195 protein-coding genes and 29 pseudogenes (1 of these 224 cut by a window edge) are annotated in these 230686 nt (G+C 69.2%); 99 read left to right on the top strand and 125 right to left on the bottom strand.

The genetic code is table 11. From position 1 onward, the window contains the following. Positions 1-267: 267 nt before the first annotated feature. Entirely contained in the window at positions 268-897 is a 630-nt protein-coding gene (locus OG956_RS38745; RefSeq protein WP_330342668.1) for a class I SAM-dependent methyltransferase, read from the top strand. Between the two features lie 248 nt (positions 898-1145). On the opposite strand, the gene OG956_RS38740 is transcribed toward OG956_RS38745, so the two are convergent. Continuing rightward, entirely contained in the window at positions 1146-1331 is a 186-nt protein-coding gene (locus tag OG956_RS38740; RefSeq protein WP_330342667.1) for a hypothetical protein, read from the bottom strand. A gap of 437 nt (positions 1332-1768) precedes the next feature. Here OG956_RS38740 and OG956_RS38735 point away from each other — a divergent pair, with 437 nt between their 5' ends. Together OG956_RS38735 and OG956_RS38730 are read left to right on the top strand one after the other, a co-directional pair. Beyond that, complete coding sequence (locus OG956_RS38735) at positions 1769-3025, top strand: helix-turn-helix domain-containing protein (protein ID WP_330342666.1); 1257 nt, start codon at positions 1769-1771, stop codon at positions 3023-3025. A gap of 17 nt (positions 3026-3042) precedes the next feature. Continuing rightward, positions 3043-3516, top strand: coding sequence for a hypothetical protein (locus OG956_RS38730; RefSeq protein WP_330342665.1), 474 nt, complete (start codon positions 3043-3045; stop codon positions 3514-3516). Positions 3517-3668: 152 nt separating this feature from the next. Here OG956_RS38730 and OG956_RS38725 read toward each other — a convergent pair whose 3' ends face one another. Further along, positions 3669-3827, bottom strand: a complete 159-nt coding sequence (locus tag OG956_RS38725; protein WP_330342664.1) for a hypothetical protein — start codon at positions 3825-3827, stop codon at positions 3669-3671. A gap of 342 nt (positions 3828-4169) precedes the next feature. Here OG956_RS38725 and OG956_RS38720 point away from each other — a divergent pair, with 342 nt between their 5' ends. Both OG956_RS38720 and OG956_RS38715 read left to right on the top strand, forming a co-directional pair. After that, positions 4170-4553, top strand: coding sequence for a hypothetical protein (locus tag OG956_RS38720; RefSeq protein WP_330342663.1), 384 nt, complete (start codon positions 4170-4172; stop codon positions 4551-4553). A gap of 2 nt (positions 4554-4555) precedes the next feature. Then, positions 4556-5791, top strand: a complete 1236-nt coding sequence (locus OG956_RS38715; protein WP_330342662.1) for a GNAT family N-acetyltransferase — start codon at positions 4556-4558, stop codon at positions 5789-5791. A 715-nt stretch (positions 5792-6506) separates the two neighbouring features. Here the strand turns inward: OG956_RS38715 and OG956_RS38710 are convergent. Continuing rightward, the gene (locus OG956_RS38710; protein WP_330342661.1) at positions 6507-7577 is read right to left on the bottom strand and encodes a GNAT family N-acetyltransferase; all 1071 of its coding nucleotides are present in this window, start codon (positions 7575-7577) and stop codon (positions 6507-6509) included. A gap of 289 nt (positions 7578-7866) precedes the next feature. On the opposite strand from OG956_RS38710, the gene OG956_RS38705 reads away from it, so the two are divergent. Next, on the top strand, positions 7867-8427 hold the full coding sequence (locus OG956_RS38705; RefSeq protein ID WP_330342660.1) for a GNAT family N-acetyltransferase: 561 nt from the start codon (positions 7867-7869) through the stop codon (positions 8425-8427). A gap of 159 nt (positions 8428-8586) precedes the next feature. On the opposite strand, the gene OG956_RS38700 is transcribed toward OG956_RS38705, so the two are convergent. After that, positions 8587-8874, bottom strand: a complete 288-nt coding sequence (locus tag OG956_RS38700) for a WhiB family transcriptional regulator (protein WP_330342659.1) — start codon at positions 8872-8874, stop codon at positions 8587-8589. A 406-nt stretch (positions 8875-9280) separates the two neighbouring features. Here OG956_RS38700 and OG956_RS38695 point away from each other — a divergent pair, with 406 nt between their 5' ends. After that, entirely contained in the window at positions 9281-10162 is an 882-nt protein-coding gene (locus OG956_RS38695; RefSeq protein ID WP_330342658.1) for a hypothetical protein, read from the top strand. Positions 10163-10305: 143 nt separating this feature from the next. On the opposite strand, the gene OG956_RS38690 is transcribed toward OG956_RS38695, so the two are convergent. Beyond that, positions 10306-12144, bottom strand: a complete 1839-nt coding sequence (locus OG956_RS38690; protein WP_330342657.1) for a hypothetical protein — start codon at positions 12142-12144, stop codon at positions 10306-10308. 254 nt (positions 12145-12398) lie between these two features. On the opposite strand from OG956_RS38690, the gene OG956_RS38685 reads away from it, so the two are divergent. Continuing rightward, positions 12399-12830 carry a hypothetical protein gene (locus OG956_RS38685; protein ID WP_330342656.1) on the top strand — a complete coding sequence of 144 codons (432 nt, stop codon included), beginning with the start codon at positions 12399-12401 and terminating at the stop codon, positions 12828-12830. A 96-nt stretch (positions 12831-12926) separates the two neighbouring features. Here the strand turns inward: OG956_RS38685 and OG956_RS38680 are convergent, their stop codons facing one another. Then, a complete protein-coding gene (locus tag OG956_RS38680) occupies positions 12927-14846 on the bottom strand; it encodes a hypothetical protein (protein WP_330342655.1) in 1920 nt (639 codons plus the stop codon). Between the two features lie 702 nt (positions 14847-15548). Between OG956_RS38680 and OG956_RS38675 the strand changes: the two genes are divergently transcribed. Next, the gene (locus OG956_RS38675) at positions 15549-15968 is read left to right on the top strand and encodes a hypothetical protein (protein WP_330342654.1); all 420 of its coding nucleotides are present in this window, start codon (positions 15549-15551) and stop codon (positions 15966-15968) included. 439 nt (positions 15969-16407) lie between these two features. On the opposite strand, the gene OG956_RS38670 is transcribed toward OG956_RS38675, so the two are convergent. Beyond that, entirely contained in the window at positions 16408-16776 is a 369-nt protein-coding gene (locus OG956_RS38670) for an SH3 domain-containing protein (protein ID WP_330342653.1), read from the bottom strand. A 155-nt stretch (positions 16777-16931) separates the two neighbouring features. Beyond that, on the bottom strand, positions 16932-18209 hold the full coding sequence (locus OG956_RS38665; protein ID WP_330342652.1) for an MFS transporter: 1278 nt from the start codon (positions 18207-18209) through the stop codon (positions 16932-16934). Positions 18210-18583: 374 nt separating this feature from the next. Between OG956_RS38665 and OG956_RS38660 the strand changes: the two genes are divergently transcribed. Beyond that, positions 18584-19159: a hypothetical protein gene (locus tag OG956_RS38660; protein ID WP_330342651.1), complete on the top strand. Its 576-nt coding sequence runs from the start codon at positions 18584-18586 to the stop codon at positions 19157-19159. Between the two features lie 38 nt (positions 19160-19197). Here OG956_RS38660 and OG956_RS38655 read toward each other — a convergent pair whose 3' ends face one another. Beyond that, on the bottom strand, positions 19198-19554 hold the full coding sequence (locus OG956_RS38655) for an SH3 domain-containing protein (protein WP_330342650.1): 357 nt from the start codon (positions 19552-19554) through the stop codon (positions 19198-19200). 310 nt (positions 19555-19864) lie between these two features. Between OG956_RS38655 and OG956_RS38650 the strand changes: the two genes are divergently transcribed. Both OG956_RS38650 and OG956_RS38645 read left to right on the top strand, forming a co-directional pair. Further along, positions 19865-20743, top strand: a complete 879-nt coding sequence (locus OG956_RS38650; RefSeq protein ID WP_330342649.1) for a metallophosphoesterase family protein — start codon at positions 19865-19867, stop codon at positions 20741-20743. A 399-nt stretch (positions 20744-21142) separates the two neighbouring features. Next, complete coding sequence (locus OG956_RS38645; protein ID WP_330342648.1) at positions 21143-22207, top strand: pyridoxal-dependent decarboxylase; 1065 nt, start codon at positions 21143-21145, stop codon at positions 22205-22207. Here OG956_RS38645 and OG956_RS38640 read toward each other — a convergent pair. The 3 genes from OG956_RS38640 to OG956_RS38630 form a co-directional block, all read right to left on the bottom strand. Next, on the bottom strand, positions 22144-22377 hold the full coding sequence (locus OG956_RS38640) for a hypothetical protein (RefSeq protein ID WP_330342647.1): 234 nt from the start codon (positions 22375-22377) through the stop codon (positions 22144-22146). The genes OG956_RS38645 and OG956_RS38640 overlap by 64 nt on opposite strands. Continuing rightward, positions 22374-23954 (bottom strand): hypothetical protein, encoded by a 1581-nt coding sequence (locus tag OG956_RS38635; RefSeq protein WP_330342646.1) that lies wholly within the window; start codon positions 23952-23954, stop codon positions 22374-22376. The genes OG956_RS38640 and OG956_RS38635 overlap by 4 nt, the downstream gene beginning before the upstream one ends. 207 nt (positions 23955-24161) lie before the next feature. After that, positions 24162-24305, bottom strand: coding sequence for a hypothetical protein (locus OG956_RS38630; RefSeq protein WP_330342645.1), 144 nt, complete (start codon positions 24303-24305; stop codon positions 24162-24164). A gap of 756 nt (positions 24306-25061) precedes the next feature. Between OG956_RS38630 and OG956_RS38625 the strand changes: the two genes are divergently transcribed. Together OG956_RS38625 and OG956_RS38620 are read left to right on the top strand one after the other, a co-directional pair. Beyond that, on the top strand, positions 25062-25235 hold the full coding sequence (locus OG956_RS38625; RefSeq protein ID WP_330342644.1) for a hypothetical protein: 174 nt from the start codon (positions 25062-25064) through the stop codon (positions 25233-25235). A 42-nt stretch (positions 25236-25277) separates the two neighbouring features. Then, positions 25278-25439, top strand: a complete 162-nt coding sequence (locus OG956_RS38620) for a hypothetical protein (protein WP_330342643.1) — start codon at positions 25278-25280, stop codon at positions 25437-25439. Positions 25440-25581: 142 nt separating this feature from the next. Here OG956_RS38620 and mobF read toward each other — a convergent pair whose 3' ends face one another. The 4 genes from mobF to OG956_RS38600 form a co-directional block, all read right to left on the bottom strand. Further along, positions 25582-30273: a MobF family relaxase gene (mobF, locus tag OG956_RS38615; protein WP_330342642.1), complete on the bottom strand. Its 4692-nt coding sequence runs from the start codon at positions 30271-30273 to the stop codon at positions 25582-25584. A 1782-nt stretch (positions 30274-32055) separates the two neighbouring features. Next, positions 32056-32514 (bottom strand): hypothetical protein, encoded by a 459-nt coding sequence (locus OG956_RS38610; RefSeq protein WP_330342641.1) that lies wholly within the window; start codon positions 32512-32514, stop codon positions 32056-32058. 213 nt (positions 32515-32727) lie between these two features. Beyond that, positions 32728-33138 (bottom strand): hypothetical protein, encoded by a 411-nt coding sequence (locus OG956_RS38605; RefSeq protein WP_330342640.1) that lies wholly within the window; start codon positions 33136-33138, stop codon positions 32728-32730. 704 nt (positions 33139-33842) lie between these two features. Then, positions 33843-34247 carry a hypothetical protein gene (locus tag OG956_RS38600; protein WP_330342639.1) on the bottom strand — a complete coding sequence of 135 codons (405 nt, stop codon included), beginning with the start codon at positions 34245-34247 and terminating at the stop codon, positions 33843-33845. Between the two features lie 1541 nt (positions 34248-35788). On the opposite strand from OG956_RS38600, the gene OG956_RS38595 reads away from it, so the two are divergent. Beyond that, entirely contained in the window at positions 35789-36061 is a 273-nt protein-coding gene (locus tag OG956_RS38595) for a hypothetical protein (protein ID WP_330342638.1), read from the top strand. Between the two features lie 118 nt (positions 36062-36179). Here OG956_RS38595 and OG956_RS38590 read toward each other — a convergent pair whose 3' ends face one another. Next, positions 36180-36731 (bottom strand): hypothetical protein, encoded by a 552-nt coding sequence (locus OG956_RS38590; protein WP_330342637.1) that lies wholly within the window; start codon positions 36729-36731, stop codon positions 36180-36182. A gap of 405 nt (positions 36732-37136) precedes the next feature. Between OG956_RS38590 and OG956_RS38585 the strand changes: the two genes are divergently transcribed. Then, a complete protein-coding gene (locus OG956_RS38585) occupies positions 37137-37601 on the top strand; it encodes a DUF1877 family protein (RefSeq protein WP_330342636.1) in 465 nt (154 codons plus the stop codon). A gap of 80 nt (positions 37602-37681) precedes the next feature. Here OG956_RS38585 and OG956_RS38580 read toward each other — a convergent pair whose 3' ends face one another. From OG956_RS38580 to OG956_RS38520, 13 genes are all read right to left on the bottom strand, one after another. Continuing rightward, positions 37682-38734, bottom strand: coding sequence for an NAD(P)/FAD-dependent oxidoreductase (locus OG956_RS38580; RefSeq protein WP_330342635.1), 1053 nt, complete (start codon positions 38732-38734; stop codon positions 37682-37684). A gap of 337 nt (positions 38735-39071) precedes the next feature. Next, positions 39072-39593, bottom strand: a complete 522-nt coding sequence (locus OG956_RS38575; protein WP_330342634.1) for a hypothetical protein — start codon at positions 39591-39593, stop codon at positions 39072-39074. A gap of 323 nt (positions 39594-39916) precedes the next feature. After that, entirely contained in the window at positions 39917-40612 is a 696-nt protein-coding gene (locus OG956_RS38570) for a hypothetical protein (protein ID WP_330342633.1), read from the bottom strand. Positions 40613-41211: 599 nt separating this feature from the next. Further along, positions 41212-42282, bottom strand: coding sequence for a DNA cytosine methyltransferase (locus tag OG956_RS38565; protein ID WP_330342632.1), 1071 nt, complete (start codon positions 42280-42282; stop codon positions 41212-41214). A 405-nt stretch (positions 42283-42687) separates the two neighbouring features. Further along, a complete protein-coding gene (locus OG956_RS38560; protein ID WP_330342631.1) occupies positions 42688-43383 on the bottom strand; it encodes a GNAT family N-acetyltransferase in 696 nt (231 codons plus the stop codon). A 264-nt stretch (positions 43384-43647) separates the two neighbouring features. Next, positions 43648-44223 carry a hypothetical protein gene (locus OG956_RS38555; RefSeq protein WP_330342630.1) on the bottom strand — a complete coding sequence of 192 codons (576 nt, stop codon included), beginning with the start codon at positions 44221-44223 and terminating at the stop codon, positions 43648-43650. 332 nt (positions 44224-44555) lie between these two features. After that, the gene (locus OG956_RS38550; RefSeq protein ID WP_330342629.1) at positions 44556-45407 is read right to left on the bottom strand and encodes a hypothetical protein; all 852 of its coding nucleotides are present in this window, start codon (positions 45405-45407) and stop codon (positions 44556-44558) included. A gap of 297 nt (positions 45408-45704) precedes the next feature. Next, entirely contained in the window at positions 45705-46271 is a 567-nt protein-coding gene (locus tag OG956_RS38545; RefSeq protein ID WP_330342628.1) for a hypothetical protein, read from the bottom strand. Between the two features lie 468 nt (positions 46272-46739). Continuing rightward, on the bottom strand, positions 46740-47327 hold the full coding sequence (locus tag OG956_RS38540; RefSeq protein WP_330342627.1) for a hypothetical protein: 588 nt from the start codon (positions 47325-47327) through the stop codon (positions 46740-46742). Between the two features lie 336 nt (positions 47328-47663). After that, complete coding sequence (locus tag OG956_RS38535) at positions 47664-47942, bottom strand: hypothetical protein (RefSeq protein ID WP_330342626.1); 279 nt, start codon at positions 47940-47942, stop codon at positions 47664-47666. A gap of 579 nt (positions 47943-48521) precedes the next feature. Continuing rightward, on the bottom strand, positions 48522-49007 hold the full coding sequence (locus OG956_RS38530) for a hypothetical protein (protein ID WP_330342625.1): 486 nt from the start codon (positions 49005-49007) through the stop codon (positions 48522-48524). A 90-nt stretch (positions 49008-49097) separates the two neighbouring features. Then, positions 49098-49610: a hypothetical protein gene (locus OG956_RS38525; RefSeq protein WP_330342624.1), complete on the bottom strand. Its 513-nt coding sequence runs from the start codon at positions 49608-49610 to the stop codon at positions 49098-49100. A 746-nt stretch (positions 49611-50356) separates the two neighbouring features. Beyond that, positions 50357-51409, bottom strand: a complete 1053-nt coding sequence (locus OG956_RS38520; protein WP_330342623.1) for a hypothetical protein — start codon at positions 51407-51409, stop codon at positions 50357-50359. A gap of 23 nt (positions 51410-51432) precedes the next feature. On the opposite strand from OG956_RS38520, the gene OG956_RS38515 reads away from it, so the two are divergent. Next, positions 51433-52383: an IS5 family transposase gene (locus OG956_RS38515; RefSeq protein ID WP_330343054.1), complete on the top strand. Its 951-nt coding sequence runs from the start codon at positions 51433-51435 to the stop codon at positions 52381-52383. On the opposite strand, the gene OG956_RS38510 is transcribed toward OG956_RS38515, so the two are convergent. From OG956_RS38510 to OG956_RS38485, 6 genes are all read right to left on the bottom strand, one after another. Next, positions 52319-52855 carry a hypothetical protein gene (locus OG956_RS38510; protein ID WP_330342622.1) on the bottom strand — a complete coding sequence of 179 codons (537 nt, stop codon included), beginning with the start codon at positions 52853-52855 and terminating at the stop codon, positions 52319-52321. The genes OG956_RS38515 and OG956_RS38510 overlap by 65 nt on opposite strands. 7 nt (positions 52856-52862) lie before the next feature. Further along, on the bottom strand, positions 52863-53195 hold the full coding sequence (locus OG956_RS38505) for a hypothetical protein (protein WP_330342621.1): 333 nt from the start codon (positions 53193-53195) through the stop codon (positions 52863-52865). A gap of 336 nt (positions 53196-53531) precedes the next feature. Further along, a complete protein-coding gene (locus tag OG956_RS38500; RefSeq protein WP_330342620.1) occupies positions 53532-54050 on the bottom strand; it encodes a hypothetical protein in 519 nt (172 codons plus the stop codon). Between the two features lie 913 nt (positions 54051-54963). Beyond that, on the bottom strand, positions 54964-55302 hold the full coding sequence (locus OG956_RS38495; protein ID WP_330342619.1) for a hypothetical protein: 339 nt from the start codon (positions 55300-55302) through the stop codon (positions 54964-54966). 689 nt (positions 55303-55991) lie between these two features. Continuing rightward, complete coding sequence (locus tag OG956_RS38490) at positions 55992-58814, bottom strand: hypothetical protein (protein ID WP_330342618.1); 2823 nt, start codon at positions 58812-58814, stop codon at positions 55992-55994. A gap of 320 nt (positions 58815-59134) precedes the next feature. Then, positions 59135-59302, bottom strand: a complete 168-nt coding sequence (locus tag OG956_RS38485) for a hypothetical protein (protein WP_330342617.1) — start codon at positions 59300-59302, stop codon at positions 59135-59137. A 324-nt stretch (positions 59303-59626) separates the two neighbouring features. On the opposite strand from OG956_RS38485, the gene OG956_RS38480 reads away from it, so the two are divergent. The 3 genes from OG956_RS38480 (at position 59627) to OG956_RS38470 (ending at position 62767) form a co-directional block, all read left to right on the top strand. Continuing rightward, positions 59627-60052 (top strand): hypothetical protein, encoded by a 426-nt coding sequence (locus tag OG956_RS38480; RefSeq protein WP_330342616.1) that lies wholly within the window; start codon positions 59627-59629, stop codon positions 60050-60052. A 7-nt stretch (positions 60053-60059) separates the two neighbouring features. Continuing rightward, on the top strand, positions 60060-61085 hold the full coding sequence (locus tag OG956_RS38475; protein ID WP_330342615.1) for a hypothetical protein: 1026 nt from the start codon (positions 60060-60062) through the stop codon (positions 61083-61085). A gap of 389 nt (positions 61086-61474) precedes the next feature. Beyond that, positions 61475-62767, top strand: coding sequence for an IS256 family transposase (locus tag OG956_RS38470; RefSeq protein WP_330342587.1), 1293 nt, complete (start codon positions 61475-61477; stop codon positions 62765-62767). 302 nt (positions 62768-63069) lie between these two features. Here the strand turns inward: OG956_RS38470 and OG956_RS38465 are convergent, their stop codons facing one another. Together OG956_RS38465 and OG956_RS38460 are read right to left on the bottom strand one after the other, a co-directional pair. Then, positions 63070-63621 (bottom strand): DUF6083 domain-containing protein, encoded by a 552-nt coding sequence (locus tag OG956_RS38465; protein WP_330342614.1) that lies wholly within the window; start codon positions 63619-63621, stop codon positions 63070-63072. Positions 63622-63794: 173 nt separating this feature from the next. Continuing rightward, the gene (locus OG956_RS38460; protein ID WP_330342613.1) at positions 63795-64058 is read right to left on the bottom strand and encodes a helix-turn-helix transcriptional regulator; all 264 of its coding nucleotides are present in this window, start codon (positions 64056-64058) and stop codon (positions 63795-63797) included. A 307-nt stretch (positions 64059-64365) separates the two neighbouring features. On the opposite strand from OG956_RS38460, the gene OG956_RS38455 reads away from it, so the two are divergent. Further along, entirely contained in the window at positions 64366-65262 is an 897-nt protein-coding gene (locus OG956_RS38455) for a hypothetical protein (RefSeq protein WP_330342612.1), read from the top strand. A gap of 66 nt (positions 65263-65328) precedes the next feature. Here OG956_RS38455 and OG956_RS40395 read toward each other — a convergent pair. Together OG956_RS40395 and OG956_RS38450 are read right to left on the bottom strand one after the other, a co-directional pair. Continuing rightward, positions 65329-65427 (bottom strand): annotated as a pseudogene (locus tag OG956_RS40395) (GNAT family N-acetyltransferase); the annotation flags it as partial. Between the two features lie 1235 nt (positions 65428-66662). Next, a complete protein-coding gene (locus OG956_RS38450; RefSeq protein WP_330342611.1) occupies positions 66663-66956 on the bottom strand; it encodes a type II toxin-antitoxin system Phd/YefM family antitoxin in 294 nt (97 codons plus the stop codon). A 140-nt stretch (positions 66957-67096) separates the two neighbouring features. Between OG956_RS38450 and OG956_RS38445 the strand changes: the two genes are divergently transcribed. From OG956_RS38445 to OG956_RS38400, 10 genes and pseudogenes are all read left to right on the top strand, one after another. Continuing rightward, positions 67097-67909, top strand: coding sequence for a hypothetical protein (locus OG956_RS38445; RefSeq protein WP_330342610.1), 813 nt, complete (start codon positions 67097-67099; stop codon positions 67907-67909). Positions 67910-68435: 526 nt separating this feature from the next. Further along, positions 68436-69626, top strand: a complete 1191-nt coding sequence (locus tag OG956_RS38440) for a helix-turn-helix domain-containing protein (RefSeq protein ID WP_330342609.1) — start codon at positions 68436-68438, stop codon at positions 69624-69626. Positions 69627-69940: 314 nt separating this feature from the next. Further along, positions 69941-70360 (top strand): ATP-binding protein, encoded by a 420-nt coding sequence (locus OG956_RS38435; protein WP_330342608.1) that lies wholly within the window; start codon positions 69941-69943, stop codon positions 70358-70360. After that, on the top strand, positions 70357-70821 hold the full coding sequence (locus OG956_RS38430) for a DUF6415 family natural product biosynthesis protein (RefSeq protein ID WP_330342607.1): 465 nt from the start codon (positions 70357-70359) through the stop codon (positions 70819-70821). The genes OG956_RS38435 and OG956_RS38430 overlap by 4 nt, the downstream gene beginning before the upstream one ends. Positions 70822-70934: 113 nt before the next feature. Beyond that, on the top strand, positions 70935-71264 hold the full coding sequence (locus tag OG956_RS38425) for a hypothetical protein (protein WP_330342606.1): 330 nt from the start codon (positions 70935-70937) through the stop codon (positions 71262-71264). A 197-nt stretch (positions 71265-71461) separates the two neighbouring features. Next, positions 71462-71632 carry an FxLD family lantipeptide gene (locus tag OG956_RS38420; protein WP_330342605.1) on the top strand — a complete coding sequence of 57 codons (171 nt, stop codon included), beginning with the start codon at positions 71462-71464 and terminating at the stop codon, positions 71630-71632. Between the two features lie 81 nt (positions 71633-71713). After that, complete coding sequence (locus OG956_RS38415; RefSeq protein WP_330342604.1) at positions 71714-74680, top strand: lantibiotic dehydratase; 2967 nt, start codon at positions 71714-71716, stop codon at positions 74678-74680. Beyond that, a complete protein-coding gene (locus OG956_RS38410; RefSeq protein ID WP_330342603.1) occupies positions 74677-75819 on the top strand; it encodes a lanthionine synthetase C family protein in 1143 nt (380 codons plus the stop codon). The genes OG956_RS38415 and OG956_RS38410 overlap by 4 nt, the downstream gene beginning before the upstream one ends. Before the next feature lie 11 nt (positions 75820-75830). After that, positions 75831-77030: a methyltransferase, FxLD system gene (fxlM, locus tag OG956_RS38405; RefSeq protein WP_330342602.1), complete on the top strand. Its 1200-nt coding sequence runs from the start codon at positions 75831-75833 to the stop codon at positions 77028-77030. A gap of 330 nt (positions 77031-77360) precedes the next feature. Continuing rightward, positions 77361-77453 (top strand): annotated as a pseudogene (locus tag OG956_RS38400) (IS5 family transposase); the annotation flags it as partial. 146 nt (positions 77454-77599) lie between these two features. Here the strand turns inward: OG956_RS38400 and OG956_RS38395 are convergent. Both OG956_RS38395 and OG956_RS38390 read right to left on the bottom strand, forming a co-directional pair. After that, entirely contained in the window at positions 77600-78139 is a 540-nt protein-coding gene (locus tag OG956_RS38395) for an SMI1/KNR4 family protein (protein ID WP_330342601.1), read from the bottom strand. A 17-nt stretch (positions 78140-78156) separates the two neighbouring features. Next, positions 78157-82893: an RHS repeat-associated core domain-containing protein gene (locus OG956_RS38390; protein WP_330342600.1), complete on the bottom strand. Its 4737-nt coding sequence runs from the start codon at positions 82891-82893 to the stop codon at positions 78157-78159. Positions 82894-83520: 627 nt separating this feature from the next. On the opposite strand from OG956_RS38390, the gene OG956_RS38385 reads away from it, so the two are divergent. The 6 genes and pseudogenes from OG956_RS38385 to OG956_RS38360 all read left to right on the top strand — a co-directional run bounded on the left by OG956_RS38385 (position 83521) and on the right by OG956_RS38360 (position 89303). Next, on the top strand, positions 83521-83850 hold the full coding sequence (locus OG956_RS38385; protein WP_330342599.1) for a hypothetical protein: 330 nt from the start codon (positions 83521-83523) through the stop codon (positions 83848-83850). Positions 83851-83967: 117 nt separating this feature from the next. Continuing rightward, positions 83968-84551: pseudogene (locus tag OG956_RS38380) on the top strand (DnaB-like helicase C-terminal domain-containing protein); the annotation flags it as partial. Positions 84552-84634: 83 nt separating this feature from the next. Continuing rightward, positions 84635-86428 (top strand): hypothetical protein, encoded by a 1794-nt coding sequence (locus OG956_RS38375; protein ID WP_330342598.1) that lies wholly within the window; start codon positions 84635-84637, stop codon positions 86426-86428. Between the two features lie 55 nt (positions 86429-86483). Next, positions 86484-86786, top strand: a complete 303-nt coding sequence (locus OG956_RS38370) for a zinc finger domain-containing protein (RefSeq protein ID WP_330342597.1) — start codon at positions 86484-86486, stop codon at positions 86784-86786. Between the two features lie 365 nt (positions 86787-87151). Further along, a complete protein-coding gene (locus OG956_RS38365) occupies positions 87152-87670 on the top strand; it encodes a hypothetical protein (protein WP_330342596.1) in 519 nt (172 codons plus the stop codon). A 652-nt stretch (positions 87671-88322) separates the two neighbouring features. After that, entirely contained in the window at positions 88323-89303 is a 981-nt protein-coding gene (locus tag OG956_RS38360; protein WP_330342595.1) for a hypothetical protein, read from the top strand. Positions 89304-89532: 229 nt separating this feature from the next. Here OG956_RS38360 and OG956_RS38355 read toward each other — a convergent pair whose 3' ends face one another. The 3 genes from OG956_RS38355 to OG956_RS38345 form a co-directional block, all read right to left on the bottom strand. Continuing rightward, positions 89533-89745 (bottom strand): hypothetical protein, encoded by a 213-nt coding sequence (locus tag OG956_RS38355; RefSeq protein ID WP_330342594.1) that lies wholly within the window; start codon positions 89743-89745, stop codon positions 89533-89535. A gap of 5 nt (positions 89746-89750) precedes the next feature. After that, the gene (locus OG956_RS38350; RefSeq protein ID WP_330342286.1) at positions 89751-90575 is read right to left on the bottom strand and encodes an IS5 family transposase; all 825 of its coding nucleotides are present in this window, start codon (positions 90573-90575) and stop codon (positions 89751-89753) included. Positions 90576-90827: 252 nt separating this feature from the next. Then, complete coding sequence (locus OG956_RS38345; protein WP_330342593.1) at positions 90828-91256, bottom strand: hypothetical protein; 429 nt, start codon at positions 91254-91256, stop codon at positions 90828-90830. A gap of 273 nt (positions 91257-91529) precedes the next feature. Between OG956_RS38345 and OG956_RS38340 the strand changes: the two genes are divergently transcribed. Further along, the gene (locus OG956_RS38340; protein WP_330342592.1) at positions 91530-91976 is read left to right on the top strand and encodes a hypothetical protein; all 447 of its coding nucleotides are present in this window, start codon (positions 91530-91532) and stop codon (positions 91974-91976) included. A 119-nt stretch (positions 91977-92095) separates the two neighbouring features. Here the strand turns inward: OG956_RS38340 and OG956_RS38335 are convergent, their stop codons facing one another. Genes OG956_RS38335 through OG956_RS38325 form a run of 3 tightly spaced genes read right to left on the bottom strand, consistent with a single transcriptional unit; the run spans position 92096 to position 94187 of the window. After that, a complete protein-coding gene (locus OG956_RS38335; protein ID WP_330342591.1) occupies positions 92096-92518 on the bottom strand; it encodes a hypothetical protein in 423 nt (140 codons plus the stop codon). Further along, entirely contained in the window at positions 92518-92910 is a 393-nt protein-coding gene (locus tag OG956_RS38330) for a hypothetical protein (RefSeq protein WP_330342590.1), read from the bottom strand. Before OG956_RS38330 ends, OG956_RS38335 begins: the two co-directional genes overlap by 1 nt. A gap of 56 nt (positions 92911-92966) precedes the next feature. Beyond that, on the bottom strand, positions 92967-94187 hold the full coding sequence (locus OG956_RS38325) for a hypothetical protein (protein WP_330342589.1): 1221 nt from the start codon (positions 94185-94187) through the stop codon (positions 92967-92969). A 358-nt stretch (positions 94188-94545) separates the two neighbouring features. Here OG956_RS38325 and OG956_RS38320 point away from each other — a divergent pair, with 358 nt between their 5' ends. Beyond that, positions 94546-95130 (top strand): hypothetical protein, encoded by a 585-nt coding sequence (locus OG956_RS38320; protein ID WP_330342588.1) that lies wholly within the window; start codon positions 94546-94548, stop codon positions 95128-95130. Here OG956_RS38320 and OG956_RS38315 read toward each other — a convergent pair. After that, complete coding sequence (locus OG956_RS38315) at positions 95096-96388, bottom strand: IS256 family transposase (RefSeq protein ID WP_330342587.1); 1293 nt, start codon at positions 96386-96388, stop codon at positions 95096-95098. The two genes, OG956_RS38320 and OG956_RS38315, sit on opposite strands and share 35 nt — an antisense overlap. A 130-nt stretch (positions 96389-96518) precedes the next feature. Between OG956_RS38315 and OG956_RS40390 the strand changes: the two genes are divergently transcribed. The 5 genes and pseudogenes from OG956_RS40390 to OG956_RS38280 all read left to right on the top strand — a co-directional run. Continuing rightward, positions 96519-97612 (top strand): IS630 family transposase gene (locus OG956_RS40390; protein WP_443065655.1). Its coding sequence is split into 2 segments (ribosomal slippage): positions 96519-96980 and positions 96983-97612, totalling 1092 coding nucleotides; the frame shifts between segments, so codons are not numbered across the junction. 179 nt (positions 97613-97791) lie between these two features. Further along, the gene (locus tag OG956_RS38300; RefSeq protein ID WP_330342585.1) at positions 97792-98316 is read left to right on the top strand and encodes a DUF1877 family protein; all 525 of its coding nucleotides are present in this window, start codon (positions 97792-97794) and stop codon (positions 98314-98316) included. Positions 98317-98393: 77 nt separating this feature from the next. Then, positions 98394-99187: pseudogene (locus OG956_RS38295) on the top strand (winged helix-turn-helix domain-containing protein); the annotation flags it as partial. Positions 99188-99417: 230 nt separating this feature from the next. Continuing rightward, a complete protein-coding gene (locus tag OG956_RS38285; protein ID WP_443065712.1) occupies positions 99418-100503 on the top strand; it encodes an IS110 family transposase in 1086 nt (361 codons plus the stop codon). Positions 100504-100520: 17 nt separating this feature from the next. Next, positions 100521-100787 (top strand): annotated as a pseudogene (locus tag OG956_RS38280) (transposase); the annotation flags it as partial. A 67-nt stretch (positions 100788-100854) separates the two neighbouring features. Here OG956_RS38280 and OG956_RS38275 read toward each other — a convergent pair. The 3 genes from OG956_RS38275 to OG956_RS38265 form a co-directional block, all read right to left on the bottom strand. Beyond that, on the bottom strand, positions 100855-101178 hold the full coding sequence (locus OG956_RS38275; RefSeq protein ID WP_330342583.1) for an ankyrin repeat domain-containing protein: 324 nt from the start codon (positions 101176-101178) through the stop codon (positions 100855-100857). Positions 101179-101233: 55 nt separating this feature from the next. Then, the gene (locus tag OG956_RS38270) at positions 101234-107710 is read right to left on the bottom strand and encodes an RHS repeat-associated core domain-containing protein (protein ID WP_330342582.1); all 6477 of its coding nucleotides are present in this window, start codon (positions 107708-107710) and stop codon (positions 101234-101236) included. A gap of 220 nt (positions 107711-107930) precedes the next feature. Continuing rightward, positions 107931-111530 (bottom strand): LamG domain-containing protein, encoded by a 3600-nt coding sequence (locus OG956_RS38265; RefSeq protein ID WP_330343051.1) that lies wholly within the window; start codon positions 111528-111530, stop codon positions 107931-107933. A 1648-nt stretch (positions 111531-113178) separates the two neighbouring features. On the opposite strand from OG956_RS38265, the gene OG956_RS38260 reads away from it, so the two are divergent. After that, a complete protein-coding gene (locus tag OG956_RS38260) occupies positions 113179-113484 on the top strand; it encodes an SOS response-associated peptidase family protein (protein WP_330342581.1) in 306 nt (101 codons plus the stop codon). A gap of 21 nt (positions 113485-113505) precedes the next feature. Continuing rightward, positions 113506-114264, top strand: a complete 759-nt coding sequence (locus OG956_RS38255; RefSeq protein ID WP_330342580.1) for a hypothetical protein — start codon at positions 113506-113508, stop codon at positions 114262-114264. 425 nt (positions 114265-114689) lie between these two features. Here the strand turns inward: OG956_RS38255 and OG956_RS38250 are convergent. Next, positions 114690-115202 (bottom strand): annotated as a pseudogene (locus OG956_RS38250) (transposase); the annotation flags it as partial. A 121-nt stretch (positions 115203-115323) separates the two neighbouring features. Here OG956_RS38250 and OG956_RS38245 point away from each other — a divergent pair. Next, on the top strand, positions 115324-115719 hold the full coding sequence (locus OG956_RS38245; RefSeq protein WP_330342579.1) for an LppU/SCO3897 family protein: 396 nt from the start codon (positions 115324-115326) through the stop codon (positions 115717-115719). A 778-nt stretch (positions 115720-116497) separates the two neighbouring features. Next, positions 116498-116962, top strand: a complete 465-nt coding sequence (locus tag OG956_RS38240; protein WP_330342578.1) for a DinB family protein — start codon at positions 116498-116500, stop codon at positions 116960-116962. A 1091-nt stretch (positions 116963-118053) separates the two neighbouring features. Here OG956_RS38240 and OG956_RS40385 read toward each other — a convergent pair. Continuing rightward, positions 118054-118300: pseudogene (locus OG956_RS40385) on the bottom strand (IS701 family transposase); the annotation flags it as partial. 319 nt (positions 118301-118619) lie between these two features. Between OG956_RS40385 and OG956_RS38230 the strand changes: the two are divergent. Continuing rightward, positions 118620-120950, top strand: coding sequence for a fibronectin type III domain-containing protein (locus OG956_RS38230; RefSeq protein WP_330342576.1), 2331 nt, complete (start codon positions 118620-118622; stop codon positions 120948-120950). A gap of 11 nt (positions 120951-120961) precedes the next feature. Next, positions 120962-121681 carry a hypothetical protein gene (locus OG956_RS38225; RefSeq protein WP_330342575.1) on the top strand — a complete coding sequence of 240 codons (720 nt, stop codon included), beginning with the start codon at positions 120962-120964 and terminating at the stop codon, positions 121679-121681. A 713-nt stretch (positions 121682-122394) separates the two neighbouring features. On the opposite strand, the gene OG956_RS38220 is transcribed toward OG956_RS38225, so the two are convergent. Beyond that, positions 122395-123846: a hypothetical protein gene (locus OG956_RS38220; RefSeq protein ID WP_330342574.1), complete on the bottom strand. Its 1452-nt coding sequence runs from the start codon at positions 123844-123846 to the stop codon at positions 122395-122397. Positions 123847-124142: 296 nt separating this feature from the next. On the opposite strand from OG956_RS38220, the gene OG956_RS38215 reads away from it, so the two are divergent. The 3 genes from OG956_RS38215 to OG956_RS38205 all read left to right on the top strand — a co-directional run bounded on the left by OG956_RS38215 (position 124143) and on the right by OG956_RS38205 (position 126876). Beyond that, positions 124143-124970: an SDR family oxidoreductase gene (locus tag OG956_RS38215; RefSeq protein ID WP_330342573.1), complete on the top strand. Its 828-nt coding sequence runs from the start codon at positions 124143-124145 to the stop codon at positions 124968-124970. Between the two features lie 110 nt (positions 124971-125080). Continuing rightward, a complete protein-coding gene (locus OG956_RS38210) occupies positions 125081-126049 on the top strand; it encodes a PIN domain-containing protein (protein ID WP_330342572.1) in 969 nt (322 codons plus the stop codon). Continuing rightward, entirely contained in the window at positions 126046-126876 is an 831-nt protein-coding gene (locus OG956_RS38205; RefSeq protein ID WP_330342571.1) for an 8-oxoguanine DNA glycosylase OGG fold protein, read from the top strand. The genes OG956_RS38210 and OG956_RS38205 overlap by 4 nt, the downstream gene beginning before the upstream one ends. A 554-nt stretch (positions 126877-127430) precedes the next feature. Here OG956_RS38205 and OG956_RS38200 read toward each other — a convergent pair. Next, positions 127431-127877 carry a hypothetical protein gene (locus OG956_RS38200; RefSeq protein ID WP_330342570.1) on the bottom strand — a complete coding sequence of 149 codons (447 nt, stop codon included), beginning with the start codon at positions 127875-127877 and terminating at the stop codon, positions 127431-127433. Positions 127878-127904: 27 nt separating this feature from the next. Next, entirely contained in the window at positions 127905-128849 is a 945-nt protein-coding gene (locus OG956_RS38195) for a restriction endonuclease fold toxin-2 domain-containing protein (protein WP_330342569.1), read from the bottom strand. Positions 128850-128964: 115 nt separating this feature from the next. Between OG956_RS38195 and OG956_RS38190 the strand changes: the two genes are divergently transcribed. Beyond that, positions 128965-129171, top strand: a complete 207-nt coding sequence (locus tag OG956_RS38190) for a DUF6207 family protein (protein WP_330342568.1) — start codon at positions 128965-128967, stop codon at positions 129169-129171. Between the two features lie 195 nt (positions 129172-129366). Here the strand turns inward: OG956_RS38190 and OG956_RS38185 are convergent, their stop codons facing one another. Continuing rightward, positions 129367-129945, bottom strand: coding sequence for a TetR/AcrR family transcriptional regulator (locus OG956_RS38185; protein WP_330342567.1), 579 nt, complete (start codon positions 129943-129945; stop codon positions 129367-129369). Positions 129946-130035: 90 nt separating this feature from the next. Here OG956_RS38185 and OG956_RS38180 point away from each other — a divergent pair, with 90 nt between their 5' ends. Continuing rightward, entirely contained in the window at positions 130036-130482 is a 447-nt protein-coding gene (locus tag OG956_RS38180; RefSeq protein WP_330342566.1) for a DUF1772 domain-containing protein, read from the top strand. A 158-nt stretch (positions 130483-130640) separates the two neighbouring features. Here OG956_RS38180 and OG956_RS38175 read toward each other — a convergent pair. The 4 genes and pseudogenes from OG956_RS38175 to OG956_RS38160 form a co-directional block, all read right to left on the bottom strand. After that, positions 130641-131112 (bottom strand): annotated as a pseudogene (locus OG956_RS38175) (transposase); the annotation flags it as partial. A gap of 647 nt (positions 131113-131759) precedes the next feature. Further along, complete coding sequence (locus tag OG956_RS38170; protein WP_330342565.1) at positions 131760-132287, bottom strand: hypothetical protein; 528 nt, start codon at positions 132285-132287, stop codon at positions 131760-131762. A 19-nt stretch (positions 132288-132306) separates the two neighbouring features. After that, positions 132307-133176 (bottom strand): hypothetical protein, encoded by an 870-nt coding sequence (locus OG956_RS38165; protein WP_330342564.1) that lies wholly within the window; start codon positions 133174-133176, stop codon positions 132307-132309. 510 nt (positions 133177-133686) lie between these two features. Beyond that, on the bottom strand, positions 133687-134202 hold the full coding sequence (locus OG956_RS38160; RefSeq protein WP_330342563.1) for a winged helix-turn-helix domain-containing protein: 516 nt from the start codon (positions 134200-134202) through the stop codon (positions 133687-133689). 155 nt (positions 134203-134357) lie between these two features. On the opposite strand from OG956_RS38160, the gene OG956_RS38155 reads away from it, so the two are divergent. Beyond that, positions 134358-136052, top strand: coding sequence for an RICIN domain-containing protein (locus OG956_RS38155; RefSeq protein ID WP_330342562.1), 1695 nt, complete (start codon positions 134358-134360; stop codon positions 136050-136052). A 194-nt stretch (positions 136053-136246) separates the two neighbouring features. Here the strand turns inward: OG956_RS38155 and OG956_RS38150 are convergent. From OG956_RS38150 to OG956_RS38110, 9 genes and pseudogenes are all read right to left on the bottom strand, one after another. After that, positions 136247-136957 (bottom strand): annotated as a pseudogene (locus OG956_RS38150) (IS256 family transposase); the annotation flags it as partial. A 38-nt stretch (positions 136958-136995) separates the two neighbouring features. Then, on the bottom strand, positions 136996-138573 hold the full coding sequence (locus OG956_RS38145; RefSeq protein ID WP_330342561.1) for an ISL3 family transposase: 1578 nt from the start codon (positions 138571-138573) through the stop codon (positions 136996-136998). 82 nt (positions 138574-138655) lie between these two features. Continuing rightward, a pseudogene (locus tag OG956_RS38140) lies at positions 138656-139246 on the bottom strand (transposase); the annotation flags it as partial. A gap of 63 nt (positions 139247-139309) precedes the next feature. After that, on the bottom strand, positions 139310-139618 hold the full coding sequence (locus OG956_RS38135) for a hypothetical protein (protein ID WP_330342560.1): 309 nt from the start codon (positions 139616-139618) through the stop codon (positions 139310-139312). 58 nt (positions 139619-139676) lie between these two features. Then, entirely contained in the window at positions 139677-140153 is a 477-nt protein-coding gene (locus tag OG956_RS38130; RefSeq protein ID WP_330342559.1) for a hypothetical protein, read from the bottom strand. Positions 140154-140259: 106 nt separating this feature from the next. Then, positions 140260-140673, bottom strand: coding sequence for a hypothetical protein (locus tag OG956_RS38125; protein WP_330342558.1), 414 nt, complete (start codon positions 140671-140673; stop codon positions 140260-140262). A gap of 1213 nt (positions 140674-141886) precedes the next feature. Continuing rightward, entirely contained in the window at positions 141887-142603 is a 717-nt protein-coding gene (locus OG956_RS38120) for a DUF6308 family protein (protein ID WP_330342557.1), read from the bottom strand. 4 nt (positions 142604-142607) lie between these two features. Continuing rightward, a complete protein-coding gene (locus OG956_RS40380; protein ID WP_443065654.1) occupies positions 142608-143204 on the bottom strand; it encodes a restriction endonuclease in 597 nt (198 codons plus the stop codon). Positions 143205-143574: 370 nt separating this feature from the next. After that, positions 143575-144069, bottom strand: a complete 495-nt coding sequence (locus OG956_RS38110) for a hypothetical protein (RefSeq protein ID WP_330342556.1) — start codon at positions 144067-144069, stop codon at positions 143575-143577. 441 nt (positions 144070-144510) lie between these two features. On the opposite strand from OG956_RS38110, the gene OG956_RS38105 reads away from it, so the two are divergent. Further along, positions 144511-145155, top strand: a complete 645-nt coding sequence (locus tag OG956_RS38105) for a hypothetical protein (RefSeq protein WP_330342555.1) — start codon at positions 144511-144513, stop codon at positions 145153-145155. A 588-nt stretch (positions 145156-145743) separates the two neighbouring features. Here OG956_RS38105 and OG956_RS38100 read toward each other — a convergent pair. From OG956_RS38100 to OG956_RS38090, 3 genes and pseudogenes are all read right to left on the bottom strand, one after another. Next, positions 145744-147705 carry a trypsin-like serine peptidase gene (locus OG956_RS38100; protein ID WP_330342554.1) on the bottom strand — a complete coding sequence of 654 codons (1962 nt, stop codon included), beginning with the start codon at positions 147703-147705 and terminating at the stop codon, positions 145744-145746. Positions 147706-147925: 220 nt separating this feature from the next. Further along, the gene (locus tag OG956_RS38095; RefSeq protein WP_330343050.1) at positions 147926-148681 is read right to left on the bottom strand and encodes a hypothetical protein; all 756 of its coding nucleotides are present in this window, start codon (positions 148679-148681) and stop codon (positions 147926-147928) included. Positions 148682-148966: 285 nt separating this feature from the next. Continuing rightward, positions 148967-149134 (bottom strand): annotated as a pseudogene (locus tag OG956_RS38090) (IS630 family transposase); the annotation flags it as partial. A 333-nt stretch (positions 149135-149467) separates the two neighbouring features. Between OG956_RS38090 and OG956_RS38085 the strand changes: the two are divergent. Beyond that, a complete protein-coding gene (locus OG956_RS38085; RefSeq protein WP_330342553.1) occupies positions 149468-150817 on the top strand; it encodes an alpha/beta hydrolase family protein in 1350 nt (449 codons plus the stop codon). 172 nt (positions 150818-150989) lie between these two features. On the opposite strand, the gene OG956_RS38080 is transcribed toward OG956_RS38085, so the two are convergent. Together OG956_RS38080 and OG956_RS38075 are read right to left on the bottom strand one after the other, a co-directional pair. Further along, entirely contained in the window at positions 150990-151925 is a 936-nt protein-coding gene (locus OG956_RS38080; RefSeq protein WP_330342552.1) for a hypothetical protein, read from the bottom strand. 593 nt (positions 151926-152518) lie between these two features. Further along, entirely contained in the window at positions 152519-152851 is a 333-nt protein-coding gene (locus OG956_RS38075; RefSeq protein ID WP_330342551.1) for a DUF4240 domain-containing protein, read from the bottom strand. 42 nt (positions 152852-152893) lie between these two features. On the opposite strand from OG956_RS38075, the pseudogene OG956_RS38070 reads away from it, so the two are divergent. Beyond that, positions 152894-153021 (top strand): annotated as a pseudogene (locus tag OG956_RS38070) (helix-turn-helix domain-containing protein); the annotation flags it as partial. Positions 153022-153026: 5 nt separating this feature from the next. Here the strand turns inward: OG956_RS38070 and OG956_RS38065 are convergent. The 6 genes and pseudogenes from OG956_RS38065 to OG956_RS38040 all read right to left on the bottom strand — a co-directional run. Then, positions 153027-153182, bottom strand: a pseudogene (locus tag OG956_RS38065) (IS5/IS1182 family transposase); the annotation flags it as partial. Between the two features lie 311 nt (positions 153183-153493). After that, on the bottom strand, positions 153494-154066 hold the full coding sequence (locus OG956_RS38060) for a hypothetical protein (protein ID WP_330342550.1): 573 nt from the start codon (positions 154064-154066) through the stop codon (positions 153494-153496). After that, entirely contained in the window at positions 154056-154658 is a 603-nt protein-coding gene (locus OG956_RS38055; RefSeq protein ID WP_330342549.1) for an RNA polymerase sigma factor, read from the bottom strand. The genes OG956_RS38060 and OG956_RS38055 overlap by 11 nt, the downstream gene beginning before the upstream one ends. Further along, positions 154651-154878, bottom strand: coding sequence for a hypothetical protein (locus tag OG956_RS38050; RefSeq protein WP_330342548.1), 228 nt, complete (start codon positions 154876-154878; stop codon positions 154651-154653). The genes OG956_RS38055 and OG956_RS38050 overlap by 8 nt, the downstream gene beginning before the upstream one ends. Before the next feature lie 475 nt (positions 154879-155353). Then, positions 155354-156163, bottom strand: a complete 810-nt coding sequence (locus tag OG956_RS38045) for an SDR family NAD(P)-dependent oxidoreductase (RefSeq protein WP_330342547.1) — start codon at positions 156161-156163, stop codon at positions 155354-155356. After that, positions 156156-156806: a carboxymuconolactone decarboxylase family protein gene (locus tag OG956_RS38040; RefSeq protein WP_330342546.1), complete on the bottom strand. Its 651-nt coding sequence runs from the start codon at positions 156804-156806 to the stop codon at positions 156156-156158. The genes OG956_RS38045 and OG956_RS38040 overlap by 8 nt, the downstream gene beginning before the upstream one ends. 221 nt (positions 156807-157027) lie before the next feature. On the opposite strand from OG956_RS38040, the gene OG956_RS38035 reads away from it, so the two are divergent. Then, positions 157028-158203, top strand: a complete 1176-nt coding sequence (locus OG956_RS38035) for a PucR family transcriptional regulator (protein WP_330342545.1) — start codon at positions 157028-157030, stop codon at positions 158201-158203. Between the two features lie 152 nt (positions 158204-158355). Here OG956_RS38035 and OG956_RS38030 read toward each other — a convergent pair whose 3' ends face one another. Next, the gene (locus OG956_RS38030) at positions 158356-159105 is read right to left on the bottom strand and encodes a transposase family protein (RefSeq protein WP_443065711.1); all 750 of its coding nucleotides are present in this window, start codon (positions 159103-159105) and stop codon (positions 158356-158358) included. Positions 159106-159738: 633 nt separating this feature from the next. Here OG956_RS38030 and OG956_RS38025 point away from each other — a divergent pair. Continuing rightward, entirely contained in the window at positions 159739-160389 is a 651-nt protein-coding gene (locus OG956_RS38025) for an HAD family hydrolase (RefSeq protein WP_330342543.1), read from the top strand. Positions 160390-161684: 1295 nt separating this feature from the next. Here the strand turns inward: OG956_RS38025 and OG956_RS38020 are convergent. Together OG956_RS38020 and OG956_RS38015 are read right to left on the bottom strand one after the other, a co-directional pair. Next, positions 161685-161912, bottom strand: coding sequence for a hypothetical protein (locus OG956_RS38020; RefSeq protein ID WP_330342542.1), 228 nt, complete (start codon positions 161910-161912; stop codon positions 161685-161687). A gap of 233 nt (positions 161913-162145) precedes the next feature. Further along, entirely contained in the window at positions 162146-162916 is a 771-nt protein-coding gene (locus OG956_RS38015) for a calcium-binding protein (protein ID WP_330342541.1), read from the bottom strand. 277 nt (positions 162917-163193) lie between these two features. Between OG956_RS38015 and OG956_RS38010 the strand changes: the two genes are divergently transcribed. Further along, entirely contained in the window at positions 163194-163961 is a 768-nt protein-coding gene (locus tag OG956_RS38010) for a calcium-binding protein (RefSeq protein ID WP_330342540.1), read from the top strand. A gap of 75 nt (positions 163962-164036) precedes the next feature. On the opposite strand, the gene OG956_RS40375 is transcribed toward OG956_RS38010, so the two are convergent. After that, the gene (locus OG956_RS40375; RefSeq protein WP_443065653.1) at positions 164037-164636 is read right to left on the bottom strand and encodes a LysR family transcriptional regulator; all 600 of its coding nucleotides are present in this window, start codon (positions 164634-164636) and stop codon (positions 164037-164039) included. A gap of 106 nt (positions 164637-164742) precedes the next feature. Between OG956_RS40375 and OG956_RS38005 the strand changes: the two genes are divergently transcribed. The 5 genes and pseudogenes from OG956_RS38005 to OG956_RS37985 all read left to right on the top strand — a co-directional run bounded on the left by OG956_RS38005 (position 164743) and on the right by OG956_RS37985 (position 168893). Further along, entirely contained in the window at positions 164743-165297 is a 555-nt protein-coding gene (locus tag OG956_RS38005) for a GNAT family N-acetyltransferase (protein WP_330342539.1), read from the top strand. A gap of 642 nt (positions 165298-165939) precedes the next feature. Next, positions 165940-167173: pseudogene (locus tag OG956_RS38000) on the top strand (IS1380 family transposase); the annotation flags it as partial. A 9-nt stretch (positions 167174-167182) separates the two neighbouring features. Next, complete coding sequence (locus tag OG956_RS37995; protein WP_443065710.1) at positions 167183-167419, top strand: ATP-binding protein; 237 nt, start codon at positions 167183-167185, stop codon at positions 167417-167419. A gap of 193 nt (positions 167420-167612) precedes the next feature. Next, positions 167613-168248, top strand: a complete 636-nt coding sequence (locus tag OG956_RS37990) for a carbonic anhydrase (protein ID WP_330342538.1) — start codon at positions 167613-167615, stop codon at positions 168246-168248. Between the two features lie 291 nt (positions 168249-168539). After that, on the top strand, positions 168540-168893 hold the full coding sequence (locus tag OG956_RS37985) for an STAS domain-containing protein (protein WP_330342537.1): 354 nt from the start codon (positions 168540-168542) through the stop codon (positions 168891-168893). 278 nt (positions 168894-169171) lie between these two features. On the opposite strand, the gene OG956_RS37980 is transcribed toward OG956_RS37985, so the two are convergent. From OG956_RS37980 to OG956_RS37970, 3 genes are all read right to left on the bottom strand, one after another. Beyond that, on the bottom strand, positions 169172-169417 hold the full coding sequence (locus OG956_RS37980) for a hypothetical protein (RefSeq protein ID WP_330342536.1): 246 nt from the start codon (positions 169415-169417) through the stop codon (positions 169172-169174). Positions 169418-169573: 156 nt separating this feature from the next. Next, positions 169574-169843 carry a hypothetical protein gene (locus OG956_RS37975; protein ID WP_443065652.1) on the bottom strand — a complete coding sequence of 90 codons (270 nt, stop codon included), beginning with the start codon at positions 169841-169843 and terminating at the stop codon, positions 169574-169576. A gap of 769 nt (positions 169844-170612) precedes the next feature. Further along, a complete protein-coding gene (locus OG956_RS37970) occupies positions 170613-171347 on the bottom strand; it encodes a dienelactone hydrolase family protein (RefSeq protein WP_330342535.1) in 735 nt (244 codons plus the stop codon). Positions 171348-171701: 354 nt separating this feature from the next. Between OG956_RS37970 and OG956_RS37965 the strand changes: the two genes are divergently transcribed. Together OG956_RS37965 and OG956_RS37960 are read left to right on the top strand one after the other, a co-directional pair. Further along, a complete protein-coding gene (locus OG956_RS37965) occupies positions 171702-171983 on the top strand; it encodes a DUF6233 domain-containing protein (RefSeq protein WP_330342534.1) in 282 nt (93 codons plus the stop codon). A 128-nt stretch (positions 171984-172111) separates the two neighbouring features. Continuing rightward, complete coding sequence (locus OG956_RS37960; protein WP_330342533.1) at positions 172112-172717, top strand: hypothetical protein; 606 nt, start codon at positions 172112-172114, stop codon at positions 172715-172717. Between the two features lie 118 nt (positions 172718-172835). Here the strand turns inward: OG956_RS37960 and OG956_RS37955 are convergent. Beyond that, a pseudogene (locus OG956_RS37955) lies at positions 172836-173632 on the bottom strand (IS5 family transposase). A 660-nt stretch (positions 173633-174292) separates the two neighbouring features. Between OG956_RS37955 and OG956_RS37950 the strand changes: the two are divergent. Beyond that, positions 174293-174670, top strand: coding sequence for a hypothetical protein (locus tag OG956_RS37950; RefSeq protein ID WP_330342531.1), 378 nt, complete (start codon positions 174293-174295; stop codon positions 174668-174670). Between the two features lie 4 nt (positions 174671-174674). Here OG956_RS37950 and OG956_RS37945 read toward each other — a convergent pair whose 3' ends face one another. The 3 genes from OG956_RS37945 to OG956_RS37935 form a co-directional block, all read right to left on the bottom strand. Then, entirely contained in the window at positions 174675-175238 is a 564-nt protein-coding gene (locus OG956_RS37945) for a TetR/AcrR family transcriptional regulator (RefSeq protein ID WP_191873986.1), read from the bottom strand. Further along, a complete protein-coding gene (locus OG956_RS37940; RefSeq protein ID WP_055496002.1) occupies positions 175235-175597 on the bottom strand; it encodes a DUF1304 domain-containing protein in 363 nt (120 codons plus the stop codon). Before OG956_RS37940 ends, OG956_RS37945 begins: the two co-directional genes overlap by 4 nt. Before the next feature lie 182 nt (positions 175598-175779). After that, positions 175780-176208 carry a hypothetical protein gene (locus tag OG956_RS37935; RefSeq protein WP_330342530.1) on the bottom strand — a complete coding sequence of 143 codons (429 nt, stop codon included), beginning with the start codon at positions 176206-176208 and terminating at the stop codon, positions 175780-175782. A gap of 47 nt (positions 176209-176255) precedes the next feature. On the opposite strand from OG956_RS37935, the gene OG956_RS37930 reads away from it, so the two are divergent. Continuing rightward, entirely contained in the window at positions 176256-176612 is a 357-nt protein-coding gene (locus OG956_RS37930) for a hypothetical protein (protein WP_330342529.1), read from the top strand. A 5-nt stretch (positions 176613-176617) separates the two neighbouring features. On the opposite strand, the gene OG956_RS37925 is transcribed toward OG956_RS37930, so the two are convergent. After that, positions 176618-177235, bottom strand: coding sequence for a TetR/AcrR family transcriptional regulator (locus OG956_RS37925; protein ID WP_330342528.1), 618 nt, complete (start codon positions 177233-177235; stop codon positions 176618-176620). Positions 177236-177304: 69 nt separating this feature from the next. Here OG956_RS37925 and OG956_RS37920 point away from each other — a divergent pair, with 69 nt between their 5' ends. Together OG956_RS37920 and OG956_RS40370 are read left to right on the top strand one after the other, a co-directional pair. Then, positions 177305-178639 (top strand): alpha/beta fold hydrolase, encoded by a 1335-nt coding sequence (locus tag OG956_RS37920; protein ID WP_330342527.1) that lies wholly within the window; start codon positions 177305-177307, stop codon positions 178637-178639. A gap of 116 nt (positions 178640-178755) precedes the next feature. Next, positions 178756-179256 carry a class I SAM-dependent methyltransferase gene (locus OG956_RS40370; RefSeq protein WP_443065709.1) on the top strand — a complete coding sequence of 167 codons (501 nt, stop codon included), beginning with the start codon at positions 178756-178758 and terminating at the stop codon, positions 179254-179256. Here OG956_RS40370 and OG956_RS37910 read toward each other — a convergent pair. Then, positions 179154-179429, bottom strand: a pseudogene (locus OG956_RS37910) (MerR family transcriptional regulator); the annotation flags it as partial. The gene OG956_RS40370 and the pseudogene OG956_RS37910 overlap by 103 nt on opposite strands. Before the next feature lie 52 nt (positions 179430-179481). Between OG956_RS37910 and OG956_RS37905 the strand changes: the two are divergent. Beyond that, positions 179482-179820 carry a hypothetical protein gene (locus tag OG956_RS37905; RefSeq protein WP_330342526.1) on the top strand — a complete coding sequence of 113 codons (339 nt, stop codon included), beginning with the start codon at positions 179482-179484 and terminating at the stop codon, positions 179818-179820. A 50-nt stretch (positions 179821-179870) separates the two neighbouring features. On the opposite strand, the gene OG956_RS37900 is transcribed toward OG956_RS37905, so the two are convergent. Further along, a complete protein-coding gene (locus OG956_RS37900; RefSeq protein ID WP_330343049.1) occupies positions 179871-181526 on the bottom strand; it encodes a CocE/NonD family hydrolase in 1656 nt (551 codons plus the stop codon). 180 nt (positions 181527-181706) lie between these two features. On the opposite strand from OG956_RS37900, the gene OG956_RS37895 reads away from it, so the two are divergent. Together OG956_RS37895 and OG956_RS37890 are read left to right on the top strand one after the other, a co-directional pair. Then, positions 181707-182423: a TetR/AcrR family transcriptional regulator C-terminal domain-containing protein gene (locus OG956_RS37895; protein ID WP_330342525.1), complete on the top strand. Its 717-nt coding sequence runs from the start codon at positions 181707-181709 to the stop codon at positions 182421-182423. A gap of 355 nt (positions 182424-182778) precedes the next feature. Beyond that, positions 182779-183981, top strand: a complete 1203-nt coding sequence (locus OG956_RS37890; RefSeq protein WP_330342524.1) for an IS110 family transposase — start codon at positions 182779-182781, stop codon at positions 183979-183981. Here the strand turns inward: OG956_RS37890 and OG956_RS37885 are convergent. Continuing rightward, positions 183951-184127: a sigma-70 region 4 domain-containing protein gene (locus OG956_RS37885; protein ID WP_330342523.1), complete on the bottom strand. Its 177-nt coding sequence runs from the start codon at positions 184125-184127 to the stop codon at positions 183951-183953. The two genes, OG956_RS37890 and OG956_RS37885, sit on opposite strands and share 31 nt — an antisense overlap. Here OG956_RS37885 and OG956_RS37880 point away from each other — a divergent pair. After that, positions 184108-184671 (top strand): hypothetical protein, encoded by a 564-nt coding sequence (locus tag OG956_RS37880; RefSeq protein ID WP_330342522.1) that lies wholly within the window; start codon positions 184108-184110, stop codon positions 184669-184671. The two genes, OG956_RS37885 and OG956_RS37880, sit on opposite strands and share 20 nt — an antisense overlap. 296 nt (positions 184672-184967) lie before the next feature. After that, positions 184968-185072: pseudogene (locus OG956_RS37875) on the top strand (IS5/IS1182 family transposase); the annotation flags it as partial. A gap of 168 nt (positions 185073-185240) precedes the next feature. Here the strand turns inward: OG956_RS37875 and OG956_RS37870 are convergent. Together OG956_RS37870 and OG956_RS37865 are read right to left on the bottom strand one after the other, a co-directional pair. Beyond that, positions 185241-185921 carry a response regulator transcription factor gene (locus tag OG956_RS37870; protein WP_330342521.1) on the bottom strand — a complete coding sequence of 227 codons (681 nt, stop codon included), beginning with the start codon at positions 185919-185921 and terminating at the stop codon, positions 185241-185243. Beyond that, positions 185918-187024: a sensor histidine kinase gene (locus tag OG956_RS37865; RefSeq protein WP_330342520.1), complete on the bottom strand. Its 1107-nt coding sequence runs from the start codon at positions 187022-187024 to the stop codon at positions 185918-185920. The genes OG956_RS37870 and OG956_RS37865 overlap by 4 nt, the downstream gene beginning before the upstream one ends. 415 nt (positions 187025-187439) lie before the next feature. On the opposite strand from OG956_RS37865, the gene OG956_RS37860 reads away from it, so the two are divergent. Further along, positions 187440-188330 (top strand): CPBP family intramembrane glutamic endopeptidase, encoded by an 891-nt coding sequence (locus tag OG956_RS37860; RefSeq protein WP_330342519.1) that lies wholly within the window; start codon positions 187440-187442, stop codon positions 188328-188330. A 392-nt stretch (positions 188331-188722) separates the two neighbouring features. Then, a pseudogene (locus OG956_RS37855) lies at positions 188723-188950 on the top strand (relaxase domain-containing protein); the annotation flags it as partial. Between the two features lie 139 nt (positions 188951-189089). Here OG956_RS37855 and OG956_RS37850 read toward each other — a convergent pair. Next, positions 189090-189530 carry a peptidoglycan-binding domain-containing protein gene (locus OG956_RS37850; RefSeq protein WP_330342518.1) on the bottom strand — a complete coding sequence of 147 codons (441 nt, stop codon included), beginning with the start codon at positions 189528-189530 and terminating at the stop codon, positions 189090-189092. A gap of 893 nt (positions 189531-190423) precedes the next feature. Here OG956_RS37850 and OG956_RS37845 point away from each other — a divergent pair. Next, positions 190424-191116 (top strand): hypothetical protein, encoded by a 693-nt coding sequence (locus OG956_RS37845; protein WP_330342517.1) that lies wholly within the window; start codon positions 190424-190426, stop codon positions 191114-191116. 161 nt (positions 191117-191277) lie between these two features. Here the strand turns inward: OG956_RS37845 and OG956_RS37840 are convergent, their stop codons facing one another. Together OG956_RS37840 and OG956_RS37835 are read right to left on the bottom strand one after the other, a co-directional pair. Continuing rightward, positions 191278-191898, bottom strand: a complete 621-nt coding sequence (locus tag OG956_RS37840) for a hypothetical protein (RefSeq protein ID WP_330342516.1) — start codon at positions 191896-191898, stop codon at positions 191278-191280. Positions 191899-192178: 280 nt separating this feature from the next. Beyond that, positions 192179-192336 (bottom strand): annotated as a pseudogene (locus OG956_RS37835) (IS256 family transposase); the annotation flags it as partial. 308 nt (positions 192337-192644) lie between these two features. Between OG956_RS37835 and OG956_RS37830 the strand changes: the two are divergent. The 3 genes from OG956_RS37830 (at position 192645) to OG956_RS37820 (ending at position 195714) form a co-directional block, all read left to right on the top strand. After that, positions 192645-194282, top strand: a complete 1638-nt coding sequence (locus tag OG956_RS37830) for a hypothetical protein (RefSeq protein WP_330342515.1) — start codon at positions 192645-192647, stop codon at positions 194280-194282. 648 nt (positions 194283-194930) lie between these two features. After that, positions 194931-195146: a hypothetical protein gene (locus OG956_RS37825; protein WP_330342514.1), complete on the top strand. Its 216-nt coding sequence runs from the start codon at positions 194931-194933 to the stop codon at positions 195144-195146. Continuing rightward, entirely contained in the window at positions 195133-195714 is a 582-nt protein-coding gene (locus OG956_RS37820) for a DUF6262 family protein (protein WP_330342513.1), read from the top strand. Before OG956_RS37825 ends, OG956_RS37820 begins: the two co-directional genes overlap by 14 nt. 56 nt (positions 195715-195770) lie before the next feature. Here OG956_RS37820 and proS read toward each other — a convergent pair whose 3' ends face one another. The 3 genes from proS to OG956_RS37805 all read right to left on the bottom strand — a co-directional run bounded on the left by proS (position 195771) and on the right by OG956_RS37805 (position 198145). Further along, positions 195771-197183, bottom strand: a complete 1413-nt coding sequence (gene proS / locus OG956_RS37815; protein WP_330342512.1) for a proline--tRNA ligase — start codon at positions 197181-197183, stop codon at positions 195771-195773. Positions 197184-197225: 42 nt separating this feature from the next. Next, positions 197226-197711 carry a diadenosine tetraphosphate hydrolase gene (locus tag OG956_RS37810; RefSeq protein WP_330342511.1) on the bottom strand — a complete coding sequence of 162 codons (486 nt, stop codon included), beginning with the start codon at positions 197709-197711 and terminating at the stop codon, positions 197226-197228. An 86-nt stretch (positions 197712-197797) separates the two neighbouring features. Beyond that, the gene (locus tag OG956_RS37805) at positions 197798-198145 is read right to left on the bottom strand and encodes a hypothetical protein (protein ID WP_330342510.1); all 348 of its coding nucleotides are present in this window, start codon (positions 198143-198145) and stop codon (positions 197798-197800) included. 125 nt (positions 198146-198270) lie between these two features. Here OG956_RS37805 and OG956_RS37800 point away from each other — a divergent pair, with 125 nt between their 5' ends. Beyond that, on the top strand, positions 198271-198489 hold the full coding sequence (locus OG956_RS37800; RefSeq protein WP_330342509.1) for a hypothetical protein: 219 nt from the start codon (positions 198271-198273) through the stop codon (positions 198487-198489). 20 nt (positions 198490-198509) lie between these two features. Here the strand turns inward: OG956_RS37800 and OG956_RS37795 are convergent, their stop codons facing one another. The 4 genes from OG956_RS37795 to OG956_RS37780 all read right to left on the bottom strand — a co-directional run bounded on the left by OG956_RS37795 (position 198510) and on the right by OG956_RS37780 (position 201362). Then, positions 198510-198728, bottom strand: coding sequence for a hypothetical protein (locus OG956_RS37795; RefSeq protein WP_330342508.1), 219 nt, complete (start codon positions 198726-198728; stop codon positions 198510-198512). Positions 198729-198868: 140 nt separating this feature from the next. Beyond that, complete coding sequence (locus OG956_RS37790; protein ID WP_330342507.1) at positions 198869-199432, bottom strand: DinB family protein; 564 nt, start codon at positions 199430-199432, stop codon at positions 198869-198871. A gap of 832 nt (positions 199433-200264) precedes the next feature. Continuing rightward, positions 200265-201064 (bottom strand): IS5 family transposase gene (locus OG956_RS37785; RefSeq protein WP_443065708.1). Its coding sequence is split into 2 segments (ribosomal slippage): positions 200265-200726 and positions 200729-201064, totalling 798 coding nucleotides; the frame shifts between segments, so codons are not numbered across the junction. A 43-nt stretch (positions 201065-201107) separates the two neighbouring features. Continuing rightward, a complete protein-coding gene (locus OG956_RS37780; RefSeq protein WP_330342285.1) occupies positions 201108-201362 on the bottom strand; it encodes a DUF6332 family protein in 255 nt (84 codons plus the stop codon). A gap of 424 nt (positions 201363-201786) precedes the next feature. Between OG956_RS37780 and OG956_RS37775 the strand changes: the two are divergent. Next, positions 201787-201954: pseudogene (locus OG956_RS37775) on the top strand (IS5 family transposase); the annotation flags it as partial. Between the two features lie 20 nt (positions 201955-201974). Here OG956_RS37775 and OG956_RS37770 read toward each other — a convergent pair. After that, positions 201975-202433 (bottom strand): TIGR03618 family F420-dependent PPOX class oxidoreductase, encoded by a 459-nt coding sequence (locus OG956_RS37770; protein WP_330342506.1) that lies wholly within the window; start codon positions 202431-202433, stop codon positions 201975-201977. A 318-nt stretch (positions 202434-202751) separates the two neighbouring features. Between OG956_RS37770 and OG956_RS37765 the strand changes: the two genes are divergently transcribed. Next, positions 202752-203459 (top strand): VOC family protein, encoded by a 708-nt coding sequence (locus tag OG956_RS37765; protein WP_330342505.1) that lies wholly within the window; start codon positions 202752-202754, stop codon positions 203457-203459. Positions 203460-203637: 178 nt separating this feature from the next. Here the strand turns inward: OG956_RS37765 and OG956_RS37760 are convergent, their stop codons facing one another. Beyond that, positions 203638-203901: a hypothetical protein gene (locus OG956_RS37760; RefSeq protein ID WP_330342504.1), complete on the bottom strand. Its 264-nt coding sequence runs from the start codon at positions 203899-203901 to the stop codon at positions 203638-203640. 481 nt (positions 203902-204382) lie between these two features. Between OG956_RS37760 and OG956_RS37755 the strand changes: the two genes are divergently transcribed. The 6 genes and pseudogenes from OG956_RS37755 to OG956_RS37730 all read left to right on the top strand — a co-directional run bounded on the left by OG956_RS37755 (position 204383) and on the right by OG956_RS37730 (position 212247). Further along, positions 204383-207415, top strand: a complete 3033-nt coding sequence (locus OG956_RS37755; RefSeq protein WP_330342503.1) for a non-ribosomal peptide synthetase — start codon at positions 204383-204385, stop codon at positions 207413-207415. Positions 207416-207585: 170 nt separating this feature from the next. Beyond that, positions 207586-208090: pseudogene (locus OG956_RS37750) on the top strand (IS110 family transposase); the annotation flags it as partial. 509 nt (positions 208091-208599) lie between these two features. Next, on the top strand, positions 208600-209541 hold the full coding sequence (locus OG956_RS37745; RefSeq protein WP_330342502.1) for a hypothetical protein: 942 nt from the start codon (positions 208600-208602) through the stop codon (positions 209539-209541). Between the two features lie 100 nt (positions 209542-209641). Beyond that, positions 209642-210067, top strand: coding sequence for a hypothetical protein (locus OG956_RS37740; protein WP_330342501.1), 426 nt, complete (start codon positions 209642-209644; stop codon positions 210065-210067). Positions 210068-210078: 11 nt separating this feature from the next. Next, complete coding sequence (locus OG956_RS37735; RefSeq protein WP_330342500.1) at positions 210079-210861, top strand: helix-turn-helix domain-containing protein; 783 nt, start codon at positions 210079-210081, stop codon at positions 210859-210861. 216 nt (positions 210862-211077) lie between these two features. Further along, positions 211078-212247, top strand: a complete 1170-nt coding sequence (locus OG956_RS37730) for a 4-hydroxybenzoate 3-monooxygenase (RefSeq protein WP_330342499.1) — start codon at positions 211078-211080, stop codon at positions 212245-212247. A 251-nt stretch (positions 212248-212498) separates the two neighbouring features. Here the strand turns inward: OG956_RS37730 and OG956_RS37725 are convergent. The 6 genes and pseudogenes from OG956_RS37725 to OG956_RS37700 all read right to left on the bottom strand — a co-directional run. Further along, positions 212499-213020, bottom strand: a pseudogene (locus OG956_RS37725) (transposase); the annotation flags it as partial. Further along, entirely contained in the window at positions 212905-213408 is a 504-nt protein-coding gene (locus OG956_RS40365) for a DUF4158 domain-containing protein (protein ID WP_443065707.1), read from the bottom strand. The gene OG956_RS40365 and the pseudogene OG956_RS37725, both read right to left, overlap by 116 nt. 71 nt (positions 213409-213479) lie before the next feature. Further along, positions 213480-213536: pseudogene (locus tag OG956_RS37715) on the bottom strand (hypothetical protein); the annotation flags it as partial. Positions 213537-214011: 475 nt separating this feature from the next. Then, the gene (locus tag OG956_RS37710) at positions 214012-215133 is read right to left on the bottom strand and encodes an FAD-dependent oxidoreductase (protein WP_330342498.1); all 1122 of its coding nucleotides are present in this window, start codon (positions 215131-215133) and stop codon (positions 214012-214014) included. Between the two features lie 333 nt (positions 215134-215466). Further along, positions 215467-215952, bottom strand: coding sequence for a hypothetical protein (locus OG956_RS37705; protein WP_330342497.1), 486 nt, complete (start codon positions 215950-215952; stop codon positions 215467-215469). Between the two features lie 488 nt (positions 215953-216440). Continuing rightward, on the bottom strand, positions 216441-216566 hold the full coding sequence (locus OG956_RS37700; RefSeq protein WP_330342496.1) for a hypothetical protein: 126 nt from the start codon (positions 216564-216566) through the stop codon (positions 216441-216443). A gap of 1037 nt (positions 216567-217603) precedes the next feature. On the opposite strand from OG956_RS37700, the pseudogene OG956_RS37695 reads away from it, so the two are divergent. Next, positions 217604-218462 (top strand): annotated as a pseudogene (locus OG956_RS37695) (IS5 family transposase). A 14-nt stretch (positions 218463-218476) separates the two neighbouring features. On the opposite strand, the gene OG956_RS37690 reads toward OG956_RS37695, so the two are convergent. Then, positions 218477-219064: a hypothetical protein gene (locus tag OG956_RS37690; RefSeq protein ID WP_330342495.1), complete on the bottom strand. Its 588-nt coding sequence runs from the start codon at positions 219062-219064 to the stop codon at positions 218477-218479. Positions 219065-219143: 79 nt separating this feature from the next. On the opposite strand from OG956_RS37690, the pseudogene OG956_RS40360 reads away from it, so the two are divergent. After that, a pseudogene (locus OG956_RS40360) lies at positions 219144-219995 on the top strand (transposase); the annotation flags it as partial. 171 nt (positions 219996-220166) lie between these two features. On the opposite strand, the gene OG956_RS37680 reads toward OG956_RS40360, so the two are convergent. Together OG956_RS37680 and OG956_RS37675 are read right to left on the bottom strand one after the other, a co-directional pair. Further along, positions 220167-221036, bottom strand: a complete 870-nt coding sequence (locus OG956_RS37680; RefSeq protein ID WP_330342494.1) for an EamA family transporter — start codon at positions 221034-221036, stop codon at positions 220167-220169. A gap of 169 nt (positions 221037-221205) precedes the next feature. Further along, positions 221206-221529, bottom strand: a complete 324-nt coding sequence (locus OG956_RS37675; RefSeq protein WP_330343067.1) for a cupin domain-containing protein — start codon at positions 221527-221529, stop codon at positions 221206-221208. A 261-nt stretch (positions 221530-221790) separates the two neighbouring features. Here OG956_RS37675 and OG956_RS37670 point away from each other — a divergent pair. After that, positions 221791-222008: pseudogene (locus OG956_RS37670) on the top strand (hypothetical protein); the annotation flags it as partial. Positions 222009-222074: 66 nt separating this feature from the next. Here OG956_RS37670 and OG956_RS40355 read toward each other — a convergent pair. Next, a pseudogene (locus tag OG956_RS40355) lies at positions 222075-222137 on the bottom strand (hypothetical protein); the annotation flags it as partial. Positions 222138-223641: 1504 nt separating this feature from the next. On the opposite strand from OG956_RS40355, the gene OG956_RS37665 reads away from it, so the two are divergent. Continuing rightward, entirely contained in the window at positions 223642-224883 is a 1242-nt protein-coding gene (locus OG956_RS37665; RefSeq protein ID WP_330342493.1) for a serine/threonine-protein kinase, read from the top strand. Positions 224884-225001: 118 nt separating this feature from the next. Further along, positions 225002-225157: pseudogene (locus OG956_RS37660) on the top strand (IS5 family transposase); the annotation flags it as partial. A gap of 169 nt (positions 225158-225326) precedes the next feature. On the opposite strand, the gene OG956_RS37655 reads toward OG956_RS37660, so the two are convergent. Both OG956_RS37655 and OG956_RS37650 read right to left on the bottom strand, forming a co-directional pair. Then, entirely contained in the window at positions 225327-226340 is a 1014-nt protein-coding gene (locus OG956_RS37655) for a hypothetical protein (protein WP_330342492.1), read from the bottom strand. After that, positions 226337-226714 carry a PadR family transcriptional regulator gene (locus OG956_RS37650; RefSeq protein ID WP_330343047.1) on the bottom strand — a complete coding sequence of 126 codons (378 nt, stop codon included), beginning with the start codon at positions 226712-226714 and terminating at the stop codon, positions 226337-226339. Before OG956_RS37650 ends, OG956_RS37655 begins: the two co-directional genes overlap by 4 nt. A 434-nt stretch (positions 226715-227148) precedes the next feature. Here OG956_RS37650 and OG956_RS37645 point away from each other — a divergent pair. After that, positions 227149-227599 (top strand): annotated as a pseudogene (locus OG956_RS37645) (hypothetical protein). A 185-nt stretch (positions 227600-227784) separates the two neighbouring features. On the opposite strand, the gene OG956_RS37640 reads toward OG956_RS37645, so the two are convergent. Together OG956_RS37640 and OG956_RS37635 are read right to left on the bottom strand one after the other, a co-directional pair. Continuing rightward, positions 227785-227946 carry a hypothetical protein gene (locus tag OG956_RS37640; protein WP_330342491.1) on the bottom strand — a complete coding sequence of 54 codons (162 nt, stop codon included), beginning with the start codon at positions 227944-227946 and terminating at the stop codon, positions 227785-227787. 907 nt (positions 227947-228853) lie between these two features. Then, positions 228854-230686 carry the 3' portion of a DUF262 domain-containing protein gene (locus tag OG956_RS37635; RefSeq protein ID WP_330342490.1) on the bottom strand. Its footprint extends 246 nt past the window's final position, so the window shows 1833 of its 2079 coding nt (coding positions 247-2079); the start codon falls outside the window, past its right edge; its stop codon occupies positions 228854-228856.

Here is a 230686-nt window from a genome sequence, read left to right as displayed (position 1 = left end):
GGGCGTTCGGGCGGCGTCGGACGGGCGCGGCGCGGGCCGCCGCATCCGGACACTTCCCGCGATCTGCGCACGCGGGCGGACGGTGCTGCGTAGGCTGCACGGTGTCGTCCCGGTGGGCTCCCCCGTACCACCGGGACGTTCCCTTGCCGGCAGTCGCAGGACTCACGGGTGCCTGCGACAGGGGCAAGGCCGGTACGTGTCTGCGCGCGGAGCTGCTCCGGCCTCCGCAGAACCGCTGCGAACGGCGCGGGTGTTAGCTTCCTTCCCGTGTTACAACACCAGGACGAGACCAGAGCGGCCTACGACAGGGTCGTCGAGGTGTATGCCTCGATGTTCAGTAGTCAGTTGGAGACGCGGCCGTTCGCGCGGAACATGATCAGCACCTTCGCCGAGCTCGTGCGTGGCACGGGGAACCGGCGGGCAGCCGACGTCGGGTGCGGACCAGGTCATCTGACGGCCATGCTGCACGACCTGGGGTTGGATGCCTTCGGGCTCGACATCTCCCCGGCTATGGTCGCCCACGCCCGGCGGGCCCATCCGGCGCTGCGGTTCGATGAAGCGCCCATGGAGGCCCTGCCGGTCGAGGACGGCGCGCTGGGCGGAGTGCTGGCCCACTACTCGATGATCCACACCCCACCCGGAGAATTGCCCGCGCTGCTCGCCGAACAGGTGCGTGTCCTGGCATCAGGGGGCCTGCTCCTGGTGTCCTTCTACGGGACCGAGGGGCCGGAGCCGGTCCGCTTCGACCACAAGGTGGCGCCCGCCTACAGCTGGCCGGCGGAGCAGTTCGCCGAGTTGCTGGCCGGGGCCGGTCTTGTCACGGTGGCTCGGCTGCTCCACGACCCAGCGACCGACCGCGGCTTCCTCGACACCCACTTGCTGGCCCGCCGCCCGTAGAGCACGGCCCGAGGCCTGGGTCGCGGTGGTGGAGATCATCCGCCTGGATGGAGCTGGTTCCAAGCGCCGCGTTCCGTGCCGGAGTCCACTGAACATCGCCCGAGGTGACAACCGTCGGAGTCACGAAGAATCCGGCGGTGCGGCCACCGCAGTGGTGCAAGCAACGATCTCCCGAAGCTGGGCAATGACGCAGAGCGTGCGGGCAGTCAGGCGAGGCGGCTGAGGGGATTCGTGCCAAGACGTGAGTGTCACTCGGGCATCTCGGCGGACGGGCCAACCGCCTGGCGTGTCTGCGGTTTCCTGCGGCGCCGGTTGACCGCGTCGATCGCCGCAGCGCTCCCCTCACCGTCCTCGATACGGGCCCGGTACTCGGCCCAGTCGGCATCCGTCCAGGCCTCGAGTGCGCCGGGGAACGACGGCTCGTCCGCCTTCACGCCGGTGCCTGCGGAACGCCGTACAGGCCCGCGCAGCACTCGCAAGCCTTAAGGTCGCCGACCGGGAAGCGGGGGGATGCCGTGCCTGCGCACCAGGCGCACGACTCACCGGCCCTCTGCCGGCTGGTGAGCCGGTCGCGGTCGATCACCGGGGCGTCGACCAGTCCGGGCATGGGAGGCGGTGTGCTGGGCGTCGTCATGATCGGTCGCCTCGCGCTCGCAGTCGCGGTCGATGGGGGGGGTGGCCGTCCCCGACGGGGGGCGGGGACGACCACGGGCCCGAACACCCCCTGATGCGGGCGTGGTTGGGCTGACACCCAGTCAAGATCAAGGTGGGTTATGGGACCATCGGTGATGCGGCATGCGCATACGGATATGCACCCAGCGGGTACCGGCAGACACCGCAGGCCGTGTGGACTCGTAGCGTGGGGGCAGTCGTGGACTTCCAGACAGGCCCGATCCGGGACGCCTCCCGGTTGGGGGACTATGGACGCGTCATCGAGCTGGTCCGCAAGGGACGGCGGATGACGCAGGCGGCGCTGGGGCAGGCCCTGGGCATATCCCAGTCCGCGATCAGTCGTCTGGAGAAACGCGGCCCAGCCTCCTACAGCACCAACATCCTGACCGCGGCGGCTGCGCATCTTCAGATTCCGCCGGCGCTGGTGGGTCTGGCAGACGGGCGCACGGCGCAGGTTCAGGTGAGAGACGACGATCCCATGCACCGACGCACCGTCCTTGGCGGCGCCCTCGCCGCGATGGCGGCCCCCATGCTGGCCGCCGTGCCGGATGCGCACGATGCGCCCGGTGGCCAGGCCGCCGCCCTGCGGCTGACCACGAGCGCCTATCGCAGACTCGACGGCACCACCCCCTCCCGGGACCTCGCCGGCGCCGTCGACGGCCACATCCGGCTCATCCAGGCCATCACCCGCACCGCCACCGGCGACGCGGACCGGGCGCGGCTGGCTGCCGTGGGCAGCGAGGCCGCTTCCTTCGCGGGCTGGCTGGCGTGGGACAAGGGTGATCACGGGTCGGCCCGTTCCTGGTACGGCGGGGCCGTCAAAGCCGCACGTACCTCCGGCGATGCGCTGCTGACCGCTTACCAGACAGGCACGCTCGCCCAGTTCGAGGCGCACGCCGGCAACGGCGTGGAGGCGCTGAACCTCGCCCGCCGCGCCCGGCGGGTGCTCGGTGACCAACGCCCGGCCGTTGCCGATGCATGGCTGCTGAGCGTCGAAGCCCTCGGGCACGCGGCAGCCGGGAACCGGCGCGGCGCCGACCAGGCGCTGACCGCATCCCGCGCAGCAGCACAGGCTCTCGCTGCCGGGCAGGACCCGCCGCCGTGGCCGTGGGTGTTCTCCTTCACCCCGGACAAGGTGGCCGCCTGCCGCGTGGCCTGCGGCGCACGTCTCGGGCTGCCCAAGTGGGTGCTGGATGAGGACGTGGAGGCCCTGGCCGCCACCGGCCACGCGAAACAGCGTGCCCTGCTGGTGCTCGACATCGCCGCCGGGCACTTGGCCGGCGGGCGGGTGGAGGCGGCGTTCGCCCTCGCCTCCCGCGCGCTCGAGGTCGCGCTGCAGTACCGGTCCGGGCGGATCGTGGAACGCGCCCGGGCTGTGCGCCGCAGCCTCACCACCAGCTCACCGCCCAAGGTGGTGCGGGACTTCGACGAGCGCCTGCACGGCGTCTACCTGTAGGAAGGGATGACCACGGCATGCGGGTGGGGATCACCGGGCACCGCGGACTGAGCAGCCAGGTCGAGCAGCAGGTGCGGGCTCTCCTGGCCGACCAGGTCAAGGCCTACGACCCGGCCGAACTCGTCGGCGTCTCCTGCATCGCCGACGGCCCCGACTCCTGGTTCGCCGAAACCGTCCTCACGCACGGCGGCCGCCTCGAGGTCGTCGTCCCGGCCACCGAGTACCGCCAGGGCCTGCCCGACTGGCACCACCCCGTCTACGACCGGCTCATCTCCCGCGCCGCCGACGTCCACCACACCGGCCTCACCGAATCGACCTCGAAGGCCCATCAGGCCGGATCCGAAATCCTCGTCGGCCTCGTGGACGAGCTGATCGCCGTATGGGACGGCAAACCCGCACGGGGCTACGGAGGCACCGCGGACGTCGTGGCCTACGCCGAACGCACCGGCGTTCTGGTGCGGGTGCTGTGGCCCGAAGGCGCCAGCCGATGAAAGCGGCAGCGAGCTGATCGAGGCGCCGCCCACAGAATCCGGCGGCCTTCTGCGCGGACAGCTCCGCGCACCCGGCAGGCCGTCAGGCTCGAAGAACCAGCTACCGGCCACCCGTCACGTCGTCGGGCGGGTTCTCGCCACCGGCGAGGCGTTCAGCCGCCTTCGTCCACCACAAAGTCGGCACCAAGCCCCGCCGCGGCACCTGAAGCTCCGCCCGCCTGAACCGTCAGGAACCCGACGAGGTTGGATGGCTCCATGGTGAGACGGAAGCGGGAGAAGCGGAGCAGCTGCCGGTCGAACAGGCGCGACATATGACGGCTCTTCCGTGGGGCGGGAACGGCGCGTTGAGGCGGCGAAGGCCGCTGTACCGGTCAGCCTGGCGTGCCGGAATGCCGCTCGCCCCGGCGTGAGGAGCTGTTTCCCGCCTGGGGGGTGCGGCCTTCCCCGGCGTCCCGCGTCGCGGGACGCCATGCCGTTATCGGCCGGCCGGGGCGGTCAGCCGTGTCGCACGGCAGGTGTTGGGCGTCGTTGACCGCTGCCGCCACACCTGGACGTCTGCTTCATGCCCCGATCAGGCCCGGGAACTTGACCGGTGCCGCCGGGAGTTGCGCTGTCAAGACCGTCCGCACGCGGGTAGGGAGCAGTCGTTGAGCATGAGCAAGAAGGCACCGCAGTACACCAAGGTCGAGTTGAGCGGCCCGCCCGAGGCGATCGCACGTCTGATGGCTGCGCTCGGCGAGGCGGGCGAGATCATCTTCGACCACCGCTCCGCGCCCGATACCCGGGGCGACGTCGCGTGCACGGCCCGGGTGGCCACCCTGAGCGCGCCACAGCAGCCGGTGCAGGCGTCCGGAACGGCGGAGGTCGTGGTGCAGAGCAGGCTGAGCGTCGATGCCGCCCGCTGGCCCGGCCTGGGTGAGCCGGAGGGTGCAAGGCGTCTGGAAGCCTCCACCGCCGCGGCTCTGGCGGCGCTGGACGGCGTCGACGCCGCCGAGGGCCGCCTCGTCGCCGTCACCTGGCCTTCCGCCGCCCGCTAGCCGTGGCCCCGAGCGAGGACAGCCTTCCCGAGGAAGGACTGTCGCTGTGGCTGACCGACTGGAAGGTCCCCGTCGGCATGTCCTGGACGGGGCGCAGGCTGATCGCCTGCATCGGACGGTCGGCCGCCGGGCACCTCGACTTCCACGTCCACCCCGACGGGCAGGCGGTGAAGGTGTGGATGCTCAACGTCCACCCCGGATTCCAGCGGCGCGGCCTGGCCGGAGTGCTCATGGACGCTCTCTACGCGGCGTACCCGACAGCGTGGATCAACCACGGTGCCCGCAGCCCTGACGGGGCCCGGTGGTGGAACAGCTACCGCGACCCGGCCCCGCACCGCAACGTCCACAACAGGCCGCCGGCCGAGTGGGCCGCCTACTTCGACGCCGTCGAAGTCGCCTCGGAGAAAGCGCAGATCGCCCACCTGAACCAGTACTACGGCCTTAACGGCCACCGGGACGCCGTCTACCGCTACGGCGAGCGCGTCGATCAGGAGGCGGACCACTACACCGCGCTCTACCAGGAAGCCCCCGCTGTGCGTCTGGACCCGGCGGCGCAGCCCCTGCACGGTGCCACGCGGCTGTTCCTGCCGCCCTCGGTGCACGCCTACGTCCACGACGCCTCCCAGGACCCGGCCGGTAGGGCCGCCACGCTGCTGGAGCACCTCGGACACGGCAACCTGCCCCGCGCCACCTACTGGAACACCACCGCCCGGGCCGCGTTCGAGGACGCCCACCACGAAGAGCTCTTCCAGGACACACCGCCCGCCCGGCCCGCCACCCACGTCGTGTTCACCCTGCGCCCGCTCGCCGGCAGGGCGCTGCCCGCCTACACCGCGCTCGCCACCAGCGTGGACTTCACCGGCACCGGCGACCTCGCGGTCGAGATCGACGGGCTGTCCTGGCGCCAGGCCCACCACCCGCACCTGACCCACACCGCCGCGCTCTCACCCGCGGTCCAGGCCGCCATCGCCCCCTACTCCTGGCGGCACGCCAGCACCGCCTACCGCGCCCGCTACGACGAGGCGGGCTTCCTGCGCACACCCGACCCCACACCCGCCACCAGCCCGCAGCCCTACGCGGAGCGGGCCGCGGAGATCAGCGCCATGGCCGACCGGCTGATGCAGCAACTGGCCTCCCGCGCGTCCAAGCCCGGACCGAAACCGGCACCCAAGCCGGACGGCGCGCAGCAGCAGACGCCTCCCCCGGCACCCCGGCCGACGCAGCAACCCGGCCGGTAACACGGGCGCGCACGGGCTCCCCCGCCCGGCACGGCGGCCGGGGCGGGGCCGAACGCGGCATCAACCGCCGCGCCGCGGACGCTCCGGCATGCAGCAGGCGCAGAAGTGGTGTGGGGCCCGGGCTTGGCCGGGCCCCACAGGGCCAGGCGTGACGCCCGGCGCATCGGCGTGTTCAGCCTACGGCCCCTGGCTGTGGCGTTGAGGGCGGTCCCGCGCGGCGTGCGATCGGAGCACGGGACCGCCGAGCCCCGGACGTCCTGTCAGACCCGGGCACTCAAAACCGTACGAAATCGGATCATCATTCGCACGCACCCACTCCGGGAAGTGCCTCAGCCCGCGGGCAGGACCACCGCGGTGTCGTCGGGGCGACAGAGCGCACACCGGCATCTGCCGGTCTCCGTGTGCTCGGCCAGCGCCTGGCACAGAGCGCAGGCGCAGACGGCCGGCGGGGCATGGTGCGGCGTGGCGGGGGCGGGCCAGGCGCCGGGACGGTGTCCTAGTGCGCGGCACCGGTCCCACGGCCGGGCGGCGGGGCACGGGCGGGGGCGGGCGATCCGCGAGCGCAGGAACGCGGACAGGACTCCTGCGCGCCGCATGGCCGCGATATCGGCTTCCTCCACGTCATCCGCCGCGTTGTCTGCCGTCACGGACACGACAGATGGGCCAAGGCCGGGCGGGCGAGGAGGCCGCCGCCGGCAGCGGTGCGCGCTGTCAATCACCGCCTGCTCCCCGCGTCCGCCAGACCGGCGGGTTGCCTGACGGGCGGGCGGAGTGCGGCCGGGGCGGTGTAGGTGCGGGTGGTCGTCCAGGTGGCGCCGTGGGCGGCCTTGTAGTTGCGCTGGCCGTCGTGCGCGGTCGTGCGGCCCAGGTCCAGCGCGGTGTATCCCTCGCTGGTGAGGTCCTCGCACAGCATCTGCAGCAGGGCGTGCCCTGGGGACAGTTCGCGGTGGGCGGGGTCCATCGCGGTGATCAGGGAGTAGGCGCGGTCGCGGTGGTGCAGGCACAGCTGGGCGGCCACCGCCTGGCCGTCCAGGGTCAGTGTGGCGATGAACGCCAGGCCCGCGCAGTCGTTGAGCACCTGCCGCCAGGGCAGGGTGAGGTCCGGTGCGTGGGCGTCGGGGGGCCGCAGGGCGTTGCGCCGGTGGTGCAGGTCCTCGAGGGTGTCGAAGGCGGCGAGGAGTTGTGTGCCGGTGCGGGTGCGGTGGTATCCCACCCGCTCGCCCAGGGCCTGCACGGCGCGGCGGCGGCGGGTGTGCTCCCGTCGTGTCGAGCGGGACAGGGCCGTCAGGTCCACGGGCAGGCAGACGGTGGCGTACAGGGTCTGGGCGTCGGGCACGCCCCACCGGCTGTGTGCCTGCCGGGCCAGGAGACAGCTGTCGGGCAGGTCGGTGAGGAGCACCTCGTCCCCGAGGGCGGGCAGGTGATCAAGGAGCACGCTCACCGCGTCGGTGTTCTCGCCCACGGGCCGGATCTGTTCGGATGCGGGGCTGGACAGCGCGGTGATGCAGGTGCGGCCGTCTGGAGTGAGTTCACGGGCCAGGGCCAGGGCGGCGAGGGGCCGGTCGCCGTCGTCGACGGCCGCGAGGACCAACGGCTCGCAGCGGGCAGGCAGGTGCCGGGCCCACGCCAGCAGCCAGGCCGCATCCTGGTAGGCGGTGGCGGCAGGGTCCGCCTCGGCCAGGGCAGGCCACATCCGGGCAAGGAAGTCCATCGCGTGCTGCCCGCTGTACTCACGCGCGTGCAGGCGCCTGGGCAGCGTCCGGCTGCCGAAGTCCTGTGGCCTCATGCACGCAAGGACAGCCTGCGCGCGCAGCAGTTGGGCGGCGGTGGGCCCGGCTGTCCCTCGCGGCGGGAGCCGGGGGCGCACCAGTGTCCGTGGTGTTCCGCACCGCGGACACGACCGCCGCACCCGCGGTCTGACGGCGGATGTCGAAGGGCGCTGGTGCCGTCCTCGGGCGGCGGCGGAGAGCTGGTGAGCGGCCCTCCGCCATGCTGGGGCGGGGGCAGGCTGGCAGCAGTTCAGGCGGGGATCCGTCTGGCCTGTGCATCCCGTCCTGCTCGTGATCGAATAGGGGATGACTTCGTTCTGGACGGGCAGGCGGGTGCGTCTGCGCGGTGTCGAGCCCGGTGACTGGACGGCGTTCATGGGCTTCGCCGCCGATGAGGAGCGGTTGGGAGACCTGCTGCGGACGCCTCGGTCCGCCGAGCAGTTTCGCGCCTGGGCGAAGGAACAGGCCGTCCCCAAGTCCGACGGCGACTGCTTCAGCTTGGCCGTCGAAGCCTTGGACACGGGGCAGATCGTCGGGGCGGTCGGCTCGCACCACGCAGATCCGCGTGCAGGGCGGTTCGAATACGGCATCACCATGGGTGCTCGGCACCGTCGCAAGGGCTACGCGGCAGAAGCCGTGGTGATGCTGCTGCGATTCATGTTCGCCGAGCGGCGGTACCACAAGTGCGAGGCGCGGATCTTCGGGCACAACGAGGCATCACTGGCTCTGCATCGCCGTCTCGGCTTCGCCGAGGAGGGCCGCCTGCGAGATCACTTGTTCTTCGCCGGCCGATACCAGGATCTCGTCGTGATGGGCATACTCGCTGAGGAGTTCGCAACGCTGCACGCGAAGAGCGAACTCGAGTGAATGCTGACCGAGTCGGCACAACTCTCCACCCACCTGTCGGGGGTGCGCTGGCGCAGGTCCACCGCACTCCCTCCACACCCCGACCCGGACCAGCGGACCACCCGCTCGAAGCCGAATTCCCGCGGCAGAGCCCCTGGCGAGATGCCCACCCCGCCGCCCTCAGCCGGCACGGGACACTTCCCCGCCTGCCGCTTGGAGTACCTTCCGCCAGGAAGTGACATGAGGTCTGCGGCGCAGCAAGGCTCTGCGCTCGCGCTCGGTCATGCCTCCCCACACGCCAAATTCCTCCCGGTTGTCGAGGGCGTCCACCAGGCACTCCGTGCGCACCCGGCATCCCGAGCAGACCGCCTTGGCCCGTTTCTGCCGGGCGGTGTCGGCGAACATCTCCTCAGGGTCGGCCGTCCGGCAGGCCGCTTGCTCACTCCAGTGAGCCTGCGTACTGGTCATGTCTCCCTCCCCGTCGTGGCTCGGCCACACCACTGAGCCTATTGCCAGGTCATGAACTGCTGCGGTGCAGGTCGGCAGCGGGTGGTGCTCCTGCACCGCCAGTACCCACCCACGGTGCTTCATGCGTGCAGGCGCATCACACTCTCCGATGTGGTCGTTCCGCCTGGTGGGGCTCATGGCAGCCTTCAACTCCTTGCCCGGCGCACGGTGCGGGATGGGGAGCGCGGCACGTGGCGGCCGGGCGGGCGGGATGGCCCCTGTACTGAGCCGGCCTACTGCTGATATCCGCCGGTGTGTGCGCGGCCAGGGGGCCCGGGAGAGTGGCGATCGTGCAGGACCGTGACTTTCGCCCCGTTCGTGTGAGTAGCATCCGGCAGACACATCCAGGTACAAGGAGCGTGCTGCCGTGGCCGACGAGCCCGAGAAGACCACCATCCACAACGTGTACGCCCAGCAGTTCGCCAGCGACCTCGCGGCCAACCGCAAAGAGCAGAGCGACATCGCCACGCAGATCACCGGACTCCAGGAGCGCCTTGAGCAACTCAAGGTGGAGGAAGGCCTGTTGCTGAAGCTGCAGGGCACGCTGACCGGGTCGAACGGCGCCGAGGCTCGTGCCGTGGCCGACGAGGCGGCGGCGCAGGAGCAGCGTGAGGTGCCAGCCACGGACCCGGCACCGGCACCGGCCGGGTCGGTCACGGCTGCGCCGGGGACCGTTCCTCAGCCGCGGCAGGACAGCCGGGCCAAGACGGCCGCCAAGAAGTCGGCCGCCAAGGGCAAGACGTCCGCGAAGAAGGCTGCGGCCAATGCCCCGGCGAAGAAGGCGGCGGCGAAGACGGCCACCGCGAAGAAGGCGGTGGCGACGAAGACCGGCGGGAAGAGCGCGAAGCGGGTGCCGGCGCAGGCGGCCACGGCCGAGGAGTCTCCGGCCAAGGAGACCGCCGCGGGCAAGGATGTTCCGGCGAAGAAGACCGCGGGCAGGAAGGGGGACGCACCGACGCTGCAGGAGCTCATCCTGCCCCTTCTGGCCAGGTCGCAGGGCCACCCGCAGACGGCGCGCGAGGTGTTCGACGCGTTCAAGGCCGAGCACCCCGAGCGGGCGACGTCCGTGCAGGTGGTGCGCAACAACCTGGAGCTCCTCGTCAAGAACGACCGCGCCGAGAAGTCGCAGCAGCAGGGCTCGGTGATGTACACCGCGCTCACCGAGGCCGGCGCCGCGGCGGGGGCGGGTGTCGAGGCCGAACAGGCTCCGGCGTCGGCGCAGGCCGAGAAGGTTGCGGCGCAGGTCTAGGGTCCGGCGCGGCATGCCCCGGGCGCCTGCGGTCGCCGAGCGCCGCGGGCGCCGAGAGCCGTACCGATCCGGCACGGTGCCACGGTGCCGGGCTGCGGCCCCGTCCGTGCGCGCGTGGGGGCGCTGGTTCCCGGTGGCGCTGCTCAGGCCAGTCCGGTGCCGCGCGGTGGTGCCTGTCCGTGCGGGAGGGGGTGCTGTTCGGCGGTGCGGTCGTCGTGGCGTGGGCGGCCGGCCGCGTGGGTGCGCGAGTGGGTCCGTGCGCGGGATTCGGCGGTGATCTGGGTGGCGCGTGCCGCACTCCCGGTGGCCGGGGTCGGGGTCAGGTCGGCCACGCTGTCCAGGGCATCGAGGGCGCGCAGGGTGTCCAGGCGGGCGGAGCGCAGCTCTGCGAGTTCCCGCTCGGCCTGCCTGAGCCGTCCCTGTGCTTCGTGGACCTCGTTCTCGGTCACGGGCGGACGGCCGGGTTGCGGTGTGCCGTTGGTGAACCGGGCCTGAAGGGTCTCGAACTCGGCGTTGGCGGCGAACAGGGCCCGGATGGCTTTCAGCTCGGCGTTGCGGCCGAGGGGGGAGTTGTCGACGAGCTGGGTGCGCAGTCGGGCCATGGCCCGGCGTCCCACGGTGCGGGGCAGAAGCCGGTGCAGGGCGTCACGGGTTGCCTGGCGTTGCTCGGCCAGGATGTGGTCGATGTGCTCCCTTACGGTCTGAAGCTGTGTGTCGTAGGCGTTGAACGCGTCGTGTTCGGCCAGTACCTGCTGCATGGTCGGGGGCGGCTGGTCGGCGGGTGAAAGGGTGGCCTGTGCGGCGGCCACCGCGCCGACATGGCGGGCGCGTTGGGCGGCGTGCTGGGCGTCGACCAGGGCAAGCCCGTGCCAGAGCACCGCGTGCCGGGCATCGAGGTCTTCCAGCCGGTGGCGGGCGTATGCACGGCCGCCTCTGGCGTCGGCCTCGAGGCCTTGGGTGCGCCTGCGTTCGCGTATCTGCCTCAGGCGGCTGAGAGCGTCGCCGGTGTGCGTCTGGGCTGGTTCCGGGCCGCCGGCCTGGGCCGTGGCCTTGGCTTGCAGCAGACGGGCTTCCGCGCGCATCAGCTCGTCCATGGCATGTTCGGCTTCCCGGCGGGCGGGAGGGCAGAGCACCCGCCACGCGGCGGCGGCTTCCTTGTCGCCGAAGCGCAGCGGGAAGCCTGCCATCACGACGCCCGGAAGGGAGACGCCGACCGCGGGCTCTGGCTCTGCCGCCCGGTGCACCTGAGGATGGCCGGGGCCGCCGGGCTGCCGGGTGGTGGGGCCGGTCTGTTCCAGCTGCTGCGTGGTGTCATCGCCCGGTATGAACCGCACGCGCTGGTCGAGATGGTTCAGCAGCCGCTCCTGGGCCTGGTGGAGCCGGTCCCGGAGCGGGCCGGTGGGCACACGGGATGCCAGCCCGTACAGCAGGGCCGAGGCCTTGAGCAGGTCGGGCATCTCGGCGCTGCCGGGCGCTGCGGCGACGGCGAGGGCGTTGACGATCTGGGCGGCACCTGCCCGCGCCGCATGGAACTCCTCCTCGCCCACCCGGGCGGTGAGGGAGCGGGTCGCGAGGTGGGTCAGGACGTCGTCGTGCGGCACGGTGCCCATGGCCAAGGCCCAGATCTGTCCGCCGAGCTGCCAGGTCGCCTCCTCGCCCGCGACGTGGCTGAGGTGCTGGTGGAGCCAGGCGGCCGCCTCGGCAGCTAGCGCGTCCCACAGCAATGCCGTGTCGCCGGTCCTGCCGGAGACGGCCTGATGGGCTTTGGCTTCGGCGAGGAGTTCCGGCACCTGTAGGGGCTGCCACGTCCTGCCGCCGTCCCGGCTGCGGCGCACGGATACCGCGACGTCGTCCTGCTCATGGGCCAGGTACCAGCGCATCGCCACGACCGGATCGTTGATCAGCAGGCAAGGACCCGGCTCGCCACTCGCCGAAGAGGCGGAGGCGGTGGACAGGATGAACAGGCGGTCGCTGCCGGACACGAGCACCCCCCTCCCTCCCCCGGATCCCACGGCCTGAACAAGGACGGCAGTTCACCCTGCCGATGGTTCGGCGTACGGCGACCGGAGCAGCGCGGAAGTTCCCCCACGACGGGAGGAAACCGTGCCGGCCGCTCCGTCCAGCGGGCCACACGCTCAAGCGAGCCGTGTATGGCCGGGCCTCCTTCGAGTCCCGCCGGAGCCGGAGCCTTCTCCTGCCATCGGCGACGGTCCCGCTGTCCCTCTACGCTTCATGCGTGCGCTATCTGGCAGAGTCTTTCGCCCTTACGGCTCTGAGGCGGGGCCGGCCAGTCGAGCAGTTCCTCGGTCCTGCCGGTTCACCTGAGCTTGCGGGGATCCGCTACGTCGAGGTCCGACCGGTCAGGACCCGCTACGACATCTTCCTGCACGCCCTTCAAGACATCGGTCACGAGACCTTCGTCGACCTGGTCGAGTTCCCTCCCCTTGACCCCGACGAGGACGAAGAGGACTTCGGCCGCCTCCTCGCGACGTGCGCCGACCCGCTCGGTGCCCTCACAGCCGCCGAACAGGCCACTGGAGCCCTCCGCGGAAGGTGGGTCAACGCCGGTGTGGTTCAGGATGAGTACCTCGACTGGGTCAAGGCGGGACGCCCCGCCGACAGCTCACCTGACGGGCTGCCCTGGCCTGTCGTTCCGCCCTCCCGCTGACGCACAGAGCCACAGACACTGCCGCACGGCACAAGCGGCTTCTCGGGGGACGAGGCGCAGGTGTCCCCTAGACCGGCGGCGCCTGCCCGCCCGCGCTCAGGGCAGGCGGAGGCCGGGCGTGGGCGGGGTCTGGGGGCTGTGGGCCTGTGGGTGCCGGTCGGCGGACGGTATGCCGCGTGCCGCCGCCTCGGGCTGCTGGGCGCGCTTAAGGGACTGCCTCGTGATGCGGGCGGCGCGCTGGGCGATCGAATCGGATGAGGAGGGCTCCAGCCCGGCCGCACCGTCCAGGGCCTTGAGGGCGCGCAGCGTCAGTGAGCGGCTGCGCTTGAGGTCGTCGAAGTAGGGGCGGGCGTCTTCGGCGGCGGTGCGGGCCTGTTCGACCTGCTGAGCGGTCACGGGCGGGCGGCCGAATTCGACGGTGTTGCTGCGGTAGGCGGCCTGGAGGCTTTCCAGGGTGCGTGCGGTGTCGCCGATCGCGTTCCAGGCGGCGTTGTAGGCGGCGAAGCCGAGTCCGGCCCGGTCGATCAGCTGGGTGCGCAGGTGGTGCACGCCGCTGTGGCCGGTGTGCTGGGGGAAGAGCCGGTGCATCGCGTCGCGGGTGATCTGCCGCTGGGCGCCGAGGGTGTGGGCGATGCGGTCCTCGGCGGCGTTGACGCGGGCCATGAACGCCTCGTGGCCGGCCAGGATCTCGGCACTGGTGCGCGGGGCCGGCATCTGTTCGCTGGCCTGCGCGGCGGCGACGATGGCGTCGTGGCGGGCCGCCACCGCGGCGGCCTCGGCGTCGGCCATGACGTGCGCGTGCATCAGCAGCGCGTGCTCGGCGGTCAGTTCCTCCAGCTCCCGGTGCCGGTCGGTGTGCGCACGCATGGCCCGGCTCTCCTCCACCCCGGCGGGCCGCTCCAGGTCGGCTGCGGCACGAGCCTTGGTCAGCGCGGTCGCGGCGTCGACCACGTGGGCCATCGCGCGGTCGGCGGCGCGCCGGGCCGCGGGTGAGATGACACGCCACTGGGCGGCGGCCTGCAGATCCCCTTCCAGCTGCCGGGGATAGCCGGGAATCGCCGCCTGCGCCGGTTCGGCGCTGCCCGGATCCGGGACTGCAGCTTCCGGGACTGCGGCTTCCGGGGTTGGGGTTTGCGGTTGCTGGGCGGTTTCGGCGGCCTCGAGCGCTTCGGTGAAGTCGCGGGCCGCGTCCGCCAGCAGGCCCTGCTCTGCGTCCGGGCCGAGAAGGGACAGTCGGTTCAGGTAGGCGCGGGCCGCCCGCTGCGCGGGGTGGTGGGGGTCGGGATGGGCCCGGGCCACCGCGGCGGTCTCCGGGTGGCGGGTGACCAGCTGGTCGAGGAGCTTGTCCTGGGCCTGCTCGGCCCGGGCCTTGAGCTGGCCGATCTCGAAACCGAAGGTGAGCCGGTTCAGGTGGCGCAGGGCGCCAAGAAGTTCCGTGATCTCGGCGTCGGCCGGGTCGTCGGCGAGGGCGAGCGCGTCCAGGGTGTCCAGGGCGCCGGTGCGCAGCCGTTCGGGCCCTTCGGGCTGCGGGTCGGCGTACAGGCCGGCGAGGTGGGTGAGGACCTGCTCGTCGGGGACGGTGTCCAGGGCGAGCGCCCAGATCTGCCCGCCGCGCCGCCACGAGGCCAGCGCGGGCGTGGGCGGCCGGTGCTGGACGGGGTCGTCGGGCTGCACGTAGCGGATGCGGTGATCCAGCCAGTCGGCTGCCTCCGCCGCCAGCGCCTCACGCAGCAGCACGGCAGCCCGCTGACCGTCCTGGTCCGGTCCCTGCGCCCGCTGGATGAGGGCGTGTTCGGCCTCCGCGTACAGCGCGCCGGGGGTGAGGGCCTGCCAGGTGGCGCCGCCGTCGTCGCTGACCTGCGCGGTTACGGCGAGGTTCTCTTCCCGCTCGTGGGTCAGGTACCAGCGCATGGCCACTATCGCGTCGTGGATCAGCAGGCCGGGTCCGTCGACGTCGGACAGCCAGGGGTGGTTGTAGGTGCTGGACAGGGCGTAGAGGCGGTCGGTGTCGGGCACGCGGCATCTCCCTGATCCCCGGCAGTGGCGCTGTCGGACGTGGCTGTGGGTTCAGGCTGGCGGGCGCAGCCCCCGCGCGGGGTGGTGGCCTGCGGCGGTTCCCACGGGGCGGGAGTGCGCGGCGCGCGGCCGCCCCTGGCGGTCCGCCGGGCGGTCTGCGTGAGAGCCGGGGCCGGGCCGGGGCTCGGGGCGGGCGGATACGGCAGCGCCCGCCCGGGCGGGACGAGTAGAGGGGCCCGGGCGGGCGCTTGAACGGAAGCCGGCGGCCGTTACGGGCGCGCGAACGGCCGGGCGGCGAGGTCCTCGGCGGGGCGGGCGCACGGCCGGGCGGCGAACGGGCGGAGGGCGCAGACCGGGCGGGAGGCGGACGGGCGCTGGTTCATCGAAGGCTCCTCGAAGAAGGGTGAGGCATCGGTCGGGCAAGGGCGATCTCAGCAGGCGGCGACCCAGCATGGCCAGGGACAAAGGTGGTCGAAATCCGCGTATCCCTGGGGATGGGAGAGGAGTTGGTCGAGCGGTCTGGGAGGCGGGACAAACCCGCACCCGCGCCGTCGGCCCGGTCCGCCGAGCGAACCGCCCGCCGCCAGGCCGGCCGCGGCGAGGTGGAGTTGCCGGGCGTACTCGAGGGCGTCTTCGAAGGGTGTCGGCGCACACGGCCGGCACGCGGCGTTCCAAGCAGCCTGCGGCAGTAGGGTGGCGCGCGTGGAGCCGGTGTGGTTCGAGTTCGACGACGGGCAGGAGGAGTGCGATGCATTCCATCGCAGATTCCTGCACCTGGTCCGGGAACGCGCGAAAGGATGGCCATGTCCGCCCGAATCGACGTACGTCCTCTTCTTCCCCGCAGGCGAGGCCGACGATGAGGCCTCGCAGCAGGACGAGATGCGTCTCGTCGTGGACCTGACGCACCAGGGGTCGCATCATCTCGCCATCGGCGCGTCCCTGGAGGGGGACACCGTGCTGTGCAGCCAACTGCATGTGTGCAGCCTGGTGCCGTCCGAAGAACGCGACGACATCGTCGCCCGGGAGGCGCAGGGCTCCGCCGACGAACTGGCCTCCTTTACCGCTGAGTGGATCGGCGACGTGCGCCGACCGGCGCTCCCGTACGATGGCCGTCGAGACTAGGCCGATTCCTTTGGATCACTCCCGCTCAGTGAGGTTGCCGGTTTTGATGTCCGTGTGACTCACCGCGTCAGCGCTCTGCTCTCGGCCTTCGGCGTTCTTGCCAGCACGGTGTTGCTCGCCGGCGCCGTTCGCGCGTACCGCTCCGGGGCATCGGCTCTCTGGATCGCCGCTGGAGCTGTGATCTTCCTCAGCGCCTTGTACGCGCTCGTGCGGGACGTGCGACGACTGCGTACAGGGCAGGCGGGCTGACGAACGGCACCGATCCGGACTGTGCCCTTCGGTCGTTGGTCCAGGTGCGCCGTTGACTGATGCGACGGCAACTGGCGGGCTGCGGATGTGACGCTGCCGAGAGGGCGCCCGCGGTCGGTAGCACAAGGGGCCGCCCTTCGGCATCCAGGGGGTGCGTGCCGAGGGGCGGGCCCTTGCGGGGCGGGCGGTGTCAGTAGTTCATCGGTACGGCGATGTAGGTGCGGCTGACCCAGCCGTACTGGCCCTTGTGCGCGCCGTAGTACGGCTTGACGTACCCCCAGTTGCCCTTGTAGCAGGCCCAGTAGATGCCCTGGCCCTTCATGAGCAGTCCCTTGCTGGTGTAGCCGGTGCCGGGCCCGGTGCGGAAGTTGACGGTGGCGGTGACCCGGGTGTCGAGCCGGACCTGGTGGGTGCACGCGCTGGAGGTGACCGCCGACGCGGGCGCGGCGCCCACGGCCGTGAGTCCGAGGACGGACGATGCGACGACCGCGGTGGCGACGGCGGCGCCGCGCAGGCGACGCCCGGCGAAGGGTCGGCTGAGTCCGGATGCGAGTGTCACTGCAGTCTCCCTGCTTCGGTGGTGATGCCGGCAGGGAGCCTGGAAGCCGGAGGGGTCCGGTGGGCGTGGTGGAGCCGATGTGTACCAGCGCCCGGCACGGCGATCGCCGGTGCCGTCCCGGGGGGCGGGAGCAGCAGCTTGTGGTCCGCTGCCGCTCACGCGGCGGCGGAGGCGGCTGCGGGCGCGGGGCGGGGCGTCAGGAGGAGGGTGCACACGGCGGCGGCCGTCAGGGGGAGGGTGAAGTGGCCGCCCAGGGGTCCGGCCAGGGCGGTGCCGCCGGCCACGCCCAGGCGGATCGCGCTGGACATCCAGCCGACCGCTTCGGTGGAGGTGCCCGGCGGGGCGAGCGCGGTCACGGTCAGGCTGGCCACGGTCAGCAGGGGGACGAACATCGCGCCGGGCAGCAGGGTCAGGGTGAGGACGGCCGGGGCCGGGAGCGGGGCGAGCAGGGGAAGCCATCCGGCCGCGAACACCGCTGCCAGCCACAGCAGGTGCCGCGGCCTGGGTGCGGTGGCGGGCTGGAAGCGGGCGAAGAGCACGCCGCCGAGCAGCCCGGCCGCGGAGAACGCCGCCGGCAGCGCGCCCGCCAGCCAGGAGGCGCCTTGTCGCCCGGCCACGGCGATCGCGGCGACGTCGAGGGCGCCGACGGTGGAGCCGAGGAAGACCAGCGCGATCAGCAGCGGGCGCATCGCCGCCGGGCGCAGCACGCTCAGCGGGTCCCGGGGGCGGGGCACGGCGCGCCAGGTGCGGGCGGGGCGGGCGGTGGCGAACGTCAGGGAGCCGGCCAGGGTGAGGGCGGCGGCGAGGGCGAGGGCCGCCGCCGGAGACAGGCAGGTGGCGGTGGCGACGGCGAGGGCGGGCCCGGCGACGTAGACGATCTCCTGGGTGGAGGAGTCCAGGGTGTAGGCGGTGCGCACGTGCGCGGCGTCGGGCAGCACGGTGGGCCACAGCGATCTCAAAGCCCCTTCCAGCGGCGGGCATCCGGCTCCGGCCAGCACGACACACACGGCGGCCAGGGGCAGGTGTGAGGTGCCCGCGAGCGCCAGGCAGCCCAGGGCGGTGGTGACCAGGGCGGCGCCCAGGTGGCAGGGCAGGGGCAGGCCGCGCTGGTCGGCCAGTCTTCCGAGCAGGGGCAGGCCGAGGGCCGGGCACAGGCCGTAGAGCGCGGCCAGCAGGCCTGCGGTGGCCAGGCTGTGGCCATCCCTTTGCGCGGTGAGGATCAGCGCGACCGGCACCATGCCCAGGGCCATCCGCCCGGCCACCGAGGCGATCAGCAGGCGGCCGCACGAGCGGTGGCGCAGCACCGCGCGGAACGTCGGCGCAGTGCGCGGCGGCTTCGCGGTGCCGGCCTGGATGCGGGGTGGGGGCGGCTGGGACGCGAGGTCGAAAGCCGTGGTGGTGCGGGGAGCGTCGCCAACCTGCGCGTGGGCCATCGCCAGCCTGCCTCTGCAAGGGGGGAAGTCGGGGGTTCGCGAGTGGGCCGCCCGCACGACGGTCTCGTCAGGGATGCACGCCGTGCGGGCGGTGGTGGCAGCGGCACTAGGGGGTAGGGCCGCTGGTGGCACACCCCAACAGGCCGCCCGGGCAGCCCTCAACACCGTGTCCCCGGCAGCGGTCGGCACCGCACGCCCGGATGCAGCCTCTGGCGCGGTGTTCCCCCTCGCCGGTCCGCCCCACGGCCCCGCCGGCCTCCAGCCGTCGCCGTGGGCGATCGCTGAGTCCACCGGCGTGCTCGCGCCCGGCGGTATGCCGGTCGACGGTTGACATGATGGGCGGCAACACGTCTCAGGCGTCTTCAGGGGGGACCATGGCGTTCGCGAGCGGAGCGGATTTCGAAGCCGCCGAACGGGGCGAGTGGTCCTATACGTCGGCTGTCGGCGTCGGACCGCTCCGGTTCGGCATGGCCGTCGACGACGTGGTCGAGGCAGCCGAGATACTCGGCCGGACGGCGGTCAGCGACTGTCCGCGACACCACGCGGTCTTCTCGCCGACGTGGAAGGTCGAGGTCCGTCGCCGCGGGGCGGCTGCTTCACCGCCTGCCGTCGTGGCCTACGTGAGCCAAGCTGTGGGGCTGTTCTGCATCGCTGTCGACGCCGCGCACGGTCCCCAGGTCGCCTACGACGGGATCCCGCTGGTCGGAAGAGACCTGCCGGAGCTGGAGCGCGACGCCATCGCCTACGCCGAGGCAAAGGACGTGCTCTGTCGCTACACGCCCGAGGGCTATGCAGGGCCGGATGATCCCGGGGTCATCGTGCGCGGGCAGCGAGTCGGGCAGGTCCTGCGATCACGCCCGTTGTTCATGGTGACGCGCGACGGCGCGTACACCGAGTGGGACTCGATGCCATCCCAGGAGCAGCGCCTCAACCAATCGTCTGCCACCTGACGTGGTGTGCACCCGGGGGTCCTGGCCCTGCGGCGTTTTCAGCCGCCCAGATGGGCCAGGCCGTCTTCGCGTACCCAGCCCCGGGTGCCCTTGGGGATGCCGGACTTGGAGCGCTGGGAGAGCTGGCTGTAGTCCCAGCTGCCGCGGCTGCACAGCACGGTGAGCTTGTCGCCCCGGAACAGGTAGCCGCGGCTGGCGTAGGCGGTGGACGGGCCGGTGCGCAGGTTCCATCCGTTCCGGCTCACCGTGGCCTGGAAGTTGGCCCAGTTCACGGTGCATTTGGGGTTTTCACCGACGGCATGCGCGGCCGGCGCGGTGGTCACGGTCAGGGCGGCTGCGGCTGCCATCGCCAGTGCGGCGGGGCCGATGGAGCGCAGAGTGAGTCGGCGGTTCATCACGGAGCCTTTCGACGGGGTGGCGGGGCCGGGGCGAGGCCCGGCCCCCCGTGGTTCGAGGACAGCTGATGCTGCGTTCCGGGCCGCCGCCGCGGGGCGCCGTGTGCGGTCGCTTCCCACGCCTGGGACCAGCGACCTGGGGTCCTGTCCCGCCGGGCGGGAAATGGGCAGCAGTTGTTCAGCGTTTCCGGCAGCACCCAGCCCTGCCGCCATTCGATTCGATGCGCCGGGGCAGCCAGGAGCCCGTGAAGGGGGTCGCGTGGCGAGAAAGGCCATGGTCGGCGCCGGTGCCGGAGGTTAACGTCGGACGATGCGGATCTTGCATCTCTCGGACACCCACCTGGACCGGTCCGGCGGCCCCGACGAGGACGGGGCCGATGGCACTGCGGCACTCGTCCGTCTGCTGGGCGAACTAGGTCAATTGGACGACCTCGACGCAGTGGTGGTCACCGGCGACGTCGCGGACGACGGCTCTCACGAGGCGTACACGCGGGCACATGACCTCCTGTCCGGCTACGCGAGCCGGCGAGGGGCGAACGTCTTCTACACGACCGGTAACCACGACGAGCGCACCGCATTTGCCGACGTGCTCGGCAGCGGCCACGTTCAGCCCGAGGTGGTGTACGAGGGCGCTGCCGGGGAGCGCGCGGCGGCAACCACCGTCCACGGATGGCGACTGATCACGCTGGACACGCTCGTTCCGGGCAAGGGTTACGGTCGACTCGACGCCGGCCAACTCAACTGGCTCCGCGAACTACTTGCCAGCCCGGCGCCCCTGGGCACTGTCCTGGCCTTCCATCACCCGCCGGTTGCCCTGGACGTCGACGTCCAGCGGGCGCTCGGCCTGCACAACAGCGCAGAGCTAGCCGAAGCGATCCGTGGGACCGATGTCCAGCTCATCCTGTGCGGGCACTTCCACCTGCAGATACTGGCCCGCCTGGAACAAGCGACCGTCTGGGTCACGCCCGGCGTCGTCAGCCGTATCGACTTGACCGCCCGCCCCGGCACCGAGCGTGCCGTCCACGGCCCATCGGCCTCCCTTGTCCACCTTGGAGCGCCCCACGGACCGCTCATCCATACTCTGCACGCACGAGACCCTCGCATGGGCGAGACGGTCTACGAGGCCGACGAGGAGGAGATGCGCGACGTCATCGAAAGGCTCGGTCCCTCTCCGGCGGTCCCGGACTGAGCCTGTGCCTGGGATGGGAGTCGTCCTCTGAAGCCGTCTCCGGCACCCCCGCTACGACTTCCGGCAATCTCGTGGACAAAGCCAGGCCGGGCACGCCCAGGGGTCCGGCAGGTGGTGAGAACAGCGGCGCGTGCGCTTCTGCTCCCGTCCGGTGGGAGGCGTGGCGCACTCGTGCACTGCTTCCTCCCGCCCGGTGGCCCTCTTCACGCCCTGACGGCCCACGAGGACCGGCCGCGGGCGTAGATGGGATGGCACCCGCTGGCCGATGCGATCGGGGATGGAGCCGACGACGTGAGCCCGCTTTCCGCCCCTGCCCCTGCCGGTGGGAGCCTGGCCATCGGGGACCAGCCTTCGCAGCCGGCGGCTGACACCGCTTGTCTGCAGGAGCTGATCGGCTCCGTGTGCCAGGACGAGCGGCGGTTCCTGGGCTTCCCCGACCATCTGCGTCTCGTGACGGGCGAACTCGCCCCGCTGCTCGCGGCGTTCACCCACCACCGCACGGACCCCTACTCCCCCACCCCGGTCGGCGTCGCCACCCGGGCGTATGAGGAGGCGGTCGTGGAGTACTTCGCTGCCGTGGCCGGTGTCTCGGCCGCCGACGTCCAGGGCCATGTGACGTCCTCGCCGTACGAGGCGCTCGTGCACGGGCTGGCCACCGCCCGCCGCCGGCTGCCCGCCGCGCCCGTCTATGTCGGGGAGCAGGCCCATGCCGGCGTGCGGCGGGCATGCGAGCTGCTGGGCCTGAACCGGGTGAGCGTACGTTCGCGGTCCGACGGAACGATGGATCCTGGGGACTTGCGGCTGCAGACGAGGCTGCGGCGTGGCGTGGGCGCGGTGGTGATAGCGACCTGCGGTACTCGCCTGCACGGCGCGGTCGACGACGTGGCCGAGCTGCGCACCGCGGCAGCGGAGTCCGGCCGGGTGCACGTCCATGTCGACGCCGCCGAGGGCGGGCTGGTGGCCGCGCACAGCGATGAGGTGCCGCCGTGGTCGCTCGCGCACGGCGCGCACTCCATCACGCTCTCCGGTCACGGCCTGCTGGGGCTGCCGGTGCCCGCGGGGATCTCGCTGGTGCGCCGTGCGCACGCATCTGCTGCCGGTGCCCGGATCGCGGTGTGCGATCCGCCGGTGGCGGGTGTGGGCGGCGGTGGGCTGGCGGCGCTGCTGCTGTGGACGCGGCTGCGGTCGCTGGGGCGGGCCGGGGTGGCCGCGATGATCGGCCGCTGCCAGGACCTCGCCGTTCATGCCGTCCACCGGCTCGAGCACGCCGGGGCCCGCCCCGAGCGTGTTCCCGGCTCCCTGACCGTCACCTTCGACCGGCCGCCCGCCTGGGTCGTCGACAAGTGGCAGCTGGCGCACGCCGGGGACCGGGCACGGATCGTCGCCATGGGCCCGGTGACCTATACGGCGGTCAACGAGCTCGCCGACGATCTGACCGTCGCCGGCTGCACGAACGTCGCGTGATCCCCGCCTTCCCCTGCCCGGTTCTGCTGCTTGCCCTGCCCGACGTAGTCGGCGGATGACGGCAGCGTCGCCAGATCCAGGAGCCTCGTCACGGCCGGTGCCGCCTCCTCCGGATGAGCGGCGGTCAGCCGCAGCAGCATGCCGAAGGTCGTGCTCAGCATCCAGGTCACCGCTGCACTCCAGGCGTGGTGACGTCTGCCGCCAGCGCTTGGGCGTGGGCCTGGGCGTGTGCGGTGGATGCCGCACGCTCGGGACCGGCCGGGGCGCCAGGGCGTGCCGTGGGCTGCTGGGCCATCGCGTACTCCAGGCGGGCTCGGAAGTGCTCCGCGCGCGTTCGGATGTCTTCGGCGTCCAGGGGGGTGCCGGCGCCGGGGACTTCCTCGAGCGCATCGCGCACCCGTATCAGCAGGTCGGTTTCGGCCTGGGTGGTGGTTCGCTGGTGGGCGCCGGGCGGTTGCTGGAGCCGGTAGCTGATCTGTCCGTCCAAGACCTGGCGGGCGCGGTCGGTGGTGCCGAAGGCCTCGATGAGGCGGCGCTGGATCTGGGCGGCTGCGACCGGGGCGAGTTCGTCGGGCAGGCCGTGAGGGGGCTCGAGGGGGTGGGCGAGGCGCCCGAGTGCGTCGTGCATGCAGTGCAGCTGGGCTTCACGCGCGGCCAGATAGGCGGTGCGGGCGTGCAGGAGCTCGGGGTCGGCAACGTAGTCGCCCCCCTCCTCGGCGGTGGTCGCCGCGCGCTGCGCCGCCAGGGCATCGATCGCCTCCTGGGCGGTGGCCGACTCCCGCCGCCAGGCGGTGGCCGGGCCGCTGCATTCGAGCGAGCGGGCCGGGACGGGGAAGGCGTCGAGGATCTGCTGCGCCTGCTGCTCGCGGCCGGAGTGGACGGCGGCGGTGTAGGCGCGCACCGTGGCGCGGGCCTGCGCCAGGTGCGCGGCGCGGGCCTCGTCCAGCCGCGGGGCAGCCCCGTCGGCGGCGGCGCGCTGGTAGTCGGTGATGTCCGGCTCGAGGACGGCCCGTAGTTGCTGTGCGCCGGCGTCGCGCAGGGCGATCTGGTCGAGCAGCCAGTCGGCTGTCTCGCGCAGGGCGGGGATGTCGGCGGCCAGGTTCTCGGCCGTGTGCCAGTCGTCGACGAGCTCGGCGCGGGGCCGAAAGGGGCCATCCATCCGGTCGAGGAGTTCGCTGGTGCGCTGCCCGGCGCTGACGAGCAGTGCCTCGGTGTCCTCGTCCAGATCGCCTGCCATGGCAAGGCTGCGGGCACGGACGGAAGCAGGCGGGAACCCCGACAGATCGCGCATGTGGCAGGTCCAGGCGGCGGCCGCGGCGATCCACCCCAGTTCCAGTGCCTGGTCCGCGTCGATGTTGCGGCGATACAGCCAGTCGGCCAGTTGCTGCGTGAGCTGAGCGTCGTCGGTGTCCGGATCGTGCATGAGCTGGACGGCCAGTTCCCCCGGCGTGTGCTCGCGCAAGCCCTCGGCATCGGCGGAGACGATCGCCAGCTGCCGTCGGCCGTCGTCCAGTTGAAGCCAGCGGCGCAGCGTCTCCTGCCGACCGTGAGTGACCTCGTGCACGGTGATCCGGGTGAGATCAGCACCGGGCCGGTCGATCCCGGACCTGCCCGCCACCGGCTTGTCGGCGCCCAACTCGCCGGTGGGAGTGTCCTGGTCGGCCACCCAGGCCAGGGCGTAGGCGTCGGGTCCCCGCTCGGTCAGCCAGGTGCCGAAGTCGTCGGGGGCGGCCAGCTGTTCACTCACGGCAAGAGACCTTCTGCTCGGCAGTAGGGGTACCGCGCGGCCCCTTCAGGGCGGCGGCTGGCCGCAGCTTGCCTGTACGAGGCAGTGATGGTGGCCGGCCGGCCTGGGCTGGTCCCTCGTGCGGGAGGAGGCAAGCGGCCCTCACCCGGGGCGTCCCGCCCGGCGGGACGCGGGGGGCTGCGCCCGCGGGCCGGGGCGGGAGCGGCCCTAGCGACGGTCCTTGAGGTTCAGCGCGCCTCCGAGCAGGACGATCATCAAGACCCACCACAAGAATGCGGCGGGGACTGCCAGCCACATGTTGTTGCCGAAGATATAGAGGGAGCCGATGCACCCGACCAGGACTCCAGTCATCCAAAGCAGGACAAAGACAAGGGAAAGGCAACCGCCTGACTCTGTGGGCGGGCTGCTGTGGCCAGTCTCAGGCGGGAGAGAGGCATCGGGCCGCTCGCCCCCGTCCTCGTGCGCGTGATGCCCACCGTGATGCCCACCGTGATGCCCACCGTGATGCCCACCGTGGTGCCCAACGGGCCCGCCTCCGTGACCCCCGCCTCCGTGGCCCCCTGCGTTCATCCATGCCTCCCCGTCTGCGGCCCCACTGTGACACTGCCCTCCAGGCGCGGGAAGGACTTTTCGCGGCCCTTGGCGGGGTGGTGGCCTACTGCTTCCCGGACCGCAGTCCGGGCAGTCCTAGTCGACGGCTTGGCACAAGGATGGAGCGGCCGACGGCTTCATGGACGTCCCGCACAGGCCTGAACAACTCTCTGATAGAGGCGGCATCTGGCAGCTGGGGTTGCTGCACAAGACCGTGGCGCAACGGTCGCTGCGTCCGGTGAGCCGGATCGTCCAGACCCTTGCGGGCACGCGCTCGGTGGGAGCTGCAGGGTGCGCGGTCGTTGAGGCAGGAAGCAGGTTGTCCACTCCTCTATGTGCTCCCTGCAGACCGCGGGAGCCCGGTTGTTGTGGCGGCCGCGCGAGATCCAGGCGGCGCGTCACAGGCCACCGCGGGAGCGCCGATCAGGCGGCCGGATGCCACTGCTTGAAGCTGTGAGCCCGTCCAACACCCGTACACTCGCTAGCCGTTTGTACACCCGTGGGGAAGGACACGCAGTGAGTCAGCAGGACGGCGTCCGGCATGCCTGGGGCGACGCGCCCATCTACGACAAGCTCGTCACGGAACGCGGTGACATACCCTCTCAGGTCAACGCCGACGCCGCCCGGATCCTCGCGGAGGCGGAGCGCACCAGCCACTTCAAGGCGCAGCTGCCGCTCTTGAGAGGCTGAACGCCTTCCCGCAAGGGATGGCAGTGGGCGAGCGCCACGGCGGTGGTGGTGTTCGCCCTGCTCGCCGTCGCCCTCGCCGATGACGCCTCGGGGACACCCACACATCTCCTGCTCCTGCTGGCCGTGCCGCTGGCCGTCTTCGGCGTGCTCGGCATCCTGCTCGGCCGGTACTGCGCCGCCCGCGCCCTGCGGCTGCCGCGCTGAAGCGAACTCCTGCGCAGCCGTGTGCTGGCGGAACTCGATCGGCATCGCCCTGAGGCGAGGGAGCCTTCTCGCCTGGTTCGTTGATCGTCGGTGGCCTTTGAGGCCGCAGCGGGCCGCGGCACCGCCTCGGCCGCTCGGTCTCTCAGCGGGCTGGGGTGCGCCGGCCGGGGCCGTCGGTGTCCGGCGGCGGCTGTCGAAGTGGTGAGGTGGTCGGCAGCAGGACTGCGCGTTCGGCCTGGGTGCGGTTGCGGAGTTGTTCCAGGCGGTGTTGGACGCGGGCGTGGGTGTAGAGGTCGAGGGCGTCGGTGAGGTGGTCCCACTCCTGGCCGTCGACGCCGTGGGGGCGTGGCCCGAGGAGGTCGGGGCCGGCGCGGTGGTGGCGTCGGCGGTAGTCGCCGATCGCGGTCAGCAGTCTGGTGTAGATGCGTTGTTCGTCTTCGTCGTCTTCTCCGGGGGCGGTGATCTGGTCCATCCAGTCCTCGGGCAGCGGCTCGCCGGCGAGGACGGCGGCCAGGGCGCGCCGGGCGGTGCGGGCGTGCAGGGCGGCGTGGGAGAGCGGGGCGATGCCGTGGGGGTCGCGCAGGGCCGGGTGGTCGTGCAGCGCCCCGGCGGGCGGGGGTGTGTCGAGGTGGGCGAGAGCGTGGGCGATGACGGCGGATGCGGGGGCGTCGGGCGGCAGCGGCTGGTGGATCGGGCGGCGTCGTGCGGTCAGGGCGCGGACGCGGGCGTTGAGGTCGTCCCAGGCCGCCGCGTCGTCGGGGTCCTCGGGGCGTGGGCCGATTCCGGTGGCGGTGATGGCGTGGCGGGTGCGCCACAGTTCGACCAGGGCGCAGGTGGTGGCCCAGGCGGCACGTCTGCGGGGGGAGCTGGTGGGTGGCGGCGGGCCGAGGGGGCGGGCCCAGGCGGGCGGCTTCGTGGCGAGGGTGTGGCCGCGGTCGGTGAGTGAGCGGGCCAGGATGCGGTGGCGTTCGGCCAGGTGGGTGCGCCAGTGCTCGGGGGTGTCGGGGTGGGTCAGGGCGTGCCGGTCGGCGACCCAGTCGGGTATCTCGGCGCGGTGATTGGGGCGGTACGGCGGCTGGTCGGGGAGGCGGTCGCGTAGGCGCAGTTCGGCGTCGATCTTGTTCGTGACGGCGTCGGCGCGGGCCAGGTGGGTGCGCGCCCACTGCTGGCGCTGGAGGGTCGCTGTGCGGCGCTGCTGCAGGGTGCGGCGGATGGCGGCCAGTGAGGTGGAGCCGCCGGTGGCGGCGTGGTGGGTGGCGCGGTCGCGCTGGTAGTCCTCGCGGGCGGCGTCCCGCCAGCTGATGGCGCGGCGCAGCTGGGACTCGGCCATGAGGGCGGTGATGACGTGCCGGGCGGTGTCCGACAGCGGTGCTCCAGTGCTCTGGGAGTGGCGGATCTGGGCGCGGGCGTGGGCGAGTTGGGCGGCCAGTTGGGTGCGGGTCAGGTCGCCGAAGGGGCGGTTTTCCCAGGCGGGGTGGGTGTCGCCGGTGCGGGTGGTGATGGGCGCGGGCAGGTGGGTGAAGGCTGCGTCGGCGGCCTTGAGTGCCTCGCGGGCGGCGGCGCGGTGGGCGGCGGCCAGCCGTTTCAGGGTGTGCAGTTGGGCCAGGGACAGCTCGGCCAGGGGACGGTGACCGGCTTCGGCCTGGGCTGCGGATGCGTCGTCCAGGTGCTGGCGCAGGCGCCAGGTGAGGACGGCGGCGGGGTCGTGGGCGTCGGCGAAGCCGCGCCGGGGCACGGTGTGGGCGAGCAGGCGGGGCAGGTCGTATCCGGCGCGTTCGGCGTCGTTCAGGGCGCGGATGAGGGCGGGGTAGGCGTCTGCGGCCATGAACCAGGCAGCACGGTCGGCGCCGAGAGTGTGCTGGAGCAGGCCGGTCAGCCGGGCGCGGGTGGCGCGTTCGCTGGCGTCGGCGAACTCGGCGGACAGCTGGCCGGGGGCGCTGATCTCGCGTTGCAGGGCGGTGATGGATTCGGTGGCCGACAACTCGGCGCGGCGGCGGGCGGCGATGGAGCGCAGGACGTCGTTCAGGTGGTCGCCGTCTTCGAGGGCGACGTAGAGGCGGTTGGTGCGTGCTCCCCGGGTGAGCTGCACGTAGACGCCTTCCCTCGTGGAGCGGGGGGAGGCGAGGGCGTGGGAGGTGTCGACGGTCATGCCCTGGGCGCGGTGGATGGTGGAGGCGTAGCCGAGTTCGCAGTGGGTGGCGAGGTAGGCGGCGGGCAGGCGGATGCGGCCGCGGTGCTGGGTGTGGCGGGCCACCGCGTCGCCGCCGGGCAGGAGTTTGGTGATGGTCCAGGTGTCGCCGTTCTTGACGAAGTCGCGGCCGCCGCGCACCAGCATGCGGCGCCGGTTGAGGCGGGTGACGATGGTGTCGCCGACGTGCGCTTGCTGCCCGCCGCGCAGCGCGGTGCTGCGGCGGGTGTCGATGGTGCCCGCGGCGATGTGCCAGGCCTGGGCCCGCTCGTTGAGCGCGGTGACCGTCTCGGTGTCGGCGGCCGTCATCAGCGACGTGCGGCCTCGGGCGAGGTCGTTGGCCCAGGCGGTGAACACCGCGTCGCACATCGCCTCGTAGGTGCCGGCGACGATCCGGCCCTTGGTCCGGTACCAGTCGAAGGCGCCTGCGTTGTCGTCGCCGTCGCGCAGGATGAGGGAGGCCTCCGCCTCGCCGGGGGTGCGGAAGCGGTGCAGCTGGTCGAGTTCGACGGCGCCGCCCGCCCGGGCGATCAGCCTCAACGCTCCTCCGGCTTCGACGGCGGCGAGCTGGTGCGGGTCGCCCAGCAGCCGCACCACCGCACCCGCGGCGGCCGCATCAGCGAGGATCTTGTCGAGCAGGAGGGTGCCGGCCATGCCCGCCTCGTCGACCAGGACGATGTCGCCGGGGCGCAGCTGGAAGGTGCCCTCGACCTGTTTTCCTTCGGCGGCCCGGGCGCGCTGGTGGAGCCAGGAGTGCAGGGTGTGGGCGCGCAGGTTCAGGTCGTCGCCGAGGACCTGCGCCGCCCGGGAGGACGGTGCGAGCGGGATGAGCCGGCCGCCGGCGGCGTCCACGGCGCGGGCCACCAGCCGCATCGCCGTCGTCTTTCCCGCGCCCGCCGGTCCCAGGCCGGCCAGCAGCAGCTTCTCCGACAGCGCGAAGGAGGAGGCCAGGGCGCGCTGTCCGGCGTCCATCGGGCGGCGGTGCAGGGCGGCGACACGGGCGAACGTGCCCCTTCCCACCGGCGGGATCACGTGGGTGCGGGCGGCTGCCAGGAGCCGGTCCTCGGCCGCCAAAAGGGTGTGGGTGGTGTAGGTCGCCGAGCCGATGGGCCGGTAGATGCTGGTGCCGTCCGCGCGCTGCAGGTCCGGGTGGGCGGGGTTGATCTCGGGCGGGGTGATGTCCAGGCAGTCATGGTGCGCGAGGACACGGTCGGTGATCTCCTCGGCCGCGCCGGGCGGGGCGGTGGCGCCGGTCAGGGTGCGCATCAGGTAGCGGCGGGCTTCGGCCAGCACATGCCGGCGGCGGAAGGTGGTACGGCGTTCGGCGACCGCGGCCAGGACCTGCTCGGCCGCCGCGCCGACGTCGACGGCCACCGGGACGGCCCGATGGCGGGCGGCGGCCTGCGCGGTGGCGAGCAGGCCGTTAACCGTCTCGGGGTCGGTGGCAGCGATCGCGCGGCGCCGCCAAGCGGCCAGCAGCTCATCCAGCGAGCGGGCCTTGCGCTTGGACGGGCGGGTGCGGGCGCGGGCCTGCTCGAGCAGGGTGTAGCGGGAACGGCCGTGCGGCTGGCGGCCGTGACGGCGCCGGTAGTCGTCGAACAAGGCCTGCGCCATGGTGCGCACCGCGCTGCCGCGTTGGGAGAACACTGCGCGCAGGCGCGGGTCGATCCCGGCGATCCGCATCACCGGCCGCTGCCCCGGGGTGACCTCCACCTCCTCCGTCACCAGCCCGAGCCGGGCACAGACCAGCTCCAGGGAGCGCTGGTTGAACAGCTCGCTGGCCACGACCACATCCCGCAGCAGCAGCCGCGAGTCCAGGTTCCGCCACCGCCCGTCCGGCCCCCGCACGCGCGGGGAGATCACCGCGTGCTCGTGCAGCATCGGATCACCCGCGCGGGATTCGTAGTGCAGATAGACCGTGGCCAGCAGCCCGGGTTCGGCACGCTGCTGGGCCACACCGCCCGGGCCGGTACGCACCGCGAGCGAGTTCTGCTCCAGCCACGCCAGCGTCTCGGAGCGGGCCTGCGCCTGGACCTCGAGGGCGATGCGCCGTACCTCGGGGCCGCCCAGCGCGAACAGCAAGGTCAGCTCCTGTGAGGAGAAGGTGAGGTCGTAGCCGGTGACGGCCTTGCGCTGCGGGCCGGTGCGGGCGGCCAGATAGCGGCCCAGTTCCGCGCCGTCCGCGGGAGCGCGGTGGTACTCGGCCTCGAAGGCGTGCGCCGCAACGCGCATCCGCACCTCCCGTTTTTCCGCCTTCGTCAGCGGTCGGCACAGCTGCTCGTCGGCGTGCTCCAGGACCCGCTCGATCGCCTCGTCCAGCGGGGAGGACGGGGCGAGCTGCGGCACGGCCGGGCCGAGCTTGGCCTCCCGCATGGCCTGCTTCAGGGAAGCACCCCGGGCCAGGGCCCGGGCCGCGATCGCTTCCGCGTTCGGGTGCATGCCGAGCCCGAACAGGGCCCGCATCTGCGTATCACTGACGATGCCGGACAGCCCCAGCTCCTTGGCGGCCTGCCCGTGCCACACCCCGGGCGGCACCCCCGGCACGCTCGACGACACCGCCGGCTCACCGCCCTGCGCCCCGTCCCCCACAGCGATGTCACGCCGGTAATAGCGCTCACGCCCCGCCGTGATCCCCTTCACCGTCATCCCCACCACGCCAGGAGATCACCGCCCGCACCACCCCCGGCGGGCCACGCCCGGCCCGGCCTGTGATCCTCCCAGGGCCTCGGACACGACCTTCCAACTCGTCCCGCCCCAAGGGAAAACCGGCGCCTGCGACGGCAGGCGCGTCAAAAGTGCCAGAGGTGCGCGGCAACCCACCACACAGCCACCGGCCACCACCCACACCCACCAACAACCACGCCACACCACCACCCACACCACCGACACCCACCCCCCAGCCACACCCCCGACACCCCCGACACCCAGACCCGCTCCCCTCTCCACACCCGCTCCCCTCCCCCGCCCATCCCTCGCCCCTCCGGGCGGTCCCATAAGCGGGACCGGGCGCGGCGGCGGGCGTGTTCCGCGTCGTCTGCTGAGCGGACCGGGCGCGGGCGTGGTGTTGCGTGTCGTCCCGTGGGCGGGACCGGGCGCGGCGGCGGGTGTCCTATGGCCTGGGACGTCGGCGGCCGGGCGGGTCTGCGGGCTGCGGGGGCGGGGTGATCCTGGCGGGTGGTGGCCTGCGTTGGGCGGGCCGTATGGCTGGGAGGTGGCTGTGATGGCGGCAGACCGGAGCGCGGGTAAGGGCAGGGGCCGGGGTGGGGTTCTGGCGCGGCGGCGGGCGGCGTTGGAGCGGGCGGCGGCGCGGATGGCGGAGGAGCGGCGGGTTGCGGAGGAGGCGGAGGCGGCGCGGCGGCGTCGGGAGGCGGAGTTGGATGAGTTGGTGGCGGATTTTGAGTTGGCGCGGGAGGACGAGGAGGTGGTGGTGGCTGAGGTGGAGGCGGAGGTTCGTCGGGTGCGTGAGCGGGGGCGGTTGAGGATTGATGCGGCGCGGGTGGCGGCGGCGCGGGTGGTGGTGGCGATGGGTGAGGCTGGGGAGACGGTGGCGGGGTGTGGGCGGCGGTTGGGGGTGGGGGTGGAGCGGGTGAAGGAGTTGCGGCGGTTGGGGCGTGAGGCGTTGGCCAGGGAGCGGGCGGCCGGGGAGCGGGCGGCCGGGGAGGCGGCCGGTGGGGAGGGTGCCGCTGGGGAGCGTGTGGCCGAGGGCGGTCCGGTCGGGGAGCGCGACGCTGGGGAGCGTGCGGCCGGAGTGGAGGGGCCGGGGCGGGGCGGGGCGGCGGCCGTCGGGGCGGTGGTCGGGGCGGGCCGGGAGCGGCGGGGTGGGGTGCCGGGCGGTGCGGGTCCGGCCGGGGGTACAGCCTCGGCGGGTCCTGCGGCGGGTTCTGCGGCCGGATCGTCGGTGGGGTCCGCTTCCGGGGGCGGGACGGGCGGGGTGCGGCCGGAGTCGTCTGGGTGAGCCGCGCCGGCTGGGTGTGCGGGCGGTCGGACCGTCGGACCTGAGCGCGGCTGGGTGTGTGTCGGCCCCGGCTGCCGGGGGTGGCGGCCGGGGCCGTGCGTTGGCCGGCCGTCGGGGCGGTGGCGGGGGCGGGCCGGGAGCGGCGGGGTGGGGTGCCGGGCGGTGCGGGTCCGGCCGGGGGGTCCTGCCTCGGTGGGTCCTGCGGCGGGTCTTGGGCCGGTGCGTCGGTGGGGTCCGCTTTCGTGGGCGGGACGGGCGAGGTGCGGCCGGAGTCGTCCGGGCGGGCTGCGGGGGCCGGGCGTGCGCGCGGTCGGCTCTGAGCGCGGCTGGGCGTGCGCGCGGTCGGGCCGGGCGGAGTGCGGCTCGGGTGGCCGGAGTCGTCCGGGCGTGCGCGCGGCTGGGTGTGCGCGCGGCTGGGTGTGTGTCGGCCCCGGCTGCCGGGGGGTGGTGGCCGGGGCCGGGGTGGGGGGTGTTCAGCCGTGGGGGCGTTGCGCCCAGGGGGCGGCGGGCCGCTGGGGCGCGGCCGGGGCTTGGGCGGTGGGGGGTTGGGTGGCGGGGGGCTGCTGCTGGGCGGGGTAGGTGGCGGGCTGTGGCTGCCAGGTGGTGGGTGCCTGCGGCTGCTGCTGGGTGGGGTGGGGTGCGGGCTGCTGGGGTGGGAGGTGGCCGGTGAAGCGGCCGGGGTCGACGTCCTTGAGGTAGACGGTGACGGGGGCCTGGTCGGCGACGATGATGCGTTCGTGGATGCCGGGGGGTGTGAGGATCCACCAGGTGGAGCCGTCGCGGCGTCGGGTGCGGCGGATGAGGGGTGGGGGGAGGGTGACTTCCTCGGTGATGCCGGTGTTGGGGTCGGTCTCGGGGACCGTGATGTGGTCGACGGTGCTGAAGAGTCCTTGGACGCGGGCGAGTTCGTTGATGGTGGTCTCGTGCTGCACTGGGCTGCCCCGCTCCCTTGTGGTGGTGGCCTGGCGGTGGTTCGGCTGAGGGGACGGTAGGGCGGGTGGGGGGTGTGTGCGTGGGGTGGTCGGGTGGGGGTGCCGTGGGGTGGGATGCGGGCTGGTGTGGGGGTGCCCTGGGGCGGGATGGCGTGCGGCGGCCCCGCACCCCGTGGACGGGTCGTCCAGGGGTGCGGGGCCGTGTGGGGTGGGTTAGCTGTCGTGGTCGGCGAGGATCATGCAGTCGAGGGGGATGGAGGGCAGCAGGTGGCGCTTGACGTCGTCGGCGGGGCGGGTGGCGCGGCGGGTGTTCTCCACGCGGTGGTCCCGGCGCAGTGCCTCGGTGGAGCTTTCGTCGAGGAGGACGTCGGCGCGTCCGGTTGTCTTCTTGCCGGTCGCGTGGGGCTGGACGGTGCCGGTGAGGTTGGCCATGCAGACCGGGCTGATGCGGATCAGCCGGACGCGGCGGCCGGGGGTGATCTCGTCGCCGTGGGTGTGGGTGAGGACGGTGGCGAGGCGGTCGGTGACCAGGGTGCGCAGGGTGCGTAGTTCGGCGGGGTCGGTGAGGGCGGTGATGGTGTCGGCGGCCGGGGTCGTCGGGGTCGGGGTGGTGGTGTCGGACACGGTTGTTTTTCCTTCCGGTTGAGTGAGGGGTGGGCCGGGGCTGGGAGGCTGGGCCCGGGTGCGGGGTGATCGTGTGGTGGTGGGGGGTTAGCGGCGCAAGGCCGGGGCCGGGGCGCGGGGTTGGACACGTACGGCGGCCCCGCACCCGGGGACGCATGGGTCGTCCAAAGGGGGGTGCGGGGCCGGGGGTTGCGGGGCGGTCGGGCGGGGTGCGGCCAGGGGTGCGGCCAGACGACCCGGCAGCCGGGCAGCCAGGCGGCCGGGGCGGGGGTTGGGGCGGACAGACGGCCGGGCCGCGGCCAGGCGGGCGGCCGGGGCGCGGTCCGGGGCGGACAGACGGCCGGGGCGGGGCGGGGGTGGGGGTGGGTGGCCGGACCGCGCGCCGCGGGAGGGGGAAACACGGTCGGCGCGGCCCGGCCCAGCCGGACACCCACCAGCACGCACGGGGGGCGTGGGAGGGGGTTCCCGTGCAGGGGGGGTGCACCGGCTGACCTGACTCTGACCGGTTGCGGGGCAAGACACGCAACCCCTCGTGTGGTCTTGGCCGGGTTGACGTCCTGGAGGCGGCAGGCGGGGGGTCGGGGGGTGCGGCCGTGGTGCCTGGTTTCGAGGAACAGAACACGCACGGCGGCCCCGCACCCGGGGACGACGTGTCGTCTCTGGGGGGTGCGGGGCCGTGGCAGGGGTGGTGCTCGCCGGGGCGGTCAGGGGGTGGTGGGCCAGGTGGCGTGGATGGTGGCTTGGTCGATGGAGGGGGCGCCGGCGGCGAGTTGGGCGAGGGCGGCGCGGGTTTGGGCGGGGGTGCGGCCGCCCCAGAAGAGCCAGGTGGCGTCTTCCTCGGTGAGTTCGAGTTCGGCGCGGGCGGCGGCGTAGATGGAGACGGTGGGGTGGCGGGGTTTGGTGGCGTGGTCTGAGGTGAGGGTGTAGCCGGTGAGGTGGGCGGCGTGTCCGGCGATGCACAGGGTGGTGCCGCAGTGGTGTTCGCTGTGGTTCAGGTCGGTGTGGGGGAAGAGGATGTCGGTGCCGTTGAGCCAGTAGGTCTGGTTGTAGTGCTCGGGGTATTCGGTGATCTGGTGCAGGATGCGCGCGGCAAGCTCGGCGTTCGGCATGACGGGGGTCTCGTCTTCTTCTCGTGTCGGGCAGGTGATCAGACGCCCGGACGGCCAGAGGCGGCCAGGCGAGGCGCGGCGAGGCCAGACGGCCAGGGGCGCGGCCAGGCGAGGCGGGGCGGGCCGGGGGTGGGTGGCCGGACCGCGCGCCGCGGGAGGGGGAAACGCGGTCGGCGCGGCCCGGCCCAGCCGGACACCCCACCACGCACGGGGGGGCGTGGGAGGGGGATCCCGTGCCGGGGGGTGCACCGGCTGACTGGGGTGGCCGGGCCGTGCCTTGCGGCGGGATCCGCGTTGGCGCGGCCCGGCCGGGCCGGTCACCCCCACGGCGCACGGGTCGAGGAGGGGGTTCCCGTGCGGGGGTGTTCCGGCTGACCTGACTCTGACCGGTTGCGGGGCAAGACACGCAACCCCTTGCGTGTGCTGGCCTGCCCCCGCAGGGGTGCGGGTCGGACACGTACGGCGGCCCCGCACCGAGGACGACGCGTCGTCAAAGGGTGCGAGGCGTGCGAGGCCGTGGGTGCGGGGCGGCGGGCTCGGTGTGGGGCACGACAACTCCGTTTCGGGCGGGGCGGGGGTTGGTGCCGGGGACGAAGCAGCCGCCGGATGGGATCTCGAGGCGCTGCAGCGGTGTCCCGGCGTGGTGTGAGGGACGGTGGCCCGGCCGGCCGCTAGGCACGCAACCGCTGCCCGGGGCGGGGCGGGGGCGGCATGCGGGGTGCGGACGGGACGGGCTGGTGCCGGGGGTGAGGTCCTGGCAACGGTGGGCCTCGGCCCGGGGGCCTGCCCGGGCTGCGGGCACGGCAGCGGCCACGGTGTCCAGGGCTGGGCCAGGGCAGGGCGGGGTGCGGGGGGCGGGCTGCGCGCCGGGGGTGCATCGGTCCCCCGGGGGCCGCCGCCCAAGGGGTGTGGCGTGGTGTGGCGGGAGCCTGACGTTCCCGGGGGTTATCGGGGCTGGCAGGCGGGACAGTGCTCGTGGCTGTCGTGGTCGTGCTCGCCTTGATCGTGTTCATCGGCGAGGTCGGCGCAGGCGACGCAATAGGTGCTGGCGGTGTCCTGGGGGCTCGGGGCGAGTCGGTCAGCGCAGTGGGGGTTGCGGCAGGAGGCGGTGCAGGGGACGGACGGCATGGCGGGGGGCTCCCTTCGGGCGGAGGCGGGGGTACGGGCGTGGCCGGGCAAGGGGCGGGCTCGAGGGCTCGCCCGTCGGCTGCCGGGGGGCGGGCCGCGCGCCGGGGATAGTGCGGCAGGCGCGCCGCGCGGCCGGGGCCGGCCGCTCACAGCACACGAGCCGCGGGCTTTTGTGCGGGGCGTCTTTCGGCTGAGGTGACTGTGCGGTGAGCGGCGGCTAGCCCGGCAAGCGCACTGGAGCCTGTACGTCTTCGGTACCTGGAGGGCGAAAAAGGGGAATGGGTCCGGCCCGGCGGGGCGGGGATCCGTCAGCCGGAACGTGCGGTGGGGCGCGGTGGCGTTGACGTCTGCGCCGTACGCGTCGCAGCGCGACTACGACACCTGGCCCCGGTGTACGAGGGGCACGGCGAGCCGTGCGCGAGGTCGTCGCGGCGGTGCGGACCACGGGCGAGAAGATCACGGCGGCTGCCATCCGGGAGGCGGCCGACCGGCTCGGCTACGCCCGGGTGCCCGTGCAGCCGACGGCGCAGGAGCGGGAGCCGCTGCCGACCGAGCACACCGCCGTCCAGGCCCGCGCCCTGGTGCGGCTCAAGCAGGGATGGGCCGCGCTGCGGGTGGCGCACCGGGCGCTGCGCGGGCGGGTCTTCCCGGGACGCCGTGGCCGCCGACCACGAGCACGGCAGTGAGCTGGTCAGCGGGATCGCGCATATCGCCGGGGAGATCAGTCGGCTCGCCGAATGACGGCACAGCGAAGCCCCGGGCCTCGAGGGTTCCGGGGCTTGCGGGGCTTGCGGTTGGACGGGGTCAGGAGCGCGAGTAGTCGTGATACGCGTTATCCGGATCGTCCGCCTCGCACTGGAGGCAGACGCCGGGTGTCACCGGGTCCTCGCCGTCGCGGTGGGCGTGCCCGGGGTGCGAGCACTCGGCGCACGGAAGGTCTTGTGCGAGCCGCTTCAATGACTCCACGGCGGCCTCGTCCTCGTCGGTGAATGCGTCCGGCCGGTTAGCCATCTCATCCTCGAGGCGGGTGGGCTCGGGGACGGCGGAGAAACCGGCGGGGTCGACGCTGAGGTGGATGATCCAGTGGTCGGGGCCGGTGACCTTGATGACGTCGCCGACGGAGACGGAGCGGACAGTGCTGGGCCACTCCTGGCCGTGGTCGTCGCTGCCCTGACGGTTGCCGACGATGAACGCGGCGTCGGCGGCGTCCTCGTGGCTGCGGATGCGCTCGCCGGCGTGGAAGACCAGCCGCAACGGGCTGCCGTCGCAGCGGGTGACCTCGGCGAGCGTGTGGTGGTGCTGGTAGCCGTCGAAGCTGTGCGGGGCGGTGTTCACGTAGACGGTGGCGGTGTACACGGCCGGAGCGGAAACGGAAGCGGAAGCGGGAGTGCTGGGCGCAGTGGCCGCAGAAGGTGGGCAGGACGGGGAGAGCGGACAGGGCGGGGAGGACGGGGAGGGGATGTGGTCGGTGGTGGTGATGCGGGCGGTGACGGTACGAGGGCGGTGGACAGCGGTCGACACGGCAGGAACTCCCAACAGAGCGGGGCTGGTTGACGGGGAGGACCATGCGCCGGTGAAACGCTAGCCACGCAACCTGCGGACCACACACCAACAGGCAGGCGCACAGCCGAAGCAGCCGGGCGACGGCCGCGGGGCCGATGGCAACGCGCGGCCGGGGCGGCGGGACGCAGCCGGGCAACGCGCGGCAGGGCGACGGCTCCCGGTCTTCGTCCGCCCGCTCTTCCGGCATGCTCTGCGCCCATGGGGATCTACATGGAATTGATGCGCGTCGAACCCGAGACCGCACGGGCAGCCGTCGCCGGTCAGGCCTGGCCACGCCCGGAGATGCGCGAAGGCGAGAAGTTCCGGGCCGTCTTGTCGCTGGGCAAGGCATGGAACGCCCTCCAATGGCTGCTCACCGCCTCGGGCTGCCCGGTCGACCCGGTGATGGGCACTCCGTTCCTGGAAGAGCAGCCATTCGACTACGCCCCGCCGGGGCTACTGACCGCCGAAGAGGTCGTCCGAGCCGCGGACTTCCTCGCAGGGCTGGACTTCGATGCCTTGGCGGACTTCGCCGACGAGGCAGCGATGGACGCAGACGACGTCTACCCGTCCGGCTACGACAGGCAACGGGCCGAAGAGCTGCGTAGTCACTACGCCGATCTCCAACGGTTCTACGAGACCGCAGCAGCTGCCGACCAGTGGGTCCTCACCACGCTGACCTGACCGCGGGCTCAGCGGACGACCTTTCGTTGAGAAAACGTCACTGGGCGTGTGATCGTGTCCGCCCGGCTCGTGAGGCATTGCTACTGGGCAACACCGTGCGGGCGGCAACGTCGCAGCTCGGGGGCTGGTCTGCCGGTCACGAGTTCGTCTGCGACGAGCCGTCCGACGGTGGGTGCCAGAGTGATGGCCGAGTGCGTGACGGTGACGTAGACGGATCGATCTTGTGTCGCGTATCCAATGATCGGTCCTTGAGCGGGCATCGGTCGTCTGCCGATGCGGTAGCCCAGCAAGCGGCAGCTGTCGCTTCCGCGGAAGAGGGACTGCAAGCGGCGGAGCGCGTCTTGCGTGGCCTGCTCAAACGATGTCGTTGACTTGTCTTCAACGTGCGGGAGTGTCAGGAAGAGGTCGCCGTCACGTACCTCTCGGACTTCGAAATCCGGGCTGGCCACGATGGTCTTGACCAGGCCGGGAGGTGCTGAGAGCCGCACCAGGCAGGCAGGGGATGCGGCGACGGGCAGACCAGCCGGCAATGGCTCGCCCAGCTTGGGGATGCCGGTTCCGGCGGCGAGCACGACTGTTGCGGCGGCGTGGAATCCGGTGGAGGAGAGCACCCCCTCGACGCGTTCGCCCGCCATCTGCAGGGAAGTGACGACCGAGTTGTGGATCACCATTGCGCCGTGGGCGCGAGCAGCATCCACGAGGGCGCTGGTCATTGCTGTCGGATCGACGCCGCCGTCGCTTGGGGTATGGATGGCCTGCTCGGGAGGGTTTCGCAGGTTGGGCTCCAGCGACGCGATGTCACTTCCTCCGACCCGGAACCGGCCGGGTCCCAACCGATGGTCGTGCTTGGCCTGGGTGTCGGTCCAGGCCAGCGAGCCTGTCCAGCGGACGGCGACGTCAGGCAGCTCGGTCTCCAATCGCCGGTAGTCCGCAAGTACGGATCCACGCAGGTCTTGCGCTCCGCAGGGCCAGTGCCCTCCATAGGCACCGATCCAGGCGAAAGAGTCGCCCGTCGCACCCGTAGCCGGTGACGGTCCCTGGTCGAGCAGGGTCACAGGGATGCCCTGGCGTGCCAGGTGGTAGGTCACCGAGGAGCCAACGATTCCCGCACCGACGACAACAACGGCTGACATGAGTTCCTCTTCGACAGGCGGGTGACCACTCAGGCTGGGTCTGCAAGGTGAAAACACAGTCGGGTTGCTGCAGAGATCCCGCAACGGAATTTCGGTGCCGGTTCAGCCGGCGGCGGCTTGCTCGGCCTGTGCCTTGGTGTGTGCGAGGCGGTAGGACTCGGTGCCGGTCTGGATGATTGCGTTGCGGGAGTGTCAACCGGCCCGGCAACCCTCACCGGCGGACACGCAAGCAGCACAACCCCACGACTGGCCTCGGGATCGAGGGCCGGACACAGGCCTGCCGTCCCGGTGCCGCGTGCACGGGCGCGGTCGCCCGGGAGGGCTGAGGCGGCGCGGTCTACGCGGTGATGTTGGGGGTGGCGTGGCTTCCTGCGGGGAGGCGGCCGGAGGCTACGTGAGCGTCGCGCGCGTCCTGTGTGCGGGTGAAGGCGGCGCAGCGTTCGGCGGCTTCCTCGGGGGTGTGGGCGGTCGCGACGTGGACCTTGGTCCAGGTGTCCATCACCAGGTGCGGGCCGCCGAACAGGCCGCCGAGGACGCTGTCGCCGTGGGCGACGGTGTAGCGGGGGCTGGTGCGGTCGGCGGGGATCTCGGCGAAGAACACCATGTAGGCGTCGGAGGGGAGGGTGACGGCCAGGCCGGCGGCGGCCAGTGCCTGCGCGAGTTCGAGGCGCTTGGCGGCCTGTTCGGGGGTATCGGCGGCGATCTTCTCCTTCAGGTCCCACACCACGATCGGCCGGTCGGAGTGGGTCAGGACGAGCCATCCGTCCTGCCGCCCGGGGACGTGCCGGGGGAACCGGGCTGTGAGGGCGGCTTCGGCCCGCTCGATGGCGGCGGCGTGCTGCGGCGGAATGTGAGGCATCTGAGACACAGGCTTCCCAGGGGGCTGGCTGGATGGGTGGACGGCGCACACCCTGCGGGAAGCAGGCCCAAGCCACGCAACATGCGGGCCAGACAGGGCAGGTCCGCGGCGGCGGCACGGGCCGCGCGGCGCGGGAGCGGCGGGCACACGGGGCGGGGCGCGAAGCGTGGGGGGCCGCGCCTTGGACGGGAAAAACCAGACGCAGGACCGATTCACCGAATGACGGGAGGGTCCGGATGGTCGGGGGCCGGGGCGGCGGGAGGCGGGCGGTGCACGATGACCCGCCCCACGGGGTCGGGCCATCGTGCAGCGCGCAGGCGGGATCAGCCCGCGTCCGGGTCCACGCGCCGGGTGGACTCGACGCGCTGCTGGACGGTGTTGCTGCTGCCCTGCTCGCCGTCGGTGAGGTAGCGCTCCTCGGCATCCTGAACGGAGGCGGCAGGCAGGCGGAAGGTGATCCTCTGGGTGCGGACCACGGTCACCTCGTAGACGTCCGTCGAGCCTCGGCCGTCGGCGTCGGCGGGCCGGTCCCGCAGGCCCATGGAGGCTTCGATCATCTCGCCCTCCGCGTCGGCGTCCTGGGCGCAGGCCTCGCACGGGTCGATCTCGGTGCACTCCGGCGGGCGGTTGCCGTTCGGGCACGTCACGCCGTCCTGCTGGTCCAGGAGGACCAGCACGTCGTAGGTGAACAGCGGCGGGCGGGTGCCGCGGCTGGGCGCGAGGGTGCGGGGTTCGCCGTCGGCGTGGGTCAGGTACGCGGTGACGGCGGCGCGCAGTTCGTCACGCTGGGCTGCGGTGGCGGTGTGGTCGGCCAGGGCGCGGGCGTCGGCGACCGCGACGCAGACGGGCCTGCCCTGGTGGACGCCGAGGGTGTAAGCGATACGGCCGTCCATGGCGTCCACCCACGCGTGGATGCGGCGGGCGGCGCAGACCGCGGTGGGGCGGGCGCCCGCGGTGATCTGCGCACGGCGTGCGGTGTATCGGGCGTGGTCGGTGAGGGTGGTGATGGGCGTGTTCACGGCGGTGGCCTCCGGTGGGAAGATCGGTGATGGGCCCGGCCTGAAAGGGGGCGGGGTGCGGGGCACCACGTCCTGGGCCGGTACCGCGAACCGTGGCCCCGGCGAGGGCAACACCCGCAACCCCAGGTGGAGCGGGGCGGCGACGCATGCCGAGCAAACGGCGGCCGGGCCAGGGGCAGGCAACCGTCAGGCGCGCCCGGAGGGCCTGCCCATCCCCCCTGGCCCGGCGCTGACCCAACACCCCAGAGCCGCCCCGCACCCGCGCGGAGGGACCAAGGTCTACCAAGGTCATCGCCGAGAGGTCGAGGCGGGGCGGCAACCACCACTCCCCCGCGGCCCGGAATCCTGACCTCTTGCCCCGCGGTCGGCACACCCGCCAATGCGAGCCTTTGTGACGGGTCTTGGCCCGGTGGTCGGGCTCGGTGGTGCGGCGTCCTGCCGGGCTCGTGTGGCCGCGCTGGTGGGCAACAGCCGTGATGAGTGGACCCGGTTCGCGGGCCGGGGCGGCGGGTGCGGGCATGGTGCGGCCCCGGCCCCGCGAGTGCGGGGCCGGGGCCGGGCTGGTGCGCCCGGGGCGCGTCCCGGGGAACTCCGCGGGGTCAGGCGGCCTGTGCCCCGGTGCGCGTGGCCAGTTCGGGGGCCATCGCCCGCCGGATGACCGCCTCCGCCAGTTTTCGCGGCATCGCGTTGCCGACCTGCTCGTACTGTTTGGTGCGGGGGCCCTGGAAGGGGTGGTCTGGTGGGAAGGTCTGGAGCGCGGCTGCGTCGCTGACGGACACCCGGATCATGTCTTTGCGGCCACCGCGGTAGGCGGGCAGTGAATCGGCGGGGACCAGTCGGGTGTCCGCGATCCAGCGGCCTGCGTCGCGTTCCCCGTACAGGGTGGCCCTGCTCCCGGAGCCGCCGACGCAGGAGGGGTCGGGGCCGCCGGCCGCCGTGCCGACCGCAACGGTGAGCGCGGGGCGGTGCGTCATGCCCCAGCCGAGTGCCTGTGCCATGGACACCCAGGGCTGCAGCTCGGGGTCTCCGGCGTCTTGCGCGGTGTTGCGGCTGTAGCGGCGGTGGGTGGGGGCGGGCAGTGCCGCCCCGTCTCCTCGGCGGGCCACCAAGATGGCGCGCACACGGGTCTGGGGGACGCCGTACTCCTCTGCGCGCAGACGGCCTGTCACCACCGTGTAGCCCTCGGTGCGCAGGATCTGCGCCATTGCGTCCCAGACGGGCAGCACGGTGGGGACCTGCTCCAGCATCACGGTTCGGTATGGATGTCCGGCGTCCAGGGCCGCAAGGACCCAGCGCAGGGGCTCCAGCACCAGGCCAGTACGTTCGTCGTCCAGGGTGGCGAGGCCAGAGCGGATGTCTTTTCTCGCGGCTAGCAGGGACGCGAAGTGCAGCACCGTGTCAAGGGCCCGGCGCCCGGCGCCTTTGCCGCCGATGGAGTACGGCTGGCAGGGCGGCGAGCCGATCAGGTCCGTGGCGGTGGGGAAATCGGCGGGAGAGTAGTCGCGCACGTCGCCCTCCACGGTGCCCAGTCCGGCGGCTCTGCGGGTCTCGCATGCGCAGTGGTCGTTCTCGATGCCCGTCACGGCGAGGCCGAGATGCTGCGCGGCCACATCCCAGCCTCCTGGGCCTGCGAACAGGTCGACGATGTCGACCACGGAGTCGTCGGTCATGGCCGGTTCCTCGCATCCTGGTTTTCTGTCACCGGGAGCGGAACCTCCTGGTGAGTTGGCCGGGCCAGGAGTGCATGAACAGGGACAAGTGCCGCAATCCGCCAACTAGGGTGGCTGCGACGGGAGTTGGGTGTGCTGGTCGCGTGTCACCGGCAACAGGCAACGAGCGGATGAGCAACCTGCTGGGCAGTCCCGCAGGCGTTTCGCGACGCGATGGGCCGCGGGGCGTGAGACTCCGGGGCTGGAGCGCGGTGCTGGGGCGGCTTCGGTCGGGACGGTGTCCGCAGGCCGCATCATCGGCCTCCGAGCCATCAAGGCGAGCCGGAGCAGGCAGCGTTCGCCCGGCGGCTGGGCGCACGATGCGGGGCGGGGGCGGGCCCGGCAGGGTGCCGGGCCCGGCATGGTTCATGGCAGGAGGCGTCCGCCGTGGAAGCGGGCGGTCGGCGGCAGGTCGCAGCCGGGCAGGAGGCCGGTCACGACGGGGCCGGGGGCTCCGGGGACGGTGCGCACCCGCACGCCGGGGTGCAGGGGTTTGACCGCTGTCATGAACGAGTGTGGCTGGGTCAGTCCCATGGCGGCGTCAGGCAGGTGGATCGTGACGTGGTGTGCGGTGGTGTAGCCCAGGCGCTGGTAGAAGCCGGCGAGTTCGGGTTTGTGCAGGAGGGTGGCCAGCCGGTATTTGGTGCTGCGGGCGCGGGTCTCGGCCTCGGTGATCAGGGCGCGGGCGATGCCGTGTCGGCGGTGGCTGGGTGCGACGGCCAGGCCGTGGACGCACAGGGCGATGTCGCCGAGGAGGTCGGAGAGGTCGGGGTCGGCCTGGCACAGGGGGTGCTGGAGGGTCCAGTCGGGAAGGGAGGCGAACACGGCTCCGACGGGGTGAGGGGTGCGGCGGGCGTGGGCGGTCAGGCACAGGGCAGGTCCGTGGGTGAACGGGGGCCGGGCTGGCGGGAGGGTGAGGATCTGCGCGGCCTCGGCGGGCAGGCCCTCACCTGAGGTGGTGAGGTCGAGCAGGTCGAGGTATGCGGCGTGGTCCGTCTTCTTCAGCGGCGCCACGTCTATCCGGGCGGTTCGGCGCTGGGGCAATGCGGCAGTGCGGGTCACAGGCTGGCGTCCTTCCCAGGGAGGAACAAGGGCGGAATGAGCCGCCGCGGGCGCCCTTGTTCGAACCAGAGCGCGGCGGGTGAGGTGACCGTGGCCGCCTGCGTGGCAAGCACCGCAAGACCGTTGGGTGGACGGTGCCGGCGCCTTGACCGTCCGCCCCCGGGTGGCCGGTGGCCGGGCCGGCCGGGGGGGGCGGAGGGGGGCAGGCGCGGGTACGCGAACGCCCCCGCCCCAAGGGGCGAGGGCGGGGGCCCGTAGCGGCGGTCAGAACGGGGGACAGCACGAGTGGCCGGTGCACTCGTGCGCTGCCTGTTCGGCGTCATGGCGTGCCCGTGCTGTGGCGGCGTGTGCGGCTCGGCGTTCGCCGCGCCTGGCGCAGAGGACGTCCTCGCATGGCCTGTGGCCGGTCAGGGCGTCCGTGGACGGGTGGAAGATCTCCACCTGGCCGTAGTCGTGGCAGGAGGGGCAGAAGAACGGTGATAGGCCCAGGTATGCGGCGACTGAGCGGGCGCAGCTCTCCGCGTCCTGTGCGGGCGGGAGTTCAGCGTCCGGGCCGTTCCACACCAGCGATGTTCCCGTCTCGGTGGTGACGACGGCGGTGAAGCCGATGTGACCTGCCTCGGGCAGGTCGTAGCCGTTGCGGACGATGTGTCGGCTGGAGTTGTGGGCGGTGATGTAGACGCGGGGTGCGCCTTCCATGGTGGTGGCGAGGCAGCCGCGTTCGACACCGTCCCCGCACACGCGGTGTGTGATGCCGTGGCGGTCGAGCGCGGCGCGCAGCACGGCGCCAGTACGCGCCTGGTTGGCTGGTGCGGTCTTGGTCAGGGAAAACGTGCGCATATGTGTCGGCCTCTCCGGATCTCGAAACGATGCTCACCGCCGGGGGTGATCCCTCGGGTGGGCGGGCGGCATAGTCGGGAGGCTGGGGGTTACACCGGCAAGGGGACGGGCCTTCACGTCGGGCAGCCAGGAGCGGGAGGGGTGCGGGCCCGGGCGGGGACACGTCCGCGCCGGGGGCCGGATGGCGTGGTCTTGCACGGCGGAACGGATGACGGGGATGCTGCGGCAGTCCGCGGCCTCGCCCGCAGGGAGTTCGTCCCCGTCGGGTATCCGCGCGACCATGCGGCCCCCGGCTGGGCCGGGGCGGAGGGTGCGCCTCGGCCGGAGCGCGGTCAGATCCGTTCCAGCTCCTTGTCCTCCGCGGCGCGGTGCTTGCCGTAGCCGCCGTTGACGCCGCCGCCGAAGGTGCGCGGCAGGGCGTGGCGCTCCTCCCGCTGACCGGTCTCCAGGTCCACGCGGGTGGCGACGATCATCCCGGCGGGCGCCTTCTCCAGCGGTCGGCGCCCGGTTACCTCGAACACGTAGAGCGCGCCGCCGATGCGCCGTGACCAGCCGAGGCCCTCCATTCCCCGGACCGGTTGACGGCCGCCGATCGGGAACAGCAGCGCCGACTCAGCCACGTCCACCAGCGCGTCACGGGCGACGTACAGCGCGCGGTAGGCGACGGCGCGGCGTACGGCGGCAAGGAATGCCTCCACCGCGTGGTTCACCCGGTGTGTGACGCCCTGGTCCCAGTCGTCGGGGTATCCGGGCAGCTCCTTCGTCAGGACCGCGATGGCCGCGACGCCGTTGCAGTACGCCCGTTCCCATGCCGTCTTCGCGATGTCCGTGCGGGCCGTCTCCTGGAAGTGGGTGAGGCACTGGCTGGTGAGGACGACGACGGCCGCGACCGTCGGCTCTTCCTCCGGCTTCGCCTCCGCGCCATCCCGCAGCATCACGTTCATGGCGTAGATCACGTCCAGGGTGCTCGACATCTCCGGGCAGGTGATCGCCTCGGACAGCAGTCGGCAGGCCTTGTCGAGCGCATCGAAGGCGTCCTGGTCAAGGTCGTCTCCGGGGAAGTTCTCCAGGCGCTCCTTCAGCTCTCCCAGGGTTCCCGCGGCGGGGTGTTCCTCGCAGTCCCGGATGGCCTGCTGGGCGGCGGTGATGAGGGTGCGCAGTTCGGACCGGATGGCCGTGGTCATGACGGGAGTCCTCCCGGACTTGAGTCAGGAATGGGATGGGATGGGGGTGGCCCGGCCGGCGGGCGGGTCAGCGGTGTCCGGGAGCGTGAACGCCGCTGGGCCGTCCCGGCGGCGGCGGGACGGGGCCGTGCCGCCGACGGTGGCAGGGGCTTGTGCAAGCCACGCAACATTGGCGGTCCGGACCGGGAGCGGCGTGGTCGCCGCTCCCGGGAATCAGGCCGGTCAGGGCCGAGGCGTCGACACTGCGGGCCCGTCCGGCCGGAGTACGGCGGGGCGGGCCCGGAGTGCTACGGGGTGTCAGCGGTAGGAGTGGGCGTGCGCGATCAGTGCGACGCGGGCCCCGTTCAGGTGGCCGCGGGCGAGGTAGTCGCCGTGTTCGGTGCGGGTGGCCTGCTGGCGCTTCAGGCCGATGCGGCGCAGCCACGAGGTCAGGCCGGTGTCGTTCCTGCCGAGCCGGATGTGTACGTACAGAAGGGTGTCGGTGACCGGTTGGCAGATGAACACTTGGGGTTCGTCGACGAGTTCGGTGTGCGCGCGCATGGCGGGCGTGGCGGGGTCGGGCAGGGTGAAGCCGGTGTCGTGGGCGTAGTTTTTCTTGAGGTCGTGGTCGGACCAGACTTCGGCCCGTTCGCTCTGGGTCTTCTCGCCGGGGCGGGGGGCGTGTACGGCCAGATGGAACTTTTGCGGGTGTCCGAGGTCGAGTTGGCAGAGGGCGCCGCTTCGGCGGTTGTGGCAGGGGCCGGGGTCGGTGTTGTCGACCAGCGCGCGGATCGCTGCTGCTGGGATGCCGAGGTCGGCAAGGTGGTCGGTCAGACGCTCGATTGCTTCCTGGGCCTGACGGAGCTGGACGAGTGTGGAGACCATGACGGTCGGTCCTTTCTGGGGGGCTGCTCGGCTGGTGGCCGGGCACAGCGCGTCTTCGGGGGGCTGCCCCTGGGGCAAGTGATGTGGGGCCGCGTCGTGTGGCGAGGGCGGCCCGCACAGGGCCCGGGCCCGGCTTGGCGCCGGTCGCCCACCAGCGCATGGGAAGGGGTTCCTGTGGGGTCTATCCGGCTGGGTCTGACTGTCGCGGACGGCAGGGCAAGCGACACAACCCCCGCTCCCCCGGCTCTTCGGGCAGGCAGCGCCTGGCGTGCCGCGCAGGCGGGCGTTGGGGAATGAGAGGACCGCTGGGCCGGGTGGCGGGGCGGGCCGTGCGGGCGGAGGGTCGCCCCCCCGGGCGCGTGCCGGCGGGCGGGATGGAGGCCGGGCTTGAAGGCGCGGGCCCCGCGCTGCTGGTCTGCAGTGCCAGCGGCGCGGGGCTGAGGTCCGTTGCTGGTGGTCAGGGGATGGTCATGGGAGCAGCTTTGGCGCGCGCTGGGCCAGCCAGTTCGGCGCGGTGAGCCGCTCGGGGGTGTCGGGGAAGGCGAGGTAGAACTGCAGGACCGCCAGGTGACGGGCCACGGGGTCGCCGAGGGCAAACACTGAGCGTCGCAGTGTGCCATCGGCCGAAATTCCGGTGATCCGGTCTTCGGCCAGTGTGTACGAGTGCGTCAGTGCGACTTCGATGCGCTGGCCTCCCGCGTGCAGCACCGGGCAGACCTGCAGAGCGTAGGCGGCGCAGAGCGGGTGTAGCGGGGGTTCCAGGTAGTACGGGGCGTTGGTCTCACCGATGAAGACCAGCTCGGCGGTGGGTTCGATGTTCTCGGTGCACAGGCCGCACTGCCGCTGGGCCATGAACGTGCGCTGCCGCTGGGGGCATTGCTCGCCGAAGCGCGGTGTGCCGGTTCCCGGGGTGCAGGGGCAGGTGATGTGCCCGCCCAGCTCGGTGTCCCGGGTCACGAGGATCGCGCCGTCGTCGTCTCGTTCATACCAGGTGATGTTGCCGGGGACCGGGCGTCCGGCGCTGCTGCGGGGCAGGCGGGCGACAGCCGGTGGCATGGGGGTGCTTCGCCATGGATGGCTCATCAATCACTCCAGGGGGAATGGTGGATGTGCGGTGGTGTCTTTCGGCCGGGGCTCAGCTGCACCCTGGTGGCGGGTGGCAGCGTCCCTTCTCGGCACGGCTCACGCTGGCTGTCAGAGCGTCAAGCCGTGCAACCCCCAGATCAGACGGGGCGGTGCGGCGGGCGCGGGGCGGGGTTCGTGAGGTCGCTACCGGTGACGGTGAGGCGCATGGCCTGGCGGGGCGTTCTTTCAGGGAGGGCGGCCGGGTTGTGCGGTCCGTGGCCGGGTGGCTTGCGGTGTTGCCGTGCCGTGCGGGTCAGTTGCTGGGGGTCAGCGGCGCTTGCGTCGGGGCCGCCTGGAGTGCTCGCCGCTGAGGGCCCCCTCCCGGCTGGACACGGTGAACCGCCCGGTGGCCAGGTCGAGGACCACCCAGGGGGCGTCAGCGTGCGCGGCTGTGGTGACGTACGGCTGGTGCTGCCACTCGTTCCGCGCCCCGTACAGGTTGTGGGTGGCGGGGAGCTGCCGGGCGTCAATGAGGGCGTTGAGCGCGTCCGCCAGGTTCTGCCACAGGACGTCGGTGCCGGTGGTGGAGTTCGGGGTGGTGGTCACGATGGGGATTCCGTTCCTTGAGAGGGGGCCGTCGCGGCGGCCGGGGGTGATCGCGTCGTCATGCGCGTGCGTCAGGACGGTGTCGAGGCGGCCGGTGACGAGAATGTGCAGGGGTGTGCAGGGAGCGCTGGCCGGCCCACGAGTCGGGGGGCTGGTCGGGGTTCGCTCCGGCCGGTGACGGTGAGCGACGCTGCGCGCTCTGGCCTTCGTCATCGCCGAGCCGGTCGCAGGTCTCCTCGCGCAGGTGGGTGGTGGACAGGTCGAGGAAGGTGCGGATGGGTAGGTCCGGGAGGGACGTGATGTGGGCTCCAATCTGGGTTGCGTCGCGGAGGGCGGAAGGGGTGGCATGAATGGGTGGGCACCGGCTGTGGCGGTTGATGCCGGTGTGGGCCGGCAGGGCCTTGGGTCGCACCCTTGGGCGGTGGCGGGGGACCGCGTGGGTTGCGGCTTGGTGAGAGGCACAGTTCCCCGGCACCCAGTAAGCCGCGCAACTGCGTGCGGGACCGGGCGCAGGAACGGGGGACGGCCCGCCCCTCGGTGATGCGGGGGCGGGCCGTGGAACGTGTGACCGGACGGCGGCTACACGGATTCGGCTTCGTTCTTGCGCAGGTAGCGGCCGGTGTCGATGTGGTGCTGCCGGGACGCGGACGACTCGAAGTCCAAGTCGGCGGGTTCATATCCGGTGACGGCGCGGATGGCGGCGGCGCACCGGGCAGCGAGGGCATCCACACCGTCCTCGGGTTCCGCGTCCTCCAGCCACACGCCGTCGTCGTACTGGAGCGGTTCCACTCCGCTGGGAAGGTCTGGTGTGGCCGGGAACGGGTCGGACGCATCGGGCCGGTACTCGATGACCAGGTCGCTGTCGTCGTCGACGCGGAAGAGGAACAGGGTCTTGTAAGGGCCGATCAGTGCGCCGCACGTCCCCCAGCGCCGGGGGCCGGACGTCCAGCCGGGGCCGAGGAGTTGCGCGGTAGCGTTCGCCAATTCGGGGATGGTGAAGCTGACCGAGTACGGGGCCAGCTCCGAGAGGGTGCTGCTGGTGGGTTCCTGGGTGATGTCAACCATTGGCTGTTTCTCCGGTGTGTGGTCAGTCTGACGTGCTTTCGTCGGGCAGTAGGCCTGGCGGGATGGCGCCCCGCCCGACAAAGGCAGCGATCAGTCCTGGTTGCAGGGGCGGAGGTTGTCGACGCGGACCTCGTCAGCCAGGCGCATGAACTTCTGCCAGGTGGTGAAGACCGAGCGGAGCCACTCCTCGGGGTAGTCCTCCTGGTGGTCGTCGTCCTCGTGGAGCTGAATGAGCCGGTTACGCAGATCGGTCTCGCGGAGCGCGAGGCGTGGGGTGACCGGGTGCAGGGGGGCGGGAAGGGGCAGCGCGCGGACTGCGAGTGGCGCCAGGACGTAGGCGCCCAGCTCGGCGGGGAAGCGGGCGGCTGGGTGCTTGGCGGCGATGTGTTCGGCGTTGGACAGCTGCTCGGCCGCCTGAGTGGGCAGCGCCTTGTCCGCGCCGGGCAGCATGGTCTCGAGGTGGTCGGCGGCGCGGTCCATGTGGGCGGCGATGGCCAGGAGGGCAGCGCGGATCGGGCCGTCGGCGAAGCGGTCGCGGGCTATCTCGGCGATGGTGCGGGCGCGCTGGGCGGCCTGGGCGTGCGGGGTGGTGAACGTGGTCATGGTGTCTGTCTCCGGTTGGAAAGCGGGGCTGGGGCGGCCGGGCAATTCGGGGCTCGGGCGGCGCGTTGGCGCGGCGCGCGGGTAGCCCGGTTCGCGGCACCGGGCGGGTTGTCCTGGGCCGGCGCGGGCGGTGGCGGCGAGTGTGAGATCCGGCCGGTTCCGCTCGCGGTCGCGGAGCGCTCACCCGGTCTCGGGGGTGGCTCGGCGAGGGCATCACCGTGGCCCGGCCATCGGCTAGACGCGCAACCCGGCCCGGCGCGGCGTGACGGCGCAGGGCCAAGAAGCAATGGAAACGGGGCGATGGCGGCAGATGTGGGCTGTTCCGCATCAAACACGGCTGTCGCCCTGGCATCGGTGCCTCAGTGACCTACGGTGTGGAGGTGGCCGACACGAGTGGTGCAGGCGATCACGTAGGGGCGGCACTGGGTGCGGGTTGCTTAGACATGCAAAGTCCGGTGAGCGGCCGCGCCGAGAACACCGGCCGCTGCGTCAGGCCATCGCCGTACCGGCCGGCGGGCGGGCTGCGGGACCCTCCTGTTTCTCCACCTCAGCCGCGCGCCGGATGATCTCCCGCATCGATAGGCTCTTCTTGATGCCGGCCCCGACGATGGCTTCCGTCCGGGCGTATGCCGCGGCCATCACCGGCTCGCGCCGCGCGGCGTTTCCCAGGTCGCTGGCACATCCAAGGTTGTGCCGGGGGTTTCAGACTGACCGTTGACCACCAAGGCGGGCAAGGTCTGGGACACCTACTCAGGTTTGGGTTCTGCCAGGCTGATCAGTGTCTGGGCCAAGCGGCGCATGGGATCCCACTCGCTCCCGAGCTGCTTCCCGCTCGTTTCTGCTTCTCGGAGCATCTCCTTGATCCGCTCCTGGACGTATGCCTTGTTGGCGAGTTCGCCCTGGTAGTCGGTCATGGAGTCGATGAGACTTTTCCAGCGAACTGGGATCAACGTCCCGTCCGGGCCGAGCAGGCAGTCTCGGCCGAAGTAGAACTCCACGGAGCAAGCGCGACCGGTGACGTCGTCGGATGAAGCGCCTGAGGGCCCGAGAGTCGGGTAGGAACGCGCATAGTCCAGGTCGGGCAACCTGCAGACCGCGTAATGGTCAGGCAGAGGAGTACTGGCGAGTTGCTTCTCTGCCTGGCGGCCAGCTGTGTCATTGTCCAGGATTCCGATCACCCGGTTCATGACGCCGGCGGCCGCAAAGCTTCGCATGTTCTTGACGACCTGATCGGTTCCGCCGGCGGCTTTCGTGGTCTCAAGGTCCCAGAACTTGAAGTATCCGGCGACTTCGGGACAGACGAGCCTGAGTGCCCGGGGTATGACCTGTGCATCGAATTTGCCCTCGGTGATCACGATGATGGGGCCGGTGCTTGCGGTCATGAGACCCAGCTCATGGATGGCCTGAGCGGACAGGTCCTCGGCGCTGTTGCAGTAGCCAGCCGACAGAAGGGCTGACAGGTCCAGTGTCAACGTGTTCCGAGGGTCCTGGTCCAGGAGGAGAGCGGCGAGAAGGAAGCGAGGATCTTCGGTGTAGTACTCAAAATAGGAGTCCAGGTCGTTCGCGCATGCTGTCTCTATCGGGTCGAGGTCCTCGCAGGTGTCCCCGTAACGCATAAACCCCTTGATGTAGGCAGCAAGTCCGGTGGCGACGACTTGCTCGCACGACATTTGATGAGGCGTCTCTTCCCCCGTGGCCGACCTGACGAGGAGAACATCCTCTGCTTCCCCGTCTTCCCTCAGCTGTGACCTTCGGAACTCTGCCATCGACCGTCTGCTGACCTCGGGTGTGAAGCCCATGAGCCTCAGACCGTGTTTGAGATCTGCCGTGTCGCTTGCTAGGAGCGGTCGTTGAGCCTCATGTGAACTGTGGTGGGGGTGGGTATCCGTCAGACCTGACGGATGAGCAGTGGGCGTTGGTGGAGCCGTTGCTGCCGCCCGCGAGGGTGGGACCGAAGGGCGGACGTCGGGAGAAGCATCCGCGGCGGCGGATCGTGGACGCCATCTTCTACGTCGTGCGCACCGGGTGCGCCTGGAGGCAGTTGCCCAAGGACTTCGCGCCGTGGCCCACGGTGTACTGGTACTTCACGTGGTGGCACGACGACGGAACGGTCGAGCGGATCCACGACGTGCTCCGCGGTCAGGTCCGTGAAGCCGACGGCCGCTGCGCCGAGCCGAGCGCGGGACTGATCGACTCGCAATCCGTGCGCACCGCCGACACAGTCCCAGCCGAGACAAGGGGCTTCGATGCAGGCAAGAAGGTTAAGGGCCGCAAGCGGTTCCTCGTGACCAACACGCTCGGCCTGCTCCTGGCTGTCCACGTGGTCGCCGCGAACGTGCAGGACCGCGACGGTGGGAAGCGCCCGCTGCTGTGGACCCGCCTCGACCATCCGAGCGTGCGGAAGATCTGGGCCGACCAGGGTTTCGCCGGCCGCCTGGTGGACTGGTCCGACCAGATCCTTGGTCGCGAGCTGGAGATCGTCCGAAAGGACCCTGCCCAGCGCGGATTCCAGGTGCAACCGAAGCGGTGGGCGATCGAGCGTACGTTGTCGTGGATCACCGCTCACCGGCGTCTGGCCCGGGACTACGAGACCAGCCCGGCGCACTCGGAGACGATGATCCGCTGGACGATGATCGGCATCATGGTCCGTCGACTCACCCGCCGTGGGCCAGCAAAGCGACCTGGACCTCGGTTCCTCGGCCAGACCTCTACTGGACCGGACCAGCCAGCGTTTCGATCGGCAGAGGCGGCCACTTCGGCTCCTTCCAGGTAAGGCTTGCCAGCTCTTCCGGTGGTTCGGCGCCGTCCTGAACGGTCGTGACGTAAACCTTTGCTTCCTGCAGGTTCAGTCGCGGGGCCTGCTTGCGCAGGTAGCTCATCGCAGCCACGACGCCTGCGGAGTGGACGAGCGCGCGAACAGTGGAGGCCAGTGGATCAGGCGGTCTGATGCCCTTGGTCTGCAGGAGGTACTGCTCCTCCCATCCCTCGTCCTCCCACCAGACGGCGGGCACGTAGTGGATGCTCCCATCGTGCCGGTCCACCAGGTAGTGGCCGCCGACGAAGCTGCCGCGCATGTCACGGGCCCGGGCCTGCTCCGCTGAGCGCCAGAAGACGAGCCAGCCAACCGCGCGTTCCTGCACGTGGTAGACGTCCGGCGTGGGGGCAGCCCCCCACCACGGCCGCGTCGGCAGCTCTCTGGCCAGGAAGGACTCGATGAGCTCAACGGCGCGTTCCTTGGAGATCACGATCTCATCATTCGCCATAGGTCAACCGGTTTTCGGCATGCCCGCGCCGTTCCCACCGAGATCTCAAACACGGTCTCAGACGAGTGAGGGCGGTCCCGACCGTGGTGCGGTAACCGAAGCGCTCGGATGTGTCGACGTCATCGTCGTCCCACTGCGCGGCCTCAAGCTCCGGCGGGATCTCCTGGCCTGCCGGGACGCTGTTGAGCTCGTCGACGGTGCGGGCCCAGTCGGCTCGCATGTACTTGTCTTCCTCTTGGAAGATGGTCATCAGCCGGGACGGGATCTCGTTCTTGCCCCACAAGATCTGCCGGTCAGTCAGCAGCCGCCAGCTACTTCCCACGAACCTCTCCGTTTCAGTGTCGTCGCCGAGTCACGGTGGTGAAGCCAAGGCTGCCGCATGGTTCACCTCCGCGGTGGGCCAGGGATGGAGCCGGCTGCAGTTCCGCGTGGCATGACGTTGATCCTGCGAACGTTGGTGGACGCTTCCACGAGCGGCTTGACGCGGGTTTCTGGTCGCGACGGACGGGGGGACGGCCCAGAGCGGCCGGGGAAGCCATTGACGGCCGCCCGCGTGGGGTGCGGAGGAGGTGGCGCGCCGACGGCCCGCCCCAGAGGCAGAGGGCGAGCCGTGGGCCGAGCGTGGCGAGGTTCGGGTCAGGGGCGTCGGCGGGCAGGGTCACGGATGGTCGTGCAAGCCCTGCATGAACCGGGTGGTGGCCTGGTAGTCACGGCTGCGCATCCGGCCCATGACGGTGTGGGCGATCCCGGTGGCGTCTGGGCTGAACTCGATGGTCAAGGTCGTGTCGGGGGCGGGTTCGAATCGGTACCGCAAGAGGGGCCGCTGGTAGAGGGCGGTGTTTTCGCGCGGGTTGTGCGTGGCGAGCGGCAGGATTTCCGGCAGCCATTGGGCGGTCGGGCGCGGCAGTGTGTCGGCGGCCGGTTCGGGCAGGGGCCGTACGGTTCGGGGCCAGGCCATCGCCGCGGCGGCGAGTACCGTGTAGAGCTTGGTGGAGCTGAAGTGGACGGTGGCCTGGGGGGTGCTGGTGTCGTCCAGGGTCAGACTGAGGTCGCCGGCGCAGTGGTCGACCTCCCATAGCCGGATGAGGGCATGGCCGTCGCCGACCAGGCCTTCTGGGTGTTCGGCGAAGGGCACGGCGTTGATGAGGTTCCATGCGCTCTGAGGCAGGCTCAGCACGATAGGGCGCTCCTTGTTCGAGGCGGAAGGGCGGCAGGGGGGTCACCGTGGAGGTGAGGAGGGCTATGCCTGCAACTCGGCCTGGAGTGCGGGATGCGCCGGGCCGCGTGGAGTGCGATGGACATGCTGATGGCCCAGCCCCGTGGGTGAGGGGCGGGCCATCAGCATTTCAGTCAGTCGTGGGCGATATCCGACCGTCCGCCGCCGATGAGTGCGGGCCACTGCCTGGCTGTGTGCGGTGCGATGCCCTTCCGTCGGTTAGAACGGCGGTTCGTCGGCGTAGTCGGCGGTGGGATTGCTGTCGTTCCAGGGATCGGTTGCCCGAACGGCCCTGCGGCGCGTGAGCCTGAAACGCCAACTGTCGAGACGGTTCAGCGCACGGACCGGCCAGATCGGCATGTGATCGATCAAGACGCGACGGGCAGGGCACGTGGGACACCGCCGCCGCGGATCTGCGCCCCGCTCGCGTAGGGCGTCCGGCCGGGTGGGCAGGTAGCCGCTCCCTTGGCAGATGCGGCAGCAGTAGCGGGGGCCTCGAGTCGAATACTTCGGCCCCCGGGACAGGGTCAGTGCCTTGATGCTGCGGGTGAACAACAGTTCAAAATGGCCGTATCGCCACGCCCATGCGGGCGGGTCCTCCGGGTCGTCGTACGGGTGAGAAAGCTCAGCAAACAGCACAGGCTCTCCAAGGCGGGTCGGGGCGTGGGCTGCCGGGTGTTCCCGGCCGACAAGGACTGTCACCAAAGTCCCTGCAAGGACCGCAACCCGCTCCGGACAACGTACGTGGGGCGAGTACGGAGGTTGCGGACAGGCATGACGGCGGCCCCCCTGGCGAGCGCCGGGGGCCTAGTAGAGGGGTCAGTGGGTGGGGTGGGTGATGGGAGGAGTGAGTGGTCTGGGACCAGTGCTGTCTCTACTCGGTGGCGGGCGTAGTGAGCGTGGCCGGGTCGGGGGCGGGCAGCATTGGGGAGCAGTAGTTCATGTCGTTGGTGACGAGGCTGCCGAGGACGGTTGTGGCGAGCGACCAGGCGGCCGGGCAGGAGTCACGGTCGGCGGGGATCAGGACGAGGCCGGCGTAGGCGGCGTCGGCGTGATGGGAGCGGGTGATGCTGGTTTCGGCGGTGATGCCGGCGCCGAGGTGAAGGATGCCGTCGATGACGCCCGGCTTGAGCACGGGCTCGGGCAGAATAGGCTTGCGCTCGACACCAGGCCGCCACGTCCAGGGGTTGGCGTTGGTGGCGAGGCGGCTCACTGCGGTGTTCCAGCCGCCGCGGGTCACTCGGAGCCGGAAGGGCAGGATGTTCGAGCGCCCGTCAGGGCCTCCATCACCGTGATCAGGGGCCTACCAGGGCGCCCATCGCTTCCGGTTGCTCAAGGTCTTGGAGCTGCTCGGGCATCGCTCTTCCATCAGGCGACGGGGTGGGATGACAGTCTGCCGGCACCAGGCTGGAACCCGGATCGGGGGCCGTGCAGATCAGCTCACCAGGCGGTACTGCTCGCGCAGGTTGGCCAGACTGTGGAGGTGTAGAGCGGTCGTGGACTTGCCGGCGGGCTGGATGCGGGACCCTCCTGTCTTTCCAGCTCGGTCGCGTGCCGGATGATCTCCCGCATCGATAGATCCTTCTTGATGTCGGCCCTGACGATGGCTTGCGTCCGGACATATGCCGCGGCCATCACCGGCTCGCGCCGCGCGGCGTTCACCAGATCGCTGACACACCCAAGATTGTGCCCGGGGTTTCAGACTGACCATTGACCAACAAGGCAGGCAAGGCCTGGGACACCTACTCGTGTTTGGGTTCCGCCAGGCTGATCAGTGTCTGCGCCAAGCGGCGCATCGGTTCCCAGTCGCTCCCGCCCTGCTGCCCGCTCGTCACGTGCCTCGGCGTAGCAGGGTGGGCCGCGCGTTGAGGCGTGTTGGTGGCGTCTGGGACTCCTTGTCGGTCATTCCAGGTCGTTCCATGTCCAGGATGGGGCGGCCTTCCCGTTGGGCTCGCGTCCGAGCCGGAACCGCTTACGGTTGTCGCCGAACTCGAGGAATCGGTCGAAACGCCCCACGGCTGGGAGTTGTGCGGCCAGGGCGGTGACCTGCTCCTGGGCCTCGGCCTCCCGCAGGCTGTCGAGCAGCCAGGGCACCGTGCGCGGGTTGTCGAGAGTGGTGTGGGCGGCGGGGTCGCGGGCCAGCAGGGCGGTGAGCTGCTCGCGCGCCCCAGCCTCTCGCAGGCTGTGCAGCAGCTTGGCCACCGTGCGCGGGTCGTCGAGAGACGCGTGGGCGGCGGGGTCGCGGGCCAGCAGGGCGGTGGCCTGCTCACGCGCCCCAACCCCCCGCAGGACGTCCAGCAAATCGGCGACCGCGCCCGGGTCATCGAGAGGGGCGTGGGCGGCGGCCCGTACGGCCAGGGCCATGAGTTGCTCGCGCGCCTCGGCTGCCCCCAGGCTCTCCAGCAGCACGGCCACCGAGCCCGGGTCGTCGAGGGACACGTGGGCGGCGGGGTCGCCGGCGAGCAGGGCGGTGAGCTGCTCGCGCGCCCCAGCCCACTGCAGGCCGTCCAGCAGCACGGCCACCGTGTACGGGTCGTCGAGAGGGGCGTGGGCGGCGGCCCGTACGGCCAGGGCGGTGAGCTGCTCCTGCGCCCCAGCCCACTGCAGGCGGTCCAGCAGCACGGCCAGCGAGCCCGGGTCGTCGAGGGACACGTGGGCGGCGGGGTCGCGGGCCAGCAGGGCGGTGAGCTGCTCCTGCCCCTCGGGCCACCGCAGGGTGTCCAGCAGCTCGGCCACCGTGTACGGGTCGTCGAGAGCGGTGTGGCTGGCGGCCCGTACGGCCAGGGCGGTGAGCTGCTCCTGCGCCCCAGCCTCCCGCAAGGCGTCCAGCAGCATGCTCACCTTGCTCGGCTCGTCGAGGGACGCGTGGGCGGCGGGGTCGCGGGCCAGCAGGGCAGTGACCTGCTCCTGCGCCCCGGCCTCCCGCAAGGCATCCAGCAGCTCGGCCACCGTGTACGGGTCGTCGAGAGACGCGTGGGCCGCGGGGTCGCGGGCCAGCAGGGCAGTGACCTGCTCCTGCGCCCCAGCCTCCCGCAAGGCATCCAGCAGCCTGGCCACCGTGTACGGGTCGTCGAGAGATGCGTGGGCGGCGGCCCAAGCGGTGGGGCGGAGGTCGGTGGGATGCAGTTGCCGGAAGTGGCGGACAAGAGTTGCCGGGGCGTGGGGGTTGCGGTGAGCGGTGGCGTTCTTGTGGAGTTGGGCGGCGTCCCGGTACAGGCCTCGGTCCCAGGCCGCGTCGCCCAGGGTGTTCAGGTCGGTGGGGTGAGCGTGGTGGGCGGCTGCGGTCCAGAAGTCGATTGGCGGAATCCGGCCGGCGTGTGCGCGGCGGCCGTGCTGGTCGAGGTAGTCGGCCAGCAGGTACAGCCGTCCCTGCCCGGGCGGGTTCCCGGTGCCGGGGTCGGGGGTGGCGCGGCGGTTGCGCTGGTTGCGGCGAGTGTCGGGCTTGACGGGGGTGAGGATCCCGGGGATGCCCCTGCAGGGGGTGGAGACGTAGGCGAGGGCCTGTTCCAGCCAGTCGTCGCCGGTGGCGTCCCACTCGGTGTCGGTGAGGTAGTCGGGGGCGGCGTCGGCCAGCCAGGCCAGAGGAATGCGAGGGCCCGCGCCGAGACGCCGGGCGTCCATGGCGACGTCGATCAATGCCCGGGCGGCACACGAGGCGCCCTCGTACCGCTCCAGCAGGACGGGGACTCCGGCCAGATACTGGGTGACCTGGGCATCCCGAGCGCGCTCGGCGGCCTCCAGGAGCCGGGGATCAACGCTGCCGGCGCCGGTCAGCGCGGCCAGGTCGGCGGAGGTGAACGCGTCTGGCACCTTGATCTTGCGCCCGTCCAGCAGCTCACGGGCCTGGGCGTGCCGGTCGGGGGTGGTGCGGGTGGTCAGGGTGTCCCAGTGGTCGGGCCAGAGGGTGGCCAGTACCAGGACCGGTCCGCGTGAGGGGTCGTGCAGGAGGCTGCGCAGGTTCGCCGCGACCTGCTCCCCGAGCGGGTCGGGGGTGAGGTAGAACTGGGCCTCGTTCAGCCACACCACCGTGCGCGGGGCGACGTCCTCCACACCGACCAGGACCGCGTCCGGGCGGGTGGGACTAAGGGGATGCCACAGCCGCCAGCCGTCCGGCAGATTCCGCACCGCTTCCCACAGGGCGCGGGTCTTGCCCGTGGACGATCCCCCGACCAGCACCGCGATCCCGCTGCTTCCCATCTGTGCGGCAGCGACCACCCCCGCCAGCTGCGCATCGTGCGCGCGGGGGATGTAGGCGGGCAAGGCCCCGAACCGGTCGGCGCCACCGGTATCGAGAGCCGGATGGACCTCCAGGTCGTGCAGGACAAGCCGGTCGTCGCCCCTGAAATCGCCGATCGGCCGACCCGCACCCGTGGCCAGCCGGGCCCGGACCCACAAAGTGCGCACCCGCCCGGCCAAGTCTGCCTCGTCCCAAGCAGCCGTGCGGGCCAGCACCCGTGCGACAGCCACGGCATCGGCCTGACGGGGCGGCAGCACGGGATCGCTGATGACGCGGTGGACAGTGTCCCGGCCCGGTGCCCCCGCCAGATCATCATCGGCAGCGATGCCGGCGGCGATCGTGTCCAGGCTGGGGGCGCCGGCCTCGAGGTACGCCTCGTACAGCAGGTCCTTCAGCTCCCGCAGCGCAGGTGGCCATCCCACCCGCGGCCGCGACAGCACCCGCGGGCGCCGCGCGCCCGTCCGATTGTTCCCCGTGTCGCCACTCATCGCACCATCGTCCCCACCCCGGACACCGCCGTGGCGTGAACAGCGAAAATACCTTCGCCGGTTGACGACTCGTCGCAACCCGGAGTCGATCTTTGTGTGGGGCCCAGCGTGTTCAGCAAGCCGGCCGGCTGACCATCCGCCCGCCACGACCCACGTGGAGATCCCATGTCCCGCACGCACCTGACCCGCCGCGAGCTCCTCATCCTGGCTGGCGCCGCCCTGCGCGGTGCTGCCTCCGGCACCCTGCGCGCCATCACCACCTGGCTCCTGAAGCACCTGGACTGACCTTTGACCAACAGGGCGGGCAAGGCTTGGGACACCTACTCAGGTTTGGGTTCTGCCAGGCTGATCCGTGTCTGCGCCAAGCGGCGCATCGGATCCGGCTCGCTCCCGAGCTGCTGCCCGGCCGTTTCTGCTTCTCGGAGCATCTCCTTGATCCGCTCCTGGACGTATGACGTGTTGCCCAGTTCGCCCTGGTAGGTGTTCATGGATTCGATGTGACTCTTCCGGCGGACTGGGATGGCCGTCCCGTCCGGGCCGAGCAGGCAGTCTCGCCCGAAGTGGAACGGGCTGGCAGTCGTCGCTGACGGCGAGCGATTCCCACGATCTCAAACGCGGTTTGTCCTCCGCGTGTCCAGTCGGGCCGCGAAGCTGAGGCCGCGCCCCAACGTCGAAGTGCTTCCCGGCATACGGGACTGCCTTCGGATTAGGGTCCCGCGTCTCGGGCGGTGCAACGTGGCTGTGGGGATGGCACACGACGCTCGCGTAGAGTCCTGCGAAGGGTGGAGCGAGGTGTGAAGGAGAGCACGGCGATGACGGATTTCGAGCCCGACTGGGTTGGCGCGGAGGAGATGCGCGCTGCGTTGATCAGTGAGGTGCGGTCGTCGGGAGCGGTCGACGACGACATCGTTGAGGCATTGTCGCTACCGAGCGTTCCCGACTGGCTGCTTTCGCATCCTTTCCAGGTTATCGCTGACCTGGAGGAATTGAACGGGAGCGGCGCAGCTGCCGAGGTTCCGGAAAAGTGGCGCGCTGGACTTCCGTCTCATATCGAGGCCGACGAGCACGAGAAGCTTCAGCTGCTCTATGAACGTGTCCTCACGTTCGGGACGCAGGATGAGCAGCGTGCTCTCATCGACCGTGACTACCTCGTCGATCGTTGGGGGGAGTTGGCACGAGTGCTTCACCCTGCAGTCGTCTCCGTGTGGGAGCGGCGATTCCCGGCACTTCGCCGGTGATGCGTCGATGAGGCAGGACCTCGCCCCGGCACGGGAGATTGCGGCGCGGGCCATGGCGGCAACGCGACAGGAGATGGGGATTTCCTTCCAGTTGACTGGCAGCGTCGCTCTCGACCTTCACGGCGCGCTACGCAGGGGACGGCAGAGCCTGGACGGTAAGCCGGCCAACCTTGTAGACGTGAACCTGACAACGCCGGAGGACCCGGGCAAGTACGTTCCGGATCGGGTCGTGGAGAGGATCGCCGGGGCGTTGCAGCATTCGGGCTGGGACGCGGTGGTCGTCGCGCCGGTTCGACCTGACCACCCGATTTCGCGGGCAGTTCAGGTCTCCGGCCGTGGCTTAGCGGAGCCTGTGATACTGACGACGACCGCGATGCCGGAGTACACCAAGCCGACTACCCAGTACATCAGTGGTCTCGCTGCGAGTCCGCTGCCGACTCTCTTGCTGAGGGCTGTTCAGCAGGTCCAGTTGAGACGTGATCCACGCGACTTCATCGACCTCGTTGCGATGGAGGATGCGATGGGCCCCAGCAGCGTCGATTTCTGGGTAACTAACTGGCTGGACAGGCTTGCTCGGAGGAATCCTGACTCTGACCCCGCGCGTTTCTATGAGGCTCTTCACCACGGTCTCTCCCGTGTGATGACCGTGAGCGCCACGGAAATGAGCGCCCACGGTCTTGGCCGGCCGGAGCTGACGGCAGTGCAGGACAGGATTGTCCGCCTGGCCGGTCGGATTGCCGAGCGGGTGCCGCGTGGTGAGGGCAGGCCATCGAGCGGTCTGCAACGGCTGCTGTCCATGTCGGATGAGGAATTGGCCCGGATGCATGCCGCTGCGCTGGCGCTCGGGATCACTGCCAATGAGGTGGAGCGACGCGTCACCTCCCCCGCCTCTATGGCCGAGCAGCGGCGCCAGGCGGAGCTGGACATCCTTGCAGCAGTCGCGGAGAAGCGCCGTCGAACCTTGGACTCCGAAGAGAGCGGGGCACACCAGCAAGGTCCCTCGGGCCCTGGCGTGCGCCGTCCCATGAACTGACAGCCGTTGCCTGGACGGCGGCCGTGCAGCCCGGTCCGTGCCCCAGGTCCCAGCAGGTCGAGCCCGGAGCCGGCAGAGAGGCGGGGATTGGTTCAGGGGCAGCCACTGGCGCATCGGGCCTTGATCGCTTCCCACTGCCCGCAGGTAACGTAGCGGCCTTTGAGAGCCCTCAGTGCGGTCAGTTGGCGGCGCAGTCTTGCCGCATGGACGAGTGCTGACCGAGCCTCAGGAACGCGTCCCCCCTGAAGTGGTGTAGCGGGGCTGCGTCCCGGAACGCGCGGGTGTCTGCTCGGGGCGTGCATCTGCTGACCCTGCATGCTCCCTGATCAGGGGCAGGGCATCGCGCAAGTCTCCCTGGTGAACGGGCAGTTCAACCGAAGGAGCACGCGATGGCCTTGTCCCAGTCTGAGCTGATGCGGCTGCTTGAGTCACTACGTCGTGCCGATGGAGTTGAAGCAATCAGGGTGGTGTGCGAGCGCATCCTGCAGGAGCTGATCGAGGCCGAGGCCACCGAGGCGATCGGTGCCGCGCCGCGTGAGCATTCCCAGACGCGCACGACCTGGCGCAACGGCCACCGGGACAGGCTGCTGACCACGCAGGCCGGTGACCTGGACCTGAAGATCCCGAAGGTGCGGAGCGGGTCGTTCTTCCCGTCGTTGCTGGAACGCCGGCGGCGGATCGACCGGGCGTTGTTCGCCGTGGTGATGGAGGCATACGTGCACGATGTCTCGACCCGCTCGGTCGACGACCTGGTCAAAGCACTCGGTGCGGACAGCGGGATCTCCAAGTCCGAGGTCTCCCGCATCTGCGGTGAGCTGGATGCGGAACTGACCGCGTTCAAGGAGCGGCCGATGGACCACACGGTCTTCCCTTACATCTTCCTGGACGCTACCTACTGCAAGGTGAGGGTCAACCACCGGATCGCGTCGCAGGCCGTGGTGATCGCGACCGGGATCTCCGCCACCGGGCACCGCGAGATCCTCGGGCATGGGGGTCCCCCCGCTCGAGCGGAGTCGAGAGTGGGGGAGGTCGGCGACAGCGAGTCGAAGCCGTTCTGGACGAAGTTCCTGCGCTCGCTGCGGGCCCGCGGCCTGGAGAACGTCCAGCTGGTCATCTCCGACAGCCACAGCGGTCTGGTGGCCGCTATCCGCACCGTTTTCCTCGGCGCGGCCTGGCAAAGGTGCCGGGTTCACTTCGTCCGGGACGTGTTCTCGTTGATCGAGAGGGGCTCTGGTGAGATGGTCGCCGCCACCATCCGCACCATCTTCGCGCAGACCACCGGCGAGCAGGTGCGCACCCAGCTCAACGTGGTCGCCGACATGCTCGGACGGCAGTTCCCGCAGGTCAAGGCGATGCTGCTGGACGCGGCGACGGACATCACCGCGTTCGCCGACTTCCCGCCGGCGCACTGGACGAAGATCTGGTCGACCAATCCGCTGGAGCGGCTGAACCGGGAGATCAAACGGCGGGCCGATGTCGTCCAGGTCTTTCCCAACCCCGCCGCTCTGGACCGGCTCGCCGCCGCGGTGCTGGCTGAACTCCACGACGAGTGGCAGGTCTTCGACCGCCGCTACTTCTCCGAAGCCTCCATGGCCGAGCTCTTCACCGCCAAGCCGGCCGAACCCGAACCCGAACCCGAACCCGAGATCACCCCACAACCGGAACCGAAACAGCTGCCGTGACTACACCACCCCGCGGCACATGACCGTGGAGCAGACGGAGGGCTTCTTGGACCCTCTCCACACAGGACGCCGCTGGTGAGCACGTGTTACCACCCACAGGTCCGACAGGTCCCGCGCCAGGCCGTATCGCTCCACGGCGGCGAGGAACCTCAGCACGGGGCCGTCAGGGACGTTGGAAGGAGCGGCTACGGCGCTCGTACGTGCAGACCATCGAGGGGACCCCGATACGGCGCCTGGCTCCACCGCACGCTGCCGCCTTGAGGCTGGTGATGGGGGGAGGAAGTTCTTCCAGACGGTCGAAGTCAGGTCGACGGCCATGTGCAGTAGCACCCCGGCGCACTGCTGGGCAAGCCAGGGCAGCTGTCCGGTGTCGAGCGTGGGGACTGCCGCTCGCTGGCGTTGTTGGCGACTGCGACGTTGCTTGTGGTCTGCGGGGTGAAGGCGCCGGTGTCGATTAGGCGCCGGGTGCGAATGCGGAGTTCGCGGCGGAGTGAGACAAGCGTGGGACTGTCGGTTTGACAGTGCGGGGGCCGCTGGGGGCAGAGCACGCCGTGTGCAATGCGGCACCATCCGCTGCCGTCGTCGTAGGGGTAGGCGATGCCGCTGCTGACGTGCAAGCGACAAATTGTGGGGATGTCGGTGGTGACGACTTCTGCAGGGTGCAAGGCGATAAGCCCACCGTCGAAGCGTTCGTACCGGTCGACGCGGTTGCCGCAGCGGCGACAGCGGCCCGTCTGCCCAGCGCGCATCAGCCGGCTGGGGCTGTCTTCCGTGATCCGCAGAGTGCGGCGGTAAGGCAGGTAACGAGGGCTGCCGTCCCAGTGATGGCTGCTGCGGTGAGTGTGGGGGCGCATGGCGGTGACCGTGCCAGGCGCCGCGCCGGTTGGCGGTGGTGGCTTTCACGGATGTCATGCGACCGGCGCAACAGGAGGGAATGCCTGAACGGGAGGTGGAGCGGTTGTTCGATGGCGTCTCGCCTGTGCGGGTGATTCTTCTGGGCGGTAGGTCGGCCCCGGGCTCAGCCGGATCAGGGGGGTGACGCCCCCGGGGTGGGGTGGCCGTCGCACAGAGAGGTCAGGAAGCGTTCGATGGGGACGTCGAAGGCGTGGGCGAGGGCGTGCCAGGTGGTGATGTTGCCGGTGGTGCGGCCGTGTTCGAGGTCGATCAGGGTGCGTCTGGCCAGACCGCTGCGTTCGGCTAGTTCGTCGAAGGTCCATCCACGCTCGCTCCTCAGCCGCGCGAGTTCGACACGCAGGGCGGTGAGGTTGGGGTCGGGCGGGAAGATCGTCACTCCCCCATCCGACGGTGCAGTCCTCTACCCTGTCAGTGCAGAGGTCTGCACTATTTGCTCTGATTGGCTCGACGGTCACGATGCAGGCACTACGGTGCGTGGGTCCCGGAATGCCTGTTGCCAGGCGCCCGGTGATACGGCGTGAGCAGAGGAGGAGGACAGCCAGCCGATGAGGCTTGCCGGTGCCGCAGTGCGGCGTGTCTGGACGGTGGAACTGCGCCCAGGACCAGGTGGGCCCGCCCTCCTCTGCGTCCGCTGTAGCGCCCACACCTCGCCTCTTCAGGGCGCCTCGGCGAGGTCGGCCGCCTTGACCCACTTGGCCAGCCATGCTCGTGCCGAGGCGCTGCCCGCGCATCTGCGTACCTGCGAGTGCCGGGCCCAGGGCTGCCTGTGGCATCCGCGTCACCGTGGCTGCGCCGGCCCGGTCCTGCTCGTCATCACCCGCGACGCAACCGGCCGCGTCTGGCGGCTGACCGATGCCTGTGCAGCCTGCGCGGCCGCAACCGACCACACCGCAGTCGTTCCCGACACGGTGCTCGGCCGACCGCAATTGCCCACGCCTCTGTCCGCACGTGCGCACCGCGCCCACCAGTCCGTGGCCAGCAATGGCATGCGTGTACGGGAAATGCTCACCTACCTGGCCAGCGCACTCCCGAGCGTCGTCTCCCCCGCCGCCCGGCTGCTGGCCCTGCAATGCGCGCTGCGCGCCGACACTCGCGGCTACGTCCGGCTGCCTCCCGGGCTGCTGCGCGGCATGCGCCTGCACGGACGTGCCGAGGTCTGGGAGGAGCTAGCGCACGGTGCATGGCTGCGTCCACCAGACCTCAGGGCAGCAACGGTCGAGGTGCGGCTGCTCGACGCCGCGGTCCGGGACCATGCTCGCGGTCGCACCACGCGCCGACAAGCTGCTCATTGGGCCCTACAGCCAAGGCCCTTGGCCCTGAATAGTGCCACGCCTCCGGTAGTCCGGCTGGTTGCACTCGTCCTGGCAGCACACCTGTCCCCTGGAGCGGCCCAAACCGTCGGCATGGACGTCCTGACCCGCCTGTCCGGCCACTCCCCCCACCAAACGGCAGAACTCCTCGACCGGCTGGTGGTCACCCGTGCACTGGCATGCTGGCACCACGACCGGGGCACCGACGAGGTGGTTTGGCAACTGATCGGGCAACCCTCCTTGAAAGCTCCGCTGCCTCGACCTGTCTGATGCAGCGACGCCGGGTGCCGTGCAGAGCGCGCTGCTCCGCGGCAGCATGCACTGTCGTTCATTGGTGAGTACAGTCGTGGACCGTGTCTCGGCACCGTGCCGGTCCAGCCGCTCTCCGAACGCGGCGACTGCATAGCTCGGCAGGTGGAGCAGCGGGGCACGCACCTGCGTTCGACCACGTCCGGGGCCGCAGTGTGCGCGCAAGAGGCGCAGTCTTGCCCTCCCACCTCGGATGCCGGTGGACTGTTTGAGAGTGACGGTCATGGCCCTTCCTGCTATGCGGTGCACCGAAAGTGGATCTTGAGCCATAAATGATCACACTTCACGTCGCGGGGAGATCTGACGGATGAACAGTGGGCGGTGTTGGAGCCGTTGTCGCCGAAGGGGCAGAAGGCGGGGCTGCCGCGTGTCTTGTCCCGGCCGCAGCTGATCGACGGCATAGGTTCCGGGTCCGTACCGGTGTTGCGTGGTGGGACGTGTCCGTCCAGGACGGGCCGTGGAGACGAATCTACGACCTGTTCCGCCGACGGCAGCGGGACGGCACCTGGCACCGGGCCCTCGCCGGCTCCGGTCCATGGCTGACGCGTCGGGTTCGATCAGGCGGGAGCTGAACGTCGATCCGACGGTTTGACGTGCCTATCAGCATGGGGCCGGGCCGGGGCCCGCAAACTGGGCGAACTTCAGAAGGAGTCACCGGGCGGTGTCTTCTCCGAGCCCGGTGATCAGGGACGGGGACGCTCGCGCTGGGTTCACCACCAAGCTCCACACGGTCATCGAGCAAGGGCCCACGTCGATCGTTACCACGGCAGCGCAGCGCGGGGACTCGCCGCAGTTCGAACCAGCACTGGCGAAAAAGTCCGAGTGCCCAGCATCGGGCCGGGCCTGCCGCGCGTCCGTCCCAATCGGGTCCGCGCGGACAAGGCGTACGCCTCCCGCAGGAACCACGCCTACCTGTGCCGCCGCGGAATCTGCTGCACCATTCTAGACAAGGCCGACCAGGCAGCAACCGCCAAAAGCTCGGCTCCCGTGGCGGCTGGCCTCCGCGTTTCGACCCCGGCTGATTACCGCGAGCGCCGCGCGCTCGGGCGTGGGGTTGAACCGCCTTAAAAGCCACCTCACCGTCGACATGCGCACGCCCTCTGCCTCCGAGCAGCTCGACGGCGAGCACGTCCGCGGGACCGCACGTGTCGGGACGGCCAGCTGGACCGACGAGCAGGTCGTCAACACATCCGTACGGGAAAAGGCCCCGGACAATAACGTCACCCCGGCCAGACAAACGGGCCGTGAACGAGCCCGCCGCACGCGAGTGACCGCCCGGACTGGCCGAAACGATTCCACAACATCCCAAAACCCCGCACACCGGTGCGGGGTCCGCACTGGGAAGAAGTGAGCTGCTCGCGTCAGAAGACGTCGTCCTCGGCCTTGCGTCGGTGGAGCTTGACGGTGCGCCCCTTCACCCTGGCCTTGGCCAGGAGTTCCTCGTAGAGGTCGGCGTCCTCGGCTTTCAGCATCTCCACCACGCGGCGCATGGTCTTCGCCTCGTCGTACGCGTCGACCGACACGAGCACAGCTTGGGGCTTTTCGCGCCGGGTGAGCACGACGGGGGTGCCGAGGAGGCGTACTTCGGCAATGACGTCAGTCATGTTCGCGCGGGCATCGGACACACCCATTCGCTTCTCGGCGGGCTGGCTCATGAGCTTAGGGTACACGGCAGCTCTACATGTAAGTCCGTCGCATTGTACAATTCACGTATTGCGGCGAAGCATGCCGAGCCACCCAGAGCCGGGGCCTCCTCGTCATGCCCTGATCCATCCCAGCCAGAGAGAAGATCCAGGTGAGCACTGAGGAGCAGGCGAGCGGCAGCGTGCCGCACGCGTTCGGCAACGCCCTCGCGTGGAGGTGGTCTCGAGACATGCCCACCGCCCTACGGCGCGGCTTTCTCACACTGCTCTACGCCCTGCGCTCTATGGCCAACGCCAACGGCGAACTGCGCTTCCACGCCGACCGTCAGCCCATCCGCATCCAGGACATAGCCCGGGCCGCCGGCGCCAGCGAGAAAGACTCACGCCGCTACCTTGACGCCGCGATCCGGGCCGGGGTGGTGACCGTCAAGGGGGAACGAAAGCGCGGCAAGCCCACCTTGTACGTGATCGTCGCGCAACCGTGGCCGGACTGGGCGGCCGCTGCTGACCACCTCAAAGGGACCGCCCGTAAGCCCGGGAAGAAGCCTGCGCCATGGGTCAGGGACGACGGAAGTTCGGAGGACCGCGACCCGAACCAGTTCGGGTCACCGCGACCCGAACTTACCGACGGTATGACTGACGAAGTTCGGGTCACCGCGACCCGACCGAGTTCGGGTGACCGCGACCCCAACGGTTCGGGTCACCGCGACCCGAACAACCCAGGGAATACCCAAGATGCATCCCAAGACGGGGCTGAGGTATTTCTCCCACCTCCGGGGATCGGGCCCTCCGGTGAGCAGGGCCATGCCCCGGACGATCCCCGAGCCGACCCGGCCGGGCCTGACCGCGCCACCGACGGCTTCGTCCGCTGTACCCGATGCGGCGACCCGATGATCCCCCGCTGCGGCCGCACCACCCACGCCCACTGCCAACCCGTCACTGCGGCCGAGAGGGCCAGCGCATGACCATGAACGTTCCCGTCGCCCTAGCCGGGAAGCCCGTCCCGCTCGAAGAGCACGGCTGGATCGACACCCCCGAGGGTGCATCGCCTCCTCCCCGTCGGCGTCGCTGGGGACCGCGTGCACGCAACCGCCAATCAGGCCCCGTTACCTCGGCTCGACCAAACGAGACCGCGACCGTGCGGCCCGCGAGGGCTTCACCCCCGAACTGATCACCATGCAGCACTACCACGATCACATCAGGCGAAGCGGGAGCGGGCGGCGCTACCGACCTCGCCGAGAACCAGGCCACAGACCAGGAACTCGAGGGCTCGGCTCCTGGGCCAGGGAATCGTCTATCCCTCGCACGGTCTACGCACGCCCGGCGCAGGCTACCGGAAAGAGCAAGCTCTCCGCGAAGGTACCCGCGCACAACACGAAGCGACGGGCCATCAACGCAGAACCCCGCTCCAGGAGAGGAGCGGGGTTCTCGCAGCCCCGCGAAGCCGATCGCGGGGTACCGTTCTGGTGTCGAAGCAGAACAGGAGCCAGTATGCACGCTCTGCCCGAAGACCACACCGGCGTACGGATCGCGCGTCTGCGCCGTGAACGCCACCTCACCCAAAAAGACCTCTCGGAACTCTCAGGGGTCCCGTACAGCACACTGACCAAGACGGAACAGGGCGTCCTGCCGGCCACCCCGCACGTGATCGCAGCATGCGCCCGAGCGATGCGCGTGGAGGTCTCTACGATCGTTGGCCAGCCCTATGCCGACGAGTTGCGCGCCGACGAACTCGACGTCCTGATAAGGCCGATCCGCGAGGCCCTGGACGTGTACGACCTGGGCCCCGATCCCGACATCCGGCCGCGGCGCATTGGCGAGTTGCGCAACGAGGCAGAGGCGCTGTGCGCGGCGGTCCGCGCGGGCGAGATCAAGAAGGTCGCCAGCAACGTTGCGGGTCTCATCGAGGAGGCCACCACCGCGGCCCATGCACACGGCGGCACCGACGGGTGGCTGACTCTGGCTTCCCTCTACCGCACCGCCTACGACGTTGCTGCGAAGCTCGGCTTCACGGACTTGGCGCAGCTCTCTCTGGCCCGTATGGACTGGGCGGCACAGCGTGGCTCCGACGCTGTCGTCGGTGGCATGTACCAGTACCTGCGCGCCCTCACCTACCTGCGAGAGGGCAAGTACCGCACGGGGCAGCGACTCGTCGACCTCGGCCTGTCGACGTTGGGGCAGGCCGACGATTCGCACGAGCGGCAGGTCGTCACGGGGCAGTTGCACCTCGGTGCGTCGGTCATGGCCGGCCGCGCGCACAACGAGGACCAGGCGCTCGCACACCTGGCGGAGGCGGAGCGGATCGCCGCCGTGACTGGCGAGTCCGTAAAGGTGCATTGGCTCGCCTTCGGCCCGACCAACGTGAAGGTGCACAGGGTCTCTGTGCTCGCCGAACTCGACCAGTACGGCGAGGCCGTGGAAGCGAGTGATGGCCTGGTCATCCCGAAGGACTGGCCGAAGTCCCGGACCAGCCACCACTGGGCCGAGGTCGCCCGCGCGCAGATGTGGACCAACCAGCTCGAGGAGTCGTTCCAGAGCCTGCTCAAGGCCAGGAAGACGGCACCGCAGCAGGCGAAATATCATCCGACCGTCCGGGAGACCTACGCTGGCCTGGAAGCCGCGCACCGTCGGCTTCCGGAGAGTTTCCTGTCCTACGGCTCCTGGCTGTCGACCAGCCGTTAGTCGCAGAGCGTCAACCTTTGGCCCCAACTATCACCAACTCATGATAGTTGGGGCCTTGTTGTGCCTGCACCATGTCGTCACTCGCCTTTCGACATGGAGCCGACCATGACGATGAAGCCCAGTGCGGCCCAGCGGCGCACCTGTCGGCGCGCCCTTGTTGACGCCGCCCAGGAAGTGCCCACCTCGCTCCTACTGCACTGCAACAGCTCCCAGGCACGCCTGTTTCGGTCGGCCCCGCGCTCCCCCCAGAGGACGTGATGACGACGACAGCCGTATGGACGCTCGGCGCCGGGCTCCGCCGCGATGGAGACCTGATGGACGAACGCATCCGGGTTGTTCCGCGCCGCGGTGACGCGCCACCCCGTGACCAAGACGTATGGCGCATCGGGACCCTGCGCCGGATGGCTGCGGCGAAGCTCCGGTTCGGCGGCTGCGAGGAGCTGATGGACGAGGCCATGCTGATCGTCTCCGAACTGCTGACGAACGCACTCCTCCACAGCGGAACTCAGGAGATCCGTCTCCGCCTCACCCTCCAGGGCGGTTTCCTCCGCATCACGGTCGACGACGGCGTGCCCGCCACGATCGAGCCCCGCACCGCAGATGACGAAGACGAAGCACGCCGGGGCCTCGCCCTCATCGACACGCTCGTGAAGGAGAACGGCGGGAAGTGGGGCAGCAACGACCAGGGGACCAGCGTGTGGTGCGACCTTCGCAGGGAGGTCGAGAGCCAGTGACCGCGACCGTCCTTCCCAGCCGCATCGGCGAGACCATGCCCAGGTGGACCCATTCGGTGGAGCCCGCACGTCCCCCAGCCAATGCAGCGTTACGGGCAGCGCTGACGGCGGTCCGCGCCTGGACCCCCTATGCCGGGGACGCCCTGCTCGACGACGTTGGCAACGTCCTCGACACCGTGGCCCCCTCCGAGGAGCGGGTGGAGGAACTGGGCCAGCGACTGCGCGGCCACCTGATGCAGCTCGTCAGCATCGCCACCACGTTCGAGGCCGAGAAGCAGGACCCGCGGGCCGTGCAGCGTATCCACAGCGCCCGCCAGTCGATCCAGGCCGAGATGCCGGGCGACTACGCGAAGGCTGTAAGCCACCTGCGGCGCATGGGGTGGGCCGTCCACGAGTTGCTCGAGCTGCTAGTCGAGATCGGCTGTGTGAAGGCCCCGGACTCCCTGAGCGAGGTCCTGTGACCGCCCTTGGACCCCTCTCCTCCGCCGTGCTTCTCCGAAGGACCACCGAGCTGCCCGGCATCCAGCGCGCTGTCCTGACGGCCCGCGTCTGGACCCGGACGACACTTACCGCAATGTCCTGGCACGGCGACATTCTGCACGCCGTGGAAGTCGTCAGCCGGCTCGTGGACAACGCCGTGCGGCACGGCCTGCCCACTCACCTGCCGGTGGAGGACCGCAGGCTGTCCCTGACCGCCTCCCTCACAAACGCCGGCGCCGTGGTCCTCGACGTCGCCGACCTGGTCCCGACCTTCCCCGACTCGGAGGCCGCCATCCGCGGGGAGAAGGGACGCGGCCTATGGCACGTCGCCCGCCTGGGAGCCCGGGTCACCTGGTTCCTTCCGCAAGAGGGCGAGGGCAAGACCGTACGCGCTGAACTCGGCGCCGGACCGGTTGCCACGTGAACTGCCCACCTCCACACCCCCTGTCCGCTGGCCCCGGGTGCATCCGGCCCTGACCATCGGACAGGCCCAAGCAACCCGACGCGGTGCCTACGTTGTGGCCTGCATCCTGCACTCGATACCTCGGCAGGCCGCAACGGGGGTCCCGCGGCCCCCTCGCCCCGTCCCACGGGCGGCCGTCTCATCAAGGAGCAACAGCTATGGCTCAAGCCTCGACGCCTCTCGCCTCGCAGCCGATCGAGGCCCCGCTCTCCTCGGACGAGTGGGAGCTGGAGACCACCATCACGACGTCCCCGACGCCGATCGTCGACATGTGCGACACCAGCGACGGGTGCGCCAAGTCCTGCGCGTCGTCCTGCGCCTCGAGCTGACCGGCACCTTCTGCGCCGGTGTAGACGGGGAGTGCCTCCGTCTACACCGGCGTACCACTGATGCAGAGAGGAGGGACACCTGTGACTCGGCCGATCTACCGGCGGTGCGGGGACGTGCTGGTCCTGCGCGCCGCCGTCATGCCCAGCAGGGCCCGCCCCACCGACTGGCCCGACATCGGCTCCGCGGACGCCTGCCGGCAGTGGCTCAAGCGCGTGTGGGACGACGACACGTTCGTGCCCTCACTGCGCGCCGCATCCGCACACCTGGTCGGCTATGTCGATCGGATCCTGGCAGGAGACGGCATCGAGCCGAAGCGGATCCGCAAGGCCACCTGCTCGGTCGCCGGGTACCTGCTTCGCGCCACTGGCCGGCCGACACCGTTCGGTCTGTTCGCCGGGGTCGCCCTGGCCACGACCGGTGCCGCCTCCGCCGTGATCGGCCAAGCGCATCAGGCCGTTGCCCGCCCTGACACTCTGTGGGTCGACTCTGTACGCAAGGACCTGGAAGGCCGCGCCGACGTGCTGCCGTACCTGACCATCCAGGTCAACAGCGTGGCGTACCGGCGCGGCGACACCATCAGCTCGCCGCGGTCGGGCGGCCGCATCGCCAGTGCCAGGATCAGCCGCCCCCTGTCCGTCCTCCTGCGAGCGGCCGAGGAGCCCGTCAGCTGCCGGGAACTTCTGCGGCTGCTTAGTCAAGCAGGGGGCACCCCGGAGCAGGCCCGGCGCTTGATCGGACAGGCCCTCGCCGACGGCTACCTGATCAGCAACCTGACGGCGCCCATGACCGTCGGCGATCCCGCAGGGCACATCGTGAGCACCCTGACCCCACACCGTTCAGGCCTGGAACCGGAGACCCGGGACGTTCCGACGCAACTCGACAGGGCCGGGCGGCTCCTCACCATGCACAACCAGGCCCCCGGCCCGGCAGCCCACAAACTCCGGCAGGCCGCCGACGACGTGATGCGGTTCGCTCCCGCAGCCAGCCGCAGCCGCATCTCTCTCGACCTGCGGCTCGACGCCCGTGTAAGCGTCCCCGCCCACGTCTTGGACGAAGCGGAGCACGCCGCTCATGCGCTCGTACGGCTGACCCGCGCACGCGGCGTGTCCTCCGCCTGGGCCGCGTACGCTACCCACTTCTGGGAGCGGTACGGCGCCGGCGTCCTCGTCCCCGTACGCGATGCCGTCGACCTGGCTGCGGGCACCGGTTTCCCTGCCGACTACCCCATGTCGTCATGGCCTCAGATGCCGCCCAGGATGCTGCCCCGAGACGAGAAGCTCGCCGCGAAGGCCATGCACGCGGCCATGACCGGCACACGCGAGATCGTCCTCACGGACGCGGACATCGACGACCTGGCTGACGGCGCCGAGGCCGGGCCGGTTGCCCCCCATGTCGAGCTGGCGATACGCATCCGGTCTGCCAGCCCCAGCGCGGTGGACCGCGGGGACTTCCTGCTCGACGTGCGTCCGGCCTGGACAGCGGGCGCCCTGTCCGGCCGGTTCATGGCTCTCCTCGGGGCGGGATTGTCAGACCTGTACCCGACACTGCCCACCATGGTCCGCGGAGCACTGCCCGTACAGCTCTCCTTCACACCCACCTTCCCGCACGGCGAGAACGTGGCCCGCATCCCCAGGGTGCTGCCCCACGTGCTCAGCGTCGGGGAGCACCGTGCGCCGGCCGACCATGTGATCGACGTCGATGACCTGGCCGTGTTCTCCACCGGCAGGCATCTGCATCTGGTCAGCGTCTCCCGGCGGCGCGTCGTTGAACCGGTCGTGCTCCACCCGCTCGCACTGGAGAAGCAGGCGCCGCCCCTGGCCAGGTTCCTGGCCATGCTCGGTCGCGGGTCCGTCACCGCGTGGACCGCGTTCGACTGGGGGCCGGCCGCCGTCGCCCTGCCCTTCCTGCCGCGGATCCGCTACCGCCGTACGATCCTGGTCCCCGCGCGCTGGAAGCTGTCCGCTGCGTCGCTGCCGAGTGGGCCGTTCACGAAGGAGTGGCACGCGGCGCTGACCGAATGGGCCGCCACCTGGCGCTGCCCCGCCCGCTGCGAACTTCGCGACGACGACCGGACCATGAGCCTCGACCTGGCCGAACCGCTCCACGCCCGCCTGATCCACCAGCACCTGCAGCACCACCCGGAGGCTGTCCTCGCCGAGACCGTGACGGACGACGACCTGGGGTGGATCGGCCACGCACACGAGATCACACTGCCGCTCGCAGTGGCCGGTCCCCAGATGCCTCACCCCGACCTGACAAACGCGCCCGTGGTCACGAGCCAGGACCTGCCGGGCCCTGGTGGCGCTGGCTGGCTGCAGGCGAAGGTGTTCACCCACCCCATGGCGATGGACCAGATCATCACGCGCCGCTTGCCCGGCCTCCTCGAGGACCTCGGCACCGGCAACGTCTGGTTCGTGCGCTACCGATCGCTGCAGGAGACCGATCACCTGCGCATCCGCGTGCCCGCCCACGACAGCGCCCTGGAGAGGGTGGCCGCGTGGACCGAGCAGCTCACCGCGGATCGTCTCGCCTCTCACCTCGTCATCGACGGATACCGGCCCGAGACCGGCCGCTACGGGACCGGCCCCGCGATGGAAGCCGCCGAAGCCGTGTTCGTCGCGGACAGCCTCGTGACCCGCTACGCCCTGACCGACCTGCCCCGGCTGCAGAAGGAAGTGCTGTGCGCCCTCAGCACGATCGACCTGGCGGAGGGGTTCCTCGGCACCCGTGAAGCCTGGGCATGGATGGCCACCACAGCACCGCAGGGCGAGGGACGCCCAGAGATCACCCGCCCCACCGTCCGCCAGGTCCGCGCCCACCCGCTGCTGACCGCCTCCCCGCGGCTCGCCTCAGCCCTGGCCGAACGCCGGGCAACCCTGGGAAGGTACAGGGCTCTCGTCGGCGACGAACGCCACGAGCGGGTGCTGGAATCGCTGCTGCACATGCATCACAACCGGATGGCCGGTCCCGACCGAGCCAGTGAGGCCGCCGCCCGGCACGCCGCACGGCAGGCCTGCCGATCCTTGACCGTGCAGGGAGAGGCGTGAGACACGACGACCTGGGCGGCGGCCTCGCCGGGACCGCCCTGTACGAGATGGTGGCCGCCCACACCCGCGGCACCTGGACGTCAGCGCGTGCGGCCGCACAGGCCATCACCGCCCAGCCCCTGGCCGGCAATCCCGAAGAGGCCAGCCTCTACCGGGGAGTTCCCGCAGTCGCCTACACCCTTCACTTCGCCAAGCCCTCGGCTTCCTCGCGGACGCTCGCCCGGCTGGACGCCGAGACCATCGCGATCGTCGCCGCCCGCCTCAGCGCCGCGCAGCGCCGGATGGACAGCGGACGCCCGCCCCGCATGGCCGAGTACGACCTGATCAGCGGACTGACAGGGCTCGGCGCGTACCTGCTGCAGCGAGGGCGACAGACTGCGCTCGAGCGCATCCTGCATTACCTCGTGCGGCTGCTCACCGAGCCCCTCACCGTGGCTGGCAACCAGGTCCCCGGCTGGTGGACGACCGACGGACCCCGGGGCCTGCCGGAGGACGGCCCGTTCAGCACTGGTCACGCCAACTTCGGCATCGCGCACGGCATGCCCGGCCCGCTCGCTCTCCTCGCTCTGGCCAGCCGCGCCGGCATCATGGTCGACGGTCAGGAACGAGCGCTCGACGAGGGCATCGCCTTCCTCACCACCTGGGCGCAGCGATACAGCAACGGCGCCCTGGGATGGCCTGAAATCCTGGACCTGGACGACTTCCTGAACGGGCCCGTCAGCGGCGCCGAGCCGGGACGCCCTTCCTGGTGCTACGGCACTCCCGGCATCGGCCGAGCCCTCCAGCTCGCCGCGCTCGCCCGCCGCAACGGCCCGGCCCGCCAGTTCGCCGAGCACCTCGTGCTCGGCTCCATCACCGATCACCGGCACCTGTCCCAGCTCGAGGACACCACGATCTGCCACGGCTGGGCCGGGCTGCTGCTGACCTGCGACCGCATCGCTGCCGACGCCATGACCCCCCGCATCGCCAACGAGCTGCCGGTACTGCGCTCACACCTCAGCACGCACCTGGTGCGGCACGAGATCCCCAGCACCGCCGGCCTGCTCTCCGGCAACGCCGGCGTCCTGCTCACGCTGCACACCCTTGACGCTCCCCGCCCCGCTGACCTGGGGTGGGAAACGTGCCTCCTTCTGAACTGAAAGGAACCACAGTGGCTTCCACCGCTGACGACCTGCGCAACAGCCTCGTCGACGAGATCCTCCGGGACGTACGCCTGACGGCCGACGTCGAACGGGTCATGCGCACCGTGCCCCGCGAGGCGTTCCTGCCCGGCATCCGCCTCGAAGAGGCGTACGCCGACCAGGCCGTGTCCATCAAGGAGAACCCCGTCGGTGGCCCTCTTCCCCTGTCGTGCGCGTCGGTGCCGTCCGTCGTCGGCATTATGCTGAGCCAGCTCCAGGCCCAGCCCGGCGACAACATCCTCGAGATCGGCGCCGGAACCGGCTACAACGCCGCACTGCTCGCTGAACTCACCGACGAGCACGGGCACGTCACCACCATCGACATCGACTCCGATGTGGCCCTGCACGCGCGCACCATGCTCGACCGGGCCGGGTACCAGCGCGTCCACGTGATGGAGCGCGACGGACTCCTCGGGGCGCCGGAGAACGCACCTTACGACCGGATGCTCGCCGCCGTCGGCCTGTGGGACGTACCCGCCGCATGGTGGGAGCAGCTCAGGGAGGGCGGCCGACTCGTCGTTCCGCTCCGCTGGCGCGGTCAGACCCGGTCCGTGGCCCTCACCCGCCACGGCGACACCCTCGTCTCGGAGGGGATGGAGCTGTGCGGCTTCGTCCCGATCATCGGGCAGGACAGCGAGAAGACGACACCGCTCAACGCTGATGGCACGATCCGGGTCATCCACGACGAGGACCAGGCCGTGGACGCTGCCGCGCTCGGCGACAGCCTGTCCAACACCACCGCTGTCGAGGTCATGTCCGAGCAGCGGATCGGCGGAGCGGAGTCGTTCGACGGGGTGTGGCTGCGGGCCACGGCCACGGACGACAGGGTGTGCCGCCTGCAGGTCACGCCCGATGCGACCGCTCGAGAACTTATCTCGCGGCCGGCGGTCCCCGTCCGCAGCCCGGTCCTCATCGACGGGGACTCCCTCGCCTACCTGATCGTGCGCCGGGAAGGCACCGACGACCAGCGGCCGCACCGGCTCGGCGCGGCCGCGTACGGGCCGCATGCTGAGAAGCTCGCACAGGACCTCATCGCGCACATTGAGGCCTGGGGCGGCGCACGCACTGTGGTTCCCCACCTGACCATCACCCCGGCGAGCACCGACGTAGCCGCCGGGCCGGGACACGTCATCACCAAGCTGGAGAGCCGACTCACGCTGACCTACTGACTACCGCAACGGGCGCCCTCCCTCTCGAGAGGCGCCCGCTTCCGTCCACGTGCCGGCGGACGTGTAACAAGAGCACGGCCGTTGACGTCCGGGCGGTGAAGGGGTTGGCCTTTCAGAGGGCGTTTGTGCAAGTTAAGCCCTGCATGCGACTCTCTTCCCTGGCCTGCTCTGCAGGCTACATCCCATATGTGGTAAATGACCTTCTCAAGGGTGGTGGCTCGGCCATCCGTCTCGTTCGGTTGTATACCTGGGAGTCCGTCTGGTTTGAAGATGCCGCGGAATCGCCTGATGGGCAGCGGAACCGAGCACTCCGGCTCGCTCGTGATCACTGCCATGATCCACCTTGCCATGACCAACCTGATGGCCCGCCGCCTTACCGGCGAAGCCACCATCTCCTGGCGCGACCCGGCACCCCGGGATTAAACACAAATTCCGAGATGAAACATCGGGAGGAAACGGCTTCGGAGCGAGCCCAGGCGTACACCCGCGCTGCCGACACAAGCGGCACACGGTGGGTTTCCCCGTTTCCGTTGAAACACGCAGCCACATGCGGACCGAGAACCGAAAACTTAGGGAGTGTGCGTGAACTTGTCAAAGTCGTGCGGGCTAGTGGGAAACGCCGAGGACAAGATGTCTGACTGGATGTCGCCTTCCAGTACGGCAGTCAAGTATTGGGCGAATCCGAGTTCGTGGAATTCCCAGCCCTCCCCGCGTGCTTCGTTGATCAGTACCGCGTAGTCGTCGGGTTCTTGCCCGGGGAGGATCCGCCAGAAGAGCCACTCGCCGTTGTCTGTGGTGCCCCAGGGGATGATACGGCTTCCTTCCGGCTCGAGCTCGGCGGGTTTGTCTTCGAAGTCGAAGATGTCTTCGTAAGCCTCTTCCCGCTCGGCGGCCAGTTTGGCGAGGTCGTAGTGCTGGTTCGGAGAGGACGGTGCGAGGACGTACAAGTAACTGTCGATCCTGCCGCCACCGACTTGCTCGATGAACTCCTTGTAGTCGGCGGGAAGCCGCACCTGAAGTTCCGACTCGACACCAGACCAGTCCCGCTGCTGTGCGTCTGATGTGTCCGCTCCCAAGATGCCGATCAGGCGCCGTACGTGCTCGTTCACTTCACCTGTCCTTCCAATCAGCGTTTTGGTTCGTTGGGGATGTAAATGCGGTTGGTGCCAGTGGTTGCACCTTTGGGCATGAACTGGAATCCGTCGGAGCCGTGTGCCTCCAGCCAGACGCCTTCGGGGACGACACTGTCTCCCTTGTAGACGGGAGTGGCGGAGTATTCAATCACTTCTCCCTTGTCTACAGCCTTGCGTACCTGGGTTTCGTAGCGTCTCATCATGGGACTGTTGGCGTAGGAGTGCATGGTGACAAAGTTCCGCGGGTCTTTATTGGATCCGCCGATCTGGGCCCCCAGTAGGTGAGCCCGGTTGAATCCCTTGTTGCTCTGCCAGCCGGCCGGGTCGACTCTCGGGTCGGTCTTTCCGCCCATCATGTTGCGGGTGAGGGTAGCAGTGACGCCTTGGGCCCTTCCGCCGGGACCGAGTTCCCGGTAGTGGACGCGCCCGCCCCAGGTGACGTCGTCCTCGTCGCAGGGCGTCAGGCCGAGCGGGTCGAACTGCTCATGGGGGTTGGCCACGTAGGCGAGGGGGTTGGGCGCGGGGACAAGGCCCAGGGGGTCAGGTGAGGTGTAGCGGGCGGTTTCGGGGTCGTAGTGGCGGAAGTAGTTGTAGTGCAGGCCGGTTTCCGGGTCAGCGTACTGGCCGGGGAACCGCAGGGGGGTGTAGGCGGTGGCATTGGTGTTCCAAGCGGTCGTACCCCATACCGTGGTACGGGTCTGCCAGGCAACGCGGCCTTGTTCGTCAACGAGTTCGGTGGGGGTACCGATCAGGTCGGTGACGATGGCAAAGAAGCGGGTGTCGAACTCGTCCTGAGTACGGGGCTTGCGTTCGTACTGTGTCACGGGACGGTACCCGTCGTATTCCCATGACACGAGGGTGCCGGTGCTGATGTTGGCTTCTTCGGCCAGCCGGGTGCCGTCCCAGGAGAAGTGGATCTCTTCTGCGACCTGGCCTTCTGCGGTGAGGCGACATTTGGCGGTGCGTCGCCCCAGCGGGTCGTAGCGGTACTGCCAGACGGTGCCGTCGGGGGTGGTGCAGGTGGTGAGCCGGCCTTCCGGGTCCCAGGTGTAACGCCAGATGTCTGGCTTATGGGACAGGCGCTTCTTGCGTCGTTCGACCACCCGGCCGGCCTCGTCGTAGCGGTAGGTGGTGCGTCCCGCGGCCAGCATCATGGTGCGTTCCAGCGCACGTTCACCTGCAGCGTCCGGTGCGGCAGGGCCAGCTGGCCAGTCGGCGAAGGTCTGGTTGCCCGCCGAGTCGTAGCGGTACGCCTCGGTCTGGTGAGAGCCACTGGCGACAGTCAGGGGGCGGCCCATCGGGTCCAGCTGGAACTGCGTGGTCCGGCCGGTGGCGAGGTCTGTGATGCCGGTCAGCATGCCGTCGGCGCGGTAGCTGAAGTGGCGGTCGCGTATTCGGCGATCGCCGGCATGCAGCGTCTGGTTGGTCAGGTGGCCAAGCTCGTCCCACTGCGATGTGATCCCGGCGTGGTCACTGAGGATCCGCTTTATCTCGCGGCCCAGCAGGTCATGTTCGAAGGCCAACTGGTGAGCTTGGCCCAGTTGAAGGCCGGTGTGGTTACCGACGGCATCCCAGGTTTTCTCGCTGACCGCTCCGGTGGGAGTGGTGCGTCCGGTGCACTGTCCGAGTGCGTCGTACCGGTAGCGCATGGTGCGCCCGTCGACCGTCTCGGCTAGCACACGTCCAGCGGCATCGTAGGTTCGGGTCAGCTCTGAAGTGGCGGTTCGGGCGTGCTCCAGCCGTCCGGCGGCGTCGTAGGAGTAGTTGGTGCATGCACCGTCCACGTCCTTGGTGACGAGTCGGCCGACCACGTCGTAGGTGAATGTCCAGGTGCGGCCATCCGACATGCGTCGTGAGGCCAGTTGCCCGGCGGCATCGAAGGCGCTGGTGATGGTCCGGCCGTCGAAGTCGGTCTCCGAGAGGAGTTCACCGCGCTCGTTGTAGCGAAAACTCCAGGTCAGACCCGCGGGATTGGTGACAGCCGTGAGTCGCCGTTCGGTGTCGTAGGTGAAGGTGTACGTGGATCCGTCCGCCAGCACACTCGAGCGCAGCAGGTCGAAGGGGCCGTAGGTGTGGCGGGTGGTTGTGCCGAGCGAATCCGTGTGCTGCAGGCAGTTGCCCTCGCCGTCCCAGCGCCACGTCTCGCGCGAGCCGTCGGCCGCAGTGCGTTCGAGGAGGCGGCCCTCTGCATCCCAGACGAGGGACGTCGTGGCGCCGAGAGCGTCGGTCAGCGAGACGACCCGGCCGAGCACGTCGCGATGGCACTCCGTGCGAGCGTCACGGGCGTCGGTGAGGGCAAGCGGCAGTCCGGCCGGATCGGCTTCGATCGTCAGTACCGCCCCCAACGCGTCCGTCACGGTGGCGGGCGCACCCGTCGGGTGGTGGGTGTAGCGGGTGACGGCACCATCCGGGCCGATGACCAAGGTGCGGTTGCCGCGCTCATCGAATTCCTGGCGGATTTGTGAGCCGTCCGGGCCCGTCCACCGGGTCGGCAGGTGGAGGTCGTTGTACTCGGTTCGGCTGGTGGCACCGTCGGGAGCGGTGACCGTGACAAGGTCGCCGACGGCGTCCCACTCCCAGCGGGTCGTGCGTCCGAGCGGGTCGGTGCGGGAGAGCAGGTGGTCGTGGCGGTCCCACTGCTGGGTGGTGGTATGTCCGAGCGGGTCGGTGACACTGATGATCTGGCCGCGACGGTTGGCGCGGTAGATTGTGGAGTTCCCGAGAGAATCGGTGTAGGTGGCGGTACTACTGCCGTCCTCCTGTACGTCGCCGTACTCGAGTCGGGAGTTGAGGATTCCGTCGGTGCCGCGGGTTTCGATCACACGGCCAGCGGCGTCGTACACGTAGGTGAACTCGGTGCCGTTGGAGTCGCGCCAGCCGGTGATGCGATGGGTTTCGTCATAGCTGAAGGCTGTCGCGGCGTCGACCGCGTTGCGTACCTCGGCAAGGTCCCCGGCTTCGTTGTAGCTGAAGGCGCGCAGCCGGAGTGCAGCGTCATCGGTGAGTGCCGACAAGCCGGTGACGCGATCGCCTTCGGGGCTGGTGTCGATCTTGATGCGATAGCCGCCGGTGTGAGTGACCATGGTCGGGACGTCGCGCTCGTCGCGCTCCACCGTGACGGTGTTGCCGTTGCGGTCCTCGATGCTGACCAGCCACCACACGCCGTTTCGCACCGCGGAAGCCTCGAAGTGGCGTATGAGCCCGGTGCGGGGGTCCTCTGCTGTCAGCACATACGTGGTGCCGCGCGTGACGTAGGTGAGCGGTAGCTGTGCGCCTTCCGCGGGGCTCACCCGGTCGCCTGGCAGATCGGGCAGTCGTGGGTAGGCGAGGGAGGAGCCGTCTTCCCGGTGCCACCAGTAGCCGCCCAACGCGTCGTCCTTCTCCAGGCGCTCGTCGAGCGTGCAGGCCCAGGAGGGACCGAAGGATCGGCCGATGACGTAGCCGGACAGGTGGGTGCGCCACAGGACCAAGGGCAGTACACCCGGCAGTTCCACATCAGTTTGGGCCAGAATCATCTGGCCGGTGGCCATGTCGATCGGGTCGCCACACGTGTGCTTGTTCTCCAGCGCGCGAGCCTGCTGGGACAGCTTGGCCGAGTCGATCTTCAGGTCCTGTTCCAGCTTGCGCCCGGAGGCGGGAGTGCCGCCGTGGCCCGAGCCAGCGCCACCGTCTCCTTTGGGCGTATGGATGCCGTGGAGCCGGTCCCCGATGTCGAGATCATTGTGCTTGTGCAGCCGGGAGGCCGCCCTCACCCGGTCCGGTACCGTCTCCGTGATGTGCTTGGCGATCTTGCCGAGGGCCTTCTCGGAGCCGTGCAGCGCACCTTCCAACACCGAGTCGAAAGCCCGGGTGAAGGGGTCCTTGCCCTTGGTACGGCCGAAGAAGCCCTTGGCCCGGCCCAGCGGGGCCGCGCTGTTCAGGTGCAGTTCGCTGCCGTGGAAGGAGACCTTGCCGGCGCCGCTCTCGAACTCCTCGTGGTCGATGAACAGATCGGCGCCGCCCGCACCACCACCGCCCGCCGAGTCGAGCACGAAGCCGCCGCCCACGCCGCCCGCCGAGGCCAGCTGCATGCCACCGTGCCCATGGCCGCGACCGTGCCCTCCGCCCTCACCACCGCCGGCGTGCGGGCCCGCGCCGGCCGGGTCGGGAGGCAGGGAGAAGGCGTCGTTCGCCAGGCTCAGCACCGCGTCCTCGACCATCGCCTCCAGCTTGGCGTTGACCGGCTCGGTGACCTTGGCGATCAGCTCGTTGACGATCTGGTCGGCGGCCTCGTCGATGATGCGTTTCACCAGCTGGCGCATGGCGGTGACCTCCGCCGCGCCGAGCACGGCGGACAGGCCGCCGGTGAGGAAGGCCGCGCCGATCGACAGGCCCACCGAGCCCGCCATGACGGCGAGTTCGGCCTCCGCCTTCGTCTTCATCCCGAAAATGATGTCCGCGACCACGTCACAGGCGTCGGCGAACAGGCGGGCCAGCTCCGGAATCTTGTCCAGGTGGCCGGCCTTGACCTGGTTCCAGTGGGCCTGCATCGAGTGCACGGCCCACCCCTTGGACGAGGCGAGGATCTGCTCCACCGCCTTGTGCGCGTCCGCGCCGTGACCCTCGAACTTGTCGGCGAACTCCCGCATCGCCGTGGCCATATGGCGGTAGTCGTCCTCGTCCACGTTCGGGAAGTGGATGCCTATGTAGTCCAGGACCTGGTCCAGCCAGCCCGGAATCGTGTAACCCATCCCCGTTCCTCCCCCGGCCGCCTGCTTTGGGCGCGCTCACTCAAACTGCCGTTCCGCGTCGCGGTTGAGAACCTTAGTAGCCGTCAGTCACACCCGTGCAAGTCGCACCACCACATCAATGCACGTCAGTACCGGTTTGCTGGCCAAAAACCACCGTCGGCTGGCCACTTCATGTCTTCGCCGTGCAACACACCACACATGGCGGTACGTCGGGCTGCCTTCCGTCGCACCGCGCGCGAGGAGTGGTCGGCTGCCGAACCGTTCACGCTGCCGCCGATCCCGACGACCGCCGGCCCGGCCGCGTGCTCGCGCATCCTGAGCGAGCACGCGGCGGCATGTGAGGACGAGCGGAAACGGCGGATCGAGGACGCGATCCGCGCCCACTTCAAGGAGGCCCGTCCGAGTCACGAGCCGCCCGCGCGCAGACGCGAGGACGCCTGGAGGCCGTACACGCCTCCATCTGCTGTGCGTTCAGGCGCAGCGCCCAGCGGTTGCCGGGCCGGTCGAAATGCGCTGCGCGGACCCGCTGGGCCAGGCCCTCGGCCGGCGGCACGCGCAGCAGGGCTCCGATCCTGACGTACACGCGCATTGGCGTAATTTGGTGAGACCCGGCAGGGGGCGGTTCGCGTGTTGATTTACGAGTATCTTCCGCATGAGCTTGCCCGCCTCGGTGTGGTCGCGAGTGGAGCCGGGCTCGATCCCCACCAGGTGGATGCGCAGGTACGTCTGGCTCGAGAACGCGCCCAGAAGGCGAGGACGGCCCTGCACGAACCGCATCGCTTGAGCGAGCTGTTCATCGCGGAACTGCGACACCTTCAGTGGGAACGGATCGCCGGCCTCATGGCCAAGGAGCGGATGGCCGCGTACGCGCCCGCCCGTGACTCGCGTGCCGTCCGCTACGAACAGCAGCGTCTGCAGTGGCTGATGAAGGATGTGGCCGAGGCCGAGCTTGGGTGATCACCATGGGCCGTCACATCCTCCACCTGGCTTCGGCCTCCCGGCCGCACCGGACGCCGAACTCCCCGAGCGGCTGCGCCGCCTACTCGAAGGCATCACGCCTCGCGCGCAGATGATCGCCGGTACAGCTCGGAGGCCCGTGTGGCGCTGCACCACATCCGTTCCGGGACCGTGACCGAGGAAGACCTCAACCGGCTGGCGCGCCGTACCCAGGCCATCGAAGCAGCCCCGTTGATCATCGACGACTCCGCTGAACTGACGTGCCTTGAGATCCGCTCCCCTACGCGCAGGATGAAGCAGTCCCAAGGCCTTGCCCTGCTGATCGTGGACTACCTTCAGCTGGTGAGGACCGGCGGCCGGCGCACGGAGAGCCGCCAGCAGGAAGTCTCCGACATGTCCCGCGATGAAGCTTCTCGCCTAGGAACTCGAGATGCCCGTCAGCGCCCTGTCCCAGCTGAACCGCGGCCCCGAGCAGCGTACGGAGAAACGCCCCCAGGTATCCGACCTGCGTGAGTCCGGATCCAACGAGCAGGACGCCGACATGGTGATCCTTCTGCACCGGGGGGGCGCTTACGAGAAGGAGCCCCCGCGGGCCAGCGAAGCCGACATGATCGTGGGCAAGGACCGCAACGGGCCCACCGCCGTCCTCACTGTCGCCTTCCGGGGGCACTGCAGCCGCCGGGGTCGACATGGCGCAGACGGGACCGCCCAGCACGCCCGGCCGGACAGGTCCGGGTTGTCAGCAGCCGTCGATATCCTGATGAACTCACCTGGAGGGGACGCCATGGGGAAGCATGAACGCCGCAGGAAACGCCAGAGGGCCGCAGCAAAGCAGCAGCAGCCCGCGAATCGGGTGCTGTACCCGAACGCGGAGCAGCCGCTCCTGGAGGTCCACATCCAACCCGGCACCCCGGACGACGTCGCCGCCATGTGCCGCCAGTACTGGGAGTTCACCACCCCCGGACAGTGGACCAGGCACGTCTCGGCGATCGGCTCCACCTCCCTGGTGTACAAGGCTGTCCGCGGAGCGTGCCGGGCCGAGATGCTGAACGTGGTCTGCCCCAAATGCGCGGCCCCCACCTTGGTGACCAGCCGGTCGGACATGGCCGCAACCGTCTGCTGGGGACCGGACTTCCCGACCGAGCCGGTCGAAGCGGCCAAGGAGTGCCCGTCGTGCGCGGCTGCGGAGGCTGCCGCGCGCCGGGCTGAGGCCGAGCGCGCCAAGGAGGAGCAGCAGCGGCAGAACCAGAACCGGGTCGATGCCGCCGGCGCCTGGCTGCGAGAGCAGGCGGAGCGGGACGTCCCCGACGCCTACCCCAGCCTCGTCGGCGCGCTCACGCTGCTGTCCATGGTGGAGATCATGCAGCGGAAGGACACCGAGACGATCGGCCCGCTGCAGGACTTGAACTACACGCTCACCGCTTCACCCAGCACCGACATCGACGTCTTCCGCACCCTTCACCAGGACCGTTGGATCTGCCCCACCACCCCTGCCACCACCGACGACTTCGCCTTCGATGGCGACACCGTCCGCGGCGTGTACATCACCCAGATCCCCTGGAAGCTCGCCCCATCCCTGGGCGGGAAGATAACCGCACGCCGTGAGATCACCGACCTGATGAGCCGCATGCTCCGCGACCGGGCCGACAAACTCCGGCAGCAGGTGCAGCAGCTCGAGGCTGGCATGGCCGTCGACTACCTCGAGGGCCTCCTGACCCGGAAATACAACGAGGAACCCATCCCTGAGCACCGGCTACCCGACGCCTACGAGATGTTCCTGGGCGCCCTTCACGAAGGGTTCACGCTGGGACAGCTCGTAGCCATCGCCTGGAGTTCTGCGGCCGGCTCCGTCGCCTGGGGGCAGCGCACACCGGGGCTAAAGCCGGGCAGCGTATCCGCCGCGTCCGTCACCAGCCTCGAGCGCCGCATCGGCTACGCCCGTGACCGCCGGATCGAGGAGTACGACGTCCCCAACTGGGTGCCCCGGCCCGCGATCCACGCCACCGCGCTGCGTCTCCTCAAGCAGCAGGCATCGGAGATCGACGCGCTCAGCCGCTTCCGTACCCTCAAGCAGCGCACGGACAGCAGGGCCCTGGAGGCCGCAGAGCTGGACGGTGATATCGAGGACCTGGGCGAGGACCAGAAGCTCGGCGAAACCATGGATTCCTGGCTCGAGGACCTCCGCGCCGGCCGCAAGCGCGAGTCGAACGAGCCGCCCATCACCTACGCCCTCGTCACGCCCGACGGGAGTCTGGAGTTCCACTCCGAGCCCGTCGACCAGATGCGCTTCAAAGTCGGCGAAGCTGGAGCCGGGCTCGTAGACCGGATCACCCTGCCCGATCCCTCCCCCGTGCACGCCTACGTCGGCGAGCTTGTGAGGGCATCGGATGAACTGGCCAACCCGGTAGCGGACGAGATGCTGCGCCTCCTGGACTGCCACGACGGCCCCTTCTACGGGCCCATCTCCTTCTTCGCTGTCGGCCCCCGCAGCCCGCGACCGCGCAGCCTGGACGAGGACCAGCAGGAGATGCTCCGCGCGGCGCACGAGGTAGCCCGTAGCCGAGCCGGGCTGAACTGAGCAGCCGTTTGGTGCGAATCCAAATCAGGTGCACACTGCCGCCAGGGAGGACCCCATGGCTGCTGAACACGCGTCGTTTCCGCCGCTGTACGAGTACGTACTCGCCCACCGCTGCACCGTCTGCCACGCCCCGCCCGGTACTCCGTGCGATGCACCCCGCAAGCAAGCCGAGATCGACGGCCGCAACGAGATCCGTGAGCAGACCGGCCGGCCACCGATGGAGACGGACCCGCTGTATCTGATGCACGCCGCCCGGATCGATGCCGGTAGCCGGCACTACGACCGGGACGTGCAGCGGGCGCCGTGGCCCGAAGACCGCGAACCCGGACGCCGGTACGACACCCTGGGTCAGGCGTGACCGAGGCCCGACCGTCGCTTCCTTCGACGGCCGGGCCTCACCCAGCCCCAGTGCCACCACCCCGGTACCCGCGCGACGTTCTGCTACGCCGCGGTGCCCGGCCCGGCCTCCCGCGGATCCCCCGCCGGCCGGGTCAGCCCGTCATCCGCGGCCGCACGCCGGCCTGGTTCCGTCTCGTCCAGCTCCCAGAAGCCCCGACAGTCGTCGCACCGGTACTCCGGCAGGCCGGCGTCAATGGTCAGTACGGCCCCGTGCGGGCACCTGCTGCCGTCTCCCCGGCCCACGCACTCCTGCACCCAGGTATCCCCCATGCGGTCGACGGTGCGGCGTGCAGGCCGTGGTCGTGCAGAGGGCGTGGCAGGCGCATGGGCGCCAGCGACCGGTTTGGGACTCTGCCCGCCTATATCCGGCGGGACCACGACGCCCGCCTGAAGTCGGTGGTCGACGAAGCGAAAGCCGGGCGCAGCGGGATCGCAGTCCTAGTCGGGGGGTCCTCCACGGGCAAGACACGCGCCTTATGGGAGGCGGTCGAAAAGTTGCCCGACGACTGGCGGTTGTGGCATCCCCTGAGCCCCACCGCCCCAGAGGCGATCCTGGACGCACTGGCGGACATCGCTCCGAAGACGGTGGTGCCGTGGCTGGGCACCGTCCCAGACGCCGCCCCGGGCCGACGTCGCACGGTGATGTCGACCGGGAAGTGGCGGCACGCGTCGGTTCTGGCACGGGAGCACCGGGCGAACGTGTCCGCTGCTCACACGCTGCTGCGTGCGTTGAACCAGGACCTCGAACGCCCCGACGACGAGGACGACTCGTCGCTGCTCGTCAGCGACAGGTGCACGCCCGGAGGCCGGTGGGCAGGCTCCCTCGTCACACCTAAACACTGATCACGGTCGAGCCCGTCCGGATTGAAGGGAGCCACAGGTGGGAGTCATCTCCAGGCTGTTAGGCAAAGAGGACTACAACGACTGGCCTCGCAGCTACAGCCACTTCCGCGGCGACATGGCCAAGGCAGCTGGAGTCGGCGTGGCCAGGATCCGCTGCCACCGCAACACCTGGGCCTACCTGGCAGAAAACGTTCCCCGGGACGAAGACAGGGGCCCTGCAACGCCTTCCGCCCGCCGGCCGAGGAAGAGATCGCGACCGAGGAAGACGCAATGATCACAGTGCCGCTCGCAGGTACTAGCCTCGCCGCGGTACTCAGCTGGTGCCGCACTGCTACGTCACACACGCTCAGTGGCCCATGGTCCGCTCTGGACGCGACTATCGGCCGCCGCGTCGGCGCTGCCATTTCCCAGGCGCTCCGGAACGTGGTCCCTTCCAATGGCCAGGACGGACCGACAGCCGTGATCTACCTCGACGACCGAATCACCGCGAAGGACGCCACACCGTAAGCCGCCTCTGTCCACCCGGACTCCCTCGCGCTGCGCTAACCGGGTGAATGCCGGTACCCCGATCGGATGGTGACGTCCAACGACGGGCAGACAGCAGGTGCAGGGTGTGGGCGAACGATCCCGCGGAGAGAGACGGACCCAACTGATGACCCTATTCGGCGTCGAGGACGTTCTTCCCCGTATCACTGAGACAGACGTCCTGGACGGGGCCGAGCTGCGCGAGCAGATGACCAAGGCGGTTGACGCAGTGTCTACGGTCGTCGGCGAGGACTCTCAGACCCTGTGGGGCCGCGTCCTCAAGCTGCTGAACCTGCCCCGGCTGTCGGACGCCGACGACCACGACCTGCGGGAGATCCTTCGGGAGCTCCACGCGTGCGAGCAGGAGGGCCGCAGCGCATACCGCGCGCGGCTGCGGCGGGTCACCCGGGTGGACCGGCCGGGAGGCATCGGCCGGCTGCCCCGGCCCCGCTCGGTCAAGGCGGCCAGCGCTGCAGGAACTTGTGGGCTGTGCCGCGACGGGTACGGCACGGGCGAGCTGATCGGCCGCACACCGTTCTCCGAGGGGCTCCCGTATGTGCCGATGGGCTGGCTGTGCTGGCACTGCCTGGTCGAGCGGCGCCAGCGGCCGCGCCGCCGGGACGTCCTGCTGCGCGTCTTCCACGCTCTGTTCGCCGGGGACGGAGTCGGCCTGAACGGGCACGAGTGCGGCGTACTGCTGGACTGGCTGACTGAGGAGCCGGCGCTCACCAGCAGCAAGGCCTGGAAGGCCGACCCGCTGGAGAACACCCTGGTGCGGCTGCGGACCAGCGCCGCTGACGCAAATCCGACAACTTGGCTCGGCGCCCAGACCGCGCACACCATCGTCGCGGTTCTGCAGGAAGCCCCTGCCTCGCAGGCCACGACGGCCAAGGACGGTGAGGCGCTCGGTGCCCTGGTCCAGCACCTGGCCGAATGGGAGACCAACCCGGCCGGCGTGCGACGGGAACAGTACGGAACAGGATGGCGCTACCGCCAGCGGGTGCTGGAGCTCACCGCCCACCCCACCGCTCTGTCCGAACTCGGCGGCCCCTTCCATCTCTTCCACTGCCGGGTCAGCGCCACGGGACATCTCGTAGAGGCCGAATAGAAAACTGCGGGTGGGCAGCACTACCGTGGCCCGTCGTTCGCGGAGCTCTCCACGGCCTTCGCCGAGGAAGCCGACGGGTGGCCCCGATCGAGCTGACCACGTCGAGCGATCCGGGGCGAGGCACGTTCGCCGACCGGCCACCGGCTGAGCAGTGGCGCGCGTACCACCAGGAGCACGCGGTGCTCGGCTGGTGGCCTCACAGGAGAACCTGCGCCACCCCCGCAGGTGACTAGCTCTGGTCCCTCATGTAGTCCGGACCCAGGTTGACCTGCCAGTCCTGCACGTTGGTGATCTGATCGAGAAGCTGGTCCAGCGCGGTGCACGCCTCACCCGCCCGGCGGGCGAACTCGGGGACGTCGACGTAGAGAGGGGCAGGGCGGGCCGGCACGCTCGTCCCGCCCTGCCCCTTAGTGAGCGTTTGGTTCTCGGTTGTCTGTTTCATTTGGCTTAGCTGTCACGCCAGTTGGTGGTGGCTTCGTCGGTGAGGCGGCGGGTCATGAGGTTGATGGCGGCGAGTTGGATCATGGCTGCTGATCGGTGAGGGTGGGTTTCGTAGTCGCGGGCCAGGCGGCGGTGGTGCATGAGCCAGCCGAGGGTGCGTTCGATGACCCAGCGGCGAGGCTGGACGTGGAAGCCGCGGGTGGTGGGGTCGCGTTGGACGATTTCGAGATCGATGCCGAGGTGGGCGGCTTGTTCCACGGCTTTGGTCTTGTAGCCGTTGTCGGCCCAGGCCTTGGTGATGGTGGGGTGGCGCTCGCGGACTTGGGTCAGGAGTTGGGTGCCGGCGGCGGAGTCGTGGACGCTGGCGGCGGTGACGGCCACGGCCAGCAGGAGGCCGAGCGTGTCGGTGACGATGTGCCGTTTGCGGCCGATGATTTTCTTGGCCGGGTCGATGCCTTGGCTGGTCAGGTGGACGGTGGCGGAGGTTTTGATGCTCTGGCTGTCGATCAGGCAGGCGCTGGGCTCGCTGGTGCGGCCTTCGGCCTGGCGGACTTTGCCGCGTAACAGGCCGGTGAGCTGGTCGAAGATGCCGTCGGCTTCCCAGTGGGCGAAGTAGCCGTAGACGGTCTGGTGGGGCGGGAAGTCGTGGGGCAGGTAGCGCCAGGGGATGCCGGTGCGGTCGACGTAGAGGATGGCGTTCATTAGGGCGCGCAGGTCGTGGGTGGGCTTGCGGATGCCGTTGCGGGCCTGACGCCAGGCTTCGAGGGTGGGGCGGATGAGTTCCCAGCGGGCGTCGGACAGGTCGCTGGGGTAGGGCCGTGAGGGCTGCATGATGCCTGCGTATTGGGTGGTGGCTGGCCTGAGCAGGGCGTGTGCGGGGGTGTCGGTTGCACCGGGGCGTGCGTTCTCCATCCGGTGTGAACCGGTGGGTTTCTAAACGAGACGGGAGTTCTCGCAAGGAAACCGGCGTATAACTGGTCTACTGATTGCGGCAGAAGCCCCTTTTCCGACGGATCGCTTGGTTGCGTGCACGGTGTGGTCGCCGAGAATCGCCATGAACCATTCGATAATCGAACCAAACGCTCACTTAACCATGGTGTATCGCAGCGCCTGACCACTCGGATCCAGGGCATGGACCTCGTCGCAGAGTGATGTGACGTCTTCCTGAAGGTGCATCCGGAACATCGGCGCGAGCTGGGCGAGGTAGTCAGTCGCGACCTCGAACTTGATGCTGTCGACCAGGGCGCGGAGCACCACTTTGAGCGCCAGTTCGAGAGCGTGCCGGTAGTTGTACAGCACGACCAGTACCAACGAATCGTCCGCCCGGTCGTCGTGCCAGTGTTCGGCCAAAACGTCGGCGGCGGTGCGGAACGCGAATGCGAGCTCCGCATCGGTCTCCGCCTCCGGCTCAGCGCCTTCGGAGGAAGAGGCGGCAGGCCGGCCGCCGAGGACCGCATAGTCCTCTGTCCAGGGGCTCGGACGAGAATGGGAGAACACGGCATGATTCGTCATGGGATCATCGTGGAGTCCCGGGCGAGGGTGTGGGAGCGAATAAAGAACACAGAGCACTTCCAGGACCTGACCGGTGTCGTCTCCTGGAGCTCCCTGGACGTGCTCCCAAGCCGACCTGCCCCGGTCGCGGGCGAGCTTGGCGAGAGGCAGCTGCTTGTCTGAGGACCCAGCGCGAAAGGTTCTTGTGCCGCCTCCTTCCAGCGCGGGGACGGCAGATCGAGGTGGCGAGCGGGCGCCGTGGCGGGGCGGCGGCGCTTTCGCTACCGTCGCCAGATGACCATCGACGACGAGTTCGCAACCCAGTTACGACCGAGCGAAGCACCGACCGGGGTGATCGTCAGCGCGCTGCGCTGGGACATCCTCAACGACTGGGTCCGGTACCTGAACGACAACAGGCACCCGGACAAGACGGCCGAGATGTCGTACGTCTGGGGATTCATCAACCGAGACTTCGGCGGCGACGCGCTGCGGTGCCTGTGGAGCAAATACGAGACCAGTTACCCCATGTTCGCCGAGGCCGTGTGGTTGCTGCACCGCGAATTCAGCGAAGGCGCCGGATCCGAGCATCACCCACTCTTCGCGGACCTACCTCCGATCCCCACCGACGTCCTGTTCCGAAAGATCGCGAGCGCGTCCGCGGTGGCCTTCCGGAAGCTGACAGCAGACCAGATGATCGAGATTCTCCGCAAGGCACCGCAGGACTACGCAGCGATGCGGTAGAGGCCCATTCGAAACGCCGGCGCCCGGACGCATCGCGAAACCTGGTGCGACGCGACCAGGTTGATGCCCGGGGCTCGGTGCCCTACCCCTACCACGAGGTCGGCGGCCTGGCTCAGGGGTCAGTCGCGCTGCGCGTGCAGACGCAAGGCTTCGACCCGTTCCCACTGAACGGTGCTACCAGGCATGCCGGCCTGGACCCGTACCGCGTCCAGGCCGATCTTCTCGATCACCCTGTGCATGATCTCCTGTCCCTTACCCACGGAAGGGGCCACCCAGTACGCCGAGATCCCGTACTTATCAATCATGTCCGGGTCAATGTAGGGCTCCAGGTCGAGGACGCCATGGGTAGATCGGTACCACTCGTCGACGTCCACGTAAGGGTCACCGCCGTATTCCACCGTCGTCATCGCGGCCCAGACTCTCCAGCCGGGCCGGGCGGCCAGCTCTTGCGCAACCGACCACTCAAGCGGTCCTTCGTGCTTGCCGTCGGGAAGGCCGTTGGCGAGCAAGAGCATCCGCTCGCGTCCGCTCCAGGCGAGCATTACTGTAGGACCAGAGGGGTCAGGTCCTCCACATACTCGGACTCGACATTGCCGGGGTTGGAGGCCACTACAGTCGCAGCCTCGGCGTCCAGCACCATCCGCCATAATTCAGCCGCCGACTTATGGGCCAGAGACACTGTCTCGGTGTAGCCACCCTGGGGCCTCTGGGCTTGAGGCAGGAATCGGGCCAGGCCCTCGGACTCCAGCTGGCTTTTGACCCGACTTTCGATCTCCGAGGCGGAGGCGTGGTCCGGCATCAGTACGGCCCGGTAGACATCCCAGCCCTTCGCCAGGTGACCGGATATCCGGCCAGCCCGGGCCATGCCCTTCCCAACCTTCGCGGCTCGAAGGACCCGGTGCACCATGACGTAGACGTACGTCGGTTCGGCCATTGGGATGGATCCGCGTCTGCGGGGCTCGGGTATCACTCGGGGGCCTTCTTCCACAGTTATGAAGCGCGCTGGTTGGAGCGTCGTGCGGCCCGGTAAGCCTGGGCGGGGTCGGGAGAGGGGCCGGGGACGGGTTGCCAGATGCCGTACGGGGCGCGGTAGGGGCACCAGCGTCCGTCGGGCCCGTACCTGAGCTGGATGCCGGCTGCCTCGTCGGTGAGCCGGTTGTCCTCGCAGAGGATGGTGGCGGTGGGGGCGGGGCGCAGGGGCTGGATGCTGGCCTGGGCGTGGGCGTGGGTGTCGTGGTCGACGCTGAACGCCTCGAGGTAGACGGCGGCGCCGGCTGGTCCGCCGTGAGTGTGGGCGAGTTGCAGGTGCCCCATGCCGACGATGTCCAGGCCGAGGTGGTCCATGGCGGCCTGCCGGAACGCGGCGCCGTGCACCAGGGACAGGAACCGCGCGATGTCCCCACCAGCGGTAGGACCTGCAGCGGGCTGTTGCCCGTCAAGGCAGGTTCCGGCGCGAGCGGCGTTCGCCGCGAGCGCGCGCAGGGCCTGGGTGCCCGGCAGCGGCTCGGGGGGTTCGGGCAGCGGGGCGTGCAGCACGGGGAGTGCCTGGGTGAGGTCCAGGCGGGACCGAGTCCGGGATCGGCCGGCGCGTTCTGGTGGCTTGTGCCGGAATCGCGGTCGCGGGCTGAGGGGTGTCGTGGTGGGGTCGGCGGTGGGTACCGGTGGGTCGGCGGGCTGGGGTGCCGGGCTGTTCGCGCGCAGCCGCTTCTTCAGGTGGTGGTGGGCGCGGCCACGCAGGGTGAACAGAGGGGCGGGCGCGGTGCGTACCCGCTCGGTGAGGAGGATGCCGACGGCGACGGAGTGGGGGCACGCGGCGCGAGCGGCGTCGGGGGTGCAGGTGCAGGTGTGGGAGATGTCCTGCGCGCTAGGGACGATCGGGATGCCGGCGGTGTGAGCGGGGTCGGTGAGCTGGTCGCTGATGGCGGCGGTTCCGGCGAGAGCGGCGGCGTCGGGGCGGGCGCAGATCGCGGTCTCCATGCGGTCCCAGTCGCCGGCGGTGAGGGGGGTGACCAGCAGGCGGGGCCGGGCGACGCGACCGCCGGGCAGCGGGAACTTGGTGGTGGCGAAGCCCTGGTTGACGTTGAGCGGGCTGGCCTGGCCGGTGGCGAGCAGGCGTCGCGCCCTGTCTTGGAGGGAGGCGTCACCGGCGGCTTGGTGGAGGGCGTGGGTGAGGGCCCGGGCCCATCCGGCGGTGGTGTACTGCACGGTCATCGGCGCTCTCCCAAGGCGATGAATTCCCTATTGAATGCGCGTGTTGAAGCGGCTTCTGAAGGGCTGATCTGTGCGTGCATGGCGTGTTTTCTGGGTGCGGGCGGCCGAGCCGCGATCTGGGTCGGATGAGCTGCAGGGCTGGGCCGAGGGCTTGGCGGAACGCGAGGCGGAGTCAGGGGCCCGTCCCGGAGACGCCATCTTCCTGGCGCCAGACTGTCGGGTGGACCCGTTGCTGACCCGGTACGTCCAGTCCCGGGCCTTCCGTTCGCACGCCGTGTCGACCCGGCTCAACTACGCGACGGACATCGCCTAGTTCCTGACGTTCCTGTGAGGGCGAGAGAAAGGCTGGCGCGAGGCGGTGGAGCGGGACGTTGAGGATTTCGAGTACTGGCGGACCCGCGCGCCGGAGAACCCGGAGCGGATCGGCGTCCTCGCGGCCTGGGCCGAGACGGTCCGGCTGACCCAGGCCGCCGCCACCAACCAGGCCGACCCCCAGGGTCGTGCCGCCCTGCACCGTCTCCTCGAGTCTGCTTTCACCTCCGGGGCGGCGATTCCTGCCATCCGCAAGGGCAGCAGGAGCGAGGTGGCGCGTACCTATCTGGCCGGCCGCACCGGTGCCTCCCTGCACCAGGTCAGCCGGATCTCTCTCGTGCACCGGCTGCGCCAGGCCGTCGTCGAGCGGCCCAGCCCCTGTCCGCTGGATGTCCCCGTGACGGGGACCGTCGCCGGTCGGCCGTGGCGTACCCATCTCGACTACGCAGAGGCCCCGGCGCTCCTTCGGCATCTGGGTACGGCCGCGTTCATCGTCTGTGCCTACCTGACCGGCATGCGGCCCGAGGAATCTCTCGCCATGCGCTCGGGCTGCTGTCCCGATCCGGCCGCCGGTCATGTCCCGCGGGGTGGTGTAGTCACGGCAGCTGTTTCGGTTCCGGTTGTGGGGTGATCTCGGGTTCGGGTTCGGGTTCGGGTTCGGCCGGCTTGGCGGTGAAGAGCTCGGCCATGGAGGCTTCGGAGAAGTAGCGGCGGTCGAAGACCTGCCACTCGTCGTGGAGTTCAGCCAGCACCGCGGCGGCGAGCCGGTCCAGAGCGGCGGGGTTGGGAAAGACCTGGACGACATCGGCCCGCCGTTTGATCTCCCGGTTCAGCCGCTCCAGCGGATTGGTCGACCAGATCTTCGTCCAGTGCGCCGGCGGGAAGTCGGCGAACGCGGTGATGTCCGTCGCCGCGTCCAGCAGCATCGCCTTGACCTGCGGGAACTGCCGTCCGAGCATGTCGGCGACCACGTTGAGCTGGGTGCGCACCTGCTCGCCGGTGGTCTGCGCGAAGATGGTGCGGATGGTGGCGGCGACCATCTCACCAGAGCCCCTCTCGATCAACGAGAACACGTCCCGGACGAAGTGAACCCGGCACCTTTGCCAGGCCGCGCCGAGGAAAACGGTGCGGATAGCGGCCACCAGACCGCTGTGGCTGTCGGAGATGACCAGCTGGACGTTCTCCAGGCCGCGGGCCCGCAGCGAGCGCAGGAACTTCGTCCAGAACGGCTTCGACTCGCTGTCGCCGACCTCCCCCACTCTCGACTCCGCTCGAGCGGGGGGACCCCCATGCCCGAGGATCTCGCGGTGCCCGGTGGCGGAGATCCCGGTCGCGATCACCACGGCCTGCGACGCGATCCGGTGGTTGACCCTCACCTTGCAGTAGGTAGCGTCCAGGAAGATGTAAGGGAAGACCGTGTGGTCCATCGGCCGCTCCTTGAACGCGGTCAGTTCCGCATCCAGCTCACCGCAGATGCGGGAGACCTCGGACTTGGAGATCCCGCTGTCCGCACCGAGTGCTTTGACCAGGTCGTCGACCGAGCGGGTCGAGACATCGTGCACGTATGCCTCCATCACCACGGCGAACAACGCCCGGTCGATCCGCCGCCGGCGTTCCAGCAACGACGGGAAGAACGACCCGCTCCGCACCTTCGGGATCTTCAGGTCCAGGTCACCGGCCTGCGTGGTCAGCAGCCTGTCCCGGTGGCCGTTGCGCCAGGTCGTGCGCGTCTGGGAATGCTCACGCGGCGCGGCACCGATCGCCTCGGTGGCCTCGGCCTCGATCAGCTCCTGCAGGATGCGCTCGCACACCACCCTGATTGCTTCAACTCCATCGGCACGACGTAGTGACTCAAGCAGCCGCATCAGCTCAGACTGGGACAAGGCCATCGCGTGCTCCTTCGGTTGAACTGCCCGTTCACCAGGGAGACTTGCGCGATGCCCTGCCCCTGATTACTGATCTCTTCGGGTTGTTGTCGGGGGTGGTGACGTGTGGTGATCCCTGCGGTAGGCCGGTGGTATGCGGTACGCGCAGGGTGGTGGGCTGACCGCGCAGCGGCGGCGGTTTCGGGAGCGGATCCGGTACGAGGCCGGTGCGCGGTTCGTTGGTGGTGAGAGAACCGCGGTGATCGCGAAGGATCTGCGGGTCAGTGAGCGGTCGGTGGAACGCTGGCGCCGTGCCTGGCGGGAGGGCGGAATGGCCGCGTTGGCTTCCGCGGGGCCGCCGAAACTGCCCAAACTGTCCGACGAGCAGTTCACCGAGCTGGAGCAGGAGTTGGCGCTGGGGCCGACCGTGCACGGCTGGGAGGACCAGCGGTGGACCCTGGCCCGAATCAGGGTGCTGATCGCGCGGAAGTTCAGGTTGGACTGCTCCTCGGCGACGGTGTGGCGGCTGCTGCACCGGCACGGCTGGTCCTGGCAATCTCCGGCCCGCCGGGCGCTGGAGCGCGACGAGCATGCGGTGGGCCTGTGGAAGAAGGATGTGTGGCCGCAGGCGGAATGACTGCGGCGGCGCTGGGGGCGTACATCGTCTTCGAGGACGAGGCCGGGTTCTCGATGACGCCGCCGCGTGCCCGCACCTGGGGCCGGCGTGGACACACGCCGGTGGTGCGGGTGCGGGGCCGCTCCTGGCGCCGCTGGTCGATCGCCGCGATGTGCTGCTACAAGCCCGGCGAGACCTCCCGGCTCATCTACCGGCCGCGCCGTCACCGCAAGCATCGGGGCAAAGGACGCGACACCTTCGCCTGGAGCGACTACCGCGACCTGGTCGTCCGTGCCCACATCCAGCTCCAAGCACCCATCGTGCTGATCTGGGACAACCTCAACACCCACCGGGCTGCCGGGATGCGGGACTATGCGGCCGCACACGACTGGCTCACCATCATCCAACTTCCCTCATACGCACCGGACCTGAACCCGGTCGAGGGCATCTGGTCCCTGTTACGGCGTGGCCCACTGGCCAACACCGCCTTCACCGACGATGAACACCTCGAGCGCACCCTCCGCCGGGGCCTGCGCCACATCCAACTCCGCCCCGACCTGATCGACGGCTGCCTCACCGGCACCGGACTCACACTCACCCACCAGCCGACAACAACCCGAAGAGCTCAGTAATTGCTCATGGGTACGGCGGTGTTCGGGAACGATGGACCTGGTCATCTCGGAGCTGTTCCAGGTCATCATGAACAGCCCCAGCTACCGCACCAACAAGCGCCCCCAGAGCCCCACCGACAAGAACGGCAAGACCCCAACCAAGGCGGAAAACCGGTGGACGCCGTCGGGATACTGCCGTCATGGCCGTCACTCAGCAACTTGCCCGCCTCCCGGCGGAGTATCTCGCCGCCTGCCGCCAGTCAGCCGGAACATCGACCGATGGAGATCCCAACTGGGATCCGCCGCCGGCGGACGTCCTGGACCTGGACTGGGCACCGGCCATGTTGGAACGGGTCTGCGGGCTGGCAGGTCTGGACGGCGCCCACCTCGATGCTCTCCGACAGGCCACTGAGGGCGATTCGGCGATCGATCTCGGCTTCCTCAACACACACCCGCATGCCATCGGTCCCTTCGGACCTCCTCCCACCGCCCTTTCTGCAGCTCAAGTGGCCCGCGTCTCGGAACTGCTCGGTCAAATCGACTTCCCGACCGTCCTGGCCGGCCTGCCGACAGAAGACACCGAGGCCGCTTCCGTGATCGGTCATGGAGCGGACAAGATCGTCGGTGGCCCGAGGAAGTACCTGCTGGGGCACTTCAATGCCCTGCGCGAGTTCTACCTTGCTGCATCCCAACGGCACCTTCTCCTCGTGCTCTGGTGGGACTGACACAGGACTTCATACTGAGCTTCAAAGCGTGGTGTCGCCAGGCTGACGGGCCGTGATCCCTGCGGTATGCCGACTGCATGAGGTATGCGCAAGGGGGCGGGCTGACCGACGAGCGGCGGGCCTTCCGCGAGAAGTTGAGGATGGAGGCGGCCGAGCGGTTCGCCCAGGGCGACGAGAGCACGGTCATCGCGCACGACCTGCGGGTCAGCGTCCGGTCGGTACAGCGCTGGCGCAAGGCCTGGTCCCAAGGCGGGCCGAGATCCCTGGCCTCCAAGGGGCCGGCGTCATTGCCGCTGCTCAGTGACGAGCTGTTCGCCGTGCTGGAGCAGGAGCTGGCCAAGGGGCCGGTGGCGCACGGCTGGCCGGACCAGACCTGGACGCTGTCACGGATCAAGACCCTCATCGGGCGCCGGTTCCACAAGAGCTACACCGTCCAAGGTGTTGCCGCGCTGCTCAAGCGGCATGGCTGGAGCTGCCAGGTGCCGGCCCGCCGGGCGGTGGAGCGCAACGAGGCGGCGGTGGCCGGCTGGGTGAAGGAGACCTGGCCGCAGGTGGAAGGTCCGTGGCGGCGCTCGACGCCTGGCTCGTCTTCGAAGACGAGGCCGGCTTCTCGATGACGCCGCCGACCGCCCGCACCTGGTCCCGCCGCGGCCGCACCCCTGTGGTCCGCGTGCGGGGCCGCTCCCGCCGCCGCTTATCCGTCGCCGCCCTGGCCTGCTACAAACCCGGCGAACGCTCCCGTCTGATCTACCGGCCCTGCCCGGACACCCGGCCCGACGGACGCAAGAGCTTCTCCTGGAAGGACTACCGCGACCTGATCCAGACCGCGCACCAGCAGCTCGGCGGCCCGATCGTGCTGGTCTGGGACAACTGTGAGACTCGTGGGGCGCCGTCCGGGGCCAGGGTCTGACCCGTGGGACAACTGGCCAGGCTGCCTTGTTGAGGATCTGTCAGCCTGTGGTCCTGGGCGGTGCCTGCTGCCGCCGGACCGGCGAGCGTGTCTCGATAGGGGCCTTGCCGCGTGAGGCACCGTCACAGTTCTGACCGCCCACCGGCCCGACGTCGGCCACAGTCCCGTGCCGATCGAGGAGCCGCGTGACCATCATCAGCCTGCCCCAGTCGACTCTGCCCACACAGCCGGAAGAACCGCCGGCAGAGGACGTGATCCTGGGGGTGGACACCCACAAGGACGTGCATGTCGCAGCTGTGATCACCGTGCTCGGCGCGCTCCTGGCCCACCAGGAGTTCCCGGCCACCGCCGCCGGATACCGCCAACTCCTGGTCTGGGCATGCTCTTTCGGCTCCCTACGCCGAGCCGGTGTGGAATGCACGGGCTCCCACGGAGCAGCTCTGGCACGCTTCCTGAGCCGGGAGAACGTGCAGGTCGTCGAGGTCAATCAGCCGGACCGCGCCATCCGCCGCAAGCGTGGCAAGACCGACGCCGTGGATGCGGAGGCCGCCGCCTGCGCAGTGCTGTCCGGACGCGCTGACGTTACACCCAAGACCGGTGAGGGACCGGCGGCCGACATGCGAGTGCTGCGGCTGGCGAAGGAGTCGGCCGTCAAGGCTCGCACGCAGGCGAAGAACCAGCTCAAGGCTGTACTGCTCGGAGTTGATCCCGCGCTGCGCGAGGCACTCTCGAAGCTCACCAACACGGCGCTGATCGCCAGGTGCGCCGGCCTTCCCGACACCGGCGATGCGGCCGTCTTCACGCTCCGGCTGCTGGCCCGGCGCATCCAGCAGCTGACCGCCGAGGTGAAGGAACTCGCCCACCGGGTCACCAAGGCTGTCCGTGACTGTCATCCGAAGCTTTTGGACGTCATCGGCGTCGGGCCCGACAGTGCCGCTGCCTTGCTGATCGCCGCTGGCGACAACCCAGAGCGGCTGGCTAGTGAGGCGTCGTTCGCCGCTCTATGCGGCGTCAGCCCTGTCGAGCAGTCTTCCGGGAAGACTCAGCGTCGCAGGCTGAACCGCGGCGGCAACCGGCAGGCCAACGCCGCCCTCCACCGCATCGTCGTGACTCGCCTCCGACGGGATGCCCGCACACGTCTCTACCTCGAACGACGCACGAAACAGGGCATGTCAAAACGCGAGATCATCCGCTGTCTCAAACGCTACGTCGCCCGCGAGATCTACCGTGAGATCCAGCCGGCATCGGCCCTTGCCGCCTCCTCTCCTGCCGCTTGACGCAACATAGGGGCATCCTGAACACGCACGTCAGCCGCACCATGCGTGAGCTGATCGCCGCCCGATTATGGCTGACCGTCTACCAGCTGCCGCCGTACGCTCCCGAGCTCAACCCCGTCGAGGGCGTGTGGTCGCATCTCAAGAGGTCGCTGGCCAACCTCACCAAACACGGCCTGGACCAGCTCACCGCGTTGGTGAAGACGAGGCTGAAACGCATGCAGTACCGGCCCCGCCTCATCGACGGTCTCATCGCCAAGACCGGGCTCGAATTTCAGCCGCCGTAACCTCAGCCGTTAAAGATCTCTAGATGAGGTCCCATCAGTCTCTGACCTACCCTCATTCAGTTCGAGTTCAACTGAAGCGCTCGAGCAAACGCTCAGCCAGTACGTGGCCGTATTCCTTTGCCAACTCAAGTGCGCTCTTACTCTGATGACCTCGTGCTCCCGGCGACGCACCATAAGCGAGGAGTACTGCGATACTTGCGACGCCCATTTCGGTTCCGCCCTGCAGCGCAGTGTCAGCCTCGTAATCAACCGAATGCGCCAACAGTGTCATTCCACAGCACTCTTCATCAGGATTGATCCCTGAATCAAGCAGTCGAGCGAGAGTGAAAAGGTCCCCGTCTTCGACGGCTTGATGCGCTGGCGTCCACAGGTTTTCTACTTTGTCCGTCACGTTTACGAGTCTACATGACCGCCGCGCCCCGAACGAACCCGAGGCGCGGAACAGTTTACGGCTGCCGACCCGAGGCGTAATTCAGACGTATATTTGGAAAGGCATCATGGAATTGCCCAATCACTGGAGTGCACGAAAAGCAGGCGGGCTGTGAAGAGTGAAGGGTCAGAACGCCACGAATACTGGAAGGCTCGCCCAGCTGATTGGCAATATACGTGAGCATTTTGTACTCGGTGTCGTTGGTTCTAGCGTTCCGACCGGTCGACACCGCCCGGAAGCGTACAGGATTTCCCTCACCTCCCACTACAGGCACGAGACCTGTCTGTTCATGCTTTCCGCTTGTAGCGAGAAATAGTCGAGGGTTCTCGCCCTCAACTTCGAGCATGCCAGCTAGCGCAGCTCGATTCTTTCCAGCAATTCCCTTCGCGTAGATCTCTTCTACGCGCGCGGCTAGGAGTTTCGCGGTAGATTTATCAGCCGTTCTGGCGAGAAGGGAGTTCCCTGAACCCATCTCAAATGTGCCAGCCGAGGGCTCACCGCACACCAAGGGTTCAGTTGAAGCACAACGCGTCACACCTGTCAAGTCGTCCCAGGCTTGTGTAAAATTCCCTGACAGCAAATCTCGTAGCCAGCTATGAGGCGAAGCCCATCCGAGGCTATCCCAGTAGGAGGGAATATTAGGGCCACCGCTGCCCATGTTATTGACGGTGTCGGCAGGTCCCTTCTGTGCGCCGCAAGTGTAAATAGGCCAGCAGTCGCCAGAGGTGCCACCATTACCGCTTGTATGCCCTGAACTGCTGGTGTGCGACGTCCCGTTGCTGGTCCTCTTGTAGTCGACCTTTCCGCAGTGGCCGTGGTGGCAGCTGCCGGCGCTGGGGTTCTGCGGGTCGATCGGGGCGTCGGTGATGATGTCGCCGGAGCCGTCGCCCTTGGGCGTGCCGACGCCGCACGCGTCTGCCATGCACAGGCCGGTCGGGTCGGACTGGGTGACTGGTGCGTTGCCCGCGTAGCTGTACCCGTTGAGTGACTGATGCTGGTCCAGGCTCAGGATGGGGTCGACGCTGATGAACTGGCCGACGGTGGGGTCGTATTCGCGGGCACCCACGTGGGTCAGCCCGGTCGCGTCGTCGGCCGGCTTGCCCAGGAATGCCTTGTCGTCCGGCCAGGACGTCGGTTTCGTGCCGCGTGGGGCACCGAAGGGCGTGCTGTAGCGCTTGGTGACAGCGTATGTGGTCGCGTCCAGGGAGATGCTGGACGTGCCGTGCTGGTCGGCCGCGAGGAAGTTGAGTCTCGTCCCCGACACACCGGACGTTGCGGTGCGGACGGCGATGGTCTGCCCGTTCGCCGTGTAGTAGCGCATGCCGGAGGCGGTTTTCGTGGTGCCCTTGACGGTGAGGTGCAGCTCTGTGCCTGCGCCAAGGTATAGGACGGTTTCACCGTCTCCCTTGGCGCGGCGGATGAGCAGGTCGCCGTTTGCGTCGTAGAGGTAGTTGGTCTCCTTGGTGCCTTCGGTGAGCTTGGTCAGGTCGCCTTCGGTGTTCCAGGCCAGGGTCTGCTGGGCGGTCGGGCCGGGGCGTGAGGTCGTGTTGCCGCTGCTGTCGTAGGTGTAGGTACCGGCGCGGGCACCGGTCGTCTTGTCCAGTGTGTGGGGTTTGTTGTCGGTCGTGTCGTCGTAGGTGTACGTCGTCGACTTGTCACCGGACGTGGTGTGCTGAGTTTCGGTTTTGCGCTGGCCGGCGTCGGTGTACGTGTACGACGTCCAGTATGGGGCGGCTCCGTCGAGGTTGGCGATGCTGCGGTTGGAGGTCGAGCAGTCTGCGGTCTTGGGAGTCCAGGCGTCGGAGATGCGGCGGTTGCCGTCGTAGGCGAAGCACTGGTAGTCGGCCTTGGCCGCGCCGCCCTGGGTGGCGCCGTCGAAGATGGAGGTGACGTTGCCGGCGTCGTCCTGGGTGAACTTCAGCTCCTGCGGCATGTAGCCGTGCACGTCATCGGTGACGTAGGCGCGGGTGAGGCGGCGGGTGCCCTCCTCGTAGTCCCACGTGAGGTAAGCCTTCTTCGCGGAGGATGCACCGTCCATGCCCAGGGTGAGCTGGCGCAGGTCGCCCTGCGGGGAGAAGGCGGCGCCCTGCAGGTAGCCTGTGGTGCCCTTGGCGGTGAGCTGCCCTCCGAGCGCGTTGTAGGTGTAAGAGACTCCCTCCGCTGCCAGACCGCCCACTGCCGGGGTGGAGTACTGGCTGATGGAGCCGTCCAGGTTGTAGCCGGTGCTGAACGAGAGCGTCTTGGCGACGTAGCCGCCGGAGACCAGCGGTTCGGTGTCGGGCAGGATCAGCTGGCTGCCGGTCACGTGATACATCGAGTCGTACGACGTGACCTTCTCGGTGTAGGCCTTGCCGCTCACGCCGCCGTCGTAGCGGGTGGCGGTGTCCTGCTGGCCCTTGGCGAGTTGGTCGTAGCCCCAGGCGGCGAGTTTGTTGGCGTCGGTCTTGTCGACCTGCCACATGTCGGTCTTACGGCCGAGGTCGTCGTAGGCGTACAGCAGTTTCTTCGACGGGTCGTCGTTCGGGGTGGTGCTGATGACCTGGTCGAGGGTGTTGTACGCGGTATCGGTTTTGCCCTTGTCGGGATCCGTGGCCGTGACCTGGCGACCGAACAGGTCGTACGTGTACGACCATTTGGCCTTGTCGGGGCCGGTGACCGTCTCCGGCTGGCCGGCGGGGGTATAGGTGTAGTCGGTCGTGGTGAAGTTGGTGCCGGTCGGTGTGGGACCGGCATACTCGCGGCGCTGGGTGGTCTGGCCGAGTGCGTTGGTGACCACCGCGGTCGCCTGCCCGCCGCTCGGGGCGGTGGTGGCGACGGTGTCACCGGTGTAGGTGGTGGCGGTCGTCCAGCGTGTGACGCCATGGACCTTCGTCACCGCCGTCTTCGGCCGACCGGCGCCGTCGTACGTCGTGTCCGTCTGGATCGGCGCCTGGCCACCGGAAATCTCCGCAGCCTGGGAGCTCGGCGGCGAAGTGCTGTCCCAGATGTCGGACTCCTGGCTCACCGCCAGGCCGCGCGTGTCGTAGAGAGTCAATGAGATGAGCCGGCCACCCTGGGGGGTCGGCGTCTGAACCTGACGCGAGCGCAGCAGGGAGTCGTAGAACTCGTAGCTGGTGTTGTACCCCGAGCCGTCGTACTTCAGGGTGCCCGTCGACACCCAGGACATGCCCGTCTCGTCGCTGGTGACGTGATAGTCGTAGACGTAGTTCGGGGTCTTGCCCAGCGCTTTGGAGCGGTTGGGCAGCCAGAGCTTGGTGATGCGGCCGAGGCTGTCGTACTCGCTCTCGGTGACCTTGTTATTGGCGTCGGTCACTTTCAGCGTCGCGCCGGTCGCGAAGTCGAGCACGGTGGTGGTCTTGTACGTCTTGGCGTCCGCGGCCGTTGTCGATGTCAGCGGGCCGACATCCGACGGTACGTAGGTCACCGAGGAGACGGTGAGGTCGTTGGTGTCCTTGACGGTCTTGGGGCGTCCGAGCGTGTCGTAGCCGGTTGTGGACACCTTCTGCCAGCTGGGGGCTTGATCGCTGCCGTATCCCTTCGCCCGCCCCTTCCAGGTGGCATCGCCCTTGGTGGGCTTCTGCGATGCCGTCCATGTGGTGGCCGAGGTGTCGTCGTAGACCGTGGCCGTGTCGGAGACGACGTCACCGGCGCGCTTGGAGTCGGTCGGCAGGTCGAGCGCCGAGTCGGCGGTGCCGCACGGCTTGGCGATCGTGCGGGTGCGGGAGACAAGAGTATTGATGCCCTTGTCATCGTTGCGGGCGTACCAGGTGCGTGTGCACTTCTCGTCACCCGTGACCGAGTCGTCCCCCTCGTCCTCGACGGTCTCGGCCATGCCGTAGTCGTCGTAGGTCGTCTTCACCGTGTGCACCCGGTCGAACGGGGTGAGCTTGCTGGTGATGTTGGTGCGGCTGTGGGTGGCGGCACTCCGGACGTAGTACGCCTCGGTGTCCGCGTAGGACTTGTGTTGGGTCGCCGTCCGCTTCGACCAGGGGTCGTTGACGGTGCCGCCCACTTCCGTGTCGCCGTCGTAGGTGACCGATTCGCGGGTGAAGCCGGCGTACTGGTCGGAGTCGGTGATGTCGTCGGCCTTGATTCCGGAAATCTTGACCGCCTTACGCTGATCGGCGTCCGGTGTCTTGCCGTCCGAGCCGAGCACACGGTCGCCGTTCATCCCGCGCAGGTAGACCGTGGTCTCTTTGCTCTGGGTGTGTCCGGAGACGCCGGTGATATGCGTGACCTGCTGGTAGCCGCGCCAGATGGACCAGGTGCGCTCCTTGGCGGGAGTCAGCGGGTCCTCGTCATAGTGCCAGGCGCCGCCGCCCGTGTACTGGTAGCTGTGTTGTACGGCTTCCGAGCCGCCCTGCGGGTCGGTGGTGGACACGGAGCTGACCGGGTACTTCTGGAACCAGTCGAGGATCGGGTCCTTCTCACCGTTGGGCGACCAGTACACCGGGTAGCAGCGCTTGGTGTTCTCGTCCAACTTGGGCTTGGTGCCGCCTGCGGTGCAGTCGGCATCCATGTAGGTGACGATGGTCTGCGCGCCGGTCTCGGAGGTGACGGTCTTCAGCCGGGGCTTATTGAGCGGCAGGATGTCGTCGGCCGTGCCGTCGACACGGTTGGGCAGCATGACGTGGCTGAACTTGACCGGGTCGAGGGAAAGGTCCGTGCCGCGCTTGCCAGTGTGTTTTATCTCATCCAGCCACAGCGACTGGTCGGTGGAGTCGCCGGTGTCGCCGGGGTCGAGGTAGAGCTGCTTCAGGGACCACACGTCCACGGGCTCGAAGGCCGGAGTCGAAGCCGCTGCGTTCCAGGCGTAGGTGGTGATGGCCGTCATCCGCTTGCGCGTGAAGAACGAGGGGCCGACGTTGCCGGTGCACTTGTCGCCGTCCTTGCAGATGGCGTCGAACGGCACGTCCGGCCAGTTGTCCCGGGTGTCCTTGGTCAGAGAGTCACAGCCGCTGCCCGAGGCCAGGCAGCGTTCGTCGTAGGTGAAGACGACTTTGTCGGAGGCGGCCGGGGATGCGGAGAAGAGGGCGCCGGCGCGCTGTCCGTAGCGGATCTCTTTCAGGTAGCCGCCGCGGACGTAGTCGGTACCGGTGTTGTCATCGCCGAGCATGTCGTAGTTGTTGTGCTCGGCGGTGTACCAGTAGGACATGGCGTTGCCGTGGGTGTCCTCGACGTAGTCGAGGTTCCAGCGCCAGGCCTGCGTCTTGTGCCTGCCGGTGAAGGAGTCACCGCTGGAGTAGCCAGGTTCGCCTTCGTCGTCGCCGAAAACGGGCACCGTCCACACCGACTCGGTGCGGTCGTCGGCGCCGGCACCGTCGAGCTTGTTCAGGCCGAAGACGTACTTGGTTCCGTCGCCGGTGATGACCGTCCAGTACTCGCCGTCGTCGTCCCCGTTGTCGGCACCGGTGGAGTGGATGACGGTGGAGGCATCGTCGTCCTTCAGCCTCCACTTGCCGCTGGTGTCGTCCTTGACCAGCTCGGTCGCCTTGCCGTCCAGGACGAGGGAGGCGTTGTCGTACTTCCAGCACAGGTCGTACTTGCCGTCCTGGCCGTCGTCGTCACAGGAACCGTACTTGCGCTCGATGAACGAGGAGGTCAGGTCGAACCCGGTGCCGATCTGGCTACCCTGGTTGTTCGAGTTCGCCGTCTGGCCGTCGACACTGCCCGAGTCGTACGAGATCGACAAATCCGGCTGGGGACCGGCAGCAGCCGGTGGCATGCGAAGGGGGTACGACCAGGTGAAGGAGCCAGAGGAACCGCCGGCCTCCCAGGTCGAGGAGGCGGACAGCGGCGTCGCCTTGTAGTCACCGGCGCCGGACTTGGTGCCTGCGGCGACAGCCAGCAGCATGGGCTGGCCACCGGACGCGAGCGTCACGGGCGCGGAAATGCTCTCTTCGGCACGGTTGTTGACGGTGGCCAGGTCAGTGCGCTTGCGGCACTTGGCAGTTGCCGGGTCCTTCGCGGCGCAGCCGGGCAGACGCGTCAGCTTCAGACGGCCCGCCCAGTCACCGCCGTAGGCCGCAGCGAAGGCCGAGTAGTCGATGCTGAAGCGGGCCTTACCACCGCTGTGGGGGCCAGCGAGCTTGAGGACGACTCCCTTGACACCGAGCTTGGCAGCTGTCTTTTGGTCGAGGACCTCGACCGTGAGGGACTTGGGCGTGTTGCCCTTGGCGGAAGCGGTCGCCGTGACGGGCAAAGAGCCCGGGGCGGCCTTGGCGATACCCCCGGCCGGGATGGCGAGCGAGGCTTTGCCGGCTCGTGGCCAAGTGACCTTGCGCTGCTGGTCGCGGCGGGCCCGGGCGGCCGCAGTGCGGTCGGCCTCGTCGGCCTTGCGTACTTCGGCTGCTGCCTTCTTGTTCACCAAGGCCGTGAAGGGACTGACCTTGGTGGCTTGCGGTGACTTCAGGTGCGGACGTCCCAAGGGATCGGTGTCCGCGGCGAAGGCGACGGGGGCCAGCAGGACGGGCAAGAGCGCCAGACCCGTCATCGCAGCGATCCGACCGGACCAACGTTTTCTGTCTCTGTGCCTGCGGGCAGGTGTAGGCCTGGGTATGCCAAAACGATTCATGCCGGTTCTTCCTACGCGGCGCCAGGCTCTGTCACGCCGGGCGCGTGCCGTTCAGGAGGAGGAAAAGACGATGGGGTGCCGTCTTCGGTCACCCAATGCCGGGAGCGGCCCGATCGGAGAACGGGCCGCCCGCCGCGTGTCAGGTGCCGTCAGGTGTGTCCAGCACCTGCGAGAGGATCTGATCGAAACTCAGCGCTCCGGCCCATACCCGCAGTGACTCCAGCGAGCCGGGCAAGTAATACCCGGTGGTTCCACCGGCTGCTCCTCTGCCTGCGGACAGCGCGCCCCCGCCCTGCTGGACCGCGGAGAACCCGGAGTTGTCCTCGCCGGGCTGCTCGGTGCCGCCCACGTACAGGTGCAGTCGGCCCATCCGGTTCTCGGTCTTGGAGGCATCGGCCGGGTCGGTCCACTGCCAGGCCTCCTGGGCGTCGAACACCCCGGTGATATCCACACCGGTGTCGACTTCGGCGGGATCGGCGGCTGTCACCTGCGCACTCTGAGCGATCTTGCCGTCCGCTCCGACGGCGGTACGGGTGAACTTCCACTGGTAGGTATCGTCTGCCGGCTTGACCACCCACAGCGCCCACGACGACTCGCCGCCAATCGCCTGCCCTGCCACCTGGGCCTGATAGCCGACCGGCTCGGACGCCAACTTGTCGGCATCCAGCCTCACGTGAGCCGAAACGGTGAACGAGCCGGTCTCGTCGACTACCGGGCCTGTGGCCGAGGCATAGCCCGAGGTTCCGTCCAGGACGAGGGCGTTGTCGTCCTCATCCAGCACTGCACCGCTGGACGACAGTGCGAGCGCCGGAGCAGGGTAGGAGGTCAATTCCTTGACCTGGGTGCCGGTGGAGGAGGTGGCATCCCAGTCCGCGACGAGCTCGTCGGCCGCAACGCCGTCCTGCGTCAGCTGCGCCTCCTGGGCAATCTGTTCCGAAGTGAGCGCGTACTGCCACACCGAGACCTCGTCGATACGGCCGCGGAAGTTCTCGCCCCCGACCCCGGCGACCAGTGAACGGCCGAACTGCAGGCCGGCCGTGGACGTCCACGGCTGGTAGGCGGAGGACAGATCGTTCAACACGACCGGTTTGCCCTGCGGGCGCCCGTTGACGAACAGCTGGATGGTGTCGTTCGTCTTGTCGGTATCCCCCTCGCTGTCGAAGACGGCTGCCAGGTGCGTCCACACGTTCAGCGGTGGCGGACCGGCGTCGGCGATCGACCGGAGGTAGACCGCGTTCTCGCTGACATCAGCGGCGGTGCGGTTGAACACCCACTTCTTGTAGCTCGCGGAGTAGTACAGCGTGAACGCCGAAGCGTTGGTGCCCGGTGCCGACAGCACCACATGAGTCTGTGAGGTGTCAGTCAGATAGACCCAGGCCGAGACGGTGAAGGAGTCCTTGGTGTTCACCGCCGGTGCCGCGGTCGCCGCGTAACCGTCACGCGCGGTGTCGGTGCTGCTGTCGTTGAGATAGAGCGAGTAGTCGGACTCTCCCCGGCGTCCCAGCGTCGACCAGCCAGCGTGGGAAGTGTAGAGAGTGGCGTCGTGCCGGGTGCCCTCCGTCGCGCTGTCCTTGGCCAGGGTCGTCCCCGAGCCCGGGGCTGCGTCGTCGAAGTGCCAGCGGCCGACGGCTCCGGCGGCAGGGGCGACCTTGAAGACGAATTCCGCGGGCGTGCCCCACCGGTTGTGTACGTCCTTGGCCCGCACCGAGAGTACCTGGATACCGGCGAGCGGTGGCTTCACGTCCTTGGCCTGGACCTTCAGATCACCGGGAATTTGTTTGGCCGGCGTGGACAGCAGTTTCCACTCATAGGCAGTGTTGTCGGTGTGCCCGTTGGTGATGTCGGCCGTGTTGGGCTGAAAGGTGAAAGAACCGAGAATTCCCGGCCCGCCCTTGCCGTCGCACACGTCTGCGGTGCACTCGGTGTACGGAGAACCGGCAGTGATGCGGGGCGCTTTCGGCGCCGAGGAGTCAATCTTGAAATAACACCAAGAGCTGTAAGAAGACCATAGATCTCCGCTCTTTCCGGAGTACGACCAGTGGGACTGTGTCCGCGCTTTGTAGCGGTACAGGCCGCCATCAGCGCGGTCGGTCATCTGGGCCTTCTCAAGGGTCTCGTCCGGGTCCCAGCCCGTGTCGGGCCTGTGCCCCGTCCACACCTGGTGCCAGGCCGCGTCGTCACCGCGCTCCACCACGTACTCGGCCTGAAGGGAGCCCTCTTCATCTCCCTTGTGGGCTTCCACCAGTGTCTGCACCCGGGCCTGCGCCATAGGGTTGACGCGGGTCACGATGAGGGGATCAGCAGAGGACTTATTGCAGTAGGCCACCTTTCCATCGCCGGGAATGATGCCGACGCTGGTCGGCACGCCAGGCTTGTAGGCGAAAGTGACCTGCAGTTCGGCACTGTCATCGAAGCGCTTCCACGCCCGCGGGTCGCCTTCGTCCTTCGCGCGCAGCATGAGTGTCAACCGGCTGATCTTGCCGTCCGCGAACGAGCGGACGGTGCTCGTGAGATTCTCGTCCGACTCATCGGGGTTGTCATTGAACTCGATCCACGAGTCCGGCTGGTCAGGACTGCACAGACTGCCGCGGCCGGCCGATACGTAGCGGTCGCCCATCAGGTCCAGTTGCTTGGGGCCGGGCCACCGGGTGCCCTCGGAGATGTTGTCCGTGCGGACCAGGTCCACCCAGTGCGGGTCGCAGTTGAACGACCACGTCTCATGCGCCCGGAAAGTCGCGTCCAGGACGTACTTGCCGGCCAGCTTGGTCGGGGCGAACTCGAAGTACATCCGGTCGACATAGCCACCACCGCAGTAGTACCCGTCGGCCGTGCCGCACTTGCCGACGCCCTTGTCCCCGTCGAACATCCAGAACTTGTCGCCGTCCGAGGAGATCTTCGTACGCTCCGAGACACCCAGGCCTACCGAGGGGTCGATGTAGACGGGGTAGACGGTGTTCTTGCCGCGTAGCAGGTCCAGGTCCGGATGTACCGCGATCGCACCTTCATCCACCTTCACAGGCAGCACCGCGGTGGCATCCCCCTCCCCCGGTTCTGAGGGATCGTCCTGACCGTCCGCGGGCCCTTCGGCGTCAGTACGCATGAGTTGTGTCTGCTGGCCAGATCCACCGTCACCGGCAGAGTCCCACATCTGGCCGGCCGGTCCACGGAATACAGCGTTGCCGTCTTCATCGATGGCCCGAAGACCACCACCGACGCCCGGTAGCACGGACAGGCCGTCTCCGGACGCGGTGAGTTTGACCTGATCCAGCGCCGGGTTCTGTGCTGCCTCAGGCGTCTTGACGACGAGAACTTCGCGGTAGCTCTCAGCCGTGGCTGTCAGCTGCAGGTCCACCCCGTCGAACACGTTGGCATATGTCGCCGTCGCCCCGCTCAACGTTGGCGTCGGCAGGTCGCCGGGCCAGCCCAGAGTGACCGATCGACCGTCCTTACCCAGCTCGATCATGTCCGACCCCGACCCGCCACCGGAGAAGGACAGGTCCACAACCGCGCCCTTGGGCGCCACCCGGCCGTCGGCACGGCGCTCCAGCACCGGATCGACCGCCCCCCACTCACCGTCCTTCACCTTCACCCGCTGAGGCGTGGTGGACTGCGTCAGCGTGAAAGAGCCGTCCGGATTCGCCCTGGTCGTGGAGTACTCGGTGCGGTCCGCCGTCACCTCCACCGGCTCATCCGAAGTCTGCGCCCGGGCGGACGCAGTGGCCTCATCCACCGTTCCCATTCCCGCCGTTGTTGCCTTCGACAACGGAAGAGCCGCCGCAGCTGGCAACCCGGGCAGTACCGACAGCACAAGAGATACCGCGGCACCGCCAAAGAGGCAGGCGCGCGCTCTTCGCGCCCCCCGCGCCAGCGACACGCCAGCCCACGCAGGCTTCACCATGTCCCCCCGTATATGAATCTTGTAAAGGTCCCGCAAAGTAAACGGCGACTGACGGTACACGGTCAATCAGGTGTGAGCCGGTTCACACAGCGACGCGGCGCTGCAACGACCTGCGCATTTGATTCCAGCCACGCATCCCCACGCCCAAATCCGGAATTTGCTGCGAACCAGCAGCTCCGACACAGCGAGCGGGCATCGACTACGAAGGAAGTCAGATCGCTCCTTATTGCACGATCTGACACGGATGATCCCCGACCCCCGAGACGGGTCTTCTGAAGATTGCTTTATGCGGCCGAAGGGGACCGCGTAAGGAAAACCGCATACGGTGATGACCTGTGGACGGGCGGCGCCAGCCCGCCCCTACTCGATCGCGGCGAGTAGAGTCGGCTCGAACCCAGCGGCCATGAGAGCGGCGTCGTCGGTGAGCCCGGCGTCGCCGAGGACGGACAGTCGCGCGACGTGCCCGATGCCTCGGCCCACGCCTCGCGCACGGCCTTGCGGACGGTGACGCGACCCGCGCCTCAGCAGTGGAGTCCGGGTTGGCGGCCTTCTCCGCGTCAGGCTGCGCCGGCGAGGCTACGACCTTGAGGTGCACGCCGCGGCGCAGCTGCTCCATCCGCGTGGGCAGCGGCTTCCGGGACAGCTGCCCAACCATCTCGATGTTCGTGTGAGTGGCCGCCCGGGCCCACTCTCGTCACCCCGACCAACGACGTGTGGGCCGTCGTGAAGCACGCAGCACGGCGACTGCGGCGCAGCGACTGTGATGGCAGCTGCCGATTGGCAGGAGACCGATAGATCCGGCGCGCGCAGCCGCAGCGCGGTCGCCGGGCGGGATCAGTCCGGCGGCCCGGCTGAGCGGTCCGCTCGGCGTGCCCGGCCCGCAGCCGCTCCAAAGCCGCCGTGTAGGAGAATGCCTTCCTTCGCGGCCAGACGCCGGGCGCGCGCCTTGAGATCGGTGCTTCCCTGCTTCGCCATGACGAGTCCTCCGGACGGGTCCCCACGCCTCCCGCCACCAGGCTCACGACCGTCTCCGCGCAGGCTGCCGCGTCGCGGGCCCCCACCCGGAGCCTAATCCGGGTGCCGGGCTCTCCCGGCGAGCCTTCAGCCTTCACCACCCGGCGGCGTGGGCGCCCGGATGACGGCCTCGGGGAGTGCGCGTCCAACCCCGCAAGGACTCTAAAGGCAGACACTGACAATCCCTGGCCGGTCTTCGAAACACGGGTGGACACGCCCGCCGGGGCGGCATGCGCGGCGGCCGAGATGATCGCCGAGAACCGCCGGCTCCGGCTCGCCGGGAGGCGAGATCCACCAGGTACGAGATCCACCCCTGCGGCTGCTGCCCCAGACGTCGCGGTGCTCGAGGCACCGGTGAGCGGCGCTGCGCACGTGAATGCGGACCTGCCTCCCAGCAGCGCCAGCCCGGCATGGGGCGCGTCCACTCGGTCACGCGGTGCCCGGTCGAGCGGCCGGGCGGTGAGAAGGTGGTCGCATGTGCGGTCAATACGTCTCCACCCGGCGCCCGCAGGACCTGGCGCAGCTGTTCCACGTCGACACGTGGCCCACCACGGAGGCACTGGCACCGAGCTGGAACGTCGCCCCGACCGACGACGTCTGGGCCGTCCTGGAACACCCCCCGCACGGCGACGGTGATGACGCAGCATCCCTGCGGGAGTTGCGGCCGCTGCGCTGGGGCCTGGTGCCGTCCTGGGCGAAGGAGCCGAACGAGACCGTCAGCCCGGCCGTCCGGAGAAGTGCAACGGCGGCAGACCCGGGCATCGGGTCAACTCCTTCGTGAGCCTGGCGACCCGTCACTAAAGTGGCTGCCAGACGAAGGCCGCCGCCAACAGCGCGTGCAGACGGGGATATCGGAGAGACAGTGGACAACCCTTTCGCCCCACCTCGTTCCGACAACGGCCACCGACCTGCGTGGTCCGCGCTCGACGAGTACCTGTGGCACTCGTGCGACATCATCGCCGACCTGGTCGAGAAGCGGATCGATCAGCGTCCGCTGGTCGCCACCATGGCCCGGCTCGAACCCGGTGACCGCGCACTGGCCGTCGGACCTGCTCAGCGCCTGACCTGGAGGGCCATCGGGGATGGCAGCTACAGGCACCAGAACATGTTCGCCTTCGGCAGCCCCGCCTTCGTGATCGGCAGCATGGTCGGCTCGGCTGTCGGTAATTCCGCCCGGCGCCGTGCCGCCGCCAACCACGCCCAACCTCGCTGGGTACTCGACGGGGCCGACGAAATCACCGTCACCACGCGCAGGGTCTACTTCGGCCATCCCCAGTGTCCACTCGACCTCTTCTGGGTCGGCCTCGACACCATCGACCTCGTCGCACCGGACGTCTTCCAAACCAGTTTCCGGGACATCAACAACCACCGGTACACCACGGTGCAGCTCCGCACCCCCTGGGCCTCGCTGCTGTTCGTCCTGGCCGCGATCACGGCATTCCCTGCCCACCCGCGGCTGCTGGGACGAGGCTGGCTTCCGACGGACTTCGAAAGCCGATGCGCCCAGATCGGACGGCCATGCCGCCCGGCAGCCCGTCTCCTGTTGGAACACGGGCGCTGACTGCGCAACTGATCTTCGGCATTCCAAAGCGGCCCGCAAGACGACCGTCAGACGGACGCGGCGGTCCAGGTACGGAAGCGTCCAAGAAGAGGTCGGTGAGCGCTACGCAGGAGTCGAGGAGGCCGGGCGACTTCTCCACCTGGGCGGAGGCAGCCGAGCCGATCGCAGCTGCGGCACTTCCTTCCCCGCGAAGCTGCTTCCGGCGCGAGATCTGCCCGAGATTGCCCTCCTCGCTCCTCCATGGGCCCCGAGCGCGCCAGGAAGGCGCGTGGCCGGCGACCAGTGGGGCGCATCGCGTCTGGACGGTCAGGCTGGGCGTACGCCCGGCTGGTGCTGCTGCGCGGAGGAGTCGGGGGCTTGGCGAACCTGATCCGCGGTGGGGTTGGTGCGTGGCGCGGCGGGCGCGGCGGTCTTGGAGCGTTCACGAGCAGGGCTTGGTTCAAGCGGAGCTTGCGCCGTCGCCGGATACGCCGTCGCTCTTCCTGCTCGGGGTCGTCCCTGCCGTCCTGTCCGTTCTGTTCTGGCGGGCCGCCCCCCTTTTGCCGGGCCCGCTCCTGCTCGGCGGCGGCTTCCTCAAGGGCCTCCATGACGTCCTTGCCGATGTGCATCCCGGCCGCGTCGTGGTGGGCGCGGGCAGTGGTGGAGTCCACGCTGACCAGGGATAAGTCCGTCTGCCCCCGGGGGGCGGCCTCGGCGATCACGCCTTCCAGAAGAGCGGAGCAGACCCCGGCGTCCCGCCAGACGCGAAAGCGCCCGTAGACGGTCGCCCACGGCCCGAAACTCGGAGGGCATCTCGCGTCACTGGCGCTGGACCGGAACCGCCAGATCACCCCCTCGAACTGCTCCCGCAGCCGCGCGGGGTACGGACCGTACTCGCCTATCGGCAGGTACGGCTCAATGAACTCCCACTGCTCATCGGTGAGTTGCCTACGCGTCACACCCAGCGTCCTACCAGTTCCCGGCCCCGCACGCGACCAGAACCCGAGATTGATCACGACCTCACACAGGCCCTAGATTCATGGTCGTCTTCACACATCCCCACTGCCTGAGGAACTGCCCGTGTCTCAAATACCGCCCCAGGGCGGCCCGAACGCCTCGTACACCCCGGCACAGATACGACGCAACCGCCTGGCCTTCCTCGGTTTGGTCCTTATCATCGCGGGCCTGGTGGCGTTCGTGGTCTTGGGCCCGCACGACACGAAGGACCAGTCCGCGACGCTCAAGGCCGGTGACTGCTTCCAGAACATCGGGACGGACAAGGAAGCGAAGACCAAGAAGCTCGCCTGCACTGACCCGCACGCCGACTACAAGGTCCTGAAGATGGACAAGGACGGAGTCGTCGATACCTTCTCGTGCTCCGACGTTCCCGGCACGACCGGCTCACTCACCCAGATGGGCCCAAGAGGATCGTTTGTCGTCTGCTTCAAGGAAAACCACGAGAAGGGCAAGAAATAGCCCCGGCACCACAGCGCGCAAGAAAGCGGAGCGCTCGCCCCGGGACGCCCGCGAAGCGGACGCCCGGGTACGCGTGCGTGGCCCGAAAGGGGAGCGCAGCGGACCCGGGCCACGCGGGGCGTTCCCGCGCAGCGCAGCAACACCACGCCCCCTCCCGCACACGCGGGGCCGGCCGTTGGCCGGCGTGGGGAAGCCCCCTGTCGGGGGCTTCGTGCGGAGTCGGGGCCGGGCCCCTGACGGGGTCCGGGATGGTCGGGTGCGAGCCCGGGGCCTGTCGGCCCCGGAGACGTGTGGGGCGGAGCATGGGGATCACGGCCTGGCGGCCGCCACCTCCCACGGGCGCCGTACGACACCAATTCCCCCCACACGCGGGACCGGCTGTCGGCCGGTAGGGGCACGCCCCCTGACGAGGGCTCGACGGGGGCGGGGGCCGGGCCCCTGACGGGGTCCGGGATGGTCGGGTGCGAGCCCGGGGCCTGTCGGCCCCGGGGACGAGTGGGGCGAGGATGCGGCGCGCCACGGCCCCGTGCCGCGTCTCCCGGGCGCAAAAAAGAGGGAGTTGCCCCGGGGCCGTGCACCACAGCGTCGGCCGACGGCGGGGCGGGGCCACCACCGGACACGTGCCAGGTCGGCCCCCACGCTCCGAAGGCTTGAGCCGAACCGTCGAGCGGCAGCCGGTCATCGGTGGCGCAGGTCAGCCGCACAGATCCGACTGCCGTGCGCCCCTCGCTGTCATGATGACCCGATGGACAACCGGGAGAGGACCGAACCTCCGCGAGTGGCCGATGAGCACGCCACGCTGACCGGCTTCCTGCAGCGCCAGCGCGACACGCTCGCCATGGCATGCGCAGGGCTCACAGCCGAACAGCTCAGAAAAAAGGCCGTGCAGCCCTCGGGCTTGTCACTGCTCGGCCTCGTGCGGCACATGGCTGACGTCGAGCGGACCTGGTTCCGGAACGTGCTGAACGGCGAGCACAGCGAGGTGCACTGGCCCCGACGCGACGGCGGCGCTTTCGCCGTCGACACCGCAGACCCGTTAGATGCGTTCGCGATCTGGCACGGGGAATGCGCCCGATCCCGCGACATCGTGGAAGCCGCCCCCTCTCCCGACGTCACCGGGCGATACCGCAACGACGTCTACTCCCTCCGCTACATCCTCACCCACATGATCGAGGAATACGCGCGCCACAACGGCCACGCCGACCTCCTCCGCCAACGCATCGACGGACTCGCCGAACAGTAGTGAACGGCGGGGGCCGATCCCCTGACCGGCCCCGGGACGGCCAGGCGCAGCACGGCGGTCCCGGGCCAGCAAAAAGGCGGGCCATTGGCCCGCTCGGGGAAGCCCCCTGCCAGAGGCTCTGCACGGGCGAGGGCCGGACCCCTGACGGGCCCCGGGTATGCAAGTACAGGCCCGGCGCCGCCGGCCCCGGGATGGGGCGCAGCATGGGGACCACAGCGCGGCAGCCGCCACACCCAACAACCGTCGGCCGACAGCCGACTCCCCCACACGGGCGCCGTCGGCCGGCTGGAGGAAGCCCCCTGACGGGGGCTCCGGAGCGAGGGCCGGGCCCCTGACGGGACCCGGGTATGCGGGCGCGGGTCCGGGGCCGCCGGCCCCGGCGAAACAGCCCGGGGGCCGGCCGCGCCCGCCGAGGGCGTCAGTCCTCGCCCGGCTGCGTGATCGTCATGACCGGCTCGGCGTTGTCGCCGGGCCCGATCTGGGCGGCAAGCTGGACGCGGCGGGGCTGCCGGGCCTTGCCGCCTCGCGGAATCCGGTACAGCTCGACCGTGACGCGGTCCCCGCTACCCCGGCTCCCCCTTGCTCGAGGGCGCCGAGTTGCGCCCAGGGCAAGCACCATGTCAGGTCTGCGGAGGCCCGTCGGCACCCGAAGAACCACTGCTCAGAGGGGGTGTCTAGTCGCGGCGGCGTCCGGCCGCGCAGCAGGCGCATCACAGGATCTGCGGCCGTTTCCGCATAGGAATCCTGCGGGAAATGCTGCAGCCGGGAACGCCGACGAGACGACCAGCCGCAACGCGCTCACCCCGGGGGCACCAGGACCTACCACTTTCTGCAGCCGATCCCTGGCATCTTTCCCCGCCCGCTCCTGAAAGGTCTTGCTAGAGGAACCTGGTCCCCGGCCGCACCGGGGTACGCCATCGGTACGAGAAGAGATCCCCCGCGATTTCCCGCCCTGGCGCAGCGCGCGACGGTAGCCACGCCCATTCGTACGGTCCGCGGCCATGCTCCCGACAGCCGCACCGCCCCGCGCCCGGAACATCGTCGACTCCGGCCTGTGCACCCGCACGACCGGCGTCCCCGACTGGCTCGCCCGCCTGATGTCGGCGCCAGGCCGTCCAGTGCAGGACGTGCTCGGCTTCCCTGACGGGTGGTGTCAGGACGAACGCCCGCAGGAGGCCGGACGAGTTCGGGACAGGTCAGCGGGATGAGACGGGCGGGTACGACAGGGTCGTACGTGGCCGTGGCGGCGACGGTGAGGGCGAGGACGGCGGCGATCAGGGAGAACAGCGACCAGCGCATCCAGGAGTTCCAGCAGGTCACCTGGCCCTCATCCAGGCCGGTGTGAGACAGACTGCCGGGGCTCTGGAGAGACCCCTTCGTCACAGACGCCTCACCGTCGCTGTGGACGGCATCGATCTACAGCATGTCCGGATCTACCAACTAAAGGGTCTGAGCTGGTATAGCGGCCCGGAGCCGGATGCCACCAAGTACCAGCTGGCGATTGTCGAGTTACTGACAACTATTGACGCTCCTCCTACAATCGGGGGCCACTTGATAGCGCTTGATGGCGCTTGCGTGGCTGGGGGGGATCATGCGGAAGAGGAAATTCCTTAAGGGCTTACGGGCGACGGCGATACTCGTGTCGCTCACCCTTCCCGTGGGGTTGGTGAACCTGCCGCCCTCGAAAGCGGAGGCCGCCGAGCAGAAGCGGCTCGCGCCGGCCGCGTGCGAGGGCATGGCGGCGCCCGGGGAGGACGGGAAGTCGGCCGACGACGAGAACCACGCCTCCATCCGGCTCGACATGACGTCGCCCCACTCGGAGGTCGCGGTCGACGAGCAGGGGAAGATCGACCTCAAAGGCGTGTTGCACAAGCACGCGGAGATGGAGGACGTCTCCCTCGGTAAAGTGGTGACGACCGACTTCACCCTCGGCCCGCCGCCGGACGGTGTCGCGGCATGGGCGTCGTCGTGGGCGACCCGGCTGCGGCCGCCGCAGCTGGGCGAGAACCTGGCCTGTGTGCGCGCGAAGCGCGACCCCAAGCGGTCCGCGCGTCTCCTGCGATCCTTCACCGTCGTCGACCGGATCGCCCCGAGCGACGTCAACGGGCTGTCCGTCGGCGACATCACGTCCGCCACCGCCCGGGCCTCCTGGAGTGCGGCCACCGACAACTACGGTCTCGCGGGGTACGAGGTCCGGATCGACGGCGGCGCCCCGATCCGGACCAATGTCGGCACCCGCTCGTACACCATGACCGGCCTCTCGCCGAACGCGGACCACACCGTGTCCGTGGTCGCCGTCGATCTGGCCGGCAACAAGTCGGCGGTACCGGCCAAGACCACCTTCCACACGAAGGAGCTGCCGCCAGAGCCCGACCCCAAGGCCGAGCTGAAGTTCGACGTGGAAGCCGGCGGCGCCGACGCCAAGTGGCAGCCCGACCCCAAGGAGGACTCCACCTACCGCGTCTTCCTCGACGGTCAGCTCTACGACGAGTTCTCGTTGAAGGACTACTGCGCGGATCCGTGCACGGCAGACAGCGTCATCAAGTACACGATCGAGCCGCTCGAGTCGTCCACCCCGTACTCACTGCGGATCGACGCAATGCGCGAGGACGGCAGCAAGCGGCGGGACTTCTCCGGAGACTTCACCACCAAGGACGTCGCCCCCGCGATACCCGAAGAGGTCACCCAGCAGGTGACCAGCGAGGCCTCGCAATGCGCCGCGCAGGGCGGCGACTTCTACGTCGCGGAGAGTATGCGCTCTGTTGTCAAGGTGCCCGGGGGGAGCACCGAGGTCTTCCCCGGCTGCTACGCCGTCGCGAACGCCAGCTGCATCCACAAGTACATGCCGCCGGAGAAGAACCAGAAACTCGACTGCTCGGACGACGTCACCCGCCTCCTCCACGACCTTGCGTCGCCCGGCGGCGGACCGGTGCTCTCCTCACTGAGCGGCGCCACCGGCGGGGTGCAACCACTGCTCGATCCGGGCACCCTGGTCGAGCCGGTCGTGTGGTGTGAAGAGAACACACCCACCTGCGCGCTGCTGCTGGCGCCGCCCGTGGTGGTCGGTGAGGCCGCGGCAGCCGCAAGCGTCCTCGCCACCGCCGTCTTCTGGGTCGTCGTCATCGCCGCGGCGATCGCCATCGGGACCACGTTGGGGGCGCTCTGGGCGATCCTCACACCCAGTCCGATAGCCATCGGCGGAATCCTCGAGTACCCGATCCATTACACCGACGACTTGAACACCTTCGATAAGTGGGGCCTGGAGAACGGCCAGTGGTACCACAGCCTGACGGCCTACGCCCAAGTACTCAAGACCACGAAGGAGCTGGCCAGCAAGTACAACCTGCCCTTCGCCTGGACGTCGAGCGATGACGCGGACCTCAGAGCCAACATCGACCAGGCCTGCGCCGCCCAGAAGCAGGCGTCGACCAGCATCGCCCCGTGTGATGAGAACTTCGCCGTCTATGTACCCGGCGGCCGGAACTACCGGTTCGAGCCCATGCAGGAGACCGGGAAACATATCGTGGAGGCCATGGGCAACGGAAGGTGGCCGCAGCCTGCAGAGCGGAACAAATGGTTCGGCCCGGCGCGCAGCATCAGGGGCCAGGCCGCGAGAGCCAAGGGATATGAGCGCAGCTGGTACTACAACGACGAGCGGTTCGCGCGCAATAATCCATGCTTGCCGCGGCCCGCGGTCGGTGCCGGGAAGACCTGCGACGAGTTCCCGTTCTGGGCGACGGACCAAGCAGTCGACCTTTCGGGTCTGACCGCCGACCTACGACTGGTGCCAGGCGCGGAGACACATCCGCAGATGCGTGACAACAGCGCGTTCCCAGGGAAATGCAGGGTGAACGACAACGAGAGGTATATCGTGCTGCCGGTCAAGCCGTGGGTCGCGGCGAACGCCCCGAGCTTCGGGTTCCGCGTCAACTCCAGCGGGGCCAGCCTGTGCATGGAGCCCACGCTGCCCGCGGGAACGACGCCCTGATGCTCGATGACATGACCGTGCTGCGCGACGCGGCACAGGAGTACCGGGCGGCGGCGACGGCCGCAGGCCTCAGCTGGCCCGAGCCGGCCGCCCCGCCCGGGGCTCCGCCCCCGCCGGAGCTTGTCTACCGGCTGTTCGACGTGGACCGGGTCGCCGAGCAGGTGACCTGGCTCCACGGCCAGGGGTGGACGGAGCAACGCCTGTTGCCCAACGGCGGCTGGCTGCTCGCCTGGCCGACCGACGCGAACGAGGCACTCGACAACTTGTCGCTGTCGATCGGCGTCCCGTTCCCCTGGCGTCATCAGCTGCCGCTGTTCCACTTCGAGTACCTCATCTACACGTTCGTGCTGGCGGGCGACCACGAGGGCGAGATCTGGCGCTACGAGATCGCCCCCGACGCCTGGGACGCGGTGCGCGCGGCCCCCAGCCTGGCGGCGCTGTTCACCGAGTGGACCAAGGGACTGGCCGCCGGCGTGGTCTACCTCAACGACCTCGACGGCTGCCTCGCCGTAGGCGAACCCGGCCCCGGACGCCGCGACCTCGACGTGCTCCTGGAGCGGTCCCTCGACCCGCTGGCCTTCCCGATCTCCATGCCGGACCAGCCGCTGCTGAGGGAACGGCAGGCCACGTGCGGAGTCGACATGAGCTGCGTCGACGTCGACCGTGGCTTCGAGTGCTTCGAGGAACTGATCGAGGAGATCGACGCCGTACGCGCCTCCCTCGGGGCCTGAGCGGTTCAAAACCAGTGGCTGGACGGAAGCGAAGGAGACCCAGGTCGCCCTCGACACTGAGGTCGTGGGCGGCTGAGGGAGGCTCCAGGGAGATGTCAGACCCCCCGACCACACTCAAAAAAGCGCGGTGACCCGTGGCAACGCGCACCGTCCCGCAGAGCTCGCGCGCCAGATTGCGCGCCGGATTCCGCGGCAGATCATGCGCCGGGTAGCGCGGGAGTTGTCGGCCCTCGAGGGCGCGCCGGCGGTCTGGGCGCGGCGCTTGCCGCGCCGCTTGCCTCCCGCCCTCGCCAATGGTGGTCCGATGCTCGGGCCAGCGCCTGCGCGGGCGAAACATCCGCCACCCGAACCCCCTGCTCGTCCCAGACCACCCGCGCCGTACCGGTTGGGTACAGGGGGCCGAGGCGGCCCTCGACAAGGTCATCCTTATCCCGCCAGTCTGCCGGCGCCACCCGTCCCTTCCCCTACGGTCCGGTGAGGACGTCCCGTGCACTCCTTTCGCCGGACGCGGCGGAAGGAAGGCCGCGCATTGAGAACGTAAGACCTGGGAGAAGGCGACGGACCTGGCCCGTTGCGGTCAGCGACGGGTGAAGTCGTGGAGCAGGTCGGCCAGGCGCCGGCCGGGGCGCTGGACGATGATGCAGGAGTCGGTCTTGGCGGTGGCCAGGCGGTCGACTTCCATCTCGTGGGCCGCGAGGTGGCGGCCGCACCCTCTACGCGGTTCCGCCATTGCTCCAGGGACGCCACCGCCTGCGGCGGGCCGCAGGGGTCTCGCGCCCTCCGGCAGGGGGCTCGTCCTGTTTCCCTCCTGGGCGGGCCTGGCCGAGCACAGCGCCCTGCACGGCCGACCAGTCCTGCGTGCGCCACCAGCGGAACAGGTCGCCGGAGGCGATCACGGGAAAGGGGAGCGTATCGACGACCCTGTGCTGATACACCTCGGCAGAGCGCTCGGCGGGGTCGAGGCGATGCTGGTGGTTGACAATCAAGGCAGCGCAGGTGACTGGCTGACCGGGCCGCAGTTGCGGCCATTTTTCCAGATGGCGTTGAAGCTGCGAGATCAGTTTCTCGCCTGCTGCCCCCGTGGCGGCCTTCACCTCGACCAGGCAGGTGGACCCATTCAGCACGGCGAGCAGGTCCGCCGACAGGGTGCCGCCCAATTCCTCGTCCAGATCGGTGACGGCGAATCCGGCGGCACGCAGTACCACGGCGACCGCGTCTTCCAGCTCGCTGCCGCTGCCGTACAGTAGGCCGTTGCGCACGGGGTCGGCCTCCTGTCGTGCCCGCTCCAGATCGTCTTCCAGGCCGGCCCTGTCCTTCAGGTAGCGGCGCTCCAACTCTTCAAGGGCGCCGCGTGCTTGCGTCTCCGCAGGGGTCTCCAGGGCGGGGTCGACATGGTGGCGTGAGCGGACGCGGCGCAGTGCGGCCGGTACGTACTCGGGAAGGGCGCGCTGGACGAGCCAGTCGACCACCTGGTTCCAGTCGACCCCGTCCGGGATCACGTACCAGATCTGCTGGCCGTCGCCGGACGTCCAGCGTGCGACGACGGGCTCGCCCAGGCTGTCGACGAGGATCGGCACCAGCTCGCCTTCGGGCTCGCGAACCGTCATTCCGCGCGGGCCTTCCAGGGCGCTCGCCTGCAGGGTCATCGCCCACCAGGGGGCGCTGGCGGGGCGGTTGCGGAGTCTCAGTCCGAGGTCGCGGTCGGCCGCGTCCAGATCGGGAGCCAGGAAGACCTCCGCCCCCGCGAGCAGCCGCTTGCCTATGATCGCGCCGGTGAAGTGGCGGAAGTCCACGCGGCCGCCGGGCCGGCCGAAGACCGACCGCACGCGGTCTTTGTCATCGTCCGCGGTGCCCATCGTTGCGACGATGAGCGCGGGCTCGCCGCGCGAGGCCGCCCCGGACAGGAACCTGTCGAACTCGTCGGCGCCGTGACCGGAGAAGTGGCTCGGGTTGATGGCGGCGGCGCAGGTGCTGGTGTCCATGTCGAGCCAGCGCGGTTCGGTCCCATGCTCGATCCAGGAGACTCCCGCGTACCTGGCCGAGGCCGCGAAGAGCTTGCGCGCGTAGTCGGCGGCCTGCGGATCGGGCTCTTCCATCTGGGCGGGGTCGTGGACAGCGATGTGTACGGGGACGAGTCCGTTGGGACCCGAGGTGTGCGCGGCCATGGCCGAACCGTAGCGGCCCGGTGTGACACCGCCGCCAGGATCCCCTCCTGCCCAGCCCGCCGAGCAGGCCCGCCAGGGCCACGCCGTGGGACGGCACCAGGAAGCCGAGGACGGCCACCGGGTGCCCGAAGGTGAGCCACAGCCGCACCGCTCCGCTCCCCCCGGCGGCGGAGCCAGTCGGGGACAGCCACGAGCACCCTGCAGGCCCATAACCGGCGTTCTGCAGTCTCGTCTCCGGCTCGCCCTTCTGTGGTGGCGTGTCGGGTACCGGCCGAGACGGTCTACCGTGTCACGTCATGACGGTCTTGATCATCGGCGGAAGCGGCTTCCTGGGCGCCGAGTTGATCCAGCAGGCGGCCACGGCCGGTCACGTAACGGCCGCGACCTACGCGACCAGGCCGGGCACCGCTTCCCACGCCGTGTGGTACCCACTTGACCTGCGGGATCCCGGACGCGTGGACGCCGTGATGGCCGAAGTCGGCGCGGATCTCGTCGTCAATGCATCGAGCGGCGACGCCGACTGGGCGGTGACGGCGCAGGGGCCTGTCCGGCTGGCGATGGCGGCGGCGACGTATGGAAGCCGCCTGGTCCACGTGTCCAGCGACGCGGTGTTCTCCGGCGCCCGAGTCCATTACGACGAGTCGTGCCTCCCTGACCCCGTCACCCCGTACGGAGCGGCGAAGGCGGCAGCTGAGACCGGGATCCTCCTCGTGGATCCGCGGGCCGTCGTCGCCCGCACGTCGCTGATCATCGGCGACGGGGATTCCGTGCATGAGCGCGTCGTGCATGAACTGGCCACCGGTACCCGCGAGGGCGTTTTGTTCACCGACGACATCCGCTGCCCGGTGCACGTCGCCGACCTGGCCGCCGCCCTCCTGGAACTGGCGTGCGGCGACGCGGTCGGCGTCCACCATCTCGCGGGGCCCGACGCTGTGAGCCGTCACGAGCTCGGCATCCTCATCGCCAGGCGTGACGGCCTGGATGCCTCCCGGCTGCCCACGGGCCTGCGGGCCCACAGCACACTCCCCGGCCCCCTCGACGTACGCCTCGACTGCCGGGCCACCCAGCGGAAGCTACGCACCACGCTGCGCGGTGCTCACCAGTTCTGCACCACACCAGCGTGACCGCCCAGCCCGACACCGAGCTGCGGAACTCGCATAGGACGTAAGCAACGCTGGCAGGATGGGTCGGACGGGGCGCACCGAGCCCCGTCCCGGGGGGAGAGAACAAAGGCATGCTGAGAGCTGGAACGACCTGCACCGACGCAATTAATTTCCTGGACAACGATCTCGTGGCCGGGAGCCTCAACGACGTCTCCATCCGGATCCCTCACACGATGAAAACGGGCGCGGAAGCCGCGGCCGAGATGCGGGCCGTGCGCAAACGGTACGACGAGTGGACCTGGAAGGCCGCCGAGGAGCTCAACCGGCGGTTCAGCGACCGGGAGATCGCGGGACATCTCCGTGCGGGCCGCTACCGGGCGATCCTCACCGCGCCGTTGGACGAGGCCCGGCTGATGATGCACGTGGAAATCGCCGAGCTCCAGGACTACTTCAGATCCGTGGCCAACCGGGTGCGTGCCATGCAGGAGCGGTACGGACGTGCCGGTGCCGTGCGGTACGCGGTGCTGGACACGAACACGACGCTGCACTTCACGCGGTTCGACAAAGTCCCCTGGCAGAAGGTGTTCGGGAAGGGCACCACGGTCATGGTGCCGCACGTCGTGGTCGACGAGATCGACACCAAGAGCTACCAGACGGGGGACAAGAAGATCTCCCGGCGGGCACGCGGCGTGTTCCGGTTGCTGGAGTCGGTGCTGGAAGCAGGGCCCGAGAAGGCGATCGCGGATGACGGGACCCCCGTGTTCATCGCGGCTGATGAGCCTGGGCACGCCCGCCTTCCCGTGCCGGACGACGAGTTGGTGGCCTCGGCACTGCGTCTGTACCAGGCCGTCGCTCCCTCGGAGGTGGTCGTCGTCAGCCGCGACATCGGCGTACGGACCCGCGCCCGCACCTGGGGGCTGCATGCACGGCCCCTGCCCGACACGTACCTGATCGAGGGTGGCGAACTTCGCTGGCAGGAACTGGAACAGGCAGCCGCCGAGCTCGTGCCGGGAGGGGGTGTATCGCAGCAGCCCGAACTGAAGGAATCCGCTGCATCCTCCTCACGGCCGTCGGCACGTCAGGCAGGGAACGGCTCGTGACCGAACAGGACGAGCAGGGTCGCCAGGAGCGTGCGGACGCGGTGGACCGCGAGATGGCCGCACGCCTGCTGCCCGACGCCGTTGTGCGAGCGCTGGGCCACTGGTGGGAGGTGAATGCGTCGGTTTACGCGGACGGGACACCCGGCGCGCACACGATCCGCTACACGCCCAACCGGTGGGCGCAGATCATTCCGTGGCCGAAGACGCTGGCGCCCACCTCCGTAGGCGGTGACGCTGCGGTCAGCCGCGCGGAGGTGGCCTCGGCCGTCGCCGACGCGCTGCGGCGGGAGGCGTTCAGGGAGGCACTGGTCGCGACGTATGTGTGGGGCAAGGGAAAGCGCGGCACTCCCGGCGGCAGCGGCCCGGCCACCCTGCATAAGATCCTGGCTTTCGACGGCCTGGACTCGGCGCTGGCCACCGCCGTCACCGCACTGCGCGAGCACGGTGCACCACAGGCGTACACCGCGCTCCAGGGGCAGGTTCCCGGGCTTGGGCCAGCCTTCTTCACCAAGTTCCTCTACTTCACCGGTAGCACGCTGCCGCCCGTCCACGGCGTGCGGCCGCTCATCCTCGATCGGGTGCTGTCCAGATGCCTGAGGTGGATGGCCGCCGCAGTCGGTCGCGAGAGCGGCCACGATGTGGACGGTTCGGTGGCCGCCTGGGTCTGGTCGGACGGGAACTGGTCGCCCCACCGCTACCAGGTCTACCTCTCCTTCATGCACGCCGCCGCCGGCCAGCTGGCCGCAGGCGACAGCTGGCCGTCCGGTACAGCCCCCGACCTGCTCGAATGCGGGTTGTTCACCACCAGCTGGGAGACATCCGGCTGACGGCACGCTGTGCCGATACGGGGCGCCGTGGAAACGGACACCTCTCGCCTACACGCAGGGGGGCACCGAGATCGGAGAACAGCCAGGGACGCTGCTGTCCGCCTTGGTCGCAGGGCACGCATGGCTGCTGGCTTGCTGGATGTATCGCTTCGAGGTTTACGGAGAGGACGAGGCCCATCCCGTGGTGTTCACGCTTGTCAGTCGCACCGACCGCGATGAGTTCGGCTAGGACTGGTTGCAGGGCGTCCGAATCGGCCAAGCCCACAAGTGGGCTAATGCGGTCCATGTCGAAGGTGTCGTTGTCCTCGTCAACCGCTTGGTCTGCGGCGAGGACGGCGTAGGTGAGGCGGGCGGTAGGGCTCAGCTCCTGGTTGAGAAGGGTGACGGCGTCGACCAGGACGGCGTTGGGGTGGCGGCGATAGATGCGAATGAAGGGTCTCCTTCGGCGGAGGCGGCCGGCCGTGTCCTCGGGCGCACCAGTCGCAGCCACGCCGTGGCGCCGGCGGCGATCGGCAGTGGTGGGCGCGTCTGCGGCGACCGCGTTGGGGGCGCTGTCAGTCGAGGCCGCCGGTCTCTTCGATGTGCTGGACGAGTGCTGCCACGATGCGTGGGCGGGTGGCGTCGGGGACGAGGGTGGGTTCCATGCCTTCCTCGATTCCCCAGTCCGTGTTGAACATGACGGGGACCTCATCGGGTGCCACGTTGTTCCGCAGCCACAGGGCGACCCGGGCTGCCGTGTGGGCGTTGCACTCCCGGACGGACACGCCCTCGGGTTCCAGGCTGGCGAAGCCTTCCAGGGTCTCGTCGTCGAAAGTGATTCCGAAGATCATTGATGATCCGCGGACCGGGCCGTCTCCTTCGTCATCGATGCGGATGAACGTGTCCGGGTTCCGCTCACGCAGCCGCGCCTCGAGTCCTTCGAAGGTCAGGCCCCAGCTCTGCCCGCGCGGTGGGGTGAAGACGTACATGGTGCGCAGTTCCGCGATCTCTTCGGGTTCCATAGCGGTACTTTCCTGGGGATGGGCTGGTCAGGGAACGTAGCGAGCGTGGCCTTTGACGCCGTAGGCCGCCATCATGATGCGCCAGTACTGGACGGCGTCTTGGTTGTTGGTGACCGTCTCGACTCCGCGCATCTCCTTGTTGCGTGGGTCGTTGAGCGCGGCGGCGTACTTGCGGAGTTCCAGGCGGTCATCTTTGTAGAGGAAGGCTCTGTCGCCGGTCGCGTGGTTCTTGCGGAGGTCTTCCAGCGAGCGGTAGCAGCGTTGGTTCGGCTTGTTCACGTATTTTGCCTCGACCGCCATCCCGTCGACGTTGCGGAATCCGTCGACCATCAGGGTGTTGGATGGACTGATCCCTGCTGGGATCGGTACCTCGAACTCGGGGAAACCCGCCACGCGCCTCTGGTAGGCCTGCTCGGCCGGCCTGCCGCCGGAGATGTCGCCCTTGCGTAGTGAGTCGAGCCATGTCTGGAAGTTCTGCCCCGCGCTGGGCGTGAGCGGTGGGAACCGCGGGTCTGGAGGAATCGCCGGAGGGATCGGCTGAATGTGCGGAGTGTTGGAAGGCAGGGGACGATAGGCGGCCGGTACCAGCGTCGGGACGCGGATCAAGGGACCGAGGAGCGGCGGGAGGTTGGGAAAGAGGCCGCCGTTGTCCGGCTGCGGCATCTTGACTCGGGACTGGGAGCTGTCCAGTGCGTGAGGGATGTTGCCGAGTGAGGTGATGCGCTTGTCGCCGGCTATGAGGTCGTGCAGGCCGCCGTCGTGGCCGTCGCCTCCGAAGCGTGGCTGTTGCCAGGGCCACAGGAAGTCACCGTCGAGTCCGCTGTTCTCCATGGGAAGGCGTTGTTTGGCGGTGTCGACGTGGTCGGCGTAGGCGTCGCAGGCGTTGGCGAGCATTGTGCAGGCCGTGGGGAGGTTCGTACTTCGCGCAACATCCAGCGCAACGCTCACGGCCTGGAACTGGTCGCCGATCACGCACAGCCAGGTCCTGGACAGCGTCCACGGCGAGCCGCAGTTCCCTTCCGCACTCGGTCGGGTGAAGACGCCGGGACCGGAGAACTTCTGCTGGCGCCGGCGCGTAGTGCCAGGCATGAGGCCGATCACTGACGCGCACGTGGCAGAGCCGGGCTTGGCCGTGGTGGAGGTCGCGGCCGCCGATGACGAAACCGCGCTCGCGGTCCAGGAGCTGCTCGCCACGCGGTGCGCGGTCGCACCGGCGGCCCGAACGACCCGGGAGCCCGGTGAGCTTGGTGTACGGCTGCGCTGCTTCCAGGGCGTATCGGGTCGTGATCAATGAGTATCGCAGCTCCCGGGCGGGTGCCCGTCTGGGGTACGGGGCCCGGCGATCTGCGGACGGCCCACAGGGAGCTCACCGCCGCGGGACCCGGCCGCACCGCTGCCCCGTGTGGACGCGAGTGACCCGAAGCGTTGCCGTAGGCGGGCAGCGACTGGGCCCGAGGGCTCCGGCCGCGTGCCCTGCCGGGATGGTGAGTCAGAGCACAGCGAGCCGGTCCACCAGCAGTTCCACCCTCGGCTCGGCGTCCTCGGGCAGCAGCCGTCCCGCCCGGGTCAGGGTCGCGAGTCCGTGCAGGGACGCCCAGAACAGCTCGGTGAACAGCCCCGGGTTGACGCCGTCGCCGCCGACCTCGCCGAGAGTCTCCAGCAGTGCGGCGAAGGCGTCCTTCAGAGGCTCGGGGGTGTCCTCCTGCGCGTACGCCAGGCCGCCGTCAAGCTGGAACAAGGCGTCGTAGACCGCCGGGTTGCGTGCGGCGAAGTCGAGGTAGGCGCGGGCCAGGGCGGCGACCCGGGCGCGCGGGCCGTCCGCGGCGGAGGTCGCGGCCCGCACCGCCCTGGCCAGTTCGGTGGCCCCCTGAAGGGCGACGGCGCCGATGATCTCGCGTTTGCCTCGGAAGTGGCTGTAGAGGACGGGCTGGCTGTATTCGATGCGCTCGGCTAGCCGGCGGGTGGTGACCGCGTCCCAGCCCTGCTGCTCGGCGAGTTCGCGGGCCGTCGCCACGATGAGGCGCTCGCGCTCCGCCCGTTCACGCTGCTTGCGTTCCTGTACCGACATGACTGGATTCTAGCACCGCTAGACAACCGAGCGGCAGCAGTACTAGCGTTGCCTCATCATCTAGCAACGCTAGTTCACGGAGGGATTGTCATGCTCAACGCACTCGAGGTCGTCACCACCGTCGTCGTCGGCCTGATGGTGGGGGTGGAGTTCTCCGTCGCCTTCATCATGAACCGGATCCTGGACGCGCTTCCCGAGGACAGCGGCCAGCTCGGCCACGCCCACGGCGGCCGGATGCTCGGCGCCCTGATGCCCTTCTGGTACATCGGCTCGCTCGTCCTCAGCGCGATCTGGGCCGTCGCCGGATGGCACCACCACGGCGCCGGACTCGTCGTCACCGCCGCCGGACTGCTGATCGTCAGCGTGATCATGTCGATGCTGCTGCTCGTTCCGATCAACAACCGAAACAAGACCTGGACCCCTGAGAACCGGCCCGCGGACTGGAAGGAGCAGCTGAACCGCTGGCAGCGCTTCCACTACGTCCGCGTCGCCGTCATCATCGCCGCCTTCGCCCTGCTCGTCTCCGCTCTCGTCTGACCACACCGCAGCCCCGACATGCGCTGGTGTCGCCCCTTCATATCGACGGCTCTTGCCCCGTCGGGGTGAGCCCGAGAGGGCTTCGGAGTGCTGACGCAGCGGGCCGACACCGCGCCCGTGGCGCACAATCCCCCACTCCCCGGGCGGCAGGTGGCCACCTACTGAGCTCTTCGGGTTGTTGTCGGCTGTTGGGTGAGTGTGAGTCCGGTGCAGGTGAGGCAGCCGTCGATCAGGTCGGGGCGTAGCTGGATGTGGCGCATTCCCCGCCGGAGGGTGCGCTCGAGGTGCTCGTCGTCGGTGAACGCGGTGTTGGCCAGTGGGCCGCGCCGTAACAGCGACCAGACGCCCTCGACCGGGTTCACGTCCGGTGCGCATGAGGGGGAGTTGGATGATAGTGAGCCAGTCGTGCTCGTCCGCGTACTCACGCATCCCGGCGGCCCGGTGCGTGTTCAGATTGTCCCAGATCAGGACGATGGGAGCCTGGAGCTGGATGTGGGCGCGGACGACCAAGTCGCGGTAGTCGCTCCACGCGAAGGTGTCGCGTCCTTTGCCGCGGTGCTTGCGGTGGCGGCGCGGCCGGTAGATCAGCCGGGAGGTCTCGCCCGGCTTGTAACAGCACATCGCCGCGATAAGACCTCACACGCGCCAAGTACGCCGGCTGGGCCTGCTGCTGGTGCGGCGCATCCTCCAGCGCGGCGGCGAGCCGGCCGGGCGGGCGCGAGGAAGCGCCGGCGCTCACGTCCTGGACGTCGACGTCTACCAGTGCCCGCCTGGCGCGGGTTGCCACTCCGCGGAGGCCAAGCAGTCAGGGGACCGCCGATATCTCTGGGTGCCCCGCTGCGAGAAGCCCATCGCGGGCAAGGCGACCATCTACGACAACGTGTCCCCGTACGAACGGGACCACGGGTGCTCCTCGGCCCGAGTAACTTCAAGCCGGTCCCCCCGCCAAATCGCGCCGACGCAGCGTATACAGCGTCACCGGCCGTCCGGCCGCCGTGGAATCCGGTACGTCCCTGGCGACGGGGACCCCGCGGCCCTGGCCGGACGCCGATCGACTGGGCCGTGAGCGGCAGCGAGCAACCGCGCGCACGCCTGCGGCGGTAAGCCGCGCAGGCGCCGCGGTCCCAGTTGAGCGTCCGCAACGAGTGCTGTTGAGTCGTGACTCCCCCGAGGCGCCGCCGCTGAGCCGACCATGGGAAGCGAGGACGGTGCTGCGCATGGTGGCCAGGGGTCGCTGGCGGTAGATCAGTTGGTACTGTCAGTGGCTGCTGCGGCGGTCAGAGGTCCTCATCATCGATGGGTTCTGGCTCCCGGACGTAGGCAAGGTCGAGGACGTAGCGTTCGGTGACCGGGTTGTTTCTCCAGGCTTCGAGCAGTACCTCGTCGGCGGAATCGTCGCCGAGCTGGTCAAGGGTGGTGGCGTAGTAGTCCGCGGCTGCGGCGCGCCCTTCCCACCATGCGTGGCCTTCGTAGACGCCGGGTCGGGGCAGCGTGATCTCGCCGGCAGGTCCACGGTCGAGCTGACCGATCACGAGTGTGCCGGTCTCGGATTCCAGTGTGATTGTGGTGTGGCCCTCGGCGTTCGCGGGCGGGGCCGGCGGGGCATCCCAGATGCGGATGGTCACCTGCAGGGTCATGTCGGGTTGCAGGCTGAGCAGGTACAGGCGGTAGCCGTTGCCGGCGACCACCTGTGTCTCTGCAGCGTCCAGGGCGGCTTCGTCGCCGAGGTAGGCGTCCGCGTCGTACACCTCCACAACACAGCGGCCGGGGGTGGCGGTGATGTCGTGTTCGGCGAGCAGCGCCATGGTCTGCCGAGCCCTCCTGCTAGTCCATGATCCTCATGTAGAACGCGTCGCCGTCCAGGACGCGGTTGCTGATGGATTTCCTTTGGTTTTTGTCGATCTTGGTCTGGTCGACTTGGCGGTGCAGGGGCTCCTTGGTGCCTGGGACGGTCTTGCCGACCCAGGAGGGGAAGGTTCGCTCTGGGTGGTAGAGGGCGTCGTAGATGTGCAGGGCGCTCTCGTTGACTGCGGGGTCTTTCTTGCTCATCACCAGTTCGACGCGGGCTTGGGTGAACACAGTGCCCTTGTACTTGCCTGCGATCTTTCCGGCGTAGTCGTAGCGGACGTTGGAGTGGAAGTTGTCGGTGCCTCCGGTGAACGGGGCGGCGTTGGGTGAGCTGGCGGTCAGGTCCATGAAGACGGTGGCGACGACGCGTTGCTGGTTGCCTTGGTCGAACAGGGGCCCCTTGTCCGGGGAGGTGTAGGTGAGGGACCACTGCGGGGTCTTGTCCCATACGCCGAGCAGTTCGTCGCGTTCCTTGGTGCCCGGCTCGGTCACTTGGGGGTCGGGGTCGCTGTTGGATGCATCGATGTCGGTGCGGAAGTGCTGGCCCAGACGCCACTTGGTGGCGTCTTCGGTGGGGATCGGCTGGACGCGTATGTTCTCGATGCTGGCGATGTAGTCGACGCGACGGCTGCCGTCGTAGGCGAAGCCGAGGATCCACTGGTCGAACCAGAGCCGGCCCAGAGTTGTCGTGCCTTTGGTGTCGCGCAGGACAAGGTCATAGGGGCGTTTCTGGCAGGTCTCGAAACGTGACTTGATCCAGCCCGTTACCGTCTTGGCTTGCGCTGCTTGCTTGGCGCACTGCTGGCGTAGGTCTTTGTCTCCGGTGTCGGGCTGCTGGGTGGCCACCTTGGAAGAGGTTGTCGACACTCCGTGTGTTCGTGCGTATTCAGCGTAGGGGACAGGGTGGTTGAGGCCTCGTAGTTGGTCAGCCGGCAGTGATGCGGCGCTGACGAACTGCGTAGCCCCGCTGGTTGAAGCATCGACCGGTTGTGCGGCCTGGACGTTGCTAAACGCTCCATGGTGAGCCAGTCCTGGTCGGCGACCCACGCCCGCATCACGCGGCTGCAATGGGCGGTCAGGCCGTCCCAGACCAGGACCACCCGCTCGCCGCGGTAGAACACTTTCATCTGCTCCAGGACCTCGATGAGGGCGGCGGTGTCGTAGCTGCCAGGCGTGAGGTGAAAGCACAGGCGGGCGCCTCGATCGGGGTCGGCGGAGTGGTATCCCAGGGCCCCGGCCATCGACGCCCGCTTCCAGTTCAGCCGGTGCCGCAGCAGCGGGGTGCGTAGGTGCGGCGGACCTGAGGCAGCAGGGAGACACCTGATTCGTCGAGGAACACGATCCAGGCACGTGTGTTCACGGCCCCTTTTTGATCCGCGGCCACTCGTGCGCGATCCAACGGGCGATCTCCGACTCGTCCCTCTCGACCGCCCGCCGCTCCGGGCGCTGCAGACTCCATCCGAGCCGGCCGGTCAGCAACCGCCACACCGACGCCCTCGACAGCACCACTCCCGTCACGCGCTCCACGACGGCGCCGACTCGCTCCAGTGTCCACAGGTCAGCCTCGAAACCATGGGCTTGGGCTCCTCTCTCCGGCGCGGCCCGGACGGTCTCGACTTGGGCGTCGTCCAGCTTGGGCGGACGACCGGTAGCCGCACGCCGCCGCAAGGCCGAAGCGCCACCTTCCTCCCACGCCCCCCGCCATCGTCGCACGCTCTCGACACACACCCCCACCGCCCGCGCGATCTCCGCATTCGAGCCACCCTCCTCGAACAACTCGACCGCTCGAACACGTCGGGCCTCCGCCAACTGAGGCCGCGACAACGGGAGAAGGGAGGCGTCGGCAGCAGAGGGCGAAGGTCGATAAGCCATCCCGATAGCCTCTCACCCACATCACCACCACACCCACTGAACTTACGAAAAGATCAGTAGTACAGCCTGCCATCCATACCACGTACGGCCCGCCACGGCAGCTACCCGACGGCCATGGTCACCGGGTTGTCACTCGCACGCTTACCATGTCCCGCATGAGACACATGTTCGAGCATGCAAGACGCCTGATGGGCCTCTCTTGCGGTGTGGCGCTCGCTGCGACGCTGTTGATGCCGACTCACTCCGCGCAAGCGGCCGGTTCTTCGCTGGACAGCTTCGACGCGCACTTCACCCTCACGCGGGTAGACGGGGACAAGTCTGGCGTCATCGCATCCGTGGAGAACACCGGAGTCGCGAAGGCCTCCGTCACCGACGTCATCAGCCAGCACACGGGGCGCCCCTCCTTGTGTCACGGAACCGGCCTGAACGGCGCTCTGAAGTACGACGGATTCTGCTGGGACGACGCCGACGACAGGACCGGATACACGGACGACCCCGCCGGCTGGATGCCCCAGGGCTTCTCAGGCTCGCACGATGCCAGCGACGACGGCCTCTACGATGGCCGACATCTCTACGTCGCCTCCTGGTACTTGGGCAAATACGCCAACAACAAGCCCAACGAGCAGTACGCCCGCATCTCGATCGCCCAGTCGACCGGCGACTCGGTGACCTATGGGCACGTCGCGCTCGTGGAACCGGTCAACGGCAACTTCCAGAACCTGACGTACACCTCGCACGAAGACGGCATCGCCTGGTACGGCAACCGCCTGTTCGTCGCCAACGGTGCCGAACTCCAGGTCTACGACCTGACGCACCTGTGGAAGATGACGGACACGACCAGTTCCGGCACCGGCCTCAGCAATGGCCAGAGCTCCGCCCGTTACCACCAGTGGGCGCTGCCGCTTCTCGCGCGTTACACGACTCAATCGAACGTGACACCCGACAGCAACATCCACCCCTTCCGCAATGACGACCCTCGCGCCTGTCAGCCGGCCACGGGTGAACTCTGCCTGAGCAGCCTCAGTATCGACCGATCGAGCGGCAGTCCGGTTCTCGTCTCCGTGGAGAACATCAAGGCGGCGGGCGGCCGTATCGTCCGCTGGCCGCTGTCGCAGCTGGGCTCGGGCCTGCCCATGCAGCTCAACTCGGAGCCCACGGGCTACACCACGCCCGTGTGGAACGTCCAGGGTACGGCCACCGACGGTCACACCTACTACATGAGCGGCGACTGCCCCGATACCTGGCCGTCCGGCTACTCCTGCATCCACGAGGCCGCGCCGGGCGACGCCCCGCACGTTCTGACCCAGTCGCCGTGGCTGACCGAGAGCCTGTCCTACGACCACAACGTCGGCCGTCTGTGGGGCCTGAACGAGGCACTGGTGGACAGCGCGGGCCCGCACCGCGTCGTGTTCTCCATCGACCCGCACGCCGGCCAGGAAGTCAACGGATACGGCTGGTTGTCCAATTTCACCAAGCCGGGCTTCGTCTGCGCGACCCCGCAGGGCGACGGAACGGCCAACGGCACTCCTGTCACCGTATGGCACTGCACCGGTGCGGCCTCACAGCGCTGGGCCTACATGGGCAACCGCATCGTCAACGAAGCGAGCGGCAAATGCCTGACCCCGCAGGGCGACGCCGAGAACAGCGACGGCGCTCTTCTGACCCTGTGGACCTGCAACACCTCCGCCTCGTCCCAGCTCTTCTACCCGGTCAATGGCGGCACCGCCAACGAGATGGGCAAGGGCATCACCCCGAAGGGCAACGCCCTGGAGGACGGCACCTGGCTGACCCTTTGGACTCAGCCCGTTGCTGTGCCGGACGTCCAGAAGTGGAGCGTGCACGGCTTCTAGGGTCCGTCTTCGAATGGATCTTGCCTACAGCAGGAATGACGCGAGTGTGACCGCCGCTTCGTAAGAGGTGGCGGTCTTCTCGTATCTGGTGGCGATGCCACGGAATCCCTCGAGCCGGTTGACAAAGCCTTTGGTGCCCCCTTACTCCGGCCCACAGGGTCTGTCAAATGAACGGTGTAACCAGGGTGGTTGGGTTAATGGCGGGCTGCTGAGAGTCGGCCGTCGAAGGTGATGTCGAAGGCGTTCAACGCGGTCTTCCAGCGCATGGTCCACCGGGCCTGGCCCTTGCCCGTGGGATCGAGGGACATGATCGCCATGTAGACGCACTTCAACGCGGCTTGCTCGTTGGGGAAGTGTCCGCGGGCCTTGACCGCCCGGCGGATCCGCGCGTTCACCGACTCGCTCGCGTTCGTCGTGCAGACGATGCGGCGGATCTCGGTGTCGAACCGCAGGAACGGGGTGAATTCCTCCCAGGCGTTCTCCCACAGTTTCACGATCGCCGGATACTTCCTGCCCCAGGCGTCGACGAACTCGGCGAACCGCTCCAGGGCGGCCTCCTCGGTCGGCGCCGTGTACACGGGCTTGAGGAGGCGGGCGATTTTGTCCCAGTCCTGGCGGGCGGCATAGCGGAAGGAGTTCCGCAGCAGATGGACCACACAGGTCTGCACGATGGTGCGGGGCCAGACCGTCTCCACTGCCTCGGGCAGGCCCTTGAGCCCGTCGCAGACCAGCATCAGCACATCGTTCACGCCGCGGTTCTTGATCTCAGTGAGGATGTGCAGCCAGTGCTTGGCGCCCTCACCGCCGTCGCCGGCCCACAGCCCGAGGATCTCGCGACGGCCCTCGGTGGTCACGGCCAGGGCCATATAGATCGGCCGGTTGGCGACCGCGCCGTCGCGGATCTTGGTTCTGTCGACGATCTTGTGATCCGGTGCGGAGGGTGTCACCGTGCGAGTAGGACGCGTTTGCGAAGGAGATCGAGGCCAGCCCGGCCGAACATCTGGCGTTTCAGCATTTTCAGCCGGTTGATGTTGCCTTCAACAGCACCTGAACTGTGTGGCAGGGACAGACCGTTGTGGACGGCGTCGAAGTCGCGGCGGAGGTTGCGGGCGAAGCCCGCAAGCGGAGCCAGGGTGTCGTGCTCGACGCCGGCGATCCACTCCTCGAGCCGGTCGCCATGGCGTGTAGTCATCATGACGGCGAACTTCCTGACGTGGCCGGTGAGCCTGTCCAGTTCGGGGTCGCGCTCACGCAGACGGTGCAGCTTGTCGGCATCGCCGTCGCGGAGGTGTTCGGGATGGGTCATGATCCATGAGGTGACCTCGCGAACCGAGGGAGGCTTGGGGCCGACGACGGGTGCGTGTCCGCGCCCGGCGCGATAGCGCCGCAGGTGACGCTGGACAGCCAACTCGCCTCCGGGGTAGCCGAGTTTTTGGATCTCCCGGTGGAGCTGTGCGGCATTTCTTATGCCTTCGTTCCAGCGTCGGTGCAGGTAGCCGACGTACGGGTCAACGACATGCGCTCGCTGCAGGCTTTTGGCGACGACATCATCAGCGGAGCGGGCGTTGACGAGTTTGCGGACGGTGGCCTGGTGCAGCCCGAGCTTCCGGCCGATCGCCGCCTTCGACATCCCCTGCGCCCACAACTCGTGGGCGGCGGCATGCTGCTCCCGCAGCCGGGTCACGATCTTCAGCTCCTTCGACGGCTGCACCACCTCGGGCTCCGCTTCCGGGTGGCCGGGGCCGTCTTCCGTTGCGGCAAGCGGTTCGGCCAGACGGGAACGGTGGGCGCTGACCGTCTTCTCAACCGCCTGGCCGAGGTTGGCCCACAAGTGATATCGGTCCGCGACCTGCTGGGCCTGCGGCGCCCCGACCCGTGCTCCTTCCCCGTAACCGCTGGAGCGGTCCCGGCAGATGACCTTCACCTCGGGATGGCCTTGGAGCCAGGCGGCCAGGTCCTCGCCTTCGCGGCCGTCGTAGAGATGCAGCGGCCGGTGGGTGGCCATGTTGATCAGCACCGTGCCGTAGTGGCGGCCCTTGCGGAAAGCGAAGTCGTCGACACCAAGCACCTCATCGTCACCGATCTCCGGTTCGGGCAGGGCCCGGACCATCCGCAGCAGCGTGTCCCTGCCCACGGTGATACCGACCGCGGCCGCCAGGCGGGCCCCGGCCCGGCCAGCCAGCGCCAACCCGATCTGCGTCAACAGCCCGCGGAGCAAAGGGGTATAGCGGCCGTGCGGAGTCGTCAGCCCCGCGATCTGCTCGGCGAACGTCACTGCCGGGCAGGCGGGATTCTCACAGCGGAAACGACGTATGTGTAACTCGATCACGACACCAAGACCGCCCACAGCGGCATCACGCAGCGTGCGTACATACCTGCCGTGCACCCGCGACGAGCTATGACCGCAGCGGCAGGTCCCTGTCGTCGACCGTGCTCGTGCCCGCAGTACTACCTTGTCCGGCCGTCGCTCGACCTCCTCGATCAGCAGCGCGGACAGGTACGGAAACAACTCCAGGAGCACATCGCGAGAGCACCCGATGCATGATCGCGAACAGTCGTCACAGCCCGCTCAACCGTCCGGATCACAAGATCGTCGACAGAACCCGGATCTTGACGTGGATGGCGTCGATGAAGACCACCGGATAGACGGCGTCGAGCGGCCGGTTCTGCCATTCGGCCATGCCGTCCAGGACCTTGTCCGTGATCGTGGAGATGGTCTGCCGGGAGACCTCCGCCCCATAGACCTCCGCGAGATGGGCTTGGACCTCACCGGTAGTCAGGCCCTTGGCGGCCAGTGAGATGACCATCTCGTCGACACCGGTCAGGCGCTTCTGCCGCTTCTTTACGATCTTGGGTTCGAAGGAGCCGTCCCGGTCGCGGGGCACGGCTATCTCCACTGGTCCCACCTCGGTCAGCACGGTCTTGGAGCGTTTGCCGTTGCAGGAGTTGGCGCCGTTCTTGCCCGCCGGATCGTGCTTGTCATAGCCGAGGTGGTCGGTGATCTCGCCCTCGAGGGCGGACTCCAGCAGCCGCTTGGTCAGCTGCTGCAGCAGCCCACCCTCGCCGGTCAGCTGCAGGCCCTCGGCCTGGGCCCGGCTCACCAGCTCGTCGATCAACTGGTCGTCCACGGCCTTCGCTGACACCACTGCTGTCGACTCAACAGCCTCGTGCTCGGCCACGTTCTCACTGGTCATCGATGCATCTTCCATGATCGGCAGTTACACCGAACGATTTACAGTCCCGCACCGGCTCGTCGATCAGCTCCTCGCGGCCGACCACGTCCGCACCGCCACTGTCGAGGCCGCCCTGCGCAGGTTGGAGTAGCCCAGCTTTGCGTAGGCGACCGCGTCGGCGAAGGACGAATGTAACTGCTTGCACAGGTCGGGTCCTTCACCACTCAACGTGCCAGCGAGCGTGTCACGGTCGATCCCACCGAAGTCACTCGTGTCAGCCACCGTGACGAGCGCCGCATATTTCTTGTCGCTGTCGCTGGGCGCACTGGAGCAGCCGACCAGTATGCGCGCGGTGAGGGCCGTGACGAAGCCGGCGGTGAGTGATCGCTTCATGGTCACCCTCAGCTAAGCCCGTCGACGGCCGTCTTATACGCGGCGGCCTGAGCAGGAGTTAGGTAGTGGGAGACGCGGACGAGGACGGTGCCTTGGACGTAGTCGTACTCGGAGAGCGCGGGCATCGACTTGGTGACTGCCTGGACGTACTTCGCCCGGTCTGCGCATCGGTCGGGTCGGCGAACACCTCGATCGAGCCGCCGCGGTCGACGTCGCCCTTCTTCGTGTACTCGACGTCGGACGCCTTGATCCGGGAGTCGGTGAAGTCGACCTTCGACGTGTACTGGTTCGGGCGGCCGAGGAGGTGGTTGCCGTCGTTGGCGGCGGTGACGACGTCGGACAGGTGCGCCGAGGGGACCTTGGCAGAGAGCTTGGTGAAGGCGGTGCTCGCGGTCAGCAGCTGACTGGCCGCAGCCGGCTTGCCCGGCTTCCGGGTCTTGTCACTGGTCGGCAGTGGCTTGCTGGTGCTGCACGCGGCGAGCGCGGCCAGGAGGACAGCGGCAGTCGCGGTGGTGCTGAGGGTGATTCGTCTCATGCGGGTGATCGTGACGGCCTGACGCGACTTGCGTGGGCTGCGTGTCCATCCTGTGACGAAGTGTTCGATCGGGCTCGCCGCCGACATAGGGGAGGCACCTGCGGCATCATGGCGAGCACCGACGGTCGGCGAGCAGCAAGGAGAAGTCCGCCTGAGTGAGTTCGCAGACGACGTCATCGCCCGCTACCTGGAGCTGCAGCTTGGGATGCGGGAAGTGCTCCTTCACGACTCGGCTCAAAAGGCGCAGATTGGTGATCGCGTTGGGGATGCTGACCCACCCGTAGGCGAGCCACCCACCGCATGACGACGGCCCCGCCTGGACGATCCGATCCGGAGCGGGGCCGCTATGCGTCTCACCAGCGCGAGGTTCGCTACAGCGGGCACCGGGGAGGATGAATCGTAGACCGACTCGGGGGCACGCATGAATGCTGGTCATGGTGGCGGAGGAGCTGGCGGTCATGGTGGTGGGCACGGAGGTGGTCACGCCGGCGGGCACCACGGCGGCCATCATGGCCACCACGGAGGGCACCACCATAATGCCGGGGAAAGGCCGGACGCCCTTCTCCCGCCGGAAGGCTCATCACTTTCGCTTCAAGAGCCGGGCTCGCTGGGTGACGTCGCCGCCGTCTTGTCCTGCCTGGGCTGCGCAGGGCTGATAGCCCTCTTCTTCTTCATCGGCTACCTGATCAACAGGTAGAAGCCCCGGCAAATTGCCTGCCGCCTCCGCCGCCAGATTCACAGATTCCGACCGCGCCCACCCAACCCACCCGTCACACCGGGCTCATGGTGATCCGGTTCAGCGTGCAGGCCGACACCCGTGAGGAATGCGTCCAGGGCCTGGAGCACCTCGTGCCGCCGACCTCGTGCCCACGATGCTGCCTGCCCAGATCAGCAGCGACCGGTGGTTGGCCCGCGCCGTACCCCGGTCGGCCTCTCGACCGCAGGGGCCTCGCGAGGTGGAGTCGGCCGGTTAGCCTTCCCCGCGCTGTCCGAGACGATCGGACCGGGGTGAGAAGAGACGGGGCCATGGATCCGCAGATTCAAGGAGCGTTGTGGGGCGCGGGAGCAACTGCCCTTGGCAGTGCGATTGGCTGGCTGGGTGCCAGGTCGCAGGCCCGGGCCTCGCTGGAGGCAGTCCGGATGCAGGTCCGAGGTCAGAGGTTCGACGCTCGGCAGCAGAGCCGACGCGAGGCGCATGCCGCGTACTTCGGGACGGTGGAAGAGGTCCGGATGGCGGTGGCCCATGCACGAGGGGTGATGGTTGCACACATCCAGCACCCGGAAGCTACGGCCACTGAGACGCCTGCGGGGGCACGCTATGCCGTGAACGAGGCTCTCAAGCGGATGTGGTTCCAGTAGTCGCTCCTGCGCCTGTCGGTGTCGTCGCTGGAGAGGATGAGCGCCGAGAGCCATGCAGAGCAGATGACCGGCCTCTGAGGGTCTTGGATGAGTGGTGGGCGGCTGCGCTTCGGCGGGATGCTGCGGTCTACGAGGTAGATGAAAGGCTCCGAGAACAGTCGGACCACCTTGTTGATGTCATCGACCATGTAATGGATCAAGCGCGTTCTTGGCTCGATGCTGACCCAGCAGTCGACCATCACCGACCACGCCTTTGGGAGAGGGTGAGGTCCCGATATCACGACTGGCGACTGCGAAACGTCCTGAGCGATTGACGAGCGCCCGCCGTCGACGGGGGACTCGGCGGGGCCTCGGGCTCAGTGTGGCACGGCCCGCTACGCCGTGCTCGCGGAGGGAAGATTCGGGTGCCTTCCTCCGATCCCCCAGGCGATCGCGTCGAGCAGGCGCAGTGGCGTCACTTCCGCCGGCACGAGCGCCGCCAGTCGCGCCCACACCTCCGCCTGGGTTGCCAGATCATGCACGAGGTGCTCCGCGAGGAGAGGGAAGAACTCCGCATCCGGCCGGTTCCGAACCCATCGCATCGGGTAGCCCGGCGTCGGTCTCCACCTCCCGTAGCAGCTACGGACGTTGTCATCGAACAGCGGGACCAGCAGCGGGCGCTTACGGTGCAAGATCTTCGACAGGATCGTGAGCTGCACGCCGGGCAGTGATCGGTACGGGTCGAGGACTCGGACGAGGTCGCCGAGCAGCTGACGGTGCCGGTCCTGCTCCACCGCCGCCTCCAGGCTGAGATCGACCGGCACCGCTGCGAGGGCTCGTTCCAGCGTGCCGCGGACCGTGTGAAGGGAGGACATGCCAGCGATCGACGGTCCTGCGTTGAGCATGCCTGGGGCAAGGAAATCGCCGTCGTTGGCTTCGTTCGGCCCGCTCCCGGTGTCGAGGCGGTCGTAGGCCGGCCACGCGTACACGCCGCCGGCGCGGGTGGCTGCCGCGTGCCGGTTGGCGTTCTCGTCGAAGTAGCGAGTGACCCAGTCGGCCGCGGCCGTGACCGTGAGACTGCGGCCGCCGATGTGAAGTAGCTGCTCTGTCACGTCATCACATCCAGGTCGCCGGGCCGGTCCGTGTCGCCCACCCGGCCAGCGCCCCGTTGTCGACGAGCCGGATCCCCTGGCGGACACCGTAGTCAGCCGCTGGCTTCGTGAAGACGCTGGTCGTCACGACCACGGCGACGTGGGCGCCGTGCACCGTGTAGCAGGTCCCCCCGAACCGCTGAAGATCCGGCGAGCCAACCTTCTTCGTCGGCCCGTACCGCTTGCACTGGATCATGATCCGCCGGCAGTCCGGGGCGGTGGCGATGACGTCCGCGCCAAGACCCCCGGCACCGCCGACGACGCGGACGCCAGTGCATCCGTCGCGCTCGCACAGGAACGCCACCGCACGCTCGAACTCCGCCGGGACCATGGCGTGGTAGCGAGCGATCTCCGCGGATAGCAAGGAGCGGATCCGGTACCGCTCGGCGGCCTGCTGCGCCTTGTGCCGCCCAACCCCCAGGGATACGCCAGCAGCGACAAGCAGCAGGATGGCGCCGACCGGCACATTGGTGATCAGCAGCAGCACGGCCCCGGCCAACGAGAGGACCGCGCAACCAGGCACGGCAGGTGTTGCTGATCTGCGGCGTGCGGGCGCGCTCATGGCCCCCCATGATCTGGTTGATCCTGATGGGGCATCATGCCCGGCCGCGGGCGTGCGTGTATCCCAAGGGACGATCTTGTGACGCAACGGTGTGGCCACGTCTGGTCAGTGACTCCAGCAGTTGGCCAGGACCGCAGCGAGCAGGAACATGAAGAACAGAAGCGACCCCGACGGCAGGCAGCCGTCACCCCGAGCCTCCGCATGCACCGGCCGGACGCCGTCCCCCGGCGGCCGGGGCCAGGCCGCCGTGCACGGCACGTCGATGCTGGACCAAGTCGTCGTCGGCGTAGGCTCGGCGGTCGCGTCTTTCCGGTGAGATCGCGTCGCAGGAGCGGCAGGAAGTACTCGTACGGCATCGGGCTTCCCAGGGTCATTCGTGGGGTGTAGGAGGCGTAGCTACGGGCGTAGCGGCTTCTGCTACATCGCTGGTCACGGCCGTAGTAGGGATGCTGCTACGGCTCTTGGAGAGGGTCACGGGAGCGGCCAGGGGGCGGGCGTCGATCCAGGCCTGCAAGTCGTCCCGGTGCACCGCTCGATTGACCCTTCCAGCGGCGTCTCGCACGGAGGCTCGGATGGGGACGCCGCGGCGGTCGAGAGCGGCGGTGACGTCGGCGGTCGTGCAGGCCGTGTCCTGGCCGGTTTCGTGAAGGTGCTGGACGACCGTCTTCAGGTGGACACCGGGGGCGTCGCCGATGAGTGCCTGCACGATGCCCGGCAGGGGGTCGGCCGCCGCTTCGACGGGCAGCTCCTCTTCTTCATGCTCCGGCGCTTCCGCACGATCCTCCGGGGCGTGCACGAGGGCGGCCACGGACCAGCCGACGATCAGCCAGATCACCCACGCCCGGTAGCGGACAGCGACGTACACGAGGACCAACGCGCCGGCGCTGACGGTTCCACCCGTACCGGCCGAGAGGCGCAGCAGGAGCACACGCGAGCCCGCGCCGACCGGCCCGATCAGGGCCAGCGAGGCGCGGACACGAGGTGAACGGGTCCCGTGCTCCGCCCCGGCACGCCCGTGCTGATCACGCGATTACCGCGTGCTCGCCCCGCTCCTCGCTGAGGTGACAGCGCGGCGGATCCGTGTCCCCTGGTCGTCTTCGAGATCGACCTCGGCATTCTCGTCGGCCCGGACGTCCCCGACTGAACCCAGCCGCCTTTGCCCCGGGATTCGACCACGGGGTGGTCTTCGTAGCGGCAATCCGGCCGCAGCGAACACCGGCACGTCGTAAACCGATTCCCTCTGCAGGTTCGGCCGCTCCCGCCCGGCTCGGGCCCGGCTGTCAGTGGTGCCTCGTACCGTCCTGGCATGGGTTTCACCTCGGCCTGGTCCATCAGCGCCCACGACGATGGCTTCATCAACGCTTTGGCGCCGCGGCTGCTCCCACTGATCGCTGCGGAGCGGGACGAGCCGTTCGCCCGACAACGCTGGGAACGCTGGTGCCGGGAGCCTCTGCCGGACTTCCGAACGTGGTGGAACCCCTTCGGCCAGTACCGCCAAAGGGAGGCGGACGCTCTGGAGTCCTTCCTGGAGCTGACCGCTTCCGGAAGACACGTGCAGAAGATGTACGACGGCCTGCCGGGCGACGACGACTTCTCACTGCTCACCCACGTATGGGACCTGGTCACCGACGCGGAGGACATCTTCGTTTCGGTCAAGAGCAAGGAGTACGCGCTGAGATCTTTTCTCCACGCCATCGGCCCCGCCCGGGCCGCCCTCCTGCCTGGCTGGTGCGGCAACTTCCTCCTCACCTCCGCCGAGGTGCGCCAGACGCTTCCTGCTGTCGAGCAGGCACTGGGCTTCACGCCGGAAGAACGTGCGAAGGCCCAGGACCAGGACTGGCTGGGCTACGGCGACGAAGAGGAGAGCGTCCTGGACGGTCCGCTGCGGATGTGGCGGCATGCCGCGGCGCACGCACGCGGCCTGTGCGGGGTGTCCGTCACCATGTACTGAGGACGCGACCAACATCGGCGACCAGGCTGCCGACCCGGTTGCCGGTCCGCAGCTGTGCCGATCCGGGCAGCGGAGGTCAGACGTTGTGCAGCATGCACCGCCGCTGACGGGCCTGTACGCGCAGCAGCGTGTATCGCGGCCCGTTCCGGCGGACACGGCAGGCCAGCAGGCATCCTGCGGAAGGAGCCGCGATGTGCCCGGCGGCCGGTCCCCTCAGCCAGCCATACCACGTGCCGCGTGCCGCAGGGCGAACACCCCGCCTCCATAAGGCGGTTGCCGCCGCTGACCTTTCGCACCGAAAGAAGTAGACCCCATCCCATCCGCCCGGCTGGCGAGGCCGCTCTGTCCGACGGATGCGGCCTCGCGGTCAGGTACTCCTCGGGTGCACTGTTGATGTAGGACGCGATGAGCTCGGCCTTGGCGTGGTGATCCTCTGCAGTTGTGTCGGCGACGCGTGAATCGCGACCGGGATGCGCTGGACATAGGCCCGTAGGAACGAGCCGCGGGGATAGCCCTGCAGAGGGATCCGGGTGGCGCTGTGGGTTCGGGCACCCGGATCCGCCCGCTGTGGGGCAGGTTGTGGGGTGGCTACTTGGGGGCGACGAGCATGTGTTCGGTGCCGAAGGTGGCGCCGGTGTGCGTGTACATGGTGGTCTCGCCGTCGGACCAGCGGACGACGAGGTCGTCCGGCCAGCCGTTGGAGTCGTAGCTGCCCGCTGTCATCACCGAGTCGTGGGACCAGATGCTGCCGGCCGGAGCCATCTGGATTTCCTTGCCGGTGCCGCTGGGGCCGGTGTCCTGGAACTGGGAGACGTGTCCGTCGGACCAGCGCACCAGGGTGTCCCAGTTGTTGCCGCTGGTGAAGTCGCACGCGGTGACCAGGGTGGCGTCCTTCCAGGCGCTGTTCTTCTTCTGCAGCTGGTGTTCGGTGCCGAAACCCTTGTCGCCGACGGCGGTGTAGTCGGTGACTTCGCCGTCGCTCCAGCGCACCAGCAGGTCGCTGATGTATTTCGCGGTGCCGAAGCTGCCGCCGGTGATCTGGTCGGCGTGGCTCCAGATGGATCCGGCGTCGGCGAGTTTGATCCCGTCGTCCAGGCCCTTGGTGCCGATGTCGGGGAAGAGTCTGACCTCGCCGGAGTCGAACACCACCAGCAGGTCGGAGCGGGTGCCGCCGGCGAAGTCCCCACCAGTGATGGACTTGGTGTTCTGGAAGATGCCGTGGCGCGCGGACAGTTGGCGCTCGCCGGTGAAGCCGCCGTTGCCGTCGCCGGTGTACAGGGTGACCTCGCCGTCGGTCCAGACCACGATCAGGTCGCCCTTGCCGTCGCCGGTGTACTCGCCCGAGGCCAGCAGCTTGGCATGGGACCAGGTCTCACCGCCGCCCATGGAGTACGGCAGCGGCGGCTGGTTGTAGGTGCTGCCGTGCTGGGGGACCTGGTTGTTCTTGGCCTCGTCGTACAGACGGAAGAACCAGTCGCCGTGCATGGGGCTGTAGGTGAGCCAGTCGACGTCGTCGTCGTTGCCGCCGCCGTTGTACCCGCCGACGTTGCCGATGATCTCCCCGGTGCCCTTCGCCCAGTCCACCTTGGAGAACCAGGGACCGCCGGAGACACCGCCCCACATGCCACGGCACTTGGCCTGGATCTGGTAGAAGCCCGGCAGCGCCTCCGTCTGCGTGGGGCACCGCACCGGATGGTCCTCGGGGTCGTGGCTGGCGGGGTAGCCCAGCAACGTGACCTTGTTCAGGTAACCCGGCGTGCGCACCAGCGTGTTCGCGCCCACCACGTCCTGCGCCTGCTTGCCGCTCCTCGAAGGCTCGAGCCGACCGAAGGAGAAGTCCAGGTCGGAGATGGGCTTCTTGCTGTTGTGCACGTACCGGTTGTCGGTGAAGAACTTCGCGACCCGGTAGAACCCGAAGGTCTGCTTGTCCAGCGTCTTTTCGGCAGCGTACATGGGGACGAAGACGGCCTTACCCCCGTCGCAGTGCCCCGCGGTCAGGATCAGATTGCGCCCGGGGCTCTCCACCACGCTGGCGGTGCAATGGTGCGCGTGCATCCGCTGGGTGGTCGGGTCCGTGTCGTAGGTGAAGATCGTCCCGACGGACGGCAGGCCGAGGATGTGCTCCGCGGTCGGCATGTCGGCCGCCACGCCAGGAGCGGCCGGCGCCGCCCGCCGCAACCGGGCCCTGGCGCTCGGGTCCGCCTGCTGCGCGTGCTGTGCCGGGTCGGTGGCCGAGGCCATGCGGGCAGGCGTCCAGAAGCGGATGGCGTCCTCGTCCGAAAAGCCGTCGTCGCCGGTCTCGGTCGCGGCCGCCCCGCTCGCGCTCGCCGAGGGTGAGACCGAGGGCTCCCCGGTGCCGGTCCCGGCCGAGGGGCTGGCAGAGGACGAGGACGCGGGTTCACCGGACGGTCCGGCTGAGGTTCCAGCGGACGGGCCGTCGGACTTCACCGTCGCCGGACTCAGGTGGGGCGCCGCTGTGACGTCCTGAACCATGGCCTGCGCCTGGGCGAGGCTCCCCCCTCCGGTCAGGAGCAGGACAGTTCCGGCCACGAGGACCACGAGGCGCGATATTCGTCTGTGTGAAGTATGCAAGGAATGCTTTCTGAGTCATGGACGAACTGCCTCCGGACCGGAAGCGGCCGGAGGAAGCAAAGGAAAGACGAAGGAAGAACCGAGGAAGGCGAAGAAGGCGGGGAACACAGTTCGGCGCGCGCCCACCGGTGCCCGCTCGACCCGCCCAGGGGACGGTCCGCGGCCGCAGGGTCCGCCGCTAGGCGGAGGGTGCAGCCTTCCGTGAGCGGCGGCGCCGTACCGCGAGCGCGCCGCCGGAGGCGAGTGCCAGCCCCGCGGCCGCGACGCCACCGGCGACCGCCCAGGACGGGCCGCTGCCGTCCGCGACAGGCTGGCCGGCGATCGTGACGTGCTGCTTCGTGGTCTGCTGCCCGTGGTGGCTGACCACGGTCACGGTGTAGCGGCCGTCGGATACGTCGCGTCGCAGCTGTCCGTGGCCCGCGTAGACCGTTCCGGGGTCGTCGCATTTGCAGCCGGGGTCGTCCGGGCTGCCCGTCCTGATCGTCAACGGACCCTTGAAGATGGGCGACGTGGCGGTGAGGGAGTCCTCCCCCGGTGCGGCCCGCAGGTCGGTGAGGACCACCCGGACCTCGCTGCCCGGCCGGAGGGAGGCGGGTGTGCCGCTGCCGGGGGAGGCGTTCCTGGGACCAATGACCAACCGGTAGATCTGCGCAGCGTTCTCGGCCAGGACCTTGAGTTGTGCGGTGGCGATGGTACGACCGTGGCTCGTCGCGGTGACCGGATAGGTGCCCGCGCGCAGGCCCGAGCGGACACGGTGGTCCGTTCCCGGCGCGTCCACCTGAACCGACTGCGTCGACCCCTTCTTCAGGGGAGTCAAGGGGATCGGCTCCTGCAGAGCCGGGGAGGTGACCTCGACCCTGTCCCACCCCGGTGGCATTCCCTCAAGGCTGAACGAGATGTCGTCACCCGCCTCCAGCGGGAGGTTCTGAGCCACGTGGTACTCCAGGCGGACCCCCGAAGACGGGCTGCCGCCTGGAGCCGGGCTCGCGCCCTCGGCGGCCGACACCCCCGCCGCGCCTCCCAGCAAGAGGGCTACGGCAAGACCGGAAACCCGAACGGCCTGAACTGCACTGCGCAACAACGATCCCCCTTCGCTACAGGACGGCTGAGCCGGGAAGGCCACATCGATCCGCCCTGCAGGAAGAGGGCAAAGACGCACCTCAGGTTGCGAAAGACGTTCACAATGCACGACCCCCGCCGAGGACGAGTGTCCCCCCTTGGCCTGGACCAGCCTGGCGATCACCGGAACGCGGTTCCCAAAGGCGGACGCCAACGGCATCATCGCCACACGACAGCGCACCGGACTCGCACCGCCCCGACGCACGACCCCCTGCAGCTTCTGCCCTTCTTGATCGGTCGGTCTGCGCACTCGCGCAGGTTCGGCCACCACACCTCCAGTGGTCGAACGGACGTCACCGCCGTCCAGCCGCTCCCACCGCCAACCCGGCGAGCCTTCCGGTCAGAGCACTTCCTGGCGAATCCGCAGCAGTACGGCCTGTTGCACTGCGAGAGCGACTGGGTCCTCGCTGAGCAGAGACTCGGCGGGACGCGTATGTGTCAGTGCACCACTGCTCGCCGGGCCGCTTGTGAACTCGGTGCGCACAACGGCTGGGAGGCGCTGCCGGCTGCGGGGTCCCCGCGTAGTCCATCGACCGCCCAGCGGTACGGTGTGCGGCATTCGATCGCCTGTTCCGCGATCACTGACCAACAAGGGGGTCCCATGAAACACCGCCGCCCGCGCCACCGCCGAAGAGTGATCGCCAGAGCCGTCGGTACGGCGGGTGCGCTGGCCGTCGCCCTGGGCGCCGGGATGACGCCGGCCATGGCCGCCGGGAAGACGCCCGGCACGCCCTCGGCCACCGGGTACTCGCCCGACCAGCCCGATCCGAAGGCACCCTGGGCGCCCGAGAACGACGAGGCGTCGCTGGACCACAAGCCCCTACACCCTGAGGCCCTCACGGGCGGCCGCACGGACACGTCGACTCTCCAGCTCGACATGCCCGCACCGACCGGGCCGCACAGCGTGGGCATGGTCGGCCTGCACCTCGTCGACAAGTCGCGTACGGATCCGTACGTCCCCGGCAGCACCCCTCGCGAGTTGATGGTGTCGCTCTGGTACCCGGCCACCGCCACCTCCGGGCACTATCAGGCGCCGTGGATGCCGTCGATCTCCGGCGCCCACTTCCTCGCCTCGCGCGGGCTGTCGCCGCAGCAGGTGAGCCTGCCGAGGACCGCGGGCCACGTCCTCGCCCCTGTGAACGCCAAGCTCGGCAAGCTGCCCGTCCTGCTGTACTCGACGGGACTGCACTCGGACCGCGCGATGGGCACCGCGCTCGCCCAGGACCTCGCCAGCCGCGGCTACCTCGTCGTCACCGTCGACCACACCCACGACGCCAACGAGGTGCAGTTCCCGCACAACCGGCTCGAGGTCAACACGATGCCGGCGGGCGCGCACTCCTCCGACACGCTCAAGGTGCGCGCGGCCGACATCCGGTTCGTCATCAACCAGCTCGGCACGATCAGCAAGGGCGGCAACCCGGACCCCGGCCACCCCACGCTCCCCACCGGGCTGTCGAAGGCCGTGGACATGTCCCGCATCGGGATGTTCGGCTGGTCGCTGGGCGGCGCGGCGGTCGACACCTCCATGCAGCTCGACCACCGTATCGCCGCGGGCGCCGACCTCGACGGCCAGTTCTTCGGTACGGCGCCGAGCAAGGACCTGGACCGCCCCTTCATGCTCTTCAGTTCCGGCACCCACAACCGCAACAACGACGGGTCGTGGCGCACGCTCTGGTCGCACCTCAAGGGATACCGGGTCGACATCCAGCTCCATGGCGCGGCGCACCTGTCGTTCAGCGACAACGAGTGGATGGTGCCGCAGGAGGCGGGCCTGCTCGGGCTCTCCCAGGCCCAGCTCCAGCAGATGTTCGGCACGATCGACCCGGAACGCGCGATCGCCATCCAGCGCGTCTACCTCGCGGCCTTCTTCGACAAGGAGCTGCGCCACCAGCACAGCACCCAGCTGGATGGGCCCGACAAGAACTACCCGGAGATCTCCTTCGTCCGCTGACCGGACATCCGAAGGGCGGGTCCTGTTCGCGGTCCGCCCTTCGGTGTTTCAGGGGCTCCGCTTGCTCGGCCGCCGTCCAGTGGGCCGCTCGCACATCGTCGTACCGCTGCTGGTGGTCGCCGCCCGGACCGTGACCGGCTCTAGCCCCCTTTAGCCCCTGTCGGCCGGGACCTCAGGGGCCGAGCACGACCGCCCGGACCTCGCGCTCCAACACGGCGAGCGCCTTGGCGTGGCCCCCCGCGGCGTCGTAGTCGAAAGTGAAGGTCACCACCCGGACCTGGTCGGCCAGCGGCTGGACCAGATCCCACTGCCGTATCCGCCGGGCGGGGCGGTTCGGCAGGGGTGCCTCGGTGTCCGTGCTGCGCAGGGTGCAGCCGTTGTCCAAGGCCGCACCGGGGGTGCCGGGCGGGGCCGGGTCCGCGTCGGCGATCCTGGCCCGCACGGACAACCGTCCGATGCCCGGGGCGTCCGCGGTCGTAGCGCCGTCGGCGGCCAGCACCGCCCAGTGCGCCGGCACCCGGAAGCGCGCCAGGCCCCGCAGGTGTGAGACCTCCTGCAGTTCCTGCTCGGGTTCCGCAACCTCCAGGGCCGCCGCGCACAAAGACCGCACCCGCTGCAGTCCGGCCTCGTGCCCCGGCAGCACACGGGCGACCGCCTCGTACACGGCGACGGCCTCCTCGCCCAGGCGGCGCACTTCGGTCAGGGCCTGCTCGCCGTGAGCCTCGGCCAGCAGGCCGCACAGGCGGGCCTTGGCATCGGCCGCCTCCAGGGCCGTCTCGTGGACGGGCACGCCGTCGTCCGGCGGGCCGTGCAGGAAGCCCCCGGCGGACCGGAGCGCGACGGACGCGGCAGCCTCCTCGGGGCCGACACCGGGGATCAAGGACTCGTAGGCCTCGGCGGCGCCGCGGGCGGCCAGGATGCCGTCGGCGACGGCGCCGTTCATGGCCTGGATCATCGCCTGGTTGTAGAGGATCGAGGCGAGCACCCGCACATGCTGTGTGTCGTCGGGCTCCATCTGCCGCAATCGCCGGACCGCGGCCTCCGCTGCGCGGCTGCTCTCCAGCGCCTGCCGGGGCCGCCGGCCCCGCATGTGCTGGATGGCGGCCATGCTCTCCTGCTCCGCCGTTCTGCGCAGTCGTCTGGAGCTCAGTGACACACAACACCCCCCGGGCCATGCGGACGCGGACGGCGTCGCGCTGGATCACCAATTGTGCAGTCCGCGCGGACATCAGAGCCAGAGGTCCTCGGTAGCTCAGTCGGGGAACTGCAGGAATGCCGTGACCCGGAGCAGGGGGTGTCCGGGCGGGTTTCCTCGTACCGATCCAGGACCTTCTGGTAGCGGCCGCCCTCGAAGTCCTCACGGGCCAGCTCGTCGTTGTCCAGGCCGGAGGCAAGAGCCACAAGGGACCTTCTGCTCGGCAGTAGAGGCGCCGCACGGCCCCTGTACGGACGGGCGGCTGGCGGCAGCATGCCCGTGCCGGGCCGGGCCGGGGAGCGGCCGGCCGGAGCTGGTCCGTCGTGCGGGACGACACCCACTGCCCTCACCCACCGCGTCCCGCCCGCCGGGACGCGCGGGGCACGTCGGTCAGCGCTTGCCGGTCGGGCGGTGGCGGCGCGGGAGCTGCGATGCGCGGCCGCGCCTGCGACCGGAAGCAGCCTGGGTGTCGGTGGGCCTCCGGAACCACGGCCCCTCTGTTCAAGTCAGTCAGATCCGGGACCGAGATGGAGCGCAGCCAACCGCGGCAGATTTCGGCGCATCTGTTGAGCATCGCCGAGGTCGAACGGCTCGCCCATGTCCTCGTTGCCCTCCTCCTCGATCGACGCACGAGAGCCGACGTAGACCTCCCATGCCTCCCAGAAGGCGTCCGAGTCACCGGTCAGTCGCTCATATGCCCTTGACGCTACGAAGTTGAAGTCTTCGTCGAAGATGACGTCCTGGTCCCCAGCAGCTGCTGCCGTACGTACAGCAGGATGCTCGGCAAGGGCGTCTGGGCAGGCAGCTGCCCGTTCGTACCACTCACGTCCGAGCGCCACCAGATCCGCCGTGAAGTCGCTGAACCGGTCATCGGAGCAGCCCCACGTCCGTGGAGGCTGCCGCTGGCGACCGTGTGTTGCTGGTCGCCGCAAACTGGAGGACCAACCTGACACGGCAACTGGCGCCGTTGTTCGGTGTGTCGAAGTCCGCGGCCGGTCGCATCATTGAGCGTTCTCAGCGTTGACGCTCCAGGGTGAGGATGGCGGCGGTGATTGACGACAAGCGGTTGGGGCTGCAACGGGCTCGGCGGAAGATGCGCCAGGACTTCAGCCTCGCGACGCTTCGTTCGACGGGCGCTCGCGCTGCTGACAGGGCGCGGTTGATCGTCCGCTGGGTCTGGATGGGGTCCTGGTGCGGGAGCATGCTGTGGAGTGCGGTCGCCCGTGCGCCGCCCGACTTTACCCACCCTTTACCACGCCCCCACGCTGCGGGCAAAGGAACACCGCGTCGAGGACGACGGCAACGGGCAGCTCGTCGTCGACTTCACGGCGAGCGGGACCATCGGCGGGTGGCTGTCACCCCTCGGGCGCCAGGCGGGGTAGGTGAGGGCCAGGCTCGAGCCCTTCGCATGGTGGACCAGCATCCAGTCCTCGCAGAAGTACACGTGTGACGCAGGCGAGATGGAGGGCCCGGAAGAGGGCTCAGACCAGAACCCCAGTGCCGGTGGGCGTCCCGTCGTCCGCGTACAGCTTGAGCAGGAGTGGTTCCGCACGGCCCAGTTCTCTCATCACGTCTTCCAATCGCTCCATCGGCTCGAAGTCCAGCTGCCCGCGCTGGTCGGCGCGGACGAAGACGGTTGTACGCAAGGTGCTGTCCAGGGTGCGGGTCAGCCTTCGCGCGCGCGTCAGCAGATCGAACGCGTCCGGTCCGTCCAGAGTCCTGCGGGCGATGCCCTCGAACAACCGGCTCACCTGGTCTCCCGCGTTGCGGAGCAGATCGCGGCTGCGGGTGTCCATAAGTCGTTCCTGCAGCCATCCGTCGATCTCGTGGAGGTCATGTCCGACCTGCTCGAAGAGCCTCAACAGTGCCCGTGCCTGCGGGTTGTCCGCCGACGGAACGCACTCGCGGTCGTCGAACCGAGCCGACCGGAGGGCCACCAGGAGTTCCGTTCGGCTGCGTGCGACATCGAGTCGGGAGGCCACGACGTCCGCGACGTCGTCGTGCGCCGAACGCAGAAGTGCGTCGAGCCGGGTGTCGCTGTCGTCAGTCGCCATCGCGATCCCTTTCTTTCAGGCCGAGTTCCGCCTTCAGCCGGGCCCGCGCACGGCTGCGGTTGGTCTTCACCGACGCGACCGTGCAGCCGAGGGCCGCGGCGATCTCCGCCACGGTGAACTCCTCGGGGTCCCAGGCCATGACCTCGCGCTGGGCCCGAGGTAACCGGGCGATGGCCTCGCGCACACGACGCTCCATGTCCCGGAACTCCACCTGTTCCACGGACCGGTCGGAGTCAAGCGAGTCGACCTCGTCGGACGAGATCTGCTGCCTGCCTCGACGGCGGTACCGGACGTGGATGCGCATGCACACGGTTCTCAGCCAGGCCCTCTTGTGGGCGATCGCGTCCCACTGCGGCAAGGCCGCGATGAATGCCTCCTGTACGATGTCGGCGGCCTCCTCGTAGGGAGATCCCAGCTTCATCACATGCGCGATGAGGCGCCCCAGATTCTCTTCGTAGAAATGGGTGAAGTCGGCACTCTGGGCCGTCTCGAGCACCATGGCCTTCGACCGTCCGGTCTGGCCGACCGCGCGCCTTGGGCCCGTGCCGGGAGGGGTCGTTCCCACGCTTCGTTCTTTCTCCAGGTCAGTCATGGCTCCCCTCACCCGTCCCGCCGATTTCGATCCGAAGCTCGTTCTCAGAGCGTCGTTCGATCAGCACGCTGCCCGGGGGCAACTGGCGGACGCGTTCGGTGACACCTCGCTGGTAGAGCTGCGCCAGACGGACCCGGGTCCGGCCGACGATCCACCGTTTGGCGAGCTGCCCGGTCAGTACCAGCGCCGTCGAAGCCAATGCCATCACGGTCTCCGGCATTCCGGTCCCCTCCGTCGGAGTTCCACGCGACGCCGCCAGGAGCATCGCCCACACCAACTAGTGCTCAGAGGGTGCGCGGAGGTGACAACGCGCAGGTCAGAGGCCGTGGATATGAGAGTCCGGGGGGTCTGGGCCTGGTCCTCGCCCCCATCCCCCGGCCCGCCCGGCCCGAAGCCCCGGCACGCCCTGATCGGGACCGCTTCCAGGACGCGCTGGACGATCTCGACGCCGGCCAGGTGCGCAGACGCGCGATACTCGTCCCTTGACCCACTGAGGGGCGCAGCCATGAAAAAGCTGATTGCTCTCGGCACTCCATCGCGGTACAGCCCCTCACGCACGCTCCGCTACCCGTCCTCGGGTGGGGGAACAGAGCGCGGCGCCTGTGGTCCGGCCGAGGAGTCCGGGTCGGCGGGGCGGTCCCTGTCGGCGCCGCCCGCCGGGGACCGCCCTCGCCCCGGAGACTGGCACCGGCTGCTCAGACGGCGTTCAGTCCTCCGTCCACCACTAGGCTCTGCCCGGTGATGTAGGAGGCACGGTCGGAGAGCAGGAAGGTGACGGCTTCGGCCACCTCCCAGGCGGTGCCCTGGCGTCCGAGCGGTATGCGGGTGAACGAGGCGGTACGCGAGGCGCGTCGGGCCGATGCCTCACGGCCCATCGGTGTGTCGATCAAGCCCGGGACGACCAGGTTGGCACGGACGCCGCGCGGCGCTCCCTCCTTGGCCACATGCCGGGTGAGACCGAAGAGGCCTGCCTTGGAACTGTCGTAGGCGGGCGAGTTGGTGGCGGCGCGCAGGCCGGCCACGGAACCGACGAAGACGATCGAGCCCCCGTCTGCGATCGCGGGCAGTGCGTACTTGGCGGCGAGGAACGGGGCACCCAGATTGAGCGCGAGCACGCGTTCCCACTGCTGCGGTGAGGTGTCCGCCAGGCCCGCACCGAGGCCGATGCCGACGTTGACCACCAAGGCGTCGAGCGCCCCGAGTTCGCTGAGGGCCTCGGCGACCACGGCCGAGGACTGGCCCGGGTCCGATGCGTCTCCGACCACGGCGACGCCACGGCCGCCCTCCTCGCCGACCAGTGCGGCGGTGGCCGCCGCGGCGCGGGGCGAGACGTCGGCACAGGCCACGGAGGCTCCTTCGCGGGCGGCGAGCACGGCCACCGCCCGCCCGTTGCCCACCGGGGCCCCCGGATCGTCGCTGGGGCGGGTGCCCGCGCCGACGACAAGGACGTTTCGGCCGGTCAGGAGGCCGTTCGGCCGGGTGGTGGGGTGCTGGGGCTCAGACATCGCCGTATGCTCCTTCCGCCGTGTCCCGGCCAGCTTCGGTGGGACCGGGCAGGGTTTCCGTTGCGTAGCCGGGCTCGAGCGGGGTGCCGACGGAGTTCAGGAAGAAGGCGACCATGTGGTACTGGCCGACAAGCATGGTGATTTCGATCAGCTGTGCCTCGTCGTGGTCCGTGGCGAGTGCGAACCAGGTGGCAGCGGACAGGCGTGCGTCCCGGTGCAGCTCGTCGGCGGCACGCAGCAGACAGGCGTCGGTCGGCGCCCACCCCTGGGCGTCCGGGCCCGCGCCCACCCGCCGGACCTCCTCGCCGGTGATTCCGGCAGCCCTGGCCAGAGGTACATGCCGCCCCCACTCGTAACCGGCCCGGGTGTTGTACGCGGTACGCAGGATCAGCAGTTCCCGGGTCCGGTCCGGAAGCCGGCCGCCGCGCAGCAGGTGGGTGCCGAACGGCAGGAAGTGCCGGAACAGACCGTTGTGGCGCACCAAGGTGGTGAAGACGTTGGCGAGGCGGCCGTCGGCATCCCGGGGGATCGGGGCGAGCAGTTCCCGGGTGGTCGCGTCCCAGCAGTCCTCTGGCAGCGGCGCCAGGCGCGGGCCGGTGTCGGCGGCAGCGGGGCGGGGCCGCACGGGGTGATCGTCGGGCATGGAGGTCTCCGCACTGTTCGTCGGGGTGCATCGTTGCCATGGAGGCGGTCAGAGCACGGGTGATCGGCGCCGCGTTGGGTGCGCCTGTGCACTGCTTCCGCCGCAGTGCCACTGTGCTGTCGGAGACGGGTGCCTGTCGCCGGCTCGCCGGCCAAGGGAGGAGGTCGGCATATTGTTCCGTTGCACAACGGCGGGTTTCTGGAAGGGCGGAGGTGAGGTCCATGCCCGGACAGTCGGGTACGGCAGCGCCCCTCGAACGGGTCATCGCCGCGATGGCCGCGCAGCAGAGGCACCTGGGTGGGCGGTTGCACGCGGACTTGACGGATCACATCCCGTCCTACAGGGCGGTGCCGCAGGAACTGCTGGACGAGATCTGGCACCGGCACTTCCAGCGGGCTCTGACCGTGCTGCGAGAGGGGACGGTGCCTCCACCCGAAGACTTCGGTGAAGCAGAAGTCGCCCGCGACCGGGTCGCCCAGGGTGTGTCGCTCAGCGACGGGCTCCGCGCCTTCCGCCGGGCGCTGAGCGCGATACGGGATCTGTTCATCGCGGAGGCGACCGAACGCGGTCTCGACCCCGGTCTCGTCATCGACCGCACCACCTGCCTGTGGGAGCTCGCGGATGTCGCGAGCCTGCAGATCGCCGCGGTCCACCGGCAGGCGGAGGTCGCCGCCGCCCTGTTCGACGCCCGCCGCCGCGCCGACTTCCTGCGCGGAGTGCTCTACGGGACGCTGAGCGCGGTGGAGATCCACAGCGGCGCTGCGATCTACGGTCTGGACCTGTCGCGGCCGTACCGGGCCGTCAGAGCCGTACCGGACGGCGACGCGGCTTCGGACGCGCTGTCGCGCTCCCTCGAGTCCCACTGCCGCCGCAGCGGTCGAAGGGCGCTGCTCACGGTGCTGGACGAAGCAGTCGCCGGAGTCGTCGAGGGGAAGCCTGAGACCGGTGACCTGGCGGTGACGGCGGGGCTCGGCCCGCCGACGGACCTGGCCGCGGCGCACCGCTCCTTCCGTGTCGCCGGCAGGATGCTGGAGGCCGCCCGTGCCTACGGTCTGCGCGGTGTGTACGACCTGAGCGACCTGTCCTGGCGGGCGGCGGTCGTCGCCGAACCGGAACTCGCCGATCTGCTGCGCGACCGCTACCTGCGCCCCCTGGAGGCGCAAGGAGAGTTCGGTACGCTGATCGAGGAGTCGGTGCGGGCGTACCTGGAGCAGGGCCGACAGGTCCGCGAAGTCGCCCGCAGCGCACACGTCCACGTCAACACCGTCCGCTACCGGCTGCGCCGATTCGAGGAGCTGACCGGCACGAGCCTGGACGCTCCGGACACCGTGGTGGAGCTCAGCTGGGCCCTGGCGGCACGGCAGCTGGGCACGACACCGGCACGAGGTCCCGCATGACCGGGCCAGCACGCCCGCGGCAATCCCTCAGGGCCGCCGCCACCTGCGACGGGCGGCACAGCGGGCCCCCGCCCGGTTAGTTCGGCTCCCCTGGCCTCAGCGGGTCGGCGCGCGGGGAACGCCATGCCGCCGTCCGCACGCCGGCACGGAACTCACGTCCCTCCACAACAGATCAGCCACCCTGCCATGCCTGCCCGGCTCGCCGACCCAACTCCCCTTGACCAAAGAGACAGGGGCACCCCCCGGGCGGATTGCGGGCGGGGTCGGCCTGGATGGTCACGGCTCAGGCCCAGGTAGCCGTCGTCGAGCAGCACTTCCACCAGGTCGAAGTGCTGGAAGCAGCCGGTGATGCCAGCGGCGCGAACTGCGGTCGCATCGTGCATCCGCCCTGGCCGCAGGCCGTCGGCCCACAGGGTGCGACCCTGATGGTCAGCGATGACAGTGGCTTTCATCGTGTTCTGCTTCTTCTTGCCCGACACGAATGCCCGCCTGCCACCCGGGCCGGCGGCCGGCCGTCGCACCTGCACCTCGGTGGCGTCCAACCTCAACTCGACACCCGCGGCCTGGGCGTAGGCGAACACGTCCTGCAGCGTTCGAAGCCGCAGGCCAAGCCTGTCGGGAACAGCAAAACCCCGCTCCGCCAGCAGTCGGCGTATCTCACCGACGGCCCGGGTGACAGTCGACCGATCAACGTTTAACAGCACACCCAAGACCACGTGAGGCAGGTCGTGCCGCAGGTGAATCAGCGTGACGACCAACCGGTCCACGAACACCAGTCGATAGCGGGCACCGGCACCCTGCGCGCGTCTCCTCACACCGCCTCGTTGCTGGAAACGCCGCCCCTCCACCGCGGCTGCCCACAGACGGGCCAACTCCTCAACCAGCGACGCAAGATGAGCCATCGAGACGCCCGTGAACAACGGATGCGCCAACACCGCCCGATCGACCGTGCTCCTCACCACGAAAGCATGCCCACCCGCTATCACGCACCAACTCGTTGATCCCTGTTGCCTCGGGCCTGGCGGTCCAGGAACTCAATCAGCCGTGTTTCCGAATGTGCAAGCCTCTCCCGTCGTTCGCCAGGAAGCGAAGCGAGGGCGTCGACCAGGATCCGCTTTCGCGGGACGTGCACCATATAGCCGGAGTAGATCCGGCAACTGGAACACCAGGCGAGCCCGACGCACCGCTCGAACATGGACGACTCGGGAGGATAGAAGCGGTACTGGTACGAGCGGACGGGCGTTCCGCAGGCGGCACAGATCCGACAGTCCCCGTCGGAGACCGTGCCCCAGGTCCCGACCTTGCGCCAGTGCTGCCGCCCGGCCGGTGCTCTTCAAGTCGTCATGCCCAGCATTCTCTCCCACAGCAAGTCGCCCAGCACAGCCGTCCCGGCGAAGGGGGGCCGGAGCAGACCGGAAGCCGGAGCCACTTCAAGCCGGAACAATCGCCGCACGGTCCCGCCGGTGGGCACTTGCCCCGTCTCCTCGCGGCCCGCCGGCCGCGTCGAGCCGGCTGTCCGTGGTCTACTCCCGGTCATGCCGTTGTTGCTGCTGGACCTCGACAACACCCTTGTCGACCGGGATGCGGCCTTCCGCGCCGCCGTCGCCGACTTTCTTGCCGAGCACGACCTGCCCAAATCCGACCTCACATGGGTGATGGCGCTCGACGCAAGCGGCTACACCGCGCGTTGCGAACTCGCCGCAGCCCTCACCGACCGATACGGCGGCGTTGTGCCCACCGCCGTCATCCGCGCCCTGCTCGACAACGGCGCCTCTGACCGCGTGGTCCTGGCTCACTCGGCCCGCGAGGCGCTAGGACGAGCGACGGCGCACGGCTGGACCTGCGCCATCGTCACGAACGGGCGCACCACCCAGCAGGAAGCGAAGATCCGCAAGACCGGACTCGACCAACTCGTCCACGGCTGGGTCGTCTCCGAAGCAGTCGGTCACAAGAAGCCAGAACCGGAGATCTTCCAAGCGGCAGCCGAGGCCGTCAGTGTCCCCCTCCCGGGCTCGTGGGTCATCGGCGATTCGCCCCACGCCGACATCGCGGGCGCCCACGCGCTCGGTCTTCGAAGCGTGTGGGTGACGGACGGACGTGCCTGGACCCAGGACTCCTATCAGCCCACCCACATCGCTAAGGACGTCGCCTCTGCGATCAACCACACCATCCAGACGCCGGGATAGGCGCCGCCAACTCGTCACGTCCCGAGACCTGCTGCAGAAGCGCTGCCAGCACCGCCGTTGCGGTGCTCCGGCGCGATCCGTCCGCCGATCTGCCGCACCGCCGGCGACCTTGCGTCACCGCCCAGCCGCCATCCCTCAAACCCCTCCCCCAGACGTCATGCCCTCTCTCGTCAATCAACTCGAGCTGTTGCGGGATGGGGGGGCGACGTCCGTCGGTTACAGCGGTCCTGTCTCGGGTCGGTTGCGTGCCGCCTTCAACGCCCTCGCACACGGGCGTCGCCGGTACTCGGAGTGCGTGTCCAAGCCGCAGGCGCGCTCCTGGTCGCCAGGCCCGCACGCGGCCTGAGCAGGTCGCCGGCTGAGCCGGCAGCTGGAGGGTCCATGCGGTTCAGGCGGGCTGAGCCTGCCATTGATCGAACGTCCACGCCGGGTGACAGGTGCTCGAGTATGCCAGGTGTCTGTCCCACTCGACGGCTGTGAGTGCCTGCGCGGGCCTGAGGGTGATGTGGCCGGTCGCATCGATGTCGAATCCCCAGGAGAAGCCGGCCACCGGCAGGACGTGCCAAGGCGTAGGGGGACGGCGCATCTTCGAACAGAACGAGCGGGTCCATGTCGAAGTCCGCACCGCCGGACGCGTTGTCCGTGGACTGAACCAGCTGGACCCAGCCGAACAGGGCTCGATACCCCCTGCCCGGATAGTCCACGACAGCCGTGCAGCACGGAAACCGCACGACTCGGGGTGCTTGCCGACCGTCAGCGGCTCATCAACCTGCTCGAGAGACACCGCCACAGTGCCGGTCTCACCGTCGCGGGTGAAGGCAATGATCACAGCATCACCCTGCCGATGGCGCATCATCGGCCACAAGAGCCAAAGGGACGCGCGTGTCACCGGGATGCCCGGGGCCTTTCGTCGGGCGGGCCGACCGGCTCCCGGGTTGGCCGTCTCCAGCGGCGCCGGTTGACCGCGTCGATCGCCGCCGCGCTGTGCTCGCCAGAGGCTCAGGGCTTGCCAGGCCAGCCCCGAGCCGCGAAGGTGATCACCTCAAGAAGGGGCGATCACCCAGGTGGTTATGCGATGACCTTCGATCTCTACGCATGAGCCGACGCCGGTCACGGTCGAGCGGGCACTGTTTGTCTGCCAGAGCCTGGCAGACGGCGATGACAGTGTCGTTCGGCCGGACCCTCGGAATCTCGCTCTCATGGATGATCCGTCGCTGGCGGAAGGGGAGATGATCCACTCCGCGCGATGGGCTCGCCTGAAAAGCGGGAGGTCGCTGCGGCCGCTCGCGCACTGATCACGCGAGCGGTGACAGCCCCTTGCTCTCAAGGTGAGCGAGCAGCGAATCAAGACATGCGTCCGCTGTCCCCAGGTCGGCGCGGAAGAACGAGTCTTCGCCCAGCGGCCCACCACTGACGATGACCATCCAGGCCTTCCTATGCTGGAGGGCGCGCTCGCCGTCCACCTTGAATACGGACGTGACTCCGCGCTCGGCCAGCCACTCCATCAGCTCGAGCATGTCCATTTGCACCTCTTCGGGCAGGTGCTGTACAGCAGCGAAGTACAGCAACCGCTACAACCGCGGCGGACCATCATGGACCGCGCCTGGCAGATCATCCAGCGCAGTGAGCTTCAACGACCATCGCGCCCATAGTTCGCATCGAGGTGCAACGAACGACACCCCCGGCTCGGACCGTCCCTGCCGTGCGGGGGGTTCGCTTTCCGCCTAGGCAGCGGAGACCGTGACTGGACAGAGTTCTACTTCAGTGCGACCCCGTCCCCCGCTGCCGTCGCCGAGCTGGTCGTGCCTGTTCCCGCGAAGTGCCAGCGCCAGGTGCCGGAGGCGTTCGCCGTGGTCGTCGTCTTCAGCTTGCCCGCGCTGTCGGTGGTCACCGTCTTGACGGTGGTGTACGTCGAGGCACCGGACTTCTTGAACTGGAGGGCGACTTTCTGGGCCGCGAAGCCGGTGTAGGTGTTGGTGTTCCAGTCGGCGCGAGTCAGGGCGCCGGTCACTGTCAGCGTTTTGCCCTTGGCGACCGGTTCGGGCGTTGCCTGGGTCGTGGTCAGTTTGGCGTAGCGCTTGATCTTCGTCGTGGCGCTGCTGTCGAGCGTGTAGTAGTCGCCGTCGTTGCCACGGGCCTCCAGGTCGAGGTGCCAGGTGCCGGCCGAGCTGTTGCGGAGGTCGGCGTAGTCGGTGCGGTCGGACTCCAGGCTGTACGACCAGGTGCACTTCATGGTCGTCCGTGTGGGGCGCGTGCACGTGGCTGCCTTCGTCGGGTACTGGATGCGGTTGTCGGAGCTCACCAGCTTGAGGCCGACCATGCCCCAGATGCCGGAGTCGTCGTTGGCGGTGGCGGTGACGGTCAGCGTCTGGGGCTCGCTGATGCCGACGTTGACGGTGCTCTTGCTGAAGGTCACCGAGGTGAAGGCGATGTCGCCGTTGTGTTCGTCCGCCTGGGCGGTGGGCGAGAGGACTGCGAGCAGCGCCAGGCCGCCGACGGTGGCGGCCGTGGCCGTGCGAATGTGCATGGTTCTCCAGGGACTGCAGGAACGGGAGCCGGACTCTTGGAGTCCGGGTGTGCAGATGACCGTCACCATGAAGGATTGGTTGTACGTACACCTCAAGTTGTTATGGGCGCGTTCCCTGCGCAGCCGAAGGAGCGGCAGGCCAGGTACGACGGGAGCCGCTCAATGTGCATCGCTACCCTGCCGGGACAGGCTTGAGTGCCCGCTCTTACACTCCGCACACCTGTTGTTCATCCCACCGCCATGGATCAAGACGGTGGCCTGCCCTGTGAGGGTCTTCATGCGCAAGCTTGCCGTCGGCATCCTGCTGCCGTGTGCGGTGGCACTCTCGGCTCTGACCGCTCCGGCCGCCGAGGCCGTGACCGGGAACGGAGATTTGAAGATCACGAAGGTGTCGATCAACGGTGGCAAGCCCGTCGTGGTCGGCACCACGACGGAGAAGACCTTCGTCTTGGCGATCACCGCCACGGACAGCTCCGGGATCAACGCGGCCTACTCCGACGTCTGGAGCAGGGCCACCGCCACCGGCTTCGGTTACCACGACAACCTGGGCTGCAAGGCCGTCGACGCCACCACCGCCACCTGCTCGATGAGGTACGTCATGGACCCGGGCTACTACGGGAGGGGGCTGGAGAATGCGCAGGCGGGGGCCTGGCAGACGTACCTGGAGGTCAGCTCCAAGGACCACGACCTCGCGACGCGGAACAACCAGGACCAGTTCTTCGTCAAGCGGTACGCCAAGCTCACGACCGACGCCTCGCCCGAACCGGTACGCAGGGGCGCGACCCTGACCGTGACGGGCAAACTCAGCCGGGCCAACTGGGACGACAACCTGTACCACGGTTACTCCACCCAGTCGGTGAAGCTGCAGTTCCGCAAGGCAGGTACCAGCACCTACACCACGGTCAAGACCGTCACCACCAGCAGCACCGGCACCCTGAGGACCACCGTTACCGCTGCCTCAGACGGCTACTGGCGCTACGCCTTCGCGGGCACCACCACGACAGCGTCCGCCAACGCCGCCGGCGACTACGTCGACACCAAGTAGTCAGCGGACGTCGGCACCGGCCGCGGTCGGCGCCAGCCGGGATTCGGTGCGTCGAGACGGCGATCCGCGCCCCGCTCAGAGCGCTGATCGCCGACTCCGTCCGCCCGTACCACTCCGAGGCCGATGGGACATCCCTCCTGCTGTGCGCCGAGTGCAACTCGCTGTGGTCGCCCGACGAAGCAGTCGTGGTAGCTCGGGCACATTTCCTCGACCGCTGTGCCTGGCTGCGCTGGCGCACATCGTCGCTTCTGCTGATCTGAGGCCAGTTGGCTCCGCAGAGGATCCTCTCCATGGCCTGGCGGGCGCTGCCGATCGCTTTGTCGAACTCCCCGTCGTGCAGCAGCCGATGACGAACGGGACGGCCAGCGGCGCGTAGCTGGCGTGGGTGGTCAGGTGCAGGGTTCCTCGGGTGTCGTCTTCCCTGGCGATGTCCAGGGCTCTGGAAGCCAGCTCCAGGCAGTGTTCCGCGTGAGGCAGGAGCCGCTGTCCTGCGGGCGTCAACGAAACGCCCCGGTTCGACCGGTGCAGCAGCGGCCGACCGACGAGCCGTTCCAGCCGGCTCAGCCGCTCGCTGATGGACGGCTGGGTGAGCCGCAGCTCACGTGCTGCGGCGGACAGAGAGCCAACGGAAGCCGCAGTGACGAAGACGCGCAGGTCCGCGAGTTCCAGAGCCATAGGCGCACCCTATAGCCAACTGCTCACCACAGCGGGATTCCGCTTCGGCCGCCCCGTCCATAGCGTGGCCCTACAGATCTTCACCGGACTCGAGGAGCCCTCCCGCATGAACAAAGCGACCATCGAAGTCGCACCTGCGACCGCAGGCGATCTGCCCAGCATCGTCGACATCCAGAACCACACGGCCGCGACCTCCCACGCACGGTTCGCCACGAGGCCCTTCAGCGCCGAAGAAAGGTGCGACTGGTTCGAGCAATTCGCAGCGTCGGGCCCGTACCGGATACTCGTCGCCCGCCGGGGCGAGCAAGTTCTCGGCTACGCCTGCAGCCAGCGCTACCGGGATCAGGAGGCGTTCCGGGAAACAGTGGAGGTGAGCATCGGGCTCCACGATGGCAGCAAGGGGCAGGGAATCGGAACCTCCCTGTACCGTCAACTGTTCGATCTCCTGGACGACGAACCCGTGCACACCGTCCTCGCCGGCATCGCCATACCCAACAACGCATCGGTTGCTCTGCACCGGAAATTCGGATTCGTCGAGATCGGGGTCTTCCACGAATACGCCCTGAAAAACGGCCAGTACATCAGCTCCCTGTGGATGGAACGCCTGCAGCCCCACGCCCCTTCCGACCGGGTCACCGCGTCCAGAGTCGCTGGCCGGTAAGCACACACCGAAACCCGCCCGGCCCACACCAGCACCTGCCACTGAGGAGCGGCCCCCGGCGCCCAGTGCAGGGCGCCGGCCGCGGTCTCCTGCTCCAGTATGTGCTCGGGAGTGTCGCCGCGTGCCTCGGACATGGAGACCACACCTCCAGGAGCGGCTCCAGCGCTGCCTGAACGATGACACCCGGAACGACAACGGCTACGTCATCGGGCAGGCCACGGAACGTGATCGACACTCACAACCTGCTGAACCACCTCGGGCTGCCCGTCCTCTCTGCACGCAACACCGCCCATGATCGAAGCAGTCACCAGCCTCCCGCCCATCCTGGTCGCTGACCTCTTCGATATGCACCCCAACGCGGCCCAGAGGGGGGCGAACTATGCCAAAGACGACTGAAGTACGTACCTCGCAGTCCGCATGGCCACCAGATAGAGGACTGCTTGCTGCATTCTGCAGTCAGGGGTTCCTCAGGGTCGATCTCAGGGGCAGTCCGGAGGTGGGGAGGCGGCATGCGACCCTAACCTCGCGCTTTCACGGAGCGAGCTGTCCGGCTGATGATCAAAAAGCAGAAAGTGCCTCTGACCAGCGAGAATGAGGATTGCTGAGGTCCTTGTTCCCGCCACCGCCGGAGGCACTTCCCAGGTGAAGAAGCGTATCGGGTCCTACCCGCGTGTCCGCATCGAGGGCCGCGGTCGCGGAGTGGTTTCGCAGACCGGGGCGGTGCTGCTGGTCGAGACGGTCCGCAAGACCGGTCTGGATGCGGCGATATCGGCGGCACTTGAGCCATGGCGCAAGCCGCGGGCGGTGCACGATCTGGGCAAGATTCTGCTGGATGTCGCGCTCGCCGTCGCGCTGGGCGGGGACTGCCTCGCGGATGTGGCCCTGCTGCGGGCCGAGCCGGCCGTGTTCGGGCCGGTGGCCTCTGACCCCACGGTCTCCCGGCTGATCAGCAAGCCGGCGTCGGGCGGACATCGGGTCCTGGCCGCGCTCCGCACCGCCCGAGCCGAAGTACGCGAACACGTATGGCGGTTGGCCGGTGACGCGGCACCGGACGCGAGCGGGCAGGTGATCGTGGACATCGACGGGGTCCTGGTCCTGGCGCACTCCGAGAAGCAGGACGCCACCGCGACCTGGAAGAAGACGTTCGGGCACCACCCGCTGATGGGGATCGTCGACCACGGCCGTGACGGGTCCGGCGAGCCGGTCGTGGGCTTGCTGCGGCCGGGCAACGCGGGCTCCAACACCGCCGCCGACCACATCGAAGCCACCAAGCTGGCCCTGGCCCAGCTGCCGAAGCGGCTGCGGCGCGGCCGGCAGACGCTGATCCGCACCGACTCCGGCGGCGGCACCCACGAGTTCGTCGCCTGGCTCACCCGGCGCGGACGGTGGCTGTCGTACTCGGTCGGCATGACCATCACCGACGCCATCCACCAGGCCGTCCTGAAGGTCCCGGCATCGGCCTGGACACCGGCCCTCGAGCCCGACGGCGAGATCCGCGACGGCGCCTGGGTGGCCGAACTCGACGGCGACTGCCTCAAGGGCTGGCCCAGGGAGAGGCGGCTGATCGTACGAAAGGAACGGCCGCACCCCGGCGCCCAGTTGCGCTTCACCGACGCCAACGGCATGCGCCTGACCTGCTTCGCCACCAACACCCAGCACACCCCGATCGCCGAGCTGAGCTGCGGCACCGCCAGCGGGCCCGCGCCGAGGACCGCATCCGCGCCGCCCACTCCCCGGCCTGCGCAACCTACCCCTGCACGACGCCGCACAGAACCAGGTCTAGCTGGAGATCATCCAGATCGCCCTCGACCTGCTGGCCTGGATGCCCCTGCTCGTGGTCAGCGAGCTGGTCACCAACGCCCGCAAATACGCACCCGGCCCCTGCCTGCTCACCCTGGAGATCAACAACGGCGCCGTCGAAGTGACCGTCTGGGACAGCAACCCCACCCCGCCGCAGCTCCTCGCCCCCGACCCGACCCGCATCGGCCAGCACGGACTGGAGATCGTGATGGCCGTCAGCCAGAGCTTCGCCGTGCACCGCGAACCGGTGGGCAAGCGGATCACCACAAAAATCGTGCTGGCCGACGACCCCGGCGGACACGCCGCCGGCCGCCGCCTGTGACGACGTGAAACCGGCAAAGAGGGGTAGCCATCCGAAGCCGACCGGGGAAGGGCCGTGACGCCTGGGGCGGCCGAACGGTCCTTCCCTGCCGGCGCAACCGGGCGACCCGCAGCCTGCCGCGCCGCGGGCACGCACCGGTGCCCCGCGGCCCCCGGCCGTGCGACGGCTGGTGCCCGGTTCTAGGCTGCGGGGCATGAGCGAGATCAAAAACCCGACGCCCAGCGAGGCCTTCGAGCTGCTGATGGCCGGCAACCAGCGCTTCGTCGCCGGCACCCCCGAGCACCCCAACCAGGACGCCGCCCGCCGCGCCGAGATCGCCCCGTCCCAGCAGCCCTTCGCCGTGCTGTTCGGGTGTTCCGACTCCCGGCTGGCCGCCGAGATCATCTTCGACCGCGGCCTGGGCGACCTGTTCGTGGTCCGCACCGCCGGCCACGTCACGGGCCCGGAAGTGCTGGGCAGCATCGAGTTCGGCGTTCAGGTGCTGGGCTGCCCGCTGGTGATCGTGCTCGGTCACGACTCCTGCGGCGCGGTCGGCGCTGCGAGCGCCGCGCTGCAGGACGGGCAGACGCCGGGCGGCTTCGTCCGCGATGTCGTCGAGCGGGTCACCCCCAGCGTGCTGGCGGCGCGGGCCGCCGGACACGTGGAGCCGCAGGAGGTCCTCGCCGAGCACATCCGGCACACCGTCGACCTGCTGCTGGACCGCTCCCGGATCCTCGCCGAGAAGGTCGCCGCCGGCCAGACCGCCGTGGTCGGCCTGCGCTACCGCCTCGCCGACGGCACTGCCCAGCTCGTCGCCTCCCGCGGCCTCGAGGTCACGCCCGCCTCCTGATCACCTGGTCCCTGCTGTCACCCCCGCGGCCCCGTCACCGTCCCGCACTGCCGCCTTCTCGTGGGCGTACAGGCCCGGGTCCAGCCGGTGCCGGCCAGGCGCGGAAGGATCAGGCTGCACCCCGGCGGCACTCAGACAGCGATCAGCGGTCCCGGGACGACTCGTCCCGGGACCGCTGCCATGCGCGCCACTTCCAAGTACCCACCCGGGGCAGGCATCTCCGCATATCGGCGCTGCCGGGATAGGCTCAACGGCATCTGATCATATGCCGGGCGAGACGGTTGGCAGGGCGTGGTGAACGATCTTCCCTCGGTCGAGACGACCGCGTCGGGCCCATGCCTGGTGGCGAAGGTGCGCGGCGTCATGGACTACGTTTCGCGGTCCCACCTGCGTGAGCAGCTGCAGCACGTGATCGCTCCCGCCCAGCGGCCCGTCGTGCTGGACCTGGAAGAAGTGTCGTTCTGCGACTCGGCAGGACTGAACGTGCTGCTGGAGGCCCGCCGTGACGCCGAAAGGGCCGCAGTGGCGCTGGTCCTGGCCTGCGTACCGGTCACGCTGCAACGAGTCCTTCACATGACCGGAGCCGACCAGATCCTCAAGGTCTTCGCCACCGTCACCGACGCCGAAGCCGCCCTGACCGGCTGACCGGCCCCGGTCAGTCCACCACCAGGTGCTCGCCGACGGCGACGGCCGGAGAATTCGCCGCTGACGCTGTGCCCGTCGACGACCGGCCCGACCGTGGCTCGAGGGTGGCTGGAGTGGACGGCAGCCGGGCTGGAGGGGCTGTGCTGCAAGCGGCTGGACGGGCCCTACCTCGGGGGCACTCGGCTGTGGCGGAAGTACAAGGTACGGGTCACTACCGAGGCCATCGTCGGTGCCGTTACCGGCTCCATCGCGGCACCCCGAACGGTGCTGCCGGGCCGCTATGAAACGCCGCAGGCCGTCTGCAGTACACCGGGCGCAGCACCACGCTGTCCCAGGCCGCCGGCCGCGCCCTGGCCAGCGAGCTGGCCCCGCCGAGGGGTGCGCATCCGTGGGAGGGGTGGACGTTCGCACGCCTTGTGATGGTCGGGGCGCAGCATGCCGAGCAGCACCCAGCCGTGCTGGGCCGCCTCCTCGTGGTCGCGCAGGGCCCGCAGCGCCTCGAGGAGGTTCTTCCTGCTGGGCATACCGCTCTCCCCCGGCTCTGACTGCTGGACGCTGACGAGCCGACAGTAGGAGCCCGTCCGGCAGGTTCGGGACCGAATCCGGGAAAGATCGCCCGCGTTGACGTCGCGGCCCCGGCGCCCGGCGCGGGGCAGAAGGACCGGGGCGCGGACCGGAGGTCAGCGGGCCCGGATCACGGTGACAGGCACGTCCGGGCAGTTGCTGAGGACTTCAGCGAGCGCGGCCTGTTCGCCGGCATCGACGCTCAGGTCCCAGCGGGTCTTGTCGGCCACCCAGTCGGTGACATAGGTGCAGCGGTATCCGGTGGCCGGCGGCAGACAGGTGGAGGGGTCCTGGTCTGCCTTCGAGCGGTTCGAGGCGGCGGAGACCGCGATCAGCGCCCGGTCGTCTCCCAGGCCGTTGGCATAGGCCTCGCGCTCAGGGCCCATGCTCGACGGCCCGCAACAGCTGGTCCTGCACTGCCAGCCGGTCCTCCAGCGGCCGGCGCTGGGCCGACAGGGCGTCCAGCACTCCGACCACGTGGGGCCGCCACCCGGTCACCACCGTGTAGCGCCAGCCGCAGACGGCAGCCGCCTCTTCGTCACCTGCGCCACCTGCAAAAAGTCCAGCACGAGCAGCAGCCGCTGTTCCTCCAGCGACTCGAACCCGTGATGACGCCCCGTGGACACCATGAACTGCAGCCCCGGACGGTGACGCTGACGAGCCCTTCAGGTGAAACGCCGAACCGGCTGCGGCCCCAGCACCGGAACCGCTGCCAGATCACGCACCGGCCAGACCACGTCACCGCCGGCGAACCGCCATATGGACGACCACCGACTCGGCCAGCCTTCGCCCAGCACGAGCCTTTCGCGTACGGCGTCAGCGATCGAGTACGGGGCGATCAGCTGATCCAGCCCGCACCTGTCCGATGGCACCACGGCCCGCTTAGCCACCCCACCAGCACAGCATCACGAGAAGACGCCCAGGAGGCACTTCACCGACATGCTCGCAACCCGCAGCCGACCAGTCAGATCCACGCGCCTTCGATGCCAAGGATTGACCGAAGGTGACCACTGGTGCCGGGTGCAGCCCAGCCCCGGCAGGCTGCGCAGTTCCCCGATCAGATACAGGCGGGCCACGGCCATGGAGACATCGGTGTGGCCCGCCATGCCGTCTGCTGATCGCGGCCGTTTCAGGCTTGGTTTCCGGGCTGGAGCCTCAGCTGTTGGCCAGGGTGCGGTCCAGAAGGGAGAGCAGGCGATCCCAGTGGCGCTTCAGCCCGGAGGCGCTGAAAGCGTCGGTGTCGGACATGGTGAAGCCGTGGATGGTGCCGGGGTAGATCTCGGAGGTGTAGCCGACACCTGCCGCATCCAGGGCCCGGTTGAGCTCGCCGAGAGCCTCAGGCGTCACGTCGCCTTCGGCGTGGCCGAGGTGGACCTGGGCAGTGAGCTTGGAGAAGAGATTGGCCCCATCGACGCCCACGGGGCCGTGGAACGCGGCGACGGCCGCTACCTGGTCGGGGTGGGCCGCGGCGGTGCGCATCGCGTAGAGGCCGCCTATGCAGTAGCCGGTCACCGCGACCGGCCCGGCGCCGACCTCGGGCTGAGTGGTGAGGAACCTGAGGTAGGCGTCGGCGTCGCTCAGGACACGTTCGGCGGTGTGCGCCTCGATCAGGGGCATCAGCTGGGCGAAGACCGCGGGCCGGACCTCTTCTCCGATGTACTCGGGAAGCTCGACCAGCGGTGCCGGGCCATGCCGGTAGAAGGAGTTGGGAACGAGCACGTAGTAGCCGTGCCCGGCCAGTTCGCGGGCCATCTCCCGCAGAACGGGCCGGATGCCGAAGCCGTCCGCGTACATCAGCACCCCTGGGTGCCGCTCACCGTGGTCGGGGAAGGCAGCGAACGCGTCGGCCTGGCCGTCCGCAGTGGGAATCCGCAGAGACTTGATGGGCATGAATCCTCCTGTCGTGGTTGATGTGCAGAGCCTGTGATCAACACGACGAAGGCGGAGCCCGCGCAACAGCGCAAGAGCCTCGATCAAACAACGGGCCCAAACCGGCCCGTACGGCGCTCAGAAGAGCACCGGGTCACCGATCCGTGTGTGGCGCAAGGCCGTCCCGGTATTCATAGCCGCACAGCGTAGCCCACCGGATATGAGCCGACGGACGCCGTCGTGGCCAAGTAGCACTGCGAGTGGCCAACTATCGCTGCGAGTCACATGCCGGTGGGCAGCCTACCTTCTAGAATCAAACATGTGAACGATCTGCCGCCCGACCTGCCGCATCTCCTCACCTTGGAGACCTGACTGGTGCTGTCCCTCGACCGGGTCCGGCAGCAGATTGCGGCGGCTGAACAGCATCAGGCGGAACAGCAGCGCAGTGAGCGGGCGCGGCCGCCCGTGCCCGACTGGCTGCTGGAGCTCGGCCTCAACCAGGACGCGGCCGCCGTGTACGTCCACGTCGGCGGCTGCTGGAACGCCGGTGGACGCAGCAAAGGTGTCGACCGGTCGACCGCGCTGCGGGCGCTGACCGAGGGCGTCGCGGCCTGCCCGCACTGCCGGCCGGACACCGAGCTGGGCGTCCTCGACTAGGTTGTTTCGTTCGGATCATCGTGCGTACGTGCGCGTTCTCTGCTACCGGGGCGGAGACTGACTGCACTACCCCCGGCCAATAGGGTTGGCCTGGTCTCTCCACTGGGAGTGCGAAATGCTGGCTCTTGTTGGCAGAGCTGGAGGTGGGGATGTTCAAGCAGTGGCGCTGGCGCTGGCGCGGTCGGTTACGGACGATCAGCTTCTCGTTCTTCGGGCAGAGCGCCAGCGTGGAGTTCAGCCAGAGTGAGCGCGAGCGGGCAAGATCGATCCTGCTCCGCTTGGAGGACCACCGGGTACTCCATGCGCCTTATGACCTCGAAGAGGAAAATGGGTCCTGGGGGTCCATCGAGGCGCTGCGTACCTATCTGAACGAGCAGGTCGAGCGGTGCGAGTCCGAGGAACTGCGGGAGCAAGTGCGCGCGATGCGCGCCGCTGTGAGGCAGTGGCTGACCGATGTGGAGTCAGCACGCAGGTTGACCGATAGAACATTCCCGGATGTCCCGCCCAACGGTCGGGATCCGATTCGGTGGGCCAGGGATCGGGATCGGGTCCAATGGGCGTATGGGCTTCAGGCGCTGGGTATGCTGCGCGGCCGGGTTGGAGTTGCTATCGCTGAGATCGGCCGGAAGTTCGACATCCCGATCGACGGTGACCTCGCCCACGTCACGCCGCCTGACGTGGATGATTCGGAGCGGGGAGCCAGGCTGTCGCCGTTGTACTTCGACGAGGCGTAGCTGTGCTAGGGAGAGCGAGCTGGGCCAGGCCCCGCTTGACCGCTGCCCCTTGCGCCATCCTCTGTCTGGATCATCGTGCGGACCAGAGGAAGATCCCCGCGATGTGGAGTCCGGCCTGCTATATCGTCGCGGTCTTCTCGTAGCGGGTGGCGATGCCTCGCCACTGTTTGAGGCGGTTGATGCACCGCTCAACGGTGTTGCGCTGCTTGTAGACCTCACGGTCGAAGGCAGGGGGTCTGCCGCCCCGACCGCCCCGCCGCAGCCGGTGGCCTTGCTGGTCCGCCGGGACGGGAATCACCGCGCGGATGCCTCGTTTGCGCAGGTGTTTCCGGATGGCGCGTGACGAATACGCCTTGGCGGCGAGGACCACGTCCGGTCTGGTGCGGGGCCGTCCACGGGGCCGGGGAACGCGCAGGCGAGCCATAACCTCGGCGAAAGCGGGCGCGTCCCCGGCCTGTCCGGCGGTGAGGACGAAGGCCAGGAGCCGGCAGCGGCCGTCGGCAGCAAGGTGGATCTTCGTGGTCAGTCCGCCGCGGGACCGGCCGATGGCGTGGTCGTCCGGCTCGCCAGCCAGCGCCCCTTTTTGCGGGCCCCGGCCGCGTGCTGGTGGGAACGCACGATGGTGGAGTCCACTGAGACGGCCCAGTTCAGGTCCTCGTCGGCGTCGGCCTGGGCCATCAGCGCGGTGAACACCCGCTCCCACGTGCCGTCGATGGCCCACATACGCAGCCGGTTGTAGACGCCCCGCCAGTTGCCGTACTTCTCCGGCAGGTAGACCCACTGCGTACCGGTCTGGAACTTGAAGGCGATCGCATCGATCACCTCCCGGTGGTCCCTCCACCGGCCACCCCGCTTCGGTGTTCGGTCTGGGAGTAACGGCTCGATCCGAGCCCACTGCGCGTCACTCAACGGCACACCCGGACCAACGTCCGGCTGATCCAAACGAAACCGCCTAGGCTAGGCGGTCCGCGGCCGACGTGACGGCCCGTCGTCTTCCGCGTCGCGGGCGGTGGCAGCAGCTCGGCGGGGTCGCGGACCTCGTCCGGCCAGCGCATGGCGTGCAGCACCAGGACGTCGTCCTTCACACGAACCAGACCAAGCTGGCTCCGTGTCGCCGAGCGCCCGCGCCCGCAGTAGACAGCTCACTCGCGGCAGCTCCGTATCCCTCGCCTTCTCCTCGGACGCTCACAGCGGCCGGGGACGCGCGCGGCCCCGCCGACGCGCGAGAGGGGACCGCCGGCGCCCCGATCCCCGAGGCGCTCCCGCTCGCCCACCCGTCCCCTCCCCCCTTCTCCTCCAGGCAGGGGCGGCGCAGGGTGCGCTGAGGGGGATGTCAGAGCCCCGACCACGCTGCTACGGGCGCGGTGACCTGCGCAAACGCGCGGCGCTCCGAAGAGCTCGCGCAACAGTGGTCGCAACCTCTAACGCAACTTCCAGCGCAACCCCTTGACGCAACAGATGCCGCAACAGATCCCGTGCCCGCGGGCGGACAAGACACAGCTCTTGGCCGCGGCCATTGGTCGGCGACTACACGACCACGGCCAGAAGCCGCGGATGAACACCGGGCCTGCTGCCGTGACCACGACACCGCGCATGCAGACCCGCAGGCCGACAAGGGAGCCCCGGCCCCTGACCATGGGCCCGACCACGCTCCCGGCCGCGTACGCGACCGCCCAGGGCTGGGAGGTGTGGACGGACCGCGACGGCGCACGGGTGCCGGTGAGCCGGCTGGAAAGCTCCACCGGAGCCGAGCACAGCGGCTGGCAGTCGGTCCGCTTCCTCACCCTGGGCGGCCGCACGTACGTCCGTGATCCCAAGGGTGTGCTCGCCCGTGACGGGCTGCTCAGTGACCGGCACCTGTGGCTGACGGAGGACCGGGACACCGCCTACGTCCGCACGTCCTCCGGAGTGGAAGCCTGGCCCCGGGCGGCGCGGGAGGTCGCCTGCAAGTGACCGGTCACCGGCTCCGGTGCAGTGCGACCAGCAACTGCCAGACCTGGTCCGCGACTTCCTCCGGCGCGGCCCGCAGCAGCCCGTGCAACCAGTCCGCGAGGACACCCGCGAAGGTCGCCGCCACCGCCGACGCGACCAGCGGGGCGTCAGCCGCGCCGGCCAGTTCGCGCTCCTCGAGGCTGCGGGCCCGCAGGTCCCGGTGCAGCACCCGGCCGAGCGGCCCGCCGCCGCCCGGCGCGAGCAGCGACCGGTACAGGGCCGCGTGCGGGGCCAGACCGGTGAAGAACTCCCGCAGCGCGGGCGGGGCGTGGACGGGATCGGGCCGCCCCCGCCAGGCGTGCAGCGCGTCCACCGCCTGCCGTACGACGTCCGCGCACGCGTCGACCGCCAGCGCCTCGATGCCGTCGTAGTGCACATAGAACGTGGCCCGGCCCACCCCGGCCCGGCGCACCAGCGCGGCCACGGCGACCTCCGCCGGCGGTCGCTCGGCGCACTCGGCGAGCAGGGCGGCGCGCAGCCTGGCGCGGGTGCGCGCCGCCCTCGGGTCCTCGTGCGGCGCCCGGCTCATCGTGCGGCGAGGACGGCGGCCAGCGCGAGCGCGCCGGGCAGCGCCTGGGCGAACAGGATGCGGCGGTTGGCCGTGGTGGCGCCGAACACGCCCGCCACCACCACACAGGACAGGAAGAACACCTGGACCCGGAAGCCGGTCGGGTCGGCGGCGAGAAGCCCCCACACCAGTCCGGCCGCGAGGAAGCCGTTGTAGAGGCCCTGGTTGGCGGCCAGCGGAGCGGTCGCCCGGGCCGTCTCCGGGTCGAACCCGTGCAGCCCCCGCCCCGGCTTCCGCTGCCACAGGAACATCTCCAGCACCAGGATGTACATGTGCAACACGGCCACCAGGCCGACCAGCACGTTCGCCACGATTTCCATGAGCAGCGAGCCCTCCCATTCTTGGACAGGTGCCCAGGATACCTGGACACCTGTCCAAGAGAATCACCGGGTTCCGCCACCCCCCGGCGCAGCTCCCATGCCCGTAAGGCCAGCTGGATCTCGAAGCGGACCGCCAGGGCGTGCAGTAGCTCGCCGAACAGCTCGTCCAGTTGTCGGGTCCGCTACCGGATGCGGCAGCCCATCCAGCTGCCGCATCCGGTAGCGGACCGTCTGCGGAGAGCCACCGCGTCCGCGTGTTGCTGGAGCAGTCCCCAGTCCACTTCGGGCTCCTCGCCGCGCTCGGCCGCGCTCAGCATCTGTGCCCAGTCCTCGGCCGTCAGCCCGAACATGCCGAACGCGGCGAACGCTTCGCCCAGCGCGTCCGCCCCGACCTCCTGCGCCCCCAGGCCGATCGCGGCTGCCACGTGCACCATGCTCCTGAAGTCCGGCCCCTCCGCCTCGGCCGGCACGTCCCCGCCGGCTTCGAGCGCCGCGCGCACCAGAGCGAGGTTCGCCGCCCCGCGGTACGGCCCCATGAGCCGGCCGGCGGCCGCGTACAGCGCGTCCTGGCCCTCTTCACCCGCCCCGGCCGCGCTGCGCGCGAACTCCACCAGCCGCTGCGACGCCGAAGGTCAACAGCGCAGCCGTCTTCCACCCGATGGCCGGCCCCGACGACGAAGGCCTGCCGTGCAGCGAGATCGCCGGAGTTCTCGTCTTCGCCTACCTGGACGCCGACATGCAGGCCGTGCGGGTATCGGTTCACCTCGACACCACAGACGAGCTGCTCGTCCAGCCCGGACAGACGGTGCCTTTGCACGTGGAGGTCGAGGACTCCACGGTGTTCAGCGGAGGCACCACACCGGCGCCAGCGGCAGCCGGAGGATGGCGGCAGTGGCTGCGACGGCTGAGCCGCTGGACGCAGCGGACGAGGGGGATTGACCCACCCACAAAACACACTATGGCCCCGTCGATCACGCACGTATCCGGCACAGTCATGCCGGGATACCGGCCCTGATCCTGTCAAGGAGCGAGTTCGGCTTGGCGAAGGCTGCGGAACACCTCCGAAGTCGTCCATCCGCGCAACGTGGCGTGAATCGCCGAGCGGAATGCGGCCTCGGCCGTGGTGGCGTCGAAGGCCCCAGCCAGTTCAAGAGTCACCAGCCCGTGGAGGGTGGCCCAGATCGACAGGGCGATCGACGTCGCCTCGCCTGCGAGGACGGACGCCGCCAAGGCGCGATCGATCGCCGCGAGGAGTGGACGGATCGGGTCACTGGCACCGACCTCTCCCGACGGGTCGAAGGACTGCACACCGCCGAACAGCACCGTGTACAGGTGGCTGTGTCCTCGCCCCCAACGGCGGTAGGCGACGGCCAGCGCGTAGAGGTCGGCGAGAGGGTCCGCGGAGGTCTGCACCGTCGACAGGTCCTGGAACAGGCCGGCGACGGCTCTGTCGCGCACCGCACCGATCAGCCCGTCCTTACCACCGAACAGGGAGTACACGGCCGTCGTCGACGCCTCGGCAGCAGCGGCCACGGCGCGGACCGTGAGCGACTCCCGCGGACGGGTGGCGAGCATCTCGGTCGCGCACGCCACAAGCCGTTCTTTGACGGCCTCGTCGTTTGTTCTTGGCCTACCCACGGCCAGCAGCCTACCTCTGTTTGATAACGTCGTTTTGAAACGGTGTTCTGAAACTGTCGGAGGTCCGCTATGCCCAAGTCCGCCATACGCCTCGTCCGCTTCACCGGACGCCTACTGCTGGCCCTGGCCGCCGTCACGACGCTGGTCGTCGCCTTTCTCGCACTGACCGCCCTCACAGACGGGGCAGGCTCGGGGCTTGCCGCATGGTTGACGACCCTCGGGGCCGGGACTGTCCTCGCGCTGTGGCGGGGCCGGCACCGCACCTGGCCGGCGCGGCTCGCGCCGTTCCTGCCCGTGGTCGTCGCGGCGGCGTTGACAGCGACGGTCTGCATCCCGACCGTGCCGACGGCCCGGCAGTACCCGCCCGCCCTACCCTTCGTGGCCACGCAGCACTGGGGCCTGGCCACAGGCAGCCGGGTAGCGGTGTACCACTACCCGCCCGCGAACCCCGCCACCCGGCATCCCATCCCGCTCGTGTACCTCAACGGCGGACCGGTCCGCGGCATCTCGGTGCTCGACCACCGGTTCCTGCAACTCCTGGCACGCCACGGCTACGACGTCTACAGCTATGAACAAGCCGGTGGCGGACGAAGCGACCTGCTCCCCATGAGCCAGTACACGATCTCCAGGTCGGTCCGCGACCTCACCGCCTTCGTCGACCGCCTGAACAAGGGAAAGGTCGACATCCTCGGCTTCTCCTCGGGCGGGGTCGTGCTCACCCGGGCTCTGGCCGATCCGCGCGTCGCCGCACGCCTGCACCGGGCGATCATCGCCGAGCCCGGCCCCATGGACGGGCCCACGGCGCACATCACCGGGCACAAGGGCCGAAAATCCGCACGCGGCCTCGCGCCTGCCATGACCGGGCCGCGATCGACGCATGTCCCGCGGTACGCCGTGGCATTCGGCCTCATGCGACTCGGACTCCTCACCCCCGACACCGGACTGATCGGACAGGCCGAAGGCGACAACGCCTTCACCGCCGCAGACCTCGGCAGCGACACCGCATCCGCATACTGCGCGCGCGACGCGCACCGCATCCCAGCCGAGGACACCGCACAGAACTTCTCCTTCAGCCCCGCCGCCAGCCTCCGCATCCAGCAGACGGTCAAGGACTCACCCTCCATCGCCCCGCAACTGAGGCAGTCCCGGACCCCCGCGATGCTGATGATCGCCGAGTGCTCCTCCCAGGTCCGCCAATGGGAGACCACCGTCCTTGCCAATGACCCCGCCATCCAGCGCACGCAGTACATGCCCGGAGTCGGACACCACATGTGGAACGGCCTGGACGACAACAACGACCGAGCCGCCGCCGTCATCACTGCATTCCTTCAGGACAAGCCAGCCCCCCTGCCGAACTACCCGACCCGCGACGAGATCCCTACCTTCCTGCGTGATCACAAATGAAGACGTCGTAGCCCGTCACCGACAACGGCGGGCGAAACCTCGAGGCCGACCCGGCCCTGCGACGGGTACAGCCAAGGACGACTTCCTAGGGCGGAAAAGCTGCTCATGTTCGCTGTGTGTCTTCGCCTCCCGCCACGACGTACTGCTCTCCATCACCCGGCGACCGCGGCTGGCCGCACTGTACGCCGAGGTCGAACGGCTGCGAGGCGACAGCTTCCGCGCCGACTGGCGCATCACCGATCTCATCCGGCACGCCGCGGCCTGCGGAGCGCCCGACCCCGGCCTGGTCTGCTCCGACGACGGCCCGGAATTCACCGCCCTCGAGGAGCAGGTCCGCGCAGCGCTTGAGCAGGAGCCCCGCTAGGAGCCCGACCTGGCCCGGCGGACACGACGACCTGGCCGGGAGTGTGGCCGGGCGCAGGATCCTCGACGTCGGGTGCGGCACCGGCCCCGTGCTCGAGGCGCTGCGCGATCGCGGTGCCATCGTGACCGGCGTCGAGCCCAGCATCAGGTTTTCTTCGAGTCGGTCTTCGAGGATCACGATGCGGCAGGCGGCCTCGATGGGGGTGCCCTGGTCGACGAGTTCGCGGGCGCGGGCGACGATGCGCAGCCGGTAGCGGGAGTAGCGGCGGTGGCCGCCTTCGGAGCGCAGGGGGGTGATCAGGCGGTGTTCGCCGAGAGCGCGGAGGAAGGCGGGAGTGGTGCCGAGCATCTCGGCGGCCCGGCCCATGGTGTAGGCGGGGTAGTCGTCGTCGAGGATGTCGGCGGTGCGGGTACTGCGAGGGGGCATAGACCTCTTCTTTCCGGGGGACGCGTCGGGGGGCCCGGGTGCCGTCGTCCCCGTGCTGCTCGGCCACATCGGCAGTGCCGTCGCCTCCGGTGGCCACCTCATCGTCACCTACCGCGACCTCACAGCGGAGCTGCGTGGCTCCGACCGCTTCAGGCCGGTACGCAGTAGCGACGACCGGCTGCTCACCTGCTTCCGCGAATACCGCAACGAGGACACGGTGATCGTCCACGACCTGCTCCAGACCCGGACGAACGGCTCCTGGCAGCAACGGGCAAGCAGCTACCCCAAGCTGCGGATCGCGTCCGCCTGGCTGGTCAGTGCCGGGCGGCGGGACTGGACGTCCACCGCGACGCCGCCGACTCCAGGGGCATGCGGATCCTGCACGCCGTAAAACCCTGACGGGCGATCAAGCTCCGTCGGCGTCGGCACACAGCGTGACAGTCACCTCTCCTCGGCGGGTGGTGGCTCAGGGGATGAGGTGGGTGAAGCAGTCGCGGACGAGAGACCGGCGCCAGGAAGTACCAGTGCCGAGTCCGCGTGGAGCGTGAGGCGCACCGGTGTGAAGGTGGTGGCGTCCACCCGCGACTCACCGGTGCCGGGGTTGCGGGCGTAGCGAGGGTGGGCGCCTGCGCTGATCTGCCAGCGTATGCGATGGCCGACGGGGAAGCGGTGGGCGGTGGAGCTCATCGGCACCGTGACCTGTGAGGGCACCTGTTCGGCCGTCCGGAGTCGGACGAACCCGTCACATATGTTGACGGAGCGGCCTTGTGCATCCACATCGCACAGGCGGGTGAAGACATCGGCGTGTCCGGTGTCCGTGGAGATGCTCACCCGTGCGGAGACCGGGCCCAGGATGTCCATGGGCTCGGTCAGTGGTGGACCGGTGAAGGTCAGGACGTCGTCTCGGGCCTCCAGGATGGCGTTGTTCCGGGGGCCGGCGGTGCGGGAGAGCAGTGGGCCGCCGAGGGAGGGGGTGGGGTCGGCCGGGTCGTAGCGGAACGCCGTCACCGGTGCGGAGTCTGCGGGGGCCTGCTGGGTGAGATGCCCGCCGGGGACGGGGTACCAGTCGGTAACAGCTGCCGCTGGCGGCCAGTCGTCGAGGTCCCGCCAGGCGTTGTCGCCGCCGATGTGCACACGCACTGCGGTGGGACGCAGACCGGAGGGATCGGCGCACAGGTGGGCGCGCAGCCAGGCGAGGCTCTCGGCGAATACCTCGGGCCATCCTTGCTGCAGGGCGGACGTGTGGGTCCAGGGACCGACGAGCAGGGCGGTCTCACATCCGGCCTGGCGCAGCCGGTCGTACTGCTCGAAGGTCTGGTCGACCAGTGCGTCGTACCATCCGGTGATCAGAGCCGTGGGCACGCGCAGCCGCTCCGCCGACTCCGCCAACGACGCGCCATCCCAGTAGGTGTCCTTGGCGTCCGGATGTGTCATCACGTCGTCCAACCAAGGCAGTTCGCCGCCGAGGGCGGGCACGTACGCCCCACGCAGGGGCTGCGCGGTGGTGACGCCGCGCAGGCGGCGCTGCAGGCGCAGCGCCGCCTTGAGGAACGGTGCCATGCCCTGGTGCTGGTAGTTCATGCCCAAGCCCACGGCGAGGACGTTCTCCAGGCGCAGCGCCCCGTCTGCGTGGAACAGGGCATAGGGATCGTGCAGCCCTACTTGCACCACCATTGCCTTCAGTTCTGGCGGTGGGTCCAAAGCGAGGGCCCATTGCACGTAGCCCAGGTAACTGGGGCCGACGGTCCCCAGCGTTCCGTTGAACCAGGGTTGCTCGCGCAGCCAGGACATCGTGGCCTGGCCGTCGGCGGCCTCGTTGCGCCACAGATCGAACATGCCGCCCGAACCTCCGGTGCCGCGGCAGCTCTGCAGGATCACGTGGAAGCCCTGTTCGGCGAAGAGCAGGCCGTACTGGGGTGACCACGGCAGGCCCCGGCCATAGGGCGAGCGGACCAGGAGAGTGGGGAAGTCGCCCTGGGTGCGCGGAAAGTAGTGGTCAGTGATCAGCGGGCTGCCGTCGGCGGCGGGCACCACCAGCCCCGGTTCCCATCCCACCTCGTACCGTTTCGCCGGCAGACCTCGCCAGGCCGCCCTCATCATCCGCGAGGAAAGCGGTGGTTTTCCGGCGCGTGGCACCCAGGGCTGTCTGGCTACGGCGTCGGGCGTGCGTGACGGCATCGTCCCCTCCTCTATTCCAGTACGTTGTACGAGAATAGAGGATGCTTGGATGGCCTTGGCAAGAGCCGCCTCAACAACCAGGGGAAGGAGTGCGAGACCGTGTCCGGTGACGAAAGGTCCGGTGCCAAAAGCGTCGACCCCGAGCAGCTCTGGCTGCGTCCCGCCGAGCCCCGCAGGGGCCGCAGGCCCTCATTCAGCCGGGAGACGATCACAGCGGCGGCCGTCGCTGTGGCGGACGCGGAAGGGCTCGACGCGGTCACCATGCGGCGGGTGGCCGCCGAGGTGGGAGCGGGGGTCATGTCGCTCTACAGCTACGCCCCTGACAAGGAGACGCTTCTGGCACTGATGGTCGACCACGTCAGCGGCGAACTCAGGATCACAGACCCACCCAGCGGCGACTGGCGTGCCGATCTGAAGACCGTGGCCCACCTGCAGCGCGCCCATATGCTGCGCCACCCCTGGCTGCCCGCCGCCTTGACCACCCGTCACGTTCCGGGCCCCAACACGCTGGCCTTCCTGGAGCGCGTGCTCGCCGTCCTGCGGCCCACCGGGCTGGACGGCGCGGCGAAGCTGGAGATCTTCGCCCAGATCACCGCATTCGTGGCCGGGCATGTTGCCCATGAGATCGCGCAGGCCGCAGCCTCACGATCACCGGACCGAGCCGCAGCCGAGGCCCGCTACCTCGCCGCTGTCGCCGCCGACGGCTGCCACCCGGAACTCGCCGAAGCCCTTTCCGCTCCCGGACGCCCCCTCACTCCGGACGCCACCTTCACCCGGTTCCTCAACCGTTTGATCGACGGCCTCGACACCGGCTGATGCCACACAGCTGCGCCCGCCGTCCCACCCGCGGCCCTCCGGGGAGACCAGACCATCGGCCTCTCCAAGGCCACGGCCCCGACGAAGGCTGCCGCCGGCTCCTCGCGCGGTCACCGACAGGGTTCCGGTGATGGGCAGCGCCCAGGCCCCATCCATGTCAGTGACCTCGGCTCGGTGCGTGGATCGAAAACCAGCGCGGCCGGGCCGCGACGCCGACGCCGGAGTAGGTGGCCACGCCGTCACCACCGCTCCGGGCTGAGGCCGCTTGCGGGCGGCAGGTCTGCATAACGTGGATGCGCGCATACGACGCCAACGCCCCGGCCAGCACCGCATGAGCCCCGATCGGGAGGATGGGTTGGACGACATCGACGACGTGGGCGTCTTCCTCGGCCTGGACGTCGGCAAGAGCGCCCACCACGGGCACGGCCTCACCCCGGCCGGGAAGAAGGTCTTCGACAAGCAGCTGCCCAACAGCGAGCCGAAACTGCGGGCCGTCTTCGACAAGCTGACCGCGAAGTTCGGCACCGTGCTGCTAATCGTGGACCAGCCCGCCTCCATCGGAGCCCTGCCCCTGACGGTGGCCCGGGACGCCGGCTGCAAGGTCGCCTACCTGCCCGGACTCTCGATGCGGCGGACCGCCGATCTCTATCCGGGCGAGGCGAAGACCGACGCGAAGTACGCCGCAGTGATCGCGGACGCCGCCCGCACCATGCCGCACACCCTGCGCTCGCTGGAGCTGACCGACGAGATCACCGCCGAGCTGACCGTGCTGGTCGGCTTCGACCAGGACCTGGCGGCCGAGGCCAACCGCACCTCGAACCGGATACGCGGCCTGCTCACCCAGTTCCACCCCAGCCTGGAACGCGTCCTCGGACCGCGCCTGGACCACCCCGCGGTGACCTGGCTGCTGGAACGCTACGGATCCCCAGCCACCCTGCGAAAGGCCGGTCGCCACAAGCTGGTCGAGGTGATCCGCCCCAAGGCCCCGCGCATGGCCCAGCGGCTGATCGACGAGGTGTTCGATGCGCTCGACGAGCAGACCGTCGTGGTCCCGGGCACCGGCACCCTCGACCTCGTGATCCCGTCCCTGGCCCGTTCGCTCGCGGCCGTCCACGAACAGCGACGAGCCCTGGAAGCGCAGATCGGACAGCTGCTGGAGGCTCACCCTCTTTCCCCGGTCCTGGCCTCGATTCCGGGGGTCGCGGTCAGGACCGCCGCCACCTTGCTGGTCACCGTCGGCGACGGCACCAGCTTCCCCACCGCCGCCCACCTGGCCTCCTACGCCGGCCTCGCCCCGACCACCAAGTCATCGGGAACCTCGGTCCACGGCGAACACGCTCCACGAGGCGGCAACCGGCAACTGAAACGCGCGATGTTCCTGTCGGCATTCGCCGCACTGCACGATCCCGCCTCCCGCACCTACTACGACCGATGCCGGGCCCGCGGGAAGACCCACACCCAGGCACTTCTCCGCCTGGCCCGCCAGCGGATCAACGTGCTGTTCGCGATCCTCCGCGACGGCACCTTCTACGAACCCAGAACCCCACGCCTCGCTTGACGAAAGACATAGAGGCCCCCCATGTAGCGGGCGATGCGCTTGGTGGGATAGCCGAGCAGGTGGCGCAGGACGATCACGGTGAACTGGCGGGTAGGCAGCTCCAGGATCGCCTCGTACAGGCCGTTGGTGCTGCTGGCGATCTCCATCTGGTTCCGGACCGCCTCGAGGTTCTTCGCTATGGGCCCGTTGATGAGGAACGCGGGCGGGCGGGCGATCGTCGCTGAGCCGGCGCGTGACACCACGGTGGAGCACCGCGAGCGTCTGCTGCTCGAGGTCGCCCTGCTGCAGCAGTTCGTCCCAGCCTCCGAGGATCTCCAGGAACACCTGGTGGACCACCTGCTCGGCGACCCGCCGGCTGCCGGGGTGGATCTCCGCGAAGTCGTGGAAGAACTCCTGGTGACCCAGGTAGAAGGCCTCGAAGTCGAGGGGCAGTTCGGGAGGGGCCTGGACGGGCTGGCCGTGGCCGCCGTCCTGGGGCGATACGTCAGTGCTGACGTCGCCGTTGCCCACACGGTCCTCCAGGAGATGCGGGCGCCGGCCTCGTCGCTGAGGCCGGCGGTGTCCTGCGCGAGCCAACTCGCCCACGCGAAAGACCAGGTGCTTCGGCCTCTCAGGCACCACCCTGTCGTTTTTCGGGGCTCGAAACTCATGCGGCCCTCAAAAATCGTGACTCTGCGATCTTCTCCATAAACGGAACCTGCTTGCGTATTGCGTACATACATTGGAAGTTGGGGCTGACGTGCGCAGACGCAGTTCGGGTGAAAAGTTTGCGGTCCAAGTGTCACCAGGACCGTGGCTCAGCTCACACGGATCCTGGCATGGTGCGGACATCTGGTGAAGTCCCAGCGTCACAGACGGCCGCGGACACACAGAACCGATCCGCCTCACCCGCAAGGGTGATGGACCGGTCGGACGTGCAAGACATCCTTCGCGTCGTGGCCGCAGAATGGGCCTGACTAGCGGCCACGACGCCACGGCTGTCCTGGTCGGCCAGCTGGCTGGTCGGGTGCCGCCGTCTGCACCGCCGTTACGAACGCGAGGCAGAACACTTCCTCGCCTTCGCCGGCATCGCTGCGGCTCTCATCTGCTGACGGCGCCTCTCACGGCAGGCGTGATGCGGCGGGCTGCCATCTACGGCACGTTCCAGGCGGAGGTGAACGGTTGCCCATCCTCAGTAGCCAGGAAACGACCACCGGTCCCTCTCGTCCTGTGGCCGGCGTCCTTGCGGAGGAGCCGGCTACGCACCGGGCAGTGAACGGTCACGTCCCGGGGTCGGCCACGCCCGTCTCGAAGGCCATCACGACCGCCTGGGTGCGGTTGCCCGCACCCAACTTGGCGAGCACGTTGCCGACATGGGTCTTCACAGTCTCGGGACTGACGAACAGGCGCGCGGCGATCTCCTGGTTGGACAGACCGCGCGCCATCAGCCGCAGCGTCTCGGTCTCGCGGGCGGTGAGCGCGGCCGTGACCGAGGAGTCCTGCCGTACCGGACGGTCGACGGCCATGCGGCGCACCGCGTCGGGGAACAGCAGGGAATCGCCGAAGGCCAGCAGGCGGATGGCGTGCGCGATCTGCCGGGCCGGAGCGCGCTTGCGGATGAAGCCGCCTGCGCCTGCCCGCAGCGCGTCCCAGACGTAGGAGTCGTTCTCGAACGTGGTGATCACCAGGACTTTGGGCGGATCGGGCAACGCGCGCAGCCGACGGGTGGCCTCGATGCCGTCCACCCGGGGCATCCTGACGTCCATCAGCACCACGTCCGGTCGTAACCGGTCCACCGCGTCGGGCACGTCGGCCCCGTCGGTGACCTCGCCGACCACGTCCAGGTCAGGGCCGGCCGACAGCAGCGTCCGCAGCCCGGTGCGGGTCAGCTCGTCGTCGTCCACGACGAGCACCCTCACCGGCGGGTCTGTCTCGGCCTGGGTGGGGTCGGCGCCAGTCACGACTGCGCCCCCAGCGGCAACCGGACGGTGAGCCGCCAGACGGCCATCGCGGCGGTCCCGTTCGGGGCCCCTGCGTCCCCCGTCTGTCCGTGCGCGGCTTCGGCCTGCGCCCGCATTTCCCCCCGCAGCAGCCGGACGCGGTCCTGGATGCCGCGCAGCCCCTGGCCGCCCGACCGCTGCCGCTCGGTCGGCTGCGCGCCCAGCGGATTGGTCAGTTCCAGCTCCCACCAGCCGCCGCGCACGGCGGTGCGCAGCCGGATCCGAGTGGCGCCGTGCTTCAGGGCGTTGGTTAGGCCCTCCTGGACGATCCGGTAGGCCTCCCGCGACACCGTGGCCGGCACCTGACCGAGGTCGCCCTCCACCTCCAGCACCAACTCCGTGCCCGTGTCGCGCAGGCCCTCGACGAGCGGGCCGAGGTCGGCGAGCGTGGGCCGGGGCGCACGGGACGGTTCCTCGTCGCGCAGCATCCCCAGCACGAGGTCGAGATCGTCCATGGCCGCCCGCGAGGTCTCCTCGATGCTGGTCAGCGCCCGGCGGGCGCCCGCCGGATCACGGTCCATCAGCTCCACCGCCACGGCCGCCTGGATCGTCGACGTCGTGAGGGTGTGGCCGATCGAGTCATGCAGTTCCTGCGCCAGCAGGTTGCGCCGGGCCAGCAGGTCCATCCGCTCCTCTGCCGCGGCCATCCGCTCGCGCCGCCCGTGCCCGAGCAGCACGGACGCCACCGGCCGCAGGGCCGCCGCCCCGCCGAGCGCCGCGCCGGGTGCCACCGCCAGGCACACCGCGGTGAGCCCGAGCGACCAAGCCCCGCGCCAGCCCGCTGACACGTGCAGGGAGAGCCCGAACAAAGCCATGTGCCGCTCGCCGCCCAGCCAGACCGACGGGAACGCCACGGCGGCCAGCATCGCGCAGAAGGACACCGCCGTCACCACGCCGCCCAGCACCATGTGCGGCACCAGCCAGGCGGCGGTGCGTAGCCGGTCGAGGCGCGACGGCGGCTCACGCAAGGGCGCCGGCAGGCCGGCGCCCAGCAGACCGTTGGCCAGGCGCACACTTCCGCGCCGGGCGAGCGCCGGGGTGCCGAGGGCCAGCGCCACAGCCACGAACGCGACGGCAAAGCCCAGCATGCGCAAGGCGGCCGGCCAGGCGGGCGGCGCACACAGCGCCGCCGCCGTAAGGGGAGGAAGGCTCAGCAGGGCACCCACGGCGCAATGCGTCCAGGCTCGGACCGCGGCCCCGCCGAAGAGCGGGCGAATCGATCTGCTCACGGCCCCCACGCTAGCGGGGCGCCACGCCCGGCAGCCTCCCCCAAAGGGGCCAGAACCCATCGCGCAGCGGGGGGATTTCACGTTCGCTCCCGCCGGGGAGGTGCCCGCCGGGTCGTGGATGTGACAGTCGGGACCCAATCGACCGGCCGGGTGGATCCGAGGGACCCACCCGGGGAGAAGCGTGCTGCGGTGCGCGCGGGACCGCCGGTCCGTATCCATGAAAGGCACTTCGCTCGTGCACTCCTCTGCCGTGAATCCGGCGACCCATCAACCCGCCGCTGCCCGGGACGTGCCCCGCAAGGGCGTAACGGCGTTCCTCGCCCTCTCCTTCGGCGGCACCTGGCTGTGGCTGCTGGTCGCGCGGGCGGGCCTCGGCCTGGAGCCGCTCAACCCGCTCCTGCAACTGCCCGGCTTCTGCATGCCCGGGATCGCGGCGATCGCCGTGCGCCGGTGGGTGACCCGGGAGGGGTTCACCGACGCCGGACTGCGACCACGCTTCAGGCAGGCATGGCGCTTCTACGCCGTCGCCTGGGTCGGGCCACCGCTCGTCGCCGGTGCCACGCTCGCCATGTCGGCCGCCGTGGGCCTGTGGCACCCGGACTACTCCGGGCCCGGTGGAATTCCGGGGCCGAAGGAAGTCGGGGCCGTGCTCGCGCTCATGCTCGTCGCCGCGGTCCTCACCCCGCTGTACGCGGGCGAGGAGTTCGGCTGGACCGGCTACCTGCGGCCGCGCCTGTTCGCCGGCCGCACCGCACCCTCGGCCGTCGTCACCGGCCTGATCTGGGCGGTGTGGCACTTCCCGCTGGCCTTCATCGGCTACGTCGACTTTTCGAACGTCGTAGTCGGGTTGCTGGTGTGGGCCCTCTCCTTCCAGCTGCAGGAGATCATCCTGCTGTGGCTGTACCAGCGCAGCGGCAGCGTGTGGGTGCCGAGTCTGGCGCACGCGGGGAACAATATGGTGCTCTTTCTGATCCTCGGCTCCGCGCTCGACAAGACCGGCCCCGGCCCCGTCGCACCGCTGTTGATGGCCCTCGCGCCGCTGGCCGCGATCTGCGCCTGGATCATCGGCGGCGGGAGACTGAGCCGCGACCGGCGGGTTTCGGAGCCGACGCCGGCACGTTCCGGCGAGGCCACCGGCTGACGGCGCCGGCCCGTCCGTGGACGCCCTTTCCCGTCGGGTCGGGGCGTCGCTGGATCACGGTACGCGCTCGTGAGAGCGCGGACAGCCCGGTCGGCGGCTCACCGGTGCCCTACGTGCCCCGGCAACCCTGCCGATCGGCCGCTACGGCCAGGCCGGACGCCTTCGGCTCGTCGCGCGCACCGCGCCGCTGTCCTCGGCCGCGCGCCATGACGTCGGCGCCCTGCTGAATCCGGGGCGGCGGCGACCGGGACCGCAATCCATCCGCTGGGCCGTACCCCTGGTTCGGCATGCGGCCGGACCAGCCCCGGCCTGGGGCGTCGACGGCAGGACCCGTGCCGCCACTGCATGGCGGCCTTCGGCCGTCTCTGACTCCCGGCCGCTCCTTGCTGCTGCTGGACCTCAAGGCAGCACGAACGTTGACGGCTTGGCGGCGACTGCCCGACCAGGAGGAAGCCGGCCTGCCGCCGGGCGTGTGGAGGGGGCGCGGCCTGGCCGCGCTCGGGCTCGCCGCGGGGTTGGTGGTCACGCAGCGGCAGGCGGAGCTGCTGTTCGGGATGGGCCGGCACCCGGACTCCGACCGCATCGAGCGTGAGCTCCTGGACGACGGCGCTATCCCTGCGGTGGTGTGGGCTCGCCTGACCTGAACCGCCGGCGCCGCCCGCATAGCCACGAGCCCGCCCCCGCGTTCGGCAGGAGGCGGACTCGCAGTAGTTCATGTCAGGCGGCCGGCGGTGTGGTCACCCCCGGCTGTCGGGTGTCCTAGTAGTTGTTGTAGTCCGCGAACGCGGCCTTGGTCTGCGTGCCGGCGATCCCGTCGACCTTGAGGTTGTAGCCGCCGTAGTAGTTCAGATAGCGCTGCAGTCCCTTGATCGTCCCGCTACCGACGATGCCGTCGATGGGGCCGGAGTACCAGCCCTTGCTCTTGAACACCTCCTGCGCCGCCTTCCAGCTCGCGGTGCCCAACTGCCCGTCGATCGTGAGCGAGTACCCCCAGCCGTTCAGCTCCCTCTGCCAGTTTTTGGCCTCGGCCGTGGTCAGGCCCAGGTTGTTGACGGCGAAGGGAACGACGGTGCTGGTCGCGGGCTTGGCCGCCGGCGGGGCCGCTGCGAAGCTGGCGCTCGCACCCGCCAGGCTCCCGGCGGCGATACCGGCGATGGCGGCGGCACTGACGAGGGTCCTCGTCACAACGTTCGGTCGCATGCGTTTTCTCTCTTTCCGGTTCGTGGTGCGGCGCCTGATGCGGTTGGCCGCGGGGATAAGCCTTCTGGGGCAGCTGGTTGTTGCGCAGGCCCCGGCCGCCGTATGAAACAAAGAGCCGGATCGCTCCGTGTCGAGGACACAGGACTCAAAGACGCTGTTCAGATAGGTTGCAGCGCGCGCAACGTGGTGCGAGGGTGGTTCCTTCGCCGATCGTGCTGCTTGTGTGCGGGGGGATGGGGATGGGACGTCGTGAAGGTCCGCTGGACCCCGCGGCCGGACCGGTGCAGCGCTTCGGCGGAGGATTCCTTCCCGTGGCGTGGCTGCGGACCTGACGGGGCCCCGGCCGGCATGGCCAGGACCGTAGAGCGCGCGGTGCCAAGGCGCGCAACAGCACGCGGCGTCGCAGGGCAACGGCGCGGACACGGGCCCGCCACCGCAGGTGCGGGGCGGGCCTGCCGGCCGTGTGGGAGGGGCGCAGCCTCCGCCCTGTGAGGGGCGCGAAGGACGAGGGAAACACCCCCCAGGCCTCATGCTGTGCCCTTCGGTTACCGGGCAGGCTGCGCAGAACCCGTCAGGCGTCCGTTGCGGAGGAGCTGGTGAACGCAGGTACCGGCGCCGGTGGAATGCTGGATCACTGCGGAATGCAGCCGCGACAGGTCGGTCCAGAAGCGGTACAGGTGGGGCTTGTCCGGGCGTGAGCGCTGCCCTCGCGGTGTGCGGGGTGTATAGCCGGGGGCCAAGGCGCCTGGGACCATCTCGCCGACGTGTGCGACCCAGGCGCGCTGGTGCTCGAGGTCGATGCCGAAGATCCGGTACACCGCGTAGACCCTCCGCTCGTCGGGGTGGGGAGTGTCAACTTAACGGCTGATCTTGGTTGTTGAGGTGGCCAGTGGTTGCTTGGGTTCAGTCGGCCGTCGAAGGCGATCTGGAAGGCGTTCAGCGGCGCCTTCCAGCGCATGGTCCACCTGCGCCGGCCCTTGCCGGTTGGGGCGAGGCAGACCGCCGCGCTGTTGTCGGCCCGGTTCATCTATGTTTCGCCCTCAGGCGCCGTGCCCGGGTGTGACGCCACGACCCCAGTACACATCGTGGACGGCGGCTACTCCGACAACAACGGGGCGCAGTCTCTCGTCGACCTCTATACGAAAGCACTGGAACCGGCCGTCCGCGCCTACAACACCGCACACCCCGACACTTGCGTCGTCCCGATCTACGTGCACGTGGCGAACGGCTATCAGGGGACGACCCCGACGACGCTGGGCCCACGCCCGTGGGAGGTCCTGGCGCCGCTCACCACGGCCGGGGCGGTCCACGACCAGCTGGCGCCGGTTGCGCTTCAACGGGCTCGCGCCGCCATCAAGACCCCTGTCGGCTGTCCCGCCGACGGGCGCTTTCGGTTCTTTGTAGTACAGCCAAGCGTGCACCCAGGCGTCCAGGCACCGCTGGGCTGGACGTTGTCGAACGCCGCACGCCGCGACTTGAACTATCAGCTCCACACCATCGCGTGCGAAGACGATCCGCCATACCACAAGGAGGGGCTGCAGTTGACGCAGTGGCTGGGCGTGCCAGCCTGCCGCCCGGATCCGTGAGGCCTCCGCCAACGTGTCCTGCCGCGCAGCAACCTACGCATCGCCTGATGTGGCCTGGTAGACAGCTGCCCAATCACTGTCAGCCGTTAGCAGCGAACCCAAAGCAGGGCTACACCTCGCGCCCGACTGTCGACTGCCCGATCGCGGGCACGAGGACACCCTCAGAACCAGATCCGGGAGGACAGCAGTCCCAGGCCCGCTGTAGCGGCCTGGCGCCACACCTGCAGCGGTCGGTCCAGCACATCGGCGGGATCCTTGTCCCCCGGCCAGTCGTCGATACGGGCCAGCACCTGCTTCCGCTCCGCTCCGGGCAGGGCGAGCACAGACTCGACGGCCTCCAGACGGCAGCGGACCTCGGCTGCGGTCAGCACCGCGTCGCCCGCCCAGCCCGGCAGCACTCGGGCTCGCTGAGGGCCCAGGCCGTGGAACAGGGCTGCCACCGGATTGTCCTTGCGCACGGCGGTGATGTACGGCTCGACAGCCGCGTCGAATCGGTCCCACAAGTCCATGACATGGAGTTCACAGGAATCGTCCAAGGCGTCGAAGGGCGACGCGTTGATCAAGTCGTACAGATGCAGTGCCGCGTCGGTGTTGTAGCCGTCGGGCCGCCAGACCGGCACCGCACCGCCACCGCGGGCCGCGTCTCTCTCCCAGCGCGACCAAGCGGTCCGTGCCGATCTGCGTTCCCCTATCTCCCTGATCACCGGCAGCGCGACCGAGGCGATCTCGGCCGCATCCTCGTCGCTCAGTGCTCCAACAGCCCACCAGCTGGACATTCCCACGCGCCGACCTACCCCGTATCCCACGTCGTCGAAGCGGCACCTGCCTGGCCATGCTCCTGGCCGGAGCCCGTACGCACATGATGGCAAAGCGCACTGACAGTGCCCGACCCGTGATCGTGCGGCAACGGGCATGACCGGCGCCGGCCAGCGCATCGAGCGAAGCACAGTGAGTCCGGCCGACTCTTACAGCCGACGCTCGCCGCAGTGAGCGATCTGCCCTTGGCGCGAGCGGGACGCCGTTAGGAGTAATGGTCAAGACCTGTGGATCAGTTGAGGTAGTTCAGGCCGCCTGAGCCTCGGGGCGTTCGACGAGCTCGCCGCGTTCGAAGCGAGCTCCGGCCGGACAAGGGCGACGAGGTGCGGGGCGTTCGTGGCTCGCCACCGCTGCTGGGCGGACTCCACGAGCTTGAAGACCATGGCCAAGGCGGCGGGTGGCGATCTAGTCGGCCGACTGCGGGATGACAAACCGGGATGCCGCGGCGGCGCAAGTGCGTGCGGATGGCGCGGGATGAACCGACGCTCAGGAGCTCGGATGTTGCAGGAGGCCTCCCCTGTTCGGCGCTAGTCGGAGACGACGTTCATCGGCGCCTCATCTCCGGACCGCTTCGGCGGCGCGTTCATAGCCAGAGGATCCTAGGGTGGCCGTACGGCAAGATTGGGGTGTTTCCTCCCAGCGGAGTGCGGCGCCCCAACTGGGTCTGGATCCAAGGGACTGGCTCAGCAGAGGGCGCGCGAAACCCGTTCCCATGATGGAAGCACTGATGCATGATGACGGCATGACATCTAAGGGACGTCTTCGCCAAGGCGAGCAGACAGACTTAGTCATATTGGTCCACGGAACCTTCGCGGGCGATGAGGATAAAGCAGAGAGCGGCGCTCGCTGGTGGCAGCGGGGCAGCGTTGTCTGGCAATGGCTTGAGCATAATTTGCCGAACGGCACGACTTTGCCCAATGGCGATACCCGCCTGTTTCAGTGGAGTGGCGCAAACACACAAACTGAACGCCTCAAGGCGGGTAGTGAGTTGCTGGCAGAACTGATCGCCCTTGAACGGCAGGGACGCAGCTATCACCTCGTGGGTCACAGCCATGGGGGGTCGGTAATCTGGGAAGCGCTGATAGCAAGCGAATTAGCACGACGTGAAGATGTCAGCAACCGCGACTCGGTACTAGGGAAAATAGATCCCACCAACCAAAGACAATCCCCTGCGGACGCAAGTCAGCTGCAGGATGAACTTGAACTGCCTGGGCTGCGGAGTTGGACCACCTTGGGTACCCCCTTCTTGCAATTTCTACCCAAGGAAGTATCCCACCCCCGTTTCTCCCTCTCAGTTTCGCAGGAGGGTGACGGGTTCCTCATGGCTGCATTTGCTTTCATCGTGGCCACACCCGGGATTTTCGCCCTTAGCATCTACCACCTTCTTCGCGCAAAGACTGGCATGGCACTCCTGGAATCCTGCTACGGGGTGTTCACGTTTTTATTGGCCTTCTTTTTGGGTGCCATCCATGAAAAAAGGCGTCTCATTAACGGGTATAAGGAACGCATCTTGGCCGCAAGAAGGGCGATGGATAGGTTCCATGGCCGCTGGCTAGGAATGTGGGCGCCAGACGATGAAGCGATAAATCTACTGAAGCGACTGTCCTCCTGTTCGGCAGACCACTACGAAGCACTGGCGGGTGGCCAAGTTCTTACTAGGCACACCGTCCAATCGGCTATTGAGAAGTGGTGGACCTCACCGAAAATACGGGCGAAAGTAAAAAAGATCCGCATCACCAACCAGCATTGGGAGATTGCAGCGTTGACTGGCAGTCGCACAGTTGCTTCTGTCAGAAATTTACCTGTGACTTGGATTAAGAATCACATCCTGTTGCCGTTTGTGATCTCCAAGGGCTTTGAGGTGCTCACAGGGATTATTCAGGGAAGCGATATCCCGAAAGCAATCCTTGCCTACTGCTCTCCGCACCCGCTGCCAATCGATGGAATGCCAGAGGGGCTTCCAGTAGAAACTGGAAATCAACTCCGCGAAGAAGTCTCAATCGCCTTGCGATCTGCCGCCCCACTGGCTCGTGAACTACTAGTATCTGCGGCGCTCGAGGGGGAGTTGTCAGGTGGGGAAATGAACGCCGAGCGAGGTTTGCAAGGGAGCCTCTTGGTGCATACATCCTACTTCTGTAGTGAACAAGTGCTCCGTCTCCTGATCACTCACATAGCGATGTGCAAATCGAACTCAAGGCGAGACGTGTCCGACTCTTCGCAGTGGGATGAGTCCGTTCGGTGGATCATGCAGTCCAAGGAGAAAGTCAAGGTTGCCTGGAGCGGGCATGTGCAACGAGTCCATGAGATGGCCCCTACCCACGCGCACCAAAAGAGAAGCCAGCGTACGTGAGTCGACGGCATTTACCGCAAACTCACCAAAGGAGACCGTCTGTAAGGCCCTGACTTCGCGCGCTGGTAACCGGCGGCCGAGCACAGACGACCTTCCCCGGTCAGCTCCGTACAGCGGTGACGGCAACGCGATGCAGCAGGTGCGCGGTGGGCAGCCGCCGTCGGGCCTCGCCCTGCGTTCTGCTCGGCGAAGGGCTCGACGACCAGGGCAATCCCGTACCGTGCGACCGGACGGAGATCACCATGTACGGGCTGCGGCACGCCTACGCCCAACGGCACGCCGGCGCCGGCGCCCCGGTCGACCACTTGCGCGAGTTGATGGACCATCGCGAAATCGACACCACCATGGGCTACTTCAAGGTCTCCCTGGAGCGGAAACGCAAAGCCGTCGAGACGGTCGCCCAGCTGACCGTCGACCGGCACGGCAACCCCCCGCCGCTGCAGCGACGCCCTGGCCTACGAAGGCCAGACCGTCGCCGTCCCTTACGGCGGGTGCAGCGAACCCAGCAACGTCAAGGCCACCGGGCAGCACTGCCGTATCCGCTTCCAGTGCGCAGGCTGCGGCTTCTACCGCCCCGACCCCTCCTACCTCCCGGCCCTGCAGCATCAGGTCGCCGAGCTGCGGGCCGACAAGGAAGCAGCCCTGGTCATGGGCGCCGCCGACTGGGTCATCCGCAACTTCGACGATCAGATCACCGGCTACAACAAGGCACTGAACCAGATGCGGCGCACCCTGGATGCCCTGCCCGAGCCGGAGCGTACGGCTGTTGAAGACGCGGCGCGAGAACTGCGCCAGGCACGCTCGGCCGCCGCCATTATCCCCGTGGACGGACTGACCATCCGGAGCGCACGTGACCAGCACTGAATCGTCCCTCGATGCCCGCGTAGCCCGCCTACGCCAGGCCCGCCAGGCGGACAGCGAAACCAAGACCATCCGCACGCAAGGCGCCATCCGTGACCTGCTCAACGCCGGACAACGCATCTCCTTCGCCCGGGTGGCACGCGAAGCAGACGTGTCGATCTGGTTCATCTACAACACACCCGCCATCAACGCTGCGATCCGCAATGCCATGAGCGACCAGGCCCAACACGGCAGGGAAGCAGCCGCAGTGCCCCGACCCGAGCGGGCCACGCCCGCCGGTCTGCACGCCGACCTCGCACTCGCCTGCGAAGAGATCCAGGAACTCAAACGCGAGCGCGACGCCTTGAAGCGTCGCGTCCAGCTCGCCCTGGGTGCGGAAATCGACAACGCGGCCCACACCGACCTCGTCCGCCGGATCCAGGACCTGGAACGCCAGAATCAGGCTCTGACCAGAAATTTCGCCGAGGCCGACGCCCGTGCTGAAAGACTCGCCGGACAACGGGAAGAAGCGGAAGAGACCACCGGATCGCTGCGCCTTGCGCTGCGCAAGGCGATGCGGGCCGTGCCGTGAGGCCGCCGGTCCGCCCACGGTAACCAGGCGGAGCAGCAGCGTCGGTCTCACTAGGGTCAGTAGGCGCGTGCCACGACGGCGATGTTGCCAGGCTGGTCGTCGCTCTCGGGAACGGAACCGTCTGCGGCGACCAAGCACCGCACGGTGACACCCTGTTCGGCGAGCTTGGCCTCACCCTCCACGCCCAGCGTTTCCCAGGCAATGCGCGCCCAGCCGGTGCTCGCCGCCTCCGCAGCCTCCTCGACCGTGGTCACCTCGACGGTGCGGTCGTTGCGACGCTTACGGGACTGGGCCAGCAGAAGCGCCTGGTCGTCCTCCAGTACCGTGGGCAGGATCTCGGACAGTGCCCCGATCGGCGTCGGCTCCTTGCTTCCCGCTACGCGGCGGACCAGCACGGCAGTCCCGTTCTCCACGTCACGTGGCCCGACCTCGATGCGTACCGGCACCCCCTTGAGCTCCCAGTCGACCGCGCGGCGGCCGAACGGCGTGTCGGTGCGGTCGTCGACGTGTACGCGGATACCAGCCGTCTTCAGCCGGTCACGGATCCCGCGGACCGTGTCCAGGACCGCGTCGTCGCCCTTGACGGCCACGATGACCACCTGAACGGGGGCCAGACGCGGCGGGATGCGAAGGCCGTCATCGTCGCCGTGCATCATCACCAGTGCGCCGACCATCCGGGTCGTGGAACCCCACGACGTCTGCCAGACGTATTCCTCTCGGCCGTCCTTCGACAGGTAGCGCGTCTGGAACGCCTTGGAGAAGTTCTGGCCCAGTTCGTGGCTTGTGGTCAGCTGGAGGGCCTTGCCGTCGCCCATCATGCCTTCCAGGGTGAGCGTGTTGATCGCGCCGGCGAACCGCTCCCTGACCGTCTTGCGACCCGGTACGACATCCATGGCGAGGACGTTTTCCAAGAAGTCGGCGTACACCTCCTGGTGGATGTGTGCGGCGTAGTCCCGGGCGTCCTCGTAGGTGGCGTGTGCCGTGTGGCCTTCCTGCCACAGGAATTCCGTCGTACGAAGGAACACGCGCGGCCTCAGCTCCCAGCGGACCACGTTCGCCCACTGGTTGATCAACAGCGGAAGGTCGCGGTAGCTCTGCACCCACTTGGAGAAGTAGTCGTTGACGATCGTCTCAGACGTGGGGCGGACGACGACGGGCTCTTCCAGCTCCTTGCCGCCGCCATGAGTGACTACGGCCAGTTCGGGCGCGAAGCCCTCGACGTGCTCGGCCTCCTTCGTCAGGTACGACTGCGGGATGAAGAGCGGAAAGTACGCGTTCTGCGCGCCGGCCGCCTTGATCCGGGCGTCCACCTCCTGCTGCATCCGCTCCCACAGGCCGTATCCGTACGGTCGGATGACCATGGTGCCGCGCACCGGCCCGTTGTCGGCCAGTTCGGCCTTGCTGACCAGGTCCTGGTACCAGCGGGGGAAGTCGTCCGCCTGGGGTGTGAGAACGGGTGCTTTTGCCATGACGCGCACAGTAGGACGCGGCTCCACCAAGGCGCCAACCGATTACTTCCCACACGTCAGGACGCCAGCCGGTCCAGTTTCGTCACCGATGGCCTCGCGCAGTACGTCGTGCTGCGGGCCGAGGGCATGATGTTCGCTCCATAGCTCACGCGGATACAGCCACACCGGTCCGCCCACGAGATCGGCTGGCTCCCAGCCGAACCGCGGCCACACATGCGCATGCAGGAACGGATCGGCATTCCCGAGGATCTCCAGATTGACTCGCAGGAAAGCCGGATCCAACCGCTCACAGACGCGTTCGACGGCCTCGCCCAGCTTGTCCATGCCGGACAGGAACGCAAGCCGCTTACTCTTCGGAAGTTCCGACAGCCGCTGCACCGAAGGATCATCCACGAGGAGGACCGAATATCCCGGGAGGAACTGGACGTCCCCGATCACCGCAAACCCGGCCTTCACCCTTCGGAGCACCGTGGGATTCTCGCCCCGGAGTGTGCTACCGATCCGGTTCCTCCGCCAGTCATTAGTCAAGATCGACCAGCCTACCGACCGCTGATCATCGGCTGGCGCGTTCTCGGACCACCCTGTTGCCGACGATGCAAGGTGGGCGTGGCGGGCTACTTGTGCCTCACGTCCCTCAGATGCGTTGGCAGGTTAAGATCGTTGTGCACCAACGGCGTTGTGTACTGATCCAACCCGGGAGTGCAGATAACCCGGGTGTTGCAGCCGTCCTTGTCCGCATCGATCCAGTGCTTGAACTTCGAGCGCTCAGAGCCGGTGCGGTCCTCGGCGCGCACCGTGAACTGCGCCAGGAGATCGCGCACGGGGGCGGTGACGGTGTCACCGGGCGCGGCAACAGGGGCGGCGTGCGCGGTCGTCGGGATGAGAAGCGCGGCGAAGGCAGTGACAGCTGCGGCAGCGGTACGGGCGAGACGCACGAGACAAGGGGGCCTCTCGAAGATCACGGGCAGTTCGTGATCTTCGTACTGGCTCCCACCGGCGACCCGCCCGGCAGCCGGGGACGGCTTACCCGATCGGGTGGTAAGTGCGATCGTCGGCCCGTCACACTCGCCACTTAGGATCCATGCCTGTGGCAGAGGCACCCGATGAGTTGCTCCAGCTGGAACGATCCGCCGAGGAGGAACGCGCCAAGCTCGCAGGTCTGGCCGGTGACGAGTACGACGCCCAGTGGCGCCGGTGGCGCGAGGCGTCCCAGGCCATACAGGCGGCCATCACCGCGCACGCCGAAGCCACCGAGGCCAGCCGCTACGAGGTGGAGCAGGCCGTGAAGCGCGGGCCGGCCCGCTGAGGAGCACCCGGCCGAGTAGGTCAGCGAGTCGACGTGCGGTACTCGTCGACTGGAGGCGTGAGCCGCTGCAGGATGGCCGTCACCGGCGCGACGGCTTTCACGATGGTGGCTGTGCCGTCGAGGAGCTGCTGCTCGAACTCCGTGAGTGGCCGCGGCGGGGCGGCGGGGCCGACTTCGCATTCATGCCGTTCGATCTGCCGCAGCGCACGCTGGCGCTTCGGATACGGGCGGTGGGCCATGCTCGCCTCCTCGGTCCTGGCCAGGATGGCAGACCCTCAGGGGCCCTTGGGCCAGGTCGTCAACACGTCGCCGATCTCCTCGTCGGTGAGGGTGATGTGGGCGCCCTGCTTCCGAAGCTCGATTGCCGGTTACCGCAAAGTCATATGCGGCGCGGAACTGCTCCGTCCTGCCAGCGGTAGAGGTCGCGCAGCAGGGAAATCTCGGCGCCGTGGTGGATCAGCTCCCTGTTGACGTGCAGGACCCTGTTCTCCATGGGAAACCGCTCGGGACCCACCGTGGGCGGATTCTCCAGGTCAGCGTCAGAGAGTTTGCGGACCCCCGCGTGCCATCTCCCGTACATCTCATCGAGCTGCTTCAGCGCCTCGTCAGCGGTCCCCGCGTAGGCGAATGTCTGGGAGTCGACGTCCTGGCCGCCGAAGTACCATCCGACCCGATAGCCCAGGCACGAGACGATGATGTGCGCCAGCCGCCAGGCAATCGTGGTCACCGGCGCCGGCACCGGGTCAGGGGACGCGAAGTCCATCGTCCACTCCCCCGAACCTGCCGACATCGGTGTGGCCGAAGTGCCACGTGGGCGGATGCTCCAGCAGCCGCGCACCGGCTCCCAGAAGTACTCCTCATCGGTAAGACCGTCCAGCCGCGGCCGCAGGTTCGTGCGCCAGTGCCAGTCCAACTGCTCTGCGAGCCCCTCGCTTCTTGTCATTTCCGTACACTACATAACCGCCCACCTGAGGCCCCACCAGTAACCCCGCCCCGTGCCCCCACCGTCGGGCGTAGCCAGTGCCGAGGCCGTATAGGCAGCCATCACCGCGCACGCCGAAGCCGCCGAGGCCAGCCGCTACAAGATCGAGCAGACCGTGAAGTAGGCCGTGCGGCACGCCCCGAAGGACCCAGTCGACGAGTAGCCGCTGCCGGATCTACCGCTGATCCGGCCAGGCGGCCACGACGCCGACGGTCTCCTCGTCGGTAAGGATGACGCACGCGTCGGGCATGCCGCCGTACCCGCCCCGATCCAGCGCCGGAATTTGCCGTGCGCGGTCTCCTCCCGGTTCCACCAGCCGTGCTGCACCGGCCGGCCGCCGGTAGTGAGCAGCAGGTGGTAGCGGCCGGGGCTCACAGAGCCCACCCGGCGATCACGCAGTTGCGGCACGAGTCCTGCCAGCGCAGCCCCAGCCCCAGCCCCAGCCCCAGCCCCAGCCCCAGCCCCAGGATGATGCGACGGCAGGTGGCAACGGCCGGTGTTCCGCAGGCTGAGCACGGATAGCGGCCTGGTCGTCCACTGACGTCCGGCCTTGACCGCTGCCGTTCGTGCTTGTTGGTGTCAGCACGCCGCACGCGGCCTTGACCAGCGCGACCATACTCTCGGACCAGGAGCACCAGTTTGAAGATCGCGTATGCTTCTCGGCGCTGACCTGGGCGAGACACTGACCTGCGAGTCTCCCGGACGCTGCTGGTGCTTTCCGTCGTTCCACGTCGTAGCAGCCGCAGTAGGCACTTGGGGGGATGGACATCAACCCTGGGGCTTAGAAGTCATCTCAATTGGTGAGTCTGCGGTAGCAGATGAGGGTGCAGGCGATGCTGGTGAAAGCCAGGAAGTGGCTGGCTTTGCGTTCGTAGCGGCGGTGCAGTCGGCGGTATCCGGCGAGCCAGGCCATGGTTCGTTCGATCGTCCAGCGGTGACGGCCGAGTCGCTCGGAAGACTCGATGCCTTTACGGGCGATGCGGTGCCGGATGCCGCGTGTGCGTAACCATCGGCGCAGGTGGTTGTAGTCGTAGCCCTTGTCGGCGTGCAGCTTGGCCGGACGTCGCCGGCGCGGTCCGCGACGGGAGCGGATGGGCGGGATTCCCCGCACGAGCGGTTCGAGTGCCTGGCTGTCGTGCAGGTTCGCGCCGGAGATCCCCACAGAAAGGAGCAGTCCGGTGCGCTCGGTGATCAAGTGGATCTTCGAGCCGTACTTGCCGCGGTCGACAGGATTCGGACCCGTCAGTTCCCCCTTTTCAGGGCCCGCATGTTCACGGAGTCGATCGCGCAGCGCGACCAGTCCAGCTCTCCGCGAGAGCCGAGCTCGTCGAGCACCAGGCGGTGCAGCTTCGCCCATACCCGGGCCTTCGACCACTCGGCGAATCGCCGGTGAGCCGTCGCTCCCGAGGGCCCGAACGACGCGGACGGCAACTGCTGCCACGTGCAGCCCGACGTGGCCACGAACACGATCGCGGCCAGGACCTCCCGGTCACCGTGGCGGCGCCGGCCGCCACCCTGCGGCCGCGACGGCGCCTCCGGAACCACCCGCTGGAACAACTTCCACAACTCATTCGGCACCAGCCGCTCAACGATCCCCACGTCGGCAGGCTACCGACCTGGAGGAGAAGGCCCGCAGTCAGTGGCCTCTTCGGCGTTGGGCGTCGAACCGACGCAGCACTCGTACCAGACGCCACACTCCGGCCGCCGCTCCGAGCAGCGCACCCCCCACCAACACACCCTTCTCCGCTGAACCAGAGATGCCAAAGGCTAGTGCGAGAGCCAGAGCGACGACGAAGACCGCCGCAGCCAGCGCGACGGCAGTCACCAGGGCGAAAACGATCTCTACCGTCATTGCGTCCTTTTCCCAGCGTGACTCACGCCCCATGTCCATGCTGCAAGTCTCACATCACGGTCAAGCCATGGCGCCTGGGCCGAACAGCACCTGACTCTCACCTGCTGAGGCCCACTTGCCAATTGAGATGACCTCTTAGGTTGGCCGACCTGGCGCAATCAATCGGAAGTCACTTCTGGTCACGCCGTACGGGTCCGGCTCGACCCAGCAGCTGTAGCGGCAACCGATCAGTTCCGCCACTTCGATCCCCAGTTCGTCCGCCAGGCTGACAGCGTGAGTCTTGAATATCCGGGTGGCGTCCCCAACAGGTTGGTAGTGGGCGATGGCCCCACGCAGCTCGTTCACTACATACTCGTCCCGCCTACCCGCGCTTCGGGCTTCAGCTTCATCTTGGGGATCCACGGGGACAGACTAGGGCCAACCACGCTCCCGGCCGGACAAGGTCCGTGCCGACCGGGCCTAGGGTGGCCGCCCGCCGAAGTTCGACAAGGCCGACTACAAGCAGCGGCACGCCGTTGAACGCGAGATCAACCGACTGAAACGCTATCGTGTCGTCGCCACGAGGTACGACAAACTCGCCGTCCGCCATCACGCGACCGTGCTGGTCGCAGCCATCAACGAGTGGCTATGACCAGCACGGACCCGATTCTCCTAGCCGTTGATGTCGAGTGCTGTTCCGTACAGCCGGTCCACCTTCAACCGAATGACCACTCGGCGCTCGGCAACCAACTGCTCCAGAAACGCGACTTCATTCTCCGGCTTCGCAGCCTGCGGGATCATTCCGAGCAGTTCCCGACCAACCGCATCGCCAGGAACCCTCGTGGTCTCCGAGACCTCGGCCTCGCCTTCGGCAACGGCGAACGACCACACGTCGCCGCCCTGCACATGCAGTGAGGCACGCGGATCGCGTCGCAGGTGCCCGACCTTGATGCGGTCGACCGTCGTTGAGAACCGCACGATGCGGGCCTCGGAGTCCCAGCTGTACAGCATGGTGGTCAGGTGCGGATGGCCACTGCGCTTGACAGTGGCGAGCGTGCCGAACTGCTGCTTGCCAAGCAGATTGGAGAGGGCTTCGTCGGACAGTGGGCGAGGCGCTGGTCCTTGAGTCATGACGTGATCAACATCCCTAGCCGCCCAAGAATTTCGTGGACACTGTGAGCCCCATCTCCGCTTTCACAACACGCCCTCGAGTTCCTCCACTCGGCCCGGGCTGCGGCCTCCCGCGCCTCCGACTCCTCGATCAACGACACCCTCGACACCGCTTCCTCCAACGTCACCGTAAGAGGACAGCGATCCGACAACAGCCCCGATCAACAAATCGGCAACTCAACACTTCGACGCAGGAGAGCTGTGCCTATCCTCGTTCGAGGCGCTGACATGGCGCTCTGCCGACAGCTGGCACTCGACGGACACAGGAAGCGTGGTGCAATGACCAGCCGACTCATCGCACTCTCCTTCGACGCACACCAGCCGGAGCGCCTAGCGCATTTCTGGTCCGGAGTCCTGGGCTTGGAGAGAGCCGACGATTCCTACGACGGCGTCGCCCTGATGTCCGGGAACGACGCCGGCTACCGCCTCGGCTTCCGTCCCACCCAGGCGCAGAAGGTCGCCCAGAACCGGCTGCACTTCGACCTGACCAGCTCCTCCCTGGAGGACCAGCAGGAGACCGTGGCCAGGGCACTCGACCTCGGCGCGCAGCACACCGACGTGGGCCAGGGACCGGACGCGTCCCATGTGGTGCTCGCCGACCCCGAGGGCAACGAGTTCTGCGTCATCGAGCCGGGCAACAATTTCCTCGCCGGCTGTGGCTTCATCGGAGCGCTCGCCTGCGATGGTTCGCAGGCCGTGGGCTACTTCTGGAGCGAGGCGCTGGGCTGGCCGCTGGTCTGGGACCAGGACGAGGAGACCGCCATCCAGTCGCCGAACGGCGGTACGAAGATCACGTGGGGCGGTCCGCCGTTGATGCCGGACCCCGGCAAGGACCTGCACTTCGACCTCGCACCGGACGGCGATCAGCAGGCGGAGGTCGAGCGCCTGCTCTCCCTCGGAGCGAAGCGTCTCGACCCCGCCCACGGCGAGGACGGCTCGGTGCTGCTGGCCGACCCCGACGGCAACAAGTTCCGCTTGCATCGGTGAAGCCGGAACCCACAAGCCGTGGTCGGCGGTTGCTGCGGCGGAGAACGCAATAGAGATTCGGACAGATCCCCCATCACCAAACCGGCAGTTCAACGTGTCCCACGAGGAGAGCCACACCCATATTCGATGTCCCGGCGGCGGGACGGCATGCGGGCGCGGCCCGGTCCCGCGGGGTTGCTCAACTCTCCTGCTGGTGCGGTGTTTTCGCCCCGGCGCGGTGGGTGTAGGCGGCAAGGCCCGGCCGGTGCTCGGCGATCCGGGCGGTGAGGGCGCGCACCGAGGGGCGGCGGGCCTCGGCGGGCGCGGCGAGTTCGACGAGGCGCAGCTGGGCGAAGGCGCCGGCCGCATCGCCGGCGTCCAGGGCTGATGGGCCCGGGGCTGGTGCGTGGCTCGGTCTCACATGCGGGGCGGTGCGCCGGTCCGTCGGGTGGATGCGGGTCAAAGCAGCGCTCCGCGACGGCCCCTTCTACGACCCCCAAACCGCCCCCCACGGGTTGACGAAACCCATAGCGGCCCCCGGGCTCGGATCGATCCGTAACGGGCGTAACCGGCCAGACCCCGGGGTGGCGGCGAGCGGAGCCGTCGCCCGGGCCGCCCACGGTGCCGGGCCCCGCCCCCGCAGGAACATCTCCAGCACCAGGAAGCAGGCGTGCGGTGCGGCTACCAAGCCCACCGGTACCTCGCAGCCGTCCCCCTCCACACTATTGACGTCACGCCTAAGGGGACCCGCAGCCTTCATGGACAGGCGTGTGTGACGGGTAGTCAGATGTCCACGTATTCCACGGGCTTGACCCAATCTCTCCGTCTTCTTGACCGGGGCCCACGGAAGCTGAACGTTTCCCTAGCGATCCGGCACGGATGATGCTGAAGCCTGCCCTTCCGGCATGCGGAATTCGCCTGGAGACACCATGAGGAAAGCCCCCATGAGCCACGCCTACCGGCGCACCGTCACCCCTGCCGAGTGGCTCTATCTGGGCCTGCCCACCCCGCACGATGTCCAGTACGTGATCGAGGGCACGGGCGCCCTGGACGCGGGAGACGTCCGTCGTGCCGTGGCCGCCGCATCGCGCGCCTGTCCCGGAACACGGATCGTCCGCCGGGGCAAGGCCTGGGTGGACACCGGGGTCGCGCCGTCCGTGCATGTGATCGAGGGCGGTCCGCTGGACCGGCGGCGCCCGGACCATCCCGCCCTGCACTCATGGGCCGGTGACCCCCAGGACACCTTCGAGGTCCTTCTCTTCCCCGGAGCCCCGACGTGCCTCGTGCTGCGGGGACGGCACGCGGCGACGGACGCGCGGGGACTGGCGCTGTGGGGCGCCGACGTCTTCCGCGCCCTGCGCGGCGAGGAGCCGCAGGGCGCCCCCTCGCCGCTCAACAGTCTCGAACTGATGCATGACGTACGCCCGCAGGGACTCCCTCCGATCCCGCCCGCCGCCGCCGCGCTCACCTGGCCCTCGCCGCTCGGCCCGGTCTCCCCCGGCGCGCGGAGGGCGATGTGGCGGACCAGGACTGTTTCGGGCAGGCACCCGGCCGCCACCGCGAAGGTCGCCGCAGCGCTCGCCGCCGCGTACGGACCGGACGGCCGGGGCAGCTTCTTCGTCCCGGTGGATCTGCGCCGGCACTCCCCCGGTCTGCGCTCCACGGCGTGGCTCTCGCAGGCCCTGGTGCTCAGCGTGGACAGCGGCGAGAGCTGGGAGGAGGTGCACCGCAGCCTACTGAGCACTCTCGCCCAGGACGGTGAGATGGCGATGCGCGCCGCGCCGTGGACGCTGCGGACGCCGCTCCCGCTGCTGCGGCTGCTGTCCCGGGCGGTGTCCCGCGCCGCGTCCCGTTCCGGCCGCTACAGCGCCCTGGGCTTCCTCACCCACCTCGGCGCCTTCGACCTGGCCGACTTCAGCACGGCCGGCTTCCAGGCGACCGCGATGTACACGCTGGGCGGAGTCGGCCCCGGCACCCCGCCGGCCGTGGACCTCATGGACGTCGGCGACCACACCGAGGCGACGGTGACCTGGCTGGACGCGCCGGGAGTCGCGGAGCGCGCCGAGGAGTTGCTCGACACGGTGGAGGAGGCGCTGTCCCCCGCCCGGGACCGGACGTGGCCGGGCAACCTCACCGCCCGCCCCGTAGCGCCGACCGGCCTGACGGAGCTGATACGCGCACAGGCACGGAGCGCCCCGGACGCGCCGGCGCTCAGCGGCCCCGAGGGCGAGGTCACCTACCGCGAACTCGACCGGCGAGCCGATGCCGTCGCCCACGCGCTGAGCCGCCTCGGCGCCGGACGGGGCTCGGTGGTCGGCGTCCTCTGCGACCGGACGCCGGAGGCGATCGCCGGAATCTGGGGAGTCGTCAGGACCGGGGCGGCCTTCCTGCCCCTGGACCCGCAGCACCCGGACCACCGGCTCGCCGACGTGCTGGCCGACGCCGGGGTAGGCCACTGCCTCGTCCAGCCAGGGCAGGACGGGCGGGCCGCCTTCCCTCCCGGCTGTACGCCGCTGCCCCTCGACGAGCTCACCCAACCCGTCCAGGACCAGCCGGAGTTCCCCGCCTTACCGGCGCGCCCGGACGATCTGGCCTACGTCATCTACACCTCCGGTTCCACAGGCCGGCCCAAGGGGGTGCAGATCGAACACGGCAGCCTGCTCAACTACCTGCACTGGGCCGTGGACACCTTCGGCATCGGCCCGGACTCCAGACTCTCCCTGATGACCTCGCTGTCCTTCGACGTCTCGATGACGTCGGTCTTCGGCCCCGCCCTCACCGGCGGCTCGATCGTCCCGGCCCCCGGCCCCATGACCCATCTCGCCCTGCGCGACCTGCTGGAGCGGTCGGGCGCCACCATGCTCAATCTCACCCCTTCCCACCTCGATCTGATCACCCAGCTCGACGTCCGCCCCGAGGGCTTCACCGCGGTGATCGTCACGGGCGAGCAACTGCGCGTCGAGGTCGCTGCCAAGGCCCAGCGCCTGTTCGGCGACGGCTGCCGCATCATCAACCAGTACGGACCGACCGAGGCGACCGTCGGATGCACCGCGCATGTCTTCGACGCGGCGACGGACAGCGCCGGTACCGCCGTGCCGATCGGACTTCCTGGGTACAACACCACGGTGCACCTGCTGGACGACCGGCACCGCTTCGTCGCCCCCGGAGAGGTCGGCGAAATGTACCTGGGCGGCGTGCAACTGGCCCGTGGCTACCTGGGCCGTCCCGATCTGGACGCCCAGCGTTTCGTCCGCCTGGCGGACGGCACCAGGGTGTACCGGACCGGGGATCTGGCCAGGCTCCTGCCCTCGGGAGAGCTGACCTGTCTCGGCCGCAACGACGACCAGGTCAAGGTGCGCGGACACCGGGTGGAGCCGACGGAGGTGGCACGCGCCCTGGAGCGCCATCACGCGGTGGACCGGGCCGTGGTGGTGGCCAGGACCGCCCCCAGCGGGTCGGGCAAGGCGCTCTACGCCTACGTCCTCACCCGCACGGTCGTCTCCACGGAGGAACTACGGGACCACGCGGCCGCTCTGCTGCCGCCCTACATGGTGCCGTCCGCCGTTCTCACCGTGTCCGAACTGCCCTACACGGTCAGCGGCAAGGTGGACGCCGGCGCCCTGCCCGACCCCCTGGCCGGATCGGCTCCCGCGGCACCCTCCGCGATCGCGCTCGCCGACCCGGTCGTCCAGTCGGTAGCGCAGGTGTGGGCCGAGGTACTCGCAGTCCCGGCAGAGCGGCTGGACGAGCAGGCCGACTTCCACCAGCTGGGCGGGGACTCCCTGGCGCTGCTGTCCATGCTCGCCGGCGTCGGCCGGACACTGCTGACCGAGGCGGGCGAAAGGGCCTTCATGTCCCACCTGCACGACATCATCGAGAAGCCGACACTGGGACACGTGGCCGCGCGGGTACGCGAGGCAGTGGGCACCGGCGGCGAGTTGCGTGAGAGCGCACTTTCGAACAGCGGCCCGCGTTGAGGGACCACGCCCTGAGGCACCGTGTGAGTGGGCTGTCTCGGTTCGCCAGGTTGGTGGGACTTCTCCGGTCAGCTCGCTGGACATTTTGCCAGCCATCGCCCAGTGGATCAGCGCCCGGGATCGCTGTGGGGATCAGGTGCCGCTTGCGTCCTTTGATCTTCTTGCCGGCGTCCGACGCCCGGGCTGATCTCGGACACGTTTGTCGAGGACTTCAGGCTTTGGGCGTCCACCACGTACTCGCCGGCACAGTCGCCGAGCTGGAAATGATCGTGGGCTTCGACGACGACCTGGCCGGCGAGGCCACCCGCATCAGCAACCGGCTGCGCGGCCTGCTCACCCAGATCCACCCGCACCGGGAGCGAGTCCTCGGCCCCCGAATCCAGCACCCGGCCGTCCTGAGGCTGCTGGACCAGTTCGGGTCCCCGGCCGAGATCCGCAAGGCCGGACGCCTACGGCTGGTCAGCCTGATGCGTTCCAAGGCCCCGCACATAGCCGAGCGATTGGTCGAGGACATCTTCACGGGCCTTGGACGAGCAGACCGTCGTGGTGCCCGGCACCGACGCGGCCGCGCTGATCGTTCCCAGCCTCGCCAACTCGCTCCAAGCCGTCCTCGACCAGCGCAAACTCCTCGCCACACGGATCGAGGAACTGCTGGAGGACCACCCTCTAATGCAGTTCGGAGCGGATGCCTTGGGTCCTTCTGACCGTTGAGGTCCATAACAAGACTGGCGCCGCTTCGGCGAGCTTCGTGGTGATCCGACGGGTGCCGGGTGACTCCGCCCCCTCTTCGGCACGGCGATGCCCCGAGCTACTCACGAGTGCTTACCTGCAGCGCTCCCAATCCAAGCATGTACACGTCACGCACAGATCGTGACTCGACGCAGGGCAACAGGAAGGCCAGCGTCCGGGTCTGACAACAAAGCACCGACTTCCTCGTGGAACTCGTGGCCCCCGCAGGTAATTGGCGTGATCCAGCTGCGCCATGTCGCCTCCACAGTGTTGCGATCCGTCCGTCGTAGTCATGTCCTTCAGGACTGGCATGGACGCGCAGGTAGATGGGGTCGTCGTTGCCGGCGGGCCGAGGGGCCGCACGCGTCCGGTCAACTGCCCCATTCTGTACGCGGGTTTCCCCGGCCGCAGGACAGGGGAGTACTGTCGGCGCCGGGTGGGCGGGGGAGGTATCTGTGCGGGAGACCATTGGGCGACACGGCAGTGCGGCGTACGCCGTCCTGGCTGTCGCCCTGCTCGTCGCATGGCTTCCCCTCACCAGCCTGACCGCGATGGCCCTGTTCGTCCTTGGCTACGACAAGGGCTACCAGGACGACGGCGGCTACGGGTTCTCTGACGTGCTGGACCTGCTCGGCGTCCTGCTGATCGCCCTGCTCATCGCCTACGCCCGCGCCCGCGCTCGTACTCCGCAACACGCCGAACCGGTCAGGCCCGGGGCCGCGAGGCCCGCGCCGGTGCGGGCGGGGAAGGGCAGCTCGGTGCGCATCCAGGCATGCCTGGTGGTGGCCGAGTGCCTGGGCGGTGGGCTCCTCGCGGCGGCGACCGGCGCCGACCTCATTTCCTGCGCGCTGACCGGTGCCGGCGTGTCACTGCTGGTCACAGGATTGCTCCTCGGCACCTGGATCCGCGGCCTGCCACGCCCCGCTGCGGCGCCGCCGCGCAGGGGCACCGGATGGGGTTCGGTGCGCCCTCCACGAGGGGGCGCGGGTTTCGGATCCGTACGTCAGCCAAGTGGGCCCGCGTCCACGCCGCGCCAGGGCCCGGAGTCGGTGCCACCGGATCCCGGCATGTTCCGCGGGCGTCCTCCCGCGCCGGGCGACGTCTGGTTCGCCGAGCTTCCTTTCGACGACGGCACCGGCTCGAAGGACAGGCCATGTCTGGTGGTGCGCACCTTCCGCCATCACGCCCAGGTGCTCAAGGTCACCAGCGCCGACAAGAGCGGCCGCCCCGACTATGTGCGGATGCCGGTGGCCTCCTGGGACCCGACCGCCGTACGGGACAGCTGGCTTGAGCCGGCCCCGCTGCGCGAACTGCCCTACGAGGCGTTCCGGCGGCTCGCCGGGCCGTGCGACACCGGTGTCTGGGAGCAGGTGAAGCGCCGCCACGGCGTTCGCTGAGCGCTTCCCACTTACGGCATCGGAGCCGTCTTGGATAACCCCGTTCAGCGGGCTCAGCCTTCGCCCTAACCGGTGGCTTGGTGCTGCCGTGCTCGGTTGCGTGCTTGCCCTGCGGGCGGACGGGGAGGGCCTGCGGAGTGGTGAGGATGAGCTGGGCGTCGGTGCCGGCGATCTTCGCACACACGGTAAGGACGGCGTTTGCGAGGCGTTCGCCCTCCGGGCCGCCGCCCAGTCCGTCGAGGGGCGCGTCGAGCCACTGGCAGCAGGGCAGGAGGACAAGCGGCATGCTGCGGGCGGCTTCGAGGGCCATGAGGTGGTAGGCGGTGTGGGCGATGCTCACCAGTGCGGCCGAGCGGGCCAGTTGCTTCAGGGACCTGTTGTTGATCTCGGGGGCGAAGGTTCTCGGATCGATCACGGCACTGCGGATCTTGTCGGGCGCCATGGGGACAGCGATGTCCGCGAAGATCTGGTCATCAAGGTCATGACGTCCCTGTCCGGCTCACCACCCATGCGGGACCAGCAGTAAACTGACATCTGATGCCGAAAGACCGCCAACCTGCAACGACATCGTCCGAGCAGGACGCGACGCCACTCCAGGGCGCCGCATGGCTGCCGCACGGCTATCGGCTCGACCCCCACTCGCATGCCGAGGGGCAGCTCGTCTACGCCGCCGCCGGCGCGCTGGCCACCGCCACGGAGCGCGGAACATGGGTCGCGCCCGCCAACCGGGTTACCTGGACACCCCCGCACTTCGCGCACTCCCACCGCTTCTACGGCCGGACCGACGTACGCGTCCTCCAAGTCCCGCTCGACCTGTGCGCACAGCTCGTGGACCACCCGAGCGTCTTCGCAGTCAGCCCGCTGCTGCGTGAAACGCTCCTCGCCCTCACCGGCAGCCCGGAGCGACGGCCCGGTGCGCACCGGCGGCTGCTCGCCGTCATCGTGGACGAGCTGGTCGACGCCGCAGAGCAGTCCCTCCACCTGCCGGAAGCCAATGACGACCGGCTCCGCGCCGCCACCGCGCTGCTGCACGAGGACCCTGCCCAATCCACGACCCTGGCCGAACTGGGCCGCAGAGTGGGGGCCGGCGAGCGCACCCTGAGCCGCCTGTTCCAGACCGAGCTGGGCATGAGCTTCCACCGCTGGCGCACCACCCTGCGCATCCACCACGCGCTGGCCCACCTCACCGACGGAATGTCGGTGACGGAGACCGCGCTGGCGTGCGGCTGGTCCAACCCCTCCAGCTTCATCGACGCCTTCACCGAGGTCGTCGGTCAGACACCCGGCCGCTACCAGCTCGAACTACGCCGCCACTCCTGACCGCCAGCGCCGGCGCCTGCACAGCTCAGGCGCTGGCGGCGGCCTCATCCTCCAAGATGGCGGCTTTTCGGTATCTGCTGTCCCATCACCGGTGGTGCGCATGCCAGGCGTTGCCCGAGGGTGATGACCGTACTCAACACCACCCGGACGTCGGAGGGCTGGTGGGCGGCCATGCCGCCACCAGCCCTCGCCCTGAGCACGGAGGCTCGCACACCCATGACCACGACACACGACGAAACGACAGTCGTCATCATCGGAGCCGGCGTCGCCGGCCTGACTCTTGGCAACTTTCTGCTGCGCAACGGCATCGACTGCATCGTGCTGGAGAAGCACCCCCGCTCCTACGTCGAGAAGCGCCAGCGCGCCGGGACCATCGACACCTTCGGAGTGCGCATGTTCCGCGAGTGGGGCCTGGAGGAAGTCCTGGCGGGCGACCCGATCCCGCACAGCGAGGGCGGCTTCTACATCGACGGCCACGCGATGCCGATCGACGTGGACGACAACAACGAGAGCCTGTACTGCCCGCAGCAGGTCCTCGTGCGCAACCTCACCGAGCTGTTCCTGCGCGAGGGAGGCGACCTGCGCTACGAAGCCGCCGACGTCACCCTGGTCAACATCACCAAGGGTCGCCCCGTCGTGCGCTACCGGGATGCCGACGGTACGGCGCGGGCTGTCGACTGCGACTTCATCGCCGGCTGCGACGGCTTCCACGGCGTCTCGCGCCGCAGCATCCCCGCCTCCGCCCTGACCGAGTACTCCCACGCGTACGGCTACTCCTGGCTCAGCGTCCTGGCCGCCACCCCGACCCGCCCGTCCGGCATGGCCATCCACGAACTGGGCCTGGCCGGCATGATCCCCCGCGGCCCGGAGGCCAGCCGCATCTACCTCCAGTGCGCGGTCGACGACACCCCCGACCAGTGGCCGGACGAGCGCATCTGGAGCGAGCTGGAGGCCCGCTTCGGCACCCCACCCTCGCGCGGCGAGATCCTGTCCAAGCAGATCGTGCCCCTGCGCAGCGTGGTCTTCGCCCCGATGAGCTACGGCAAGCTCTACCTCCTGGGCGACGCCGCCCACATCGTCCCGCCGATGAGCGCCAAGGGCATACACCTGGCCCTCCACGACGCCGAGGTCTTCGCCCGAGCCGTGATCCGCCAGGCGAAGGAGGGTGACTCCAGCCTCCTCGACAGCTACTCGGAGACCTGCCTGCCGCACATCTGGAACTACCAGGCGTTCGCGATGTGGATCACCGACACCATGCACAATGCCGGATTCGCCGGCTTCGAGGGTGAGTTCAAGAAGCAGATCGCCCGCGCCGAGCTCCAGCGCCAGTTCGCCTCGGAATCGGCGAACAAGCTGTTCAGCGAACTCACCGCCGGAACCAACTAGTCCACACCTCCTCCTCGATCATGCTGTGTCGTCATCGTCCCATTCCGCAGCCTCCGGATCGCGCAGCGGGCGCAAGACGCCTGCGGCCGGGACGCTGGCGGTGAAGCTTTGACTTCCGCTCCCCCATCTAAAGGTGGGGGATTCCTACCACGGTCGTCCGACCGTCTCGGTGGGTTCCTGTTTCACCGCGCTGTGCGGGCACGGGTGCCCGTCTTACCTGCGCTCCGCAGACACCTCAGGCGGTTAACACGTCAAGCGGCGACCGAGAGTTCGGTGGGGAAGGCCGTGTTCTCATCGAACAGCGTGCGCTTCTGGAGGCAGTGGTAGAGCTGGCCGATCATGCGGTTGAACAAGTTGCGCTGTGCGGAGGCGTGCCAGTCTCCGTGGTCGTCGCGGCGGCGACGCTAGTGGGCCTTGGCGCCGGGTGAGGCGGTGATGGCGGAGAAGGCCCACAGATAACCGGCGTGGTTGAGGCGGTCGTTCTTCACCCACCGGCGGGTGATCGACGACTTCTTGCCGGAGGCACGGGTGATGGGTGAGGAGCCGGCGTATGCCTTCAGCCCGCGGGCGTCGGCGAACCTACTGCGGTCGTCTCCGATCTCGGCGAGCACCCGGGCGCCGAGTTGGACGCCGAGACCAGGGAAGCTGAGGATCACGTCAGCGTCCGGGTGCTGAGGGAAAACCTCCTCGACCGCCTCGGCGAGGTCGTCGGCTGCCGTGCAGGCGGCCTCCAATTGGACCAGCAGGGCCAGCATCTGCTTGCCGATCTCGTCCACCCGCTCCAGCGCACGGGCGAACGCCGTGCCCGTCGTCCGCGTCGGCGGCCGACGCGGACGTTCCAGCTCCGAGAACCGCGCTACCCTCCGGCCTCACCAGCGTCGCCACCAGTTGCCCCGGCAACTCCCTATCCGCCCGGGCCGCCGCCCTGGCGACGGCAGCGTGCAACCGCTTCTGCGCGACCGTCCGGACCTGCAAGACCTGCCGCGCCAGCACACTCACCCCAGGCAGCAGCACCCGGTTCCGGCGCAGCCACCCCACCGCCTGATGGAACAGCGCCACCGGCCCCTCCGCGTGCGTCCACGCTCGCCCCTGCAGGAAGCTGCGGAACTTCCGGGACCACTCCGCATCGTCGTACGGGTGATAGCCGTAGGCGTCCCGGATCTCCCACGCGTGCTCGTACGCCGGCCCAGGCGTTCCTTGCAGTGCGCGGTCAGCGCCTCAGACGCCTCCCGCACCGCGACCCGGTACTGGTGGGTCGTCCAGTGCGCGGCCGCCGCCGTCCAGATCACCTCATGGAGTTCGGAAAGGGGCGCACCCCCGCGTCGCTGACTCCGGCGCCGCCTCCACCTCGCTGATCATCGCGCTCAGGCGTCCCGGGCCCTCGCCGCCGTGGCACGGACCTTCTGAGGAGTGAAAAGCGCCCTCGGGGCCGACATCAACGACCAGTTCTCGATCGGGTCAACGACACCGATCCCGGCGACACGCATACTCGCCCCCGTGACGGCGACCGCCCGCGCAGCACCTGCTTACGGCGGGACCCGTGACGCCCCCTTTTCGACGACGCAGACCAGCCGGTACCCGTGCCGGTGCGGGTCGTGCCGCCCGCCGACCCGGTGCTGGGTACCCGGAGCAGGAGGTCCTCGCGCGGTTGTGGAGGGGGCGGCAGACCCAGACGGGCTGGATACACCTCGTGGAGCTCCCCTCCAGGATCGCTGGGCCGTGGCTGATGTCGGTAAGGAGGGCATCAGGTTGGGCTTGAGCGGGTCATCGGCCCTTCTCGGTGAGCATGTTGATCAGGCCGTGGGCCGTGTTGTCGGCGGAGTCGATCCCGGGCATCTCGTCGGTGGCGGTCTCGGCGCTGCGGCGGAACATGGTCTGCTCGTACTCGGTGAGCGCCGTTTCGATGTCGTCGGGGTGCGCGGCGAGGGCTTCACCGAGTTCGGCGCCGTCGAGCATGGCCAGGTTGGCGCCCTCGCCGTTGGGAGCCGCGAGGTGGGCGGCGTCGCCGAGCAGGGTCACCCCGGGCACCCGGTCCCACCGGTGCCCGGTCGGAAGAGCGTAGAGGGGGCGCCACACCGGTGCGACGTCGCTGTCGGTGATCAGTGCGGTGAGCTCCGGCGCCCAGCCGTCGAATTCCTGCGCGATCCGCGCGGTGGCCGTGGCGGCATCGGCGAAATCGATGGCGGCGAACCAGTCCTGCGGCTCGGACAGCCCCACGTAGGCGTGCACAGTGTCGTCCTTTTCCCGGTGAGCGAAGATCTCCCTGCCCGGCGAGGGTGCGATCAGCATCCCGCCGCCGACCGCTTTCGCGGCGGCCGGGTGCCGTGTGCCGGCGTCGAACAGGTAGGTCTCGACGACCGATGTACCGATGTACTCGGGTGTGGCGGTGGACAGCAGCGGCCGGACCCGTGACCACGCGCCGTCCGCGCCGACCAGCAGGCTGGTGACGGCGCTGCCGCCGTCGGCGAACGTCACCTCGTGGCGCCCCTCGCCGAGGGCACGGGTGCGGCTGACCTTGTGCCCCCACTGCACGGTGCCTGCCGGGAGCGAGTCGAGCAGGACCTGTCGCAGGTCGCCGCGCTGCACCTCAGGGCGCCCGCCCGTGCCGTCGTCGGCTTGGTCGAGCAGGACAGTCCCGTCCGGATCGAGGACCCGCAGCGCCTGGCGGCCCTCCAGAACGATGGCGTGGAACTCCTCCATCAGCCCGGCCGCCTTGAGTGCGAGCTGCCCGTTGTAGTCGTGGATGTCGAGCAGTCCGCCCTGCGCGCGCGCCGAGGGAGAGGACTCCGCCTCGTAGACCGTGACCGGGATTCCGTGAACGTGCAGGACGCGGGCCAGTGTGAGTCCGCCGAGTCCGGCGCCGACGATCGTGACTGGGGTGTGCATGGTGACTCCTTCTGGATCGGGCCGCCCGGTGAGCTCCGGCCGGCCGTCCCTGGAAAGGTGCCAGCCCCCGCCGACGAGCCACCGACATCCGACCGACAGTGCTCCGACATACCACCGGCACCGCAGATCAGATGGCTGTCAGGTGGACACGTTCCCCTGGTTGAGCCCGCAGCCAAGTGGTGACGACGAGCGGTGATGGCCGATTTCAAGGCCCTGCCCGCACTGATGGCGATATCCGAATCGCCCCACCCTGTGCTCAAGCGTTCGCCAGACCTGCTCGCTTTGCTTCCCCACGTAGCAGCGGGTGCGCGCGTTGCTGCATGCAAGCAGTGATCACATAACGGGCCGTTCAGCCATGAGTACGACATGATCGGCTTCCACGTCGAACCCGAGCACTGGGTGGCCGTAGTCGCCCTCTGGATCCATCAGTACCGGCTTGCCAAGCCGACGACCGATGCCGCGAAGGAAACGGCAGAAGACGTCGAGTCGCTCCTGGCCCTGAATCTCCCGCACGTCCACATCAAAGTCGATCTCCTCGGCTGCATGGAAGCGGAAGATCGCCAGCACCTCGATTGACGGCCAGACCCGCAGCTCGGGGCGTTCGGCGTCGGCCGGACGGGAGAGCACTGTCTGTGCTGGTGGCACCGGCAGCACAGTCTCGCCCTCGGAGTACCTGCACTTCCAGTCACGTTCAGCGACGAGGTCGAGGAGTGCCTGCCAGTCCTCCACCGACGCATCCGGGACACGCGCGTCCGGAAGCGAACCCATCAGGTCAGGGTCGAAGAAGCACGCAACGTCAGCCCACAGCACATCAGACACCCCGTCATACTGCCCGGCAGTCCATCGCGACGCAGCCCGTTTTCCCTGATGGACCGCGCAGGGCCCCCTGCGCTGACGTGCAGCGTGGAGTTCGCCCAGGCGCTGGCGAAGCAGGGGCTAGGCGGTGCGGCGGCCCGCCGCGTCCGCAGCCTCGTCTATGGAGCGCGTCCTCGCCGACGACCTACCCGCACTGCACTCCCTGGTCACCGGCCTGCACCGGGACCAGGACGCCGTCGTCGCCGGCCTATCAAGCTCCCGGAGCTCGGGCCAGGTCGAAGGAAAGACTCCTGCCCAGGGCGGTACGGGGTAGGCGGCGCAGCCGTCGGTGTAGCGGGCACGGTCGTGCGGGGGACGGAACGGGGCGGTGACCGCCGCAGTCGCGGCGACCGCCGCCCCGACGCCAGCACGCACTCTCTTATGCGCTCCCGTTCCACCAACCACGGTCACCGGCCGGTGTATCGGGGATCAGCGGTACGGTGCGCCTGTGCTCATTGCGAGATTACGTACCAGCCCGTGAGGAGGGAGGAGTTCACGCTGGTGCAGTAGGCGTACGACCAGTGGTAGCTGCTGCCCGAGGCAGGAACGTCGTTGCCGTGGACGTACTTTCCGTTCATACAGTGCGCCCACGCTTGGACGTAATACCCCGCGGGGTAGCCCTTGCAGCCGTAGCCGTAGGTGTTGCTGTCCTGCCAGTGAGTGCACGAACCAGCGTTTGGCCCGGCGGTGGCGGCCTTGGTGACGGCGGAGTCCGGGTGGGAAGGGGCGGCCTGAGCCGATCCCGCAGGCGTGGCGAGCATCATCGCGCCACTTACGCCGAGGGTGAGTAGTGCTGCTGAAATCCTTGTTCGCATCTGCTAGTCCTCTCGTCCAGATTGCGCGGCTGGGCATCTCACAGGCACGGGGTGACTGGACCCCCGTGGCCGGCACGCACATTGACACGATCCGATGGCCGACCCCCGTGAAGCCGTTCGGCGCAGACCCGGTAACAGGTTTCCGGGATGGGGTGTTGTTGCGCATGCCCCTTCCCTGCCGTGCAACAAATCTCCAAAGTGTCCGTGCATTCGCGGATTTCCCGAAAGCCGCAGTTCAGCGAGGTTGGAGCGGGTCCGTCCGCCTGATCCGGCATCTGCGCGCCTTCACTGGTACGTTCCCGCAGTCCCGGGGGAGCTGGCCGACCCTCCAGGAGCCGGGGCTGGAAGAGTGGTGGCGGCGCTCCCTGCTCCCCCCGCGTGATCGCGCAGTCGTCCCCATCTCATCGCGCACCGTGTACTGCGAGTACGACCTTCCCGAACTGCTGGCCCGGCCGCGATGATGGAGATATTTGGTTGGGTCTCCCCGCCCGATGCTCGTGGCGACCTCGGAGTCGCTCGACTCGTTTCCCCAGGCGGACCCACGCTGGCCTGCGGCCGGATGCCACAAGAGGGGGCCCGACAGCCGGCCAGCACCAGGGCCGCGGTGGCCGGTCCAGGAAGCGCGCAACGCATCGCGCCACGGCCGCCTTCGGGCGTGCGGTGGTCCAGTCGGAGACGATGGCCTGCTGTGCCGCGGCAAGGCTGACCTTCCGCGAGCAGACGGCAGCGTGGATCTTGGTCTCCACCGGGTCCTTATAGGGTCCGGCTTCAAAGATCATCGCGCGGTGGATCATGGTCAGGTGATACGTCGCCATGAACTCACCGACCAGGAGCGGAGTTACTCGCTCCGCTGATACCACGTGCCGTCAGGGGGCCGCCACGCGTCGCGGACCGGCAGGTCCTCAACGGCATGGTCTGCACGATCCGGACCGGTGTCTCCTGGCGTGACCTGCCGGACCGCTACGGGCCGTGGAAAACGGTCTACACCCGCTTCCGCCGCTACGCCCTCGCCTGCGTCTTCACCCGGGCTCTGCAGCAGATCCACGCCCAGGCGGACGCAGCCGACGACATCGACCGGCTGGTCCAGATCGACTCCACCGTCGTCCGCGCCCACCAGCACGTCGGCACCGGCTGAAAACAGGGCAGCGCCACCAGGACGAACCGGACGATCACGCCCTCGGTCGATCCCGAGGCGGACCGACCACCACATTCCACCTCGCCTGCGACGGCAAAGGACGCCCGCTCGCGATCCTGCTGACGCCCGGCCAACGCCACGACAGCATCTGCGCGCCCGCTACTCGAACGCATCCGCGTTCCCCGCACCGGCCTGGGCCGACCACGCTGCAGGCCCGACCGTGCCATCGCAGACAAGGCCTACAGCTCCCGTGGATTCCGCTCCTACCTGCGTGAAACGCGGCATCGCACACACCATCCCGGAGAAGGCGGACCAACAACGGCATCGCTACAACCGCGTCCGCCGCGGCGGCACACCACCACGATTCGACCGGCAGATCTACCGCCGACGCAACATGATCGAGCACTGCTTCAACCGGCTCAAGGGCTTCCGCGGCATTGCCACCCGATACGAAAAGACCGCCACCCCCTACGAGGCCGGCGGTCACGCTCGCGTCATTCCTGCTGTGGGCAAGATCCGTTTGAAGACGGACCCTAGTTCATAGAAGCCAGCTCGGGTTGTCAGTGGGCAGGAAGGTCCCGAAGAGAGACTCGTACTCATCGCCCGACTCGGTCACCACCACGTGGCCCGGTTCGGTGCTGGTCACTGCGTCCCGCAGCCGGGCGACGAGCTCAGGCACGGACACCTGGCGCAACGACAGAGCCGCAGCGACACGGGCCCGGTGTTCGGCGATCTCGGGCTCGTCCCGCACCCGGTCCCGCTCAAGGAGCACAGCGGCGGCCCCCATGGCCTCCAAACTCCCGCCGCCGGAGAACTTCAGACAGTCCTGCCAGACAGCCAGGCCAGTGATGATCTCCAACGCTGCCTTCAAGTCGCCAGCGATCACACCGCCCTGTCCCTCAGAACTCGCGAACACCACGGGCCGCCGCCCGTCCTCGTCATGGCACAGAAAGAAGGTTCCGCCAGCCCAGTCACCGGCGATGGCCTCCAGCGCGGCACCCGAGGCCGCTCGGACCGCCTCACCGTGATCACCGCGGAAGATCCCGAACTCGAAGGACGAATGCAATAGGTCAGCGATGCCGGGGGTGTCCCGGATCAATGCGAGCAAATGATCGGTTGAGGTCATGGCGCGGACCCTAACAGGAGCAACTGACACGGCTCCGGGCCACTCGTTGAGCTAGTTCAGAGAAGAATCCCAAAGCGCGAAAGCGTCCGAGACCGTCGGCAAGGACAGCCGCGGCTACGACGGCGCCGAGAAAATCAGTGGCCGCAAGCGGCACCTGGTCATCGACACCCGCGGCCTGGTCCTGCTCGTCATGGTCACCCCCGCCGACGTCCAGGACCGCGACGCCGCCAAGGAGATCCTGTTCCGGCTGCAACTGATGCACCCCGAGATCGCCACCGTCTGGGCCGGCTCCGGCTATGCCGGACAGCTGGTGACCTGGGCCAAGGACCGCCTGAACATCACCCTGAAAACTGTACGCAGGCCGCCGAACACTGCCGGCTTCATCGTCCTGCCCCACCGCTGGGTCGTCGAACGCTCCCTGTCCTGGATCATGCGGGCCCGCCGGCACTGCCGGGGCCACGAACGACTCCCGCACGTCGGCGAGTCACTGATCAACTGGCCGTCCATCACGCTGATGACGCGCCGGCTCGCCCGGAAACCGGCGCGACCGTCACGACCGACGTTCTCCACCGTCAGCCGCGCCAGCAGCGCCAGCGTCTCCTCCGTCGCGCCCTGCGCGGCCGCGGCGACAGCGCCTGGTCCAGCTCCGCCGTCAGCACCGCCTCGGCCATCAGGTCCTCGGCTGCGCTGCGAGTCGCACACGCCTCGCACCACCCGGCCGCCTCCGGCTTGCCGCAGCCGGCGCACGGCTGCGCCCGCCGGGCCTGCTCGGCTGCCTCGGCTTCGGCGCGGGCCCGCTACGGCCTCCTGGCGCCGCTCCCGCTCGAAGGCGGCCCGCTCCCGGTGTGCCTGGTCGTGCACCAGCTGGTCGTGGACCGCCGCGCGCAGCTGCTCCTCGTACGCCACCCGCCGCTCCTCCGACGTGGTGTGAGGCAGGGCGGCAAGCCCTGTGGCATGGCCAGCTTGCCCCGTCAGCCAGCCGATGGCGCGCGGCGGGTCGAGCACCTGGACCTCGTTGACCACCTGGTAGTCACCATCCCACCTGCATGGCGGCGGCTCCGGGCCGGCATCGGCCGTCGCCGGTCACCAGGCACTCCACCGGTCAGGGGGCCGGTGTGACGTCTTCCCGAGGGACTCGGTCCGGCTCCGTGGCCGGGGCTTCCCCCGTGCGGATACTGCCCGCTGAGGCCAGAGCCACCGCCGCGACGCCGGCCCACTGGGGCGCGGCGAGGTGCTGGCCCAGAAGGATCAGTCCGAGCAGCGCGCCGACCGCCGGTTCCAGGCTGGTGAGCACGCCGAAGACGCGGGGTGGGACCCGGCGCAGGGCTTCCAGGTGAAAGGTGTAGGGCAGGACGCTGGAGAGGACGGCCACGGCGGCGGCGACGGCGAGCGTGCCCGGTGCGAGAAGGTGGGAGCCGGCCTGTGCGATGCCGTACGGCAGGCTCAGCAGTGCTCCCCAGGTGACGGCCAGGGCGAGGCCCCGGCCGTCGGGGATGCGCTCGGCCAGTCGTTTGCCGACCAGGATGTATCCGCCCCAGCAGCACCCGGCGACAGCGGCGCAGACGGCCCCGGCCGGGTTCAGGGCCGTACCGGAGTGGCTGAGCAGGACGACACCGGTGGCCGCGAGGCACGCCCACAGCAGGTCGGGGGCGCGCCGGGAGCCGCACAGGGCGATGGCGAACGGGCCGAGGAACTCCAGGGTGGTGGCGGCGCCGAGGGGAAGCCGGTCGACCGCTTCGTAGTAGGCGAGGTGGTGCAGTGCGAGGAGGGTGCCCGCGGCGGCGGTGGTGCCGAGGGTGGCCCGGTCGGCTCGGATCCGTGGTCGCCACACGGCGGTGAGCACGAGCGCGGCGAGGCACAGCCGCAGGGTCACCACCCCGGCCGGGCCCACGGCAGGGTAGAGGCGGGTGGTGAGCGCTGCCCCGCCCTGGAGGCCGAGCACACCGCCCATCACGAGGCCCGGGGCGGGCACGGCCCGGAGTCCTCGGCTGATCGCCGCGGCAGCCCGGGCACGAGGCGTGGGGGACTGGCTGATGGCTACTGGACTCCTTCCGGCGGCACGATACGTCGATGCCCGTGCCGCCTGTCGTGGTGGGGTGCGCACTCGTTCGTCCCCAGGGGTACCGCGGGATGCGTGGCGGTCAGCGAGGGTGCGCCGCCACTGTGCCGGGACGCTGCGCCCGCAACGTCTCGCGGAGGAGGAGCAGGCGGCGCGTCAGTGACCCGATACGCCCGGCGTGCTGGGTGCGCGAGACGTCCGGCAGGTGGGCGGCGAGGGCCCGGTGAGCCCTCGTGCCGAAACGCACCTCACCGCACGGGAGGACCGTCACGCCGTCGTGGTCCGCCATTCTCGCCTGCCACACCACCGCTTCCGCCCGGGACAGGCCGGGTGGCAGGTCGAGGGCGATGCGAGCATCGCCGATGCAGACGGGATAGCCACCCGGGAGACCGAGCGGTCCGGGCACGTCGGCGTACCCCTCCTGACCCGTGGCAGGCAGGCGGCGAGCACCGCGGCGATGTGTCCCGTCACCCCGTTCAACTCCTGGCAGCCACAGGCACGGTGGTCCGCGAGCAGCTCGCCCACGTGCGGCACGGGCCGGTCGTCCAGCCAGACCCGCACCTCGTCCGCGGGATCGCCGGGCGCGTGGAGATGAGCGTGGTGCGCGAGCACCCTGTGCCGTACGCCCGGACCCGGCCGCAGTGCCGCGCGCAGGGACGCCGCGAGTGTGACCGAGCACCTGGACGGCCCCGACGGCCGGCACCGCCGCCCCCGAAGGCCTGAGCGACATCACGGTCGAGGCGCTCGGCGCGCTGTCCAAGGCGCTCGAGACCAGCGAGCAGGCCAGAGGCCGCCTGTACGACTTCCACCAGCTGACCGGCACTGCCGACTTCCAGTTCGACCGCGCGGTGGAACTCCTGCACAAACGCGGGCCACCCCGAGTGGCGACATCTCCGGAACCGGGCCGCTGTGGCCGTCGGCGACGGGCGGGGCGATGTCCGGGGCGTAGGCGCCGCACCCGGGGCACACCAGTGCGCCGCTGAGGTGTCGACGGCATGAGGAGCAGTAATCCATCTGCGCTTTCTGTTCTTCCTGATTCGAGGTGCCGTCGGCCCGCCTGGGCCACGGCCTGGTCCTGGGCGAGGGCGGGACACACGCGGACGTACCCGCGCCGAGGGCGACCCCTACGGCGGCGACCCGCGCCACTCCGGCTGACCAGCCGCGGCGTCTCCGGCGCTGTCGTCCCGATGACGGGCTTGCTGCCCCGCGTCCCGTCCGGGCAGCAAGCGCGCTGCCTGGTGCTGCGTGTGTGCTGCGGCGCGTTGAGCTTCGGCTACGACGTCACCCCGCTCGCGTATCAGGTCCTCATAGATCGGCAAGCGATCGTTTCCATGGAAACTGTGTGTCATAGTCGGCCCACCTTCATGGGGATCGATAGAGAGGTCTGGCCACTGTCAGGCTCCGTTGAGCCGGGCAGCGATCCCTTGACTGATCAGCAAATAGATGACGGCCGCGAGACCGTAGTTGAGGACAACACGCAGCCACTCGGTGTCCATCGTGAAAATGCCCTGTGCCCACCAGGACAGCAAGCCCGCTGTCCCCCGCACGAATTCTACGAACAGTTCCCACGCTTCGCCTCAAGCAGGAACAACAGGACCCCCAGGCCCAGCAGACCCGCCGCAATGTCGGCGATCGTGCAGATGGTGATGGCCGTACGCCGTGTGGTGGCCTGACGGTGCAGAGAGCGGCCGGGGTCTGGCGGCTCACTGTATGCCTGGTATCCGGGAACCGGGCCGATGTTTCTCACAGGTATCCGATCTGACGTAGTGCCGTTCTGCGCGCTCGCGCCAGGGCACCCAGATTCCGCCGGTCGGTACCCCGCTTCTTCCTACTTCTGCGTTCCGCATGCACCGCAGCGTTACACCGGCGTCTGCAATGTCCCGAATATAACTGGCTAGACAGCCACTTACCTGCACGTTCGCATGGCATGGCCATTTTCCGGACGAAATGGAGGAGCGTGATCGCGTGTCGCCGCAGTCCCCGGTCGCCGGTATTCACGTAATGCGTGATCAAATCATGCAGGAATTCGGGGCACGCTTTCACAAAGTTGTCGGTCTCGCAACCATCACCGTCCCCCCGTGACACTCCTGACCCGCGGCGCGCTGTTGGAAGTGACCCCGGGCGGGGTCATGGCGCCCATCCTCCGGGGGGAGGGTTCGCAGGCGCCGATGTGCTGGGGCAGGCCCGGTTCCCCCCGTGCCGGGCCTGCCCCCGCTCTCCCACCCCGGAGAGCCGTGTGGCGTTGGGCACCCCAGGGGTGTGACGGCCTGTCACTCCCGTGCGCTGTAGGAGTGGGCCCTAGGAACCCAGGGGCCTCGTGGCACCCGCTCACCCCCCATTCCGGGCAGGTGGTCGCGCAACAAGGGGCGGGCAGGTGAATCCCCCATCATCTGCCTGCCCCATGCGCATGCCCACGAAGGCGTCCAGTCCAAGAGGGAGTGTGCGTCGGCCCGGCAGCCGGGACCCGAACGCCCGCAACCCGCAACCACCGGGCCCAGGGGAACGACAAAGCAACGCGATGATCGGGGTGGATGTGCAGGGCATGCTGGCGGACCGCTACGAGTTGCAGCAGCTGCTGGGACGCGGCGCGATGGGCGAGGTCTGGCGGGCCTTCGACCATCTCCTCGAGCGGCCCGTGGCCGTCAAACTGCTGCATGCCGAGGAAGCGGAAGACGCCGAGCGATTCCGCCGGGAGGCACACCTCGCGGCCCGGCTCCACCACCCCAACATCGTCGGCATGTACGACTTCGGCGGCGACCATGACCAGCCCCACCTGGTCATGGAACTCGTCGACGGCTGGAACCTGGCCCAGGAACGCTCCCTCCGCGGCGCCCTGCCACCGGCCGAGGCGGCAGCCATCACGACCCAGGCGGCCGCCGGCCTCGCCGCGGCACACCAGCACGGAGTGATCCACCGAGACGTCAAACCCGCCAACATCATGCTGACCACCGACCGCACCGTGAAGATCACCGACTTCGGCATAGCCCGCCTCGCCGAGGAGGCGGCCAGCGGCCTGACCGCCACAGGCAAGATCATCGGCACTGCCGACTACCTGGCTCCCGAGCGTGCGTTGGGCCGTCCGGCACAGCCCGCGTCCGACGTCTACTCCCTCGGCTGTGTCCTGTACGAACTGCTCACCGGGCGGCCTCCGTTCAGCGCCGCCACGTCCTTGGCCGTGGTCCAGCAGCACGTCAGCGCCACACCGGCACCCCCCGACCGCCTGCGTCCCGGCATACCGCGGCCGCTCTCCGACTACGTGCTGCACATGCTCGCCAAGGACCCGGCCCACCGACCCACCGCCGAGCAGGCAGCCGCCTGGCTCGCCGCGCAGAACAGGACACCACGACCTGCCGTGCACGACGGCACCACCCTCATACCCACCCCGGCCACTCCACCGCCTCCGGCCCCGCAGGCCGGTGAATCCCGCGCCGGCGCCCACTCCCGCCCCACCGGGCGCCTCAAACTGGCACCCAAAGCCGTTCTCGCCGGCGCCGGCCTCGCCCTGTTCGCCGGGGCCACGGCCGTCGGAGCCTCGCTGAATTCCGGCACCACGGCGCCTACGTCTCCGGCCTCTCCCTCACCCATTCGCACCTCATCGACACCCGCCGGTCGGACCCCGGCGACCGCGCCATCGCCTGCCCCTCCGTCCGTCAGAACGTCACCCGGGCCGGCACCCGGTGGCGACGAGGGCGGCGCGTGGTCAGGCAAGCACGACGCCGGGAAAGGAGGAAAAGGACGGCAACGGCACTCCGACGACTGAGCCGCTGAAGGATGCCGCGCACTGCCGTCAGGGCAGGCAGAGGAGACCAGGTGCGCCTGCGTGAGGGCTGCGGCGAAGATTCGAGGGTATTCGAGTGCGCAAACTAGACGTTGTCCGCCGCCGCCTGGCCCGCGACTACGAGACCCTGCCCGCCCGCTCCGAAGCCATGATCCACCTCGCCATGACCGACCTGATGGCCCGCCGCCTCACCGGCGAAGCCGCCATCTCCTGGCGAGACCCGACACTACGAGATAAAACACCAATTCTTGGATGAAACATCGGGAGAAAACGACCTCTTAGTCGCTGCCGCCCTCATCCCCTCTCAGCCAGCCGGCTTGAATGACGCGTACCCCGTTTTGGTCCTCCGGCCCCGACCCACGGCGCGGGTGCAGCCTGGGACCGGGCAGCGGTGGCGCAGAGGCCGCGGTGCCGGGGCGGATTGGTCACGACAGGCCCGGCTCGGCCTCGACGACGTCCCGGCGACCGACCACCGCCAGCACCACGGTCAGCAGAGCGAGCGCGGCCGTCTGCAGCAGACCGCCGCCGACGTACACGGCGGGCGCGGGCAGATGCAGCCAGGGGTAGAGGGCCACGACCCGCACCGCCAGGAGCAGCAGACCGAGGGCGGCCATGGCGAGCGCGTCTCCGGGCGCCGCACCGCGGCCCCGGGCCTTCCACCAGAGCCATCCGAGGGCGCCCACGACGAAGCAACTCGAGGGCGCCCACGCCAGGTCGGGCAGGCCGGGCAGCACCACGCTGGACGCCCCCATCACCACACACGCGGTCATGAAGACCAGCCCGGGCGTACCGGCGGGGAGCCGGGCCGGGGGTGCGTCCCGGTGGTGGGCGGCGCACAGAGCGAGGGCCGGCAGCCAGGCGAGGAGCCCGAAGGCGGTGGCGAACGCCGGGTCCGCGGGGACCGTCGCACCGGTCAGCGGGCCCAGCAGCGGCCAGAGCGTGGGCAGCGCGGCCAGCAGCGCGGACACCCGGGCGAGGCGGCGACGGTCGTGGACGAGGGCGAAGTAGGCCACCGCCCACAGCAGCGGCAGGATCCACTGGGCTGCCGTGACCACCGCGGTGAGGAGCCCCTGCCCGGTGAACTGCGACAGGAACAGGTGCCGGCCCGGGCCGCCCCGACTGGTGGCCCAGGTCACCTCAATGACCATGTCGACGACCGCGGCGGCCGCCTGGATCAGCACGGCGAACAGCGCGAAGAGCCGGGTGGTCGAGCCGAGGAGGACGTAGCGGCGCGGCGCCCCGGGCGCTCCCAGGCGGCTGCGCACGGCGAGCGCGGCGATGCTCGCCACCTCGCCCAGGGTCGGCCGGCTCTGGTCCTGCGTGTCGCGGTCGACGTCCCACAGGTACGTCTCGACCATCTCCTCCTCCCGTTCGCGCCGGTAGTAGGCAGGAAGCAGGCGCAGGACGATCCGGTAGCGGGATTCCAGCAGCGTGGTCATGCGAAGCCTCCCGCGAGTCCAGGTGCCGTGGGGGGTTCGGGCACGGTGTCGGCCGAGGCGGCGGCCCGGCGGCCCTGGGCGATGCGCCGCTTGGCGGCTCCGGCGCCGGCGGCCATGCGCTCCGCCTCCGCGTCCAGGGCCGCCACGCCCTCGTCGGTCAGCCGGTAGTAGCGCCGCAGACGGCCCTGCTGCACCTCCTCCCGGTCCAGCACGATCAGTCCGTCGGCGGTGAGCCGGTCCAGTACCCCGTACAGGGTGCCGACCCTCAACTGCATCTCCCCGTCGGACAGTTCCTCGACCTCCCGCAGGATGCCGTAGCCGTGCCGCGGCTGGTCGGCGAGCGCCGTGAGGACGAAGAACGCCGGTCGGGTCATGCCCTTCGATACCATGCAAGCAGAATATACCGTCCTCCGATATATATCGAGCAGAGGCGCTCGCTCGTGGCACGGCCGCGGGCGCGAGCAGCGACGATGCTGATGCGGATCAAGCCGCCCCCGTCGGCAGGGCGTCCGTGGCGGCCTGGGCCAGGACGCGTCCATGGCGGCCGACGATGTCGGCGGAGACGCCGCCAGCCGCCGTCTGTCACGGCGTGAAACCGAGGCGCCCAGTGGTGACCTACGCGACCGGGCGTCGTTGAATCCGGTATCGCGCCATGAACATCCGGCCCCCGTGGATGCGCGAACCTCACGAGGGCCGGGAAGCCCAGCACCTGGTCCCGGGCCCTCGCCCTTCCGTGCGATGGCCCTGGACCAGCAATCACGCGATCATTCGCACCCGTGGTTACGGCCTGCGCCGTGGGGGGGGATCCATGATCGAGCCGCTGGACGGTCCCGACGGCCGGCACCGCCGCCCTCGACGGCCTGAGCGACGCCACGGTCCAGGCGCTCGGCGCGCTGTCCAAGGCGCTGGAGACCACCGAGCGGGCCAGAGGCCGCCTGTACGACTTCCACCAGTTGACCGGTACCGCCGACTTCCAGCCGGACCGCGCGGTGGAACTCCTGCACGAGGCGGGCCACCCCGAGTGGGCGGAAACGGTCCACACGCAGATCCTGGCCCAAAACGTCATTCCGGGGCACTGGACGTTCCAGATCGTCGAGGCCTACGACGCCACTTACTACCGGCCCTTCCAGGAGTTGGAGGCGAACGCCGTGAAGGATCTCGCGCTGGGCCGCGACCGCCTGCTGGAGGCGGGGCTGGAAGAAAACCGCCGAACGCACAGCCATCCGCACCACATCGCACGGCCGCCCGAGCCGGAGTGATGACGCGCCTCAGCCGCATGAGGCTCCACGGCCGTGCCGGTCGAGGCCGGCGGCCTGGCGGCCGTGGTCAGTCGGGAACGCCCATTTCCTGCAGGCGCCGGTCGCCGCGGCTCCCGCGCAGGACTCGCGCGCCCGCGCCAGTTGGCAGTTCGGTCTGTTCGCCTATGCGGTGCAGCGAGCGGCCACTATTCGGAGTCAGGGTGCATCTGTACCCACCGGCCGTCGATGAACTTCATCTCCACGCCGTAGTACGGCTGGGGCGGGGGGACCGGCCGCTTGTCGCTGTGTTGCGCCGTCGTCGGCTTGGCGCGGTCGGCGAGCCGCACCTTCTTGGCATCCGGCTTCATCTTCGCGTCGCGTTTCCGTAGCGCTTCGATTCTCCTGAGAAGTTCGGCGCGGCTGATGTCTTTCGGCGCCCGCGCGAGACCGGGCGGAGCCACCGAGCGTGTCGACGAATGATCCGCAGTCGACCGGCACGCGCGGTGCACTGGATGTCCACTCGTGGTGAAGACGAGCTTCTTTCTACCCACCGGCTGCCGGCACACGACACAGCGTTTGGGCGCGGGCTTGGACCCGAATGCGTAGGACACGATCCCCCCGGATGGTGATGCCTCAGTGGGCAGGATACGCGTGCTGGAGACAGCCCGGGAGGGCTCGGGCGATGAGCGTTCTCCCTCTAGTGCACGCAACTTTCCCGGCAGGACGGTGGATGCTGAAGACAGCGGCGTCGAGACCGGTTCGGCGACCCGCTCCAGCTGCGGTGGATGCCGCTGACGGGGGTCGACTCGTCATCTTGCACGGCATCAGCATCCACAGTAGTTCCGTCTCTCTGCCCCCTGTTTCAACGTTGTTCTCTCAGTGTGCACTGGCCGCTTGGCTGCGCGGTTGCTGGCCCCCTGCTCCCCGCTGCTCCCCGATGCTCCCCGCTGGCGCGCGTCTGACGCGGACCTGCAGTGAGTAATGAACTCACAGACCAGGGCTGGGAGTTACTCACTCCGCTGATACCGCGGGCTGTCACAGGGCGGCCACGCGCGGAAGGCCGGCAGGTCACCAACCGGGGTGGTCTACGGCCAGCCACGCGAGCCTTGGGGCGCCGAAATCCCCGGCGGCGGCATCCTCACCGAGGAGGATCCTCGCCATGCCGCCCTGACCCCGAGCACGCGACTGTGGGATGCGGTGAACTTGCAGGTAGGGCCATTCGGGGACGCGTAGGTCGACGGGGTCCCAGGTGCGGGCCCGGCAGCGATGGTTGGGTCAGGTGATCTTGCGGGCGGACAGCGGGCTGGAGCCGGGGACGGCTCGGATGCCAGGTACGTTGTCGGTGCGGAGTCTGGCGGCCACCGCGCCGGCGCTGATCTGGCGGGCCTCGTACTGGCTGGTACGGGCTGCCACGATCTGCGCGACCGTCAGGACGCTTCCGGCCGGGAGGCCCGCGAAAGCCTCGCGTATGTGACGGGCGACGTCACGGCGGGCTTTGGGCACCTTTACCGTCGCCGGTCTGTCGGCGGGGGTGCTGTTCTGTGTCTCCAGCCCTGGGGCCGGGAGGTCTGCGACCGGGAGGGCGGGTGCGCCTCCCTCCGGGCGCTGCCAGCGCCGGCAGAACGCCTCTGTGAGATGGTCCGCCCGGGCCAGGATGGCCTCTTCGTCCCACTGCGCGGGCAAGGAACGGTTCAAGGACAGCGCGCTGTGCAGGAGGATTTCGGATCGCTTGCGTTCCCAGGGGCCGTTGGAGACCGCTGGGTTGAGCTTGTGGGTGAGCAGGGTCAGGTTCCCCAGGGTATGGACGAGTACCTGCCTGCGTTGATGAGCCTCGACGCTGCCGCGGTCTCCGCTATCGGGAAGCGGCCAGTGTTCCTCCCAGGACTGGGGAAGCAGGTGCTCGATCGTCAGTTCCCTGTCGTGGACGATTCGCTCGGTTTTGCCCGAGTACAGTGTGGCCTCCAGCTCGGCCAGCAGCAGCCGCAACCGGGCGCGGGTGAGATGCTTGTACAACGGATGCGAGCGGAAGACGTAGCGGATGTCGTGATCGCGGGGCCAGAATCCGGAGTCGGCGTCCTGCCGGAGCAGGAAGTCGGTCACCACCGCCGGATCGTCCTTTGCTTTCAGCTCCTTGAGCAGTTCCAGGAAGAGCCGGTTGTAGTTCTTCGTCGTCAGACGGCAGACCGTGCGGCGCATCAGGTAGGAGTCCAGGGCCATCATCGCGCCGCTCCGGTCGTCCTCGTCGAAGCGGGTGACCAGCCACAGCAGCACGGGCAGAACGGTGTTTGCATCCAGGATGCCCACGGTGCGCAGGCATCGACCCTCCGGGGTGGCCGGCTGTTCCTCGGCCGTCAGCTGCCGGTAGGCACCTGCCCGGTCCACCATGCGCCGCATCAAGTCGACCAGGGCTACCTCGGAGTCCGCGATGTACCTGCGGAAGGTCAAGAAGAGCTCGGGAGCCAGTACTTCCTCGGCGAGTTCGCAGGTCAGGTACTGCGTGAGGAAGACGTCCAGCCGGGGGCGCTTCAGCCTTCCCTGACGTATCTCCTTGCGCCAGTCAGACGTCTCCAACTGCGCCCACACGTCCCGGTAGAGCTTTTCCACCGGGAGTCCCTGTTCCTCCGCCTTTTGGAAGACAAGGTTCTTGACCAGGTCGGAGGCCTGCAGCGGGGTGCCGCGGTCGTTGAGCGCTTCGAAGATGACCTGGGCGTTGTCCTCGGGCTTGAGATCGATAACGACCAGTTCGAACTTGTCCCGCAACACGCGCACCAAGGCGTCGAAGCTCTCGTCCACTGTGCTCTCGTACATCAACTCCTGCGCCCACTCGATGGTGCGGTCGCGGAAGAACCAGTACGCCTGGACGATCGCCGAGGCGCCCGCAGCAGCGGGGGCGGCGACGTCGACGGCCCGCTGCAGCCGACCATCCACGACCGCAGAGAAGGGTGCCTGGTCGATGTTGGTGGGCCACACCTTGTAGACCGCGTGCGGGTCGTCCGTCATGTCATCGTCGTTGGCGGTGAGCTTGGCGAGTGCCCGCACGTACCTGTCCTGGACGTCGAGTTCCCTTGCCACGTCGCGGACCGCAGCGAGGAGGACCTGCAGCGTCGT

It is taken from the genome of Streptomyces sp. NBC_00557, assembly GCF_036345995.1.
Taxonomy (GTDB): Bacteria; Actinomycetota; Actinomycetes; order Streptomycetales; family Streptomycetaceae; genus Streptomyces.
The sequence above is the reverse complement of the archived record's forward strand: the minus strand, read 5'-3'. Positions and strand labels throughout refer to the sequence as shown.

Bases quoted from the DNA above. Each gene is read 5' to 3' on its own strand.
- OG956_RS38730 (WP_330342665.1), top strand. From the start codon at position 3,043: ATGCGGGTGGGGATCACCGGGCACCGCGGACTGAGCAGCCAGGTCGAG.
- OG956_RS38725 (WP_330342664.1), bottom strand. From the start codon at position 3,827: ATGTCGCGCCTGTTCGACCGGCAGCTGCTCCGCTTCTCCCGCTTCCGT.
- OG956_RS38720 (WP_330342663.1), top strand. From the start codon at position 4,170: ATGAGCAAGAAGGCACCGCAGTACACCAAGGTCGAGTTGAGCGGCCCG.
- OG956_RS38710 (WP_330342661.1), bottom strand. From the start codon at position 7,577: ATGAGGCCACAGGACTTCGGCAGCCGGACGCTGCCCAGGCGCCTGCAC.
- OG956_RS38705 (WP_330342660.1), top strand. From the start codon at position 7,867: ATGACTTCGTTCTGGACGGGCAGGCGGGTGCGTCTGCGCGGTGTCGAG.
- OG956_RS38700 (WP_330342659.1), bottom strand. From the start codon at position 8,874: ATGACCAGTACGCAGGCTCACTGGAGTGAGCAAGCGGCCTGCCGGACG.
- OG956_RS38665 (WP_330342652.1), bottom strand. From the start codon at position 18,209: ATGGCCCACGCGCAGGTTGGCGACGCTCCCCGCACCACCACGGCTTTC.
- OG956_RS38660 (WP_330342651.1), top strand. From the start codon at position 18,584: ATGGCGTTCGCGAGCGGAGCGGATTTCGAAGCCGCCGAACGGGGCGAG.
- OG956_RS38655 (WP_330342650.1), bottom strand. From the start codon at position 19,554: ATGAACCGCCGACTCACTCTGCGCTCCATCGGCCCCGCCGCACTGGCG.
- OG956_RS38650 (WP_330342649.1), top strand. From the start codon at position 19,865: ATGCGGATCTTGCATCTCTCGGACACCCACCTGGACCGGTCCGGCGGC.
- OG956_RS38630 (WP_330342645.1), bottom strand. From the start codon at position 24,305: ATGACTGGAGTCCTGGTCGGGTGCATCGGCTCCCTCTATATCTTCGGC.
- mobF (WP_330342642.1), bottom strand. From the start codon at position 30,273: ATGACGGTGAAGGGGATCACGGCGGGGCGTGAGCGCTATTACCGGCGT.
- OG956_RS38600 (WP_330342639.1), bottom strand. From the start codon at position 34,247: ATGCCGAACGCCGAGCTTGCCGCGCGCATCCTGCACCAGATCACCGAA.
- OG956_RS38585 (WP_330342636.1), top strand. From the start codon at position 37,137: ATGGGGATCTACATGGAATTGATGCGCGTCGAACCCGAGACCGCACGG.
- OG956_RS38580 (WP_330342635.1), bottom strand. From the start codon at position 38,734: ATGTCAGCCGTTGTTGTCGTCGGTGCGGGAATCGTTGGCTCCTCGGTG.
- OG956_RS38575 (WP_330342634.1), bottom strand. From the start codon at position 39,593: ATGCCTCACATTCCGCCGCAGCACGCCGCCGCCATCGAGCGGGCCGAA.
- OG956_RS38565 (WP_330342632.1), bottom strand. From the start codon at position 42,282: ATGACCGACGACTCCGTGGTCGACATCGTCGACCTGTTCGCAGGCCCA.
- OG956_RS38555 (WP_330342630.1), bottom strand. From the start codon at position 44,223: ATGCGCACGTTTTCCCTGACCAAGACCGCACCAGCCAACCAGGCGCGT.
- OG956_RS38550 (WP_330342629.1), bottom strand. From the start codon at position 45,407: ATGACCACGGCCATCCGGTCCGAACTGCGCACCCTCATCACCGCCGCC.
- OG956_RS38545 (WP_330342628.1), bottom strand. From the start codon at position 46,271: ATGGTCTCCACACTCGTCCAGCTCCGTCAGGCCCAGGAAGCAATCGAG.
- OG956_RS38540 (WP_330342627.1), bottom strand. From the start codon at position 47,327: ATGCCACCGGCTGTCGCCCGCCTGCCCCGCAGCAGCGCCGGACGCCCG.
- OG956_RS38530 (WP_330342625.1), bottom strand. From the start codon at position 49,007: ATGGTTGACATCACCCAGGAACCCACCAGCAGCACCCTCTCGGAGCTG.
- OG956_RS38525 (WP_330342624.1), bottom strand. From the start codon at position 49,610: ATGACCACGTTCACCACCCCGCACGCCCAGGCCGCCCAGCGCGCCCGC.
- OG956_RS38520 (WP_330342623.1), bottom strand. From the start codon at position 51,409: ATGGGCTTCACACCCGAGGTCAGCAGACGGTCGATGGCAGAGTTCCGA.
- OG956_RS38490 (WP_330342618.1), bottom strand. From the start codon at position 58,814: ATGAGTGGCGACACGGGGAACAATCGGACGGGCGCGCGGCGCCCGCGG.
- OG956_RS38485 (WP_330342617.1), bottom strand. From the start codon at position 59,302: ATGAACACCTACCAGGGCGAACTGGGCAACACGTCATACGTCCAGGAG.
- OG956_RS38480 (WP_330342616.1), top strand. From the start codon at position 59,627: ATGACGGATTTCGAGCCCGACTGGGTTGGCGCGGAGGAGATGCGCGCT.
- OG956_RS38475 (WP_330342615.1), top strand. From the start codon at position 60,060: ATGAGGCAGGACCTCGCCCCGGCACGGGAGATTGCGGCGCGGGCCATG.
- OG956_RS38470 (WP_330342587.1), top strand. From the start codon at position 61,475: ATGGCCTTGTCCCAGTCTGAGCTGATGCGGCTGCTTGAGTCACTACGT.
- OG956_RS38465 (WP_330342614.1), bottom strand. From the start codon at position 63,621: ATGCGCCCCCACACTCACCGCAGCAGCCATCACTGGGACGGCAGCCCT.
- OG956_RS38450 (WP_330342611.1), bottom strand. From the start codon at position 66,956: ATGAGCCAGCCCGCCGAGAAGCGAATGGGTGTGTCCGATGCCCGCGCG.
- OG956_RS38440 (WP_330342609.1), top strand. From the start codon at position 68,436: ATGCACGCTCTGCCCGAAGACCACACCGGCGTACGGATCGCGCGTCTG.
- OG956_RS38435 (WP_330342608.1), top strand. From the start codon at position 69,941: ATGGACGAACGCATCCGGGTTGTTCCGCGCCGCGGTGACGCGCCACCC.
- OG956_RS38425 (WP_330342606.1), top strand. From the start codon at position 70,935: ATGTCCTGGCACGGCGACATTCTGCACGCCGTGGAAGTCGTCAGCCGG.
- OG956_RS38420 (WP_330342605.1), top strand. From the start codon at position 71,462: ATGGCTCAAGCCTCGACGCCTCTCGCCTCGCAGCCGATCGAGGCCCCG.
- OG956_RS38390 (WP_330342600.1), bottom strand. From the start codon at position 82,893: ATGGGTTACACGATTCCGGGCTGGCTGGACCAGGTCCTGGACTACATA.
- OG956_RS38375 (WP_330342598.1), top strand. From the start codon at position 84,635: ATGGGGAAGCATGAACGCCGCAGGAAACGCCAGAGGGCCGCAGCAAAG.
- OG956_RS38370 (WP_330342597.1), top strand. From the start codon at position 86,484: ATGGCTGCTGAACACGCGTCGTTTCCGCCGCTGTACGAGTACGTACTC.
- OG956_RS38365 (WP_330342596.1), top strand. From the start codon at position 87,152: ATGGGCGCCAGCGACCGGTTTGGGACTCTGCCCGCCTATATCCGGCGG.
- OG956_RS38360 (WP_330342595.1), top strand. From the start codon at position 88,323: ATGACCCTATTCGGCGTCGAGGACGTTCTTCCCCGTATCACTGAGACA.
- OG956_RS38355 (WP_330342594.1), bottom strand. From the start codon at position 89,745: ATGAAACAGACAACCGAGAACCAAACGCTCACTAAGGGGCAGGGCGGG.
- OG956_RS38350 (WP_330342286.1), bottom strand. From the start codon at position 90,575: ATGCAGCCCTCACGGCCCTACCCCAGCGACCTGTCCGACGCCCGCTGG.
- OG956_RS38345 (WP_330342593.1), bottom strand. From the start codon at position 91,256: ATGACGAATCATGCCGTGTTCTCCCATTCTCGTCCGAGCCCCTGGACA.
- OG956_RS38340 (WP_330342592.1), top strand. From the start codon at position 91,530: ATGACCATCGACGACGAGTTCGCAACCCAGTTACGACCGAGCGAAGCA.
- OG956_RS38335 (WP_330342591.1), bottom strand. From the start codon at position 92,518: ATGCTCGCCTGGAGCGGACGCGAGCGGATGCTCTTGCTCGCCAACGGC.
- OG956_RS38330 (WP_330342590.1), bottom strand. From the start codon at position 92,910: ATGGCCGAACCGACGTACGTCTACGTCATGGTGCACCGGGTCCTTCGA.
- OG956_RS38325 (WP_330342589.1), bottom strand. From the start codon at position 94,187: ATGACCGTGCAGTACACCACCGCCGGATGGGCCCGGGCCCTCACCCAC.
- OG956_RS38315 (WP_330342587.1), bottom strand. From the start codon at position 96,388: ATGGCCTTGTCCCAGTCTGAGCTGATGCGGCTGCTTGAGTCACTACGT.
- OG956_RS38300 (WP_330342585.1), top strand. From the start codon at position 97,792: ATGGCCGTCACTCAGCAACTTGCCCGCCTCCCGGCGGAGTATCTCGCC.
- OG956_RS38270 (WP_330342582.1), bottom strand. From the start codon at position 107,710: ATGACGGGTCTGGCGCTCTTGCCCGTCCTGCTGGCCCCCGTCGCCTTC.
- OG956_RS38265 (WP_330343051.1), bottom strand. From the start codon at position 111,530: ATGGGAACGGTGGATGAGGCCACTGCGTCCGCCCGGGCGCAGACTTCG.
- OG956_RS38260 (WP_330342581.1), top strand. From the start codon at position 113,179: ATGTGCGGTCAATACGTCTCCACCCGGCGCCCGCAGGACCTGGCGCAG.
- OG956_RS38225 (WP_330342575.1), top strand. From the start codon at position 120,962: ATGACCGTGCTGCGCGACGCGGCACAGGAGTACCGGGCGGCGGCGACG.
- OG956_RS38220 (WP_330342574.1), bottom strand. From the start codon at position 123,846: ATGGCCGCGCACACCTCGGGTCCCAACGGACTCGTCCCCGTACACATC.
- OG956_RS38215 (WP_330342573.1), top strand. From the start codon at position 124,143: ATGACGGTCTTGATCATCGGCGGAAGCGGCTTCCTGGGCGCCGAGTTG.
- OG956_RS38210 (WP_330342572.1), top strand. From the start codon at position 125,081: ATGCTGAGAGCTGGAACGACCTGCACCGACGCAATTAATTTCCTGGAC.
- OG956_RS38200 (WP_330342570.1), bottom strand. From the start codon at position 127,877: ATGGAACCCGAAGAGATCGCGGAACTGCGCACCATGTACGTCTTCACC.
- OG956_RS38190 (WP_330342568.1), top strand. From the start codon at position 128,965: ATGAGGCCGATCACTGACGCGCACGTGGCAGAGCCGGGCTTGGCCGTG.
- OG956_RS38185 (WP_330342567.1), bottom strand. From the start codon at position 129,945: ATGTCGGTACAGGAACGCAAGCAGCGTGAACGGGCGGAGCGCGAGCGC.
- OG956_RS38180 (WP_330342566.1), top strand. From the start codon at position 130,036: ATGCTCAACGCACTCGAGGTCGTCACCACCGTCGTCGTCGGCCTGATG.
- OG956_RS38170 (WP_330342565.1), bottom strand. From the start codon at position 132,287: ATGGCGCTGCTCGCCGAACACGACATCACCGCCACCCCCGGCCGCTGT.
- OG956_RS38160 (WP_330342563.1), bottom strand. From the start codon at position 134,202: ATGGCTTATCGACCTTCGCCCTCTGCTGCCGACGCCTCCCTTCTCCCG.
- OG956_RS38155 (WP_330342562.1), top strand. From the start codon at position 134,358: ATGAGACACATGTTCGAGCATGCAAGACGCCTGATGGGCCTCTCTTGC.
- OG956_RS38135 (WP_330342560.1), bottom strand. From the start codon at position 139,618: ATGAAGCGATCACTCACCGCCGGCTTCGTCACGGCCCTCACCGCGCGC.
- OG956_RS38130 (WP_330342559.1), bottom strand. From the start codon at position 140,153: ATGAGACGAATCACCCTCAGCACCACCGCGACTGCCGCTGTCCTCCTG.
- OG956_RS40380 (WP_443065654.1), bottom strand. From the start codon at position 143,204: ATGAGCGCGCCCGCACGCCGCAGATCAGCAACACCTGCCGTGCCTGGT.
- OG956_RS38105 (WP_330342555.1), top strand. From the start codon at position 144,511: ATGGGTTTCACCTCGGCCTGGTCCATCAGCGCCCACGACGATGGCTTC.
- OG956_RS38085 (WP_330342553.1), top strand. From the start codon at position 149,468: ATGAAACACCGCCGCCCGCGCCACCGCCGAAGAGTGATCGCCAGAGCC.
- OG956_RS38080 (WP_330342552.1), bottom strand. From the start codon at position 151,925: ATGGCCGCCATCCAGCACATGCGGGGCCGGCGGCCCCGGCAGGCGCTG.
- OG956_RS38060 (WP_330342550.1), bottom strand. From the start codon at position 154,066: ATGGCGACTGACGACAGCGACACCCGGCTCGACGCACTTCTGCGTTCG.
- OG956_RS38055 (WP_330342549.1), bottom strand. From the start codon at position 154,658: ATGACTGACCTGGAGAAAGAACGAAGCGTGGGAACGACCCCTCCCGGC.
- OG956_RS38050 (WP_330342548.1), bottom strand. From the start codon at position 154,878: ATGCCGGAGACCGTGATGGCATTGGCTTCGACGGCGCTGGTACTGACC.
- OG956_RS38045 (WP_330342547.1), bottom strand. From the start codon at position 156,163: ATGTCTGAGCCCCAGCACCCCACCACCCGGCCGAACGGCCTCCTGACC.
- OG956_RS38040 (WP_330342546.1), bottom strand. From the start codon at position 156,806: ATGCCCGACGATCACCCCGTGCGGCCCCGCCCCGCTGCCGCCGACACC.
- OG956_RS38035 (WP_330342545.1), top strand. From the start codon at position 157,028: ATGCCCGGACAGTCGGGTACGGCAGCGCCCCTCGAACGGGTCATCGCC.
- OG956_RS38030 (WP_443065711.1), bottom strand. From the start codon at position 159,105: ATGGCTCATCTTGCGTCGCTGGTTGAGGAGTTGGCCCGTCTGTGGGCA.
- OG956_RS38025 (WP_330342543.1), top strand. From the start codon at position 159,739: ATGCCGTTGTTGCTGCTGGACCTCGACAACACCCTTGTCGACCGGGAT.
- OG956_RS38020 (WP_330342542.1), bottom strand. From the start codon at position 161,912: ATGGACATGCTCGAGCTGATGGAGTGGCTGGCCGAGCGCGGAGTCACG.
- OG956_RS38015 (WP_330342541.1), bottom strand. From the start codon at position 162,916: ATGCACATTCGCACGGCCACGGCCGCCACCGTCGGCGGCCTGGCGCTG.
- OG956_RS38010 (WP_330342540.1), top strand. From the start codon at position 163,194: ATGCGCAAGCTTGCCGTCGGCATCCTGCTGCCGTGTGCGGTGGCACTC.
- OG956_RS40375 (WP_443065653.1), bottom strand. From the start codon at position 164,636: ATGGCTCTGGAACTCGCGGACCTGCGCGTCTTCGTCACTGCGGCTTCC.
- OG956_RS38005 (WP_330342539.1), top strand. From the start codon at position 164,743: ATGAACAAAGCGACCATCGAAGTCGCACCTGCGACCGCAGGCGATCTG.
- OG956_RS37990 (WP_330342538.1), top strand. From the start codon at position 167,613: ATGAGCGAGATCAAAAACCCGACGCCCAGCGAGGCCTTCGAGCTGCTG.
- OG956_RS37980 (WP_330342536.1), bottom strand. From the start codon at position 169,417: ATGCCCAGCAGGAAGAACCTCCTCGAGGCGCTGCGGGCCCTGCGCGAC.
- OG956_RS37975 (WP_443065652.1), bottom strand. From the start codon at position 169,843: ATGGGCCCTGAGCGCGAGGCCTATGCCAACGGCCTGGGAGACGACCGG.
- OG956_RS37970 (WP_330342535.1), bottom strand. From the start codon at position 171,347: ATGCCCATCAAGTCTCTGCGGATTCCCACTGCGGACGGCCAGGCCGAC.
- OG956_RS37945 (WP_191873986.1), bottom strand. From the start codon at position 175,238: ATGAGCCGGGCGCCGCACGAGGACCCGAGGGCGGCGCGCACCCGCGCC.
- OG956_RS37940 (WP_055496002.1), bottom strand. From the start codon at position 175,597: ATGGAAATCGTGGCGAACGTGCTGGTCGGCCTGGTGGCCGTGTTGCAC.
- OG956_RS37930 (WP_330342529.1), top strand. From the start codon at position 176,256: ATGGCCGGCCCCGACGACGAAGGCCTGCCGTGCAGCGAGATCGCCGGA.
- OG956_RS37920 (WP_330342527.1), top strand. From the start codon at position 177,305: ATGCCCAAGTCCGCCATACGCCTCGTCCGCTTCACCGGACGCCTACTG.
- OG956_RS37900 (WP_330343049.1), bottom strand. From the start codon at position 181,526: ATGAGGGCGGCCTGGCGAGGTCTGCCGGCGAAACGGTACGAGGTGGGA.
- OG956_RS37885 (WP_330342523.1), bottom strand. From the start codon at position 184,127: ATGGAGATCGCCAGCAGCACCAACGGCCTGTACGAGGCGATCCTGGAG.
- OG956_RS37850 (WP_330342518.1), bottom strand. From the start codon at position 189,530: ATGCGACCGAACGTTGTGACGAGGACCCTCGTCAGTGCCGCCGCCATC.
- OG956_RS37830 (WP_330342515.1), top strand. From the start codon at position 192,645: ATGATGGAAGCACTGATGCATGATGACGGCATGACATCTAAGGGACGT.
- OG956_RS37825 (WP_330342514.1), top strand. From the start codon at position 194,931: ATGGGCGCCGCCGACTGGGTCATCCGCAACTTCGACGATCAGATCACC.
- proS (WP_330342512.1), bottom strand. From the start codon at position 197,183: ATGGCAAAAGCACCCGTTCTCACACCCCAGGCGGACGACTTCCCCCGC.
- OG956_RS37795 (WP_330342508.1), bottom strand. From the start codon at position 198,728: ATGGCCCACCGCCCGTATCCGAAGCGCCAGCGTGCGCTGCGGCAGATC.
- OG956_RS37790 (WP_330342507.1), bottom strand. From the start codon at position 199,432: ATGACAAGAAGCGAGGGGCTCGCAGAGCAGTTGGACTGGCACTGGCGC.
- OG956_RS37780 (WP_330342285.1), bottom strand. From the start codon at position 201,362: ATGGACATGGGGCGTGAGTCACGCTGGGAAAAGGACGCAATGACGGTA.
- OG956_RS37770 (WP_330342506.1), bottom strand. From the start codon at position 202,433: ATGACTCAAGGACCAGCGCCTCGCCCACTGTCCGACGAAGCCCTCTCC.
- OG956_RS37765 (WP_330342505.1), top strand. From the start codon at position 202,752: ATGACCAGCCGACTCATCGCACTCTCCTTCGACGCACACCAGCCGGAG.
- OG956_RS37755 (WP_330342503.1), top strand. From the start codon at position 204,383: ATGAGCCACGCCTACCGGCGCACCGTCACCCCTGCCGAGTGGCTCTAT.
- OG956_RS37735 (WP_330342500.1), top strand. From the start codon at position 210,079: ATGCCGAAAGACCGCCAACCTGCAACGACATCGTCCGAGCAGGACGCG.
- OG956_RS37730 (WP_330342499.1), top strand. From the start codon at position 211,078: ATGACCACGACACACGACGAAACGACAGTCGTCATCATCGGAGCCGGC.
- OG956_RS37710 (WP_330342498.1), bottom strand. From the start codon at position 215,133: ATGCACACCCCAGTCACGATCGTCGGCGCCGGACTCGGCGGACTCACA.
- OG956_RS37700 (WP_330342496.1), bottom strand. From the start codon at position 216,566: ATGAACGGAAAGTACGTCCACGGCAACGACGTTCCTGCCTCGGGCAGC.
- OG956_RS37690 (WP_330342495.1), bottom strand. From the start codon at position 219,064: ATGACCTCAACCGATCATTTGCTCGCATTGATCCGGGACACCCCCGGC.
- OG956_RS37665 (WP_330342493.1), top strand. From the start codon at position 223,642: ATGATCGGGGTGGATGTGCAGGGCATGCTGGCGGACCGCTACGAGTTG.
- OG956_RS37655 (WP_330342492.1), bottom strand. From the start codon at position 226,340: ATGACCACGCTGCTGGAATCCCGCTACCGGATCGTCCTGCGCCTGCTT.
- OG956_RS37650 (WP_330343047.1), bottom strand. From the start codon at position 226,714: ATGACCCGACCGGCGTTCTTCGTCCTCACGGCGCTCGCCGACCAGCCG.
- OG956_RS37640 (WP_330342491.1), bottom strand. From the start codon at position 227,946: ATGAAGCCGGATGCCAAGAAGGTGCGGCTCGCCGACCGCGCCAAGCCG.